This is a genomic window from Natrialba sp. PRR66, assembly GCF_034808065.1.
GTDB lineage: Archaea > Halobacteriota > Halobacteria > Halobacteriales > Natrialbaceae > Natrialba > Natrialba aegyptia.
In genome coordinates this window covers 171,796-394,023 of record NZ_JAXHGN010000001.1, presented here as the reverse complement: position 1 = coordinate 394,023, position 222,228 = coordinate 171,796, and the positions used below count along the sequence as shown (strand labels likewise).

The following is a 222,228-nucleotide window of genomic DNA, read 5'->3' as shown; positions in this document are numbered from 1 at the left end:
CGGATATGTCGGTGGGTATGGGAGTTGGTGGATATGGGAGTCGTATGGGGCGGCGCGGGAGCTGGGAGAGAGTGGGGTGCATGGCTGGGGAGAGCGCGAATATTGGGTGAAACGGCAGAGACAGCGCTGCAAGCGGGACAGCACCGACGGTGGTTCGAGCGTCGAACCGGAGTCCGGAACCGGGGCGGTTATATCGCGAGTCTCCCAAGCGTTCGGTATGAACCGGCGCGCCTATCTCGCCGCCGTCGGCACGTCCCTCTCGGCCAGCCTCGCCGGCTGTACGTCCACCCTCGGTGTGTTCGACGATTCGCCCTGCAGCGGCGATAACTGCACCATCGGGATGACTCGCAACGAGTTCCTCCCTCGGGAGTACGAGGCCACCGTCGGGGAGACGGTCGTCTGGAAGAATACGAGTGGGGCGATTCACACGATTACGGCGCTCGAATCGGGCATTCCGGACGACGCGGAGTACTTCGCGACCGGCGGCTTCGAGGACGACGCGACCGCACGCGAGCAGTGGCGCGAGAACCACAGCGGCGGGCTCGATACCCGCGAGACGTTCGAGCACACCTTCGAGGTCCCCGGCCGGTACGAGTACATCTGTATTCCGCACGTCAACGCGGACATGGTCGGGACGATCATCGTCAGCGAGTAAGCGAGAGTGTGAGGAGACGGGTTCCCGTTCGCGGCTCGTCCGAGGGGCAAGGATCGACGGTTGAGAGCAGAATCCATTTTCTTCGACGGTCCCGCCCGAGCAACGGCATCGAATCGTGATCACATCGAGAGACAGCGTTCCGTGCGGTCACTGTCGAGGGGTCGGCATCTGGGGAACGTGAGCTAGCGCGAGGAGAAACGTCGTGGTTGCGACCAAAAGCAGTGCCAGTCCTTCGATGGAAGACCCGATGGCCGGAATACGGGAGACGGCGATCGTGAGGATGAGTGCTATCAGAGCCACACCTGAACTCGCCATCGCTCCGGCCAGTTCTACGGAGCGGGTTTCAGCAGCGCCGCCGACCCGTTCGCCGAGCGTGACCGCTCGCTCGGCCGTGTCCCACGAGAGAAGCACCATCGTTACGGCGACCGTCGATCGCCACAGTGGCGCTCCGTCGATGAGAGCAGTTGCTGTCACGCCGGCGAATACGAGTGCGACACCGGCTGTCGTGAACGATCGGGCGAACCTACCATATACGGGAAATACGCCGAGGGTTACCAGTAGCGTTCCGGACCCCGACGCGAGCAGGATGAGTAACGGAGACAACGGAAGAGAAAGGGTGACAGAGGCACCAAGCGCCGCGGTGGCAACGATGAATCCGAATCCGGTGACCGCGCTTCCGACGAGTCGATACCCCCGGCGGCGGAGCAATACCCCGCCGATGAGGAGCGTCAGCCCGATCGCTTCCAAAAGGAGCGGGGCCGTCTGTCTCGGATCCGTTAACCCGGCGATGCACGCACCGAAAACCGCGACGAATGCAACGCCGGCGCTCGCACTCGCTGGAGTCGGATCGGTCGGCTTATCCGGAAGGCCGCTCATCGGTTCGCCCCCGCTCGTATTGCCGTCTCGAGGGCTGTCTCGGGATCCCAGTCGATAACCGTCACGTTCGATCGCCGAAGGGCCCCTAGACGGTTGTCCCGTCGGAGTCCTGCGACCGCAGTCCCGAGCGACCGCGTCGCCGTGACTGCCGGCGAGATAACCGTCACCGGCTGGCCGTCTGCGCGGAGGGTTCGAGCCGTTTCGAGCGGGGAGTCGTCGAGTAACGGAGATATCAGGAGGATGCTAGCCTCCCCGAACCGCGTTCGAAGCGGCCGAATCGGTAGTTCATCGGTGTCTCCAGGACGAGTTCTGTTCGGCGGTTCGAGCGGCAGCAGTTTCGGATCGTCGAGCGTTTGTCGTATTGTTTCGACGTGGTGCGCTCCGGTGTTCGGGGCAATGTACCGCTGTTCGGTGCCGAAGACCGCAAGCCCGACCGGTCCGTTCGCGGTCGCGATGGTATCGAGTAATTCGCGCGCGACGGTACACGCGTAGAAGACGGCGTGCGGTTCGTCGCTACTGTCTGAGCGGTAGCAGACTTCTCGCGCATCGAGACAGAGGAGAGTGGCTCGAGAGCGCTCGTCGCGAAAACTGATTGTGGTCAGCTCGCGATCGCGCGCGTAGCGGTTCCAGTCGATTGTTCGCTGTGGATCTCCCGGTTGGTAGGAACGGACGGTTGAGAATACGGTTCCGTGTCCGTTATCGACCGTGATAGTCGATCCTGCATACCGGTGTGCTACCTGTTCGAGCATCGCGGTTCGAACCGGCGACCGACAGGCAAGTTCGGTTTCCGTCTCGACGTTCGTCTCGACCGCGACGCTGCCGCTGATATCCTCGAGAACGACGGCGGCCGGCCTGAAACGATGGGTTCCGTGTTTCGCGGTAACCGTGTAGGAGAAGGTCGTCTCGTCGTCGGGGCCGAGCGCCGCCGCGTGTCGGGCCGAGCCGTCGGTAACCGAGAGCATCGGCGGGACTCCGTCGACGAGACACACGCTGGGGAGCACCCGGTCGCCCGCGTTTTTGAGCGTGACCGTCACTTCGACCGCCTGCCCGTGTGAGGGGGCAGGCTCGGTACACGACCGTTCGAGTTCGAGCGTCGCGGCGGGTGACGTGGGGACGTGCGAATAGACGGCGAAGACGACGGGCGGGATCGAGAGAAGCAATAGCGTCGGGTCCGCTACTAGCGCACCGATTCCGCTGGCGAGGAGGGCGGCGATCAGCGCGCTATTCCAGCGAGTCGTTCGCCGAGCTGTCATCGACGGGCGTCCTCCGCGGCGAGCGCCAGAACCGCCCGCGCCGTTCGCCGCGCCCTTCGCGTGAAGCACAACCGTTCCCGGAGCGATCGGAGAAGTGAGCCGTCCGATTCGGGTTCGGGACGAACGAACGCTGCCGCGACCGGATCGTCCGTCCACGTTCCGTCCGCGAGGTGGTCGCGGGCTGTTTCCGTGGCGCACCCTTCAGTTCGGACGATCGTTCGAATCGTCGTCCGTCTGAGCCCGTCTCGAATGCGGTGCCGTCGAGCCGGCGGGAGCGACAGGAGCCATCGTCGATCCAGAACATGTTCGAGCCCGCGCCCGGGTGGCGGCGTCGATGGAATCGGTTCCGGCGGTGTGCAATCCGCCCGGTCGGAATCGTCGAGCAGAACAAACGGAAGGAGAAGACTCGCGATCACGAACACGACGACGAAAAACGCGACCAGCAGTATTTCATCATCCCACGGCCAGTGAAGAGCGCCGCCGATCGGCGGGGCGACCAAGACGGCGAGCCCGGCACAGAGTGAGAGGATGCCGCCAGCGGCGGATATCCATCGAATAATCGATCCCGGGTTGCTCACTCGGAATCACCGTCGAGCCGTTCGAGTTCACGCCTCGCTTTCCGTCGGTACGCGGTTGTTTCGGCCGCCTCACCGTAGCGGGTCTCCCGAAACAGTTCCGTGACTGTGGTCACGGCGCTTTCGTCGAATCCGGCGTCGATAGCGGTCTCGGCCCACTCCGTCGGCGTACGACAGTGCGGCCGGTCCGGTTCGAGCGGTTCGGTCATCTCGACCCACGCCTTGGCCACGCCGGATTCCGGCTCGGCGGGCGGCCAGGATTCGCTCGTCTCGTCCGAACGCGCTGAGCGTGTCGCCGACCGCCGCCGGGTCGCCAGCGCGGAGAGACCGATGGCAGCGCTCGACTCGGGGACCCGACGACCGACGAGCAGGAGAACGGCGACGGCCGCGCCGATACCGACGAGGGGAAGCGCGGCCGAGCGCAGAAGCGCGAGGAGCAGACCGAACCCGCCAGCCCAAGAACCGGTGCCGGTCCCGAGGATGGCAGGATCGAACTCGATCCCGAACAGGTCGAAAAACGCAACGACGAGCAATAGCAGGACATCCAGGATGGACAGGCCTCCCGGAGCGGAACTCTCAGCGGAGACATCGTAGGAGGCGGTGATCGGCGTTGTCTCGAGGACGGAGGCGGTAACGCCGAGCGTCAGGATCGAAAGGAGCGCAGTTGCGATCAGGACGGACCTATTTTGACGCATTCACGTACGAACGTAATTCGTACTGAGCAAGATAAAACTACAGTCCTCTCAGCTGTTCGTTGTCCGTTCTATTGCATGGGCCGAAACGCGGTTTCACTCGGGAGCCTCGAACTACCCTCCGTGCGAGAAGAGCGGTCGGATGCTCGCCGAAACCGTCGCTGATTCCGTAGCGACGATATCGGGCCTCCCGCCGGATCTTCTGCTTGATCCGTTTTTCGCGTACCCTTGCGAATCATCGCGATAGACTTTTCACTACTGGATGATACCACCTAGTTGTATGAGCGAGTTTGATCAGTTCAGTCAGGTCGGCGAAGCCGACGTAACGCGCGCAATCGGGCAGGAATGGACCGAGGAGTTCATGGACTTCTCGGACTCGGACGTGATCATCATCGGTGGCGGGCCCTCCGGGCTCACGGCCGCGAAAGAACTCTCCGAACGCGGCATCAAGACGATGGTCGTCGAGAAGAACAACTACCTCGGCGGCGGGTTCTGGCTCGGCGGGTTCCTGATGAACAAGGTTACCGTCCGCGACCCCGCCCAGCAGGTCTTAGCGGATCTCGATGTCTCGTACAAACAGTCCCAGGATAGCGAGGGACTGTACATCGCGAACGGACCCGAAGCCTGTTCCGGACTCATCAAGGCCGCCTGTGACGCCGGCGCGAAGATGCAGAACATGACCGAGTTCACGGACATCGTGATCCGCGAAGATCACAAAGTCTCGGGCATCGTGATGAACTGGACGCCGGTCCACGCGCTGCCGCGCGAGATCACCTGCGTCGACCCGATCGCCGTCGAGGCCGACCTGGTCATCGACGCGACCGGTCACGACGCGATGGCGGTCAAGAAACTCGACGAGCGCGGCGTGCTCGACGCTCCGGGTATCGGCGACGCCGAGGCCAGCGCGACCGGCATGGACCAGACCGGCGACGACAGCTACGGCGCGCCCGGCCACGACTCGCCGGGTCACGACTCGATGTGGGTCGGCAAGTCCGAGGACGCCGTCGTCGAGCACACCGGCCTCGTCCACGACGGTCTGATCGCGACCGGAATGGCGACTGCGACGACCTACGGCCTGCCGCGGATGGGGCCCACCTTCGGTGCCATGCTTGTCTCCGGCAAGCGCGCCGCCCAGGTCGCGCTCGACGAACTCGAAGTCGACGCCGAGCCGGTCGAGTTGACTTCGCGGGCCGCACCGGCGGACGACTGAAAGACCGGTCGGTAGGTGGTTGTGGTGATAGTAGTAGCGCCAGAAGAAGATAGTGTCTGAATGCCCACTCGGCCAGCAATGCTCATCTCGAGGTAGCAGTCGTCGTCCCCACCGAAACCCACACCGTTTTCGCGGCCGTGATACAGCGTTCGGACATGAAACTCGTCGTTACCGGTGCGGCCGGCGGTGCGGGGAGCTGGGCGGTCGATCACCTCGCGACCGACGGCCACGAGGTCGTCGGCGTCGACCTCGAACGCCCCCCGAGAGAGCCGGCCACCGTCACCTTTCTCGCCGCCGATCTCCCCGAATAGGGGCCGGCGTGGGAGGCGAGCCTGGCACACGAACCCGATGCCGTCCTCCACTTCGCCGGCGTTCCCCGGATGGCCGAAACGCAATGCCGCGCTTGCGGCCGATATCGACGGCCGCGAAGCGTCCCACGCGATGGCCGCCGATAACTATCTCGGCCGACCCACCGCGAACGTGATCGAGACCGTCTTCGGAGCGCGGCCGGCAGAATGCGACCTCGCAGGCGAGGAATCCGCGTTCTCGACGGCCAAAGCGACAACCGAACTCGGCTGGGAATCCACCCACTTCTGGCGGGACGCCGAAACTGAACTCGTCGACGGACCGTCGTTTATCGACAGCTAAAATCCGTACTCGGTGTCCCGGTCGTGACCGCCATCTCGCTTCCCGTCTGTAGACGAGTCATCGGATCGGTCGTCGACTTCGGCCTCACCATCGTAGATATCGACGTGATGAACGGCACTCGGTGAGAGGAGCCGATCTCCCTCGAGTTCAAGCCAGCCGTTTCCGTGGACGACGAGCGGTCCCTCGTAGAGCACGTCGTCCGGCTCGGGTCCGTCGTAGACGACAACGTCCCGATATGCCTGTACGAACGGGCTTGCCTCGTCCGAGACCATCGAATTGCGAGAGACGAACGGCGGGAACATGTCGTATCGTAATGTTTGTTTGGTGATAAATGTGCAGGGTCCGCGTTCGACGCCGACCGTAACTGATTCACTCTGTGGTACAACTAGAGAATACATGGTCGAGCAGATCGTCATCTACCGAGCGCCGACGACGGTGGCCGACATTGAGGCCATCGCCGGCTGGCTCGAAGCGCACGTCGACGCATCCGTTTCCGTCCGCGACCGGTTCCTCGACGTACACCACACCGACGACCTCGCCGAACGGTTCGCCGAGGCGCGCGTGCAATCGCCCCACGAGTTCAGCACGGGAAACACCATGCTGGGGACGATCCGATACGAGGAGCGAGCGCTCGATGATCCCGAGCGCGAGGGAGGGGTACTCTACGATGGTATCGGAATCCAGCGCGCGCTGAACGAGGCGTTGCCGGCAGCCGATCGTGAACTCGATGCGGTACACGTTCCGGTGCTCGACAGAGCGATCGGGACCTGGGGCGAGCACGACGGCCGCTGGCACAAACGTGTGAACGTCCTCGGCCAGCCTGCGTTGATCTCGGTCCCCGGCCTCTACGAAGCGCCGGCCAAGCCCGAGGCGTACTACGAAGAGCAGCAGCGCCACGCCCTGTTGTCGGGCGATACGCCGCCGCGGGAAGTCCTCGAGAACCAGGTCGAAGGCGAGTTCCTGGTCGCGGACGATCCGCGGACGACCGACGCGCTGAAGGGGTACGTGCTGCAGGCAGTGCACTACCTGGAGACGGGCGAGCCGTTCTGCGAGCGGAACTCGTGTCGGCTCTTCAACGCGCACTATCACGAGGAACTGATCGAGGCGCAGTTGCGCGAGCCCGCGTTCTGCGCCGAACACGCCGCGATGTACGGCGAGTCGGCGTAGCCGCTGTCGTTCGACACGTCCGGATCCGCGTTTCGTCGCTCTCCCGGATTCGCGAAGCGGCAACTCGTCGAAACCGATGTGTACTTTTGTGCGACTCGCGTTCGAAACGCACAATGAGTGAGAAGTTTACCGTCGCGGTTCCCGTTCGGTACCGCGATCTCGACCCGATGGATCACGTCAACCACGCCGTCTACGCGAGTTACCTCGAAGCCGCCCGAACCGACTACATCGAAGCCGTTCTCGAGATTCCGCAGGAGGAACTGGCGTTCGTCATCGCGAATCTCGAAATTTCGTACGAACGTCCGATTACGATGGACGACGAGCCGACCGTTGCGCTCGAAGTAACCGACCTCGGCGACAGCAGTTGTACGATGGCCTACGAGATCCGCACCGGCGACGAAATCGCCGCGACCGCGGAAACGACGATCGTCCGCGTCGATCCCGACACGGGACACCCGACGCCGCTTTCGGACGCGGTCCGGAATCGAGTTCGCGAGTTCGAAGAACTCGAGGCACCGGCGTAGTCCTGAGCTTCGGTTCTGTTTTGCCGTCTCGTCGAGGGTTACTCGAGTTCACCGCCGGTGAGTCGAACGACGCCGAAGAGGTGCGTTTCGTCGGCGACGGCGCGTGAGTTCGCTCTGAGTCGGGCGTGTGCGGCGTCGATGCGCTCGTCCAGTCGCACGTGGGGCGGAGACTCGTATCGGAGTTGCGTCGTCGGCGGGGTCGAGAGAACGACGATGGCGCGGAAGACGGCGTTGACCGGCGGGGCGTACCACGCCTCGCTGCGGGCGGCGTTGGCGAGGACGACGTGGCCGCCGGGGCCGACGAGTTCGCACCAGTCGTCGACCGCGCCGGCGGGATCGTCGAGCATGCCGACGACGAAGGTAGCGAGGAGAGCATCGATTTCGGCGGGCAGGATCGGCGGCCGCGTCGCGTCTCCGCGGACGACGTGGACGTTATCGTATCGGTCGGCCGCCGTGGCGGTGGCGCGGTCGAGTACCGGCCGCGTCACGTCGATACCGATGACGGTACCCTCGGGGCCGACCTGCTCGCGGAGATAGGGGAGGTTCGCTCCGGTTCCACAGCCCATTTCGACGACGGTGTCGCCGGGTTCGAGTCGGCAGGCGGCGGCGACCCGCCGTCGCAGCTGCGGCACGCCCGGTGTCCGACGCGCGATCAGATCGTAGAGGCGCGCCCAGCGCCCGTAGAATTCCTGTGTGGTTTCGGTCGTCATTGGCTTGGCTTTCGGGGCCGTCCCCTCACTGCTCGCGTTCTCGTCCATCTCCTCTCTCACCTGGCGTTTCGGCTCTTGCGCTCGATTCCGCGCCGGCTGCCATCTTTTCCCTCGCGTTTTCAGTTTCGTCGTTTCACGATCGCCGCAATAAATAATAAATTGCGGTGGCTGCTATCGGCACCAGCGAACCGGTTCGAGACCAAGATGATGCGACAGCTGTGAGCGCCCTAGAGAAGCGAACGAACGTCGTCCGCGACGGCTTCCGCGTCCGGACCCAGGAGGTAGATCAACGGTTCGATGCCCGGCCCGCCGGTCTGGTACAGCACCGTCGCGTCGGGGTGGTCGTCGATCGCCGCACCGACGCTCGATCCGACGTCGTCGCTCTCGTCGAACTCGGCCGTCTCGTGGCCGTGCTCTTCGAGTTCGGCGAGCACGTCGGCGTCGTACCGGACGTTGATCGCCGCTTCGGCGGTCGCACCGTGGCGGCGCGCCGAGAGCAGGACCGTCGCGACGTGTTCGGAGACGCCGAACTCGGGATCGGCCGGCACCGTCGCCTTTCCCTTCACGTCGAAAATCCGTCCGGGAACGCCGGCGACATCGTCGATATTCGATGCATCGGGCGTGCAGGCGACCAGGTTCGAGCCGACCGCCGGGATCAAGCCGGCGAAGCCGCTCGCGTTCTCGAGAATCCGCAGGCCGCGTCGGAGCGACGAGAGGACGCGCTCGCTGGTCCGCCGGTCGTTTTCGGGATCGTGCACCCGGAAGCTCGATCCGTGATCGGCGAGTTCGGGAACGGCCTCCTCGTGGAGCTGGGCGAGCAGGTCGCCGCCGGTTTCGAGTTCGCGGATGAGAACTTCGATTTCGATGAGCGCCTGGACGGGCGTGATGTCCCCGGCCGCGAGTCCGGCACCGAGTTCGTCGACGAGGCTGTCGACGCGCTCGTCGGCGGCGATACGGTCGTTCGTGGCAACGTCGCCGTGAGCGTACTTCGAGACGGCGCTCTGGCTGATCCCGAGGACGGTCGCGACTTCGCTCTGGGTGAGCCCCCGGTCGCGCAGCTCCCCGGCCAGGAGCGAGCGGACCGTCGGCAGGAACTCGTCGACCACTAGTTCTTCGACGAATTGCATTCGGTAGGCTGGACTTGGACCGCAGCGGGGTTAACTTTCCGGGGATTCGGGCTGTCGTTTGTGGATCGCGGGTCGCGGATTGGGATCGCGGGTCGTGGCTCACGGGTGACGGATCGCGATTGACTAGCTGCAAGCCACAGGTCGTATCAGGTGTGCCGTTCGAGTGCAGAGACAGCCGGCCTGAATCGAACATACTTATCGCTGGGGTGTAAACAAACGGATCGATGAGCGTCAAGGCAGTCGTCGTCGCGATCGGTGCCGGCATCGCCGCATTTCTCGGAATTGGACTCGGGGTGACCGAGATCACGGGTCACTGGGTCGCGTATCCGCAGTTCCTCGGGCTGCCGGCCGGCTTCGTCACCGGTGCCGTTGCAACGATCGGCGTCGCCCTGAAACTCGCCGACGACACCTCCGACGGGAGGCCTGATCTTGCAGGTGCAATGGGCGGATTCGCGGTCGGTCTCGTCGGCGGAATCCTTATCGCGGCCGGCACGATATTCGGTGCCGTCAGTTCGCTCGGCGTCGGCGTCGTTCTCGGACTCGTCGTTGCGATCGCGATCGCCCGGTATCGGTGAGGATTCGAGTTCGCGGAACGGTCATCCGTTAGCGGTCCAGTTGCTCGCCGCCGAACTCGTGGTCGCTCTGGATGCGCGAGGCCTGTGGACCGTCCTGATCCTGATACTTCGAGCCGCGCTCGCTGCCGTAGGGCCGTTCCGCCTCCGTCTTGAGTTCCGTAAAGGTGAGCTGTGAGATACGCATGCCCGGCGTCAGCGCGACGGGTGCCGTGCCGAGATTCGAGAGTTCGAGCGTGATCTGCCCCCGGTAACCGGGGTCACAGAGGCCCGCAGTGGCGTGGACCACGACGGCGAGGCGGCCGAGCGAGGAGCGGCCCTCGACGTGGGCGATCAGGTCCGCCGGAATCTCGACGCGCTCGTAGGTCGTCCCGAGAACGAAATCGCCCGGGTGGAGAATAAAGTCGTCGCCGTCCTCGACGAGCGTCTCGGTGACGTATTCGTCGACCTCGCGCTCGGAGTCGGGGTGAATGCAGGGGATGTTCGTCCGCTGGAACTCGAGGAACTCTCGTCCCAGACGGAGGTCGATACTCGCGGGTTGGATCTGCAGTTCCGGATCGTCGAGCGGTTCGACGACGAGGTCGCCCGCGTCGAGTCGGCGGCTGATGTCCGCATCGGAGAGGATCATATCCGACGAGTCGAACGGTGGATGTGAAACTGTTCCGATTGCCGTCGTCGCGCCGGACCGAACGGCCCCTTCTCACTCCGTGCGCTACTCGAGTGCGTTTTCGATCGCCGTCGTCGTCTGCTCGAGTGCCATCATCACGAAGTCGTCGCTCTCGTAGAACTCGACCTGCTCGCCGCCGACGAAGACGGTCGGCGTCCCGGCGACATCGTTCGAGTCGCCGTGGGACTTGTTGTCTTCGATCACCGAGCGGTGTTGCTCGTTTTCGGCGGCCTCGCGGACGGCCCCGCCATCCGCTCCGGCGTCGTCAGCGACCTCCTCGATGACATCGTAGGTGTAGGACCCGAGGTGCTCGTAGATGTCGCTCGCGAAAGTCCAGAAGGCGTCGTTACCTTCGTTCTCGAAGACCTCGCGTGCCGCGCTGGCAACTTCCCACGACCACTTCTCGTTAACCGGAACCGGGAAATCGCGGAACTCGTACTGAATCTCCCCCGGTTCGATGTACTGACTTTCGAGTTCGGGATAGACCTGGAGTTTGAACGCCTGGCAGAAATGACAGGAGAAGTCTTCGTAGATAGTAACGGTCACGTCGGCGTCCGAGTCGCCGTTGACCGGTGCATCCGGCGGGCCCCCATTCCCGAGACAGCCAGCAACACCACCGATACCGACGGCCGCCGTCGTGGCGAGAATCGCTCGCCGCGTTTGCCTCATAGTGGCTGTTCGTCCTCTCGAACGAAATGCGTATCGATCGTCACAACTGCCACCTGCTGCTTGTAATCGCCGTTGCTTTACCCGTCGCTCTCGAGAACACCCGTATGAAACAGGCCATCGTCGCCCGAACGGATATCGGAATGGGACAGGGGAAACTCGCCGCACAGGTCGCACACGCGTCGTTGTCGGCCTACGAGAAGGCCGACAGTCAACTTCAAGACCAGTGGAAACGAGGCGGACAGAAGAAGGTCGTCCTCAAAGGAACGAGCGAGCGCCAACTCCACGAACTCGCGGAGATCGCGGATCGAGACGGCATTCCGAACGCGATCATCCGGGATGCCGGCCACACGCAACTCGAGCCGGGAACCGTCACTGCGCTTGCGGTCGGACCGGCCGGCGATGACCGGGTCGATAGCGTGACCGGTGAACTCTCGTTGTTCTAACGCCACCACAGTCTGTATCAGACGGTCTGCTGTACCGATTTCCCGGAGCAATCGCCGGACGGTTCGCGGTTGTTCTGGAACTGACTGACAACAGTTCGCATCACTCGACTGACTGTACCCCGCGTTCCGGGCGCGTTATGCGCTGTCACCGTCGATTTCGATATCGACATCGACGGTACTGTCGAGATCAACGGTAACCCCGGCAAGATCGAGATACGGCGACAGAACGCACCGGTCGACCGTCAACTCGACGAGTTCAGTCTCGTCGGTTGCGGTGAGGAGGCCGGCATCGGACAGGTGTGGCAGGTGGACGTGATAGAGGTCGGTCAGGACGCGCTCGTAGCGATCGGTGTAGCGGCTGTTGGTATGGGAAAGCCGCCGTTCGGCCATATCGTCAGTCGCGTCGAGCGAACCGTCGTCGGACTCGAGTTCAGACCGCGTGATAAAGGTAGCGAGGTCTGTGATCGAAACCGGCACTGGGTGTGACGCCAGATAGGCGAGCGTATACTGTCGCCGTTTGACGGCGAAGGCGGCAAACAGGTCGGTCGAAGTGATCAGTCGTGGTTCCGTCGCGTCATCGATGGAGTTGCGTGTATCGGACATCATACGCTCCGTACTTCACTTACACTTCTCTCGATCGCCGACGACTCTCGCGCCCCGACTCAGTAGAGTACACGTACAAATTGACGGGGGTACATATAACCTTTATTGTCGCTTCATGAAGAGGGAACAAAACGTCAGCAGTACTGATCGGTTCGGCTCATTTCTCCGGCGACGCATGCGAGTCAGACGACTGCGGATCCGAGTTCTCGCGTTCGACCGTGACGATCCAGTCGGGGGCATCAGCCAGTGGCGTCGTGATCACCCACGTCGCTTCGATGGCGGCACCGTGTGCGAACGCGGACGTGATCAGCGTTTTGAGGTCCGCTTCGAAGGTCTCCGTCGCTTCTGTGTGGTCCTCGGGGGAGTGATTCGTATTCATGGTCGGGCGGCAAAGACAGATCGATACTCGATTGCCTGTTGCCAGGAGGCAAGCAGCGGCAATAACCGTATCGGCCTGTCACGATCCGCTTACGATCCGTTCACGACACCGGATGGCCGCTCGCGGGAAGCGCCGAGACGGACACCAGCCGACACACCGCGTGGACTGCGAGAACAAACCGATTTAATCTCCGCACGCAAACCACCCATCAGCATGCGCCCGGCACACCCCACCGAACGCGCCGTCGGAATGACAGCCTACGTCAGCGACACCGACGGCACCGGCGGCCGCCTCCGTGCGGCCGACGACCACTTTCGCGTTCGTGAACTCGAACGCTTCTCGACCGAACCGATCGACGCGTCGACGGACGCCTATCCGCACCTCGTCTTCCGGGCGACGCTTCACGGGTGGGACACGAACGACTTCGCCGCGCGCATCTCGGACGCCCTCGGCGTCTCCCGCGAACGGATCAACTGGGCCGGCACCAAGGACAAATATGCCGTCACCACACAGCTCTTTTCGGTCTACAGCACGGACGCAGTGAACCTGCCAGACATCAACGACGCTGAACTCGAACCCCTCGGGCGCGCCGGCCGCTCGCTCGAGTTCGGCGACCTTGCGGGCAACGCCTTCGAGGTCGTCATCAGCGATCCCGCGGAGCCGGCGAACGCGACCGATATCGCCCGCGAACTGCGGGCGTTCGGCTCGTTCGACGGAAAATTCGGTCGCACCGACGGCGACAGCGACGGCGGACCGACGACCGACGGGTCGGGAGCAACCGAACCGAGCGATTCCGCCCCGATCGGTGTCCCCAACTACTTCGGCCAGCAGCGCTTTGGCAGCCGCCGGCCGGTCACGCACGAAGTCGGCCTCGAAATCGCCCGCGGTGACTGGGAAGGCGCGGTAATGGCCTACCTGGGCGCTCCGACCGAGGCCGAACCCGACGGGACACAGGCGGCCCGGTCGTTCATCGAGGAGACGAGAGACTGGCAACAGGCACTCGACCGGTTCCCGAATCGGCTGCGCTACGAACGCTCGATGCTCCACGAACTCGCCGCGTGCGACGGCGACCCCGGCCCCGACGACTTCCGTGCCGCACTCGAGTCCGTCCCCTCGAACCTCCAGCGCCTGTTCGTCCACGCCGCCCAATCCTACGCGTTCAACCTGCTCCTCGGCGAACGCCTCGAACGCGGCCTCCCCTTCGACCGTCCCGTCGCCGGCGACGTCGTCTGCTTTACCGACACCGGCGACGACGTCCCCGCCGAACTCACGCTCCCCGACACCGACCGCCTCCAGCGCGTCGACGAGCGCCGCATCCAATCAGTAACCCGCCACTGCGAGCGCAACCGCGCCTTCGTCACTGCCCCGCTCGTCGGCACCGACACTGAACTCGCCGACGGCGAACCGGGCGAAATCGAACGGGACGTACTGGACGACCTCGGACTCCGCCCCGGCGACTTCGACCTTCCCGGCGAGTTCCACTCGACCGGCACGCGACGGGCGATTCTCGTCCGCACTGCACTCGGTATCGAGCAAGCCGGGGAAGCCGAGCGAGACGACTCGGATGCACTCACCCTCTCGTTTTCGCTTCCCAAGGGGTCGTACGCAACGGTCGTCCTGCGAGAGTTCATGAAGGTCGATCCGATCCATCTCGGCTAACAACGAGCGATTGTCGCCTCGAGAGCGTAGACCGTGATCGTTCTTCCGGCGGCGCTGCTCGGACGCTGGCGGCGAAAAAACAAAACGGGCGTCTCAATCGAATCGGTTAGTCGCTCGTCGCGACGTCTTCGTCGTCGACGTCGACCGCAGTCGCCTCCTCTTCGGCGACTTCCTCGGGGTGGGCTTCGAGCGTTGCCTTCTGGATCTCGACCCGGCGAAGCGGGTAGATCGTCTTGGCTTCGCCGTAGATCGCCGACGAGAGTCGTCCCTCGACGACGCCGTCGATGAGTTCTTCGAAGGTGCGCTCCGCGGCCGCCTCCTCAACCATCTGGACCATCTGTTCGCGGATGGCCTTCTCCTGGCTCGCGTCCGCCTTCTTGGTCGTGAAAGCGACGGGCTGGACCTGCACACGGTAGTCGTCCGTCGTGAGGACGGTGACGTAGGCCTCGATCTTCGAGGCACCGCGGCGGACCAGCGAGCGCAGGTAGTCGCGGGTCAGCGAGTGCTTCTGGAACTCGGTGTAGGCGGTATCGCTACCGACGTCCGTGATCTTGAAGGTCAGCTTCGTGTTGTTCTCGCTGGCGTTGTTGTTGAGGTCGCCGAGCGTCGTTTCGATGGTTCGGTCGTAGACTTTTTCCGGTTCGTCTGCGGGGGTTTCGCCGAGTTCGGTCCGGTCGAACTGCTCCGGAGCGAGCACGGTGTACCACCGCTTTTCCTGTTTCGCACGTGAGACTGAGCGTTCACTCATTGTGTTCTTGTGTTGTGGTATCAGCGTCGGACACAGTACCCGTGTCCGCTGGGTCGTCGTACTGTTCAGTCGCGTCTGCGGGTGGGGCGTCCGGGGCGTCGGTGCCCGCGGAATTGCCGTCTCGCCCATCGGGAGCGTCTCGCACCGTGCGAGCAACATCGACTGCAACCTCGAGATTGACGACGTAGTCGTCGACCGTCGAGTGCAATCCGCCCGTCGTCTCGCGTTCGATCCGGGTGACGACGGTCGTCTCGTCCGCCACGACGGTCTCCATCTCGTCGGTGTTGTCCGGGCGAAGCGCCCGTGCGACGAGTTCGGGATCATCGTGGTGGGTGCGGATCGTGGCGCGTCCGTGAGATGCTGGTGCCATCTCCGTGTCTGTCTCCGATGGCATGATCAGTGGTGCTCCCTCACTGCCGCGATGATCGTCGAGTTGTCCACCCGTCTCTCGTCGCTGGCCGCGCTCTCGTCGCCGCCAACGCTATCGTCCGCAGCAGCGTCATCGACGGTAACGTCGTACTGCAGATAGCCGCGGCGATGCCCAACATCGTACTCGGCACGGATCCCGTCGGCGTCGAGTTCTCGCGTCACCGCTTCGACGGTCGCCGCAAGCGACTCGGACTCGCGAGTCGCGATCGCCGCTTCACCATCGCCGATGGCGAGCACCGTCGGCTCCGGCGAGCGGAACTCGACGGCCAGGCGAGCAACCGCTTCGACGGGACCGTCGTCGATACCGACGACGAACAACCCGTCGTAGCGGCCGGTCGAGGCCGTCTCGAGCGCGCCGTGTGCGCGTTTTCCGTGCGTTCGCCAGGCCGAAAGCGCCGGTCCGACGGCGTCGTGGCCCATCGCCAGCGCGGCTCCCGTACCGGGTTCCGTGCGAGCAGTCGCCTCGAGCACGTCGGCGTAGCCGCCGACGGTGGAAAAGGCGTACTCGTTCTCAGAATCGGATCCGGTCCCGATCCCAGTCCCGGTAATCGCGTACGGCTGCAACACGCGCTGGATCGACGTTGCGGCCGCATCGGTGGCCGCCTCGGCTCCCACGACATCGAGCGCGACGAGCGAACCGATCGTCCGATGTGCGTCCGCGCCGAACGAGGCCGGCTCAGCGAACTCGAGTTCAGTCCCGGCGAGCGCATCGCGAGTCGCCTCGGGATCGCCCGACCACGGCGCGCACACTCGCGTCGAGTGCGCCAGGCCGTCGACCGGGTCGACGGTCGGAATCGCGACACCGGGTCGCCGTTCGACGAGGCCGCGTTCGCGAGCGCTCTCGAGGAGCCACTCGCTCTCGCCAGCGCCGGGTTCGACGCCGGCCGCGACGAGGCCAGCAAGCGCGAGCACCGGATCAACCCCGGTGACTGCCGTCGAGCCGTCCGCGCTGAACTCGCGAACGAGGTCGGTCGCTGCGAGCGTTGCCGGACGGTCGTCCGAATCCAGTCGGACGACGGCCGTGGCATTACCCACGTCGACGGCACCGAAGACGACCGTCAGCTCGTCGCTATCGTCGTCTTGCTCATCTCGTCTCTGAACTCGGTCGGTCCGATCACCGACCGTTCGGGCGACCGTCACCTGAAACGGGATTCCAGATTCGGAGAGCGCCGCGGCGAGGATTCCACTCGCTGCGAGCGCATCGCCGTCCGCTCGCGTGACGATGCGAACGAAGCCGGCGCTCTCGATGTCGGGGGCGTGTGTCGCAACCGTGGAGCCGGCGTGGCCGTCGGTGGACATTGAACGTGGACGATCGTGTCGGTGGTCGTGCTCGACGAGTCGGACGCGTTAGTTCTCTTCGAGGAGATCGACGGCGATCTCGTAGGAGTACGCAAAGTCCGGCTCGAGTTCGTCGCCGCGGTAGTAGTCGGCGAGTCGGCGGACCTTCGACTCAGTGTTCTGCAGGGCGCGCTTGTTCTGGTAGTCTTGCGGATTCTCCTGGACGTGCTCGCGCAGGCGGATGGCGCGCTCCATCAGATTACGGAGATCCTCGGGGATGTCTGCCTTGGCATCGTTTTCGTCGAGGATCTGGGTGATCTTCTTGCCCGCCACTAGCTTCACGTCCGGAACAGGCGTTCCTGTGACACCCTCGTCGCGCAGTTTGATCCCGATCTGGCTGGGATCGTGGCCCTGTTCTGCCAGTTCGACGACCCGCTGTTCGACTTCGTCGGGGTCGACGTCGCTCCACTCCGGTGGTTCGTCTGCCGCGGGCTTGTCCGAACCGGACGAGCCACGACGGCGCGTATGCATTCGTGCCATTGGTGAGGATAGGAACCGCACTGACCGCTCGAAGACGCGACAGTCGATGCCATACAGTGACCCAACTGTCTGAACGTGCATGGTGCACTTCCGCAATCCCAAGCCACCCGAAAGAGTGAGCGGCGCAGTCAGATTTGCGGCCGTGCGCTTCCCACCGTCGCTTTCAGCGGCACGGACTAAAGGGTTTCTAGATCGAGAGCGACCGCCGTGACAGCCCCAATACGCGTTCGTTTCGCCGCGGCATTGCGGGACGATCTGCGCCAAACAGTGTTCCACGAGCGAGCGGGGGATCGAACGGAATCGGCGCGGCCGCTGAACTCGTCGAAGAAACGAAGGGAGTGGCGTGTGAGGCAACGACAGGGCCACCCCGACGATTTCGAGGGGTTTATCTATTCCCGTGGGAAAGCAAGTACTGCGAACGAGGGCTCGTAGATCAGGGGTAGATCACTCCCTTGGCATGGGAGAGGCCCCGGGTTCAAATCCCGGCGAGTCCATTCCTTCACGTCGTGTTACTCGTTCAGTCGTGAACTCGCCGACCATCGCAAACGCTTCGGATTGCTCAACCCTGAGTTCAGTTTCCGACGTCGCTTCTTCGTTTTCGAGAATGTGTCGAGTGCGACAAACGCGTCGGGTAACACTGTACTGACGAGTTCACTGCGGGGTTGCGTCGCCACGTACACTTTCGTCGGGGGTCGTCGTTGGAGGTGGTATGGAGGACCGGGACCGGGATTTGGACCGGAAACGGCGCACTGGGTCGTTCGAGAGCCAGTCAGGGACCGATCTCACGTACGAGACGGCTGCGGAGTCGCCGATCAAACGCTGGCTCTTGCTGGACGGGAATCGGCTGTTGATCGCCGGGATACTCGCGGGCGGACTGTACGGACTCGTCGTCGGCTGCCAACTCGCCGGCGTTATCGAGGTGACGGATGCCGAGGCGGTCGGCTCGCTGTACAGCGCGCTCGTTGGCGGAACGCTACCCTTTATTACGATCGTGCTGGCGATCAATCAGCTCGTGCTCTCGCAGGAACTCGGCTGGCCGAACGAACTGACCGAGCGCTTCGAACGAATGACCGAGTTCCAGCGCCGCGTCGAGGGAGTGACCGACGTGACGGTGAGTCCGGCCTCGCCGGCAGCGTTTCTCGAGGTTATCGTGCAAGCGACCGTCGATCGGGGGCGACAGCTTCCGACATCGATGACAGCCGACGCAACGGCGCACCAGCGCGAAGAGGTTGCACGCTTTGTCCGCGAACTCGAGGCTGACGGCGAAACAGTTGCGGGGACGCTCTCCGAGGCCGAATTCGGGACGTTCGAAGCGCTCTCGGCCGTGCTCGGACATCATCAGGGGAACTACTACCACGCTGCCCGCTTCTTTAAAGCGGAGTGGAGCGAGGGATTCGAAGAGACGCAGCCACTCGAGGACCTGATCGAACTGCTCGGGCTACTCGCGATCGCTCGGCAGACGTTCAAGACGTTATACGTCCAGCACGAACTCGCCGTGCTCTCTCGGCTGTTGTTGTACGTCGGGTTTCCGACGCTCGTCGGCGGCGGGCTGTTGGTGGTCTCGTATCCGACGCTCGTGACGACGGTGTCGAGTACGGCGGTCTTGCTCGCGATTGCCGCGGGCGGGGTCGCCCTCGTCTTTCTCCCGTTCGTCGTGCTGTTGAGCTACGCGCTTCGAATTGCGACGATCGCCGCTCGAACGGCCGATTTCGGCCCGTTCGTGCCGCGGCGGCCGTCGTGACGGTGTCGGTCGGCCGTTCGCTGCTGGTTCGTGTATCCGTTAGCTCCGCGAAGTCCCTTTTGATCGACAGCGACGAGAGACGGTCCACGGAACGAACATGATCCTCAACCTTTACGCCCCCGTGTGGCACATCCATCGGTATGCGAATCAGCGAGGCCGTCATCGAGCGGTTGGTGGCAAACGAGATCGACACGCTGTTCGGAATTCCCGGCAAGCAGACGCTCCCGTTGAACGAGGCGATCAGCGAGCGCACCGACATCGAGTTCATCATGGCGCGCCACGAGACGGCCGTTTCGCACCAGGCGTGGGGCTACGCCGAGAGCAGCGGCGGCCTCGCGGCGACCGTCGTTATTCCGGGACCGGGAGATATGAACGCGATGAACGGGCTGAAGAACGCGAAAAACGACTGCACGCCGCTGGTTCACATGGCCGTCGAGACGGATCCCGACATCCGGGGTGGCGACGGAATCCACGAAACGCCGCCGAACACGTACGATAACGTCGTCAAGGAAAACGTCACTGTCGAGACGCCACAGAGTACGATCGCGGAACTCCAGCGAGCGATCGATATCGCGCTGACGCCGCCGAAGGGGCCCGTTCGCGTCGGCATTCCGAAGAACTTCCTGCCGATGGACGCTTCCCTCGCCGACCCCGCCGAGACCGACCCGCACTCGCCCGCCACGCCAGCCGACGACTCGGTCGGCGACGCCGCGGCCCTCCTCGCAGTGGCGGAGCGGCCGATCATCGTCGCCGGCGGCGGCGTTCGCGCCGCGGACGCGAGTTCTGAACTCGTGGCCGTTGCGGAACGGCTCGGGGCACCGGTCTTTCCCACCTACAAGGGTAAGGCCGTCTTCCCCGACGATCACGACCTCTTCGGCGGCGTTCTCTGTGGCGGCACCGGGACCGCGGTCAAAGAGCACATCGCCACGGCCGATGCGGCGCTCGGCGTCGGGACCGACTTCGACGCCGTCTCGATGCACCACTGGGAGATCGACGTTCCCGACGACCTCGTTCACGTCACCCTCGACGCCGCCGATATCGGCACCGGCTACGATCCGGCGGTCGGCATCGTCGCCGACGCCGGGCGCACGCTCGCCGCCCTCGATACTGAACTCGCCGAGCGCTCGATCGCGGCGACCGGCGGTCGCGAGCGCGCCCGCGAAACGAGAGCCGCCGTCGACCGTCGGCTCGCCGACCTCCGCGCGGTCGATGAATCGCCGATCACGTCGGTCAGCGCGTTGGAAGCGGTTCGGGACGGCGTCCCTCGCGACGCCGTCGTCACCGCCGACGCCGGCGGCTCTCGGATCTGGGCACTCGTCGCGTTCGAAACGTACGCGCCGCGCGACTACGTCAACCCTGGCTCTTGGGCGACCATGGGGTCGAGCCTCCCCTCCGCTATCGGCGCAAAAGCCGCGAATCCGGACCAACCCGTCGTCGCCCTCGTCGGCGACGGTGGCCTGATGATGTGCGTCCACGAACTCCACACGCTCGCTGACGAAGCCCTCGATGTCACCGTCGTCGTCTTCACCAACAGCGACTACGCGATCATCAGCGAGGACGCCGAACGAAACTACCGCATGGACGAAGGCGAGTACGGCTGGCAGGATGTCCCGCTCGAGTTCGACGCGATCGCATCGGGCATGGGACTCGAGACGATGCGGGCCGCGACCCCGACGGAGATCACCGAAACTGTGGCTGCCGCGATCGACAGCGACGGTCCGACGCTGGTCGAGATCCCTACCGACCCGTACGAACCGCAAGCGAGCGTCTGGCTGAACGACTGACGAGTGCAGACGTTGTGTCAAGTGGGTGGCCACGGGTGCGTGTGCGTGTCCGGACAGTATCGCTGGCTTAGCAATCATTATGCCACGCGCAGTGCGTTTGAAACCTAGTATGAGTACTGTCCAATCGGGTCGGCTCACCGGGAACGACAGGTCGATCACCGGCTTCGTGATGATCGCCCACGCCGTCGTTCACACTTACGAGCTCTCGATCCCGATCCTGATGGTGATCTGGCAGACCGAGTTCAGCGTCAACACCGCCGTTCTCGGAGTCGCCGTCTCCGTCGGCTACGCGCTGTTCGGTCTCGGTGCCCTCCCGGCCGGCATTCTGGCGGACCGCTTCGGCTCACGCGAACTCGTGATGGTCTGTCTGGCGGGGATGGGTGGCTCGTTCTTGCTGTTGAGCGCCGCCCAGGGAGTCGCGATGATCACGGCCGCACTCTGTCTCTGGGGCGTCGCAGCGAGTATTTACCACCCGGCGGGGCTCTCGCTGATCTCGACCGGCGTCGAACAACGCGGCACCGGATTCGCTTACCATGGCATCGCCGGCAACTTCGGCATCGCGTTCGGGCCGCTGCTGACGGCGGTGTTGCTGTTGTTCTTCGACTGGGAACTCGTCACGGCCCTGCTCGTCGCGCCGGCCGCGCTCGGCGTGCTATACGCGCTGACCGCGAGTTTCGACGAGACGGCTGCGGTGCAGACGGAGCCGGACGGCGGCACCCGAGGGGACGACCGGCAGATGTCGCTCTCGCGGTTCGTCGGGGATAGCCGGGCGCTGTTTACGGTCGGCTTTACGGTCGCGATGATCGTCGTCATGATGAACGGGCTCTTCTATCGCGGCACGTTGACTTTCCTGCCCGACGTGTTGGGCGATTTCATGCCGAACATCGTCGAGCAACTCCAGTTGTTCGACCCCGACAGCCCGATGGCCGAAGAGTTCGATCCGGCCTCGTACCTCTACGCCGGGCTGTTGATGGTCGGTATGGCCGGCCAGTACGTCGGCGGGAAGCTCACCGATCGCATCCGAACTGAGATCGGGCTCACGGTCATCTTCGGCTCACTCGCCGTCGTCGCTGTGCTGTTCGTCCCGGTCGCGCGGACTGGGTTCGTCCCGCTACTGCTGATCGGCTCCCTGCTCGGCTTTCTGCTGTTCTCGCTGCAGCCGATGTACCAGGCGACGATCGCGGAGTACAGCCCGCCGGGGGATCGCGGCCTCTCGTACGGATACACCTACCTCTGCGTCTTCGGGGTCGGTGCCGCCGGCGCTGCGGTCGCGGGCTACCTCCTCTCGCTGGTCTCCGTCTGGCAGACATTCGCCATCCTCGCGGTGTTTCCCACTACCGGTGCCGTCCTCGCCGTCGTCCTCTCTCGGACGGGCGCCCGCCGAAACTGATCCGCCCCGAGGCGGCCGTCGCGGGCGGTCGCGATTCGAGTTGGCCGTGGTTCGAACGCTGGGAGATGATCTAACTCCAAGATCAACGCGAGTCGAATTGCGGGACAACAGTTAACTCGCACCGAGTGGATGTCACTGTCATGTTAGAAGGACCCACGGAGGAATCGACGGCGGTTCCGACGACGATACCCCACTGGTACGACCCCGACAGCGACGCGTTAGCGATTACGGACGGCGACGGCACGACGGTCGTCGACGAGACGGGCACGACGTACCTCGACTTCGTCTCGCAACTCTACTGCGTCAACGCCGGCCACGGCAACCGAACAATCATCGACGGCATGACCGAACAACTCGAGCAGATCCAGTACGTCTCCGCCGCGAAACGCTCGCCCGTCCGCGCCGCGCTCGGCGAGCGACTCGTCGATCTCGCGCCGGGCTCTCTTTCGCACGCGCTGTTCTCGGTCACCGGCAGCGAAGCCAACGAACTCGCCGTCCAACTCGCGCGCAACCATACCGGCGCATCGAAAATCCTGACCCGCTGGCGCTCCTATCACGGCTCGACCTACGGTGCAGGCAGCCTGACCGGCGACCCCGAAACCCGCAACCTCGTCGAAACCCACGCCGCCACGACCGGCGCGGCGAAGTTCCTCCCGCCGATGGCCCACCGGTCCCCGTTCGACGCCGAGACGCCGGCCGAACTCGCAGACGCGGCGGCCGACCACCTCGAGTTCGTCATCCGAAACGAGGGGCCCGACAGCATCGCGGCGATCATGATGGAACCCGTCGCGGGCTCGAGCGGGGCGTACACGGCACCGCCGGGCTACTTCGAGCGCGTGCGCGAACTCTGCGACGAGTACGACATCCTCCTGATCGCCGACGAGGTCATCACCGGCTTCGGCCGCTGCGGCGAGTGGTTCGGCGTCGAGACCGAAGGGATCGAACCCGACCTGCTCACCTTCGCCAAGGGCGTCACGAGTTCGTACGCGCCGCTGGCCGGCGTCCTGGCGCGACCCGAACTCGTCGCGGACATCGAGGAGGAGGGCTTCGACCTCGGCCAGACCTTCGGCGGCCACCCCGTCGGCTGCGCGGCGGGGCTCGCCGCCATCGAGGCCTACGACAACGGACTCATCGAGAACGCCCGAGAGAACGCTCCGGCCCTCGAGACCGGGCTGGCCGAACTCGCGTCCCGGACCGACGTCGTCGCCGACGTTCGAGGCCGCGGCTACCTCCGGGCGGTCGAGTTCGCCGATCCCGCGACCGGCGAGCCGTTTTACGATCCGCGCGTCGACGAGACGGGCGGTGACGAGCGCGAAGGTGAATCCGAGAATCCGGTGCCGGCCGTCGCCGCGGCGCTCGAGGACCGGGGCGTCATCGTCGGTACCGGTCGTCCGGCCACGCAGCTCCTGCTCGCGCCGCCGCTGTGTGCGACGGCGACGGAGATCGAGACGGCGCTCACCGAACTCGACGCGGCGATCGACGAGGTGTTCTGAGACGCGGCCGTTCGTTTCGCTTTCCCACCGCGTTCGCCGCTTGTGACGGCTTTTTCCTCGTCGAGCCGAAACGAGTATGCATGACGGACACGCTGTTTCTCACCAGCGAGGAGATCGACGACCTTGCATCGCCGGCGGACTACGTCGACGCCGTTCGGGACGGCTATCGGCAGGTCGGCAACGGCGCACCCGCGTTTCCGCGACAGAAGTTCTTCCGCGAGGACCCCGCGGGGATGTTCACCAGCTACGCGGCCCTCCTGCCCGACACCGGCGCGATGGGCGGCTACATGTACGGTGCCGGCTTCGGCTCCGGCGACGGCTGGTTCATGACGCCGCTTTTCGACGCCGAGAGCGGCGAGCCCCTCGCCCTCCTCGACGGCGCGAGCATGAACCCCTTCAAAACCGGGGCCGCCGGAGCCGTCGCCGTCGACGAACTCGCCCGCGACGATGCCTCGACGCTCGCCGTCATCGGCAGCGGCCCGCAGGCCCGCGGCCAGGTCCACGCCACCGCGACCGTCCGCGAGTTCAGCGACGTTCGCGTCTACTCGCCGACCCGGGAGAGCCGGGCGGCGTTCGCCGACGAGTTCGACGACGCGCTTGAGGCCAACGTCACGGCCGTCGACTCCAGTTCGGCGGCGATCGGCGGCGCTGACGTGGTTATCACGGCGACCAGCGCCAGCGACCCGGTCTTCGACGGCACCGAACTCGATCCCGGGACTCACGTCACGGCGATGGGTCAGTACCAGGAGGGCAAACGTGAACTCGATACGACGACGATCGAGCGGGCGACCTACGTGCCGGACCTCCGCGAGCGCGCCACCTACGACGCGGGCTCGTTCCTCGCCGCGCTCGAGGCGGGTGCCGTCACCGAGGACCACATCCACGCCGAACTCGGCGAAATCGTCGCCGGAGCCGAACCCGGGCGGACGGGAGACGACGAGATCACCCTTTTCGACAGCGGCGGGACGGGCATCGAAACCGTCGCCGCGGCGCACATGCTGTACGAACGCGCGACGGAGGCGGGCGCGGGCTCGCCGATCTCGTTCGCGCCGGCGAGCGAGGCGCTGACGGGGAAGCGGCCGTAGATCGGCAGTCGACCCCGATTCGCACCGCTCCCGGTTCGCCCGACTTTAGTTACGGGCCGGCGCACGAGTTCGTATGATCGAGGCGACGCTCTGTTTCGTGCTTCGCGATCGCGGCGATGGGCGGCCCGACGACGCGGCTGGTGCGCCGAATGCCACCGACGAGGTCCTCCTGATCGAAAAACGCCGTGGCCTCGGCGAGGGCTGGTACAACGGCCCCGGCGGGAAACTCGAAGGCGACGAAACGCCGCGCGAGTGCGCCGCCCGAGAGACACGGGAGGAAGTCGGCCTCGAACTCGATCCCGCGGCCCTCGAGAAGGCGGGCGAACTCACCTTCCTGCTCGACGGCACGGTCCACACGCGATGTCACGTCTACCGGACCGAGACGTTCGCCGGCGAGCCGCGCCCCTCCGACGAAGCGCGTCCCGAGTGGGTTCCGACCGACGAGGTACCCTACGACCAGATGTGGGAGGACGACCGGCTTTGGCTCCCGGGGGTACTCGAAGGGCGGACCGTCGCCGGCGAGTTCAGGTTTGAGGGCGGGCGGCCGCTAGACGAGGCCGAATTTGTCGATCACGAACTCGAGTGGGACGCGTCGTTTCGTGCGGCAGAGAGCGATTGAATAGCTTGAACGCGTTTTCGCCAACTAACTCCGTTGGAATCCGGTTTTTCAGCGGTGCCGTCGTGCGGAATGGACGCTTGCTACACGCGCTTACTGAACGTCGTCGATCCCTGATTGAGATTGTTTGTCGTCATCTGTGTCGTCAGAAAAGAACCGTCGATAGATCGTTTCTACAAGATCGAAAATTAACTCGATGGTTTTGATGAATACCAAGACGATTTCGTCCATATCTGTTACACTGTGTTCGTTGGAATAAGGGTTGCCCGTACGTATCGCTGAGAAGTCCACCGCATCGCGTCGACGAGAGTTCAATAGCGCCTCTCTCGCAGGCACCGAGACGACCACAAAGCACTTTATAAGCTCCGTTGTATCCGCAGAGCGTCGGTATCGCAGGGAATCTTCCGACGAACGGCCGATGATAGCTACCCGCGTCGTCCGTTGCTCCATAGGCTGTCTTTGACAGCAACACGACCGAAACGGGCGAGGAATCGCCGAACTCGAACTGGATGACGGTCGCCGCGACGGGGGGTCGGTTTTTGAGTATCTCTCACTCACTATTTCCGCCCTCTGGCCTCCCGCCCCCACCCTTCACTCTACAGTTCTAACCTCTCACCTTTCACTTCAGTGAGTTATCCGTTACCGCACGTCAGGGCTTCAGCACGACCTTTCCCGAACTCTTGCGGTCCTCAATGTACTGGTGGGCCTCGGCCGCGTCTTCGAGTGCGAAGTCCTCGCCGAGAATAACCTCGAGGTCGCCGCTCGTCAGGCCCTCCGTCAGATCGGGGACGGCCTTCATGATCCGCTCGGGGTCGTGGTAGGAGGCCTGCCCGAGGTGGAAGCCGGAGACGGTCTTGTTCTCGAAGAGGAGTCGGCGGTTCTCCGCGCTGGCGGGAACGCCGCTCGCGACGCCGTAGGTAACCATCCGTCCGAAGTGGGCCATCGCGTCGAGGCTGCGTTCGAAGACATCGTCGCCGACAGACTCGAGGACGAGGTCGACGCCTTCGCCGTCGGTCTCCTCGTCGACGACCTCGCGGAAGTCCGTCTCCGTGTAGTTGATCGGGTGATCGCAGCCGAGTTCAGCGGCGAGATCGAGTTTTTCCTGCGTGCTCGCGGTGCCGAAGACCTCCGCGCCCGCGTTCGAGGCGAGCTGGACGGCGGCGGTGCCGACGCCGCCCGCTGCGGCCTGGATCAGTACCGTCTCGCCGGCTTCGAGGCCGCCCCACTCGAACAGACAGCTGTGAGCGGTGAGAAACTGGACGGGGAAGCCGGCGGCTTCCTCGAAGCGCATGCCATCGGGAATCGGAAAGAGCATCTGCGCGTTGGCCGTGGCGTACTCGGCGTAGCCGCCGGTGTCGAGCATCCCGACGACGCGGTCACCCTCGTTCAGATCGACGCCCTCGCCGGTCGCGTCGACCGTCCCTGCGGCTTCCATGCCGGGAACGTAGGGGGTTTCCGGACCGCCGGGATACGCGCCGCGGCGCTGCATGATGTCCGCGAAGTTGATGCCCGCGGCCTCGATCTCGATCCGGACCTCCCCGGCGTCCGGTTCGGGTAGGTCGGCGTCGATTTGCTCGAGCTGATCGCTCTCGCCGTACGCTGTTACTTCAATCGCTCGCATACTCGTACATTTGTAACACGAGCGCATAAAGGGGCGAGAACCGGAAGGAACCAACCAACCGTTGTCAGCGGCAGTTCGTCCGTTGCCGGGCGGCAAGCGCTACTCGTCTTCCCAGCCCTGATGAGACGGGTGACGATCCGTCCGGTCGTGATTGGAGCCGCGCTCCCACACGTCGCCGGTGTCGCCGGACGGACCGCGGCGCGTCTTCCACTCGAACTCGCCGGGATCGTCGACGGTCACTTCCCAGATGTCGCCGTCCGTCCAGGTGCCTTCGATGCCACCGCCCCAGTCGGTGAGTTCGTCGGTGCTGCCGGTGAAGTAGACGGACTCGCCGTGATCGACGCCGACAGTCACCCGGAGCGTGAGTTCGCCCGACCCGCCGCCGCTCTCGGGTGCGTACATGACCCAGCCCTGCGAGGGAACGGTAATCTCGACCCGTCCCTCGTCGTCCGTCGTCACCTCGTCCTGCCCGCCGGCGTGGTCGACGAGCGTCTTGTTCGGCCAGGACGTCTCGACCCACTCGGTTCGGTCGTCCCACTCGTCGTTGTTGATGCCGGCCAGCAGATTGAACTCGCGCTCGAAGACGTAGAGAGCGTCACCGACGTACCGATCGATCAGCGCGCCGGTCGCCAGATTTCGTTTGACCCAGATCAAGTCTTCCAGGTACGGATCGTCGATTTCGGCGTCCCCCTCCGAAGAGAGAAAGAGCATCGGCAGTCCTGGAGCCGAGAGGAGATACGCGTGTGCGAGTTCAACGGCGATTCCCTCCGCTGTGTAGTCACCGGGGTCGTCGCCGTCGTCGATGCCGACATTCGGGCCGGTGGTATCGTGATTCTGGACGAACGTCACCGCGACGCTCGGATCCTCGTGAACGATACCGCGCGCGTTCTCCCGTGCGAGAGCGGTCATGTCGCCGCCCTCGAAGGCGTCCATGATGGCGTAGTAAAGCGGATAGTCGAAGACGCTCATTCCGGTGTCGGCAAACTCCATGACGGTGTTCGTGTCGCCGTCCCAGATTTCGCCGACGCGCCAGAGGCCGAGGTCGTCGGCCAGCGGGTTGATCTCGGAGGCGAAGTACCACGGCCAGATGTGGCCCGCTGCGTCGAGTCGGAGGCCGTCAGCGCCCAGGGCGGCCAGCCGTTCGAGGTGAGCGGCGTGCTCATCCTGAACGTGCCCGTGTTCGTGGTTGAACGACGGGAGCCCGAGCAGGTCACACTCGTACTGGGCGCGCTCTTCGTCGTTTCCTTCACCCTGCCAGTAACAGTCCTCACCGAGCGTGCCGTAGTCGTGAAAGTGCTCGTCGCGGTCGAACTGCGGGAGGTCGACGGGACCATCCGGCCCGTCTGCCGTCGCCATGTGGTTGAGGACGACGTCGAGAACGACCTCGATATCGTGGTCGTGGGCGGTGTCGATCAGCGACTCGAGTGCAGCCTCGGTGCCGTGGGGTGAGTCGAAGGTCTCGAGGTCCACCGGCTGGTATCCAAGCGGCGGATTCGGCTCGAGGTAGCCGTAATCCGGGTGTGGATCGCCGTAGTAGCCTTCCTGGTCCGCCGTCGTCTGGTCCTCCCAGTCGAGTTTGCTGACGGCCGGCTGGGGCAGCCAGACGACATCGATGCCCACATCGGCGAGTCGCGGGATGTCGGCCTCGATGGTGGCCCACTCGGTGTGAAAATACTGGTAGGCGACGCTGTTCTCGTCGAGGTCGATGGAGTCCGCGTCGGCGCTTGCAACGCTGGAGCCGCCCGCAAGCCCGGTGGCTGCGGCTGCGATGAGCGCTCCGTTCGTCTGCAGGAACCGCCGTCGTTTGATACTGCTCGATCGGCCTTCGTCATCGTGGTCATGGTGGCTGTTACCATCCATACACCAACCCCGTCCAACGAGGGTAGTAATAATACATCATGATTTTAACACACTTCTAGAACGCAGTCACTGTCAGTTCGGCGGATCGATACAGGCCATCCGATGTGCTCGCTGATCAAGTGCTGAGAGCGCTCTGACGATAGTCGACCGACGGCGCTCGCCAAACACTGCGGATTTATTTCCCCGGTCGCAAAGGAACTCGTATGAGCAACGAAAGTCAGGAACTCGGCATCACCGAGTCGAAATCGCACAAACCCGGTGACTGGTACGCCGAGGTCGTCCAGAAGGCGAACCTCGCGGACTACGCACCCATGGGCGGGTTCATCGTCACGAAACCCCGCGGCTACGCTCTCTGGGAAGCTATCCAGGACGCGCTTGACGGCTGGTTCAAAGAGACCGGCGTCGACAACGTCTACTTCCCGCTGTTCATCCCCGAGTCCTTCCTCGAGCGCGAGAAGGACATCGTCGAAGGCTTCGACCCCGAGGTCGCGTGGGTCACCCAGGGCGGCCACGAGGAGCTCGAGGAGCGTCTCGCCGTCCGGCCGACCAGCGAGTCGATCATCGCGCCGTTCATGGCCGACTGGGTCCGAAGTCACCGCGACCTCCCGCTACGGCTCAACCAGTGGTGCTCGGTCGTCCGGTGGGAGGCAACCGAGACGAAGCCGTTCTTCCGGACCAAGGAGTTCCTCTGGCAGGAGGGCCACACCGCCCACGCGACGAACGGAGAGGCCTGGGAGGAAGTCTGGACGCGCCTTTCCCAGTACGAGCGCGTGTTCGAGGAGGTGCTCGCGATCCCTGTCATGCGGGGCAAAAAGCCCGACCACGACAAGTTCCCCGGCGCGGACACGACGACCACCGTGGAGGCGCTGATGCCCGACGGGAAGTCCGTCCAGAGCGCGACGAGTCACCATCTCGGCCGGAGCTTCGCCGAGGCGTTCGACATCACCTTCGTCGACGAAGACGAGAACGAACAGACCGCCTACACGACCTCGTGGGGGCTCTCCTGGCGCGCACTCGGCGCGCTCATCATGACCCACTCCGACGATCAGGGGCTCGTGCTCCCGCCGACCATCGCACCCACGCAGGTCGCCATCGTCCCCATCTGGCAGGAAGAGACCAAAGACGACGTCCTCGAGTACTCCGAGAACATCGCCGACGAACTCGAGGACGCCGGGTTCCGCGTCGAACTCGACGACCGCGACGGGCGCAATCCCGGCTTCAAGTTCAACGAACACGAACTCAACGGCGTCCCCCTCCGGCTCGAGATCGGCCCCTACGAGGTCGAAGACGAGGAAGTCACGCTGGTTCATCGGCCGGACAACGAAGAAAGCGTCGCGGACCGCGACGGCATCGTCGAAACCGTCGACAAGCACCTCGACGAAATCTTCGACAAACTGTACGACACCGCCGAGGAGAACCTCGAAAACAACATCCGCGAAGCCCACAGCCCCGAAGACATCCTCGGCACGCTCGGCAAACACGGCGGCTACGTCAAGACGCCGTGGTGTGGCGACGAGGCCTGCGAGGAGGCCATCAAGGAGAAGATCGCCGCCGAAATCGTCATGCAACCGCTCGAAGACGAGGGCGGAACGACGGCCGGCGAGGTCCCCGAACCGGACCACAACGAGTGCGGCGTCTGTGGCGACCCCGCCGACGAAATCGCCTACTTCGCGAAGTCGTACTGACGGATTACTGACCGCAACCCGCTCGTAGTTCGCGCCGCTCTCGCTCGTCTCCGTCGCGATACGAGTTCAGAATCGCTCTCCGAAGCGCAGTTTGAGCCCTCGAACCCAGCGTTCCACCGAGCGTCGACGTGTCGAATTTCGGAACCTAATGGTTTAACCCAAGAGTGCTTACCGGTGGCGTGTGAACTCGTGAGTGTGGTGTTCACTCTGGTGGGTGAGCACTACGTGCCTCTGACACTTTTCCCAGGCTGAACGGTACAATCGCCTCTGTGACGCCCAGGTTTTGTCCCGAATTTCAGAACGCACGGCCGGACGCGTGGACGAGCAACATCACGATCCCGCGAACAATACACCTTATACCGCATTATATGTGTTTATAATACACTTAGTCATTATGGGTTACCCTCTTATAGGTCGTCTCGGTATGCAGTGGTATGCCACAGCCACACAGCGAAGCATCCGCCGAGCGGCCGACGGGGCTTTCTGACCCGTCGGACGCACGGTCGAACTGCGGCGTCGGCGTCGTCATGGACCTCGACGGGGGATCGAGCCACGATGTCGTCGCCGACGGACTCGACCTTCTCGTTAATCTCGAACACCGCGGGACGACCGGCGCGGAACCCAACACCGGCGACGGTGCGGGGATCATGCTCCAGACACCACACGCTTTCTTCGACGGTGAACTCGATATCGACCTCCCCGCCCCCGGTGACTACGCCGTCGGCTCGCTCTTCTTGCCGACCGACGACGACGCCCGCGCCGCACTCGTCTCTCTGCTCGAAGATACCTTCGGAACCTACGACCTCGACGTGCTCGCGTGGCGCGACGTGCCGACGAACAACGCCGACCTCGGCGCGACGGCGCTCGAATCTGAACCCGACGTCTGGCAGGTCGTCGTCGCTCCCACGGACGACGTGACGGGCGACGAGTTCAACCGACGGCTCTACGTGGCTCGTCGCGCGCTCGAAAACGCGGTCACCGAGGCGGATATCGACGGGAAAGAGCGGTTTTACGTCTGTTCGCTCGACTCGCAGACGCTCGTCTACAAGGGTCTGCTCAAGGGCGAGCAGGTCGCTTCCTACTACCCCGATCTCACCGACGAGCGCCTCGAATCGACGTTCGTGATGATTCACGAGCGGTTCTCGACGAACACGCTCGGGGCCTGGCACCTCGCACACCCCTACCGGAACGTCATCCACAACGGCGAGTTCAACACGATCAAGGGGAACATCAACTGGATGCGTGCGCGGGAGACGGACATCGAGAGCGACGTCCTCGACGATTTGGAGGCCGTCAAGCCGATCATCAACGATCCCGGCCAGTCCGACACGGCGAGCGTCGACAACGCGCTCGAACTCCTCCTACAGGACGGACGCGACCTGGCGCACGCCCTGCGGATGCTCGTCCCCGAGGCCTGGCGCGGGGACGACGCGATGGACGAGGACCGCAGGGACTGGTATGACTTCCACGCCTCGCTGGTCGAACCCTGGGACGGCCCCGCGCTCGTGGCCGCGACCGACGGCGACCGCGTCGGTGCGGTCCTCGACCGCAACGGCCTCCGTCCCTGCCGGTACGACGTGACGACGGACAACCGCCTCGTCATGGCGAGCGAGGCCGGTGCCCTCGACACCGATCCCGAGGAAATCGAAGAACGCGGCCGCCTCAAGCCGGGCCAACTCTTCCTCGCCGACCCGGACGAGGGACGGGTCATCCCCGACGAAGAGGTCTTCGACGACCTCACCGACGACCGCTACGGCGAGTGGGTCGATCGGGAGCAGGTTCACCTGCCCGAAATTCAGTCGACTGGCGACAACACGCCCCAACAGCCCGTCTCGAACCTGCGGGCCCAGCAGGCCGCCTTCGGCTACACTCACGACGAACTCGAGAACCTGCTCGAGCCGATGACCGCGAAAGGGAAAGACCCCGTCGGCTCGATGGGCGACGACACGCCGCTGTCCGTCCTCACCGAGTTCAACCGCCCGCTCTTTTCGTACTTCAAGCAGCTGTTCGCCCAGGTCACCAACCCGCCGCTCGATTACATCCGCGAGGAACTGGTGACGAGCCTCGAGAGCCGCCTGGGCTTCCAGCGCAACCTCCTCGACGAATCGCCCGCCCACGCCCGCCAACTCGTCCTCGACTCGCCCGTGCTGACCGACGCCGAACTCGGGGCGATTCGGGACTGCTCGACGAACGGCATTACGGCCGCGACGATCGACATCACCTACGAACCGACGAGCGACGAGTTCGGCTCGGACCTCGAAGCGGCGGTCGAACGCGTTCGCGAGGACGCCGTCGCGGCGATCGAGGCGGGCCACGACGTGCTCGTCCTCTCGGATCGTAACGTCGACGCCGAGCGCGTCGCGATTCCGAGCCTGCTCGCGACGGGCGGCGTCCACCACCACCTCGTTCGAAACGGGCTTCGCAACCACGTCGGCCTCGTCGTCGAATCCGGCGAACCCCGCACCGTTCACCAGCTCTCGACGCTCGTCGGCTACGGTGCCGGCGCGGTCAATCCGTACCTGGCCACCCAGACGATCGCCGATCTCACGGCCGGCCCGGACGGTGCAGACACCGAGGCTGCCATCGACGCCTACGTCGGCGCGCTCGAGAACGGCCTGCTGAAGGTCATGGCGAAGATGGGCATCTCGACCGTCGAGAGCTACCAGGGTGCCCAGATCTTCGAAGCCGTCGGCCTCGACTCCGACCTCGTCGACGAGTTCTTCGCGGGCACCGAGAACCGGACCGAGGGGATCGGCCTCGCGGAGATCGAAGCGGACCTCCGGGAGCGCCACGCGACCGCCTTCGGAGCGGACGACGAGACTGAACTCGACCGCCACGGCGAGTACGAACACCGCTCGGACGGCCTGACTCACCAGTGGAATCCGGAAACGGTCGGCACGCTCCAGCAGGCGGTTCGCTCGAACGACTACGAGCGGTATCAGGAGTTCGCCGAACTGATCAACGACCAGAATCAGAACCTCCAGACGCTTCGGGGCCTGCTCGAGTTCGATTCTGACCGCGAGCCGATTCCGATCGAGGAAGTCGAACCGGTGACGGACATCGTCGAGCGGTTCTCGACAGCCGCGATGAGCCTCGGCTCGCTCTCGCCGGAGGCCCACGAGAACAACTCGATCGCGATGAACCGGATCGGGGGCAAGAGCAACACGGGCGAGGGCGGCGAGCCGCCGGAGCGCTTCGACACCGAGCGCGAGTGCAACGTCAAGCAGGTCGCCTCGGGCCGATTCGGCGTCACCTCGACGTACCTCTCCTCGGCCGACGAACTCCAGATCAAGATGGCCCAGGGATCAAAGCCGGGCGAGGGCGGCCACCTCCCCGGCGAGAAGGTAAACGAGATGATCGCCCACGTCCGCAAGTCGACCCCGGGCGTCGGCCTCATCTCCCCACCGCCGCTGCACGACATCTACTCCATCGAGGACCTGAAACAGCTGATCTTCGACCTGAAGGCCGCAAACGAGGAGGCGGATATCAACGTCAAACTCGTCTCCGAAGCCGGCATCGGCACGGTCGCCGCCGGCGTCGCGAAGGCAAACGCCGACGTGGTCCACATCTCTGGCCACTCCGGCGGCACGGGTGCCTCGCCGCGCACGTCGATCAAGAGCGCCGGCCTCCCGTGGGAACTTGGCCTCGCAGAGGCGAACCAGATGCTTCGTGAAACCGGCCTGCGCGACCGTATCCGGGTCTCCGCCGACGGCGGGATGAAGACCGGCCGCGACGTGGCCGTCGCCGCCTTCCTCGGTGCCGAGGAGTACGTCTTCGGCACCGCCTCGCTCGTCACCTCGGGCTGTGTGATGGCCCGACAGTGTCACAAGAATACCTGCCCGGTCGGCGTCGCCACCCAGCGCGAGGACCTGCGCAAGCGATTCCCCGGCGAACCCGAACACGTCATCAACTACATGACGTTCATCGCCCAGGAGCTACGCGAGATCATGGCCGAACTCGGATTCGAGACCGTCGACGAGATGATCGGCCGGGCGGACGCGCTCGCCCAGCGCGACACCGTCGACCACCCGAAAGCCCGCTCGCTCGACCTCTCAGCAGTGCTGGCCGAACCCGCCGGCGACGTGCGCCGGAAGGTCCGCGAGCAGGATCACGAACTCGACGGCCAGATCGACTACGAGTTCATCGACGCCGCGGCGGACGCGCTCGATGGCGGTGAACCGGTCGCGCTCTCGGCGGACGTGACGAACGTTGACCGCGCGGTCGGGGCGATGCTCTCGAACCGGGTTACGAGCCGCTACGGCGAGGCCGGCCTGCCGGAGGATACGATCACGGTCGACCTCGAGGGGACCGCCGGCCAGAGCTTCGGTGCGTTCCTGGCGAGCGGAGTCTCGCTGCACCTGAGCGGCAGCGCGAACGACTACGTCGGCAAGGGCCTCTCCGGCGGCAAACTCACTGTTCGAACGCCCGACAGGGCGAGTTACGACCCGACCAAGAACATCGCGATCGGCAACGTCGCGCTCTACGGGGCGACCGATGGCCAGTGTTACATCAACGGCGTGGCGGGCGAGCGCTTCGCCGTCCGTAACTCCGGTGCCAAGGCCGTCGTCGAGGGCGTCGGCGATCACGGTTGCGAGTACATGACCGGTGGCGTCGTCGCCGTCCTCGGCGAAACCGGAACGAACTTCGCGGCCGGCATGTCAGGCGGCGTCGCCTACGTCTACGACCCTGACGGCAAGTTCGCCGAGAGGGCGAACACCGGGATGGCGACGCTCCACGAGGACCTAGAGGAAGAAGACGAGGAGATGCTGCGGCGACTCGTCGAGAACCACGTCGCCTACACGGGATCCGACCGCGGCGCGGACCTGCTCGACGACTGGGAACGCGCCCTCGATGCGTTCGTGAAGGTCATGCCCGAGGCCTACCGCGAGGCCATCACCGAGCAGGGCTCGGACGACGTCCGCGGCGAACTGCCGGGAATGGCCGAGACCGAACTCGAAGCCGAATCGACCGGATTTGCCGCGAGCGACGACTAGTAGATCCCGCGCCGCACGACGAGTCTGCCGCCAGTTTGCCGCTCGGACTAGTCGCGGCCGAGCGTGTGGAACTCGTCGTTCGGCCGCATCGCCGCGAACATCGCCATCCGATTGCTCAGGTTGTAGAACGCCGTTACGGCGGCGATATCCCATATCGCCTCCTCGCTAAAGCCGGCGTCCCGGAGCCGCTCGAGATCCTCCCTCTCGACTTCCGTCGGCCGCTCGGTGAGTTTGACGGCGACGTCGAGCATCGCCCGGTGGGTCTCGTTGATGTCCGCCGTGCGGTAGTTGGCGACCAACTGATCGGCGAGTTGCGGATCCTCGGCGTAGATGCGAACGAGCGCCCCGTGTGCGACGTTACAGTAATAGCAGTGGTTGACGCCGGAGACGGCGACGACGATCATTTCGATCTCCTCGCGCTCGAGCGCGGTGTCCTCGACGAGCGCGTCGTGGTACTGGAAGAACGCGCGGAAGTGCGAGGGTTTGTACGCGAACGCCGAGAAGACGTTCGGCGTGAACCCGGCCTCCTCGGTTTCGGCTTCGATTCGCTCTTGGAGGTCCTCCGGGAGATCCGCGAAGTCGGGAACGGGGAAGTTGGCCATCGCATCGTCCGCGAGCGTCGGTGTTGCGTTCGTCGCCGAATCGGCGTCGTCAGTGTCGTCGGTGTCGGTCATACCTGCCAATTCACACGTCGGGATAATAACTCACGGTCCCTGCTCGCTCGGCCGCACGCCGTCGTCGTTGGCTACTGTTACGGAGGATACCGCGACGGAAATCTGAACTCGCTCCTTGTGCGCTCGGTACGGCGTTCCGTGAAGAAAAACAGATTCGCTAGCAGCAGCGACCGACTCGGCTGTCCGGATCGTCACTCGTCGCGGTCTTCGTCCCGGTCGTCGACGGGGTCCCGTTCGTGGACGTGACGTCGGTTGCTCATATCGCTGGTTGCGTCCCGGTCACTGCTCGCGTTTCTTCCGCGCTCCTCGTCGTTCCCGCGCGATTCACGGTCCGACGTGTCGGTCCAGTGCCCTCGCTCCGATCGGCGTCCCGCCTGCCGGTACTGGAGCCCACCGCCGGATCGATTCTGCGGCGCAGTTCCCGTCTCCGATCCCGAGCGGTCGCCCTCGTCGAGTGAGCGCGCGTCTCGTCTCTTGCTTCGACGGTCCCGTTGGCTGCGCTGTGGGTGTGGCCGCCGCTGTGGATCGGACGTTGCCGCCGGCTCGCGCCGGGATCGCCGTTCTTCCGGCGGCTCCCGGGACTGGCGCTGCTCTCGGTGCTGTTCTTGTCCCTGTCCTTGTCTCCGTCCTCGGGTGCGTTCCTGACGTCCTTCCCGATCGCTCCCTCGCTCTGGCGCTCGACCCGATTCCTGCTCCGACTCTCGATTCGGCAGGCGACGAGTTCGGCCGGGCTCCTGACTGTGCCGTTCCGCTCCTCGGTGCTGGCGCTCGTCGCCACCGCCCCGCGGCTCCGGCTCGGACCGCTGGCGCTCGTCATCGCTGTGCCGCGGTTCCGGCTCGGGCTGCCGTCGCGATGTCGACTCCCGGAACCCCTGGCTACGCTGGTGCCGGCCCGCCGTCGCCTGTCCCTGCCGGGGTCCCTGTTCTCTCCGGCGAGTATTCTGCGTGCGATTTCCCTGCAGTCTGTCGTCGGGGGCACCCGGCTGCTCTCGCCGCGTCATCGATCGGTTTCGACCTCGGCGGTCCGGTTCCGAGTCCGGGGACCGCTGTCGGTGCTCCGGTGCCTGTTCCTGTGGCTGTGCACGATGCGATCGGCTCGACTCACCCGTACTGAACTCGGGTTGGGCTCGGTGGCTGCGACGCTGAGGGGGGTCATCGTGTCCGCCGCGTCGCTGTTGTGGCTCGGGTTGGGGGTGGTGACTCCGCTGGTGCTGTGATTCGGGTTGTCGGCGCTGATCGCGCCGTTGGGAATCCCACTGATCGGCCCCTCGCTCGCGGCGAACTCGTTCTCGACCGCCTTCGCGGGATCGGTCCGGCTGCCGGGCCTCACCGCCGTATTCGAGCGATCCTGCGTCTTGTACGTTCGTTTCGAACTGACTGTGCTGATCCGCCTGTCGAGATTGGCCGTGCTGGTCCGACCGGCCCGCCGGCTCCGGGTGACGACCCGGCCCGTTCTCGGGTATTCGACGCTGTCGCTGTTGTTGCGGTGGCTGTTGTGGCGGCTGGCGGTGCCCGCGTGAGGAATCTCGTTCCTTCGGTTCCGACTGCCGCAAGTGCTGTGACTGCTGGGGAGGCTGCCGGCGCGACTGCTGGGACCGCCGTTGCTGTGATTGCCGCCGAGGTTGTCGCTGCCGCGTGGTCTCTCGAGGGCGTTCCTGTCGTCGATCTTCTCGCCGGCCGCGGTCAGTCTCTCCCCGCCGGTCGTGGCGGGCTTCACCGCCGTACTCGAGCGTGTCTGCGTCCCGAACATCCGTTTCGAACCCTCGTCGATGGTCGCTCCGAGAGCGAGGGCGAGGGCGAGAGCGAGAGCGGTTGCGGTCCGAATCCGACGACCGCGTTCGCCCCCGTTCGTACTGCCGAATATCGCCGCGAGGGCGTCGTTCTCCGAACTGTCCTCGGTCCCGTCGGTCACGTCGGTTCGACGACTGATGTCGCTCGTCATCCTGGGGCCACTGGCTCCGTTCTCGCCGCGGTTGAAGGTCCCGTACCCGGCGTTGGTACTCCTCACGGGCTGGACGCTCGTCTCGGTCCGTGGTCGGTCGCTCCTGTTCGCGTTCGTCCGTCCATCGGTGTCGGCGTTCGTTGCGGTCGTTCATGGTCTTGATCGTGTGAAACGGGACTGAATTTCGGTCGTCCGTCACTGTGCGACGCATGTCCGCCGACTGCAGTCCGTCCGACGGCGGTGCTAGGCAGATCGTGCAGATAAATCCTGAGCGTGCGTAAGCGTGCATCTCACCTCTCGGCTCGATAACCCGCTAACGGCTCCCGCTTGAAGCCCAGACGGACCGTTCCGCTATCGTTTTCCGCCATCCTCGAGTGGATCACGTATGGACAGCGCACTCGTCATCGGTGGGACGCGCTTTATCGGCCGGCATCTGGTATCCGACCTGCTCGACCACGGATACGACGTAACGCTCCTCAATCGTGGTACGCACGAAAATCCCTTCGCCGACGAGGACCGCGTCGATCACATCGACGGCGACCGGACGAACGACTCCGCGCTCGAGGCCGCGGCCATGACCGCCGATCCGGACGCCGTCTTCGACTGCGTCGCCTACCAGCCAAGAGACGTCCAGGCGGCGACGCGAATTTTCGCGGACTGTGAGGCCTACGTCTACATCTCGAGCGGTGCGGCCTACGGCCGCGAGGACATTCCCAAGCGAGAAGGCGAGACGCCGCTCGAGCCCTGTACTCCCGAGGAGGCGACCGACGACACCATGGAAACCTACGGCAAGCGCAAAGCGGAGGGTGATCGTGCGATCGCAGCCGCTGCCGAGCGCGGCGTAAACGCCATGTCCGTTCGGCCCTGCGTCGTCTACGGCCCGCACGACTACACCGCACGCCTGGACTTCTGGATCGACCGCGTGAACCGCTTCGACCGCATTCTCATCCCGGGGGACGGCACCAACGTCTGGCACCGCGCCTACGTCGACGACGTTGCCAGCGCACTCCGACTCGTCGCCGAACGCGGCGCGGCCGGCGAGGCGTACAACGTCGGCGACCGTCGCCTCGTCACGATAGAAGAGATGATCGATCTCATCGCCGACGCATTGGACACATCCGTCGACGTCGTCCACGCCGGCCCGCGCGAACTCGCCGCCGCCGAGATCGAACTCGTCGACTATCCGCTCTATCGCGAGTACCCGCACGTCCTCTCGACGGCGAAGCTCGCCGAACTCGGCTGGGAGTCGACACCCCTCGAAACGGCGATGGACCAGTCCGTCGAGGACCACCTCGCAAGCGACCGGACGGGACGCGAAAACGGGCCGGACCGCGACGCCGAAGCGCGAGTTCTAGACATTCTCGACACGGTCTGACACTGCCGAGTGCAGTACGGACAGCGGGACGGATCGGCGAGCGGTCGTGTCGGCTCGCCATTGTCGCGGCTGTCGCGGATACCGAGGACGCCACGGATGTCACGGATGTCAAGGAAAAACACGTATATCCCGTGGGTGAATCAGGGCAACTATGTTCGAGAAGTCGACGTGGATTCGCCTGCCGCGAAACGTCGTCGTCGGGCACGGCGTCCGGTCGTCGGTCGTCGAGGTCGTCGACGAACTCCACCTGCAGGGCCGGCCGCTCCTCGTCACGAGTCCGACGCCGCGAGCGGTCGCGGCGGAACCGGTCGCCGCCGATTTCGAGGCCGCGGGGATCGATCCCGCGATCGTCACGATCGAGTCCGCGACGTTCGATTCCGTCGAAACCGTCATCGAGGCCGCCGAGGCCGAGGCCGCCTCCTATCTCATCGGCGTCGGCGGCGGCAAGGCGATCGATATCGCGAAGATGGCGAGCCACCACCTCGATATGGGATTTCTTTCGGTGCCGACGGCGGCGAGCCACGACGGGATCGTGAGCAATCGCGGCTCGGTCCCGGACGGCGATACGCGCCACAGCGTCGCCGCCGAGCCACCGCTAGCGGTCGTCGCCGACACCGAGGTCCTGGCCGAAGCCCCCTGGGAGCTGACGACCGCCGGCTGCGCCGACATCATCTCGAACTACACGGCGGTAATGGACTGGCGGCTCGCAAAGCGGCTCAAGAACGTCGAGTTCTCCGAGTACGGGGCCGCGCTCTCTGAGATGACCGCGGAAATCCTCGTGGACAACGCCGATCACGTCCGGCCCGGGCTCGAAGAATCCGCCTGGGTCGTAACGAAGGCGCTCATGTCCTCCGGTGTCGCGATGAGCATCGCCGGCTCCTCGCGGCCGGCGAGCGGGGCCGAACACCTCTTTTCGCACCAACTCGACCGACTGGCACCAGAGGCGGCGCTGCACGGCCACCAGGTCGGTGTCGGTTCGATCATGACCGCCTATCTGCACGGCGGCGAACGCGGCATCTGGCGGGACATCCGCGACGCCCTCGACAGCATCGACGCGCCGACGACCGCAGCCGAGCTCGGACTCGACGACGAAACCGTGCTCGAGGCGCTGACGACGTGCCACGAGATTCGCGACCGCTATACGATTCTCGGGAACGGGATGGACGAGCAGGCGGCTCGCGAGGTGGCGACGAAAACGGGCGTTATCGACTGAAAACGAAGCGGGCCGTCCTACCCGAGATCGGCGCGTCGGAACCGCCAGATCCCGAGCCCGAGCGGAACGACGACCCAGGCAACGAGGATCACGAGCATGAACCACTCCTGTAGGTAGAACACGTCGAACCCGGACCCAACCTGTCCGGGAAACTGTTCAGCCGGGAACGCAAGCTCCAATGCGTTGAGATAGGCACCCGTCGGGCTCAGACTGAAGATGAACTCGAGGTGAGAGGCGGCGTAGTTCAGCTCCAATTCCTCGAAGACGAACCGGGCCATGTACGCAGGTCCGATCGGCAGGAAATTCCAGATGATATTGAAGACGAAGAAGAAGCCGATCGCACCGCCCATCGCTCGCGAGCGGCTCGCGGTGGCCGCCGAAATCGCGACGGCGATAGAGACGTACGCGAGCGCATACAGGAGCGTAAGAGCGACGAAAACGGCGTAATCCCCGTACTCGACGCTCATCTCCGGAACGAGCGTCCATGCGGCGACGAGGCCGATTGCGAACGAGGCGAGCAACGCGCCGCTCACGACGCTGACCCGGGAGAGCAGTTTGCCGAGGACTACGTCCGTCCGCGAGACCGGTAAACTCAGCTGGTACCTGACACTCCCCGACTCCCGCTCGCCGGCGACCGAGAGGTACGCTGCGACGAGCGCGACGAGCGGGATGAGTAACACTCCGCCGATCGTCGCGAGACTGAGCATAATCCGGTAGAAACTCGGATTCATGCTGTTGCTCTGCCCCCAGTAAAACAGGAGCATAAACAGCACGTACAGCGCGACTGGAACCCAGATGAGTTTGGCGCGACGGACATCCAGGAGATCCCGTTTGGCGACCGAAATCGCGTTCATGCAGTCACCTCCTGCTTGTGCGTGTCGCCCTCGCTGGTCGAGTCAGTCGAGTCGCGTGATCCGGCGTGCGCGGTACCACCGGTATACTGGTTGAACAACTCCTCGAGAGAGGTGTCCGTCGAGTGGATATCCGTCACGGTCGTTCGCTGGTCGAGGGCGCGAGCCACGTCGATTTTCACGCTTGGGTCGGCGCAGACGGCCGTCACGACGCCATCTTCGACGGTCGTTTGTTGAACACCGTCGATGGCGTCGAGCGCGGGCATCTCTGGGTCCACCGAGGGTTCGGCTTCGAATTCGAGTTCGATTGTCGCTCCGCCGGTCGCCTCATCTCGCAGGCCGTCGATGCTGTCCAGGGCGACGAGTTCGCCCTCGTTCATGATTCCGACGCGATCGCAGACGGCTTCGACTTCCGAGAGGATGTGACTCGAGAAGAAGACGGCCGTCCCCGAGTCAGCCTCCGCGCGGAGCAGGTTTCGCATGTCCTGGATGCCAGTCGGATCGAGACCGGAGGACGGTTCGTCGAGGATCAGTAGCTCCGGATCGCCGACGAGCGCCATGCCGAGGCCGAGTCGCTGGCGCATCCCCTTCGAGAACCCGCCGGTCGGTCGGTCGGCGTCCTCGAGGATGCCAACGCGTTCGAGAATCGCATCAACGTCCGCATCCGCGCGTTTCGTTTCGGCGACCCACTCGACGTGTTCGCGGGCCGTGAGCCGCTCGTAGAGGGTTGCGCCCTCCGGAAGCACGCCGATGCGTTCGCGGATCGCTTCCGTCTCCGTCTGGGCGTCGTATCCGAGCACCGTCGCGGTTCCTGAGGAGGGGCGGACGAAGTCGAGGAGCATGTTGATCGTCGTCGACTTTCCGGCTCCGTTCGGACCGAGGAAGCCGAATATCTCCCCTTCGCCGACCGTTAGATCGAGGCCATCGACGGCGAGGACGGTTTCTCCGTATCGTTTCGTCAGGGCGGTCGTTTCGATAGCGGGCACAGTCGACCATTCAGCGAATATCTTGTAACTCTTTCTAAAAGATTTGCTATGTATCACGTTGTACTGCTGGCGACAGATTGGCGTCAGATGGCGGACGCGACGCTTGTAGTACTGTGGGCCGTGACGGTCCGAGAAGGACGAAGGCACGCCGACGACATCGGTCGTGAACACCAATCCGATGCGGGAGGGGGCCGCTGGGGCGTCTCCCATCCCCAACCGTCCGCCGTGGCTCTGCCACCGGTGTCTCGATCAGACGTGCTCGTCGAGGAAGTCGGCAATCGCCGAGTACGCCTCGATGCGGTTTTCGAGCTTCGAGAAGCCGTGTCCCTCGTCGTCGAAGACGAGTTTTCGAACCGGGACGCCCTGTTCGCCGGCCCGATCCGCGATCTGTTCGGCCTCCCCGACCGGCACGCGTGGATCGTTCTCGCCGTGGAGGACGAACAGCGGGGCCGCGATATCCTCGATGTTGTTCGTCGGGGAGATCTCCGCCAAGAACTCGCGATCCTCGGCCAGGCTCCCGTACTCGGCCTCGCGGAGTTCGCGCCGCCAGTCGCCGGTGTTCTCGAGGAACGTCACGAAGTTGGCGATGCCGACGATATCGATGCCGGCGGCCCAGAGTTCGGGATACGTGGTCAGTGAAGCGAGAACCATGAAGCCCCCGTAGGAGCCGCCTTTCGCGACGATGCGGTCGGGATCGACGGCGGGGTGGTCTTGCAGCCACTCGACGCAGGCCTTGATGTCGGCGACCGAGTCCATGCGGTTCTCGACGTCGTCGAGGGCCGCGTAGTCGGCCCCGTAGCCGGCCGAACCGCGGACGTTCGGCTCGAAGTAGGCGTAGCCCCGATCGAGGAAGTACTGCTTGACGCTCGAGAAGGAGGGGCGGCGCTGGCTCTCGGGGCCGCCGTGGATGTCGACGATAACGGGCGTTTCGCCGGCACCGTCGCTACTCTCTGCACTGGCGCTTCGATCGTCCGGAAGCGCGAAGAATCCCGGCACGTCGAGCCCGTCGAAACTCTCGACGTGAACCAGTTCGGACTCGTCGAACGTCTCGCGCGGGATGCCCGCCGTCGGTGCATCCGTCCAGCGCTCCGCGTTGCCGGACTCGATGTCGACGACGAAGACGTTCGTGTTGACCGTATCCCCGGTCGTCGACAGCGCGAACCGCTCCGCGTCCGGGCCGAAGCTTACGCCGCCCGACACGCCGCCCGGCAGGTCGGGCGCGGGAAACTCCTCGAACGCAGTCGGGTCGTCCGCACTGAACTCGCCAACGGTGAGTTCGGTGTACCCCTCGACGTTCTGGGAGTACACGAACCGGCCGGTTTCGTCGTCCAGCGCGATGCCGTCGACGTTCCACTCGTCCGCGACGACGGTCTCGAGTTCACCCGAGGCGATGTCGAGGTAGGCAAGCGAGAGGGTATCGGCGTCGCCGTGGTCGGTGACGAGGTAGATGCCGTCGCCGTCGGGTGCCCAACTCGCGCTCTGGTAGCGAACGTCGCCCTCGTGTGGCGTGAGGTGCTCGAGTTCGGTCGTCTCGAGGTCGAGAACGTACAGGTCCTGGTCGAAGTTCGAGTAGGCCTGGGAGACGAGCAGTCGCGAGTCGTCCGGGCTCCAGCCGGCGAGCGAGAGCCAGCCGTCGCCCTCGTGGAGACGGGTTGCATCGTTCCCATGTTCGTCTCGGTGCTGGACGTACACGTCGAAGACGGCCTCGTCGCGGCGATTCGACGTGAACGCGAACCGCTCGCCGTCGTGGCTCCAGCCGCCCCAGCGGTGCTTGGCGTCGGGCATCGCCGTCAGGTTCTCGATTGCACCTGTCTCGGCGTCGAGTCGGAAGAGTTGGGCGCGCTCGTTCCCGCCCTCGTCCATTCCGAAGATCAGTTCCGGGCGCTCCGGGGACCACGAGGCGAACGTGACGCGCTCGTCGGCGAACGTCCGCTGCTGGGGCCACTCGCGCGGGCCGTCGAGCGTCCAGACCTGCGGGGTACCGGTCGTGTCCATCAGAAACGAGAGTTCGTCGCCGTCGGGGCCAACGGAGACGCCGTACGCGCTGCGAATGTTGAGATAGCGATCGATGTCGTAGGCTGCCATAGCAGACGGTGCGTGTGGCGGGCCGGTAGTCGTTTGGGTTCCGGAGACGGGCCCCGACAGTAGCCGGTGACTACCGTCATTTCACAATTGAAACTGCCACGGCAGCTACCGTAACCACCGCATTTTCCGCCGAAGCGAGCGGCTACCTCTGTTTGCGTTCAGTTTCAGCTGTGCTCGAATCGAGCGCTTGGCAGGTGCCGATACTGTAGCCTTGGCATACGCAGTAACAGTCCCCCGGTTCGGTGCCCACCGAATTGCTGTGCTTAACAAAGGCCACACGGGGGAAGCAACGACCAATGACTGGCGCGGACGAAACCGGCGAACCAACTACCGAGGGGAACGGTTCAGTTGGGATGCTCATGGTCACAATTCTGGTCGTTCTCGTCGCGTTCGGAATGACTGTCGCTGTCGTCGGTCCGGAACTAGGCGGTGGCGGCGGTGAGCCCTCGACAGGAAGTGGATTCGGCGTCCTCGAGACGAACGGCGACGACAACGGGGCCAGCGATGCATCGACGAGCGATAGTGGATCGTCCACACCGAACTCGGGCGATCAGGAAGGAGGCGAAAACGGGTTCTCGATGGGGTCCGGTGAGGATGGAGATGACGAGGGTTCGGATGACGAAGATTCGGATGATGAAGACGCGGATGACGAGGATACAGAGGACGAGGCGGAAGGTGACGAAGATTCGGATAGCGAGGACAGGGATGAAAACGGAGAGAGCGACGACCAAGAGACCAGTGATGAAGACGATGAGACGGGAGAAGAGGGGGACGAGGATGAAAGCGAGGAAGGCGGTGATGGCGGTGATGATGAAGATGCGGATGACGACAGCGATGGCGAAGATGAAGATGGAGATGATGACGAGGAGGATGACGACAATGAGAATGACGAGGAGGATGACGGTGGCGAAAGTGGAGACGGCGGTGACGACGGTGAAAGTGACGCCGGATCGGACGAAACCGACGAGAGAAACCGTGACAGTGACGACGAACGTGAGGACGATGACGGCGAGAACGATGACGGTGACGACGGGGACACCGGCAACGAGGAGACCGACGACGAAACAGAAGGCGAGAGCGACAGCACCGACGCTGAAACGGACGGTGCAGACGAAACCGGCGAGACGGAGACACCCGGCAACTCACGATCTACTGAGGACAGTTTCACGGACCGACTTGACTCGGCTATCGAGGGCGCGATGAACGATCTTCGCAGAAACATCGCTGACGAGAACAGCGACGAATGAGACTGTTGAGCAACAGCCCGTGAATACCCGATTGTGGCTTTCGGGCCGTCGCCGCAGGGACAGCCATTCGCAGCCGATCAATTACTGAACCCGTTATTCGGTCCTTCCGCTATTCATCAGCGCTGGCGAAAGCGGGGGTGCTCGCTGGTGTCCGTCCCCCGACCCGTCGCGTATCCAACTCGAACTCGGGCGACTGCCAGGTTTCCCAGTGGTCCTCGTTTTCGGGCTCTCCGAGGGTGTGCAGGACTTCCACCTTGAGCGTGTACGTCCCCTTCGGAACTGGCCGCATATTATCGCTTTCTCCGGCCTGCGTCAGTCCCATCCACGGGAACTCGTAGTACGTGTCCGGACTCTCGCTTCGCGAGAGGTACCGATCTTCCATCACGAGATACTCGTGCCCGCGCTTCTGATCAACCGCGTATATCCGCATTTCACGCGGGAAGTGCCCGAAGAACGCCTCGACGATCGGATAGTCACCGTCCGCAACGGTGAACTCGTGGCCTTCCCCGACCGGTTCGGTGATCGGATTCCCGTCTTCGTCTTCACCGACGATCGCCGACACCCGCGGTTCTCGCTCGACGAACTCGTCGACACTCTGGTAGTATCCGAACAGCGGCAGGTCGTGATAGTCTCCATCGTAACCGGCGTATGGTACCCGAAGTGTCGCTGCGGTCTCGTCCATCGGGTCAAACTCAATGTAGCCCCCGTACTGGTGATTCGGGAGCCCGAGTTCGGGCGCAGTCAGGCGGACATCGACTTCCGCAGCGCCACCTGCAGGTACCGCGATAGTCTCCGGCGCTTCGAGCGTGCTTCCGGCTCCGTAAAACGACGGTGCGAACGTGTTGCCCGCAGTACCGATCGTGCCGACGTGACCGATCGAATAGACGAGTTCCTCGTCACCATCGTTTCGAATCGTTACTGTGGCGTCGGTTCCGGACCCGTCACCAACAGCGATCTGTCCCGGAGACACCCGTTGATTGGCTTCAATCGTCTCGTCGATCTGAATCATCCCAGCACCTTGCCGGAAGCTATGATCCAGACCGAGATCCGGCGCGAGCGACCACGGCGCGGGTTCGGCCGTATTCTGGAGCCGATCGCGTACCTCGACCGGATCGAGACCCGACTCAGATTCACACAACAGTGCGACTGCGCCAGCGACGTGTGGGGCACTCATCGATGTTCCCGATAACATCGCGTACCCGTCTAGCGCCAGTGGATACGTGGAGGTAATCAAGCCCCCCGGTGCTGTGACGCTCGGGCCGAACTCGAGTTCAACATCCTGTCCGTACGAACTGAAATCCGACAACAGGCCGCCGTTCGGATTCGGAACGGTCGCTGCGTCGCTTGTGAACTCGAGCGAGACGTCGGTCCCGTCTTCGAGGAGCGTCGCGAGCGATTGACCGTCGGTATCGCTGATCCCGGCACTCCAGACGCCGTCGACACCGGCGTCTTGGACCGTCCCCGAGAAGAGTCCCGAGACGTTATTGTAGATCACGACGCCTGTGGCACCGGCTTCGACGGCGTTCTGGTACTTCTGTGCGAACGAACAGTGGCCGCGCTCGATCAGAGCGACATGGCCCTCGGGGAACTCGTCGAAATCACTGCTATCGCAGCCGAAGTAACCGCTTTCACCCTCGAGTTCACTCGCATTGGGGAGTGCGAGTGGCGCAGATTCGCCCTCGGTTGGGGGCCGTTCTGCGCCGGTCATCTCGAGATACGGGACCGGCTCTGTACGGTGGTCGACGCCGAAAAGCTGCGCTTCGAGGTGCGTGTTCTCGGCACTAGCGACGCTAATGATATCGTGGCCGTTCGCCGGCGCGCTCATGCTCCAGGTGCCGAGTCCGCCATCGTTGCCGGCGGAGTTGACGACGACGACGCCCTGTGCGGCGAGTTCGTTACTCGCTGCTGTCGTCGGGTATTCCTGCCCCCACGCCAGCGTTGCCCCGAGTGACATGTTTATGATATCCATGCCGTCTTCGTAGGCATCCTCAAGAGCCGCGACGATAATGTCGGCTGAACTCGAGCCGACGTCGAATATCTTGTACGCACCGAGTGCCGTATCGGGGGCGACGCCGGAGACACCGTCTTCGGCTGCTGCATCTGCACCGACGATTCCGGCGACGTGGGTCCCGTGTCCCTGTCTGTCCATCGGGTCGGGGTTCGGGTTCGGCTCCGAGGTAGCAGGATCGCCAGTATCGAAGCCTTCGCCGACGTAGTCCCAGCCGTGGCTGATTCGGGGATGGTGTTCGCCGTCGGGGTCGGTGAGGGTCCGGTCGTGCTCGGCGACAGCAGTATACGTCTCGTTTTGGTTTCCACTGCCGCCGAGGTCCGGATGATTGTAATCGATGCCCGTGTCGACGACTGCAACGCGTTGACCGGCACCGGAGTATCCAAGTTCGGACTGGGCGGTCGCAGCACCGGTCATTTCGAGTGCGGTGTCGAGCGCTGGCGATGCGTCTTCGGGCTCGGGACGGTCGACGATCGCAACCGGATACACCGCGTTGACGCTCTCAAACGTGCTTACCGTGATGGCGGTCGCTAGATCGGCGTCGACTGATAAGCCGTTCCACAGCGTGGTGTAATCGAACTGCTCCGTAAACTGGGCCTCCTCCCGACGAGCCTGTGCGCGCAGATTCGCTCGTTCGGATGCGTGAGCGTGCACGTTGCCGCCGCGAGCAGTCGGCGGTGCGTCTAGCTCGACGAACCATCGATTTCGTGCCCATCGATCCGGGAGGTCATCGCGACTCTCCCACGGTGGGGAGCGTTCCGGATCGACCGACAGATCGTCTCTCGAGTTCGCGTCGGCGAGTGCCGTTCCCGAAAAAACCGCACCGAGGCCGACCACGCTGGCGAGTTTCAGCGTCGTTCGTCTGTCTATTCGATGCTCGTCCCCCACATGAGAGTTATCATCTACCATGGTTTTTCGAGCGGCGGTAACACGTCGAACGTGTGCTCTCAGACCACTGAGGCGGCCGACCGATTCTCGATCCGGTATCGGTCAGTCGATCACGTTTTCAGTCGATTTTTCCTGACAGTCGCCACTCAGTGAAATTATATGAAAGAATACACTCGTTACTCTAGTGGAATAGGAAATTAATTCCGGTAATCTCTATCACTGGCTGTGGGATGTCCAGTTGTGAAACCCGCCGATCCCGAGAGTACCGGCCCTACAACGGCTATGCGGTCGGGTGTGCAGTAACTTGCAGTGGCCACTATGGGAATCGTAATCGAATTGAAACCAGTCCGAGAAAGAACTCGTTCGAGATGCAAACCATCTCTCCGGAGAATTGATCCGTCTTCAAACACTTCAGCGGCATTCGGCCGGTGCTGCCCACGGAGTGGATTGGTCGAATACGAAAGAAGTGATTTTTTATCCTCTCGCTTCGTGGCCGTGGCATATGCGCGTCGCGTTCGTCTCCTCCGAAACGGTTTTCCACCACGACACTGAGACGAACCAGCGACTCCAGACCGTTCTCGAACTCCTTCGAGACGCCGGCCACGAGATCCACGTCTACTGTACCCAGTTTTGGGACGGCGAACACTCGACGTTCGAACGCGAGGACATCACCTATCACGGCGTCTCCGTCGGTCCCGACGCCCGAGCGTCGTTTCTCGTTCGACTACCGTTCGTCCTCGCCGCTTCAAACCCCGACATCGTCCACGCCAGTGCCGACCGACCAAAACAGGTTCTCTCCGCCAGTATGGGCGCAACGCTCGCTCGCTCCCCAGCTGTGGCCGACTGGTACGGCCACGGCGGTCTCCCGACGGACCGCTGGCGACAACTCGCCGCGCGTTCGGTCGACCGGAACTTCGTCCCGTCGGAACTGGTCGCAACCTGGGTCCGCGAACTCGGCGTCACCGAACGCGCCGTCGACACGTTTCCGAACCCGATCGATATTGACCGCATCCGCTCGGTCACGCCTGGCGAGCGCGCCGACGTCCTCTACGCCCGTCGCCTCGACGACGGTGCGAACCTCGAAAGCCTCCTCCTCGCACTCGCCGAACATCGGACTCGCGACTGGCGCGCCACCGTCATCGGCGACGGTCCCGAACGAGCGGCCTACGAACAGCTCGCGCGTGACCTCCGGATCGACGACCGCGTCACTTTCGCCGGTACCCTGTCGCTCGACGACCGGATCGCCGCCTACCGCGGCGCTCACGTCTTCGCCCAGACCGCAGAACGCTGCGTCTTCCCCACCGAAATGCTCCGGGCATTGGCCGCGGGCTGCGTCGGCGTCGTCGAATACCACGCCAACTCGAGCGCCCACGAACTCGTCGAAGGCTGGGACCGCGGCTTTCGAACTACCAGCGAAGACGAACTCGGCGACACGATTCTCGACGCCGGTGAACTCGAGTTCCGCGACATCGACGACCACTTCGCGACGTACGACCGAGACGACGTTCGCGACCGGTATCTAACGACCTACCGAGCGTTACGGGAGTCGGCGGGTATTTTCTGAGTAAGAAGACGGGCAGACGGGTATATAATCGTCTGCCGAGAGGGCATTCGTATGAGCGACGACGGGAGAATTGCAATCGACGGCATTGCGAAGCGAGAGTACGACGAGCAGCGAAGCGAACCCCCTTGCGAGTTCTGTCACATCGTCGCCGGAGACGAACCGGCTGCCCGCCTCTATGCCGACGAGCAAACGGTCGCGTTCCTCGATCAACAGCCGGCCGTCAGGGGCCACACCCTGATCGTGCCCCGCGCACACGAGGGGGAACTGTTCGACCTCGACGCGGCGGAAACGGCTGCGGTGTTCGAGACAGTACAGACGATGACCGACGCACTCGACGCCGCGCTCGAACCCGACGGATTCAGCGTCTTCTACACGAGCGGGCCGCTGGTCGGAACCGTCGAGCACGCCCACGTCCATCTGGTTCCGCGGTTCGAAGACGATTCCGTGTCTCTGGCACTGTCGCGCCGTCGCCTCGATGAGTCGGATGCGAGTGAACTCGTCTCGGCGATTCGAGAATACTGCTAGTCGTCAGAGTTCGAATTTTTCCGCGGCGGTCTCCATGTCCTTGTCGCCGCGACCCGAGAGATTGACCAGGATCGTCTCGTGGTCGCCGCGTTCGGCGAGTTCAATCGCGCGGGCGACGGCGTGACTGGACTCGAGCGCCGGGATGATCCCTTCCGTTTCGCTCAGTTCGCGAAACGCAGCAAGCGCCGCCTCGTCCGTAACGCCGGTGTACTCACAGCGGCCGACGGCGCGGAACATGGCGTGTTCGGGGCCGACGCCGGGATAATCCAGGCCGGCCGAGACCGAGTGTACCTCGACATCGTCGTCGAGGACGCGGGTCTTCATACCGTGGATAGTGTCGTCCGTCCCCTTCGCGAGCGGGGCCGCGTGCCGGCTCGAGTTCGTCCCCTCGCCGCCGCCTTCGGCACCGTAGAAGTCGACCGGATCGTCGCGGAAGGCGTGGAAGAGTCCGATGGCGTTCGAGCCGCCGCCGACGCAGGCGACCGCAGCGTCGGGGAGGCCGCCGGTCCGCTCCCGGAACTGCTCGCGGGCTTCCGTACCGATGACGCTCTGGAAGTCCCGGACCATCCGCGGGAACGGGTCCGGACCGACGACGCTGCCCACGAGGTAGTGGGTGGTGTCGACGTTTTCGGCGAAGTCCTCCAGCGCGGCGTCGACGGCGTCCGCGAGCCCCTGCCCGCCGCGGGTCACCTCGTTGACCTCGGCTCCCAGCAGCCGCATCCGGAAGACGTTCATCGTCTGGCGTTCGGCGTCCTTTTTCCCCATGTAGATTTCCGTCTCGAGGCCGAGCAACGCGCCGACCATCGCCGTCGCGGTGCCGTGCTGTCCGGCCCCGGTTTCGGCGATGAGTCGGTCCCGTCCGGCGCGCTTCGCGAGTAGTGCCTGCCCGAGACAGTTGTTGATCTTGTGTGCGCCGCCGTGGAGCAGATCCTCGCGCTTGAAGTAGAGTTCCGCGCCGTAGCGCTCGCTCAGGTTCTTCGCGTAGTAAAGCGGCGTCGGTCGCCCCGCGAACTCCTCGAGATAGTCGCGAAACGCCGTCTCGAACTCGTCGGTCACCGCCACCTCGTCGTAGGCGTTTGCAAGTTGCTCGAGCGGCTCCTGTAGCGGCTCCGGGACGTACCGCCCACCGTATCCCTCGAACTCGCCGCCGCTCTCGTCTCCGTCGAACTCTCGTTCAGGCATATATCCGGCCTGTCGGGCCTCACCGGCAAGTAAGTTCCGCGCTCGGAGCGCCGCTGCCGCGGAATCGGCGCGTCGCCTGCTAGCTGGGTAGTATCCGGTCAGCCGTGGTATTTCCCGCGCACCCTCGATGACGGAAGATACCGCCGCTCCGGTCCGGGAACCCGGGCGAATCGATTCCGTTCGACGCGATGTCCGACCCGAGGTGGCGATATGGACCGAAGGATTTCACGGCTACTCGCTGGCGAGCGGTCGACGCCGCCGGAACTGCCAAACTTCGACCCGACGACGGTGTTCATCCGGACGGTCGGGATCGATCGGCTCGGAAATCGAGAGCACTAGCGCCCGATCGTCGGACGGATCGCCCTTCCAGCGGTTCGCGAAAGAATAGGAAAATATTTCCTCCACCTTCGACAGACGTTCGATTTCGACGCGGCGGTACGGCGACTCGAAGGCTGCGGACCGCTCACGCCGACGAGAACGCCAGTAGAAGCACCGCGAGCGACAGCGTGCTGGCGACGAGCAGCGCCAGCAGCACGACGAACGCAGGCGTCACGCCGGTCTGTCGCAATTCGTCTAGCCGGATTTCGGTCCCGAGGCCGACGAACGCGACCAGGAACAGCCAGTTGTAGGCATTTTCGAGCGAGGCCCGCTGTGCCGCCGAAAACGCGCCGAGGCTCGAGAGCACGGCGAGCGCGAGGAAGCCGAGGACGAACTTCGGGAACTCGCTCCAGAGCGTTCGAACCGTCGAGTTCGCGACGCCGGCGGACGGAGCGCTACGACCGCCGTCCGTGCGATTCGCCTCTCGGGCGTAGTAACTGGCGTATGCGAGGACGACGACGCCGATCAGCGCGTTGCGCGCGAGCTTCGTTATCGTCGCCCACTGGCCGGCGACGTCCGAGTGGGCGAAGCCGACGGCGACGGCGGGCCCCGTCGAGAACATGCTGATTCCGGCCCAGATGCCGAACACTCGCCCCGACAGACCGAGCAGTTCGCCGATCACTGGGTAGATCGCGATCGTCACGGCGTCGAACAGGAGCACCGTCGCCGCGGCGTAGGCGACCTGTTCCTCCCGGGCGCGGATCGCACCGGCGACGGCGACGACGGCCGAGACGCCGCAGATGCTGCTTCCCGCCGCGAGCAGCGAGCCGAGCCGATCGGTCAACCCGAAGACGAACCGCGAGAGGAGTTCGACGACGAGCAGCGTGGTGCCGACCACGGTGAGGATCGCGAGGAGGACGAGCCAGCCGGCGTCACGGACCGCACCAAGGGAAACGGACGCGCCCATGAGGACGATACCGGCGCCGAGCCAGAGTTTGTGCGTCGCGATGCCCGGCTCGAGACGGGCCGGAACGCCGACCGCGTTGGTCAGGACGAATCCGAGTGCGATGGCGAGGAGCAGGTGGTTGAACCCGATAACTGGAGCGAGCGCTCGGACGAAAAACGCACCGATACCGAGGACGGCGAGCCCCGGAAAGAGCCGGTGAACCGCCATCCGTCACCAGGGGATCTGCACTTCGAGTAGGCCGGTCGTGACGATGATCGTCGCGGCGACGACGACGCTCTGCCAGTCGCGTTCGAGTCCCGTCCAGCGGGACCGAACGACTGTGACACCAGACTCCCATCGATCGAGCGACATTCGTTCGGTTGCACCGGACCCGCGAACTTAACGCTTGTCGATTCGTCAGGGATACAGGACTATATTGCATCTTTCTGTGACGCGTGAACGTGCCGACGAGACGGTTCTCCGATCGCTGGCACGTGCTCACTCGGTCTAGGTCCGGTTCCCGCTCGGACGACGAAGTCTTCCCGCCGAAGACGCCGAGAACAGTAAGGACGGCACGGACCTCCTCGATCGAGCCCGCGAGCTCCTGCGTCGAGCGAGCGACGCGGCCGACCGAACGGTTCAGAAATCGGGTCGACTCGCTCAACGAGGAGCCGTCCGCGGAACAGGACGGGCACAGGACGCAGACGGAACCAGGACCGAAACCCGCCCAGATCGCCGAGGTGGCGAAAAAACTCGACGGGCTCGAGTCGGAGGCGGCGGGGACGGCCAGCGAGCACATCGCAGCAGATCGGGACTGCTGTCTGGAGTACCTGGACGGGATCGAAGAGGAGGACGGAGATGAAGAGGAGGACGGAGATGAAAGCGGGAACGGGAACAGAGTCGAGACAGGTGAGCAGAGAGCGGAGATGTGGGTAAAGAACGGGACGGGGTGAGCGGAGGGCGGAACGAGGACAGGAACAGAAACGGAGAACGGGACGGGCGGCCGAATGCTGATCATCCATCACCCGACGCGTCAGACTGCTACCGATCGACGCTTCCGAGTACGATATCCAAACTGCCGAGCGAGGCGATCAGGTCCGGAACGTACTCCCCCTCGGCCATTTCGGGAAGCGCGGAGAGGTTGTGAAAGCACGGGCTCCGAATCTTGAACCGGGCCGGCTTGTTCGACCCGTCCGTTCGGAGGTAGATACCGAGTTCACCCTTCGCCGATTCGACCGCGCGGTACGTTTCGATGTCCGGGTCCGGTTTCAGCGTTCGCGGGACGTTGCTCTGGACGGTCCGCTCGTCTTTCGGCCAGTCCTCGATCAGGTCGAGACACTGCTCGATGATCTTCGCCGACTCCTCAACCTCGCGCATACGGACGAGCACCCGCGCGTGGTTGTCGCACCCGTCCGCCGTGACCACGTCCCAGTCCAGGCGTTCGTAGTAGCCGTACGGATCGTCCCGCCGCAAATCGTAGTCGATGCCGGACGCGCGGGCGACCGGCCCCGTACAGCCATAGGACTTCGCGACATCGGGCTCAAGAACTCCCGTGTTGACCGTCCGAATCTGGAAGATTTCGTTGCCGCTGATGAGCGCGTGATACTCGTCCATCTTCGCCGGCAACTCGTCGAGGAACGCTCGGCACTTGTCGATGAACTCGTCGCGAGGCTCCGGCAAGTCCCAGGCGACGCCACCCAATCGGAAAAAGTAGAACATCATCCGCTGGCCGGTCAGGTCCTCTAAGATATCCTGAACGACCTCGCGGTCGCGGAACGCGTACTGGAAGATCGCCGTGAACTCGCCGTACACGTCGAGTGCAAAGGTGCCGAGCGCGAGGAAGTGTCCGAGCATCCGGCCGAACTCGGTCGCCATCGTGCGAAGGAGCTGTGCGTACGTCGGGACCTCGATATCGGCCACGTCCTCGATAACGCGGGCGACCGCCCACTCGTTCGGCAGGTTCGCCGTGTAATCCCACCGGTTCGAGTAGGGGATAATCTGGTAACGATAGGTCCCCTGTTCGCACATCTGCTCCTCACAGCGGTGGAGGTAGCCGACGTCCGGATCGACATCGACGACCGTTTCGCCGTCGAGGGTCGCCTTGAGGTGCAACACGCCGTGGGTCGCCGGATGGTGCGGCCCGATGTTCAGGACCATCGTATCCGTCTCGGTTTTGCGGTCGGGCTGGAGCGGATTCGCGTGTTCGGCGTATTTGACGACTTGCGGTTTGGTCTGGTCGTACTCCCGCGACAGCGGGTGGCCCTGCCAGGAGTCGGGGAGGAGGATTCGTCGCGGGTCTGGATGGCCCTCGTACTCGATGCCGACGAGATCGAATATTTCCCGTTCGTGCCAGTCAGCGGTCCGAAAGACCGGCTCGGCTGTTTGAGAGACGGGCGCGTCCGTCGGGAGTTGCACGACGAGCGTCACCTCGTGGGTCCGCCGGTCGTACTTCGTCACGTGTAAGAGCGACTCGTAGCGATCCTCGTACTCCTGGCCCGTGATACACGAGAGGTGATCGAACCCCGCCTCGTCCCGAAGGAGGGTCAATACCGCTTGCACGTCGTCGGGTCGGATGACGAACGCGGGCGCATTCTCGTGGTCGTCCCGCCCGACGGTGTACCCAGCCAGCAGCGATTCGAGTTCGGACTCGTCGACGCCATCCTCGCGGCGGTGGTCGTACTCGGGATCGATCTCCGCGCGGGTGCGCTGTGATTGGTCGCTCATACTGGATCGGTCGCCGACGTGGCGACGGTTCCTCGGAGCTACAACTGACGGTGAAATGAGAATTTTCCCGCCTTTGGGTGACTGTCAGCGAGAGCGGACGGGAGAAATAGCGCCCGCCCTCAGGTATCGGCGTCGGCGTCGTCGGTGTCGGACTCCGCTTCGTCGTCGGTCACGTCGGATGAGCCCTCACCCTCGTCTTCGGCTGCCCCATCCTCGTCACCGGATTCCACCGCTGTATCCGACGCTTCTTCGTCGCCCGACCCCGAATCGCCGCCCGGCGTCCGCTCCGGTTCGGTGGCTTCGGTCTGGACGGGCTCGGCCTGTTCGGGATCGGGGCCAGTCGCCTCCGAGACCTCGTCTCTCGTCGCCGACTCGGAGACGTCGATCTCGAGGTGGTCGTCATCGTCGGTGTTCCGTCGCGGATCGTGCTCGTCGGAGTCGAGTTCAGGCTTCGAACCCGTCGGCGATGCCGCCTCCTCCTCGTCGTCGACGAACTCGATTCCGGACGACGCGTCCTCGTTCGCGGTCTCGTCACTGGGGGTCGACTCCTCGGTCGTCTCACCGAACGACGCGAGTGCAGTCTGAGCGCTTCCCTCTTCACGGCGCTTTCGTAGCCCGTAGCCCAGCAGGCCCAGGCCGGCAGCGCCGATCGGAAGCGAGCGGAGCTGCCCGCGAAGCAGCGATCGAAGCCCGGAGAGGGCCAGAATCGCACCGCCGACGACTGGCAGCGTTCCGGGGGCGGAAACGGAACTGGAAACGGAAACGGAAACCGAATCCGCGTTCGGCCCCGTCGGAAACACCGTACCGGAGCCGTACTCGTCGCGTTGCTCTTCACCGTCGCCGTGATCTGACGGATGCTCTCCTGTCATCGAAAGACACCGAGCACCGAGTGTAAGCGATCGGGCTCGTCGGTGCTATGCGCTCCTGACGGTTGAAAGTTAGACCGGCAACTGACTACCGAAACCGATCCGGTCCATCGAAATCCGATCCCGACCGGCGACTCACCACTCGAACCGCTCCGGATCGCGCGTCGCAAGCGCCGTCCGCACCGCGGCGACGTTCTCCGGCACGTCGTGGACCCGAACGAGATCCGCACCCCGATCCGCCGCCAGCGCACTCGCCGCGACCGTCGCCTCGCCCCGCTCGCCCGCATCCCGTCCGACGTGCGCAAACATCGACTTGTGAGAGTGACCGACCAACACCGGACACCCGAGCGCGCTGAACTCGTCGATCCGGTCTAGCAGCTCGAAACTCTCGGCCGCGGACTTGCCGAAGCCGATACCCGGGTCGACGACGATGCGGTCGCGGTCGACGCCCGCCTTCTCCGCGAGCAACACGCGCTCTGCGAGCTGGTCGATCACGTCTTCGACGACGTCGTCGTAGGTCACCTCGCGGCCCGGCACGACCGGTGCGTCGATGCTGTGCATCACGATCAGCCCCGCATCGTGGTCGGCCGCGACGAACCGCATCTCCGGATCTTCGAGCCCCGATACGTCGTTGATGATGTCCGCGCCGGCCTCGAGCGCGGCGTCCGCCACCGCGGCCTTTCTGGTGTCAACCGAGAGTTCGACGTCGAGTTCGGCGAGCCGTTCGACGACGGGCACTACCCGATCGATCTCCTCGTCGGCCGGGACGGGATCGGCACCGGGACGCGTCGACTCGCCGCCGATGTCGATCACGTCCACGTCGGCCTCGACCATCGCCTCTGCGCGCTCGACGGCATCAGCCAGCGCGTTGAACTCGCCACCGTCGTGGAAGCTGTCGGGCGTGACGTTCAGGATGCCCATGACTGCGGTGCGGTCGCCGGTCCAGGGCCGGGTCACGGGAGCTGACTTCGTCGCCGCGTTTGCGTCCGCGACCGCCTCCGTCTCTCCATCTACAGCGACATCTGCATCCGCGTCATCGCTGGGGACCGAGGCGAGTTCGAGTGTGTCTGCGAGTTCGCGAGCGACGGTGTCGAGTCCGTTTCCGTCCGTATCTGCCCCCGTCGACGCGAGCGTCTCGACGAGCCGTTCGAACTGCTCGAGCGTGCCCATCAGCACGGCATCGACGCGCTCGTCGTGCTGGCGATCGGTTCCCGACAGGACGCATTCGCCGTCGAGGCGCACCAACTCCTCCCGGAGACGATTCGCCTGTCGAGCCTGGAGATTCGTCCTGACGACGCGATGGACGGCCTGCTCGTCGAACCGGTCGACATCGCCCGGAGCGACCTGTGCCGATTCGAGCGCATCTCGGGCGTCCGCCCGGTCGCGGATACGCTTCGTCACGCCGGTCGTCGTCCAGCGCGAACGCGCCTCCGCGACCGCGAACAGCGACCCGGCGACGAGCACGCAGTCGTCCGCACCCGCCCGCTCGAGCGCCATCGAGAGGCCGTCCTGAACGCTCCGGGTCGTTTCGACGGCCGACGCCCCGGCGTCCTCGAACACCGTCGCGAGCACGTCGCGGTCCTCCGCCCGATCGAGACCCGGCTCCGTCGTGACCACCGACGCCGGCGTCGGCAACGCCGCGGCCATCTCGCGGTGATCCTTGTCGTGCATCGCCCCGAAAACGAGGTGCAACTCGCTGAACTCGTAGGTGTCGAGCGTCGCCGCGAGCTGCTCGCAGGCTCCGGGGTTGTGCGCGCCGTCGAGGACGACGAGCGGGTCGGTATCCATGACCTCGAACCGGCCCGGCCAGTGGGCGTTCCGAAGCCCGCGGGCGAGTTCAGCGTCGGAGATCTCGGTAACCTGCCGAGCGAGGGTTGCGGCGATACCGGCGTTTTCGGCCTGGTGGGGACCCAGAAGCGGAATTTGGGTTGAGACGCCCCAGTCGTCGGCGTCGATCGAGATGGCGGCTTCGGTGTGGTTCGCACGGCCGTCGTAGGAGACGCGGATATCGGGAGCCACCGAAGTGGAGTCAGCGTCTCCGTCCTCGGACGCTTTCGGTTCGGTCTCCGCTGGCGCGCCGTCGTCTGCGTCCTGCCCGTCGCTCTCGTTGTGTTCGTCTCTCTCATCGCTTTCGTCGCTCGCGTCGCTTTCGTCGCTCGAATCCTGATCGGCGCTAGTTCCCGTGGCCACACCCCTCGATCCGACTGTAACGACCTCGCCTGCAACGTCGCGAATCGCATCGAGCGTCGGTCCCGAAACGCCGGTGACCAGCGGCGTGTGCTCGTCCTCGGGGGCGACGTGGGCCTTGTCGCGCGCGATCTCGGCCTCGGTCTCGCCCAGGATACCGGTGTGTTCCAGCGTCACGCTCGTCACCGCGCTCGCGATAGGATCGACGACACTGGTGGCGTCGTAGCGCCCGCCGATACCGACTTCGAGCACGGCCACGTCGACGTCCTCGCGGCCGAACTGCCACAGCGCCATGGCCGTCATCGCCTCGAAGAACGTCGGCGATTCGCCGGCCGCAGCCCGCTCGGTTAGATAGTCGTGAATCGTCTCGACGTACGCACAAACCGCAGATCGGGGCATCTTCCGTCCGTCGACCTGCACGCGCTCGCGGAGGTCCTCGAGGTGTGGGGAGGTGTAGAGTCCGACCGAGAGCCCGGCCTCGCGGAGCGTCCGCTCGACCATTCGCGCCGTACTTCCCTTTCCGTTCGAGCCGGCGACCTGCACGAACGCGACCCCGTCGTGTGGGTCCTCGAGGTGGGCGAGCAGCTGTGCCGTCGACGCCGTCCCCGGCTTGGGTCGAAAGCGCCGCAAGCCAAAGAGAACGTCCGCCGCCTCGTGATACTCCATATCCGAACCACAGAGTCAGCCCGCTTTAGGGTGTCGGACTCGGGTTTCGGGTCGCCCCTTCGCCCCTCCTCACCCCCCTCACGCAGACTGATGATCGGCGAATCGGCCACCGTTCCAGCCGCGCAGCCGCGACCGGAGCCAGTTTTCGAACGCCGCACCGATGAGGAGACCAATTGCGTAGGGGCCGAACAACAGAATGTGAACGGGGCTGTCAGTCGCGGTGAACACCTCGATCGTCAGAAAGTACGGCACCAACAGCGCGAACAGGACGGTCGGCACTAACAGTCCCCGCGTCAACAACGCTGCGAGCGGAACGGCAGCGACGGCGGTTGCACCGACAAAGACGACCGCTGCTGCTACCCGCGGGTTGATCCCCGCTCGGAGCACGAGTCGCGTCGTCCCAACGCCAAGGAATCCGGCACCCACCGTGACCATCCCCAGTATTGCGGTGCGCGAGAGCGGCATCGACGGGAGATTTCGGAGCCGCCGGTCGCCGAGTCCGTAGCCGCGCCGAACGCCGAACTCGACCAGTCCGGCGATCAGTAGCAAGGAGAGCCAGATGTACCACGAGTTCGCGTAGCTCCAGACGTGAGTCGGTCCCTCGACGACGACGTAGCCGCCCAGTTCGCCCCACTCGGGCATCGGCGTGGTGAGTTCAGTGTAGACGGTGCCGAGGAGGACGGCGACGAAGCCGACCGCGGGCGTCAGCAGGCGGGTGTGTGCCGAGATGAAGAGCGAGACGAAGCCGAGCGCGAATCCGGTCGCCGCGAGGACGGCGAGTTCGGGCGGCGATTCGAGCGCCGGATAGTCCGCACGGGCGAACAGCGCGAGAACGGCAGCGACGTTGGCGGCCCCACCCAGCGCGGCGAGGGCGAGCGTAGACGGCGACGGACGGAGGGATGAACGCGTCATTGTACCGGTGAGTGGTGGCGTCGACTGTCGGCCGGCTTACTCGAACGACGGCTCGACGCTCGCACCAGCTTCGCGTCGTTCGTCTGACGATTCCTTCGTGACTTCGAGGAACGCATCCTCGAGACTGCGAGTCTCGCCTGTTTCGGCGCGGGATTTCAGCGTCTCGGGGTCGTCTTCGGCGACGAGTTCACCGCCGTGGAGGACGCCGACGCGGTCGGCGAGGTCGTCGACGACGGAGAGGATGTGCGTCGAGAGGAAGATGGTCATCTGCTGGTCAGCTAGTTCGGCGATCGTCTCGCGCATCGTCCGAGCGGCGCGGGGGTCGAGACCGCTGGTCGGTTCGTCGAGGAAGGCGACGGCGGGTTCGTGGAGGACGGCCTGGATGACGCCGACCTTCTGGCGCATCCCCTTCGAGTAGTCCGAGATCCGTTTGTCGGCGTCGGCTGTGAGATCGAAGCGAGCGAGCAGGGACTCGATACGCTCCGTCGATTCCGCTTCGGGGAGGTCGCGCAAGCCGGCGGCGTACTCGAGTTGCTCGCGACCGGTGAGTTCGTCGTAGATCGGCGGCTCTTCGGGAAGGTAGCCGATGTGGGGCGTGACGGCCTCGCGGTCGGTGATCGGGTGGCCGGCGACGCGTGCCGAGCCCGACGTCGGCTTCGTCAGCGTCGTCAGCATCCGCATCGTCGTCGTCTTGCCCGCGCCGTTCGGCCCGAGGAAGCCGTAGACCGTTCCGCGCGGGACCTCGAACGTCAGATCGGAGACGGCACTCGTCTCTCCGTAGTGTTTCGTAAGCCCGTCGGTGGCGATCGCGGGAGCCGTTTTCGGGGTCGGAGACGCTGTGTCGAACTCGGGGGCCATACGTCCCGTTTTCTCTCCAGAGAGTTAAATTCATGACATTCCGCGTTGACGGCCGGGAATGACAACGATTCAAATTGTTTATCACCGCCATCGTTGAAGTGACCGTATGGTCCGTGATCCGCCCGTTCTCTCGCCCTTCCACGTCCCGGTTCAGCTTCCAATAGGTGGTCCTCGATGAACTCGCGTGCGACTCTCGTCGCTCGAACGGAGGTCCGTCGAACCGTTCGAACTGTCGTCGGTAACCGGACGAAACTCCTCATGATGGCGATTGTCGCCCTCCTCGCGCTGGGGCCGATGACGGCACTCGGCGTGTTGTTCCTGCCGACGTTCGGCGAGGAAATCGCAACCGGAACCGTCGACAACGCGATGGCGACTACTATCGTGACGGGTGTCGTCGCGCTCGCGTGGATCTTTCTGATATTCATGGCGGCGATCAGGACGGTCACCGCCGCAGCCGATATCGATCAGCCGGCGGTGCTCCTGCTCTCGGCACCGCTCCGATCGACCGTCATCGGCATCGTCTGTGCGGAGATACTACTGTTTGCGATCTGGCTCGTTCCACCGGTTGTGGTCTTTTCAGCGGCGTTCGCGAGCGGTGCTGGAACGATCCTGCCGGCGCTTGCGATTCCGGCTGTCGCCCTTTTGTTGCTCGTCACCGCGGTCCCCGTCGGGTTCGTTATCGGAACCTGGGTTCGACACCTGCTGACCGTCTACGAACCGATCGCCCGGTATCGCACGCCGCTCATCATCGTTCTTGCAGTCGCGTACTTCGGCTCGATATCGCTCGGCTGGTTCGACATTCTCGCCGAAATGCTGTTTGACCTTCTCGGCGATGGCCCGCTCGGCTGGTTCGGACACCTGTTCCTCCTCGGCGTTCCGAACGTCGCCCCCTCGATGGGTGCGATCGTCGGCGCACTCGTCGGCTCGGCCGTCCTGATTCCGCTCGCAATCGGTGTCGGCGTCGTCTCCGCACGAGTTCACTGGTACGCCGATCCGGCGCGGGTTGAAGACGACATGGAGGCGACACCGGAGTCCGAGAGTCGCCTCGACGGAGTTTTAGAATACGGTCTCTCGAAACAGCTTCGAACGCTGACGCTGACGACGATCCGGCGGACGAAGCGCGCTCCGATTCGGCTCATGTACGCCGCCTATCCGCTGTTCGGGTCGCTCTTTTTCGCGCAGGAGATCATTCAGACGGGCACGGTGCCGTCGTACATCGCCGTCATGCTCTGTCTGTACGTCATCTGGGGAACCGGTGTGTTGTTCTCGCTGAACCCGCTCGGAGACCTCGGCCAGACGCTGCCGGCGGTGTTGTCCTCGCCGGTCAGTGGGACGACGATGATTCGCAGCCGGATGATCGCGAGTTCGCTCGTCGGCGTGCCACTCGGCGTGCTCGTGGCGCTGGCGGCGGGACTCGCGAGTCCGATCTCGCTCGAGTCGACCGCGGTTTTGCTCGCGGGGACGGTTCTCGGCGCGCTCGCCTCGCCGGCGCTGGCCGTCGGTGTCGGGTCGGCGTTCCCGCGCTTCGGAAGCGTTGCGATCACCGGCAACCGCGAGGCCGTCATGCCGAGCAAGATGTCGTTCGTCGTTTATACCGCCGGAATTATCTTCCCGATTGGGGCCGCCGTCGTGCTCTATACCGACGGCGCGACGCTGGTGGCTCAGATCGCAACGGCGATGGTTACACTGCTCCCGCAGGTCGAAGTCGGGCTGACGGCGAGTCAGGTCACGCTGATGGCGTGGATAGTGGTCGCGATCGGCGTCGTCGCACCGCCGGTCGCCTATCGGTACGCGGTCGAGCGGTTCGACTGGTACGTGCTCGAGTGAGCCGGACGAAAGGGTCCGCTACGCCGGCGTGATCCACTCCCCTTCGACGTAGCGCTCGACTGTCAGCGGTTCCGCGTCGGGCACGTCCAGTGCGAGGGCTGTAGTGTCGACCGCCGTCGAATTCGTTTCGTTCCTGTCGCTGTCGGAGTCGTCGGAGTCACCGGAGTCGACGGCCCGCTCGAGGATCGTCCCGCCGTCGCCGACCGCGACGTCGTACGACGATCCCGTCGCGACGCCCTCCAGTTTGGACTCGAGTTCGGTTTCGTACTGTCGCCACTGGCCGGCAGATTGTCGTTCGTACAGCGCGCCGCCGTCGCCGGCCGCGAGGCCGTCGGCTCCGTCGCGGTCGATCGCGCGGACGGCCCGTCGGGCGTCGTCGACGACGTGGGGCGTCCAGCGGAAACCATCGTAGCGGTAGACGATCCCGGAGCCGGCGGCGACGTTCACGTCTTGCTCGCCCTGGCTCGCGAGATCGAAGAACGCGCCGCCCGCGAAGTCGATACCGATCTGCTCCCACGTCTCCCCGCCGTCGACCGTCTCCGCGACGAACTGGCTCGTGCTGCAGACGTGCCCCGCGTCCCGGGAATGACAGTCGATAGCAGGGATCGTCGAGCCGCCGCCGGGTTTGCTCACCTCCGCATACTCGATCGCGCCGCTGTCTTGGCGGACGCCGACGAGCAACTCGCCGGATCCGTTGACGAAGTAGAGGCGCTCGTTCTCGCCGGCCGTTCCCCGTACGGTGCAGTCTTCCCACGTGCTCGTCTTCCCGTTCGGCGCGGAGTAATTCGTCAGGGTCTGCGTCTCGACGTCGTACTCGCCGATGACGCCGCTCCCGCCGACGAACCAGACCGCCCGCCCGTCGTCGGTGGCGTCGACGCCGGTCAGGCGACGACTCCGGGCCTGCGGGCCGTACGCGACGACCGTCTGCCAGCCGTCTTCCCGCCGGGCGAGGACGTTACCGTCGGCACCGACTGCGAACGGCCCCGCGGCGGTATCGACGGCGTCGTTGAGCGCCTTTCCGGTCGGCGACTCAGCCTGTTGCCACTCGGTTTCGGTCGTTTGGGCGGCCGCCGATCCGAGCGCGAGAACGCCGGTTGCTGCCGATGCGGTCGCGAACTGAAGGACGTCGCGTCTGGTCTGTTCGGACATGGGTCGCGACCCGGGGTAGCGGCTGAACGGGGAAAAGAATGTGAGATAGTATACATTTCCACACCGAACGCCGCGAGCAGCGCGCGGCGAGGAACACAATCAGTTCGCCACCGATCGCTCCGTCTCCGTCGGTGTCGACGACGCTGACGCCGTAATTGGATCCGATCTGACGGATCGGATCATCGCTGGCGATGGCGTCGCACGGACCGACGGTGCGACCACAACGAGGGGCGACGACTTACTCCGACACGCCCCACCGGGCCGTTTCCTTCGGACGGTCGGTCACGGACGCAACCTCGAGTTCACCCGCGAAGCTTTCGAGTCCTTCGACGTAGGCCTCGGCGCTCGCTTCCGTCGAGAGGTACGGCACTTCCTCCTCGACGGCCATCTCGAGGGTGTCGCGGTCGCGGCTGACGACGAAGTCGACCGCGCCCTCGCGGATCGCCTGTGTCACGTCGTCGAACTCGGCCACGTCGAAGTGGTTTTCGAAGCCCGCAACGTCGAGGTCGACGACGGCGGTACCCTCGTTGACATCGTTGTGGGCCGCCTGTTGGGCTTTCCAGTAGGCCGTGCCGAACTCGCTTGCGGTACCCATGACCTCGCCGGTCGATTTCATCTCCGGGCCGAGACGCGGGTCCGAGCCCGGCAGGCGGTCGAACGGCAGAACGACTTCCTTGATCGAGGTGTGTTCCGGCACCTGCTCCGTCGCGTCGAGGCTCGAGAGCGTCTCGCCGGCCATGACCTTCGCGGCGAGTTTGGCGATCGGGACGCCGGTCGCCTTGGAGACGAACGGGACGGTCCGCGAGGAGCGCGGGTTCGCTTCGAGCACGTACACCTCGCCGTCGCGGACGGCGAGCTGGACGTTCAACAGGCCGCGCGTCTGCAGCGCCTCGGCGATGTCTTCCGTGACCTCGCGGACGCGGGCGAGGGTGTCGTCGTCGAGCGAGCGCGGCGGGATCATACAGGCCGAGTCGCCGGAGTGGACGCCGGCGCTCTCGACGTGTTCCATGATGCCACCGATCAGCACCGAGCGGCCGTCCGAGACCGCGTCCACGTCGAGTTCGATCGCGTCTTCGAGGAAGTCGTCGATCAGGATCGGTTTCTCCGGGCTGACGCGGACGGCCTCCTCGATGTAGGTTTCGAGTTCGGCGTCGTCGTAGACGACGTCCATCGCGCGACCGCCGAGGACGTAGGACGGGCGCACGAGGACGGGGTAGCCGATGTCGTGGGCCAGATCGAGCGCTTCGTCCTTCGAGAAGGCGGTGCCGCCCTCGGGCTGGGCGATTTCGAGTTCGTCCATCAGGGCGTTAAAGCGGTCGCGGTCCTCCGCTAAGTCCATGGCCTCGACGGAGGTGCCCATGACCTCGCAGTCCAGTCCGCGGCGGGCGAGTTCGTCCTCGAGCGGTTCGCCGATGTTGACGGAGGTCTGGCCGCCGAACTGGACCATCACGCCGTCGGCACCGGTCGCCTCGGCGACGTCCGCGACCTCCTCGGCCGTGATCGGTTCGAAGAACAGCCCGTCGGAGGTGTCGTAGTCGGTCGAGACGGTTTCGGGGTTGTTGTTCACCACGTGCGCGTCGATCCCCAGCTCCCTGAGCGCGCGGACCGCGTGGACCGAGCAGTAGTCGAACTCGACGCCCTGCCCGATGCGGATCGGGCCGCCGCCGACGACGATCACGCTCTCGACGTCGGGGTCGACCTCGAGTTCACCCGCGGCGGCCATCCCTTCGTAGGGGCCGGTTTCGAACTCGTTCTTGCGCGCGGAGTAGTAGTAGGGGGTTTCGGCTTCGAACTCGCCGGCGCAGGTGTCGACCTGTTTGTACGTGCGGCCGGGGACTTCCTGCTCGACGGTTCCAACGTCCGAACCGGCGGTAGCGGCGATCGACGTGTTGGTGTGGCCGGCGATGGCGGCCTCGGTGAAGTCGCCCTCCTGTGCGGCGAGCGTCGAGTCGGCGATGTTCTTGTAGCGCTCGGTGTACCACTCGAAGATGCCGGTCAGGTCGACGACCTCCTCGAGGGTGTAGCCGCGTTCGAAGGCCTCGAACATGGCGTACGGACGGTCGGGGGACGGCCGTTCGAGGTAGTGCTCCTCGAGTTCGTCGTCGCTGACCTCGGCCCAGTCGACGTCGGGCTCGTATTCCGTGGAGCGAAGCGCCTTTAACAGGCTCTCCTCGAAGGAGCGGCCGATGGCCATCGCCTCGCCGGTCGATTTCATCGCCGTCGTCAGCTCGAAGTCGACGTCGTCGAACTTGTCCTTGGGCCACCTCGGAACTTTTGTAACCACGTAGTCGATCGCGGGCTCGAAGGCGGCGGTCGTCTCGCCCGTGATCTCGTTTTCGATCTCGTGGAGGCGCTTGCCGAGGGCGACTTTCGCGGTCACGCGGGCGATCGGGTACCCCGTCGCCTTCGAGGCCAGCGCGGAGGAGCGAGAGACGCGCGGGTTCACTTCGACGACGCGGTATTCGCCGCCGGGTGTGCCGTCGTCGTGCCAGGCGAACTGGATGTTACAGCCGCCCTGAATGCCGAGTTCGCGGATCACGTCGAGTGCCGCGGTGCGCATCTCCTGGTGGCCCTCGTCGGGGACAATCTGGGAGGGCGTGACGACCGTCGACTCCCCGGTGTGGATGCCCATCGGGTCGATGTTCTCCATGTTGCAGATGATGATACAGGAGTCGTCGGCGTCGCGCATGACTTCGTACTCGTACTCGACCCAGCCGGCGATGGACTCGGTGATCAGGACCTCGCTGTTCCGGGAGAGGCGCAGTCCCTTCCGGACGCGGCGGAGGAGTTCGTCCATCTCGTGGACGACACCCGATCCGGAGCCGCCCAGCGTGTAGGTCGTCCGGGCGATGACCGGGAGCCCGCCGACCTCGTCGACGGCGGCCTGCACGCGGTCTTTCAGGTCCTCCTCAGTCATCTCCGTGACCTCCTCGCCCTCGTCGAGCGAGATGGTCGTCGAGGCGGGGACCGGCTGGCCGATCTTCTCCATGCGCTGGCGGAAAAGGTCGCGGTCTTCCGTCGCGTAGATCGTCTCCAGGGGCGTGCCCATGATATCCACGTCGAACTCCTCGAGGACGCCCTCTTCGGCGAGTTCGGCGGTGACGTTCAGCCCAGTCTGGCCGCCGAGTCCGGCGATGACGCCGTCCGGATTCTCCTTCCGGATGATCTCGGCGATGGCGTCGGTCGTAATCGGCTCGATGTACACCTCGTCCGCCATCTCCGGGTCCGTCATGATCGTCGCCGGATTCGAGTTCACGAGGACGACGCGGGCACCTTCCTCCTGAAGCGCCCGGCAGGCCTGGGCTCCCGAATAGTCGAACTCGGCGGCCTGCCCGATCTGGATCGGGCCGCTCCCGATGAGGAGGATCGTGCGTCCGTCCCCTGCTGTATCATTGTCCGTGCTCATTGGTCTTGTCCGTTCGGAGTTCGCACATCGTAATAAGCCCCACGATACAGTACGATTCTCGAAATCAGTTTTCGAATTTCGTACCGGTGCGAACGCGAACGAATTCCCCACCGCTCGAGCCGTTTACCCGACCACCCGCTCGAATCGCGAGGTAACATGCCTGTTAGCCGGTGGTACTGATGTCCAAGAATCGATATATAGGTTCGAGTTCGTACCAGGTAACGCAATGCAATCAGCAATCGGTATCGACGCGACTCGTACGAATCCAATCAGAACCGACGAGTCCGAACGCGAGGTGCTCGCCTGATGTTCGACGCGACCGGAACCGATCTCCTCTTTCTGGTTTCGCGGCTGCTCTTCGGCGGCGTCCTCGCGTTTATGGGGCTAAACCACTTCCTGGACATCGAGGAGATGGCCGGCTACGCGGAGTTCAAGGGCATCCCGGCACCCACGGCCTCGGTGCTGCTCAGCGGCGGATTGCTCGTCCTTGGCGGGCTCTCGCTCATCGTGGGCGTCTTCCCGGCGCTCGGAGCTGCCGGACTCGCGCTCTTCTTGCTCGTCTCGGCCGCGACGATGCACGACTTCTGGAACGCCGACGGCGCGGACGCCCAGGACGAGTTCACGAGTTTCCTCAAGAACGTCTACGGCACGGGGGCCGCCCTGCTCTTTCTCGCCGTCAGCACCGTTCACTGGCCCTACGCGCTGAACGTCGGGCTCTAGCGCGAGTACCACCACCAGTTCACTATCGCAGGTTGTATTCTCCGTTCGAGCGGAGTCTCTGCCGTAAGAAACGGTCTCCATTGGATGGGGCTGCGAATCCCTATGCTGGCGTTCGTAGACACGACGGGTATGCCTGCTAAAATCGGAGGCGTCGAATCGGTAGCGATGGCCGTCGGCGGGATGGTCGGTGGCGGGATCTTCGCCGTGCTCGGCGTCGTCGCCGCCGAAGCCGGGCCGTCCGCGTGGATGGCGTTCGTCGTCTCGGGGCTGATCGCCGTGTGTGCTGGCTATTCATTCGTCACACTCAACGAACGGCTAGCAAACCCCGGCAGCCCGATTACGATCATCGAACGATTCACCGGCAGTACGAACCTCGCCGGAATGGCCGGCTGGACGTTCGTCATCGGATACATCGGAACGATGGGGCTGTACGCCTACGCGTTCGGGAGCTATTTCGCTGCTATTCTCGGCGTCAGTACCGCGGCTGGACTCCCACTGCAACCGGTGATTTCGGCGGCCGTCATCGTGATCTTCATCGGCATCAACGCGCTGGGATCGCACGCGTCCGGCCGAACCGAAGAATCGCTCGTTGGACTCAAGGTACTGATTTTACTCGCGTTCTGCGGCGGCGGCCTGTACTACGGGTTCACGCACGGTGAACTCGAATCCGGAATTTCGTCGCTCGGCACCGGGCCGATCGTCGCCGCCGCCATCTCGTTCGTCGCGTTCGAAGGCTGGGAACTGCTGTTATTCGATCAAAACAGCGTTCGAAACCCGCGCGAAACGGTCCCGAAAGCCATCTACACCTCAATCGCCGGTGTTACACTACTGTATGTCCTTGTCGCCCTCGTCACGACAAGCCTCCTCAGCCCGTCGACAATCCAGAAAAACCCGGAGACCGCGCTCGCGGTTGCTGCCAATCCGTTTTTCGGATCCGTCGGATTCGGACTTATCTCGATCGCCGCGCTGTTTTCGACGGCCAGCGCGCTCAACGCGACGTTGTTTAGCACGTCTCGACTCATGCGACAGTTAGCGACGGATTCGCTCCTCCCGACTCAACTCGAAAGCCGCGGGCGCGAACCGATTCGTGAACTTATCGTCCTCGGCGCGCTAACGGCCGTTCTAGCCTCGTTCGGAAGCCTCAACGCCATCAGTTCCTTCGCCTCGCTCACGTTTATCACGCTCTTCGGACTGGTGAGTTTCCTCGCCTACACCGAACGCTCGTCCGCCGTGCACTCGGCCCTCGTCCCCGCAATCGGCACCCTCGGTTCCGGTGGAGCCATCGTCGCACTCGGCTGGCACCTGGCAACGACCGAATTCGGAACGTTCGTCGTCGTCCTCCTGCTCACCGTCCTCGTGATCGTCATCGAACTGCAGTACTTCGAACGAACCCCTATCCGACGGGAACTCGAAACACTTGAAAAATGAATCGACGGAAGTGGCCACGGAACACCCGTCACCGGGGCTGTCCCCGTCAAACTGGCCGGTCGTGTTCACTCTCGAAGTCCCGCTGCTGGCGGTACTGCTCGACGAATTCCGAGACGTCGAACTCGAGCATCTGCGACTCGAACTCGCTCACCGCCGTATCGTCCTCCGCGTGACTGATCGCGTGCTCCATCAACTCCACGACGAGTTCAACGACGATCTCGTGCAGCCGTCGGGAATCGAAGTCGGTGACCCAGACCATCGAATAGCCGACCGCCCCGTCGTCGCTCGCGTCGTGCGTGACGACCCGTTCCGGAAACTCCTCCATCACGACGCCCATGAGGTGGGGCGTGCCGAAGTCGCCGAAGTCGTCCTCGGTATCGATCGTCTCCTGGAGAATCGTCACGAGCGATTCCGGGAAAAAGCGAGACGGCGGATGCACGTCGGTGACGACCGCGTGGGACTCCCCGCAGGACGGACAGGTGAACTCGCGCATCCCGAGATCGATATCGTGCGGATCGATCGTCGCACCGCAGGGTAACTCGAGTTGCCGTTCGTCCTCGGGACCCGGCACGCGGGGTGTTGCCATCAGCTATCGTTGGGCCGGGCCGGCCATAAGCGCGACGACTTCGCTGCTCGTGAACTCGGGACGGAACTCGGCGAAAATGAACGACGCGTTACGGCCAGTCGTCTCGCACCGGTTCCGAGTCGTCCATCTCCTCCTCGGCGCTCGTCGCCAGCACCCAGTCGGCCGCCTCCGCGGCATCGTCGACGGAGAGGTACTCCCACTCGACAGCCTCTGCGAGTTGTTCGTCCGCGTCGTCGACGCCGACGTAGACGTAGCGCTCGGTGTCGAACTGGTCTTTGACACCTGCGAGACTCTCCTCCTTGCCGCGCGGGCCCGAGAAGAAGTCCTGCCGAATGCGATTCTTTCGGGTGAAGTTCGTCACGACGTACGTCGGCTTCTCGGAGACGACGCCGATGTACTCGGTCCAGCCGCGGGCGTCCTCGAACACACTCTCCGGCGATGCGAACTCCTTCAACGCCTCGAGTTCGAACGCCAGGGTCATGTCGCTACCGCCGTTCATACTGTCTCAAAACGGTGCACCGGGGAAAACGGCTTCGATACGTCGGACGCCAGACGACGACCGCCGTGTCGCCTCGCCCCTGTCGTCGTGCTATTACCACCTTGACACGAGACGGCCAAGGCGTCAAGTTGATAGCGAGAGAGTCCTTCGGATTAGCCTGACTATGCCGCTCGCTTCAGCCGCGGCCGATGCAGTGCCGGCCGCCGGCCTCGAGTTCGCAGGCGACGCCGCCGCACGCTCACCCGCCTCCCTCTCGGCGATCCTGAACTCGCCGCTGACGGACGCGCTCGCGTGGATCGCGATCGGCGCGTTCATGTTTGCGGCCCTCCTGCAGTGGTTCGGGAACGTCGATTCGGCGCGCATTCTGGCCGGAGCCGCCTGGCTGGTATTCGGCGTCTTCTGGCTGACGATGGTGCCGTACTACTTCGCGGACGCCCAGAGTCCGATCAAGACGCTCCTCGCGCTCGCGGCGTTACCGCTGTCCGCGTACACCGCGTACCTCCTCTACGGCGGTCGCACGTCGTTGCTCTTGCTCTCGAAGGCGGTCGCCTTTATGGGCCTGATCTACCTGCCGGCCGAGACGATACCGGTCGTTCGGACATGGCTGATCGAGACGACGGCGGCCCAGACCCACTACGGGATGGAACTGCTCGGGCACAGTCCCGGACTCATTGAAGGGGCAAACGGCTACCAGAGCAAGTTCGCCTTCGATCCGTCCGAGACGGTGACCGGCCGGACGACCTACATCGTCCTCTCCTGTACCGGAATCGGGAGCATGGCAATCTTTGGCGGGCTGATCGCGTCGGTGACGGCACCGCTAAAGCGCAAGGTCTCGGCGTTCGCCGTGGCGATCGGCGTCATCTGGATCTTGAATCTCGGACGAAACATCTTCATCGGCCTGGCCTCGCCGTGGGGCTGGTTCCAGCAGGAGCCGCTGGTCTCGTTGCTGACGACCTACATGGGCGCCGAACCCGACCGCGTCTCGTTTCTCGTCTCCCACAATTACATCGCCCAGTCGCTGTCGATCGTCGCCCTCCTCGGGATCACCTACATCGTCGTCAAACTCGTTCCCGAGGTGCTCGCGCCCCTGGAAGATGTGCTCTACATCCTGACCGGCACCGAGTACGACCTCTTCGAAGCCCTCGACGTCGAGGATCGGCGGCCCGCGTACGCGCCGAGCGCCCTCGAACAGTAGCGAAACAGTGACTCCACGCCCACCCGACGTTCCGTTCGTTCTCCGCTCGCGCGCCGCCTTCGTTCCCGACTCGGCAACGCTCGTCGTCGCGGATCTCCACCTCGGCCGCGGCACCGCCTCCGCCGTCGACGCTCCGATCGCCGACAGCACGAACGCGAGTTCACGAGCGCGCCTTCGAACCCTGCTCGCGGAGCTGGGGCCGGCGACCGTCGTCGTCGCCGGCGACCTGCTGCACGCGTTCGATCGCGTTCCCCGCGGAGTCACGGACGCACTGGCTGCGCTCGAGTCGACGGTCGCCGATGCCGGCGCATCGCTTGTCGTGACACCCGGCAACCACGACGCGATGCTCTCGTCGGTGTTCGACGGGGAGACGAGGGCGGCGTGCCGACTCCCGCCCGCGAGTAAGAATGAGAATGAGAATGAGAATGAGAACGAGAGTGAGTGTAAGAGCGAAGCCCAAGAGAGCGTGGTCGTCTGTCACGGCCACGAACCGCCCACTCTCGACGCCTCCCTGTACGTCGTCGGGCACGACCACCCCGCCCTCTCGATCGAGGGCCGCAAACGCCCCTGTTTTCTCTTCGGTCCCGGGGCCTACGAGGGGGCGGACGTACTCGTGGTGCCGGCGTTTACTGAACTCGCCGCCGGAGCGACGGTAAACGGCATGTCCGCTCGGGACTTTCAGTCGCCGCTGGTCACCGACGCGGACGCGTTCCATCCGATCGTCTGGGACGCTGGGGCCGAAGAACCGCTGTGGTTCCCGCCGCTCGGCGAGTGCCGGCAACTGTTATAGCGTCCGAACTCGCGGTCACAAATCCGTCAGTATCCGAAGCACGATTCCCAGCACGAGCGCGATCGGGCCGAGAATCATTCCGACTGGCGGAATCGGTGCGATGATGAGGACGATCCCGAGAAGGATCAAGATCGTTGATGGTTTGACCATACGAACTCATTACCGCCCAAACGGGTAGCAGTACGGCCGGCATTCACAGCGACTCCAGAACCAGTACCGCACTCGTTGATCCTCACTCAGATAGACTGCTGGAAGTCAATTCCGGCACAACTGCGACCCGTTACCCGTCCTGCGGTTGTGCCGTGAACTCGGTGCAGCAGACCGCTCAGTCGTCGGCCGCGACGACGTGGTCGAGATCGAGTTCACCGGCGTCTTCGAGGAGGCGGTACTCCCCATCGTCGAACTCGACGATGCCCTCGTGGCGGAGGTGATCGAGGTGGGCGTAGGCTTCGCCGGGGCCGTGGACGATGTGGATCCCGTCGAGGTCGCCGAAGAGGTGCGCGCTGACGGTCCAGGGGTTCGCCGGACCGTGGTCCGCGAGCACGTCGAGGACGTTCTCCGTTCGCTCGCGGTGGTGGTCGACGATGGTCGTCGCGCGACCGCTCGGGTCCGTAATCGGGTCCCGGTGGCCGGGCCAGACACGGTCGTAGTCGCGATCCGCAATCGTTCGCAGCGTCGTGAGGTACTGTTCGAGCGGCCGCTCGACGCGGACGTCAGCCCCGCCGACGTTCGGCGTGTAGACCGGCAGGAGGGCGTCGCCGACGAACGCTGTGTCGTCGTCCGCCGTTTCTGGCCCGTCCACGAGTTCGAAGCAACAGAGACCCGCCGCGTGGCCGGGTGCGTGTACCGCTTCCAGCGTGCGACCGCCGACCGCTATCGCGTCGCCGTCCTCGATCGGCGTCGCGTCGACCGGTTCGCCCTCGAGCCGCGAGGAGGCGTCGACGAACGCGAGCAGTTCCGATTTCGGGCCCTCGGGAACGCCCCACTCGTCGAGGAACGCCCGTCTGCGCTCGTGGAGCGCAGCGGTCGCTTCGGCGTCCTGTTCGACCAGCGGCGCGTCGGCCTCGTGGACGTAGACCGTCGCCCCGCTCGCGTCCTGAATCTCGCCGGCGAGGCCGGCGTGGTCGACGTGAAAGTGCGTCAGGACGATGGCGTCGACGTCGGCGAACTCGTAGCCGCGGTCTGCCAGCCCCTCCCGAAGGTCGTCGCGAACGTCGGGGGTTGCAACGCCCGTATCGACGAGTGCGAGTTCGTCGCCGTCCGGATCCTCGAGCACGTAGGAATTGTTGTGTCCCTCGAACTCGTCGTTACCCAGCGAAATACGATCCATACCGGGATGCATCCGTCGAGTAATAATAACTCACTGGGTACCGGAACGACGCGCGGGGATCGACGGTGGTGAGAGAGTGAGCGGCTGCGGAAGGGTGAATGCGGGTGAACGCGAGCGTGAGTCTGAATGTAAGTGATCGGCTGAGTGAACGCGAGCGTGGACGCGAGTGCGTCTGTGTGAAACTGAGCGAACGAGCGAGGAAAACCCGTTAGCTCTCGAGTTCAGTCCGGAGCAACTGATTCACGTCGCCGGGATCGGCGCTGCCGCCGGTCTTTTGCATGACCTGGCCGACGAGGAAGTTGATCGCGCCGTCGTCGCCGGATTCGTAATCCTCGACCGCGCCGGGGTTCTCGTCGATGGCTTCGACTACGGCCTGCTGTACTTCGTCCTCGCCGGTCTTGCCGAGTCCCTCCTCGGCGACGACCTCGTCCGGCGTGCGGCCGTCGTCGAGCATCGACCGGAGGACGGTCTCGCGGGCGTTCTTCGCCGTGATCTCGTCCGTCGCGACGAGTTCGACGAGGCGGGTGACCTCGTCGAATCGACCTTCGAGGTCGGTGATTTCCATGTCGCGGTAGTTGAGTTCGCCGAGCAGATTGTCCGCGACCCAGGTCGCCGCGAGGTCGGGATCGAACTCGCTGGCCACGTCCTCGTAGAAGTCGGCGACCTGCTTCGTCGAGGTCAGTTTCGAGGCGGCCTCCTCGCTCAGACTGAACTCGTCCTGGAAGCGTTCGCGGCGGGCCGAGGGGAGCTCCGGAATCGAGAGTTCGTCCTTCCAGTGGGAGACGCGAAGTGGCGGCAGGTCGGCTTCCTCGAAGTACCGGTAATCTTTCTCTTCTTCCTTCGAGCGCATCGAGACCGTGATGCCGCGGGATTCGTCCCAGTGGCGGGTTTCCTGTTCGACGGCGCGGCCGCGCTGGATGGCGTTTTTCTGGCGGGTCTCCTCGTACGCGAGCGCTTTCTCCGCGCCCTTGTGACTCGAGATGTTCTTGACCTCTGTCCGGTTCGCGGCCTCGAGCGCGTCCGCACCGATCTCGTCGATGCCGTCGCCAGCGATTTCGTCCGCGGGGATGATCGAGAGGTTCGCGTCGATGCGCAGGCTGCCGTCGCGCTCGGCGTCGAAGACGCCCAGGTACTCGAGCACTTCCTCGAGTTCGGCGAGGAAGGCGCGGACTTCGCTCGGACTGCGGAAGTCGGGGGCCGTGACGACCTCCATGAGCGGCGTGCCGGCGCGGTTGTAGTCGACCAGCGTGTAGTCGGCGGTGTCGATGCCGCCGCCGACGTGCTGGAGGCTGCCGGGGTCTTCCTCCAGGTGGGCGCGCTCGATGGCGATCGTGCGGCGGTCGCCCTCGACGGCGACTTCGAGTTCGCCGTCGGCGCAGATTGGTTCGTCGTACTGCGTGATCTGGAAGTTTTTGGGCAGGTCGGGGTAGTAGTAGTTCTTGCGGTGAAAGCGGGTTTCCTCGGGGATGTCGGCGTCGATGGCCTTCCCGACCTTGACGGCGGCTTCGACGGCTCCTTCGTTCAACACCGGCAGCGCGCCCGGGAGGCCGAGACAGACGGGGCAGACGTTCTCGTTCGGCTCGTCGGTCTGGTCCGTCGAGCAGCCACAGAAGATCTTCGTGTCGGTCTCCAGCTGGACGTGGACCTCGAGCCCGATGACGGTCACGAGGTCGCCCTGCTGGACGGTTTGGGCAGTCATTGAGCCACGATTCGGCCCGGTGGGGGTAAAGCGTAACGGGATCGTATCCTCGCGGGAGTCGTTTGCGATCGCAGTTGCGACCCGGGCCACGGGTGCGAGTGCCGGTCGGCCGGCGGTTATACTGTCGGACAGAAGTCAATACGAAGTCAGTCGCGAATTCGCGGCCGTCCCCACTGGCGACGGCCGCAGCGGAGCGACCGATCTTCACGTAGTTCTGTCCGACAGTATTAGTACTGCCGTTCGATCACCATCCCCGACTCGCCGACGACGAGTTCGGGTGCGCGGGACGTGCCGAGCGCGATCGCGAGCGGATCGTTTTGGGCGGGAAGCGTCGTTTGCGTCGTCCAGCCGTCGAAATCGCGCTCGAAGAGGTCGCCGGAGGAGGCGATCGCCAGCGCGTCGTAGCGGTTCCGGACCAGGGCCGTAATCGCCGTTTCGGCGAGCGACGCGCGCGACCAGCCGACGCCGTTGTAGTTCCAGACGGTGCCGTCGCCGCCGGCGACGGAGACCGCCCCGGAATCGACCGCGGCGACGGCGTCGAAATCGACGGCCGCCGCATCGATGCCGATACGCGTCCAGGTATCGCCGCCATCTCGCGATTCGAACGCCCCGCCGTCCGTGTCGACGGTGTAGACGTACGACAGCGGCGTGATATCGACGTCGGTGACGCTCGAGCCGGTGCCGGGTTCGATCACCTCGGCCCACTCGACCGACGCGCCGTCGCGTTGCCCGTGGAGGAGTTCGCCCGAGCCGTTGAGCGCCGTAATTCGCTCTTCGCCGGCGAGACCGGCGACGGCGACCGCCGTCCAGGAGGACGTCATCTCCTTCGGTGCCGAGAAGTCCACGGCCTGGTCGGCGACAACATCGTAGAGGCCGAGTGCACCGCTATCGCCGGCGGCCCAGACCGCCCGGCCGTTGTTCGTCACCGCGAGCGAACGAAGCGTATCGGCTGTCTCGCCGGGGCCGTTCGGAAGTGCGACGCTCCACGACTCGTCGTCTCGAGTCAAGACGATCCCGTCCTCGCCGACGGCGACAGCGCCGGTCGCCGTCGTTCCGACATCGTACAGCGTCGCGTCGGTCGGAACGGCGGCCGGCGTCCACTCGGCGATCGTCTCGCCGCAGCCGGCCAGCGATGCCGAGACTGAAACCGCGGCCCCGCCGATCGCGGCGAGGACGGTCCGCCGACGGATTCGATCACGCCCCGTCGCCATCGGTCTCGACCTCCAGTTCCTGATCGTGAACTCGGGTGCTCGACGGGCCGTTGTTCAGCCGCTGGTCCGGGGCGGTCGCCGCCGGTTCGCCGTCGGCGGTTTCGATTCCGGCTTCGGATGGACGGCTCGGCGGGGACGACGGCGTGAACGCGCCGGGGGCGGACGTCCGTTTGAGGACCGCGGAGATGCGAACGACGTACGCGAAGAGGACGCCGAGCGGGCTGAACGCGACCGCGAGCGCGAGGCTCACGAGGACGAGTAGCGGGCCCTCGTGGGCGACCGGCGGATAGCCGCTCGCGTAGATCATAATGACCAGGGTCGAGAGCAACAGCGCCGCGGTACCGCTGTAGGTGATCCACCGCGACAGCCGCGCGAGGTCGCGCTGGAGGTAGATCGTCGTGAAGTACTGTCGCGTGGCGTCCGCAGCGACGAACAGTTCTCGGAGTTCGGAGAGCAGTTCCGACGCCCGGTCGGACAGTTCGTCGTCGAACCGTCGCCGAAACCGCCGCGCCTCGGTGGCGGCACCCGCGTAGTCGTGATCGATCGTCGGCAAGACGACATCGAAGACGGAGTCCGTCCCGCCGGTAAGCGTCGACGAGAGGTCGCGCGTGTGGTCGCGGGTTTGCGATGCGAAGCGTCGAATGGACTCGAATGCGTCCATCGAACAGCCCGAAGTTTGGTCGTCGGTCGGTGACTCGGACGCGGCTTCCCCGTCGCGTTCGCACTCCGAGACGAGCGCGTCGGCGCGGCTGCCGAGCGTTCCGGCCAGGCGGGCGAGAAACGGTGCGGGGTTGGTCGGGCTCACGCCGTCCCCTTCCGTCTGTTGCTCGATACGCGCGCGAAACTCCTGGACGCCGTCGATGCGATCGGTCAGTCGGTCCGGCGTGCCGAACAGCCGCGAGATGATCAACTGGTTGACCGCGACGACGATCGGGATGAACGAGAACAGGCCCGCGATCATCGTGCTGAACATCGTCGTCACGAAGCGACTCTCGCGGACGCCGATGACGTCGCTCACCCCGAGCAGGAGTGCGATGACGAAGATACCGGCGACGAAGCCGCCGACGATCACGCGACGGTCGCCCTCGAGTAAGAGCCAGCGGTGGCTGTCGCGGCGGGATTTCGTTTCGGTGAGCAGCCGGATGCCGATTCGAGCGCCGACCCAGAGCAAACGTCCACCGACGAGGAGTCCGGCGACGGTCAGCCGAACGATGTAGACCGCGAGGGAGAGACCGAGCGATGACTCCTCGTCGCTGGAGCGATCGGACTCGGAGTGCGACCGCTCGGAGGGTGGCGTCGAGTCGTCAGCGGGAGCGTCGGCGGTTGTGTCGACAGTTGTGTCGGCGTCATCGCGGACGGTTCCGCCGGCCATCTCGGAATCGCCGTGGTCGGGCGCACCGAGTGCAGTCGAGTTCTGTGCCGTGTCGGGGGGCGTTTGCGAGGTCGCAGTGTCTGGGTCTGGGTCGGTCGATGTGGGGTCGGGCGATGAGGAATCGTCAGTCATGGGGTGGGGAGTGGGCTCGTGTGGTGCTGGGATCGTCCAGCGGCTGGGCGCAGCCGGCGGATCAGAGGATGGCCGAGACGAGTTCGAGCAGGCGGAGTGCGAGGACGAGCAGGATGATCAGTACGACGACGCGTCGCAGGATGGCGCTTCGCGTCGTTCTGATGCGGGCGCGGTCCGACGGGTGAAAGCCGACGGTCCAGAGCGTTGCGATCGACCCGACGTTGATCGCGATGAGGTTGACGGCGACGACGACGAACGACCCGAGCGTCGCTTCGGGTGCGCCCCAGGCGACGCCGACGCCGATGACGCCGATCGGCGGCATGAGTGCGGCGGCGATCATCACCCCGATCAGGTCCGTAATGCCCGTGGTTGCCATGCCGAGTCCGCCGGCGACGCCGGAGCAGATGGCGACGGTGACGAGCAGGGATGGCGGTAAGCCGTGGCTGCCGAGTCCGAGGCTCGCCTCGAGATCGACGACGGAGGAGATGATCGTCGACGTGCGTGCGAACGCCGCAAAGGCGAGTGCGCTGATGAGGGCGACGACGATGCCGAGCAGTTGGAGTTTGACGCCGCGGGCGAACAGCGGTCGGTCGTCGAGGACCGTCGCAACGCTTGCGGCCATCGCCGGGCCGAGCAGCGGGGCGATGACCATCGAACCGACGAGGACGGGCAGCGAGTTCAGGAGGACGCCGGTGGTTGCGACCACGCTGCTGATCGCCGTCATCGTGGCGAAGATGATGAACGAGGGGAGCTGCGAGCGGGCTTTCGACCGCAATTCGCTTCTGGAGACCCGCTCGAACGAGAGCCATTCGGGCCGTCGGTTGGACCGATTGTGCGAGGAGTCGCTGCCGGTTTCGAGGATCGCCATCGGCGCTTCGACGATGACGGTCACGTTTCCGGTGATTGCCTCCAGATCGTCCTCGACCGGTTCGACCGCGTGTGCGGGGACGGGAACGGTAAGCGTCCAGTGCTCGCCGTCGGTGTGATCGGTGAGGCTGTACGTGAGATCGTGGGACTCGAGGACGGTCATCACCTCGTCGATACTCGGCTGCGTGTCTGCGAGTACCGTCAGGAGTCGCATATTCGACCGCCACGTTCGTCTCGGCGATGATCGTCGAACGCCGTCGCGATCGATCACAGTAGCGTGAGTGCATCGGCCTCGGACAGTGAATAGGTGGGAAACGTTCGATTGAGAAGCGAACGGACGAGGTGGCGGATCACCGCGAGTTGATCCCTTCCAGTGTCCGTGCACACGGTTCCACAGCGGCCGATCAATCCGTCCGCTCCGTCGAGGTACGTCAGGCGGCCACCGCAGTTCTGACACCGCGGCTCGACGTGGCTGGTCATCCACTCGACGGCGAACTCGTCACGAGCGAGTCGCTCGCCGAGTGCGTACCAGACGATGACGTCGCGCTCACCTCGGCCCGACGCCGTCCGCTTCAATCGTGTGAGCGTGACCGCGGCGCGGGCGTACAGTTCGTCGTCCGGGACGGCGTGACGTTGGTGACAACGCCGGAAGTACGTCAGCAGTGCTCGCTTCGACGACCGTCGCTTTCCCGTCGTCAGTGGCGTCTCGAGAGCGACGCTCTGCGAACAGCCGTCGGCCTCCGGCGCGCGTTCCGGACGGCCGCGTTCGTCGTAATGGCGCTCTCGCGAGAGAGACGCACCGCTGGTCGGACAGAATGCGTGTTCACCGATCATTTGTTAGTTGTTGGGACGGCCGAACCGGGCACCGGTCCGACCGGCTACCTCAGCGTAGCGGTGCCAGCGGGATAAACTGACATAGTAGTGAGAGTATCTAAAATAAATAGAGCGACCCATATCTTACTCTAGAAACGTGTTACAGGTGTTTCCCATACATTTCTAATGTTTGTTGACACCTTATCCGTGCCCGGCTACTACGACGATTGCACCATGTCACGTGGTGATCTTCCAGCCATTGATTCGACCGATTTAGCACCGTGGTACTGGTACATACTGATCGGCTATCCCGTATTGAGTCTGCTCGGGATCATCTCGCTCGCCCGCCTCACCGGCGGCGGCTCGGTACTGGCCTCGAGTGTCGGCAGTATCGCACTCCTGATCGTCATCGTCGCCGCAAGTGCCATCACGCTGCCGGCGATCTGGCGGGACGCCGAGTTCGTTGCGACCGAAACCGATGCGTGGGACCCCGATCGGCAAATCTACGTCGGTGCAGCCGTCGCCGTTCCGCTGCTCCTCGGCGTTCTCTCCGGACTGGCGGCCGGGTTCGGAATCGCGATTGCGATCACCGTCCTCGGCTTCCTGCTGTCGACGGTCACTGTCTGTTCGGCGTACCTGTACAACCGCCACCGTAGCGTCGGATTACTCGCTCGCTGATACCGCCGGGCACGCTCCCGTCGCCGCTGCGAGTCGATACACGCCCGATCGCACGACGGCTCTGCGATCGGTGGGTGACTCGTTGCAGGTGATACTCTCGTTGCAGCGCGGGCGCAGCGGCCCCCACTCGACGCCGACAGCGAGTTCGGATCGCGGTCTCACCGACGTCTGGCCGACAGGATACCTGCCCGACACCTACCACCGACCGCCGCGGCAGTCCGGTTTCGATCCGCTCACGCCGCGTTGGTCTATATTCTCTAGGTTTTGCCCATATTTATGTGGTCACAACTTCTGGCTATAACTGTTAGTAGCCCGGACGACACGCCACCGTCGCCGGCGTGGATGACCTCCTGGCCACCCGACACAGCCGCCACTATCCTCACTTCCCCGTCGCGGTATCCGGTTTCGACCTTCGCGCGTCGCTCCCTGCTCGACCGGTACCGATTCCCCGTCACCGCTCACCCCACGCCGACAAGCCACCGCCTCGACACCGAGTTCACCCACCCATGCTCTCAGAGATACACCTGCTCACCGACCAGGCCAGTCTCTGGCCCGTGTCCGGCCACCAGTTCGTCTCGCTGCTCCGATTACTGCTCGTCCAGAGCCACCTCGAATCCGGGACGGCCACCATTGGTAGCAACACCCCCATCACCACGGCCACCACCACCACCATCGCTATCGCCATCTCGGCTGAACTCGGCTTCGTTTTCGGACCGGTCACCGGCGGCGGACTCGACCTCGCGGCCAGGCTCGCCGGGCTGCTCGGTGCCCTCCTGATCCAGCTCGTGACGGCCCTGGTCATCGCACTCGAGATGGCCTGGGATACCTGGTGGGCGCTCGTCCTCGGCTTTACGATCACCGGTGCCATCCAGGAGTTCGTCGACGAGGATCAACTCACCGACTACCTCGGCGACGACGGCTGGCGGGAGATCGGCTACGGGACCGTCTTCGGCACGGCCTCCTCGAGTTGCTCGTTCTCCGCGGTCGCGATGACCCGGTCGCTGTTCACCAAGGGTGCCTCGGCCGCGTCCACCCTCGGAGCGTTCCAGTTCGCGAGTACGGATCTCGTCCTCGAACTCGCACTCGTCGTCCTGACGCTGCTCGGCTGGCAGTTTGCCGCCGCAGAGATCACCGGCGGGCTAATCGCCGTCGTCGTCCTCGGCATCGTCTACCGGCGGTTCGTCCCGCCATCGTGGATCGAACGGGCACGCGCCCACGCTCGCGCGCTCGACGAAACCGAATGCGCGACCTGCGGCATGGCCGCCCCGCCAACCGACGAGGAGACGATCACGCGAACGTTCGCCGGCGAGCGCCGCTACTTCTGCTGTGGCGGCTGTCTCAACGCGTACGACCCGGCCGACGACCGCGAGGCCGTTACCGCCGGCCCCGAACTCCTCTCGGGCGACCGCTGGCAAAGCGCGATCGCGAACACGATTCGCGAATGGGACATGCTCTGGCGAGACATCCTCTTCGGATTCCTCCTCGCCGGACTCCTCGCCGCATTCGTCCCCGACACCTGGTGGACCGCCCTCTTCGGCGTCGGTCCCGAGGGAAGCCTCACGCGCCTCCTCTCCAACGTCGTGCTCGGAGCCATCGTCGGCGTGCTGACGTTTCTCTGCTCCGTCGGCAACATTCCCTTCGCCGTCGTCCTCTGGCAAAACGGCGTCTCGTTCGGCGGCGTCCTCGCGTTCATCTTCGCCGACCTGCTGATCCTCCCGCTGGTCCGAACGTACCACCGCTACTACGGCCTCCGCATGGCCGGCGTCATGTTCGCCGCGTTCTTCGCCGCCGCCGTTATCGCCGGCTTCCTCGTCGAACTCGTCTTTTCCGGGCTCGGTCTCGTTCCGTCGCCCGGCACGTCCGGCGGGACGGTCCCCGGAGCGTACACGTCCCTGTTCAACGTCGTTACGCTCCCCCTCTTCGCCGTGCAGGTGTACGTCGCTCTCGAGCCGGACCAACGCGTCCGCCTCGGCAACCGAATCGCACCGTACGTCGCGGGCGTTCTCTATCATGCCTACGACCTCGTGAGACGAGTCGCGTACGCGCTCGAATCGCGCGGCCTGAAGTAAGTCGCTTCCACCCATGACGACATCCCACCCACAGTCCCAATCCCAGGGCCAGTCCCAGTCTCGGCCCCAGCCACGGCCACGACCACCCGGCGGACGGTTCGATCCCGTCCGGATCGTCCTGCTCGTCACCCTCGTCACGAGCCACGGATTGATCCGCGTCGCCGAACGCTACTTTCCCGAGTTCCTGTCGGCACTCGGCTACGGGCCGATCGTCGCCGGACTGCTCGTCAGCACCGGCCTCGGTGTGGCCGTCGTCGTGACGGCATCCGCGACCGCCGGGCTGAACTCGGGTGACGAGGCAGAAACTGGTGATAGAAACGCCGAAACCCGAAGCCACCCGGTGCGGGTGATCGCAGTCGTTTCGGTGCTGTTGGCGACCCTCGGACTGTTCGTCTGGACGGGCGCACCGACGCTCGATACGCTCCTCGGCACGCCGCTTTCGGCGCTCGGCTGGCTCGCAGTCGGGGTCGTGCTCCTCCAGGCCTGGCACAGTTTCGGCCCGGTGCGGACCCTCTGGCCGACCGATACCAGAATCGTCGGTCGAAAAACGCGATCGGCCCGAACCGAAGCCGACGAGTTCACTCCGTCGGGAGCCGGTCGAGCCCACGACGCCCGTGCGGACGCCGTCGTCGGAGCGCTGGGAATCGGTGCCGGCGCACTGGTCGTGACCGCAGCGATCGCGATCGTCGGCGGCGTCAAAACCGGGTTTTCGATCGTCGCAGCGACGGGTGCGGCGGTCACGCTCGTCGCGGCGATTACGCGGGGGGTCGTCGGCGAGACCGACCGGCTTCCGCTCGTCGGTCGCACCGAAGCGCCGAGTGCGGCGAGGAGCCGGGTTCCCGATTCGGTCGCGTCGGTTCGCCGGGCGATCGCCGCCCTCCCCGACCGGCGGCGGTGGACGATCACTGGCGACGCGCTCGTCAGGCTGGCGCTCGTGGGGAGCACGCCGTACCTGGTGTTGCTGTTCGTTGAGGAACAGCCGCTTTCGCTCTCGGTCGGCGGGCGGTCACTGATGCCGGCCGCGCTGTTCGGCGCGTTCGTCCTCGCGGAGGCGGGCGGGGCGCTTCTCGGCGCGATAGCCGCTCCGCGGCTCGTCTCGGCGGTCGATCGGCGGTGGCTCCTGACCCTCGGTCTCGCGGGCGTCTCGCTGGTTCCGATGGCCCTCGTCGCGACGTCGTCCGTCGCCATCGTCGCGCTGCTGTTCGCCGTGCTCGGCTGTCGGACCGCGATCGAACCGCTCAGACCGACCGTCGGACCGACCACCCGGCCGAGCCACGACGTGAGCCCCGACGCGGACGCAACGGCGCTCGGTCTCCCGCCACCCGAGCCCCTCCAGACGGCGGTTCGGGTCGCACTCGTCCCGGCCCCGTTCGTCGGCGGCCTTCTGTACGCGATCCACCCCGTTGCGGCGTTTACCGTCGCGACGACCGTCTCGCTGCTCGGGGTTCGCGAACTGCTCAGATCGTTCAGCTTCGAGCGAGCGGGCGACTGATCGCACGAGAACCGATTCGAACTGAGACGAGCGCTTGCACTGACTTTACGCGGTGACCAGCATGCCCCTACCCTACTCATCCGACGACAGTGACGATGACGCTGGCGACGCTGAACTCGACGCGGCGAGCGAGCCCGTCGAAACGGGCCGGCGATTGATCGCCGTCGACCACGTCCGACTCGGACGGTGGTTCCTCGTCTTCGCGCTGGTGATGGGGCTCTGGGGCGGCCTCGATGCCGTGCTCCTTCGGACGACGCTCGTCACGCCGACGCTGGATCACTGGTCGGCCGACGTCTACAGTTCGCTCTTCACGACTCACGGGCTGACGATGTTGTTCCTGTTCGCGGTCCCGGCGATATGGGGCTTTGCGTACGCGACGATTCCGTCGCTGATCCGGGCCGAGCGAACCGCGTTCCCCGCCGTCGCTGTGGCGGCGTTCTGGCTGCAGATCCCGGCTGCGATACTGGTTCGGGCCGGAACGATCGGCAGTGCACTCGACGTGGCGGGACTCGACCCCGTCGCGATCGGCTGGACACTGTATCCCCCGATGAGCGTCGCATCGTCGAATCCCGCCGTCGACGCGCTGGTCGCCGGCCTCCTGCTCGTTGCGATCAGCACGTCGCTGACCGCGGCGAACCTCGTCGTCACGGTCTGTCGCCGGCGGACGATTCCGTGGAGCGACGTCGACACGTTCACCTGGACGGTGGTGACGAGCGCAGCGATGGCGGTCGTCGCCTTCCCGGTTCTGGCCGGTTCGCTCGCGCTCTTGCTCCTCGAACGGGCGGCTGGGGTCGGGCTCCTCGTCGGTCGGAGCGGCCCGATGGTCTGGTTGAACCTGTTCTGGTTCTTCGCCCATCCGCTGGTGTACATCCTGGTATTGCCGCCGATGGGTATCGCCAGTCACGTGCTGCCGCGGTTTGCCGGGCGGCGACTGTTCGGCCGCCGGTCAGTCGTCTACTCGACGTTTGCGATCGGCATCCTCTCGTTTACCGTCTGGGGACACCACCTGTTCATGGCCGGGATGGGCGTCGGCGTCCGCGCCGTGTTCATGTTCGTGACGCTGGCGGTCGCCGTCCCGAGTTCAGCGAAGCTCTGTACGTGGCTCGGCACGCTGTGGGGTGGCGCGATCCAGCACACAGCGCCGATGGTCGCGACCATCGCGGCGATCGCCTTCTTCATCGTCGGCGGCGTGACCGGCGTCTTCCTCGCGGTGGCTCCGATCAACGTCCTCTACAACGGGACGTACTACGTCGTCGCCCACTTCCACATGATGCTCGTCGGATTCGTCGCGTTCACGCTCGTCGCCGGAGCGTACTACTGGTTTCCGCTGCTTACCGGCCGGTGGTACGATCCGACGCTCGCTCACCTGCACGTCTGGCTCACCATCGTCGGAATCATCGTGACCTTCGGCGCGCTCTTCGTCGTCGGCTTCGCGGAGTTGCCGCGACGAATCGCGACCTACCCGCCCGCGTTCGCGCCGATTCACCAACTCGCCACCGTGGGCGCCTACGTCATTGCCGTGGGCCAGCTCGTCTTCCTGCTCAACCTCGGTCGGTCGCTCTGGGTCGGCGAGCGCGCTGGCGACGATCCATGGGGCCTCGCCGACGAGCCGTCACACGCACGAGAATGGTGAGCTGTCGGCCGAGTAACGTTAATATCGTATTACGACGGCGATCAGTCCCAACGCCGATATCGAGGCTTCCCGTAGCTAGCGCTGCCTCAGACACGATCCTGACCCGATTCCGAGTCGCGAGCGACGGGCCTGGCACTGACCCAGATCCAGCCCAGACCCAGCCCGACCGGACTCCGACGGGAGACATCCCCCGACCTACCCGCCGATCGGCCCTACCGCTGACCACGACAGTAGCTCCCTCGGTCGTGACCGTAGCGACTCACCCCGTCCTCCTCACCCCTCGCACAGACATCTCACCACTCACCGAGACAGCACACCCGCTGCGCATCGGTATCCCGACTTCTGACCCACAACCTATGGCATCCACCACAAGCACCGACGTTGCACTGATGCTCCTGCAGTTGATCGCACTAACGATTCCACCGGCCGTCGTCCTGATCGACCAGCTCCGCCGAACGCAGAACCTCGAATGGACCGTGCGAAAACTGAGCTTCGGTCTCGTGTTCTCGAGTGTCACCCTCCTGCTCGGCGGCGCAGTCGCCGTCCTGCTGTACTTCCTGACCGTATCGCTACCCATCACTCTCATCGCAGGGCTGCTCCTCGTTTTGCTCGGCCTCCTCCCGCTCGGGGCGTTCGTCCTCGTCCTGTACCGAGAACACCGGAAAGAACACGGCCCCTAATCCGGCCCTTGCTACGTCCGGACTCGGCCGGGAGTGGGTTCGACCCCCACACGTAGCTTCGGCGGTCTTCCCGCCGATGATGCACCGATGTGTAGGAACATCCCTACCAACCACGACGACAACGACGAGCACGAATCGAGTATCGACGGGTCGACACCCCCTCGCCCACTGACGAACCTGACCGGGTTCAAACGCGACCAGCTATTCGTCATCCGACTGCTGGCCGAACGCAACCCCCACGGGCTCGTGATCAAAGACAAACTCGACTGCTACTACGACGAGGACATCAACCAGGGCCGACTCTACCAGAACCTCAGTGAACTCGTCGACGAGGGGTACGTCGAAAAGCACCCACTCGACGGACGAACCAACGCCTACCGGCCGAGCACGCACGCCAACAGGCGTCTCGAAGAGCACCACGAGTGGGAACGACACTGTCTCTTCTGTGACCCCTGACGCGGAGACGGAACTGCCACACCTGAGACACTGAGAGACACTAAGCGACACTGAGACACGGCTGCATTCAGACCGGTAACCGGTATTCAGCCACACGCGATCGAAACAGCCGGTGCTGTGCAGACTGGCTGTGTCGACGCGGTCGAACCAAGCGCACCACCAACGCACGCACAAAACTGCTCGAAACAACCGATGACTACTCCGCACGATGCTTCAACCGACACGACCAGCCGAACCGCTCCCGCACTCGATGCTCCGTGGAGCCACCTCCGAACCGCCGCCCACCGTCTCTCGGTCCCAGATGACATCGAACAGCGGCTCCTGTACGCGCGCCAGCGCCAGCAAATCGCCATTCCGTTCGAACGCGACGATGGGACGATCGACGTTCGAGCAGGGTACCGCGTTCGCCACGACGACGTTCGCGGCCCCTACATCGGCCCGCACCGCTACGTCCCCGGGCTGACAATCGGCGACTGTGCCGGACTCGGAGTTGCAACTGCCGTAACCGCCGCACTCGCCGATGTTCCGTTCGGCGGCGCAGCGGGCGGCATCGACTGCGATCCGGAAACACTCTCGTGGGACGAACGCGCCAGACTCACGCGCTCCTACGCGCGACGAATCACCGATCTCGGCCCGAACAGCGACGTTCTCGTTCCCGATCTGGGAACCGACGAACGCACCATGGCTCGCGCCGCCGATGCCGTTGCCGAACGCGTCGACGGCCCCCACACCGCGACGGCCGCCGGAAAACCGGCCGTTCTCGGCGGCTCACGAGAGTTCACCTGTGCCGGCGGCCACAGCGTCGCCCACGTCGTCCGAGATGTACTCGAGACGGATCTCGGCCGCTCGCTGTCGGACGGAACTGTCGCCGTGTACGGCACCAGCACCGTCGGTGCGACGACGGCGCGCTTGCTCGACCGTTGGGGCAGCACGATCGTCGCGCTGTGTAGCGATCACGTCGGGCTTGCTGCCGACGCCGAGGGTAATGGCGACGGCGATAGTGATAGTGACGGGGAGAGCGAGACGCTCGAACAGGGGACTGGCGATGAGGACGGTGACGACGACGCTACCGACGACGGCATCGATACGACCGTCGCACCCAGCTACCTCGACGGACCGGGTGCGATCGACGAGTTCAGCGGCGGCACGATGACCGGCACCGAGAACGTCCTCGAAGCGGATGTCGATGCGCTGGTTCTCGCCGGATCGGGGACGGCGGTGACGGCCAGAAACGCGGAGACGATCCGGGCGGATCTCGTCGTCGAAGGCGCGTACGGCGCGGTGACCGCCGGCGGGCAACGCGTTCTCGAGGAGCGGGATGTCGCCGTCGTGCCGGCCGTGCTGTCGCTCGCCGGCAAACTATCGGCCGCGAGCCTCGAATGGCGTCGTCACGTCGGCCGCAGCGAGATGAGCGACACGCGCATGGCGAACGAACTCTCGTATGCGGTTATCGATGCCGTTTCCGACGTTCGGGCACATCGTGTGCGCCGCGACGTGGGCTGGCGCGACGGCGCGTACGAACTCGGACTCTCGCGGCTCGTCTCGGCTCACGAGGTGGTTCGATGATCGATCGTCTCGACGACTCGCTCAGCGACGCGATCGAGTGGCTGACCGAGATCGGTCCCGAGATCGAACCGTCCGCTGACCCAGACTCCGACTCCGATTCTGACTCAGACTCCGACTCCGATTCTGACTCCGACTCCGACTCCGAACCCGAGTCGGAAGCCGCCGATTCCGCATCCCGGGACGGGGCTGTACCGCGGTCGGACGGCGGTCGCGAGACCGATCCGTCGAGCGCCGAAGCGGCCGCCGACTGGGAAGAAGCCGACTCGCCGACCTCGAGAACGCTGCACGGCGTCGTCCACGGCGCGGACGGTGCCTACGCCTGTGGAGAGGGCGGTATCCTGTTGCACCGGCGCGACGACGAGTGGCAGACACTGATCGAGCGCGGTCCGGGCGTCGCGGACAACACGTTGCGGACGATCGACGCAACAGCCGACGGCTGTCGACTCTGGTTCGCCGGTGACAGCGGTGCACTCGGGTACTACGACGTCGCCGACGGCTACTTGAGTGACTACTCGGCACCGGGGGAAAAGACGAGTACCTGGGAGGGAATCGCCGTGTCCGGGCCAACTGGCGAGGAGCGCATCCGCATCGCGAACGGCTCCGGCGAAGTTCTCGACTGTACCGTCGAGGACGGCTGTCCGGTCTGGGGCGATGTCGTCGAACCCGGCGGCGGGTCGACGATACCCGGCCTGACCGCCGGCCCGGACGGATTCTACGCCATCGACACCAGCGGCGGCGCGTACTACGCGGACGCGAACGGCGAGTGGGAACGAATCGGCGTTCGCAACGCCGAAGTCGACTTCTACGACATCTGGGCCGGCGATGAAACCGTCTTCGTCGCCGGTGCCGACGGCGTCGCGTATCGGTACGACCCGCACTGCGAGAACTGGACCCCGATCAACGTCGGACAGGGTGCGCTCCAGTCCATCCAGGTGGACGAAGGCAGCAACACTGCCGTCGCCGTCGCAACCGGCGGACGCGTCTACGAACGCATCGAAAGCATCCGCTGGGAGGAACGGGACACGCCGACGGAACAATCCCTTCTCGATCTCGCTCTCGCCCGCCAGCGGTCGGACGACGAGGGACTGGCGACCGTTCCCGTCGACATCGCCGTCGGTGCTGGCGGCACCGTTCTCGAGCGCCACCGAGACCGTTCGGACACCACGGACTAACGCGCCGCCCGCCGGCCCGCACCACCGCTCACAACCCCTTCCACCCCACCCCACCTCCACCTCCACCCCCACCCTCACCCCCACTCGCGCAACTGATCGACCCGCATGACAGCCCCACCGTTTCCGTCCCTTCCGCCACCGTTCGGTACCGTCGTCACGAACCGTTTTATCGTCGAAATCCGCCCCTGAAACCACCGATTATCCGGCTACTCACTCGATGCTCCCAGACGATCCACTCTCGTTCATCACTCGTATCGACTCCGACTCGCTCCCCATCGCCGAACTCACCACCCTCTCGCTCTCGGCACTCCTTTGGCTCGTCCTTTTCGAAGGCTGGCTTCCCGACCTCGGCCCCGCTCCCGCTGAACTCGAGGCACCGATGGCCGCCCCCGGTGTCCCCGAAGCGATGGCGACGGCAAACGGACTCTCGGGTACCGTCGCGTACTTGCTCATGTGGGGCACGATGATGCTCGCGATGATGCTTCCGTCGCTGATTCCGGTCGTTCGGCAGCACCTCGATGACGTGTGCCAGAATCCGTCCGTCGCCGTTCCGTCGATCGCCGGATTTCTCGGCGGCTACGGTCTCGTCTGGACGGCGATCGGCGCAGTGCCGCTCGCGGTCGAACTGCTCGTCTCGATTCACGAGTTCTCGACCGCGTCCGCGTTCGGTCTCGGTGCGGGGACGGTCCCCGTCGCCGGACTGCTCGCGTTCGCCGGCGGCTACCAGCTAACGCCGTTCAAACGCCGGGTGCTCTCCCAGTGTGCGTCCTGCCAGTCGATTCCGCATTGTCCCAACGTGAACCGGATGGTTCGCAGGGGGATCTCCTACGCGACGAACTGCGTCGCGTGCACCTGGCCGCTGTTCGCGCTGATGGTTGCGCTCGGGTCGATGAATTTCCTCGTGATGGTTGGCCTGACGCTCGTGGTTTCGATCGAGCGCCTGACGCCGGACGGCGAACGCGTCGCGTTCGCTATGGGCGTCCTGTTGATCGGTGCCGCCGTGTTCTCGCTGCTGTTCGGCGTTCCGGCGGTCTGATCGGCGCGTAACGCCGACGACGTAGTAGTCGGTCGCCGCGATAGAACCGGCCACATCGTCACGCATTCCCCTGATTTCCCTCGGGCCATCGTGCCTAGCTATACCGGTACCGACGCCGTCGACGGCGGTTTGCATCCGTAAAAATAGACGGTGCACCTGCGTATCGCAGGCTGTGCGTTCTCGGGACCGGCTAGTCGGTTCGCTTTTGACGATCCTCGACCGGTGCCGATCCGAGCGTTACCTCCGCAGTGCCGAACGGCTGCAAAACGTCGTCGAACGTCGCGGTCAGTTCGGTACCCGGGAAGAATCCGATAATCGACGTTGTCTCGTCGCCGTCGTTGTGAAGTTCGTGCGGTTCCATTTCGGGGACGACCGCACACTGTCCGGCGTGCAGCCCGATCGTCTCGTCGCCGATCGTCGCCGATCGTCGCCGTAACCCGACCCCCGGTCACCACGAGAAGTTCCTCGTTACTATCCCGGTGGGACGGAAGGTAGTTCCCCGGCTCGATCTCGATAGAGACGATCATCAACACCTCGGCACCGACGTCGATCGCGTTCGGCGTTCCGGACGTTAGCGGGAAGTAACCGCGTATTCGGCCCGTTTGTCACGTTCCTGATAGACGTCCGCGCCCTCGAACTCGTCGAGGTCGACGGCTCGGATCGCCTCGGGTTCCGTCTCCGCTGTCGTGGCCATACTGTCTCTCACCTCGATGATTGCAGGCTATCGTGTGAACGGTGGTCTCCAATTCGATACGGACGGCCTGAATCACGTATTCAAAGGCTCGTCAGGACGATAACGGTTTTTTCAGAATCCTGGGAAACACCGTCCCACCGACAGAGATCCGCTCAGTCGAGACGTAACGTTTCGACAGCGTGCGTTATCGGGCGGCCTCGAGTTCATCGAGCGCCGCCGGATTTTCGATACTGCTCATATCGCCGAGGTCCTCGCCCGTGTAGGTCGCTTCGATCGCGCGGCGGATGATCTTGCCCGACTGCGTCTTGGGGAACTCGTCGACGAACAGGACCTCGCGGGGGCGGAAGGGCTTGCCCAGTTCTTCGCCGACCTGCGCGCGCAGTTCCTCGCGGAGGCGGTCGGTTTCGTCGACGCCGTCTGCTAAAATCGCGTAGGCGACGACTGCGGTGCCGGTGGTGTCGTCCGGCGCGCCGATGGCGGCGGCCTGGTTGACCGCCGCGTGGTCGATGAGCGCGCCCTCCACTTCGGCGGGGCCGACCTTGCGACCGGCGACGTTCAGCGCGTCGTCGGCGCGGCCGTGGAGGAACCAGAAGCCGTCCACGTCTTTTTGGGCCCAGTCGCCGTGGTCCCACATCGCCGGGTCCTCGAAGGTCGACCAGTACTCGTTGAGGTAGCGCTCGTCGCCGGACCAGAGGGACTTGGTCATGGAGGGACAGGAGTCGCGGGCGACGAGGAAGCCGCGCTCGTGGTCATCCGCGACCGATTCGCCCGCGGAGTCGACGATGTCGATGTCCATGCCGATCCCCGGCCCGCCGAGCGTGCAGGGTTTGAGCGGCTCGGTCGGCATCGGCATGAGGAAACAGCCGCAGATTTCGGTGCCGCCGGAGATGTTGATGATCGGGCACTCGCCGCCGCCGACGTTTTCGTAGAACCAGCGCCAGGACTCGGGGTCCCAGGGTTCGCCGGTCGAGCCGAGCAGGCGCAGCGAGGAGAGGTCGTGGCCGGAGAGCCAATCGTCCCCGTGTTTACGAAGTGCTCGGATGGCGGTCGGTGAGATGCCAAACTGGGTGAGTTTGTGGCGGTCGATCATCTCCCAGAAGCGATCCGGCTCGGGGTAGTCGGGCGCACCCTCGTACATGAAGACGGTGCCGCCGAAGGTGTGCGTCCCGATGAGCGTCCAGGGGCCCATCATCCAGCCGATGTCCGAAACCCAGAAGAACCGGTCCGCGGGTTTGAGGTCCATCCCGAAGGAGACCTCCTTCGCGCACTGGACCTGCACGCCGGCGTGGGTGTGGACGATCCCCTTCGGCTTCCCGGTGGTGCCCGAGGAGTAGAGAAGCATGGACTCCTGATCCGAGGGTAGCGACTTCGTTTCGAACTCGTCGTCCGCGGTTTCGACGGCCTCGGCCCACCACTCGTCGCGGTCATCGTTCCAGGGAATCTCGCGCTCCGCCTCGTCCCCGCCGGAACCGAGCCTGTCGAAGACGATCGTGTCCTCTACGTAACCCGCCTCTTCGATCGCCTCGTCGGCCCCGGACTTGAGGTAGACCGGGTCGCCCCGGCGGTAGAAGCCGTCGCCGGTGAAGAGAACCGAACACTCCGAATCGGCGATCCGAGTCGCCGCCGCGTCGACGCCGAAGCCCGAGAAAATGGGCACCGCGATCGCACCCGCCTTGAAACAGCCGTAGAGGATCGAGACGACCTCCGGTACCATCGGCATGTAGAGCCCGACCGTATCACCCGTCTCGATACCCCGCGCTTCGAGCGCGTTCGCCACCTGGTTCGACTGCCGGTGGAGTTCGTGGTACGTGATTTCGCGAACCTCCCCGTCCTCCCCCTCCCAGATAGTCGCAACCTTATTGCGGCGCTCCTCGTCGACGGTGGCGTGGCGGTCGACGACGTTGTGCGCGACGTTCAGTTCGCCGCCGGGGTACCAGTCGGTGAACTGCGGCCCCTCGCTGTCATCTCGGACCGTCTCGTACTCCTCGTAGAACTCGATGTCGAGATAGTCGACGATCTCGTCCCAGAACCAGTCGACGCCCGACGCCTCGACGCCCTCGAGTTCAGTTGTCGTCCGTTCGATCAACGCCTCGTAGTCCTCGATCCCGTGGGTTCGCATGAACTCGGCGACGTTCGTCGACTCGGCGAACGCCTGGCTGGGTTCGTGAACGATCTCGTCAACGTCGTCGAGGCTGGTGTTCGCGGTCATGGTGATGATGACACACACAGGTTGGCGTCAGCCCCCTATCAAACAACAGGTCCTAGCGCGCCGGCTCACGGACAGTGGTGGCGTCTCCTGGCATCCAAGCTGCATCTGCCGACAGGTCTGTGCGAAAGCGAGTGCGGGGCCGCTAGTAGCCACTGCGTGTCAGTGCACACCCGGTCGCACGACGGCGGTACGATCAGCGTGGAAACAGTTTCATACGGACTGCTGTAAGTCATTTCCGGCGCAACCGCAGGACGGGTGCGGTCGCGCCGGTAAATCGTTACAGCAGACCGTATCAGTCGTCACGATAGCCGGCAGCGGTATGTACCAAAACGGGTAGGTGTGTCTGACGTACGTTTATGTGGCAGGCAACAGCCCTAGAACGTATGTCGAACAACCGCGTCGAGCAGCTCGAATCAACGGTCGCAGAACTCGAATCGACCGTCGAGGGCCTGACCGACGAACTCATCGAAGCCAAAGAACGCATCCGCGTTCTCGAAGCCGAACTCGATACGGAGACGCCGACTCGCGTTCCCGAGCGCCGCCAGAACGAAACCGGAACCGGTGCCGATGCCGCCGACCGCGATTCGGAGACCCCGGAAGCCGCTCCGGAGGAAGTCGAAGAGGCGACGGCCGATGCCGATACGGAAACCGAGTCCCAATCCGGCGACGAAGCGGAAGACTCAGGTAGCGACGACATTATTGTCGCATAACTGCACGGCGGTTCGCATTCGGGGAGACCGGACTGGCTCGTCGCAGGCCGGTGTCCGCCACGATGCCCCGAGTGCGATCCCCCACGGCACGGAGGGCTCGAGAAGAGAATGTACATCAAGGCAGTCGTTCTGGACAAGTTCAAGAGCTTCGGTCGAAAGACGAAAATTCCGTTCTACGAGGATTTCACCGTTGTCACGGGTCCGAACGGTTCTGGAAAGTCGAATATCATCGACGCCGTTCTCTTCGCCCTCGGACTGGCGCGGACTCACGGTATCCGCGCGGAGAAACTCACCGATCTCATCTACAACCCCGGCCACGAGGACGGGTCGAACTCCGACGGGCCGCGCGAAGCCATCGTCGAGGTCATCCTCGACAACACCGACGGCACCCTCGACCGGTCGCAGGTCGTCAACGCCGCGGGGAGCGAGGACGTCGGCGATGTCGACGAAATCCGCATCCGTCGCCGCGTCAAGGAAACCGAGGACAACTACTACTCCTACTACTACGTAAACGACCGCTCGGTCAACCTCTCGGACATCCAGGACCTGCTCGCCCAGGCCGGCGTCACGCCGGAGGGGTACAACGTCGTCATGCAGGGCGACGTGACCGAGATCATCAACATGACCCCCCACGCCCGCCGGGAAATCATCGACGAAATCGCCGGCGTCGCCGAGTTCGACGCGAAGAAGGAAGACGCCTTCGAGGAACTCGACATCGTCGAAGAACGTATCGACGAGGCCGAACTCCGCATCGAGGAGAAACGCGACCGCCTCGACCAGCTCGCCGACGAGCGCCGGCAAGCCATGCGCTACCGACGGCTCCGCCGCGAGAAAGGGGAGTACGAGGGCTACAAGAAGGCCAGCGAACTCGAAGAAAAGCGCGCCGAACTCGAGACGGCCGCAGCGGCCGTCGACGACCTCGAATCCGATCTCGAGGACCTCCAGCGTGAACTCGACGAACGCCAGGGGAAAGTCGTTCGCCTCCAGGAAGACCTCGAGGACTTAAACGCCGAAATCGAGCGCAAGGGCGAGGACGAACAGCTCCAGATTAAAAGCGAAATCGAGGAGATCAAAGGCGACATCTCGCGGCTCGAGGACAAAATCGAAGCCAGCGAGGAGCAAATCGAGGCGGCCGAATCGAAGCGGCGCGAAGCCTTCGTCCAGATCGATCGCAAGCAGGAGACGATCGAGGAACTCGACGATGAGATGCGCGAGCACAAACTCGAAAAGGCCTCGCTCAAGACCGAAATCCAGGAACGCGAGGCCGAGCGCGACGAACTCGAAGCCGAAATCGACGCCGTCGACACCGAGTTCGACGAACTCAAAGCCGATCTCGCAGCGCGAAAGGACGACCTCGAAGACGCAAAGACCGAGCGCAACGACCTCCAGCGCGAGCAGGACCGACTCCTCGACGAAGCGCGACGACGGTCGAACACGATCAGCGAGACGGAGACGACGATCGAGGAGCGCCGCGAGGAACTCCCCGAACTCGAAAACCGACGCAGCGACCTCCAGCGCGAACTCGAGAAGGCGAAGAAAAATCGCGCGAATATCGCCGAGGTCGTCGACGATCTCAAAGACGAAAAGCGCCGTATTCAGGCCGACATCGACGAGGCTGACGACAAACTCCAGGCGAAACAACAGGAGTACGCCGAACTCGAAGCCAACGCCGGCGAGAGCGGCGACTCCTCGTTCGGCCGCGCGGTGACCACGATCCTGAACTCGGGGATCAATGGCGTCCACGGCGCGGTGGCCCAGTTAGGAAACGTCTCCGGCGAGTTCGCCGTGGCCTGCGAGACGGCGGCGGGCGGTCGACTCGCAAACGTGGTCGTCAACGACGACGTGGTCGGCCAGCAGTGTATCGAACACCTCAAGTCGCGCAACGCCGGGCGGGCGACCTTCCTCCCGCTGACCGACATGAGCCAGCGCCGGCTTCCGAACGCCCCGAGCGATCCCGGCGTCGTCGACTTCGCGTACAACCTCGTTGACTTCGACGACCAGTTCGCCGGCGTCTTCTCGTACGTGCTGGGCGACACCCTCGTCGTCGAGGACATCGAGACCGCCCGTTCGTACATGGGGGATTACCGGATGGTCACCCTCGACGGCGACTTGGTCGAGAAAAGCGGCGCGATGACCGGCGGCTCCCGGAAGGGCTCGCGCTACTCCTTTACCGGCGGCGGCGAAGGCCAACTCGAGCGCGTCGCCAAACAGATCACGGACCTGCAAGAGGAACGCGAGTCCCTCCGAGAGGACCTCCGGGGCGTCGAGGACCGCCTCGACGACGCCCGCGACCGCAAGACCGACGCCGCAGACGAGGTCCGCTCGATCGAAGGCGAACTCGACTCCCTCGATTCCACCCGCGAGTCCATCGAGAACGAAATCGAAACGCTCGAGGCCGAACTCGACGACCTCCGCGAAGAGCGCGAATCCGTCGACGAGCGGATGAACGAGATCGCCGGCGAAATCGACGAGCAGACGGCCGACATCGAGGCCATCGAGGCCGACATCGACGACCTCGAAGCCGAACTCGCAGACTCGAAGATCCCGGAACTCACCGCCCAGATCGAAGCCCTCGAGAGCGAAATCGACGACCGCGAAGACCGGATCGACGACCTCGACGGCACGCTCAACGAACTCGAACTCGAGAAAGAGTACGCCGAAGACGCCATCGAAGATCTCCACGACGACATCGAGACCGCCCAGAACCGCACGGCCGAACACGAAGAGCGCATCGCAGACTGCGAGGAAACCATCGCCGAGAAACGCGAGACTCTGGAGGCGAAACACGAGGCCGTCGAAGAACTCGAGGCTGAACTCGCCGAGCTGAAAGACGACCGTAGCGACCTCAAAGAGGACCTTTCGGAGGCCCGGACGAAGCGCGACCAGCAACAGGACCGCGTCAACGCCGTCGAGAGCAAACTCGAAGACAAGCGCGAGCGCGTCGGCGACCTCGAATGGGAGATCGAGAGTCTCGAAGCCGAGGTCGGCGACTACGACCCCGAAGACGTCCCCGACCACGAGACCGTCCTCGAGATGATCGACCTCCTCCAAGCCGACATGGAGGCGATGGAACCCGTTAACATGCTCGCGATCGACGAATACGACGAGGTCCGCACCGATCTCGACGAACTCGAAGACGGGAAAGCGACGCTCGTCGAGGAGGCAGAGGGGATTCGAGACCGAATCGAACAGTACGAAACGCAGAAAAAACAGACGTTTATGGACGCCTACGACGCGATCTCCGCCCAGTTTACGGAGATTTTCGAACAGCTCTCGGAAGGGACTGGCACGTTACACCTCGAGAACGAGGACGATCCGTTCGACGGCGGCCTGACGATGAAGGCCCAGCCCGGCGACAAGCCGATCCAGCGCCTGGACGCGATGTCCGGCGGAGAAAAATCTCTGACCGCGCTGGCCTTTATCTTCGCGATTCAGCGGCACAACCCGGCCCCGTTCTACGCGCTCGACGAGGTCGACGCCTTCCTCGACGCCGTCAACGCCGAGCGGATCGGCGAGATGGTCGAAGAACTCGCCGAAAAGGCCCAGTTCGTCGTCGTCTCCCACCGCTCGGCGATGCTCGATCGCTCCCAGCGGGCGATCGGCGTGACGATGCAAGACGACAACGTCAGCGCGGTGACGGGGATCGACTTGAGCGAGGGCGAAGGCGAGGGCGAGGGGGTACCGGCTGATGACTAAGGAGGGCCCGAGGAACCGAAGATGACGCAGGATCCCTCGACAGATGCGAACGACGAAGCCGCAAGCGGGGAGCGAGGAGACCCGCGAGATAGCGACGGGACCGAAGAGCCGTCGCCAGCGAGGGACTCGTCGACGGACGAAACAGCCACCGAGAGAGACGACGGACCGGAGAACGAGAACGAGGGCGAGGATGAGCATGTGGATGAGGGCGAGGACGACATCCCCCTCCAGATCGTCGGCCACGACGACCGAGAACGACCCGGAGCAGCCACCGATACGCAAGGCGAGGAGGGCACACTACTCGAGTTCAGCGAATCCGACGACGCTGGTTCGCGGGCGGCTGTCGGAGACGAGAGTGATATCGGTGCCGGTACCGGCACCGGTGACGAAGACATCGAAGGCGGCGAAGGTGACGAAGACATCGAAGGCGGCGAAGACGACGAAGTCGAACCCGTCGAACTCCTCGTCCAACTCGCCGAAAACGGCGACATCGACCCCTGGGATATCGACGTGGTCCAGGTCACGGACAAGTTTCTCGAGGCGCTCGACGACGCCGACCTGCGGACCTCGGGGCGGGCGCTGTTCTACGCGAGCGTGCTGCTCCGGATGAAAAGCGATGAACTCTTCGCGACGGACGAGCCCGAGGAGGACGAACTCCCGCCGTGGGAGGCACCATTCGCCGACGAGGGGATGGACGGCGGTGCACCCGACCCTGCCGGCGACGCCCCCGGGGCCGGGTTCGATCCCGTCGAAAGTCTCGAAGCCGAGATGGACCGCCGACTCGAACGCAAGCACGTCCGCGGGAAGCCCGAGACGCTAGACGAGTTGGTCCGCGAACTCCGCAGTGCAGAACGGGGGACCTGGTGGAAGGAATCCCGCAGCTACGACACGAGCGACTCGCCGCACGGCTACGACCGCGGCGTCCAGGAACTGAGCTACCACTCGGGCGATGACTTCCGGGTGGACGACGAGCCGACCAGCGACGACGTGACCCACACCACCCACGAGGAGGACATCGAAACCGTCATCGACGACGTCGAGGCCGAACTCGCCGAGCGCTACGAGCGCGGGCGCGACGAAGTGCTGTACGCGGAAATCGCAGAAACGGGCGGTTCGCGCGTGATGACGTACCTCGCACTGCTCTTTCTCGCCCACCGCGGTCGTTTGACCCTCGATCAGGACGAACTCTTCGGTGATCTCTGGATCCAGGATGCGACGACGGTTCCAGCGAACGATGCAGTCGCCGAGTGATGAGTGCTCGAGAGATTACGGGATTGCGGGATTAGGGATCACGGAACTCTTCGGTTCGAGCGGCCGTCTGATGCCACAGATAACGAGATCGCGTCCCGAAAAGCCCGTCGTGACCACTCGAGGCAGCGAAAAACGAGTGCAAGCACGACATCGTATGAACGGAAGGAATGCCAGTGCCGACTCCAGTCTCGGACGCAGTTCAAGCGAGTTGACTCACGACAGCCAGTGCCAGCGCAACTGTCGCAATGACGGTGCTGCTGGCCGTAAGAGCGGGCGACGCGAACACTCCCAGCGATGCGATTCCGAACAGGCTCACGGCTCTCTCGGCAATGAGATTCGACGACTCGTCGCCTTCGTTCACCGCCGGTTTCTCGGTCGTGGTCGCAGTCCCCGTCTGCTCGTCCGTCCCCGCGCTCGTTGGCTCGGGCTCGGGCTCGCTCTCCGTGAACTTGAGGGTGGACTCGACAGCCGTGCGATCGGCCGTCAAGCGAACGGTTCCGCGAGCTTTGTCGTACTCGATGATGTCTTTGTCGTCGAGTTCAGGGAGCAGCGACCGGTAGAGGGCGACGTAGACCGGTTGCCGCTGGTCGGCTGAGAGGGACGTTGCAGTGGTCCCGTGTTCCGTGGCTGCCACGTGGTCCGTTACGGCACGGATCGTGACGGGGCCGTCAGTATCGAGGAGGAATTGTAACGTGTCGCGCTTTCGAGGGGTGAGCGGGGTCTCAAGCGGCAGCGAGTGGTCTGGGGCGGACGGAGTGGCTGTCATACTGGCATGCGCTTGACCGTCCGACCCATCTGTCGGGCGAGAGCGGCACTCGGAATCGGGGCTCATATCTCATGCTATGTTCTCAATGGTGATAGTCAGTGTGCCAATTATATTTGGTTCGAGTGATAGTCACCCACACATATTTATCGCGTGAGTGATGTATTAGTCGAGGTACTCACCGGCCAGCAGATCCACGCGTTCGCGCGTCTCGGCGGGAATCGCCTCCGTCGGCGTGTTGATCGTCCCCTCGAGTGCACTCCAGGCGTCGCTTTCGAAGTCCTCGGGCATCGTTCGAATCGCGCGTTCGATCACGGCATTGATCGAGTCTTGATTTGCCGCGGCGTTCTCGAGGACCTCCTCGAGCGTCACCTCGTTGTCCTGCTTCCAGACGTCGTAGTCGGTTATCCCCGCGACCGTCGCGTAGCTCAGTTCGGCCTCGCGGGCGAGTTTGGCCTCCGGAATCGTCGTCATGCCGACGACGTCCCACCCCTGCGAGCGATAGAACTCGCTCTCCGCTCGCGTGGAGTACTGTGGACCCTCGATGCAGACGTAGGTGCCACCCCGCTCCGTCTTCGTCTCCGCATCGGTCACCGCTGCGGCCGCATCGGCGAGGTGCTCGACCATCTCGGGACAGTACGGTTCGGCAAAGCCCATGTGGACGACGATGCCGTCGCCGAAGAACGTCGGCGAGCGGTGTTTCGTCCGATCGTAGATCTGATCCGGAATGACGAGCGTCTGAGGCGGCAAATCCTCGCGGAGGCTGCCGACAGCGTTCGTCGAAATGACGCGGTCGACGCCGACCGATTTGAGCGCGTAAATGTTCGCCCGGTACTGCGCGTCGGTCGGCGTGTGCTGGTGGTCCTCGCCGTGGCGCGGCAGGAACGCTACCTCCTTGCCGGCGAGTTCACCCAGCGTCACGTCGTCGCTGGGGTCGCCGTAAGGCGTGGTGACGGTCTCCGTATGTGTATTTTCGAGCGGAAGCGCCTCGTAGATGCCGCTGCCGCCGATAACTCCGATCGTCATGGGCGAGCATCGTCGGAGGAGCACCGTAAACGGTCCGGATTCTCGGGTGCACACACGCCCGGCGCTCTCGCCGTCGAGTGCAATACGGTACCACATCTCCCGAGTGGTCAAGTACGCCGCCCGACACTGTGCGGATATGTCTGCTGGCGCGACGGCGGACGAGAACTCCCTTACTGAAGGTGAACTCGTCCGACCGATGTTTCGGTTGGCCTGGCCGCTCGTCGTTATTCAACTGTTGCAGGTCGCCTACAACGTCGGCGACACGCTGTGGCTCGGGACGCTCTCGCCCGCCGCCGTCGGTGCGGTGAGCCTCGCGTTTCCGTTGCTCTTCTTGCTGATTGCGGTCGGAAGCGGGTTTACGACCGCCGGAGCGATCCTGATCGCCCAGCACACGGGGGCCGACAGCGATGAGGACGGGATCATCGCCGGGCAAACGCTGTCATTTATTTCGCTCGTCGCGGTCGGACTCGGTATTCTCGGATATCTACTGAGCGATCCGATGCTCGCCGCGTTACCGTCCGATCCCGACACCGAGGCGGCGATCATCCCGCTCGCCGCGGAGTACCTGGAGGTGTTCTTCCTCGGGTTGCCGTCCGTATTCGGCTTCTTCGTCTTCGTCGCGCTCATGCGCGGCTACGGGAACACGCGCGCGCCGATGCGAGTGATGTTCATCAGCGTCGTCATCAACGTCGCGATCGACCCGCTGCTGATCTTCGGGGTCGGCCCGCTCCCGCGACTCGAGGTTCAGGGAGCGGCCGTCGCGACGGTCATCTCGCGCGCTATTGCGACGGCGATTGGATTTTACCTGTTGTACTATACGGACACCGGACCGGCGATCAAGGCGTCACATATTCGGCCGCGCCTCGAGTACGTTCGCGAGATTACGCGACTGGGTGTTCCGACGGCGTTCGAGCAGTCGATGACGGCGCTTGCACTGGTTGCGATGATGGCGATCGTCGTCACGTTTCCGTCCGAAGTCGTCACCGCTTACGGGCTCGGGAACCGGCTGGTATCGCTCGCGTTCCTGCCGGCGCTCGGCATGGGACAGGCGACGGACTCGATCGTCGGCCAGAACCTGGGTGCAGGAATGGCGGATCGCGCAAAGCGGGCCGTCTGGATCGCTGCGGGGGTGATCGGGTCGATCATGTTCGTCGCGGGCGTGCTCGCGTTCTTGCTGCCGGAACCGTTCGTCTCGGTGTTCCTGATAGCGGAGGCGGAAGGACGGGCGGCGACGATCGACTACGGTGTGACCTACCTGCGGTTCTCCGCGGTCGCGTTCGTCTTCATGGGCGTCATGCAGGTGGTTCAGGGCGCGTTCCGCGGCGCAGGGAACACGAAGACCGCACTCGCGTTCGCCGTCCTCGGCCTGTGGGTCGTCCGCGTCCCCGTCACCTACGTTCTTGCCTTCGTCCTCGATTGGGGCCCGACGGGCATCTGGGCCGGCGTCGTCATCGGCGATATCGTCGGCGCTATCGCGGCGACTGCGTGGTTTACCCGCGGAACCTGGACGGAGTCGATCGTCGACGAAACGAGCGAAACCGACTCCACGGACGTCGCGTCAGCGACTGCAGGCGAGGCGGGGACGGTCGGCCCGGACCGCGAAGCGGAAACGGGGACGGAATCGGAAACGGGAACAGGAACGAGAACGGACGCAGAACCCGACCCCACGCCGGATTCCGAATCGTTCGCGGAATAGTCGCGGGTGCCGACCACCGCTGGCACTGGTTCCCATCGCTGGCGAACCGGGTTGTCTCCGGCGGTCGAAATCGTCGCACTGCGTGGCGTTCACAAACTCAAAGGGATCTTTGAGTTTCACGTGCGAATATATTACCCCGGTGAAAACGGGACTGTAGGTACGATGAGCTCTCTCTTTCCGCTGAAACCATCGTCGGCATTGGACGACCGCGAAACCGAGCCGAAACTCGTCGAGTTCACCGAGACAGAAGCCGAACACATACTGTCATCCGTCTCGTCGACGACGGCGCGGACGATTCTCGCGATGCTCTACGAGGAGCCGCGGACGGCATCGGATATCGCCGATCGGATGGACGCCTCGGTGCAGAACGTCAGCTATCATCTCGAGCGCCTCGTCGAAGCGGATCTGATCGTCGTTGCCGGGACGTGGTACTCGAGCCAGGGACGGGAGATGGACGTCTACGCGCCGGCGAACGGTCCGTTGGTGCTGTATACTGGGGCCGAGCAGACGACGCCGTCGCTTTCGGGTGCACTGCAGCGAGTGCTCGGTGCGAGCGTGTTCGTGGGTCTCGTGAGTGCGCTCGTTCATACGCGGTGGAACGCACCGCAACCGGCACAGCCGAGACTGCTCAGTACCGCACAGCCACCCGAGCCGACGCTTCGCGAGTCGCTTCTCGAGTTCGCAACCGGGCCCGGCGGGTTCGTGCTCGGGGCCGGACTGCTCGCGATCGGGTGTTGGGTGGGCTACTGGTACTGGATGCGGTATCGACCGGCGACGCGGCGACGAGCCGCCGGCGGCGAGTGACCGGTGGAATTCGGGCGACGAACGGGACTCAAAGACGGCTTTGAGTTTGGGATAGTGGGAAGGACCTCCCACCGAACGGGACTGTATGGAACGACGAACCGTTCTGGCATCGATCGGAATCGGACTGACGACCGCGGCAGCCGGCTGTCTCTCTGAAACGGACGCGACGGCCGATCCGGGATCCGAGTCGGAATCGAACCCGGAATCGGAATCAACACCCGAAAACGACGACCGATCGCTGGCGACGCAGGCGGAGTCCGCACCCACCACCGTCGAGAGCGGGGCGACCGTGGATCGGCGCATCGGTGACGAGACGCTCGCGGACAGCGGCCTTCGGAAGCCGGTGCAGGTTGCCCTCACGAACCGAGCGAGCGAGACGCACACGCCCGCTCTCGTCATCGAGCGAGACGAAACGACCGTTCTCGAGGAATCGTTCGAACTCGGCGCGGACGCGGCGGTTCACGTCTCGCTCTCCGATCTCGACGAGTTCACCGTTCGCGCGACCCTCCCGGACGCCGAGCAGGCGGAAACGGTCACCGTCGGTCGCGATCAGTTCGACTGCAACGCGACGACGGCGACCATCGCCGTGCAGGACGACGGCACGCTCGAGTCGTCCGTCATCTCCACGCTCATGGCCTGCCGGGGAGTCGTAACGGCGACCGTCGAACGCGACGAGACGAACTCGACGACCGTCGGTGCCATGCCGGGTGCTTCCGAACAGGACGCAGCCGACGCCAAACACGGAGTCGTCGTTCACAATCCGACAGCACAGACCTGGACGACGCGTATCCTGCTCGAAGAATCGTCCGATCCGACCTTCGACGGCGTGTACACGCTCGAACCGGGTGCGACCGCCGAGATCGAACTCGCGGAGAGCGGCGAGTACGATCTCGACGTGACCGTCCTCGAAACGGACGCGACCGAACACGAACAGATCGGCGCGACGTCCTTCGATTGTAACACCTCGACGACGCAGGCTGAACTCGACGCGGCGGGAACGGTGGATCTAACGACGATATCGACGCGAATGGCGTGCCCCGATGACGAGTTCAGCGAGTAGCGTGATTCCGGATCGGTGGTAATCGATGTCGACTTCCGTCGAATCAACGGACCGTTCCGTCGGGAAGCGACTGCAGGAAACTGCCGTCGCCGGTGTGCGTGCGATCGCGTTCTGGATCGCGGTCGTGCTGCCAGTTGCGTACCTGCCGGTGCTGTCTACGCTGCTGTTGCCGAGATCTCTGACGGTTGTACCGCTCGATCCGTTCCTCGCGCTGGTCGCGTTGCTCGGAATACACGGGAGCTGCGTGCTTCTCGGACACGAGCACGCGCCCGGGTACGAGCGACGCGTCTCGTCCGTCCGTTGACTCGAGTTCGTGTCCGTCAGTCGACCGTCGTACGGATAGCGAGAGCGTGGTTCACCGGGCTGGTGACTGCAATCAGAGATGTCGAGGCGGTCGGCGAATCCCTACGAATCGCTACAAAGCGCCCACTGCCCGTGGTCGCGCATTTCGAGCAGTTCGCGACGTTCCATCTCCGAGAGAACCTCCGCGAGGCGGTTCGGCTGGGCGATTTCCATCTCGATCCGTTCGATCCCGTGGAACTCGGTGAGATAGTGGCGCAGCTCCTCCTGCGAGAACGTCTCCTGGTCGGCCTGCTCCATCGCGCTCGAGAGCAGGTCGATCATATCTTCGATGAAGTTCCAGGGGTAGACGACCCAGGTCCAGGTCTCGAGTTGTTCGCCGACGTAGTCCGGATCGAACTCGCTCGTCCCGAGCAGTTGCAAGGTCGCGGTGCGGACCTCGCCGGCATTGCGGTCCTCGACGTACTCGTACGCGCGTTTGATCGAGCCGCCGGTGTCGGCGATGTCGTCGATGATCAACACGTCTTTGCCTTCGACGCTTCCTTCCGGCATCGGATACCGAACGGTCGGCTCGCCCGACTTCTCCGCCGTCCCGACGTAGTGTTCCATCTTCAGGCTCGTCAGGTCGTTCAGGCCGAGGAAGTCACACAGACACCGTCCCGCGAACCAGCCACCGCGTGCGAGGGCGACGATGACGTCCGGTTCGAACTCGTCGCGGCGAACGTCGTCGCTGACATCGCGACAGAGGCTGTAAATGTACTCCCAGTTCGTAATCGTACAGTCGAAATCGTCCGGTAGATCGGACATCTGGTGGCCACCTACTCGGGACAGAATGGGGCGACCATTATAAGTGGGCTGAAAGACGCCTCGTTTATCCGCCTCAGATAACCGTGTAATAATATCCAGCTATATCTAACGGTATCACGAACGGTTACATGACTGATGCCCTCGACACCAGACTACGAGTTCTTACTCGAGTGCGAGAACGTGATCGGCGTCGACTACGACGAGGACGCAGAGCAACTCACGGTGTTCGTCTCGCAGAAGCGGCCGAAGTCGGCGCTCGACGCCGCGGACGACGTGGAAACCCGCCTGGCCGATGCCGGGGACGACGTGGACGTGACGGTCGTCGACGCGGGCTACGACGAGACGCGCGAAGGGTTCGACGCAATGGACGCGAACACCGAGACGGAGACGGGACCGATCGAAGCAGTCCCCGAGGCCGCGCCCGGTCGGCAGGACCGCCACCGGCCCGTCCCCGGTGGCGTCAGCGAAATCAACGCCAATTCGACGGCCGCCACCGCTGGGCCGTATCCGGCCCGCGTCGACGACCCGGAGGCGTCGGCCGCGCGCTGGCGCGAAGACGTGGCTGCAGGCGACCTCGTCCGGCTGGCGAACAACCACACCTACGCCCGCTCGAACGCGGCCGAATTCGGCGAGCTAATCCTCCAACCCTCGCCGCAGGACGGCGGCACCGCCGACGCCGACGTGGTCGGCGAACTCGTCGGCTACGTCCCGATCGCGGACGACGGGCGCGTCGATGTCGCCGCCCGCTCGGTCGATCCCGAACAGGAGACGGCGACGTACTACGAACTCGACGAGTCGTGGCCGACCGGCGTCTACCGGGACGACTACGCCGATCTCCGGGGCGAAACGGTAACGAAAACGGGCCGCACGTCGGGCGTCACGAGCGCCGAACTCGAGGCCACGAGCGCGAGCGTTCGCGTGGACATCGGCGATCAGGAGCCCGTGTTATTCCGCGAGCAACTCGTCGCCGGCCCCCTGTCGGAACCCGGCGACAGCGGCTCGCCGGTCTTTCTCGAGGATGGGTCTCTCGTCGGCCTGCTCTTTGCCGGCTCGAGCCAACAGACGATCTGCAACCGAATCGCGGCCGTCGAAACCGAACTCGGCGTCGAGGTGCTGACCGCCGAACCGGACGAGGAATCCGAGGGCGGTGCTGCACCGGAGCCGACGGCGTCCGTGCCGGTCTACACGACGACGATGGACCACACCATCGACGTGGATCTGGCGGTCGAGACGCCGTCGCCGACGCTCGACTCCCTCTCGTTCGGCGGCAAAATCCGGTCGGGCGACTCCGTCGACGTGACTGCCACGATCACCGCCGCGCCGGGGACCTACTGGCTCGCGATCGATGGGGAACGAACGACAGTGACGGTTCCAGAAACGGAGCGCGAGGCGGAAAACGAAACGAGGACAGCAGCGGCGACGGTCACGGTTTCGATACCCGACGAGCCCGACGACTCGCTGTCACTTCGTGTTCAGGGAGGGCCGGTCGGCTCGCTCGACCAGTAGCCAGCGCCGTTCGAGTTTTTGTCCAGTATTCCCCGTATTTCTACCATAGAGTGGGTTCTATCGGCGTATTAGCCTAGAAGGACAGTTATTTATAACTCGATAGTACAACCTAGTTATCGATGCCATCCACCCAGCTAGCAGCCGCCCGCGAGGGAACGGTTACCGACGAGATGGAACGCGTCGCCGACCGCGAGAACCGCGACCCCGAGTTCGTCCGCCAGCAGGTCGCCGAGGGACAGGCCGTGATCCCGGCCAACCGACACCACGACGCGCTCGATCCGATGACGATCGGCCGCGAGTTCGCCACGAAGGTCAACGCCAACATCGGCAACAGCGAGACGACGAGCGACCGCGACACCGAACTCGAGAAGCTTCACACGGCGGTTCACTACGGTGCGGATACCGTGATGGACCTCAGCACGGGCACCGATCTGGACGAGATTCGGGAGATGCAGATCGAGCACTCGCCGGTCCCGATCGGGACGGTGCCGCTGTATGAGGCCGTCAAGCGGGCCGGAAGCCCCGAAGACATCACGACGGAGTTGCTGCTCGACGTCATCGAAAAGCAGGCGAAACAGGGCGTCGACTACATGACGATCCACGCCGGGATCCTGGCGGAACACCTGCCGCTGACGGACGGCCGCACGACCGGGATCGTCTCCCGCGGCGGGTCGATCATGGCGAAGTGGATGGAAGAACGCGGCGAGCAAAACCCGCTCTTTCAGGTCTACGACGACATCTGCGAGATTTTCGCCGACCACGACGTGACGTTCAGCCTCGGGGACAGCCTCCGCCCCGGCAGTATCGCCGACGCCTGCGACGAGGCCCAGTACGCTGAACTCGACACGCTCGGCGACCTGACCCGGCGCGCCTGGGAATACGACGTGCAGGTGATGGTCGAAGGACCGGGCCACATCCCGATGCACAAGGTCGCCGAGAACGTCGAGCGCCAGCAGGAGGTCTGCGACGGCGCGCCCTTCTACGTCCTCGGACCGCTGGTGACCGACATCGCCCCCGGCTACGACCACATCACGAGTTCGATCGGCGCGGCGATGGCAGCCCAGGCCGGGGCGGCGATGCTCTGTTACGTGACGCCGAAAGAGCACCTCGGGCTGCCCGAGGAAGAGGACGTTCGCGAGGGACTGGCGGCGTACCGGATCGCCGCCCACGCGGGCGATATCGGCACCGGTCGGGAGGGCGCTCGCGACTGGGACGATGCGCTCTCGACGGCCCGGTACGAGTTCGACTGGCGCGAGCAGTTCCGCCTCGCGCTGGATCCCGATCGCGCGCGCGACTACCACGATCAGACGCTTCCGGGGGACAACTACAAGGAGGCGCGCTTTTGCTCGATGTGCGGCGTCGAGTTCTGTTCGATGCGCATCGATCAGGATGCGCGCGAAGCCGGCGAAATGAGCGACCTCGAGACCGAGACGGATCTCGACGCATCCCCGGCGGCCGAGGTCAATCTGCCGCCGGTCGGGACCCACGCCGGCAGCGGAGCGTCGGCGACTGAACTCGATTCGGTAGCACCGCAGCCGGAGACCGAGCCCTCGGAGAGCGACTGACGGGTAACGGGCCGCATCGACGCGACGAGTCAAAAGGCCGAAGACTCTGCGAGCGTATCTCCGAATATGCCCACCGATTCTGCCGCCGGGAGCGCGCGGACGACCCGCGTCCTGCAGGTCGACGCCTTCACCGACGAACCGCTGGCCGGCAACCCCGCCGGCGTCGTGCCGGCTGCCGACGACCTCTCGACGGCCCAGATGCAGGCTATCGCCGACGAGATGGCCCTCAGCGAAACGGCCTTCCTCCAAGAAAGCGACGAGGCCGACTACCGCGTGCAGTACTTCACGCCAACCCAGGAAGTCGACCTCTGCGGGCACGCCACGATCGGCAGTTTCGCTCACCTCCACGACGAGGGCCTCGAGTCCGGCACGACGACGCTCGAGACAAACGTCGGCGTGCTCGACATCGACATCGACGCCGACGGAACGGTCTGGATGACCCAGGATGCGCCCCAGATCCGCGAGGTCGACGCCGGATACGACCGCGTCGCCGACGCCCTCGGCGTCGAACAGGCCGCGCTCGAAGGGGCGCGCGACGACATCCCGCTCGCCGTCTCTTCGACCGGCCTCCCCTTCCTGATCGTCCCGATCACGTACCTCTCTGACCTCGGCAACGCGACGCCCGATATGGGCGCGATCGAAGACCTCGCCGACGAGTTCAGCGCGGCCGGCGTCTATCTCTTCACCTTCGACGCGCTCGACGCCGACTCGACGCTGCACGGCCGAATGTTCGCACCCGGGGCCGGCGTCCCCGAAGACCCGGTTACCGGCACGGCCAGCGGCGCTGTCACTGCCTACCTCGATCGCTTCGGCGCGTTCGACGACGACCTGCCCGCGGAACTCCGCCTCGAGCAAGGCCACTACGTCGACCGCCCCGGATACGTCCGCGCTGAACTCGACGGACCGACGGTCCGGGTCGGCGGTCGTGGTGTAACGGTACTCGATGGTTCGATTGCCGTTCCCGAGGACGACGAGGACGAGATTCTCGAGGCCTGAACCGTCCGCTTCCCTGGCGGAAACTACGGCGAAATTCGCCGCTCTGCGGAAGTGTTCATTCGGTTCTGAGTAGCGAATCGTGCGGATCGTTCGCAACCTTCTTTATCGGGTCCCCTGTCCACACAACTACAGATGGCTGTACTCTGGCTGGACGAAATCAACGCCGGCGATCTCGAGAAGGTCGGCGGCAAAGGCGCCTCTCTGGGCGAGCTTACCGGAGCCGGGCTCCCCGTACCGCCGGGCTTCGTCGTCACCGCCGGGACCTACCGGTCGTTCATCGAAGCGGCCGGCATCGACGAGGAACTGTTCGCGGCGGTCGATGTCGACGTCGAGGATTCGGCCGCGCTCGCGGACGCCGCCGACCGCGCGCAGGAACTCATCCTCGAGACGCCGTTCCCCGAGGACCTGCGCGAGGAGATCCTCGAGTCCTATTCCGAGGTCGGCGACGGGGACGCCTTCGTCGCCGTTCGCTCCTCCGCGACGGCGGAAGATCTGCCCGACGCCTCCTTTGCGGGCCAGCAGGAGACGTTCCTCAACGTCACCGAGGAAAACCTGCTCGAACGAGTTCGTGAGTGTTGGGCCTCCCTCTTTACGCAACGGGCGATCTACTACCGCCAGGAGCAGGGCTTTGATCACTCCGCGGTCAACATCGCGGTCGTCGTCCAGCAGATGGTCGACGCCGAGAAGTCCGGCGTGATGTTCACCAGCCACCCCTCGACCGGCGATCCGACGATGATCATCGAGGCCGCCTGGGGCCTGGGCGAGGCGGTCGTCTCCGGGGCCGTCTCTCCGGACAACTACGTCGTCAGCCGCGACGACCGCTCGGTCGAATACACCGTCGCCGAGAAGAAGGTGATGCACGAAAAAGACGAGGAAACCGGCGAAACCGTCGAAAACGAGGTCCCACAGGACAAACGGAACGCCCGCGTCATCGACGATGCGGAGATCGATACCCTCGTCGACCTCGGCGAACGCGTCGAGGATCACTACGACGATCCGCAGGACGTCGAGTGGGCGATTGCCGACGGTGAGGTCTTCATGCTCCAGTCGCGCCCGATCACGACGATCGACGACGAGAGCGCAGCCGACGCCGCCACGGGATCGGGTGCCGGCGGCGCGGACGCGGCACAGGGCCTCACCGACGGCAGCGGCGGCGTGCAGGCGGCCGGCGGCAGCGACGCCGAGGACTCGACCGCGGACGCTGGCACCGGCGACGTCATCGTCGACGGGCTCGGATCGAGCCCCGGCACGGTCAGCGGAGCCGCTCGCATCGTCACGAAACTCGACGACCTGGACAAGGTCAGCGACGGCGACATCATCGTCACCGAGATGACCATGCCCGACATGGTCCCCGCGATGAAACGCGCCGCAGGAATCGTCACCGACGAGGGCGGCATGACCAGCCACGCCGCCATCGTCTCGCGCGAACTCGGCGTCCCCGCCGTCGTCGGCACGACCAACGCCACGACCGTTCTCGAGGACGGCCGCGTTATCACCTTAGACGGCGACAAGGGCGCGATTCTCGAAGGCCAGAAAGTCGAGCCCGAAGAGGAGACCGAACCCGTCGAGGAGGTCCGCCCACAATCACCGGTCAAGCCGATGACCGCAACCGAGGTAAAGGTCAACGTCTCCATCCCCGAGGCCGCCGAACGCGCCGCCGCGACCGGCGCCGACGGCGTCGGCCTCCTGCGCATGGAACACATGATCCTCTCGCTGAACCAGACGCCCGCGAAGTTCATCGAGGAACACGGCGAGGACGACTACATTACTGAACTCGTCGAGGGCATCCGCGGCGTCGCCGACGAGTTCTATCCGCGTCCGGTCCGCGTGCGAACCCTCGACGCGCCAACCGACGAGTTCCGCCAACTCGAGGGCGGCGCGGACGAACCCGACGAACACAATCCGATGCTCGGCTACCGGGGCATCCGTCGCTCGCTCGATCGCCCCGACGTGTTCGCTCACGAACTCGAGGCGTTCCGGCGGCTCTACGAGATGGGCTACGACAACGTCGAGATCATGTTCCCGCTGGTCAACGACGCCGAGGACGTCTATCGGGCTAAGAAGCTCATGACCGAAGCTGGCATCGACCCCGAGAAGCGCAAGTGGGGCGTGATGATCGAGACGCCGGCCTCCGCGCTGGCGGTCGAAGAGATGGCCGACGCGGGGATCGATTTCGCCTCCTTCGGCACCAACGACCTCACCCAGTACACGCTCGCGGTCGACCGCAACAACGAACACGTCGCCGACCGGTTCGACGAACTCCACCCCTCGGTCCTGCGCCTGATCGGCGACGTGATCGAGACGTGTCGCGAACGCGATGTCGATACGAGCATCTGCGGGCAGGCCGGCTCCAAGCCCGAGATGGTCCAGTTCCTCGTCAACGAAGGCATCAACTCGGTCTCGGCGAACATCGACGCCGTCCGCGACGTCCAACACGAGGTCAAACGCGTCGAGCAGAAGTTGCTGCTGGATTCGGTTCGATAACCGTCCGAGCCCGGAACGGGTTCGAAATCCGACAACGCAACTACTAAACCGCCGACAGCCGACGTACGTGATATGCAAATCGAGCCCCAAGCGTTCGACCGGGTGCTCTCGTCGATGTGTACGGAGCCCCACCCGGTCGCACGCGAGGCGGCCGAACGATTTCTCGCGACGAACCCCGGCGACCCCGGGACGTATCCCGCGATTTCGTCACTCGAAGACGACGCAATCGAGCAGTTAGGCGAGATCGCCGGTCTCGCGGATCCAGCCGGATACGTCACGAGCGGCGGGACCGAAGCGAACATCCAGGCCGTCCGAATCGCCCGCGAACGCGCCGAGACGGCGACACCCACCGTCGTCATGCCAGAATCGGGTCACTTTAGCTTTCAGAAGGCGGCCACCCTGCTCGAAGTCGACCTCCAACTCGTCCCCACCGACGACGACCACCGGGCCGACCTCGAGGCCGTCCGCGCCTGCGTCGACGACGACACCGCCTTGATCGTCGGCGTCGCCGGTACCACCGAGTACGGCCGCGTCGATCCGATTCCCGAACTCGGCGACATAGCGCAGTCCGTCGACGCCATGCTCCACGTCGACGCCGCCTGGGGCGGGTTCGTCCTGCCGTTTACCGACCACGATTGGAACTTCGAGCACGCCCCCGTCGACACGATGGCGATCGACCCCCACAAGATGGGCCAGGCCGCGGTTCCCGCCGGCGGCCTGCTCGTCCGAGCGGAGTCCCTGCTCGACGAACTCGCCGTCGACACGCCCTACCTCGAATCGACCTCGCAGGCGACGCTCACCGGAACACGGTCCGGAGCCGGCGTCGCGAGCGCCGTCGCCGCGATGGACGAACTCTGGCCCGCCGGCTATCGCGAGCAGTATACCCGCTCGCAGGCCAACGCCGAGTGGCTCGCCGACGCGTTGACGGCGCGGGGCTACGACGTCGTCGCCCCCGAACTCCCGCTCGTCGCGGCCGACGTTCCCGCCGCGACCTTCGAGGCGCTTCGCGACGCGGGCTGGCGCATCTCCCGAACCGGCACCGACGACCTCCGCATCGTCTGCATGCCACACGTGACCCGCGAGATGCTCGAGGCGTTCGTCGCCGACCTCGACGACCTCGGCGGCCAACCGGGGACAGCCGGAACCGAAACCAGCCCCCGCCCGGCGGAGACCGGACCGGCAGGAGCGAACCTGAACTCGGCGAGTCCCAGCGGCGGCTCCGAGACGGACCAGTCACGGACGTGCCGGAACGGACCGACACCGGGCAGTCCCGGCGACTCGAGTAGCGACTGACCGGCGTGACGAAAGACGGCGGGAGACGGCTGAATACTGAATCGAATCGGTCCAACACACGTCACCGTTATAGAGCTCGACTACGTACGTGTGCCTACCATGACGACGCGTGCTGTCGACGCGGACTGTTCTCGTCTCATGCGGATGTAGTGACAGCGCCGTCTCCGGGTGGAGTGCCGCGAACGCGACCGGTCATACGGAATACAGGCTGCTCGCGGCGTCGAAACCCGGGTACTCGAGTTCAGCTGTTCGCCGGCTGTGTTCGCGGTTTATGAGTGACAAGAAGCGCACACCGGCGAGAAATCGAAACCGGCGGGTTTTACGCCCGCGACCGACTGATCACGCATATGAATACTACCAACGACGACTTTCCGACGGACCGCCCCGCGGTCGTGACCTGCGGGTTGCCCTACGCGAACGGCGACTTGCACATCGGTCACCTGCGGGGATACATCGGCGCTGACGCGTTCAGCCGTGCGCTCGAAACGCTCGGCCAGGAAACGGCCTATGTCTCTGGGTCGGACATGCACGGCACCCCAATCGCCGTCAACGCCGAGCAGGAGGGGGTCGATCCGGAGGAGTTCGCCCTGGAGTGGCACGAACAGTACGCCGAGACGTTCCCGAAGTTCAACGTCGAGTTCGATAACTACGGCCACACCCACGACGAGACGAACACGGAACTGACCCGGGAGATCGTCCGCACGCTGGACGAGGAGGGGTACATCTACGAGAAGGAGATCCAGGTCGCGTACGACCCCAACGCGGACCAGTACCTGCCCGACCGCTACGTCGAGGGAACCTGTCCCTACTGCGGCGCGAAGGCCCGCGGCGACGAGTGCGACGAGGGCTGTCAGCGCCACCTCGAACCGGGCGAAGTCGAGGATCCGAAGAGTACGGTCACCGGGAACCCGGCGGAGTACCGCGGGCGCACGCACAAGTTCTTCGAGGTTTCCGAATTCGCGGACTTCCTGACCGAGTTCCTCGACGGGCTCGAAGGGACGTCGAACGCGCGCAACCAGCCCCGCCAGTGGATCGAAGAGGGGCTGCAAGACTGGTGTCTTACCCGCGACATGGAGTGGGGGATCGACTATCCCAACGGCGACAATGAGACGACCGAGGACATCGTCCTCTACGTCTGGGTCGACGCACCGGTCGAGTACATCTCCTCGACGAAGCAGTACGCAGAGCGCGTCGGGACCGACGAGTACGACTGGCGGCGCGTCTGGGAGGACGACGGCGAGATCGTTCACGTCATCGGTCGCGACATCATCCAACACCACACCATCTTCTGGCCCGCGATGCTCGAGGGTGCCGACTACAACACGCCCCGCGCCGTCGCCGCGACCGGCTTCATCACGATCAACGGCAAGGGCCTCTCGACGAGTCGCAATCGTGCAATCTGGGCGAACGAATATCTTGAGGAGGACCTTCACCCCGATCTGCTGCGGTACTACCTGACGACCACCGGCGGCCTCCAGCAGGACGTGGACTTCTCCTGGGACGCCTTCCAGGAGAAGGTCAACGGCGAGTTAGTGGGCACCGTCGGCAACTTCTGGTACCGCTCGCTGCTCTTTGCCTACCGCAACTACGAGGGCACCCCCGAGGCGGACGTCTCCGAAGAGGTGTCAGAGCGCATCGAAGGGGCGATCGGCGACACCCGCGAGGCCGTCAACGACTACTCACTCCGGGACATCGGGCAGGCCGCGACCCAGCTCGCCCAGTTCGGCAACGAGTACATCCAGCGCAACGAACCCTGGAAGCTCACCGACGACGACCCCGAACGGGCCGCACAGGTCATTCGCGACTGCGTCCAGATCGCCAAGGCCGTCGGCGTCCTCCTCGAACCTATCGCACCAGAAAAGGCCCAGCGCCTCTGGGAACAACTGGGCGAAGACGGCGACATTGCGGACGCCCACCTCGAAGACGCGCTCGAGGCACCGCCCCGAACCTTCGACGAACCCGGTGAACTCTTCGCGAAAATCGAAGACGACCGCGTCGACGAACTCAACGAGAAACTCGCAGAACGCGTCGCGGCGGCGGGCGGCGACGAAGACGAAGACGAAGACGAGGACGAGGACGAGGACGAAGCCGAAGGCGAAGAGACGGAAACCGAAACCGACGACACCGCCTCGGACGAATCGGCTGCCATGGCAGACACAACCGCAGACACCGACGCCCTCGAGCCGCTCATCGAGGACCGCATCGGTTTCGAAGACTTCCAAGAACTCGACATTCGCGTCGGCCGTATCGAGTCAGCCGAAGGAATCGACGGCGCGGACGACCTCGCGAAACTCGAGGTCGACATCGGCTTCGAAACCCGCCAGATCGTCGCCGGGATCAAGCAACTCCACGACCTCGACGAACTCCCGGGCGAAAAGTGCATCCTGCTTGCGAACATGGAACCCGCCGAGCTATTCGGCGTCGAATCCAACGGCATGATACTCGCTGCAGGTGACGAGGCGGACCTGCTGACGACCCACGACGACGCCGTCGTCGGCGAAAAGGTGCAGTAGACGGCCGTTCGAGTTCACGTTCTCGATTTCGCTTCTGTGATCGCAATTGCTCACGCTCGCTTTCGAGACGACCTAGCGGCGATAACGGAAGCGACGCCAGCAGTACCGATCCTTGGTTACCGGACCCAGCATGAATATAAGAGTGACATGGGGACTAATATAGGAAAATTTTGGTCAAGGAGAACAGTAGCGCGTATATTGGGATTCGCTATTGGAATGAGTGTATCTAACATAATACACTCGCTAATGAATGTAACAAACACCATAGCAGAAATAACAATGTCAATTGTCTGTATATATGTGTTAGTCACTCTTCTAGAACGGACGATACCAATGGAAGAGACTACAGAAGATGGGGAAATAATGCGATTCAACCGCTGAACGTGGCTTCAATATCTTTGATAGCAGTTTTGAGGCCGATGCCGAGATCGTCGTCGACACCGGTTAGAAAATAGAGTCGATTGAGATTTTCGCCTGTTTTGCCTCGGTAATCGCCACCACCGTGCTAGGTGAGCAGCGGGAGATTCTGCTTTTCGATCCCTCAATCCCCACTCTGATCCCCGATCACACCTCGTCCACTAACTGCGAGAACTGCGACGTATCGATGAGCGCCATCGTCTGCGCGTTCAATCAGTGGCAACGAAGCGTCAGTGCCGATTTGAACGCGGCCCTCTGTCTCCGGTCTCGAAAATCGCCAGAAAATCGTGCTCGCCCAGGACCGTGTACGCATCGCGTAACGCAGCGCCGTGCTGGTCGAACTCGGCTCTCACCTCGCCCCAAATCGTTGCGAGATCCTGCGCGTGTTGTCCGTCCCGGTTCTCGAGTTCGATGAGCGAGGCATACGTTGGCAGATCACGTCACTACGCGTGAATACTGAAAACGGTTGCCATGGCACATGACGGGAAAGGATACACTCGGCCCCGAGTAAGTCACCTATCTTTTTGCCCGTGCTCGCGATAGCACAAGGCATGAGAAACGCAAAGATCGTCTGTACGCTCGGGCCTGCCTCGAGCGATCGCCGGACGATCCGGGACCTCGCGGACGCCGGCATGTCGGTTGCTCGGCTGAACGCGAGTCACGGAACTCGAGAGGATCGTGCCGCACTCATCGACCGCGTTCGCTCGGTCGACGAGGAACGAGAGAAACCCGTCTCCGTCATGTTGGACATGCAGGGGCCGGAAATCCGGACTGCGCCGCTCCCCGAGGGAGAGACGGTCACGCTCGAAACCGACTCGGAGATCAGGTTCGTCGAAGGGGACGATGCCACGCCCGAAACCGTCGGCCTCTCGCTGCCGGTTGGTGCCGTCGAACCGGGTGATCGAATTTTGCTCGACGACGGACTGATCGAGACGACCGTTCGCGAACGCGACGGCGACGCCGTGGTGGCACACGTCGATACGGGCGGCGAACTGGGCGGCCGAAAGGGCGTCAACGTCCCCGGCGTCGACCTGGATCTCGACGTCGTCACCGAGTCCGACCGCAAGGATCTCGAACTCGCCGCCGAGAAGGAAGTCGACTTCGTGGCGGCGAGTTTCGTCCGGGACACAGCGGACGTCTACGAGGTCAACGAGGTCATCGAGGACGCCGGCGCGGAGATTCCGATCATCTCGAAGATAGAACGCGCCGGTGCCGTCGACAACCTAGACGACATTATCGACGCCTCGGACGGGATCATGGTCGCTCGCGGCGACCTGGGCGTCGAATGTCCGATGGAGGACGTACCGATGATCCAGAAACGCATCATCCGCCGGTGTCGCGAGGCCGGTCTCCCGGTTATCACGGCGACGGAGATGCTCGATTCGATGGTCCACGCCCGCCGACCGACCCGAGCGGAGGCCTCGGACGTGGCAAACGCCGTCCTCGACGGCACCGACGGCGTCATGCTCTCCGCGGAGACCGCGATCGGCGACCACCCCGTCGCGGTCGTCGACGCGATGGACAGCATCGTCCGCGAGGTCGAACACTCCGAGGAGTACGCCGAACTCCTCGAACAGCGCGTTCCCGCCGCCGGCGAGGCTCGAACGGACGCCCTGGCACGCTCGGCGCGCTTTCTCGCCCGCGACATCGGTGCCGATGCCATCGTCGCGGCGACCGAATCCGGCTACACGGCGCTGAAAACCGCAAAGTACCGTCCCGGCGTCCCGGTCGTCGCCTCGACGCCGAGCCACCGCGTCCGCCGCCGGCTCGCCCTCTCGTGGGGCGTCACACCGCTGTACGCCGAAGTCTCCGATCAGGGAGCCGACGCCGTCGTCGAGAAGGCCGTCCAGGCCGCTCTGGAAGCCGGCGTCGCCGAAAGCGGTGATACCGTCGTCGTCCTCTGTGGCATGATGACCGAACTCGAGGGCGCGAATACGACGAACATGTTGAAGGTCCACGTCGCGGCGGAGGCGCTGACGACGGGCCGCGTCGTCGTCGAGGGCCGTGCGACCGGGCCGCTGGCCCGAGTTCAGGATGGCGATCTCACCGACGTACCGGAGGGGGCGATCCTCGCGCTGCCGACGGAGTTCGACGCGGAGTTTACGGGCGATGTCTCGAAGATCGGCGGCATCGTCAACGCTCGGCGAGGAATGACGGGGTATCCGGCGCTGGTAGCACGAGAGATGGACGTGCCGATGGTAAGCGGGGCGACAATTTCGGAGATGGAGGCGGGAACGGTCGTCACCATCGATGCGGAACGAGGAGTCGTCTACGAGGGCGACATTCGGGATCGAACGGATCGGTAGGAAGCACGGGGAAGCCGCTCGGGCGGTCGATCCTGGCCGCTGACCCTACCCGCGGGCCGACGAACGCGAGACGGGGCATACCGCGATCGCCTGTGTTCGGGACGGCGGATTTTTGACGCCGCGGCAAGTACGACACTGTATGGCAGATGAAACGTCCGGACCCGACAGCCGCGAAGACGACTGGAGCACGACGGAGACGGGTGTAACTGGGTCGGACGGATCGAAGGGAGCGGCCGACGAGCCGACCGATGGCGAGCATGGGGAGGCGGACGAGTGGGGGACAACCGCCGGGGCTGACCGGGCCCGTGACAGGGAACGGAGTGGTACCGAAACGGGATCAGCCACCGAACGGATTCCGATCGACCTCTCCGCAAGTGGGACCGACGCGGAGAACCGAGATGGCGAGCGCCACACCGGTGACGATGCGGACGACCCGTACGCACCCGAACCGAGTTCAGCGCCGGTCGAATCCGGCGATCCGTCCCTCGAACACATCATCTTCGTCGCGCTCGGTGCGGTGGCGACGATTCTCGTTCTCGCTCGCGTCGTGTTGGTTACGTTCTAGTGCCCGCCGTCCGGACTCTGGGCTCCCTATACTTCCGTGCGTTCCTGCGCTCGTTCGAGACCCGTCGCCGCCTCCGCTTTCGTCGTTTCGAGCGGCTCAACGACCTCGTCCGGCAGATTCATTCGATCCGCGAGTGCGAGCAGCGTCTCTAGCTTCGTGATCTCGAGTCGCTCGATCGACCGCCCGAGTTCAGCGTCGACGAGGTCGCCGAGGACCGGGTCCTGAATGTCTCCGACCAGATCGTCGCGCTCGCTCCGGAGCGCATCAAGCATCTCGCTCTCGATGACGCCCGGATCGGCCTCGATCGCGTCGAAGATCGGCTCGATGCGTCCGAGTTGCTCCGTTGTCGTCTCGCTGTGGGCCATGTAGAACTCCTCGAGTTCTTCGTCGGTGGCGGCGTCGGCCAGTTCCGACTGGAGGTCCTCGAGTTCGCGTTCGATGTGATAGAACTCGCGCAGCGTCCGGATGAACAGATCGTGTTCGTTCTCGATCATACCAAAGACGGCAGTGCCGACTCGCAAAGAGATTGGGCCGTCGTGTGAAACCCGGCGCTTGCGGTCACGCCGTGACGCCGGTCATCTCAGTTAGTCTACCGAACGCCTATGTGATCGCAGCGTGACCGTCGAGGTGACGACACCAATGCGTCGCCTCGCCACCGCCCTCCTCGTCGCGCTGCTCGTGACGGCTGCGGGCTGTAGCGCGTTCGAATCGTCGCCGGACACCGAGGAACGGGAGCCACTCACCGTCGACGATGAACTCGCTCCCGGCCTTCGCGAGAGCGGGATCACCGACACCGTTGCGCTTTCGACCGCTCACCGCAGTGAACTCGAGAACGCCACCTTCGAACGGACACAGACGACGTATCGGTACGACGAACACGAAACCCTCAGCAACGTCGCGAACACGACACAGACCGTCACCGACGACGCAGCGTACTCCGTCCGAGAGAACGATCCCGAGTATATCGAAGCGAACGAAACACAGCACCCCATCCGCCGCCAAGAGTGGCGCTCAGTCGACGACGACCTCGGTCGCGTCACCGACGCGACTGGGGAGACGCACGTACTCTCTCAGACGGCCGGACCCGACTCGCCGAGTCTTCCAGTATCGATCCACAGATTCGACGAAGTCGAGCACTCGGTTGCCGTCGAACAGACCGCCAGAGGGGCCGAGCGCTACCGACTCACAGGAGCCGGAAATCTATCCGATGGGACGTTCATGGCGTTTAATACAACCATTACACCATTCGGAGTTATTGAAACCTACGAGATCAGCCTCCGATGGACGGTCGACGGCAACCAGCAGACACGAACAACCGTCGGCGAGTTCACCCGCGGCGACGACATCGAACTCGAAAAACCGGCGTGGGTCGACGACGCGCGGGCCGCACTCGAAGCCGAAACACAGTCGTTCGAGAGCGAAAGAGAGGGCGAGAGAGACAGCGAAATGACCGACAGCGACCCATGACCTACTACGACCTTAGCCACTCGATTCGGTCCGATATGCCCGTCTTCCCCGGCGATCCGCCGGTCGACATCACGCCGACGGCAACGGTTGCCGACGACGGCTATCACGTTGCCGCACTTCACTGTGGCAGCCACACCGGGACGCACATCGACGCGCCGAGTCACGTCTTCCGCGACGGATCTGCACTCGACTCGATCGCCGTCGACGAGTTCGTCTTCGACGCCCGACTCGTCGACTGTACCGGGAAATCGCCACGGGAATCGATTGAGGCGGCCGACTTACCCGCCCCGGACGGCACCGCGGATTTCCTGCTCTGTCACACCGGCTGGGACGAGTACTGGGGCACGGATCGGTACTTCGATCACCCGTACCTGACGCCGGGGGCCGCCGAACACTGTCGTGAGGCAGGCTGGAGCGTCGGTCTGGACACGCTTAATCCGGACCCGACGCCGACCGAGAACGCAACGGGTTCGGAACCAACGGGGTTTCAAGCCCATCACACGCTGCTCGGGGACGGATCGTTCGTCATCGAGAACCTGACCGGCCTCGAATCGCTGCCAGCGGGCGATTCGATTTTCACGCTCGTCGCCTTTCCCCTCCCAATTGCGGAGGCCGATGGGGCACCGATTCGAGCCGTCGCGATCGACTCTGACGACCAATTGGACGACGGTTCGTTCTGACGACGGCTCGGTGCAGATTACGCGAGTTCGGCGTTCAGAATCCGTATCGTTCCACGCGTCCCGTCCCAGTCGGTCTCGTACTCGAGGTCGATCCGTCGATCCATATGCGGCCCGTCGACGACGAGCGTCTCGAACTCGCCGCCCTCGCCGAGAACGTGGACGCCGTACTCCTCGTTGAGCGTCTCGAGTTCGGCGATGGCTTCGCGGTCGAGCGTACGCCCGAGCCAAGACTCGTCGAGTCCGTAGGCCGCGGTTTGAATGATCTTGATCTCGAAGCCGGCGTCGAGCATCGCCTCGGCGAGCGCTCGCGGGTCTTCCTGCCACAGCGGTGCGAACAGCTCACAGTCGAGGCGGTCGCACATCGCTTCGATGCGGGTCGTCTGGAACTCGCTCTCGACCGCACCAGCTGTGACGCCTGCGATGCCCCCATCGAGATCCGCGTTCAGTTCCTCGAGGGCCACTTCGAGGGGTTCGAGTTCGGCGTCGCCCTGGGCGCTCGAGTCGCGGGCGGTGTCAGCCTGGAGGTCTGCAGGGTCGACATCGACGAGGTCGATGCCGATGCTCTCGGCCGCCAGCGCGGTGAGATCGGTCGCGGGGACGTGGTACATGTAGGAGTCCTCGGAGGGATGGACCGTGACGAGTCGGTCCACGTCGAGGCCGGTTTCGAGGGCTCGATACAGCGCCCACGACGAGTCCTTGCCGCCGGAAAAGAGGCTCACCCACGCGCCGTCTGCGTCGCTGTCGCTCATAGCAGAGGGTGGGAGCGGGGGAGTAAATGCGTGACGAGTCGCGGGCGATTAGCGGTCTTCGGCATCGGGTTCTGACGCGTCCGTCTGGGTGTGCTCGCGGCCGTCGTCGGACTCGCCCCCACCTCCGGACTCGAGTTCCGGGTCGGCGTTCGAACCAGTGCGGGTATCTGCACTGCCAGCCCTAGCGTGCTGTCCAGTTTCAGTTTCAGTTTCACCGTCGCTGAACTCGGTGCTATCGGCGTCGGTTACAACCTTGACGTCGGCTGACGGCGGTGTCGTCGACGCGGGTTGGTTTGACCCCGGTCCGCCGTCCGTGAGTTCTGATTGAGGACGGGTTCTCGGGTTCCCGTCACCGGTTCCTGGACCTGGTCCTGATCCTGATCCTGATCCCGGGGTCGAGTCGTCGTCCGAACTGCTCACTGCGGTTGCGATCCAGGCACCGATCAGGCTCACCAGAATCGCGCTGATGACGAAGACGGCGAGCCGTTCGCCCGGCGCAAGCGAGAATCCCTCGACGGTCAGCGGCCCGAGTTCGGTCTCCACGATCGTAATCGAGGAGAGTAACTGCTGTTGTTCGAGGAAGTACGCGGAGAAGCCGCGGATGACGAGACCGACGGCGACGGCGATAAACGGCAGGTTGAGGTAGGATCGCCGAACCGGGTCTTCGCCGATGATCTCGTCTAACAGTCGCCCGGCGCTTGCGGTAAGGCCGGCCATCGTCAACCAGGGAACGCTATCGAACGCGAACTGTACCGCAGGAATGCCGATTCCAGTGGGACCGTCGAGATTCGAAACGCCGAGTGCGCCGACGAAAAAGCCAACGAGTGTGAGCCCCGCCGCAACGACGTAGGTGACGACCGAGACCTGTCCGGAGTAAAGCGACTCGCGCACCTGGTGTGCGAACCCGGTTATGATTTCGTCGATGCTGAACCCCTTGTAGAGCAAGAACAGGCCGATAACGGTCGTAATCGCGGCGGCCCCCTCGGCCGGAGCGACGACCATCGCAAGAATCGGGAAGACAAGCAACGTGAGTCCAAGCGGAACCAGAATCGTCTGTCGGAGTTCTTCGTCGGCGAGAAATTGCTTGAGCAGGTAGTACGTCGACTCGATATCCCGGGCCTGCCGGACGACAACCCGATCGACCGAGTCGACCTGAACGCGACTTTCGACGATCGGAACCAGCCGTTCGTCCTCGCCGCTGTCGATGACGACGACCGCCGAATCGGGGTCGTGCTGTGCAATGAGGTCGTCGAGCTGGCGGGCGACCGCCCTGTCCGCCGAGACCATCGACTCTCGGTCACCGGAGACGACCGCGACGATCGCCTCCTCGTTCTCGTCGCGGAGGTTCTGGCCGACCCGCAGCGTCTCGAGAAGCGTATTGACTCCCGAGTCCTCCGGGTCAGCAAGTCCGATATCGGTAACGAGAGCCCGAACAGCCTCCCAGCCGACGATCGGCGACTGAAGTCCAGTCTTCCGACCGACATCGTCGGTCCGGTCGAGACAGACGACCAGCGTTGTCACGGTTATCCGTGCATTCCGTACGACGATAAAACCATTTATCGCAACGTGCCTGCGGGCTGCTCGCGGGCATACCCCCGTCCGCCGCAGTACTATGCATCACGCAAGTACCACGCGGTGGGCACCACTCCGAGTGGCGAGCAGCAAGCACCGACTCAGTTTCGCAACCGAAGCCGGAACTCGTGGTCGTCTGCAATCCCGGCAACTCCAGCCCCAAACGCGTACGCAATTTGCTGTGCTCCCGTTCCGAGCCGCGCCATCAACGGCCGTTCCGGCTCGAACTCTTCGACCGTCACCTCGTCCGTCCGAAGTCGCTCCGCCAACTCGTCTTCGAGTTCGCGTCGCGTCCCGAGCGTATCGACGAGCCCCAGTTCGTGGGCCTGCTCGCCGAGGTAGATCCGGGCTTCGGTCTCGCGGACGAACTCGGGTTCCAGATCGCGGCCGTCGCTGACCCGGTCGACGAACGTCTCGTAGTAGTCGTCGATCAGTCCCTGGAGATAGGCGCGTTCGTCCTCGTCGAGTTCTTTCAGCGGCGTGCCAGCGTCCTTGAACTCGCCGGCGGCAAAGCGCTCGTAGGAGAGCCCGACTTTTTCGGCGAACTCGCTGGCGTTGACCCGCGAGCCGATGACGCCGATCGAGCCGACGATCGAGCCGTCGCGCGCCCAGAGTTCGTCACAGCCACTTGCGATCCAGTAGCCGCCGCTTGCACAGACGTCAGTCGTGTAGGCGATGGTCGGGCCGTCGAAGCGCTCGGCTGCGAGGCGAATGTCCTCGCTCGGAACGACCTCGCCGCCGGGCGTGTTCAGCTTCAGGAGGAGCGCGTCGACGTGGTCGTCCTCGTCGGCCCGGTCGATCTGATCGACGATGTCGTCGGCCGGCGTCGACTGCGGGCGTGACGGGAGCGGTCCGCCACCGCCGTCGCGGGTGATCGGGCCGTCGATCGCAACTTCGGCAACGTCGTAGTCGGGAAACAGCGATGCTGCGATCGACCCCGCAAACCGGATCCCGACGAGGATCACGCCGAGCGCGATCACGACGCCGAAGAGTTCGGCGAGCGTGGCGGGATAGACGAGGAACAGCCATAGACTGGCGATTGCAATGACGACGGTCCCCGCGACGATGACGGCGAGTCGATTAGCTCGTTGCGCCTCGACCAACGGCTCCACCTCGGTTCATACTGCTCTGTCTGTGTGCTGTCCTGTTAATCGTTGCCGTCCACAGGCGACGCTCGCAGCTGAAACAGGGTCGAACGTGATGTGGAACGCGAAACGTGAAACGTAGGCGTGGGACGTGAAACGCGAACTACGAAACGCAAAACATGCCATACTCGACCGTGAGACGAATCGAGCGAGCGCAGACGACCTTAGAGCAGCCCCGTCTTCTGGAGCTTCATCAGGTCCTCGGTATCGAGGGTTTCGCCTTCCTTGAACTTCTGATAGATCTCCTCGGCCTCTTCTTTGGCTTCCTCTTTCTTCTTGTCACGTTCGGACTTGCGCTCTTCTTCTTCCTGCTTGTCGAGTTCGCGCAGGCGCTTCTGGACGCGAACGAAGTCCTCGTGGTGCTGGTCGGCCGCTTCCTGGGCCTCGACGAACTTCTCGTGCATCTCGTCGGCTTCGTCACGGATGTCGTCGGCCTCGCGGTAGGCCTCGATCATCTGGTTGTGATGTTCCTGGGCCTTGTCCGCAAGCTCCGTGACCTTCTGGTGGTGCTGGGAGGCCTCAGAGCGAACTTCCTCGGCTTCCTCGACGAGTTCTTCGAGGTCCTCGTTCTGCTCGAGTTTTCCCTTGCGCTCTTCGTACTCCTCGCGCTTGTTCTCGATCTTCTCGATGAGTTCCTGCTCTTCCTCGCTCGAGAGGACTTCGGTCTGCTGTTTGAACTCGAGTTGCTCGATTTCTTCTTCGAGTTCTTCGAGGTCCTTGCCCTCGTCGAGTTCCATGTCCGACTTGAGCTTCTCGACCTTGTCGAAGAGTTCGTTGGCCTCGGCGTTGAGTTCGTTGCGGCTCTCCTTGTGTTCCTGGACCTTCTCGTTCAGTTCGTCGCGTTTTTCGCGGTGTTCTTGGGCTTCGTCGACCTTTTCGCGTGTCTTGGCGTTTAAGTCGTCGCGGCTGGAAGCCCGTTCGGAGGCCATCTGGTTCAGATCGTTTCGCCGGTCTCGAAGCTGGCCGGCCATCTTGATGAGCTGTCCTTTGGAGTTGTTTTCGAGGTCGTCGTCTGTCAGTTCGATGTTTTTCGATTCGTCTACCATGTGTTAGTCAAACCTCTGTGCCATACCCGCACCGGAGTAGCGACGGTCGGAGCGAGGTGACAGTGTGTCGCCACGGCTCCGATCGTAGTCCTGTATACAGCAATCGCTCACAATCTGCGAAATCCCGGTGAATAAGATTTCCTGTCATCGATCGTCGAGCGATACGCGCCCCGGTGGCGTTCTGGTAACGGTGTCTACTGGTGCTTGCAATTTAAATGTACCGGTCGTAGACCCCGTGAAAACCGTTATCAGGGGTCGTGTTCCGGCTGCGCTCGTTCGTGCGTCGCGATCAGCGCGGCGTATAAATGGACGCCGAGTCCGCAGGGTGGCGGCGGAGTTAAAAGAGATTCTCGAGCCGATCGTCGGTGAACTGCTCGACGTGATCGGTTTCCTCGCGTTCCTGTTCGCGCTTTGCCTCGCGTGCGCGCTCCATGAACTCCTGGATACGAGCGGAGCGTTCGGCCCCGCCGAGGAGGACGAGCGCGCCGAGGCGGTCACTTTCGAGCGGGAAGTCCCCGCCTCGAACCTGCATACTGCCGGTTTCGTCCTCGAGCCAGCGCCGTGACTTCTCGACGCCTTTCCGCGGGATCTTCTCGGGATCGCCGGCGATGACGAGCAGCGCAGAGTCTGCCGTCGTCGCGTCCGGGAGGCTTGTCCCAGTCAACAGCGCCTGGCGCGAGACCGTCATCGCCGTTCTGATGTTCTCGGCACTATCGTCGCTCGCGATTTCGCTCGCGTAGCCGAGCGTTGCGATGCCGCCGCTGCGGAGCGTGTTGATGACTTCGCTCGAGTCGACGACGCTTTCGCCGACGCCCTCGACGGCCTCACCGGAGGCGAACAGCAGTCCGACGCGTCGAGCAATCTTCTCGTTGATCGTCTCGAAGGCACCCTCGACGCTTTCGCCCTGTTCGTGCCAGGCGTCGTTGTCGATCAGGAGCGTCGCGTCGGCTTCGCGCACGATGGTCTTCAGTGAGCGGCCGGCGTTAGCCTGGTAGAGCGCGCCTTCGTTGCGCCCCGGCAGGACGCCGAGGGCGTACACCGGGACGTCGTAGACTTGCTGGAGGTGATGGACCAGGACGGGCGCTCCGCCGCTACCGGTTCCGCCACCGAGCCCGGCGACGACGAAGATACCCTCGGCGCTCGAGGTCACGCGGCCGTCCAAGGACCCGAGTACCTGCTGGATGTCCGACTGCATGATCTCGGTTCCAAGTTCGTTATCGCCGCCGACGCCGTGGCCGTTGACGCGGTCTGCACCGATCAGTTGCGTGTCGACGACCTGGAGGGACTGGAGGTCGGGTTTCGCGGAGTTGACTGCCAGTGCACCACGGACGGCACCAAAGCCCATGTCCGCATCGAATCGAGCGAGCCGTTCCGTGACCTTCCCACCGGCCTGACCGACTCCGATCAGGGCAACTTTCATACAGATATCGTATAAGTGCACCGTGTTGAACGTTCCGGTGTCCGTACCTGTTTACGGGCCCAGTGCCGTTCAGCACCGCCGCTCACGTCGGTCGCCGCAGAACGCCCGAATGGCAATCCACTTGTGCCAGCCCGCAGTCACACCCGGTATGTTCCACGAACAGCGGATGACGGTCCCCGACACGCCCGCCGATCTGCGCGCCGAGTACGCCGCCGATCTCGCCTCGATCGTCGACCGACACGGCGCGGACGAACTCGCCGACGGGACGGCTCTCGACCGCGAGACGATCGCGAACCTCGATCGCGAGACGGTCGGTACCCTCTCACTCGAAGACGCCGCCGAGATCCAGGCCCACGCCGAATCGGCCCCCGATGCCGACACCGTCGTCACGATGGCCTGCGAACACCTGCTGCTCGGCATGTCCACCGCCGTCCTCGACGTGGACGCCGTCGAGAGCGAACTCGAACTCGAGTTAGATGCAAAGGAGATCCAACAGAAAATCGAACGTCGCGCACCGATGTCGTTCGAGGAGTACGTTCACCTGCAGTTCGTGATCGTGGACGCTGCCCCCTGATACGAACTTCTAACAGCCAGTGCCGGCACAGCCGTGACGCCGCAGAACGGTCGCAGCTGTGCCGGAAACTCGGGATAGCAGACCGGCTGAGTCCCGCTCCCGCGGTGACTCGTATCGAGTGCAGTCACAGTCGCAATTACGATCGCGATCACAGATACACCCCCAGTCACAGTCGCAATTACGATCGCGATCACAGATACACCCTCAGTCACAGTCCCAATCACGATCACAAACACAGCCCCAGTCACAGTCATTATATCTCCGCACCCGCGAGTTCATCGCATGACCGCAATGCGCGTTGGGCTGCTTGGCTGTGGCTACGTCGGGCTCGAACTCGGCCGACAACTCGCGGCCGGCGGCCACGACGTAATCGGCGTGCGACGCTCCGACGCGGGACTCGACGCCATCGAGGCCGCCGGCTTCGAGGCCGTCCAGGCGGACGTGACCGACCGCGCTGAACTCGAGACGGTCCCGGACGTTGATGCGATCGTCTTCGCGGCGAGCAGCGGCGGCAGGGGGGCTGACGCGGCGCGCGAAATCTACGTCGACGGGCTTCGGACGGCGATCGAAGCCTTCGGGGAGCGCGAGACGCCGCCGGACCGGCTCGTCTACACCTCCTCGACGGGCGTTCACGGCGATCACGACGGGGACTGGGTCGGCTCGGACACGCCGATCGAGCCGACGACGCCGAAAACCGAAGTGCTCGCCGAGGCAGAGCAGATTGCACTCGAGTATCCCGCCGAGTTCGGTATCGACGGGACGGTCGTTCGCTATGCGGGGCTGTACGGGCCCGACCGGTACCGCCTCGAGCGATATCTCGAAGGGCCGGTTACGGCGGGGTACCTGAACATGGTTCATCGGGACGATGCCGCTGGTGCGGTTCGCGTTCTCCTCGATGCGGATCTCGCTCGCGGCGAGGTCGTCCAAGTCGTCGACGACGAGCCCGTCGACAAGTGGACGTTCGCCGACTGGCTGGCCGATGCGTGCGATCGGGAGCACCCGCCGAAGCGGACGAAAGCGGAGCGCCTCGAGGCGGGCGACCTCTCGGAACCGGCGCGTCGTCGGATTCTGACGAGCAAGCGCTGCGGAAACGACCGGCTCCGAGAGTTGGGGTACGAGTTCAGCTATCCGACGTTCCGGGAGGGGTATCGGGAGGCGGTCGAGGCGATTCGGTAGGCAACGTGCTGGCAAGGGCGATCAACCGGCAGCGGGTTCGAGTAGTGGAGCTGTTGACCGGTCGATAGCGATCCGAGCGGCGATACCCGGATCAAAAACCGTCACGAATGGGGGAAATTTCTTGGTTGTTGAATTTGAGTGTCCGGTATGGACTTCCAGGACGCCTCGGCGGACGTGGCGTTCGTCGAGGCGGAGCCGCTGGTCGCGGCCGTCGAGCGCGCCATCGACTCGGCACAGGCGCTCGACCCCCTCGTTCTCTCGCTCGTCGTCCTCGTAGCCGTCGGACTCGTCCTCGGTGGCTGGTGGTTCGTCCGCTGGGTTCGCCGTCCACCGGGCGTTCGATTCCAGTCCGTTCTTGCGGAGTACGACGACGTAACCGTCCTGATGCATCCGAACCCCGATCCGGACGCGATGGCGTGTGCGATGGCCGTCGATGCCATCGCCGACGCGGTCGACACGGACACGACGTTGCAGTTCCCCGGGGAGATCCGCCATCAGGAAAACCGCGCGTTCCGAACCGTTCTCGGCCTCGATCTCGATCAGATCGCCTCGAGTTCAGCGCTCGCGAGCGAGGCGGTCGTCCTCGTCGATCACAACACGGCGCGTGGCTTTACGGGTGCACAAACGGTCGAACCGGTCGCCGTTGTCGATCACCACCCCGGCAACGGGACCGGGACGAATTTTACCGACGTTCGAACGGACTACGGTGCCGCTGCGACCCTGCTAGTCGAGTACCTCGACGATCTCGGCGCTGGCACGGACGACGACACTGATCCCGACTTCTCGGCCGAACTCGCGACCGGACTCCTCTACGGCATCCAGTCCGATACGAACCACCTGACAAACGGCTGCTCGCGCGCCGAGTTCGAGGCCTGTGGAACCTTGTTCGGCGAACTCGACGAGGATCTGCTCGAACGGATCGCAAACCCGCAGGTGAGCGACGACGTGTTACAGATCAAGGCGACGGCAATCACCGAAAAGCGCGTCGAGGGTTCGTTTGCGGTCTGCGATGTCGGAGCGGTCTCGAACACCGACGCGATCCCGCAGGCGGCGGACGAACTCATGCAACTCGAGGGGGTTACTGCCGTCGTCGTCTACGGCGAGAACGACGGGACGATCCATCTCTCCGGGCGCTCGCGGGACGACCGCGTGCACATGGGTGAGACGTTGCGCTACGCGGTCAGCGACATTCCGATGGCCAACGCGGGCGGCCACGCGCGGATGGGCGGCGGCCAGCTCTCGGTCGAGCACATGCGCGGGCTTGGCCCCGCTGACGGCATCGACAAAACCGAATTCGAGGAGGAACTCTTTTCGGCACTGTCCGGCGAGCGGTAGCTCGTCCTTGCGGACGCAGCCGCGGTCAGTCACTGTCTCTCGCGATCCGCGAGAAACTCACGGAGCGCACCCGGCGTCGCCGTTTCTGCAGTCGCCACGAAGTGTGCAGCGCAGGCGTTGGCGAGTGCAAGCGCGAGTTCAGTCGACCAGCCCCGCGCCAGCGCACAGGCCAGTGCGCCGGAGAAGCGGTCACCTGCACCGGTCGTCCGTTTCGTCGTCGCCGTCTCGAGCATGTCGACGGAGACGACGCCGTCCGGCGTCGTCGCACGAGCTGCCTCGGGACCGTGGACGACGATGGTGTGAACGCCGAGTGCAGTTCGCGCCGCGGCGAGTCGATCGAGGTGTGACCGGTCGTCGTCGATATCGAGAACCGCAGCGACGCAGTCGAACTCCGTCGGATTGACGCTGCAAACGATATCGAGCGGGTCGACCGCGTCCGTCTCCGAGAGCGTTCGAAAGAACGCTGCAACGGCCGCCTCGTCGTGGACGCCGATCTCGCCGGGATCGACGACGATCGGGAAGGAGTCGGTCGAGGGCGGGTTCGACGCGAGTCGGTCGAAGACGTCGGTGAGGCCGCGGACTGAGACCCAGTTGACACAACAGAACGCGTCTGCGCGAATCAGGTCGGGCCAGTCGACGACAGCGTCGAGAGCGGCTATCGTCCAGTCGTCTGCCGGACCCGGCTCCGGAAGCAACACGTCGCCATCGCTGAACTCGAGAACGTTGATCGTCGCCGGCGTTCCCATCGAGTACGTTTCGAATCCGAGGTCGTCGAAGACGGGATGATCGAGGTGGCCGACGAGCGTCGCCCGCTCGCCGAGTTCGTGGATTTGCATCGCTGCGTTGGTCGCCTGGCCGCCGGGTCGGGTATCGGTCGGTGTGAGCGGGAACGTCGTCTCGCCGTCGGTGAGTCGTCGACCGAACGCGGCGGTCGTGTCGAGTAGTTTTCCCTGCGGATCCTCGAGGCTGTAGAAGTAGTCGACGCTGCCATCGGGAAGCGAAACGACGTGGATGCCGCTTTCGTCGCTCCCTCCACCATCGTCCTCGCTGTCGAAGGCGACCGAGAGTCGCTCGGAGAGTGCATCGTAGCTCACGCTACACCGTACCCCCGTTGACGACGAACGGCCCTAAAAGCAGTTTCCCGGCAGTCGCTCGCGCGCGATCACCGCTAGCCTAGCGACGGCGAACGGAACCCGCCGGAAGTCGAGAGAGTCGTGGTCGAAATCGGACTCCACAGCGACACCGAACTTGATCCGGGACCGGAAACGGGACTGGGACCGGAACCGAAACCAACTCCAATGAGACTGCACCGAACATCCCGAACTGCGATAGAACCGACCCAGTAGCTACCGGATCTCTTTCCACTCCGTATCACAATCTGGACAGATTCGAACCGTCTTGATCTGATCCGGATCGTTTTCGGTCTTCAACGGTTTCTCGCAATCGGCACAGACGAGCCGATCGTACGTGTCTTTGTCGAGTTTACCCTCGCGCAGCGCCTTCCGGACAGATTTCATGTTCACTACGTAGGAAGGTCTAGAAGAAAAAGACCAGGGCTTTGCGGGACCGTATCGAACGCCGTGAGTGGGGTAGTGGCCAGAGTTTCTGTAAAATAGAAAACATGATTGCTGAGAGCAGGTCTCAGCGAGAGTCGTGGACGTTTTATCGATTCGGCCGAACACCCTACCGATGGAGTACGTCCAGGAGCGGATCGCGACGCTCCACGATTTCCGCACCCAACCCACCCAACGGCCCCAGCGCACCCGTCGGGGACAGCGTGCGGAGACAGCGCGCGAGTCTGGGGAGACCGCTCCCGCTGGTGAGCGCGAGTACGAGCGCGAACACGACCGGCAACCCGAGTTCCCCACGGACGACCACCTGCGCGAGACCGCCATCGTCGTCCCCATGGCCGGGCGCGAACACGACAGCCCCGCCGCCGCCCGCGTCCTGGCCGAACTCGAGCGTCTCGACCCCGCGCCCGCCGCCGTCTTCGTGCCCGTCCGTGCGGACCCCGATCGGATCGAGCCGTTTCGCGAGTGGCTCGCCTCGTTTTCGCTGCCGATTCGGGTTCTCTGGTGTAACGCCCCCGCCGTCGAAGCCGTGCTCGCCGACGCCGGCCTTCCGAACGGCGAGGGAACGGGCAAGGGCCGCGACGTGTGGCTCGCGCTCGGACCCGCAGCCGAAGCCGCGGAGTTCATCGTGGTCCACGACGCCGACGCCCGGAGCTACGAGGCGACCCACGTCCGCCGGCTGATCGCGCCGCTGGCAATGAACCAGGAGTTCGAGTTCACCAAGGGCTACTACGCGCGCATCGAGCAGAACCGCCTCTACGGGCGGCTGTTTCGACTGTTTTATCGCCCGTTGCTTCGCGCAGTGGGCGACGAACACGACGCGGATGTGCTCTCATACCTCGACTCGTTCCGGTACGCGCTGGCCGGCGAGTTCGCGATGACTGCCGACCTTGCGCGTCGTCTCCGCGCGCCGCAGGCCTGGGGACTCGAAGTCGGTATTCTCGGTGACGCGTTCGAACACGCCGGCTTCGAGGGGAGCGCACAGGTCGACCTCGGGCGCCACGTCCACGATCACCGCGCAGTCGCGGGCGATACCGGACTCGAGGGGATGAGCCGTGAGGTCGCGGCGACGCTCTGTCGCGTCCTCGAGGAGGGTGGCGTCGAACTGAACTACGAGACGCTTCCCGAGCGCTACCTGGCCGCCGGCCGGCGACTGATCGACCAGTACCGCGCCGACGCCGCGTTCAATGAACTCGCGTACGATCCGGCGGCCGAACGAGACCAACTCGAGCGCTACGCCGACTCGATCGGGCCGCCCGGTCTCGACCGACGACTGCCGGAGTGGACGAACGCACCGGTCGAACCGGCGTCCGTTCTCGCCGCGTCTCAGCCGTGGCTCGACGACGCGACGCGACTCGAGACGAGCGCGGACGATTAGGGCGATCAACCACAATCGATCACTATCGACTCAGACGCCGCGCTGTGGCCGACTGACGGCTATCAATCTTTATCAGCGAACCACCCGTTACACCGCGTATGGATGCGACCGCCGACGAACTGGCCGGCGTCGTCGACCTCTTCGGCGGGTTGACGAGGACAGAACTCGACCGCGCCCTCTCGGAGGCCGCCTTCCGTGCGGACGGCCAGTCCGTCAACGAGACGGCACTCGAGGAGACGATCGACGGTGCACTCGCGTCGTTCGCACTCGTTCGCTCCCCGCCGACCGCCGTCACCGCTCCCTCGGAACCGACGGCACCCCTCCTGGTTGCCGGCCCGACGGCGTTTCCAACCGTTCCGGACCACGCCGAGGACGTTCCCCACATCCTCGACGTCGAGCGACGAGAACTCGACCGAACTGCACTCGGCGAGAGCGCCCGCGAACGGTTCGACGATGCAGTCGCGGAAGCCACCGAATCGGCCGACGAGGAGCGACTGTCACACCTGCTCGACGTGAGCTACGATCTCGAAGCCTGGGCACCGCTCGATTTAGCGCCCGCGCGCCGGACCATTTCGGAGGCGCTCGAGTGAGATGAGCCGGCGGCTCACCCTCGAACCGGTCGCCGCTCACGAACCCGTCGGGATCGACGACCAGCAGTTCAACGCCGCAGTACTCGCGCCGATTATCGACCGCAACGACGAGGACCACCTCCTGTTTACCCGCCGCGCCGACCACCTCGGCGACCACCCCGGGCAGATGAGCTTTCCCGGCGGCGGAGCCGAGTCGATCGACGACTCCATTCTCGATACCGCACTCCGCGAAGCCAACGAAGAGATCGGCCTCGACCCCACCGAAGCCGAACTCGTCGGCCAACTCGACGACATCCGCACGGTCAGCGAGTACGCGGTCACGCCGTTCGTCGCCCGCGTTCCGGACAGAGAGTACGAACGCGACGACAACGAAGTCGCCGAAATCGTGCTTCTGTCGCTGTCCGACCTGCTCGATCCGGATAACTACGAGTTCGAGCGACGCGATCACCCCTACTACGGCGATATCGTGGTCCACTACTTCCGCGTCGACGGCTACACCGTCTGGGGGGCCACGGGTCGGATTCTCGTCCAGTTACTCGAGTTGGCGACGCCGTTCGACGGGGCGTCGGACACCTGAGCGGCCCGCCGGTTCTCGAAAGATCCGCATCGAGCGTCAGGTTTTTGCACGCGCCGGACCCAGCACTCCTATGGTCGCACAGACGATGGGTCGAGTTCCGCACGGGCGATAACGACACCGTTTCCACAGACAGTTGTCGCCGCCGTCACCTGACCCGATTTCGATCCGATCGCGTTCAGTTGTACTGTTCTTGCCGTTTTCGAGACGAAGTACCCACTCCCAGCTCCATGCGAGGTGTCCATCGATGCTAACAACGAGTTCAGTTGCCCGCGCCGGCCTGGATGCGATCGCGCTCAAACCGGCCGAGTGTGCCGTCGAACGAGCGGCGTCGCTGCCGGTCGAGACGATCGCGATCGATTACGAGGGGCACGATCACGTCCCGGATCGGCGGACGCTCGAGGCGCTTTCGGCCGACGCGACGGTACGGCTGACGACGCCCGTTCGCGCCGATGGGTTCGACCCCCTGGGGGACGATTCGCTCGCCGCCGAACTCCCGGCGGGCGTCGAGCGCATCCTCGTCGCCGGCCACCCCGCCTACCTCACCGACGACGAGCGGAACCGCGCCGTCGCGCCCCGACTCGGCGCGGCGCTCGAAACGAACCCCGACTCCTGGGTCGGCACCGAGAGCGTCGAACGAATCGCAATGGCGACGGGCGCAACTCAGTACGATCTGCTCTCGCGAACGACGATGCGCGAGTTGCGGGCGCTTCGAGCTGCGACCTTCGACGGCGACATCGCAGTCTACGCGCCGACGGTGCTCGCGGACGAGGACGACGCAATCCTCGACGCCGTCGGGGACTACGTCGCTCGCCGGCGACCGGTCGCCGCGGCGCTCCCGGACGACGGGGACGAAGACATCACTGATTCGCGCGCGACGGGCCGAACTCGCGAGGTCCTGCTCGCCGCCGCCGAGGACTACGCGCTCGTCGGCACCGAAGCCGCGGTCCGCGAACAGACCGACGCGCTCCGCGAGGCCGGCGCGACGACTGTCGTCGGCTACCCCGCTCGCGAACTCGAGGCGTTCCTCGAGTAGGACCGCTATTTCTTCGAAACGAACGGCAGACGATATAAGTCACTCCGGCAACCAGAGGACGGCATGACACTGCTCGCCGAACGCACGACGACCAACGCTGCCGACGAACTCGGGTCAGCCGAGGTCGCCGTGCTACCGACTGGGAGCACCGAACAGCACGGGCCGGCGTTACCGCTCGGGATGGACTTCATGGCCGCCGAGGCGTTCGCCCGTTCCGCAACCGATCGCGAGGATACCGTAGTCCTCCCGACGATTCCGGTCGGCGTCAGCGGCCACCACCGACAGTTCGACGGCACGCTGTACGTCTCCGCACCGACGTTCGAACGCTACATCGAGGAAACGGTCGCGAGCCTCGCCGAGCACGGCGTTCGCAAGACCGTCGTGGTCAATGGCCACGGTGGCAACACGGACGCGCTCCGACGGGTCGCACGGACCCTGCGAAACGAGGAAACGGCGTTCGCACCCCCCTGGAACTGGTGGGACAGCGTCGACGACCTCGCGGCCGACCTGTTCGACGAGGACGGCGGTCACGCCGACGCGATGGAGTCGAGCCTGCTCTGGCACCTCCGCGAGGACCTCGTTCGGCCGGACGAGTTCGCGGCCGCGGAAGCGGGGGCGAGCGACTCCTGGGGCGAGTTCAGCCACGGTGCGCCGGTCGGCTTCGATACGATCGACTTCTCGGAGAGCGGGGCGGTCGGCCGGCCGACCCAGGCCGACCCCGAGAAGGGTGCGGCGTTGTTCGAGGCCGGGCGCGATCACCTTGACGCGCTGCTCGACTGGCTCGTGGCGCGACCGCTCGCGGACTGCTGGCCGCGTGATCACAAATGAGCGACGAAACCGAACTCGCCGTCGGTGCCGATGCCTTCACCGACCAGGGTGCGGGGCTTTCGGTCGCTGTCGTCGGTGCGGGAGCCGTCGGTGCGACCGCAGCCTACGATCTGGCGCGCGAGGGCGCGGACGTAACGCTGTACGACCGCGGCGGCGTCGCACACGGCTCGAGCGGCCGCGCGGCCGGCATCTGTTATGACGCCTTCGCGGACTCGCTCGACGCCGAAATCGCAAGCGATGCGATCGAACGCTTCCGGGCGCTCTCGGGCAACGACACGTTCCCCTTCGTCGAGTGTCCCTACGTCTGGCTCGCCTGCGAAGGGGACGACCGGCGTGCCGACGCCATCCGCGACCAGGTCGAACGGATGCAAGCGCAAGGCGTCGTCGCCGTCACGATGGACAGCGCTGAACTCGCAGACCGGTTCCCGACCGTGCGGGCCGACGACGTGGCCGTCGCGGGCGTCGCCGGCGGCGCGGGGTACACGGATCCCGGCCAATACACCGCCTGTCTCGCCGCCGCAGCAACTGGGGCGGGCGCGACGCTCGAGACCGACACGCCCGTCAGCATCCGAACTGACCCATCCCAAATCGTCCGCGAAGACGGGACCGTCGACGAGTTCGACGCGGTCCTCGTGACCGCCGGCGCGCACACGAAGCGACTCCTCGCGGATGCCGGCATCTCGATCGCCATGAAACCCTACCGCGTCCAGGCGCTCGTCGCGAGCTGCGACCACCCGGAGCCGACGTGTTACGACGCTAGCGACGGGTTCTACCTCCGCCCGCACCCGGAGGGGCTGCTCGCCGGCGACGGCACCGAGGAGTGGGAGGCCGACCCGGACGACTACGACCGGGACGCAAATCCCGAGTTCGCGTCGGACCTGCTCGATCGCGTACGCCATCGATTGCCCAATGCCGACGTTGAACTCGAGCGGGCCTGGGCCGGACTCTGTACGGCGACGCCGGACCGCGATCCGCTGGTCGGGCAACTAACGGACGGACTGTACGTCGCAACCGGCTTCCAGGGTCACGGCTTTATGCGCGCGCCGGCGATCGGTCAGCGGCTCGCCCGACAGGTGCTCGGCGACGACGGTGGCGACGGCATCGACGCCTTCGATCCGACTCGATTCGACGGCGACGAAGCGTTCGACGTGGTCGAGGGGATGACCGTCCCGGACGAGTTCGACTGACGCCCGTGCCGTCCGGTGAGGCAAAGGCTTTAGTCGTGCGGGAGTGTACCACACCGGCGAACGATGGTCCACGCGTTTATCATGGTCAAGACGGCGGCCGGCAAGTCGGAGGGGCTGCTCTCACAGGTGACCGCGCTCGAGTCGGTCGCGAACGCCCACATCGTCGCGGGCAACTACGACATTATCGTCGAGATCGATGCCCCGGAAGTCTACGACGTTCTCAAGGCCGTCTCCTCGGATATTCAGGGTCTCGAGGGCGTGACCGACACGAAGACCTACATCGCGATGGACCGGAACGACGGGTAACGCTGCCCTGGTACTGCTCTGATACTACCCTGACCCTGCACTCGGCTACCGATCGGCGCGCTTCTGTTTCCGAACTCGACGCCGGCTGTCCGAGCGGTTGTGAATCGGCCGGGTGTACTGTGAGTTCAGCGTTCAGTACTCAGTGTTCGCGTTCAGCACTCAGCGTTCAGCGGTCAACGGTGGCCGCGAGTACGTCACGCACGTCCTCGAGAACCGCGGCTGGTGATTGGGCGGCGTCGATACGGACGAACCGGTCGTCGTATCGTTCGCACAGCCGTTCGTAGTTCTCCCGGACCGCGGTGAGGTAGTCGACGCGTTCGAACTTGTTCGTCGAGCCGGCGCGTCGGGCGGCCGTCTCGGGATCGAGGTCGAGATAGAGTGTCAGGTCGGGTTCGACCGAGAACGCGTCGTGGATGTCGATAACGTACTCGAGGGGGTTCTCGACGCGCTCGGTCTCCGCGAGCGTCGCCCCCTGGTAGGCGAATCGGGAGTCGGCGTAGCGATCGGAGACGACGAGTTCGCCGCGCTCGAGGGCTGGTTCGATCTTTCGGGAGAGGTGGTCGGCGTGATCGGCAGTGTAGAGGAAGAGTTCGGCGAGCGAGTCGGCGTCGTCGTCTTCGATCGATCGGTAGACGGCGTCGCCGTACCAGGAGTCGTTGGTGGGTTCGCGGGTGAAGACGGCGTCGGGGTGGGATTTCTGCAGGGCCTCCCAGACCGTCGTTTTGCCGCTCCCGTCGAGTCCCTCGAGCGTGACGAGCATGCTCGCACGTCGTCGGGTGAGGTATTACAATCTGTCGAGTGGCCGTTGTCGACTGCGCGAGCGGTGACGACGTTCGTGTTTGTTGTCACGGTTGAATGGGGCCCGTACCTGCTGTCACGAGTAAATAGCTTTCTCGTACCGACGGCCACGGTGACTCTCCGCGGCAACTACTTATTTGGGGAATCGAGTGCATGTCTCACCTATGCAGGTCCTCGTCGCCGGCGGCACCGGCTTCATCGGCACGCACCTCTGTACCGAACTCGCCGAACGCGGCCACGAGGTCACGGCGTTGTCCCGAAACCCGACGGCCGAAGACGCCGACGAACTCCCCGACGAGGTCGACCTGTCGACGGGCGACGTGAGCGCCTACGATTCGATCGTCGACGCCGTCGCGGGCCACGACGCCATCGCCAACCTCGTCGCCCTCTCCCCGCTCTACCAGCCCCCCGGCGGGACCGACCACGAGACGGTCCATCTCGGCGGCACGGAAAACCTGGTTCGAGCGGCCGAGGAACACGGCGTCGATCGATTCCTCCAGCTCAGCGCCCTCGGTGCCGATCCCGACGGGCCGACGGCGTATATTCGCACCAAGGGCCGCGCCGAGTCGATCGTCCGCGAAGCGGCACTGAGTTGGACGATCGTCCGTCCCGCAGTCGTCTTCGGCGACGGCGGCGAGTTCCTTTCCTTCGCAAAACAACTCACGACACCGTACCTGACCGGGCTTCCCGGCGGCGGGAAGACGCGCTTTCAGCCGATCTGGGTCGGCGACTTCGCACCGCTTCTCGCCGATGCGCTCGTAGACGACACCCACGTCGGACGCACGTACGAGCTCGGCGGTCCGCAAGTCGTCACCCTGGCCGACGCGACCGAACTCGTCTACGAGGCGGACGGTCGACCGGTGACGATCCTCCCGATACCGATGGCGCTCACGAAGCTCGGACTCACCGCCGCCGACCCGCTGCCGTTCGTTCCGTTCGGAGCAGACCAGGCGCGCTCGCTCGAGTTCGATAACACCGTCGCGGAGAACGACGTGCAGGCGTTCGGCGTCGAACCAGCCGATCTGTTGACGCTCGGTGCGTATCTTGGCGTGCGAGATGGGACGCCGCGCGAGAGGAGTCGACCGCTCGCCTAATCGGCCGCTGTCTATGTCTCAAGTTACCGACTTATATCTATTGGCTGTTGAGTAGATGTTTCTTCAAACCCGCCTCAGTCTATCGATTTATGGCGATATAGAATTATGCAAGAAATTCACTTCATAGAAAGACTTATAGTCCTAATCGCTCTGGTCCAAATCAACGGAGCCCCCTGACAAAGTATGAAGCTGGCGATGATCGGATTTGGACAGGCCGGTGGCAAAATCGTCGATCGATTCCTCGATTACGACGATCGGACTAACAGCGGTATCGTCCGTGCGGCGATCGCTGTAAACTCCGCGAAGGCGGATCTGATGGGTCTCGAACGGATTCCACAGGACAATCGCGTTCTCATCGGTCAGGCCCGTGTCAAGGGCCACGGCGTTGGAGCGGACAACGAACTCGGCGCGGAAATCGCCGAAGAAGACATCGACGAAGTGCAAAACGCGATCGACTCGATTCCGACCCACGAGGTCGACGCGTTCCTGATCGTCTCCGGCATGGGTGGTGGGACCGGCTCTGGCGGTGCGCCAGTTCTTGCGAAGCATCTCCAGCGGATCTATACGATTCCCGTCTACGGTCTCGGCGTTCTCCCCGGCACGGACGAGGGCGGCATCTACACGCTTAACGCGGCGCGCTCGTTCCAGACCTTCGTTCGCGAGGTCGACAACCTGCTCGTCTTCGACAACGACTCCTGGCGACAGACCGGCGAGTCCGTCGAAGGCGGCTACGAACAGATCAACGAGGAGATCGTCCGCCGGTTCGGGCTCCTGTTCGGTGCCGGCGAAGTCGCCGGCGATCAGGAAGTCGCAGAGAGCGTCGTCGACTCCTCCGAGATCATCAACACGCTCTCGGGCGGGGGCGTCTCGACCGTCGGCTTCGCGAGCGAGGAGGTCGAACTCAACACCAGCGGCGGACTGCTCTCCCGGTTCACCGGCGACGGAGCCAGCGACGAGGGACTCGACGCCGCAAACACGACCAACCGGATCACCAGTCTCGTTCGCAAGGCCGCCCTCGGTCGACTCACGCTCCCCTGTGAGATAGAGGGCACCGAACGCGCGCTACTCGTCCTCGGCGGCCCCTCGGAGTACTTAAACCGAAAAGGCATCGAGCGCGGGCGCAAGTGGCTCGAAGAGGAAACCGGCAGCATGGAAGTCCGCGGTGGCGACTACCCGCGCGAAAAACCGGAAGTCGCCGCAGCGATCCTGCTCTCGGGCGTCACGAACGTCCCCCGGATCAAACGTCTCCAGCAGGTCGCCATCGAGGCCCAGGACAACATGGACGACATCCAGGCCGAAAGCGAAGAGAACCTCGAAGAACTCGTCGAGGACGACGAGGACGAACTCGAGCCGTTGTTCTGACGGATCAAGTTCACCGACCGCTACCGAACTGAACTCGCGAGGACCGGTTCGGAACCGCAGCTGGTTCGACTACTCGCAACGAATGCACGTGCTGTAGCGCCTCTCTCGTGTCGTTTCCGGGTGTTCGTGACGGGGGCCACGAACGAAACGGACGAACGAGTCCCTGAGTGACATGGGGTATGATCCCAACCCGGGAGTTCGACGTGTTTTTGGATGCCTGTTTCTAACCACTGATAAATGCAGGTCGTCGTCCCGTTCGCTGCCGAGACGCCGAAGACGCGTCTCAGCACGATACTCGCTCCCGGCGAGCGACGCAGTGTGGCCAGAGCCATGCTCGCGGACGTTCTCGGTGCAATCGTCGAGGCCGACGCAGAACTCGAGCCGCTGATCCTGTCGACGGCACCGATCGAACTCGACGAGTATGACGAGTTCACCGACCGTGCACCACGCCCGGCCGTCGCGGTCGACGACCGGCCGTTAACCGAGGCAGTGAACGCCCATCTCGCGGCGACGGCGGAGCCCGTCGCGATCGTTATGGCGGATCTGGCGCTTGCAACCCCCGAAGCGATTACGGACGTCGTCGAGACGCCGGGAGATGTCGTCATCGCGCCCGGACGCGGCGGCGGAACGAACGCGCTCGTGGTTCGCCACCCGGAGTTCAGAGTGGACTATCACGGAGCCTCGTATCGCGACCACCGAGCGCGCGCCCGGGAAGTCGGCGCGACGATCGAGACGGTCGACTCGTTTCGGCTGGGAACGGATATCGACGAACCGGCGGATCTGGCCGAGGTATTGCTCCACGGTCGCGGACGGACAGCGACGACGCTCCGGGAGTGGGGATTCGAACTCGAGACGAGCGACGGGCGGGTCGGCGTCGACCGCTCGGCTGCCGATTCGGCGTCCGATTCCTGCGAAAACTGACCGCGGATCGACCGCAACCGACTGCGGATTGCCCGAGGCGGATCGACGAGGATACCGCTCGAAGTGAAACGCTTTAGGGCGGCGCAACGACACACCGAGGTAATGATTCCCGGGGCGGCGGAGTACGATGTCGAACTCACGATCGACGAGGCGGCGATCACCGACCTGCTGGCTGTCGAACCCGATCACGTCGGACCGCCGTCGGAGCTGAGTTTCTCGCGGAACGTCTTCGTCCCGCTGACGACGGCGTGTCGGTACACCTGCACCTACTGTACGTACTTCGATCCGCCGGGACAGGCCTCCCTGCTCTCGCTCGAGGAGGTTCGGGACATCTGCAAACGGGGAGCCGACGCCGGCTGTACCGAGGCGCTGTTCACCTTCGGCGACGATCCCGACGACCGCTACACCGAGATCCACGACCAGCTCGATGCATGGGGCTACGACTCGATTCACACCTACCTGCGAGCGGCCTGCGAGGTCGCCCTGGAGGAGGGGCTGCTCCCGCACGCGAATCCCGGCGACCAGACCCGCGAGCAGCTGGCGACGGTCGCCGACGTCAACGCCAGCATGGGCGTGATGCTCGAAACGACCGCCGACGTCGATGCCCACGGCGGCCCCCGACAGAAGGAACCGGGTCAACGCCTGCGGACGATCGCGAACGCAGGCGAGCTCGACGTGGCGTTTACAACCGGCATCCTCGTCGGCATCGGCGAGGACTGGCACGACCGCGCCGAGAGCCTGCTCGCCATCCGCGAGCTGCACGAGCGGTACGATCACATTCAAGAGGTTATCATCCAACCCGTCGTGAGCAACGAGCGCTGGCGCGACGGCTCCCCCGACCTCGAAACGATGCGCCGCGTCACGGCGATGGCGCGGGTCGCCCTCCCCAAGGAGATCTCCGTGCAGGTCCCGCCGAACCTCACGGCCGCCCGCGAACTCGTCGACTGCGGCGTCGACGACCTCGGCGGCGTCTCTCCCGTCACCGATGACCACATCAACCCCGACTACACCTGGCCGGCGCTCCGAGAACTCGAGGATATCGCCGCCGACGCCGGCCTTCCACTTTGCGAACGGCTCCCGGTATACGAGCGATTCCTGCCGGCCGACCTGCGCACCGACGAGTTCAGCGGCGTGCCAGCGGCGGGAACCGGTGGGAATGGAGCCGGCGCTGAACCGGAGACACGCGAGTGGCTCTCACCGCGGATTCGGGCGGCGCTGACGGCGGACGATGCCGGCGGACGGCGGTATCGATCGGTGCTTCGGGGTGAGGCGACGATTTCGACGACAACGGACGACTGATTCTACCGGACGAATCCGTTACACACAGATCGCACTCGGACGGCCGTCGTCACGAGCGATGAGCTGTGAGACGCGACCGAGAAGTCAGTGACTGCTGTCCGGCAAGATGAGTGTCTGTGACTAAAAACGCGAAGGGGAGTGACGTATTCAGGGCGTGATCATCGTGCCGTCAGTCTGTCCCGTTCCGGTCTGCCCACCGGCCGCTCCCTGTCCGCCGGTTGCGCCGTCGGGGACACTCGGCTCGCCCGGCGTCTTCTCGCCGCCGACGAGGAATTCCAGAAGGTTTCCGATGAAGACTTCGTTATCCGCGATGGTGGCAGTCTCCGAGGACATAAAGCCCGTGTCACCGACCGCGACCGCGTTATCGCTTCGGACGGCGACGCCGAACTCGCCCGAGTGGCGGCTCTCCTCGTGTTCGGCCGTTTCGCTCGTTGTCAAGAGCGTCTCTCCATCGGAGACGACCGCCGTTGGGCTATCGAGAACGACCCGGTCGACGCCGTCCGTCAGGGCCGTCTCCGACGCCGACGTCACATCGATCGTCCGATAGTTCGAGCCGACGGAGTTCATGTCGTAGAGGGAGCCGGTATCGTAGGCGATCCCGAGCGGCGACGTGACCGCGGCGAACTCGCCCTGGCCGGGTTCGGCACCACTGGCATCGCCGAGCAGGTCGCCGACGGCAGTGCTCACGTCACCGCCGCTCGGTCCGGCAGCGAACATGACGCGGCCGCCGGCGTCGGCGAACTCCGTGACGGCGTCGGCCTCGCCTGCCGTGTACCGCTGGGTCGGCTCCGCGACGATGAACGCGTCCGCATCCTGCAAGTCACTCCTGAGCGCAGCGTCCGGGCTGTCGGCGAACTGACCGGCACCTTCGTGGTAGGTGACGGTGTGTCCGGCCGCGGTCAGCGCCGAGACGACCGGCTGTAAATCCGCCTCCGAGACACCGTTTCCGTGAGCTACGTCGATCAGCACCGTCTTCGACCCGGTCGAACTGAACTCGATCTCGCCGCTCTGGTCGAGTTCATCGACGGCGGTCGCGTTCGGCTGGAAATGGGGCTGGTCGACGGTCGGTTTCGCCGTCTGTCCCTGGTCGGTCACGACGCCGGCGGCGGTGACGGCGGCGACGGTGAGGAGGACGACGGTGACGAACAGCGCGAGTCGCGAGCGGAGCGGGCCTGCACTCATGGCGAGGCACCTCCCTGTGGGGCCTCCAGTGATGGTGTCGGTCCTGCCGCATCGGATGCGGTGCGTTCGCCACCGGTCTCGGCGATGACGGTCTCGCCGTCGACGCTCCCCCAGAGCGCGAGGAACGCGGGTGTGGACACGTCACCGTACTGGCCGAACGTCTGCGGGTGGTGGTGCGGCCCGGTTGCAGCGGTTTCGCCGCCGCTGTCGTCGCCCTCGAGGAGGATCCCGGTGCCGAGAGACGAACTCCGTTCCATCGTGACGGTTTCGTAGTCGCCGAGTCCGGCGCGATCCGCGGCCTCGCCCACCGCGACTTCGGTATCGCCGATTTCGTCTGCGAGCCCGTTGTCGACGGCCTCGGTACCGGTGTAGACCTTCGCGTAGGAGAGTTCGGTTTCGGAAAGCGAGAGGTCGTCGCCGCGGTGTTCGAGGACCGAGCCGAGGAACGTCTGTTTCATCAGCTCGGTCTGTTCTTTGACCTGCGTCTCGCTCATTGTACCCTTGTCGGGACCGGTCCTGATCTCGTTCGTGGCTGAGCTATCGGTGTAGGTTGCGCGGACGCCGATGCTGCCGACGGTCGAACTCGGGGAGACGTAGATGTCGTCCGTCGGGGCGCTCATGTAGTACGCACCGGAGGCACCCATCGATTGGATGCTGGCGATGACGGGCATTTCTTCGGCGGTGCGCTCGACGGCGAGATAGAGGCGTTCGCTCGCGGTAACGCCGCCACCGGGGCTATCGATCTCGAGAACGACCGCGTCGATCGACCCGTTCTCGCGGGCCGTCTCGAGATCGGCTGCGATTTCGTCGGCGGATGCCTCGGTAATCGACTGGTCGACTTCGATGACCGCAACGGAGCCATCCGGGCCGCTCGTGGCCCCCCAGGCGATCGGCGCGACCGCAGCGCCGACGAGGAGGGCAGCGACGACGACGGTCACGTACGACCGTGCGATCGTCCCGAGTAGCTCTCGGACGGCAGTGAGTATTCCTGTCATTTCAGTGTGGATGACTCTCGTTACTGAATATATAAAAATTCCTTGTTTTTATATGTAGTAATTTATAGATAGAAGCGCTGCTATCGGGGAGAGTGACCGTCCGACGGCCACCCACCGGTTCGTCACGACTGCCGATCCGACTCCCCCAGTCGTCGCTGGCAGCTAGTCCGTCGAACGCTGGTATAAAAGACCCCGCCGAGCGTTTTCCACTCCTGAAACTTCACCGTTCGACCGTCCACCAGAAATCTACCACTCAATCGGCTGCCAGAAACCCACCGCTCAATCGTCCGCGAGAAACCCGCCGCTCAGTCGTCCGCTAGAAATCCGCCGCTCAGTCGTCCGCTAGAAATCCGCCGCTCAGTCGTCCGCTAGAAATCCGCCGCTCAGTCGTCCGCCGAAACCGGTCGCTCTCCGCCGGCAAGCAACGGCGTTCCGTCGGCCTTCGGCCCGAGTTCAGGACCGAACGACGAGGCGGCCGGATCGACCACCCGCCGCGTCTCGTAGTCCGTCGACCGCTCGACCGGCACCCGTCCGATCGAAGAGATCAACTCGACGTAGTCGGCGACCGATCTGAACTCGCCGAACTCGCCGCCGGCCCGCTTCGTGATCTCCTCGGAGAGGATCGTCCCCATGAAGTCGTCTGCGCCGCAGTGAAGCATCTTGAGTCCGGCCTCGTCGCCGTACTTGACCCACGAGGACTGGATGTGGTCGATGTTATCGAGGAAGAGCCGCGAGACGGCGATCATGAGTTCGTCTTCGGCCTGGGAGGCACCACTGTCGACCACGTCGTGTTCGAACAGCGGCGTGTTCTGGTGGATAAACGAGAGCGGGACGAACTCCGTGATCGCGCCGTCGACGCGCTCCTGGAGTTCGCGAACTCGCTTGAGGTGCATCGCACGGTGGGCCTCGTTCTCGACGTGACCGTACATGATCGTCGCCGTGAGGCCGAGGCCGACGTTCGCCGCGGCCTCCATCGCTTCGAGCCAGCCGTCGGTGGTGATCTTTCCCGGGCAGATCACGTCTCGCACTTCATCGACGAGGATTTCGGCGGCGGTCCCGGGAACAGTGTCGAGGCCGGCCTCGGCGAGTCGGCCGTACACGTCCTCGTAGGACCAGTCCGTTCCGCGCTTGGCGTGGTATCCCTCTTCCGGCGTCATCGAGTGGACGTGGACGCCGTCGACGCTCATCGCCTCGAGTTGCGCCGCGTAGGTTCCGGGGTCGGTGTCGTAGCGCTCGGGCGGCTTGTAGTTGATTTCCTTGGGATTCGGATGGGCGTCGAGGATTTCGCGGTGTTCCTCGTCGAGCGCGAACGCCGGGTGAAGCCCGGAGACGGACGTGACCTCGTAGATCCCGCGCGAAACGGCGTCTGCGACGATCTCTCGTGATTCTTCGGGCGTCTTCGTAAAGCCCGCCGTCTGGACCGCCGTCTCGCGTTCGAACGTGTGTGCGGCGTCCTTGAAGTTACAGAACAGACAGCCCACGTTACAGGCCGTCGTGACGTTGTTGTTCAGATTCGCGACGAAGGTTACTTCCTCGCCGACGACGTCCGCTCGACGGTGATCCGCCGCCTCGAGCACCCGTTCCTTGCGCGCGTCGTCGATACCGTCGGTATCCGTCCCTGTCGTGAGCAACTCGATCGCGTCGTCGACCGTCAGTCGCTCACCTGTCCGTGCCTTCTCGAGTGCGTTCTCGAACGCCTGGTCGGTCTCGGGAACGTGCTCGAACGTGAGATCAGCCTCGGTCACCGGGCGCTCCATCGAGGTAACGATACGCACACAGCGAGAAAAACGTGATGGAACCGGTCAACCCGCCGGCGAACTGACCCCCTTCTTCCGTCACTCGACGCCTCTCGCCGCTTTTCGCCTCGGACGGCTGGCAAGCGATATTGAAACCTTCTTGACCCACCGTCCCGGCAACTGAGGTATGGACGACGGTGACCGGCTCCATGCCCGTACGAGGTGGCGAGCGTGACGAGCGTTAAAGAGTTCCAGATCGACGACGCGGCAACCGATACCGAACTCGGCCGCGGGTCGTTCGTCTTCACCGACGACTACTCCGTCTTCGACTGGGGGAAGATGCCCGATCAAATCCCCGAAAAGGGCGCGAGTCTCTGTACGATGGGCGCGTTTAACTTCGAGCTGCTCGAATCCGAGGGCGTCCCGACACACTACCGCGGTGTTGTCGAGAACGGCGAGGTCGTCTCGCTCGAGGACGCCTCTCGCCCGCCCTGGCAGATGGCCATCGATCTCACCCAGGTTCCCGACCTCCCGAACGACGGTCGCGAATACGACTACGACCACTACCACGACGCCGCCGGCACGAACTACCTCATCCCGCTCGAAATCGTCTTCCGCAACGAGGTCCCGGTCGGCTCCAGCCTTCGCAGCCGTACCGAGCCGTCCGATCACGGCCTCGCGTTCGACACCTGGCCCGACGACCCCGTCGACCTCGACGACCCGATCGTCGAGTTCTCCACGAAGTACGAGGAAAGTGACCGCTACCTCGACCGCGCGGAAGCCGACGCCATCGCCGGCCGCGCCGACATCGACGCGCTCGCTGAACTCGCACGCGAGGCCAACCGGATCATCACCGACCAGGCTGACTCGGCCGGACTCGACCACCAGGACGGCAAAATCGAGTGTCTCTACTACGACGGAGAGATTCGCGTTGCAGACGTCGTCGGCACGTTCGACGAGAACCGGTTTAGCTACGAGGGCACGCAACTTTCGAAGGAAGTGCTCCGCCAGTACCACAAGCGCACCCAGCCGGAGTGGGTGCAGGCCGTCGAGACTGCAAAGGCCGAGGCAAAACGGGACGGCGTCGCCGACTGGAAGGCACTGTGCACTCGTGAGCCGGAATCGCTCGACGACGGTGTCCTCGAAACTGCCCGAGATATGTACTGTGCAGGTGCAAACACCTACACTGGACAGGAACTCTTCGATGCCCCGCCGCTCTCGTCGGCAATCGGTGCCGTCCGCCGGCTGTAACTCGCCGCGGTCGGCATCTCGGTACAGAAAGTAACGCTCATATTCGACGGGTCCCGAGTGCAGCACGACCTCACATGACGGTTCCCACGAGTATCGTTTCGAGTATCGTCCCGTTTGACCCTGTTATCGGGTTCACTATCGTCGCTGGCGTTATGCTGACTGTCTTCGTCGCGACCATGGTCGTCCTCGCGTTGGCTCCGGTCGTCTCCAATACGTGGACGGATCGAGTTGTCTCGTCCGCACAGGGCGGGCCCTCCATCGAGCCGACGGACGCGGATTGAGTGTCTCGGAGTCCGATCGTATCGGTAGTTGTTTTTCGTTAGCGGTGTCGAAGTCGCAGTCGCAGTCGCTGTCGTCGATAGCACGTAGTTATAAGTAAAATCGTTTTTCACAGCCGCTGTCTGTGATCTCGAGTTCAGTCAGCAAACACCGGACCCGGCAGCGTCAGAGCGAGTGTCGGTCGTCGTTCAAATGACCCTATCGCCACGCCTCGAGCGGTTCGGCGTCGGGTTCAGCGATCGAGAGCCAGGCTTCATCCCGCGAAATATCGGCGATGATATAGTGTGGCTCGCCGTCGAACTCGTCGATTGCGGCGACGACATCGCAATCGAGAGCCCGTTGCCGGCCGACCGGCTCCGTTCCGGGAGACATAGTATCAAATCTGTCCGTCGAGTAGATGAACGTTTCGGAAAGTAGGTGGGCGGACTCGAATTCGGAAACTAGAATTCAAAATTCCCGAACGATCCGCTACTGCGTGTCGGTCAGGATTCGTGGGTGCCAGAGTGGTCGTCTGCGACTGCGCTGCCGATGCCGTCGACGGGGCGGTCAGGGGTGACATCGTCGATTTTCGATGGCAGGCCAAGCTGGTACCCGGTTCCGTTCTCGCGGACCGTCGTTCGGCCGCGGTGGACGGAGACATCGCCGTTGAGGTGGAGTTTGACCGCTTCGAGGAGGGCGTCGGCTTCGAGCGGCTGGCCGCGTCGTTTCATCTCCTCGATGTCGGCGTCGTCGGGCACGTCGAAGGCGCGCTGGGTGATGATCGGTCCCTGATCGAGGTCCGTCGTGACGTAGTGGGCGGTCACACCGGCGACGCGGACGCCCTCTTCGACAGCCTGACGGTAGGCCTCTGCACCGGGGAACGCGGGCAGCAACGAGGGGTGGACGTTGATAATCCGGTCCTCGTAGCGGAAGACGACGTTCGGACTCAGGATGCGCATGTAGCGCGCCAGAACGATGAGGTCGGCGTCGTACTCCGCGAGGAGGTCGATGAGTTGCTCCTCGTTTTGCTGGCCTTTCTCGTCGCCGATGTCGTGGAACGGGACCCCGTAGTGCTCGGCGAGCGGCTGGAGATCGTCGTGATTGCCGATGACGACCCCGATGTCGGCACCGAGTTCGTCGTTGGCCCAGGCTTCGAACAGGGCCTCGAGACAGTGGCTCTCCTTCGTCCCGAGGACGGCGATCTCCTGGGTCTCGCGGTCTGCGGGGAAGCGTACCTGCACGTCGAGGCCGAGGTCGTCGCCGAGGTCGTGAAGATCCTCCCGAAGCGTCGCCTCCGTACAGACCATCTCGCTCGTATCGACGGCGAGGGACATCCGGAAGACGCCGTCTCGAACCGCCTGATCGAGGTCCTCGATGTTGATCCCGCGCTCGAACAGAAGGCTCGTCACCCGGGCGACGAGCCCGGTGTCGTCGTCTCCGATCACCGTAATTTCGGTCACGTCGGTCGTCATCGTGGCCACCTCCGCTCGAGCGTACGTCGGGACATCAGTATCAGTACGCATCTCAGTCCACGGGCGGCTAAAAGTCCTGCTTTCCACGTCTGCCTCTGTGAGAGATTCGATACCACCATTGCGGTCTCACGAGGGAGGGACCGCTATCGGCGTCACTCGATCGACCGCTCGGGGTCGGGACTGAGATTGGGGTCACGGTCGCGAGTAGCGTCGATCCCGTCCTCCCGGGCAGTGCCACCATCGCGTTCGGCCGCAGAATCGAACGGAGGGCGGCCGCGATCGCCTTGCCGGGACTGATCAGCGAGGTACCGAGCGGCATCGGTCTCGGTCTCCGTCTCGACGAGAGTCTCGAGTTTCCGCTCGAACTCGGCGTCCGAGAGGTCGCCGCTTGCGTACCGCGCTCGCAGCGTTTCGAGGGAATCGGCAGACGTGTCGTTCGGTTTCGACTTGTCGACTGAACTCGTCACTTCGTCGGCCAATGCCGTCGTGATCTGTCCGAGCAGGTTGCCGCCGAAAATGAACGCAAAGATAATGACGACGATCGCGAGGCCGACATCGATCACGGCCAGTGTAAGCAGGCCCAGGGAAAGCACCAGTGAGGCGAGGGTGCACGCAAGCGTGGAAACGTGGATCACCGGCCGACCCGAGGTCATACGTTTGTCTTCCCCTTCCAAACAAAAAAGATAGGCGTTTCAACACGATAGCGATTTCTCGTTCCTCTCCCAGAAGCCAGACTCGCTGTGACTGCTCGGCACCCTCGCTACAATACCTATCCACAAACGTGGATTACGTAGCGAAGCCGAAAGCGTTTTTGAGCACGGTTACGGGGTTTCAGGTGATGACCGCCTACACCGCCACGGTGACGGTTCGACTCAAACACGGCGTCCTCGATCCCGAGGCCGAAACCACCAAACAGGCCCTCGAACGGCTCGGTTTCGAACTCGAAGCGCTGCGCTCGGCCGATCGCTTCGAAGTCGACCTCGAAGCCGACTCGATCGCGGCAGCCCGCGAACGCGCGGAGGACATGGCGGAACGACTGCTCGCGAACCCGACCATCCACGATTACGACGTGGAGGTCGACGAACGGTAGATGTCCGTCCCAATCACGCTGCTCGAACCCGTGGGTCGCGCCACGTCGAGGTGGCGACTGTGACGGTCTCGATCATCCGCTTTGGCGGTTCGAACTGCGACCGCGACGCCGAACGCGCGCTCACGCACCTCGGTATCGACGCCGAAATCGTCTGGCACGAGGACGGTCTCCCCGAAGACACGACCGGTATCGTCCTCCCCGGCGGCTTCTCCTACGGCGACTACCTCCGCGCCGGCGCGATGGCCGCCCGCTCCCCGATCGTGTCCGCGGTCCGCGAGGCCGCCGCCGACGGCACGCCCGTCCTCGGCGTCTGCAACGGCGCACAGATCGGCTGCGAGACCGGCCTCACCGACGGCGCGTTCACGACCAACGAGAGCGCCCGCTTCCAGTGTGAACACGTCCACCTCCGCGTCGAACGCGACGACACCCCCTGGACCGCCGCCTACGACGAGGGCGACGTCATCGAGATCCCCATCGCCCACGGTGAAGGCCGCTACGAGATCAGCGAGCAGCGACTGACTGAACTCGAGGACGACGACCGCGTGCTCTTTCGGTACTGCGACGCAAACGGTGAACCGAGCGTCGACGCGAATCCGAACGGATCGAAGCACAACATCGCGGGCATCCTCGGAGAGCGCGAGACGGTCGCCGTCTTGATGCCACATCCGGAGCGCGCGACGTTGCCCGATGTCGGCCCGACGGACGGACAGGGTGTGCTGCGCGGCTTCGAGACTGCATAGAAAGGGAACGATCAGACGTAATTTCAGTACGTAGCACTTAGCGCGTCAGCGGCTGGTTGAAACTCCGCTCGCGCTCCATCACGACTTCCCAGGTCCGCTCACACTCACAGGAGACCTGCTCGAAGACGCTGGGGTCCTGTCGGAGGTCGAAGTCCTTGATCGCCTTCTGTACGAGGTCATCACACTCCTGGCAGTTGTGTGGCCCGCGGTCGGAGCCGTGACCGACCGGGTCCGAGACGACGATTGCGTCTACGTCGGCGGTTTTCTCGAGCACGTGTGCGACCGACCAGAGCCACGGCGGCCGGTAGCCGTCGTCGAAGTAGAGTTCGTCGACCATCGTGTAGCGCTGGACGTTACAGGGATTCATCGAAACGGTGTGACAGCCCTCGACGGCGGCGCAGCGTTCGATGGACGAAATCATATCAGCGGCGGCTTCGGATTCGGTGAGAAACGGCGGCTTCATCAGGAGATAGGCTTTGATGCCGGCGTCTGCCTCGCCGTCTGCGTCCTCGTCGGCGAGGGCGGCTTCCGCGCAGGCGTCCTCGAAGTCCGCGAAGTCGAAGTACTTGTTCACGCAGTCATGGCGCACGCGATCGGTCGCCGTCTCGAGTCCGATCGCAACGTCGGTGTCGATGCCGTGCTGGGTGAACTCGCCGATCTTCTCGCGGTCGACGAAGTCCGGGAGCGATTCGACGACGATCCGTTCACGGTCGGCGAAGGTGTCGGCGATGGCGCGGCGCGTCTTTGCACCGACTTCGCGTTCATCGAGGAAGGATCCGGAGGTGTAGATCTTGATGAGCTGGGCCGGCTCGTCCCCGTTTTCTTGCTCGTGCTCGAGACAGACGTCGATCTGGTTCATCAGGGCCTCGTGGCTGACGCTACCGCCGTCGACGCTCTCGGCGACGTAGCCGCACATGGTACAGCCGCCGGCGCGCGCCCAGCGACAGCCGCCGGTGTTGAGAATGATGGTCAGGCTCTGTTTGACGCCGTCGGGCGTGTTGTCCTCGTCGAGCCAGACGCGGGTCGGTTCGTGGGGGTCGTAGCTCGCCTCCTTGCGCGAGCGGATCTCCCGCATTACCTGGTTGTGGGCGTCCATGCCCTTGCCCTGCTCGTAGACCTCGGGCGTGGGTTGACTCATTGGGCGGACAAAGCGGGCCAGCGCCTAAAGCGCCTTCGTCTGTGCCGTCCAGTCTTCTCGTCCCTCCCTCGCACCCCGCTATAAACGGACCCCCATTCTCCCTATCTAAGCCGCATTTCCCGCGTTTCAACGGCGTCACAGGACGGACAGACGAACTGATACTGCACGCGATCACCAGATGAACTGACCCGCCACCCACCACTCTCGTCGTGGTACCCACAGTGGCGACACGTGAGTTCGGTTTCGTCGAACTTCGCCCGCAGCCGGTCGAACGGGGAACGGTGGGTAGACATGTGTTATCATATAGCTTGGATGCTCTTAACCGTTTGGGAAGAGACACCAAGGGACAACCTATCGGACGAGTTCACCGAAATCCTGGATCAGTCGCCGTGACCGGCTAGCGAACGGGCATCCGTGCGATAGCGCGCGATGATCGATAGCGGCGTAGGGTGTGACCACGAAACGGGAAAGAGACCTTACTGGGTTGTAGCCTGTCGTTAGGCAGGTGAACAGTGAAAGACGGTCGACGGCGTTTATGTGAGTCGCTGTGCTGGGCCAGACTATGCTCGAGTTCACACCGCCGCTCCAGCTCGCCGGTGACGGCTTTCTGTACTGGGCGATCGTCTTTTTCGTCCTCGCGATCGTCGCGGCTGCAGTCGGTGCTCGGGGTGTCGCCGGCATCTCGATGGAGATCGCACGGATTTTCGTGCTGGTCTTCATCGTGCTGGCGATCATTGCACTCCTGTTGTGACTAGATGCGACTCTCGAAGACCCATTGAATCGCTCTCACCTGAACTCGATTGTACAGGCGGGCAGTTCGAGACACTGGTAACACTGGCTGTAACCGAAACCCGTTACCCGAGGGTGTGAACAACTAACACTCTGGCGGCCTTAATAAACGATGAGGGATTACCATGACTGAACTCGGTGGTTTCCAGGACCGGCTCGCTCGTATCGATCTGTCGGAGGGAACGATCGACTACGAGTCGATCGACGAGGAGGATGCGCAGAAGTATATCGGTGCACGCGGGCTCGGAGTAAAGCACGTCTTCGACCAGGGGCCGGACGTTGATCCGCTCGGACCGGACAACCTGCTCGCGTTCATGAACGGGCCGCTGTCGGGCACGCAGGTGACGATGAGCGGGCGGATCGCCGTCTGTACGAAATCGCCGCTGACCGGCACGGTCACCGACAGCCACCACGGCGGCTGGTCCGGCGCTCGCCTGAAGTGGGCCGGCTTCGACGGCCTGCTCGTTGAAGGACAAGCGGATGACCCCGTCTACGCCTACGTCGAGGACGGCGAGGTCGAACTCCGCGACGCCTCCCACCTCTGGGGGGACGGCGTCCACGAAACCCGCGACCGGCTCGAAGAGGAAGTCGACGGCTCCTACGGGAAGAACCTCTCGTTGATGGCGATCGGCCCCGGCGGCGAAAACGAGGTCAAGTACGCCTGCATCGTGAACGAGGACGACCGGGCCTCGGGCCGCGGCGGAACCGGCTGTGTGATGGGGTCGAAAAACCTCAAAGCGATCGTCATCAAATCGAGCACGAAGATGCCCCAGCCGGCGGACCAGGAGACGTTCCGCGAGGGTCACCAGCAGGCCATGCAGGCGATCACGGAATCCGAGGTTACCGCGCCGAACGAGGGCGGTCTCTCGCAGTACGGGACGAACGTCCTGATGAACATCGGCGAGGAGATGGACGGCCTCCCCACCAAGAACGGGCGCTACACCTCGACCGAGAGCATGCGCGAGTCCGAGGGCGTCGATATCGACGCCGAGCGCGTCTCCGGCGAGAACGTCCGCGAGAACATCCTCGTCGACGAACCGACCTGCCACTCCTGTCCGGTCGCCTGCAAGAAGGAAGTCGAAGTGCAAGCGATGCACAAGGGCGAGGAGATGAACGTCCGAATGGAGTCCTACGAGTACGAATCCGCCTACTCGCTCGGACCGAACTCGGGACACACCGACCGCGACGCCATCGCGCTCATGATCGACCGCTGTAACGACATGGGCGTCGACACCATCGACACGGGGAACATGATGGCGATGGCCATGGAGATGACCGAAGAAGGCAAACTCGAGGACGAGGGCGGACTCGACTGGGGCGACCACGAGACCATGGTCGACATGATCGAGCGCATCGCCCGCCGCGAGGACGACCTCGCGGACCTGCTGGCCGAGGGCCCGCGCCGCGTCGCGGACCGCAAGGAGGCCCACGACAACTCGCTTGCGGTGAAGGGCCAGACGATTGCCGCCTACGACCCGCGCTGCCTGAAAGGCATGGGGATCGGCTACGCCACCTCGAACCGCGGGGCGTGCCACCTGCGCGGCTACACGCCGGCCGCCGAAATCCTGGGCATCCCAGAGAAGGTCGACCCCTACGAATACGAAGGCAAAGGCGAACTCACCGCCCAGTTCCAGGATCTCCACGCCATCAGCGACTCCTTCGACATCTGCAAGTTCAACGCCTTCGCGGAAGGCATCGAGGAGTACGTCCTCCAGTACAACGGCATGACCGGCCGCGACGTCACCGAAGACGAACTACTGCAAGCCGGCGAACGCGTCTACAACCTGGAGCGCTACTACAACAACCTCCTCGGCTTCGACGGCGACGACGACTCGCTCCCCGAGCGCTTCCTCGAAGACGGCATCCGCGGTCAGGGCGCAAGCGAAGGCGAGTTCTGTGAACTCGACGAAATGAAAGAGGAGTACTACGACTACCGCGGCTGGGTCGACGGCGTCGTCCCCGATGAGAAACTCGACGAACTCGAAATCGATGTCGGGCCTGGAACGGGCGTCTCGGCCGACGATTCGGCGGCTCCGGCCGACGACTGAACCGCGGTCCCAACCCTCGCTGTCCGCTTCCGATCCGATCCGTTTTGCCTCGTCTTCAGTAGTTCCCGGCTAGAAACCCTTCGTGACCGCCGCTGCATCCCGGGAGAACGGGCCAAAATCCACCCTCATCCCACTCACGCTGGATCTGACTCGCACTCGGATTCCACTCCGATACACACCGCCTCCCGAATCTCGAACGCCGTCTCGAACTCATCCTCACGATCCATCCGTCGGCCAGCACGTCGTACCTGCTCTTCGTGCGCCCGGCGAACCGCTGCGGTCTCTCGCTCGCTCATCCCGAGTTCAGCGCCGAGATCCTCCCAGTGACCCCACTCGACGAGAAACGCCTCGGTGAACTCGTCGGCGTAGAGGCGTTCGAACTCGTGTCGGTAGTGCGCAAGGCGTTGGGAAAGGAGTGCCTGTGCGTCGTCGACGAGTTCAGGGAGGCGCGACGGTGGCACGCTCGCTTTGGCTGCGGTGAGCAGGAGGACCTGCCCGTCGATGGGGTCGGTGCTCACGCTCGTTCAGCCTCCGGCACGCATGGCCTTTTGAGCGAAGGTGTCGACGAGTTCGTCGAGCGGTGTGCTCCCGTCGGCGTCGTCGCTCGCATCACGTTCGAAAACTATCGTCAACTCGGTAAGTGTCAGCGTCGGTCCGACGTCGACCGATTCCGAGGTGATCGTCGCCGTCCAGTCGTCGGCTTCGACCGTCGTTTTGTCGCCGTCCTCGACTCGTTCGCCGCCGAGATTTGAGAGGTACCGAACCGCGAGCCGCTCGGAAATTCCGCGAAAGGACCGCTCGATACGCCGTTCCATGACGAGTGTTCGTCGTCCGAACGGATAAATTCGCGTGCCTGTCCTTGCGCTTCGAGTCTCAGAGAACCATCCGAAACGCGACGACGGCGATGACGCCGGTACACAGCGCGAGCAGGATACTCTCGGTCCGCCACATGACGAGCAGGACGGCACCTCCAGCGGCCCACTCCGCTGGGCCGCCCGCCGCGAGTTCAGGTCCGATCACGGCGACGACGATCGCGCCGGGGAGTACGGTGAGGCCCGCTTCGAGACGGTCGCTCAGTTCGAATCGGCGGACGAGCCAGATACCGCCGACCTTCGTGAGGAACGTGATGAGTGCCATCGCGAGGACGACGGCGACGACGAGCGGGTCGAGGGAGAGGGTGAGAGCGTCACTCGCCACGGCGGATCACCTCGACGGTGGCGGCGGCGAGGCCGCCAAGGAGGATGTACCAGCGGCCGGGAACGAGTTCAGCGGTGACGAGTGCGGTGGCGAGCGAGACGGTCCAGGGGAGAAGCGAGGACCGGCCCTCCCAGAGTTCGGCGGCGAGAGAGAGGAAGACGGCGACGAGGATGAAGTCGAATCCGTACGCGGTCGGGTCGCCAACGACGCCGCCGGCGACGGTGCCGACGATCGTCGCGCCGACCCAGGCGAGCCAGATGGCGATGCCGCTACCGAGGAGGAATGCGCCGTGACCGGTGCCGGATTTCAGCGAGCGCATGGTCAGCGCCCAGTTCTCGTCGGCCATGACGAAGAGGCTGCCGTAGACCTTGGTGGCGGAGAGGCGCTTGAACCACGGTTGGAGGGCGGCACCCATCAGGGAGTACCGAAGGTTAATCGCGAACGTGGTGACGAGCACGGCGGCGATCGGGAGCGGGTTGGCCCAGAGTTCGACGGCGACGATCTGCGATGCGCCAGCGACGACGGTTGCGCTCATGAGCGCGGCCTCGGCGACGCTCAGACCGGCCTGGTCGGCCAGGACGCCGAACGCGATGCCGTAGCCGCCAACACCGAGGGCGACCGGGATCGTTTTGAGAAAGCCGGCTCGAATACCGGTTCGGTCGAACGTAACGGTGGCATCCGGTTCGGTTGTGCTGGCTGCGGTTTCAGTGGCGGTTGCCTCGTTCTCGGCAGTGGGTGTGGCTGTCGTCGGTGACGAGTTCGGCCCCGCTGTAGCCGGCGTCACGTCGGCCGCCGCATCTTCGTGCTCGCGACCGTCTGTCCGCTTACTCGCGCGTTCGGACCGTCGTGTATCGGCCTCGTTGTCGGCGTACTCGTCAGTTTCCGGGTCGAGTTCCATTCGATCACTCCTCGGCGTAATTCGGTGCGTCGACGCGTAAAGCGTTCTCGAAACGCACGGCCAAAGAGAACTCGGTTTCCGAGCGGCGTCCGCCACCGGGAGCCGGTTCCGCGGTTCGGTTCATCGACAGTGGTCAAGGCAGCCGCCGGCGACCGGCGGAAAGATCGAGAGGACATCGCTGTCTTCGAGTTCAGTATCCGGGCCGGCCATGTGGGTGATATCACGGCCGTTCTTGAGGACGCTCAGTTGCTGGCGAACGGCGGTGCCGTCCTCGGAGAGGAGGTGGCCATCGAGGCCGTCGTAGGTCGTTTCGAGATCGGCGAGGACGTCGCCCACGGTGGCGTCGGCATCGACAGTGTGTGTTCGTTCCTTCTCGCCGACGGCGTCCCGGAACGTGGCGAAGAAGCGCAGCGTGAGTTCCATACGGGCTAGTTGACCGGCGATGGTATAAATGTCGACGCCGAGTGCGTGACGATCCACGCAGATGTCGGCTCAGCGTTTATTCGTTTCACTGACAGAGAGTCGGTATGACTCGTTCGACTGGTCCATCTCGGCGGCGATTGCTCGGGCTGACAGGAACGGCGGTTGCAACGGTACTCGTTGCGGGCTGTGGCGGTCCTGGGGAAGACGACGACGGGACACCTGAGTCTGAAGAAGAGACCGGCAACGGGCAGGATATCGAAGAAGAAGAAGGTGATGAAGAAGCCGGTACTGACGTGACTAACGACTCCGAGACTGAGAGCGGGAACGAGAGTGACGACGGAAACGGAAACGGAAACGAGAACGACACTGGCACCGACAACGAGAGCGGAACCGAAACCGGTTCCGACACTGAAACGGAATCTACCGCCGAGACTGGCTAACAGTTCAACTGCACCGATCCAGGCGGGGTCCGTTCGAGACAGTGGGTGGTTTGGATGGGATGACGGTTCAGATAGGACGGTTCTGATGGAGGATAGTTCGGATAGAAGAGGGCGGTTCAGATTGCGGTGACAGTGGAGAAACGGATCAAATTGCGGTAGCAGTGGAGAAAAACACCTGAGACGGTTCGAGCAGTCGCTCGCCAGCAGTGATCAGACGTCGACGTACTGATTAACCCACTCCTGACGACGCTGTAACACTCGTCGTCCCTTCGGTGTCAGTGCGTAGTAGTTCGTCCGGCGGTCGAGTTGGCCTTTCTCGATGAGTTCTTTCTCGACGAGGGTGTCGAGATTCGGATACAGCCGTCCGTGGGTGACCGGCTGGTCGATGTAGTGGTTGATATCATCGAGAATCGTCTGGCCGGATGGTCGATCCTTGCCTGCGATCACGTACAGCAAATCACGCTGGAATCCTGTTAGCTGATCCATGGATCATCCTCTGAATCCCAACCTTCATCGATTCGTGGTTTTGTTATAGAGCGAGTACACGCCTTCCACCGCGGAGAACGGACTCCATAGCGTCGATACAGGCCGCCACTGACCACGGCGATTCACCGCTCCGATTACCGGCCCGGATGACGTGGCGCTTTTGAGACACAGCGTCGTATCGAGCGATATGACAGCAGATCCCCTCGCCTGGGAGACCGTCGACCGGCAGGTAGCCTACACCTGTCCCGGCTTCGATATCGTTAACGAGTCCGTTCGCCTCCCCGACGGCACCGACACCGAGTTCGACTACCTCTCCGAACCCGCAAGCGTCTGTCTCCTCCCGTTCACGCCGGACGGCGACGTCGTCTGCATCGCCGAGTGGCGACAGGCCGTCTCCCGCGTCAACTACGGCCTCCCCGTCGGCGGCACCGAACCCGAAGACGACGACCTCGAAACCGCCGCCCGCCGCGAACTCGCCGAAGAAACCGGCTACGAAGCCGACCGTCTCGAATCACTCGTCACCGTCGAACCGGCAAACGGCATCGCCGACTCCGTCATGCACTTCTTCGTCGCCCACGACTGCCGTCCGACCGCCGAACAAGAACTCGACTACAACGAGAACATCCGCGTCGACCCGACGCCGCTCGACGAACTCGTAGACGCGATCGCTGCGGGTGAGGTCCGCGATGGACGAGCGGTTCTGGCCGTATCGTACTACGAGTTGTTCGGGGCGGGCGAGTCGGCGTAATTGGGCTGTGGCCGTCTCAGCCGAGGGACGACCACTGGCCGAGTCGAAAACGAAGACCGGTGTGTCTGCACCGCCGGTTAGCGAAGGGCACCCATCGGAACGCCGCGGAACGGAACGTTTACCGGTCCCCTCGCCAACACACGGTCGATGCGCGAGTGCTTCGAAATTCGAGCGACCGACGCCGGCGGCCGCCTCGGCGAACTGACCGTTCCACGGGCCGACGCCACCGTCGAAACGCCCGCCCTCCTGCCCGTAATCAACCCGAACCTGGACACGATCAGCCCCCGCCGGCTCGCCGACGAGTTCGGTGCTGAGATCCTCATCACGAACTCCTACATCATCCACGGCACCGAGGACGTTCGCGAGGAGGCCCTCGAATACGGCCTTCACGAAGTGCTCGATTTCCCCGGCGCGATCATGACCGACTCCGGCTCGTTCCAGCTCGCCGAGTACGGCGAGATAGACGTGACAACCGAGGAAATCCTCGAGTTCCAGCACGCGATCGGCTCCGACATCGGCACGCCCGTCGACATTCCGACCCCGCCGGACGTGTCCCGTGAGCGCGCCGAAGCCGAACTCGAAACGACCCAGGAGCGACTCGAAGCCGCCGAGGCCGTCGACACGGGCGAGATGCTCGTCAGCGCGCCGGTCCAGGGCTCGACCTACCCCGACCTGCGCGAGCGGGCCGGCCGCCACGCCGACGCGACCGACCTCGACGTCTTTCCCGTCGGCGCGGTCGTCCCGCTGATGAACGACTACCGCTACGACGACGTGGTCGACGCCGTCGCCGCCGCGAAACGCGGGCTGGGAGCCGACGCACCGGTCCACCTCTTCGGTGCCGGCCACCCCATGATGTTCGCCCTCGCCGCCGCGATGGGCTGTGACCTCTTCGACTCCGCCGCCTACGCCCTCTACGCCCGCGACGACCGCTACCTCACCGTTCGCGGCACTCGCAACCTGGACGATCTCGCGTACTTCCCCTGTTCGTGTCCCGTCTGTGCCGCCCACTCGCCCGCCGAGATCCGCGACCTGCCGGACCGAAAGCGAGAGGAAGCACTCGCCGCCCACAACCTCCACGTCACCTTCGCCGAAATCCGCCGGATCAAACAGGCCATCCGCGCCGGCACCCTGCTCGAACTCGTCGAACAGCGCGCTCGCTCCCACCCCACGATGCTCGACGGCTACCGGACGCTGCTCGATCACGCCGCCGAACTCGAGCGGACGGACCCCGTCTCGAAAGGCGCGTTCTTCTATACCTCCCACGAGAGCGCGCGCCGACCCGAAGTGCGCCGCCACCACCGGCGACTCGACCGGCTCTCGGTCCCCGATTCGCTGCTCCTGACGGAGGGCGACGCCCCTCGCAGCGACGAGTTCGACGCCTCCTGGCGCGTCGAGCCGCCGTTCGGCCCCTTCCCGCGGGCGCTCTCGAAGAGCTACCCGCTCACAGCCGAGGTACCGGACCGAACCGACCGCGCGGCCATCGCGGCCGCCGCGGACGGCGTAACCCGACTCGTCGAGTCGAATCCAGACACCGAGTTCACCCTGGCACACCGGGGCTGGCCCGCGCCGATTCGAGACCGGCTGCCGGCCCGCGTTGAACTCGTGGATCTGACCGGCGAGTGAAAAGTCGAATCAGAACAGCAAAGGTGCGAGCACGATCCAGTATCCGATATGCTCGGTGTAGCGTCGCTGGTGCTCGGTCTGCTCGTAATCGTCCTGTTCGCGTCGTGGGTCGTGCGGCGGGTTCGTGGCCCGGGCGGCTCGGCCGCTCAACGGAACTCGTGGGAAAGCCACAGGGAAGCCCAACAGCGCGAGCCGCCGGTCGAGATCGGCGACGAACGCGAGGTCGCGATTCAGGAGTTCTCCGAACACCACACGGGCGAGCGCCAGGCGGTCTGCAAGATCGAGGGCTTCGTCGTCTTCGTCGAGGACGTGCCCGCCCGCTGCGAGCCGACGGACGTGATCCGGATTTCGATCCTCTCGTTCAACCGGGGACACACGTCGGCGACGGCGAGGTACGTCGGTGGCGCATAGCACGACACACAGCCGGCGACCGACACCGACAGCCTCTTTCGCGCTCCCCCGCCCAGTTCTGGTATGACCGAGTACTTCGAAGTCCACGAGCGCGACGGGGCCGCGCGCGTGGGTGAACTCCGCCTCGATTTCGAGGCCGCGGCTGCCGAGTCGGACCCCGACCGCAAACTACCCCGAACGACCCCCGCGCTCGTCGACGACGTACTCGAGGACGCGGGGTCGCTCTGGTCAGCCGACCGCGAACTTCCCGCCGGCGACGACTCGCAACTCACCGTCCTCCCCCACCGGGCGTTTCCCGGCGGCACCGCCGAGGAGGTTCAGGAATCGTTCGCCGTCGAGTATCCGGATGTCGACTACCCGAGCGTCGCAGTGGTCTCGAGCGAGAGTTCCGCGGACCACGGCACCGACGCCTACGCGGTTTCGGACGTACAATCGTTCACCGGCCACGGTGCCGGACTCGTCGAGGCCGTCGTCGACGTTCGAAGCGAGATTCCGACCGACACCGCGCTGTTCTTCTCCGGCGTGGCCACGCCGCGAAACGTCGCCCTGCTCGCCTACGCCGGCGTCGACCTCTTCGACCGCACCGCCGCCGTCGTGAAGGGCACCGAAGGCCGGTACCTGACGACCGACGACGCCTACTTCCTCGAAGACCTCGAAGAACTGCCCTGTTCCTGTCCCGCCTGCCGGCAGCCCTGCGACGAGTTCACTCGCGAGGACTGCGTCGAGCACAACGTCAACGCGCTCGAGGCGGAATTGGGAATCGTCCGCCGGCGGATTCGCGACGGCCGCCTGCGCGACTACGTCGAGGGGCAGGCCCGCCAGGACCAGTGGCTCACCGCCGCGATGCGCGAACTCGATTCGCAGTGGGGCTACCTGGAGGAGCGGACGCCGATCCTCCGAGACGCGCAAATCGATGCGGCGACCGAGGACACCCTCCGTCGGGTCGAGATCCAGCGCTACGCCGACCGCGTCACGACGCGGTACCGCAACCGCTTCGACAACCCGCTCGTGTTGGTGCCCTGTTCCGCGGCGAAACCCTACAGCGAGTCCCAGAGCCACCGCCAGTTCCACGACGCCATCCAGTGGCGCGCCCACCTCGTCTCGATGACCAGCCCCATCGGCGTCGTGCCGCAAGAACTCGAGACGACCTATCCGGCCCAGCACTACGACACCGTCGTCACCGGGCGCTGGTCCGAGGACGAAAAGCAGTTCGTCAGCGCGGTGCTCCGGCGCTATCTCGAGCGCAACGACTACCCGCGGATCATCGCTCACGTTCCCGACGAAGGGTATCGGGACATCGTCGGCCGCGTCGAGGACGAACTCGACCTCGACGTGACCTACACCGTCGCGGAACACCCCACGGACGACGAGTCACTCGCGAACCTCAGCGAGGCACTCGCGGGCGAACTCAAGTACTCGAAGCGCGAGCGCGAGCACAACACCGTCCGCGCCATCGCCGACTACCTGCTCGGCGACGGAGCCGGCGACGAACTCTTCGACGACATTCAGACCACCAGCCGGTACCCGAAGATCCAGGTCCGCGACCGCGAAGATACCCAGTTGGCGACAATGGTGCCCCAGTACGGGACCCTCTCCTTTACCCTCGCGGGTGCCCGCCGGTGGGTCGACAGCGACGCGCCGGTCAAGCGCGTCGAAATCGACGGCTTCGTTCCTCACGGCAGCGTGCTCGCGCCGGGTATCGTCGACGCCGACGAAGAGATTCGCGTCGGCGACGAGGTTGTCGTCGAGGGACCGAAGGCGTTCGGCGTCGGCCGCGCCGAGATGTTCGGCCGCGAGATGGCCGAGAGTTCACGCGGCGTCGCCTGCGAGATTCGCCACGTCGAAGAGACGTGAGTAGGGTCCTTCATCTGTTGGCCTTTGAGGGCTCAGCCACGAAGTCCGCTCGGAAGAAATTAGAGAGCAGTTCGGAGTTCCTTCACAGTTTGACTGAGCAGGGGATTCGCGGCTCAGTAGCGAAAGGGACGAACGGGCTGTCGCGCTGCGTCTACACGTGACCGAGATGGGAGAAATAGCAGATCGGAAGTGGTCGGTTCATCCGAGAGACCGCCTGATGGCTGTCACAATTGGGCGCTGGTCACCCGCTTCTCCGTGGCGTTATCCGCCGACCGAGGCGGATCACTCGCGTAAGGCGACGATGTGATTGTCGGCCGTCGACGCGTACAGCGTCGAGTCCGCAGCGGCGAATCGGGCGGTTCCGATCGTGTCTCGCTCCCAGAGACGTTCGCCGGATTCGGCGTCCATCGCGGTCAGCGGATACCCGGCGTACACCGTTCCGTCGGCGACGATCGCGCCGGCAGCCCCACTCACGCCGGCGGTCCATCGTCGACTCCCGTCGGGCCGCATCGCGAGGAGTTCCCTGTTACTCGTCGCGATCGGCGCGACGATCGGTCCGTTCTCGGCAACGGTGATCGCGAACGACCCGTAATCGAGTTCAACTCTGTGTTGTGTCTCTCCGTCGGCGTCGTAGACAACCACGTCTCCGCCGTCGGCGGGAGGCTGGTACTGTGAAACGTAGATCAGTTCCTCTGCGATCGTTGGATGACGCGATTCGGTGGGGTCCTGACTCTGGACGCGCCAGCGTTCCGCGAGCGTTCGGCCTTCTCCCTCGTAGCTGGCGAGAATCCCGGAAAAGGCTGCGTACAGCATGCCGTTGGCAGCCGCCATGTTTCGGACCCACGTCTCGCGCTCGCGGACGATCTGACCAGTGTCTGCGTGGAGCGTCCAGTACCGATCCCGACCCGCGACGAACACGTAGCCGTTCTGCTCGTGAATACCCGTGATTTGGCTCGGTACGGTGGCTCGCCACTGCTCGTCTCCTGTGGGTGAACGCGCGACGAGCTTCGATTCTTGGAGCCCCCAGTGTAGGTGGTACAGGCGTCCATCGACGTACTTCAGCCCGGAAGCGCCGTCGGTATCGTGCTCCCACTGGTGCGTTCCGTCGGCGGCGTCGAGCGCCACCAGACGGTACCGTGTCGAGACGTACACTGTCCCGTTGGCGACGACGAGCGACCCGTCACCGAGCCGGTTGTCGAGGTCGTACCGCCAGTCGATCTCGGGTTCGGTTCGTGGTGGTGTTGCGTGCGGATTGTACCGGCGCTTCGCAGGGCCGTAGTCGTCTTCGGCCCACGTTCCCGGCCCGGGACGCCAGTCGGGGTCAACGCGGCGCTCCGGGGTACTGCGGCGCACATCTCCGAGGCGTTCCCGAGCCGTAGTACAGCCAGCGAGACCGACGGTCGCGGAGGATGCGGCCACGAGGACCTGGCGACGACGCATGGAAGGCACGGTAGATGCTCACTCCGCCACACTAAATATTTGGTGACTGTGTTGCTAATCGTACCCACCACCCCCATCCCATTCCTCCTTTGTGTCCGCGACTGACCGCGACGACTGACGAACCGCCCCCGTCTCCGCACGATAACGAGGGCACCCATCCGCCCACTTTCTTCACAGAAATTCCAGTAGTTATATTACTCTCCTTGCGAAACTGTCAGAATGGAAGTCACCTCCAAACGAATACGCGGGGGCATGCGTACGAAATGCCCCGGGTGCTACAACACCCGAGACGTGGCTTCCACTGCGGCTTGCAATGGTTGCCATGTTTCCATTACTGCTACCGAGACAAAAAGCTCTCGCACGACGGACAGGGATAGCTATCGCTCACGACCAGCGCACAGAGCCGTCTGGCTCCACGTACGGACCTGCACCGAATTGTATCCTCGCTCCCCAGCGGAGGCGGCGTCGATGACCGCGGAGTTCGACGACCCGGCCGGCGGGTCGATATCCTGCGATTCGCACACCCAGGATCCGACCGACCTCGACGCACACAACGAGACGGTCTGCTACCGCTGTGACCGGCCCATCGAAACCGACCGCTGGATTCGCCTCACCGCACGTCCGGGACCCGGTGTGACAGGAATCTACGAAGCCACCAGCCGGCCCTGCTGTCCCGACTGCGCGGCGGCCCTCGGACTGCTCGAGTTCACCGTCGATCCACGATCGGCGAACTCGAACTGACCGGTTCGACGGGTTCCGATGCCGTCGGCCGGACCGAACGGCTCGACCACAAGCGGACCGCGAACCGGTCGCGAGTTCATCGCGCCGGCTCACTCCACCGCGTCGACGGCAGTACAGTCACCGGCGACCGCAAGCGGTCAGCGACCGGGGCATTCTTTGAGCAGATGCTCGCGATAGATCGCGACCTGAACTCGGTCCCCACAGAGGTCACAGTGACAGGAAGAATCGCGTTCGTCCGTGTCCGCATCCTGTTCGACCATTACGAGTTGGTTTGCGGGCCACGGATGTAATCGACCGGGCTCTCGACAAGTTCTGAAACCGACACGACGTGTCGATACCCGCGACCCGACCAGTGGTCTCTCGGTCCCGGTCTGCCGGTGTCTCCAGTTTTCGGACCGGTCCATTCTCGGGAATTACTGTCAAAATATAAAAGCGTTTTATCTCCCTACACGCCCTACTCCCTATCGGAGACAGCAATGTCCTCGAACACAGTAACTACAGACGACGAACCGCACAGCTACTCTCTCAAGCGCGGCTGGCGAACGCTCGCCATCGCCGGGGCCGTCGTCGGCCTCCTCGGTCTCTTCGCGATCGCGTTCCCGCTCGTCACGGGGATCTCGGCGACGATCGCACTGGGCGCGCTGCTCGTGCTTAGCGGCATCGTCCACGGCGCACACGCCGTTACCGCACGCGGGTGGAGCGGCTCGCTCTGGCAACTCGCACTCGGAATCGTCGCCGTCGTCGCCGGCGTCCTGCTGCTCGCAAACCCCGTTATCGGCCTCCTGACGCTCACGATCCTGGCTATCGCGTACCTGCTGGCCGACGGCATCGCCGAACTCTGGATGTCGATGCGGATGGCGGACCAGCCCGGACGCATGTCCGTCGCCGCAAGCGGCGTGCTCTCGCTCGCCCTGGCGGTCCTGCTCTGGGCCGGCTTCCCGGCGGATGCGACCTGGGCGATCGGCCTGCTCGTCGGCGTGAGCCTCTTCATGACCGGCCTCTCGATGGGTATCGTCGCCATCGGCGGCCGGAACATGGACGAGACGAGTGCCGCCGCGAGCGAACCACGGAGTGCATGAGACGCCGGCCGACCGATCGAACCGGTCCCGGAACATTTTGACCTGCTTTTGCTGCTCGCTACGTCGCTTACCAGTGTCACGCTCTGTGTCACCTCCTCACAGTCGTATAGAAGCGAGCAGTTATTCGGCCTTCACCCCGAATCATCGGTGTGAACCTCTCGATTGTCGATCTTGCACCTGTCCCTGATGGAGCGAGTGCAACCGAGGCCTACGAGAACACCGTCGAACTCGCACAACTGGCCGAGGAACTGGGGTACTCGCGATTCTGGGTCGCCGAACACCACAGCATGGCCGACTCGATTGCGAGCACGACGCCCGAAGTCCTGATCGCCCATCTCGCGGCCAAAACCGACGCGATCCGCGTCGGCTCCGGAACGGTGTTACTCAACCACTACAGCCCGTTCAAGGTCGCCGAAACGTTCAGTTCGCTCGACGCGCTCGCACCCGGCCGCATCGATCTCGGACTCGGACGCGCCACCGGCAAACCCGCCGCCGACCGCGCGCTTCGGACCGAGCGACGCAAGCGAAACCCCGACGAGGACCACGCCGAGAAGATCGAAGAAACCGCCAACCACCTCTACGACGAGTTCAGTGCGGACCATCCGTACGCCGACCTCCAACTGGCTCGCTCGGCCGAGGATGTCCCGGAAATCTGGGTGCTCGGCTCCAGTCCCTCGAGCGCGAAAATCGCGGGTGAACTCGGGCTCCGCTACTGCTTTGCAGCGTTTATAAGGCCGACCCTCGCCGTGCGCGCCTTCGAGACCTACTGGGAGCACTTCGATCCCGCCGCGTCGGACGCCGGGGTCGACGAACCGACGGGAATGCTCGCGGTGAACGTCGCCTGTGCCGACACGGACGAGGAGGCCGCACGGCTTCGGGCGAGCGCCGAGGCGTCCTACAAGCGCATGCAACGCGGTGTTACCGGATCGACGCCGACGGTCGACGAAGCGATCGACGAACTCGGTGGCGTCCCCGACCCGACACCGCAGTCGCTGCCGCCCGGCGAGTGGCCCCGCGCGATGTCCGGCAGTCCGGAGACGGTGGGAACGCTGCTCGACGAACTGACCGACCAGGTCGGCGTCGACGACGTGATCGTCCAGAATCTCATCGCGGATCACGACGACGTGCTCCGCTCGCACGAACTGCTCGCCGAGGCTGTCGGATTGGACGCTCAGTAGGCGATCGCGCCGCGCCTCACCCACTCACAACAGCAAGCCGGGGCTACTCCCCGAGAGCCGAATCAAAAAACTTCCGCTCTGCGGTTCGGAGATGCTGATTGAACGTCGCCGGCGCGATGCCGAGGCGGTCCGCGATCTCCTCGCCCGTACTCTCGCGCGGCCAGTCGAAGTACCCCGCAAAGTACGCCGTCTCGAGGGCCGCTCGCTGTTTCTCCGTGAGATCGTCCTCGAGCACACCCATCATTCTCCGCCCGGCTCCCGATCCACCCGACCCCGAATCGTCCCGCTCGCTCCGCTCCGTCGTTCGCTGTGCGAGATAGGTCGCATCGTCCCGGTGGTCTTTGATCAGTTCGATCATCTGGCGCGTATCCCGGCCGCGCGGGAGTTCGACGACGAATCTGAACTCGGAATCTGCGATCGTCGCCGACTCGACCCGGCCACCGTGGGTCGCAATCGCCTCGAACAGCGAGGCCGCAGCCGGTATCACGAGTTCGAACTCGAACTCATCGCGCTTTACGGAAAGGAATCTGACAGTGGTGACGCCCTCGCTTCGCTCGATGGCCTCTTCGAAGGCTTCCTGTGAGATGTCCCGGGCCGTCCCGTATGCAAGCAGCGCCTCGTCACCCCGGACCAATTGCTTGATCGAAATCGTCCGCGACTCGGTATCAGTCAGCGCGACCAGTTCCGGAACCATCTCTTCGAGTCTGAACTCGAGTTCGATGACGGCGTCGCTGACCAGCGCGTCGCGGCGTTCGATCGCGGTGATCGCGTGGGCGATCGTATCGCCGATGCGGGCGAGAATCTGCGTCTCCGGAGCGGTAAACGCGCGTGGAGACGAGGCATACACGTTGAGAACACCGTAGATGAGGTCCTCGTGGATAATCGGGATCGATGCCGATGACTGGTAGCCGCGAGATTCCGCTTCCTCGCGCCAGGGCTCGAACTCGGGGTCGCTGTCGACGTTGTTTGCGACCTGCACAGTCCCAGTTCGAACTGCAGTTCCCGCCGGTCCCTGGCCGGTCGGCTTGTTCTCGTCAGTACTGATCTCGACTGCCTCGAGATAGCCGTCCTTGACGCCGGCCGTTGCCTTCGGGACGACGTCGTCGCTTCCCGGGTTGATCTCGCCGATCCAGGCGAAGCGGTAGCCGTCCGACGCTGTCAGGCGGTCACAGACCTGTTGCTCGAGTTCAGCGCGCGTCTCGGTAGTGATCACTGCGTGGATAATGTCGTGACCGATATCGTTGAGGCGGTTGATCGCCTCGAGTTGTTCGCGCTGGCGGCGGCGTTCGTGCTCCTGGCGGGCGCGTTCGATCGCGTGGTGAATCGTTCGAACCAGCAACTCGCTCGTCACTTCGTCTTTGACGAGGAAGTCCTGTGCTCCCTGCTGGATCGCCTGAATACCGACTTGCTGGTCCCGCAGACCAGTCAACACGACGATCGGCGTCGTATCGCTCGCTTCGGAGACGGTTTCGAGCGTCTCGAGTCCCTGGCTGTCCGGCAAATTCAGATCGAGCAGGACGACATCGACGGCACCGTGCTCGAACGTCTCGAGGCCGTCTGCCAGCCGACTTTCGCGGGTTATCTCCGGTGTCTGCTCGGCAGACTCGGTCGAACTGACCCGCTGTGCGAGTTCTTCCGTATCCCGGAGCATTTCCTCGATCAACCGCGCATCGCCGGGATTGTCCTCGATGAGTAACGCTCGAAGCGTCTCGGATTGCTCCGGTATCGCGGTCGTGGTATCGAGTTTGTCGTGTCCGTCCGATTCGGTCGTCGTTTCGCTCTCGGACTGATTCCGGCCCTCGTTCTCACGGTCACTCTCTGTCATTACTGATCACGCTCCGATGGCAATCGAACCACCGAAAACCAGAACTTCTCAAAGGTCCGTACCGTCTCGATGAACTCGTCAGGATCGACCGGCTTCGTCAGATACGCGTTTGCATGCAACTCGTAGGACGTTGCAATATCCTCCTCCGCTCGTGAACTCGTCAGAACGATTACCGGAATCGAATGGAGTTCAGCGTCGTTCTTGAGTTCTTCGAGCACTTCCGTCCCGTCCGTCCGCGGTAGATTGAGATCGAGCAGGATCAGATCCGGACGCGGTGCGTCCGCATACTCACTGCGCTGATAGAGGTACTCGAGCGCTTCGGCCCCGTCGGAAACGACGTGCAGTTCGTTCTCGATTCGTCCCTGCTTGAACGCTTCCTCGGTGAGCCGAACGTCCCCCGGGTTATCCTCTACTAACAGGATCTGTACCGGCATCGATTTGGCCGCTCGACCGTCAGTCATCGGCCCATCCGTGTCGCCGTCGCTTCTGAACTCGCAGCGAACGAGTCACGTGCGGGCTGGTTGTTCCTGTCGCCCCCGTCGCGGCGTTTGCTGCCTCGATACCCAGTCTGGCACCTAACTCAGATTTCCGGTGTCCACCCATGTAAACCACCCTGAACGCGTTTCTTGGCCCGTTTGTACTGCAGCTTCTAGTATGGCAAAATCGACTGGCAGGGATAAATGTAGTGTTCACTCTCCACAGGATGGGACAGTCCGTCTACGCAGACAGTTAGAGTGGGACGAAATAGTGGCAAGTGATAGTACAGCCTTCGATCACGGCCTACGCTGTTACCACTTCGCTCCACTCTCTCGCTTTCGTCGGCTCACTCCTCGGTCGGGAGATCCGATTCCTCGCTCTTGCCCTCGACCTTGTCCCCATCTGCGACGGGCCGATACCGCCTCCCGCGGTGCTCGCCAACCGACTCGATCAGGTCGTAGTGCACCATCTTCGTCAGGTAATTTCGTAGCGTCCGCGCCGTCTTTGGCTCTGCGACCCGTCGTTCGTACGCCTCGTAGAGCTCACCCGGCTCGATCTCGCCCGCATCGGTGATGATTTCATAGAGCACGCGCTGATGGTCTGGAAGCCCCTCGACGGTCTTGCGCCGAATTGCCGTTCGAGCGTCGGGGATCGCCGCCTCGATCGTAGTCTCGGTAACGTACTCGTCGCCGTTTCGTTCCGCTCGGCGTGCTGCTGACCGGAGGATTCCGATCCCGACGCGCGCATCGCCGGAGGCCGCATCGGCGATCGTCTGTAACTGGTCGGTCGTCACTGCGTCCGGTTCGAGTCCCTGCGTCGCTCGCTCACGGAGAATTGAGCAGAGTTCAGCCGTTCCGTACCGGTCGAACTGCACTCGAGTCCCGGCGTGCAGCCGCGACCGGACGCGGTCGTCGAAACTGGCGAAGAGTTCTTCCTCGCGGTTGGCGATCAGCACCAGCGAGACGTGGGGTAACCGGTGTAGGTCGTAGAGTGCGGCGGTTTCCTCGAGCTGGTCGACTTCGTCGAGAATGGCGACGATCGGTCGGGTATCTCCCTCGGCGAGTCGGTCGAAGAGTTCGTCTTTCGCCGTCGATCGGTGGATATCCGTCGTTCGGCCGGTTGCTTCAAGAAGGCTGTACAGTACGCGAAATCGCGTGTATTCCTGCCAGCAGTTGACGTAGGCGACCCGGACATCCGGGTCCTGCTCGTGCAACTGGGCGAGCGTGTAGCGGGCGATACAGGTTTTGCCAACGCCCGTCGGGCCGAACAGGAACACGGGATCGGGCCGGCGGTCGGAGAGCAGCGGCTCCAGGGCCTCCGAAAGGAGATTTACCTCGTCGTGGCGATGGACGACCTCGCTCGGAACGAAGTCCTCGCGGAGCACTCGACCGTCGACGATCACACTGTCACTGTTGCTGACCGATCACAATAAGTGATGGCCCCCACAGATCCAGAGGCAGAGACGGAGACGGAGACCGACGGTGTCGGTGCCGGAGAGCACGGTGAACTCGGAGCGTCCACCGGAACGACGAGAGTCGTGCCCCCCCTCGGCGGGTTCCACGTTCGTTTTGGCTCCGCTGGAGCCCGCTACCGACGTCAGCGTCAGTTGCGCGTGCGAGTGGTGTAGCCCCACGCTGCGATACTGAACAGCACGCCGCCCCCGATCCACCAGGGGTCCCAGAACAGGAGATGCCACCAGACTGCTGTCGTCGAACCGATTGCGTCGGGGACGCTATACATTCCGACCGCCATAAGCGCGTGCTGTAGTAGATTCCCGCTGCCGTACAAAACCAACCCGATACCGCCGGCCCAGGCACAACCGAGTAAGAGCGGACGCGGAACGCGGTGACCCCAGGGCCGAACGAGCGCAAGTGCAACGAGTCCGCCGCCGATCTTCATGGCCCCGGTCACCCACAGCAGTGCGACGAACGTCGCATCCCGTGACTGCGCAAACGTACCGATCGTCCTCAGTCCGAGAGTTCCCCCGAGCGCCCAGTAGAAACTCATCGCGGCGAACACCGCTGCCCACAGACAGGCCGCGTAGCCGGCCCAGATCGGCACCCGCGTCCGACCGACTGGTTGCGCCCGCCGAGATCCGCCCATACTCTCCGCTCGCGTTCCGTGACGAAAGAGATGGTGCTCCGTTTCCGATACTGGTACCTAAACGGACCTGCTGTTCTCGGGGACAGACGTAACTTGTGTCCCGTGGTAGTCCGACCGATGCAACACATCGTCATCGACGCTGTCGACGTTCCGCCGACGAACAGCCCTGCAGACGTCGTCCGACCGATCTCGGAGGCACTCGGGACAAGCGGAGTTGCGATAAACTATTTCGAACTCGCGCCGGGTGAGAGCTTCGGCTTCGCCTATCATCGCCACCACGATCAGGAAGAAGTGTTCTTCGTTCTGACGGGAACGGCAACGTTCCGGACGGAAATGGGCGAGAGACAGGTTGATGCTGGTGAGGTCATCAGATTCGAGCCGGGAGAGTTCCAACGTGGAACGAATCACTCGTCGGACCGGGTCACAGCGCTCGCACTCGGTGCACCCCGCGATTCCGAAGACATCGAGTACTTGCTGGACTGTACGGAGTGCAGTGAGGAAACCATCCACACGTCCGAAGTAGCCGACGATCGGGCGGCGGTCATCATCCGTTGTACGGCCTGTGAAACCGAAACTCGGCAACCGATCACCGAGTAGTGAGCACGCACCTGACCGGGTTCTTCACTCCGGCGTTTCGCTAACGCAGTGTGACTGAAACCGTTCGTCAATTCAGCAAAACGGCTCCGAGATGAGGTGGGTGTGCGAATTCGAACTTCCAGCACAGTCTCTCGAAAAGTGGATACCGCGACTGTCTGCAGCGCAACGGCAAGCAGCAGTCCACTCGCGTTGAGAGTTTAACGATCTAAACGCCCACTCTGGAGACCGATCCACCCCGTTCTATATCGTGTAATAGAGTTTATCGAGAATAGCAACGACTGCTGGCTAACTCATCGCTGTGGGGCAGAATCGCCTCTCTGCGCACCTGATCGGTGTTAAGTGTAGTGTCTCCGTTCAGTTCGTGATGGGCGAACAAACGACCACAAGTCACTGACTGGAACCGTTCACTGATGGGTACTCTCTCGGCAGTCAAAACGAAACTCGACAGTCGAACGCGACTGGGCATCGGCGAGCGAACTCGTGAGACGAACACCGACTACGAGGTGACGGTCCACGAGACGATCGACAGTATCGATCGTTCACGGTGGAATCACGTCGTTTCCCACGCGAAACAGGCAAGCGTCTTCCATCGCTACGAGTGGCTCGAGGCGATCGAAACCGGGCTCGGCTACACGCCGAACCACGTCGTCGTGACCAAAGACGGCAATCCGATCGGACTCCTCCCGAATTTTACCGTCGACCTCCCGAAAGTCCCGTTTCAACGGCTCTGGTCGACGTACCCTGGGTTTGGTGGCCCTGCAATTACGACTGACACTGCCGAGACACTTGACGCGATCCTGGAGACGATTCCAACGCTCTGTACCGGTCGGACCATCGTTCACGAAATCCGGGCCCACGATACGGAGTATCTCCAGTACAGCGACGTGCTCCGCTCGCACGGGTATCGACCAGCACGGTCGAAGGGGCGATTCGTCCTCTCCCTTACGGACGGGTACGACCAGGTCCGATCGGGAATGAGCGACTCGAGACGCAAGGGAATCGAGCAGGGCAAAGCCCAGCCCTACGAAATCGTCGAGGAAGAACTCACGCGGCCGACGATCGAACGATTTCACCGCGCGTACGAACGACACATGGAACAGATCGGCGGCGACGCCTACCCCCTCTCGTTCTTCGAGGACCTCTTGGCGATGGACTCGCGGTTGCTCCTCCTGACCCTCCGACTCGACGGCGAGTACGCGGGCGGCTTCCTCGAATTGCTCGACGACGAACGGTCCGCCGTGCACGGCTTCTTCGCCGCCGTCCCGGAGGAATACTACGACGACCACGCCTCGGAACTGCTCTACGACGCCGTGATCCGGTGGGCGATCGACAACGGGTACGATACCTACGATTTCGGCGGGGCGACCGGCGACTTCCGAAGCGGCCTATTCCGGTTCAAAGCGGGGTTCGGCGGCGAACTCGTCCCGAATCTCTACTGGGAACGCGGCGACGGACTCCGCTGGAAATTCGTGACCGCCGGCCGTGAACTCTACCTTCGGATGCGACGGTGATTGCGTCACCGAACCACCACGAGTTCAGGCCAGATTGCGGACTGGTACTGTGAGAGAGATTATCTCAAATGGTGCGAACGTCGTTTCAGCTGATGCAAACGAGAGATGGGCTGAAGTGGGTAGCACGTGTGTGATATACTGTCGGAAGCGTGTCCGAGGTGGTCTAACGGTAAGATTCGCTCCGTGTGAGCGAGATACGCGGTTCGAGTCCCGTCCTCGGACTTCCGGTCGGGTGTGCTGTTCCTGGCGGCGATTGCTACCTGGTGTTGGTCTCGGTGGGTGGTCATCGAGAGCAGTGACGTCACTAGTAGAGACAGCCCACCCGCTGGCGGGTATCGATATAAGTGACAAATCATATGCAGCGATATAGAAATAGATCGAGTTCAGTCACGGGCTGGTCGGGTGGTCACAGGTGGGACGTCTTTCGACGTGGCGAGACGCCGCGTCGGGACACAACAGGTTTCGTCTGCAACCCGCACACTCATACCCTTCCCCGATGGCGCACCCACTATGGCCATGCACACCGATGACGACCCGACGAGTTCGTTCGACGACGTTCAGCGAGCGGTCTACGAGTTCGTCGACCGGCACGGAACGGCAACGCGGGCGGAGTTGCTCCGGTCGGTGCGGGTCGATGCAGGGCCGGCGCACTCGAAGCCGGCTCGATCGGGCAACTATACGCAGCAGACGGCCCTCGAACCGTCGACACTGGAGTCGTGTCTCGAGACGCTGCTCGCCGAGGGGTACCTGACCGAAACCGAGGGGGCGCTCCGAGTTTCGGTTCCCGGATCGCCAACTGAACTCGAGACCGAGTCGGGGGCGGTGACGATTCGGACCGCCCGAGAGCCGGACCGGGAGGGGATTCTCGAGGCGATGCGGACGGTGGCACAGGATGGGAGTTACGTCGTCGCGGCCGATCTCGCGACGCGGCTCGAACGAGCACCGGCGTTGGTTCGGGTTAACGGGACCGAGGACGGCTCACAATCGCGGATGTGCTTTGCTGCGGTGCTCGATCCTCGCACCGACTCTGCAACGGCGGCTGATGCCGGGTCCGGTGCTGACTCCGATTCTGACTCTGACACTGACTCTACCCCGAAGACCGACCCCACTTCAACCTCCGCCGACGAACCCGACGACACTCGGATCGTCGGCTGGCTCCACCTCGACGTTCCGGCGCTCGACTCGCGGTCGCATACGGCCGAGTTGACGGTCGGTGTCGTTCCGTCACACCGTCGTGCAGGAATCGGACGGACGCTCCTCGAGCACGGCCTCGAGTGGGCTCGGGAGGCCGGCTACCGGAAGGTCGTCCAGGGCGTCCCGAGTTCGAGCGAGACGGCGATTTCCTTCCTGGAGGCCAACGGATGGGAGCGCGAGGGCGTCCGAGCGGATCACTATCGTCTCGACGACGAGTTCGTCGACGAGGTGCTGTTTGCGACCTGGCCTACAGATTCTTGAGGGTCGCCGATGGACACCATCATATGGACTCGATTTCACTCGGCGTTCCGGAACCGTTGCTCGAGCGATTGCCGGCGGACGACGAGGTCGCCGAGGCCGACATGAAAGAAGCCGTGGCCGGTTGGGAACAGCGACTCAATCAGGCGCTCGAGGCCGCTGATGACGACCGCGAGGCAGCGGGTCAGGTCCTCGACGCGCTCGACCGGTTCGAGCAGCGATACGAAACCTACGACGACCTTGTGCCGGAGCTACGGGCGTGGGGGCAGTCGCCGATTTACGCGATCGCCTGGCGGACGCTCTACGCGGACGTAATTGCTCAGATCCACGACCACGATGAACTCGCCGAGTATATCGACCGCGAGCGAAACGCTCGGCTGGTCGAAGACGGGATTCGACTTCGGGACCTGTAGCCTCGCGTCGCTCTGTCAGTGACTGAACTCGTTTTTCGTGGCGGTAGCCGTGGCTACCGACGGGGCATCTCACGAACGTCCTGTCGGGTGTCAGCACGCTATTCGATAGCGACTCAGTGACATCCCGCGAGATACCGGAGAGTGGTCACTGTCCTGGAATATGGCCAGAACGTTGAAAGTCTCAACAGCAGACGGATAACTATGCGCCGTGACATGAGGCAGAGCGACTGCAATCAGGGGGAAGTAACGAACGGGTGTGAGAAACCGTGAGGCGACGGGAGTCTCTCGGGGTTATCGCCGGCGGTGCGGTTACAGCGACCGCTGGCTGTCTGGGCGACGGATTTCTCGGCGGGAACGCCGACGACGACCAACTGGCACTGGCCGACCGGACGCTTCAGTACGGCGGTGTGCTTCCGCTTTCGGGTGGGCTCGAAGCGTTCGGTGACCCGCTCCGAAACGGGGCGATGCTGCCGATCGTCGAACTCGAGGGATCCGACCTGGACGTCTCGGTCGATTTCGAAGTCGTCGATTCGGAGACGGCACCGACGGCTGCGGTCAACAACGTGGCGGAACTGATCGATGCGGGATACCCGGCGATCGTCGGGGCAGCGGCGTCGGACGTGACGCTACAGATGACCCAACAGGCGACGATTCCGGCCGAAGTAGTCACCTGTTCACCGGCAAGCACGTCGCCGACGATGGGCATCCTCAACGATCGCGGATTCTCGTTTCGGACGGCACCCGACGACTCGATGCAGGCGGTCATCGCCGCACAGATCGCGGTCTCCGAGTACGATGCCGAGACGGCGGCGACGCTGTATACGGCCGGCGACTACGGCCGGCAGCTCTCCGGCGCGTTCTCGGCGTCGTTCGACGGAACGATTCAACACCAGGTCTCGTTCACGGAGGGGAGTAATTCCTATACCGAGCCGCTTCGCGAGGCACTGTCCGACGAGCCGGACATCCTCTTTCTCGTCAGTTACGCCGAGAGCGGCGTCGACCTGCTGACCGAGTACTACGAGAACCACCAGGGAACGGAAACTGTCCTCGTCAGCGACGGGCTCCAGGACGAGGCGATTCCACGGGGCGTCGACGCACCGCTCTCGAACGTCTACGGAACCGCACCGGTGTCGTCCGGGCCCGGTCGAGACGGGTTCACCTCGCTGTACCAAGACGAACACGGCGGCGAACCGGCGCTGTTCACGGCAAACGCCTACGATGCGGCGGCGACGATTTTGCTCTCGAACGCCGCCGCGGGCGCGAACGACGGGACGGCCATCCGATCGAAGATGATCGACGTAACGACCAGCGGGGGAACGGAAATCCTGCCGGGTGAACTCGCCACTGGACTCGAACTCGCCGCGGACGGCGAGCCGGTTCAGTACCGCGGCGCTTCCGGTGAAGTTGCGTTCGACGAGAACGGTGATGGCGGATCGGTTACGTACGAGTACTTCACCTTCGAGGGCGAGGAGATCGTCTCGATCGAGGAGCGAACGCCCGAGGGGGTAGCACAATGACGGCGAACGAGCCGGAGCAGCCGGAAGAGACGACTGTGGGCGAGGGTTCTGAGACGGGAGAGACAGCCGGAAACGAGGGCCCCGACGACGATGGACACGCGGGCGCGGCGGAGACAATCGAAGACGAGTCGGGACTCGGATCCACGATGCGGTCACTGGTCCCGTCAGTGATTCGTGGGAGCTATCGGTGGAAGTTCGTGATTTCGGTGCTGGCGATCCTCGTCGTACTCTCTGCTGTCGGGGCGATCGGGTACGTCAACGCCCAGAACACCGTCGAAACCGACGCCGAACAGCAACTGACGGCGACGGTGGACATGCACGCGGACTCCATCAACGAGTGGACGATCTCGATGGAATCACACACCCGGTCGCTCTCGTCCGCTCCCGCACTGTCGGAAACCGATGCGGAAACGGCCGAATCACACATCATCGAGGAACAGGCGAAGTTACCGGTCGACGTTCGGGCGATCCACATCGTCGACACGAACTACGATCGAGTGCTGACGAGTACGAACGGAGAAGTCAGCGGCCGGTCGCTGTCCAGTATCGACGAACCCTGGACGGGAATCGAACCCGGCGTCGACCTGACGGCGGCGAACGACGTCTGGTACTCGCCGGCGGCATACCAGTCCGGTACCCTCGACGACCAGGTGATCGCGTTCGCGAGCCCCGTCGAGGGTGACGAGGCCCGAATCGCCGTCGTCGTCGGAACGATCGACTACCGCGTCGACGGACTGCGACAACTCCACGAGGACCAGGAGACGATGATCCTCAACACGGAGGGCGACACCGTCCTCGCGAGCAACGAACTCGGCGGCGACCCCGACGAGGAAATCGTCGAATCGCTCGGTACCGTCCGCGAAGGAACGGCGTTCGAACGCGACGGCAACCTCGTCATCGGCTACAGCGCGATGGCAGACAACGACTGGGTTGCGATCACGACCGTCCCGACGGACCAGGCGTTCGCCGCGAGTTCAGCCGTCGGGCACAGCCTGCTCTCGGTCATCGGAGCCGGGCTGTTCACGCTGGTGGTCGGCGGGGTCTTCCTCGCTCGCCAGACCGTGACGCCGCTTGAAACGCTCCGGGACCGGGCCAAGCGGATGGAACAAGGAGACCTCGATATCGACCTCTCGACGAACCGGATCGACGAGGTCGGCCGGCTCTACGAGTCCTTCGACGAGATGAGCACGGCGCTCGAGACGCGGATCACCGAAGCGAAGGAGGCCCAAGCCGAGGCCGAGGCGGCCCAAGCCGAGGCGGAGGAAGCCAAAACGGAAGCCGAGACTGCACAGGCCGAAGCCGAGGCCGAACGCGAACGCATGGCCGAGGTGACCGCGGAACTGCAACGCGGCGCAGACCAGTACAGTCAGACGATGCGCGAGGCTGCAGACGGTGACCTCACCGTCCGCGCCGATGTCGACACCGACAACGAGCAGATGCAGGAGATCGGCACCGAGTTCAACGCGATGCTCGACGAACTCGAGTCGACGGTCGACGAGGTCAAACAGTTCGCGACCGACGTGGCGGCCGCGAGCCAGCAGGTCAGCGCCTCGAGCAAGGAGGTCCAGAGCGCGAGCGAACAGGTCGCCGAATCGGTGCAGGAGATTTCGGACGCCTCCGAGCGCCAGAGCGAACAGCTTCAGACCGTCGACGCAGAGCTGTCGGACCTCTCGGCGTCGACCGAGGAGATCGCGTCGACGGCGAGCGAGGTCGAGACGGTCGCCGAACGGACCGTCGACTCCAGCCGCGAGGGCCGCGAGGCCGCGACCGTCGCGATCGAGGAGATGACCGAAGTCGAAACCGAGGCCGAACGCGCTGTCGAGACCATCCAGTCACTCGAAACCGAGGTCGAACAGATCACCGAACTCGTCGACGCCATCTCCGACGTGGCGGACCAGACCAACCTGCTCGCGCTGAATGCGAGCATCGAAGCGACGCGCGCCGGCGAGGGCGGCGAGGCCGGCGGGTTCGACATGGTCGCCCAGGAGATCAAAGAACTCTCCGCGGACGCGAAAGACGCCGCCGCGGAGATCGAAGATCGGATCGACGACATCCGGGAAAAGACGGACGAGTCCGTCGACGTCGTCGAGCACACGAGCGAGAAGGTCGAGCAGGGCACCGAAGCCGTCCAGCCGGCCGTCGACGCACTTGCGGAGATCGCCGAACTCGCCGAGGACACGAACAACGGCGTCACAGAAATCTCCGCCGCGACCGACGCACAGGCGTCCTCGACCGAGGAAGTCGTCACCGCCGTCGACGAGGTCGCAAGCAGCAGCGAGGAATCCGCCGCCGAGGCCGGCAACGTCTCCGCCGCTGCCGAGGAACAGACGGCCTCGCTCTCGGAAGTCACCCGCAGCGTCGACAGCCTCGCGGACCAGGCGGCCGAACTCTCACAGACGCTCGACCGGTTCGAGACCGCCGTCTCGCAGGAGGGCGCTGACGGGCCAACCGAGGCCGATCAGTCGACCGTCCCGCCCATGTAGCGTTCAGGGATCCAGCACTGAACTCGTCCGATTCGCGTTTCGACACGCCTCCGTTATACTCGTCGCCGTCGTAAACTATCTATGAGTCGCGAGAACGATTCACTTGATCCAGAACACGAGGAGGTCGCAGCGGCGGCGGCGACCGATTCAGATGATTTCCTCTCGCTCGTCCCGCACTACTATCGGGGCGAGGTTGCCCAGGCGACGAACGCGCAGGATCGGCTCGATCGGACGACCGACTGGGCGATCACGCTGATCGCGGCGTTACTCTCGATCGTCTTCTCCAGCGAGGATATACCGGCGTATCTCCTGCTCGTCGGCCTGTTGCTCCTGGCGATGTTCCTCTTCTTCGAGGTGCGTCGCTATCGTTTCTACGACGTCTGGCGCGCCCGCGTTCGACTGCTGCAGGAGAACGTCTTCGCCAACGCGTTCGACCCGGCCGGCGCTGAACACCCCCGCTGGCGAGAGGAAGTCGGGGAAGACCTCAGACAGCCGACGTTCAAAGTGTCGTTCTTCGAGGCACTTTCTCGACGGGTGAGACGGGTTTACGCGCTCCTCTTCGCCGTCGTCGGCGTCGCCTGGGTGAGCAAAGTCACGCTCTTTACCCCCGAAGCGCAGTGGACCGAAGCCGCTGAACTTCCGGGCATCCCGGGGATCGCCGTGGCGGCAGGACTGGCCGTCTTCTACGCCGCCGTTATCGCGGTTGCAGCCTGGCCCTCCAGACGCCGTGCGAAGGGGGAAATCCACGGCGTCGAAAGCGGCGACTGGAAAGACACTGACGGCGGTCACGAGGACTGAAACGGTCTACTGGCCGATTCCTCCGCGTACCCGAACAGTCGTGGGTGTGCCGGAACGGACTGCTAGCAGCCCGTACCCACCGCCGCGATGGATTCTCACTGCACCCCCTTCTGGAACCGCGCTAACAGTTTCGCAAATAGAAACGCTAATTCAGTCAATATCGTCATTATACTGTCGGGGAATGGCAAACAGAGATGACGTTTCGAGAGAACTCGCCAAATGCACCGAGTGCGATTCCGTTTACGCGGCCCGACAGTGGCCGAATGGAGACATACAGCTGATCGGGAACGACGGCTGTCCCTGCGGTTCGACCGAGTTCGTTCTCGTCGATGGCGACGCCGAACCGACATCGGATGGAACGACTGCGGAGTAATAATTCCGCTTCGTATCGACGACGCGTTCACTCGATTTTCTGCTCATCGGCATTGATCCACGCGCTGCTGATCGGTTTTGGAACGCCACCGCAATGTTGTGCGACGGTCTTTCAGGCAGCACCCGAGACCGACAACTCGTCCTCCAACGCCCCGTCACGACGCCGTCGACGCGTTCGACCTGTAACCGATTCGAAGCGGAAGCCGTCGACGAACGGTGTCCGAGTTCAGATTACAGGACCCGGACGAGGCGGTCAGGAACACACCTGCATCGACGACATCGGACAAGACGAGAGTAGCCGCTGAAAGTCAGTGCACACCTGGTCGCAGGACGGCTGTGCGATCAGCGTGGAAACCGTTTCAGTTGGTACTATAGAGGGAACCGGCCGTACAGTACAGCTCGCATCGCGCTCTGAAAGCGGGCGAAGACGGCATCCAGAAGCCACTGCGCTCGTCTCGCTTCGCTCACGAGAACGCGGGTACGGCCACTTGAAGACTGAAGACGCCGCTCAAGGAACGAAAGTGGGGAAAAGTGGGCCGGCGCGAATTCGAATCGCGGTTACGGCCACCCGAAGGCCGAAGGATACCAAGCTACCCCACCGGCCCGCAGATTAGATGTGGATGCCCGTTCGTTTAACGCTTCCGAAACCCCGCAAGCGGGACTGTGTCTTCCGTTCACATCTCCGTTGTACTGCAAGCACCCTCAGAATCGGTCGTACCCCGCCGTGTCCAGATAGTGATGCGCAACGGTGATCGCCTGATCCGTATGCAAGCGTTCCGGACCGAGTCGAAGCCGCTGCTCAACGTGCGCGTCGAGCAGCTCCGCCTCTGCCTCGGTGAAATCCCGGTGGTCCGAGAGGACGAACACCCCCGACTCGAGTTCGGCTGCATCGATGTCGACGACCGGCGCGCCGTCCTCGTGGAGTTGCACGACCGGCCCGTCATCGGCGAGTTCAGCGAGCGTGTCCGCGAGGCCGCGGCGGTAGAGTTCGATGCCGGGGCTGGGCTCGGCCGGCAAGGCACCGATGGCTTCCTCCCGGTGCTCCAGCGCGTTGCGGACGAGGGCGGCGGTGCTTCGCTCGTCCGGATTGAGTCGCCGGAGATCGCTCCCGGCGAAGGTGATCGTGAACTCGTCCTGGACGACGAGGTGGGTGCGGACGTTCTCGCGGATGCCGTGGGAGGTGACGAACGAGGCGGTGATCGATCGACAGAGCGCGTCGAGTCGGCCGGCACCGCCGGCGAGATCGTCGAGCGAAAAGTCGGGTTCGAGCGGCGCGTCGTGAGCGATGAGAACGAACTGGCGCATACGCGATGAACGGCGGGTGGCGGGATAGCCGCCACGGTTTCGAACGGGTGATGCGGGGAGTGGGCAGCACGAGGAGTGTGGAGTGAGGAGAAGAACGGAGGTGGAGCGGAGAAAAAAGACGGGGAGGTGGGCGGACAAGATGGGTGCTCAGTCAGGATCGAGTCGGCAGATACCGGCGAACCGACGCCCGAACGGTCGCCAACCCCGGCGCGCCGTCACGATACCAGACGAGAACCGCACCGACGAACAGGCTGAGCTGGAGCCACTCGTAGGGCCCCATCGTGTAGTAGTTGAGGAACGCATCCAAAATCCCGCCGATCGGGTCCTCGGGCGGCTGCTCGACCACCGGCCAGAGCAAGTACGCGGCACCCGTCGGCTCGCCGGTGAGCACCGACGGCGGAATATCCGCGAGCAGGTGCGAGAGGTAACCGATCGAAAAGGCGACACTCGCCGACCTGAACTCGAGTCGATCCGCAGCCACGTATATCGCCGGGAGGAACAGCGCGACGAACAGCAGCGAGTGGCTGAGCGTCCGCCCGCCGGGGAGGACGCCGAACGTCCAGGCGAACGGCTTATCGATCAGATCGGGAAACTGCGAGCCGATCGCGAGTGCGACCAGTGGTACGAACCGCGGCGAGTGGTCGAATCGACGCGCAGTGTAGCCGGTATAGAGCAGGTACGCGACGGCGAGGTGTCCCCAGGGCCACATCCCGTGGCTCTTCTCGGGATCGACGAATAGATGCTTCGACTCGTCCCGCGCGGTGAGACATGGCGGCCGAACATTGCATAGACAGGGCCAATCGTTTCCAGTATCTCGGGCTGAGGTGTCTATATGGCGAAATCACAATCGTCACAGCAGAACGCGGCGCACGGACAGTTGCTGTCGCTCCTCGAGGGACGGCCCTGTCCGGCCTGCACTGACGGCGAACTCGAACGTGACCGCTACAAGGGAAACCGGGCCGTCGTCTGTGACAGTTGTGGAACGCCGCAGGCGCAGGTCTGGTCCTCGTGACTCCTCCAGCACCGACTGAAACTGGTTACAACTGGTTACGCACTGATCGCACGACGGCTGTCCGATCGGTGTCCACTGACTTGCAGCGACGACGAGAGTGGGCAAGTTGCGGCTCTCCGATCGAACTGCGTCGCTATCGTGAGCGGGACCCGTCAAGTTGGTGCTCGTCGTACGACCGAGAGCCAGGATAGTCGTGGCCGATAACGAGGGCGACGATGTTGATCACGAGCACGCAGAGAAAGATCGAAAATCTGGTTGCCGACCCGATGCCCGCCACGAACAGCGGGAGATAGACGACAGGGAGCAGCGTCCCGACCCAGAACCCGATCGTCGTAACTGTACTCCCGAGGTGCATTGGACTAGCGTATCGATTCCAGATCGACGAACGATCCCTGGGTCGCCGCGATCCAGTTCGACATGAGTTCTTCTTCGGGAGCGTCCGCCGGGAAGATCGCACACTCATCGGGCGAGTCCCCGTTGTCGATTCTGACGTGATCGAGTTCAGGTCCGGTGTCGTGCGTCTGTCGCCGCGCGTCCGGATCTACGGGTGCGTTCGCGTCGTCCACCGTGCTCGACGTCGACTGTTCGTCACCGACCGTGGTATCCGACGACCAGCTGTCAGCATCGTGAGTCATTGAATGGCAGGCGTCGAGTGTTCGCGCCAACTCCGGGTTCAGCGGTTGAACCTATTGTTATCGGGAGGCTAAACGCCGCAAACGAGACCCTGATCCCCATTTTGAGCCGGTTCGAACCGTTCATTTCGCCGAAAAAGAACTCGACAGCGGCTGACCTGTACGAGACTGTTATCGGGATCAAAACGGCTGTATCGGTAGCGTAACGACGGAAACGAACCGGTCAATCAGTGATTTGCCACCCGTATTGCGGCGGATGACTATCGCTCACCGAGGACCATTTCCGCGGTCGTCTCTCGACCGTCTCGCCAGAGCGTGAGCGAGAGCGTGTCGCCGGGACTGGTTTCGAGGGCGAGATACGTCGAGAACGCGTGTCGATCCGGAACCGGTTCGCCGTTCAGTTCGAGAATAACGTCTCCGCCAACGGGTATCGGTGCGCCGCCGCGCGTGGTCGTCCGTGGCGATTCGTGGAGCGTCCCCGCTGCTGGCTGGCCCGACCGAACGCTATCGACGATAACGCCGGTGGCTTCGGGAAGATCGTTCGCTTCGGCGACGAGGCGGTCGACGGTCATGAACGTAATTCCCATAAACGAGTGGTTGTACTCACCGTCCGCGATCAGCGACGGGACGACACGCTGCATCAGCGCTGCAGAGATCGCAAAGCCGATATTCTCGCCGCCGGCAGCGTTGACGATGCCGACAACGTTTCCGTTGAGGTCGACCAGCGGTCCGCCGCTGTTGCCGGGATTGACGCCGGCATCGGTCTGGACGACGTTCGGGAACGAGAACTCGCGTTCCGGTGCGTCGAGCGTTCGATCGACGCCGCTGACGATCCCTTCGGACATCGAGCCTTCGAGTCCGTAGGGATTGCCGATCGCGAGGACCTGCTGGCCGACAACCGGTCGCTGGTCGGCGAGCGTCAGCGGCGTTGCGCTAGCGGGGACGTGATCCGTCTCGAGCACCGCCAGATCGCTGTGCGTATCCGTTCCGACGAGTTCAGTCGTCGTCCAGTCGCCGTTGATGTACTGGAGATCGGTTTCTTCGCCGCCGGCGACGACGTGTGCGTTCGTGACGACGTGGTTTTCGTCGACGAGAAACCCGGATCCCTGGCCGCGGCCAACGGAGTCGCTGTTCGGGTCCGAAACGCCGAAGACGCGAACTTGCGTGACTGAATCGATAACCGCCTCGTAGATATCGGTAAACGTCGAGCCATCTGCGAGGTTTCCGCGGTCGATCTCGTGCGAGGAACTACCTTCAATCGGCCCCGATGTCGAAGGTTCCGAACAGCCGGCGACGACGCCGGCGAGTCCGGCGCTGGCCGCCGCCAGAAACCGTCGTCGACCCGGTCGAAAATCGTCCATAGTCGATGGATGAAAGTCCACCTATTTTGCAGTACCGAGGACGCGGCCGAGAGGAAGTCACGAGCGAAACCGAGTGCGAGCGATGACGCCGACGGTCTGTCGACGAGGCGAGCGCAGCGGAGAGACCGAAGAGAGCGTGGGAAAGCCACGCAAGAGCGAGTCGGGAAGGGAAAACGTGTTACCCACGGCCGCCCGACCCATGGGATATGACGACGCTCGAGGACGACGCCCGCGCGCTGCTCGCGACGGGGCCGCTCTGTGATTCCTGTCTCGGTCGCCCCTTTGCCGACCGGAGTTTCGGCCTGACGAACGCCGAGCGCGGCCGGGCACTTCGGACGACCATCGCACTGGCCGACGACGCGGACTACGATCCCGACGACCCCGACGCGTGCTGGGTCTGTGAAGGCTACTGCGGCACCTTCGATGCCATCGCCGACACCATCGTCGCTGAACTCGATGGCGTCGGCTTCGAGACCTACCAGGTCGGGACGAAGGTCCCGCCGCTGGTCGAAGAGAACGAGCGCCTCCTCCGGGAGGACGCGGCTCTCGAACCCGACAGCGGCGAATCGCTCAAACGCGAGATGAACCGCGAGGTGGGCCGCCGCGTCGGCGCGAAGACGGGTACCGAGGTCGACTTCGACCGACCGGACGTACTGGCGGTCATCGATCTCGAGGGATTCGATCCCCTCGACGTGCTCGAATCGGGCGCGGCAGCCGAAGTCACGAGCCACGCGGTCGACGTACAGATCAATCCGGCCTTCGTCTACGGGCGCTACCGCAAACTCGAGCGCGACATTCCCCAGACGGAGTGGCCCTGCCGGGAGTGTGGCGGCAGCGGCATCCAACTCGGCGACGACGGCGAGGAACCCTGTGACTACTGCGGTGGCTCGGGATACATGTACGAGACGAGCGTCGAGCAGACGGTTCGACCCCACGTCGTCGACGCGATGGACGGCGACGAGGGAACCTTCCACGGCGCGGGCCGCGAGGACGTCGACGCCCGCATGCTCGAGGCGGGCCGCCCGTTCGTCCTCGAAGTGAAACGACCCCGGAACCGCGACCCCGATCCAGCGGCGCTCGAACGCGAGATCAACGAGGCCGCCGCGGGCTCCGTCGAAGTCGCGGGACTCCGGCTGGCGACCTACGAGATGGTCGAACGCGTCAAGGAACACGACGCGAGCAAACACTACCGCGCGGACGTCGAGTTCAGCGAGCCGATCGACGAGACGGCGTTCGAGGATGCGCTCGCCGAACTCCGGGGCACGACGGTCGAACAGGACACGCCCCAGCGCGTCGACCACCGACGGGCGGCGCTGACCCGCGATCGGACGGTCTACGACATCTACGGCGACCTGTCCGAACCGACCCGGGCCGAGGTTCGAATCCACGGTGAGGGTGGCCTCTACGTGAAAGAACTCGTCAGCAGCGACGACGGGCGAACGGAGCCGAGTCTGGCCGGCCTGCTCGGTACCGACGCCGAGGTGACGGCGCTCGACGTGACCGGCGTCGAGGGAGAGACCGAGCCGTTCGAACTCGAGGAGTACTTTCGGGACGAGCCGCGAGCCGACGAGGAGTAGCGCTTCCGTTCCTGCAAGGCAGCAGAGTTACGAATCGCCACGCTCGGTTTCATCGGCGAGTGCTTCGAGCCGACCGAGTTCGCCTTCTGCGTCCGATGATCGTCGATGCTGCGGGGACATGATCGGCTCTCCGGAGCCCTCGATGCGTTCGTCGGCATCCTCGACGGCGATCCGTTCGCGCAGCCACGCGAGAGCACCTCGAATCATGTTTGTTCTAGTACCATTCACGGCGACGACCAAAAGTGTACGCCACGTCTCGGGTTCGGTCCCCATCGATTCGCTCGTCGTTCTCGACGCGACCCGGCCGCTGCCACCCGTCGGTCACTCGGTGAAACGGACCGGAAGAACGCAACGGTTTACCGATCCGCGACCGACCCCCTGCGTATGCCATTCGGCGTCGACGAAGCCGGCAAGGGTCCGGCCCTGGGGTCGATGTTCGCCGCCGCCGTCCACGTCGAGACGGACGCGGCGCTCCCCGACGGCATCGCGGACTCGAAACGACTCGCACCCGCCCGCCGCGACGAACTCGCGGACACGCTGCGAGCCGACGACCGGATCGGTATCGGTCTCGCCGAAATAACGCCCGCGCAGATCGACGACCCCGAGACGGACATGAACTCGCTCACCGTGCGAGCGCACGCGCAGGCGATCGAATCCCTTTCGACGGCGAACGAAACCAAGGACGAGAACAAGAACAAAAACGAAAATGAAAACGAAAACGGAAACGGAAACGGAAACGGAAACGAGTTCGCCGCCGATCCGCTAGCGGGACTCTGCGACGCCTGCGACACCGACGCCGAACGCTTCGCGCGGCGAGTAACAGACGCCTGCGCGCTCGAACTCGAACTCGACGCACGCCACGGCGCGGACGAGGACTCGCCGATCGTCGGGGCGGCGAGTATCGTCGCCAAGGTCGCACGCGATGCGCACGTCGAGACGATCGCCGACGAGTTCGGCTCGGTCGGTAGCGGGTATCCGAGCGATCCGACGACCCGGGAGTTCCTCGAACGCTACGTCGACGAGCACGGCGAGTTACCGCCGGTGGCGCGAACGTCGTGGGCGACGTGCGAAGACGTGCTTGCGGCGGCCGAACAGACGGGGCTCGGTCAGTTCTGAGACGGCTCGTTGCGAGCGGTCGATGACAGTCGTGTTGTTTTATGTGAGTTCTCTTCCCGAGTACACGTAACACGTGCTCGATATTCTGCTCCTGCTCGCGCTCGCGACGGTTGCCACCGGCGTCGTCTGGAAGGGCAGTTCCTGGCTGGAATCCGCTTCGAACAGCCTCGCGGCCGGCTACGGCGTGCCGCCGGTCGTCCAGGGCGCGCTCATCGCCGCTGCCGGTTCGAGTATGCCCGAACTGATGAGCGTGCTCCTCGCGACGCTCGTACACGGGGAGTCCGGACTCGGCGTCGGCGCGATCGTCGGCTCAGCCGTCTTTAACCTGCTCGTTATTCCCGGCCTCGCCGCGCTCGCCGGCCCCGGAGAGATGCAGACGAACCGCAAACTCGTCTACAAGGAGTCGCTCTTTTACATGCTCTCGGTCGCCGTGTTGCTGCTGACGTTCTCGCTCGCGGTGATCTACTATCCGATCGGCGAGAACGGCGTCCGGGGCACCGTCACGGGCCCGCTCGCGCTGTTCCCGCTCGCGCTGTACGGGCTGTACGTCTTCACGCAGTACCTCGACACCGCCGAGGACGAACTCGAGGTCGATACGAGCATCAATCTCGCCAGGAACTGGCTCTGGTTCGGGCTGGGGCTGGTCGTCATCATCGTCGGCGTCGAAGGGCTCGTCCGTGCGGCGGTCGGGCTCGGCGACGCCTTCGGAACGCCGTCGTTTTTGTGGGGGATGACCGTGGTCGCGGCGGGGTCGAGCGTTCCGGACGCGTTCGTCAGCGTCGTCGCGGCGCGGTCCGGCCGCTCGTCGGTCAGTCTCGGTAACGTGCTTGGAAGCAACATTTTCGACCTGCTCGTCGCGGTGCCGATCGGCGTTCTCGCCGCGAGAGGAATGGATATCCAGTTCGCCCACGTCGTTCCGATGATGGCCTTTCTCGTCCTCGCGACGGCGATCTTTTTCACGATCGCGCGGACCGATATGCTCCTCTCCGAACGGGAGGCCTGGTTCCTGCTCGGCGTGTACGGCCTGTTCGTGCTCTGGCTCCTCCTCGAGAGCATTGGGCTGCTCTCTATCATACAGACATCATAGGAGCGTTGCAACGGCAGGCGCGCGATTCTTCTCTCTCGCAGCGATCACTCGACGTGGCGATCGAGCGAAACCGGAGATAACGGAGGTCATAACTGATGCCGATCTGTACACAGTGTGAAACCCACGTCTCAATCGACTTCGTCCGTGCACACGGTGACGAAAAGGCAGGTACCGTCGACTGGTGTCCGCGTTGCCGTGAGAACTGATCGGGCGACCCCAGTCGCCGTATTCTGTAGTGAACGGCTCGTAGCGGCCGCGATAGCGTGCTTGTGGTCGGAACGGTCGCGGAAATCAGGATTCGGATTGTGGTTGGAACCAGAATCAGAGCCAAAACCAAACCGGCGCAGCGCAAAAGACGAGTTCGGCTGAACGGTCTCGCTCGTTACTTATCCGTGAGCAGCCGCTCGAGGATCCCCCCGTAGGCGGGCCGCGTGATGAGGACCCCGATCAGCACGCCGAGGATCGTGATGATGGCGAACCCGCGGAGGTCGCCGAGGCTCAACACCGCGAGCGGCGACAGCGCGATAACCGTCGTTGCCGCGGCGGCTCCGATGACCCAGAAGGCCTTGCTAAAGCGAGACTCGAAGACCCGCTGTGAACTCACGTCGCCGTCGCTCATCACCTCGTCGGCGATGATGATGAGGTCGTCCACCCCCGTCCCGACGACGGCGATGAATCCGGCCACGTGCGAGAGGTCGATCGGCATTCGTATCAGCGCGGCGAAGCCGAGCAGGATGACGACTTCCGAAAGCGCCGTCACGATCATCGGTGCCGCGACGCGCGGGTCGCGATACCGGAGGAAGACGACCCCGCTGACGGTGATCACCGAGAGGACCCCGATCAGGAGCGAGAACGTCTTGAACTGATCGGCCAGCGCCGGTTCGGTGGAGTAGGTCTGTTCCTGGCTGAAATCGAGCGGCGCGGTCAGCGCTCCCGACTGCAGGTTCACGGAGAGGTACTGAGCGTCCTGCTGGGTCGGGACGATCATTCGGAACCCGGGATCGTTCGCCCAGGTGCCGGATTCCATATCACCGCCGAGTCCGCTCCCCATACTGTGGGCGTCGATTATCTCGTCGTCGACGACCGTGAGCATACACCACTGTTGCTGGTCCTGATCGAAGTTGAACTCGCCGGCGTCACGGTCGTGGACCGAACACTGGCCGATCCCCTCCGAGGTAAAGCCGTACTCGTTCATCGCGCTTTGGAACTCGGAGGCCGCGCTGTTACCGTCGGAGCCTTCCGTATTATCGACCGTCACCGGCACGTAGTGCGTGCCCTCTTGCTCGTCGAATGCAGGTGGGCTGATATCACTGAAGTCGTCGTCGTTGAGAACAGTGTCGTTGGTCTGATTCCCGTTCCCGTCGGGATGGTACGCGACGATCTGGACGTCGCCGCGGTCGCTGAGCAGGCCCCGAAGTTCCTCCGGACTCATCCCGGGAACCTCGGTGACGATGTAGTAGCCGCCGTCGACGGTCGCCTCCTGGTAGACGTTTCCGCCGGAGAGGCCCGCTTCGTTAACCCGCAACTCGATCGTATTGATCATCTCGTCGCGCGTCTCCTGCGTGACGCCGTTTTCGACGTCGTCTTCGGTCACGTCGAGGCCGGCGCTCTGGAGTGCGCTTGCGAACTCCGCCGCGGTGACGTTCTCGGTGAAGACCTCGGCGGTGTATCGGTCGTCGTTCTCGTGGTAGCGCACGGTCGCATCCGAACGCTCGATGTCGAGTTCAGTGTAGAGCGTCGACTCGATATCGCGTTGCTCGTTGTCGTCGATGTCGAGTTCGTCGACCGTCATCCCGGTTGCGGGTGCGCTCACTCGCGTCCCGCCGTCAAGACCGATCCCGTACTCGAGGTTCGTAAAGCCCTCGTCGCCGGACTGGTTGGCAGCGGTTTCGTTGTCGCCGAGATTGTCGGCGAGGGAGTCGTCCGCCATGATGCCGCCCGGGATGAACAGGGCGACCAGGGCGAACGCGAGGAAGGCGACGAGCAGGATAACCCGCCAGTATTCCTTGACGAAGGCGATCGGATTCGTGCTCATGATCGCACCCCCTCGAACTTGTACCAGCGAAGCAGACTCAGGTTCAACAGGTAGGTGTTCATCAGGTCAGCGGCGAGGCCGACGAAGAGGATGGTCCCGATCGACGCCAGGAGTTCGATGCCGAAGAGCGAGGCGACGATTCCCATGACGAGCATCGCGGCCATGGAGGTGACGGTCATCGTCACGCCGGTCGTCATGGCTCGCGAGGTGCTCTCGTAGAAGTCGCCGCTTCGGCGGAGTACGTGGTTGTTCAGCAGGATGTCCGAGTCCACCGAGTACCCGATCAACATCAGGAGTGCGGCGACGGTCCCGAGCGAGAGCGAGATGCCCGCGATCGACATGAACGCGAGCGGGATCACGAGGTCCGAAAACGCCGAGAGGACGATCGCGATGGAGGGGACGAACGTCCGAAAGAGCAAGAACGTGAGCGCGCTCATGCCGACGAACGCGACGGCGATCCCGAGCAGCGCGGTCTGTTGGGTCTGGGCCGCGAAACTCGCTGACGCCGTCGATTCCTGCTGAACGATTTCGGCGTTTCCATCTTGCTCGAGTTCAGCAGCGGCTTGCTCACTTAACGTTTGAATCGCCTCGTCGTCTTCGATGCCAGCGAACTGGACGGTATACTGATTGTCGACGCCGGGAGCCTGGATGCGTTGGATGGAATCCGGTTCGACGCTGAACGCCGTCTGGATCTGGGCTTCCGAGGACGTCGTCTGGATCGTCAGCTCTGCACCGCCCGTAAAGTCCATGCCGAGTGGCACTGGTGCGCCGGTGAGCAGAAACGAGCCGCTCAACACGAGCAGTGCAACGGCGAGGAGTCCGAGCGGTACCGCCGCGAGCTGGCGGTTAGTGTACCGGGGATACTGTATGTCCGGTACGTCGAAATACCCCATATATCGGACCACTGGGTGTCACCCGAGGTAAGCCTTCTCAATTTTAGTCGTCTGTTCCAGAACGAATTGGCGTGAAACGACTCCCGATCAAGCCTCACGCTCAAGCCGTCCGAGCCCCTATCAGTGACTATGACAGCTGACTCACGCGCCCAGTCCGACCGGCAGCATCGAACTGACTCGCGAGGCGAGACAGCGGCCCGAGTCGTCGTTTCGTACCCCGCCGACCTCTCGGAATGGGGTCGGTTCCAGATCGAAAAGCCGTCGTTCCGCGCCTTCCTTCGCAAGACACGCGACCACGCACGCGAAGGTGATCGGTGGGAGGAGTTCGTCGGCGTCGGGTGCTGCGGGAACTCGCTCGACGTCCCGCTTCGCGTCGAGGCGGTTGAAGGCGGCGCACTGATCGACGCGGACACGGAGATCAGCTACGAAATCCGCGAGGCCTGCGGTATCGAGGGCAGTTGGCGCGTGCAGAGCGAGGACGGGCCGAGTCGAGCCTAACGGGACGGGTTCTCGTTTTGTGGTGGTGGCGTACTGTCGGGTAGCGTACTGCCGCAATGGGACGAGTGACTCAGTCGGGCAGGTAGCGAACGCTCAGCACGCCGGTATCGTCCTGGGACTCGGACGACGCCTCGGTTGCGGCCCGACGAACCTCCACCCGAACCGCACCGAGGCGAGCCGCCCGCGCGATCGTCTCCTCGTCCTCGAGCACGTCCCGGGCTGCCGCTTCGAGTTCATCGCTCGGCACGCAGAAGACGTGAATCTCGCCGGTGCCGGCGCGTTCCTCCTGGATGAACTCGCCGGGGTCGGCGTCGGCGGCGAGTTCGGTGGCGTGCTGGGTGGGGTCGAGGTCGCTGTCGACGAGGTCGACGGAGCGTCGCTCGGTCACGTCGATCACTTGCCAGGTGACCTCGAGCGGGGGGTCGGGGGCGACGGTGGCTTCGAGCACGTCGTTCGGTTCGAGGCCGGGATTCGACGCGAGCGTGTGGACCTGCGTCGTCTCGACGTCGCGGACGACGGCGGAGTCGTCCTCGGCGTGGGTGACGACGAAGGTGCCGGTTTTCTCGGTCATGTGCCGGCGTAGGCATCCGTGCGGTTTCGGGGTTTCGGGTCGCTCCGACGGATCGGCCGCCGGATGACGGAACGTCTTTACCGCAGGCGGTTGCCCTCTCGCACATGAACGTTGACATCGGAAACGCGCTTTCGGCGGTTGCCGCTCCAGGGATCTCGCGGGCGGCGCTCGAGCGCCTTGACGAGCAGGTCGCGACTGCACACGAGCGCATCGAAGCCGGAATGGAGGCCGGCGAGCACGGTTACGCCGCGTTGAACCTGCCGAACCGGACGGACACCGACGAGATACGGGTTGCCGTCGACCGGGTAACCGGCCCCGACACGAGCGCCATCCTCACCGTCGGGATCGGCGGCAGCGCACTCGGTGCGGCGACGATCACCGACGCGCTGAACGACGCGGACGATCCCGAGGCGATCTACCTCGACAACGTCGACCCCGACTGGCTCTCGGCAACGCTCGATCGGCTCGACCTCGAGACCACCGTGCTCAACGTCGTCTCGCGCTCGGGCACGACCGCCGAAACGCTCGCGAACTTCCTCGTCGTCCGCGAGGCCTTCGAAGAAGCCGGCGTCGACTGGACCGAACGAACCATCGTCACGACCGGCGACGGCGGGCCGCTCCGTGAACTCGCGGAGCGCCACAATCTGCCCTCGCTCGCCGTTCCCGACGGCGTTCCGGGTCGCTTCTCCGCGCTCTCCGCGGTCGGGCTGGTCGCCGCCGCCGTCTGCGGCCACGATCTCGATGCCCTGCTCCGCGGGGCGGCCGCCGAAGCCGAGACGCTCACCGGCTCGTTGTTCGAGTGTCCCGCCTACGCCTACGGCGCGACCACCTACGCGCTCGACGCACGCGGGGCGCGCACGAACGCGATGATGGCCTACGCGGAGTCGCTGGAAACCTACGCCGAATGGTTCGCCCAGCTCTGGGCCGAAAGCCTCGGCAAGGACGACCTCGGCCAGACGCCGGTCCGCGCGCTCGGCGTGACCGACCAACACTCTCAGTTACAGCTCTATCGGGCCGGCCCGCGGGATAAACTCGTCACCTTCGTCACGGTGCAAGAGACCGCGACCCGGCCGATCCCCGACACCGACGTCGACGCCCTCGCCTACCTCGGTGACGCCTCGCTCGGCGACCTGCTCGACGCCGAGTTCGAAGCGACCGAAGCGAGCCTCGCCGCCGCCGGCCGCCCCAACGTCCGCATCGAGATCGACCGCGTCGACGAGTTCGAACTCGGCGGATTGCTCTACGGCATGGAGGCCGCCTGCGTGCTCGCGGGTGAACTCTACGGGGTGAATACGTTCGAGCAGCCGGCCGTGGAGTGGGCGAAGAAGGCGACTCGCGGTCTGTTGGGCGGTGGCGAGTTCGCGGAGGCCGAGGCGGTCGCCGAGAAGACGGAGTTGCGGGTCGAGCGGTAACGGGACGGCTCGCGCCGAGAGTCGAGCGGATCGGCTTGCGGGGGTGTCGTTTCCGGAGGAGTATCCGGAGTGTGGAGCCGGTTGCGGAGCCCATATGTGGACGCGTACGAAACGTGACGTATGAACCAAGCCACAGGGGCCGATGAGGCTGCTGCTGTGACGTCTGCAGCCGTTCCCGGTCTCGGAGCGGTCTTTGCTGCCGTGATGCTCGTGGCGACGTTGCTTCCCGTTACGCGCGGGATCGAGAGTCCCGCAATCTGGGTGGCGGCCGCGTTCGCAGTCGTGACCGCTGTCGCCTTTCTCGCCAGTCGTCGCGGGAGCCTCGACCGGCAACTGGCTGCGGTCGTCGCGGGCGCGTCGAGTATTGCCGTTGTCTTGCTCTCGGGATACGCGCTGAATCAGGGGATACCCGTCTCGATCGAGGTTCCCGGCGTCCGCTCGTCGTTTTCGCTGGTCTTTGCGGCCTTCGTAACGGGCGGGCTTGCCGTGAGTATGGCCGTTGCGGATTACTTCGGGATCGGGCTGGCCGGACTCAAGGAGCGAACGCAACGGACGACGATACTGTCTGCGCTCGGTTTTGGCGGATTGCTCGCCCCGCAGGTGGGTGCGCTCGTGATTGCACTGCCCGTGATGGCGGCGGTCGGCGAACTATCGCGGATCCAGTCAGTCGTCGTGAGCCAACTTGGGATGGCGCTTGGAACGGGGGTCCTGGTCTGGTGGTACCTCTCGGTGACCGGACGAGACCTGTCGTATATCGATCTGCGACGGCCGACGGGACGAGACCTCCTGTTGATCGTCGGCGGTGTGCTCACCATCTTCGGCGCACTTGGGGCGATCACGCTGCTCTTTCAGGCGACCGGCGTCGAGAGTTCGGATCACGGGACGACCCAGCAGGCGGCGGAGAACCCCGAAATACTGCTGGTTCTGGTACCGGCCTCGATCCTCGTCATCGGTCCCTTCGAAGAGTTGCTTTATCGAAATATCGTCCAGAAATCGCTGTACGAGTCGTTCTCCCGAGTCGGTGCCATCCTGATCGGCGGCGTCATCTTCGCGATTATTCACACCCAGGCCTACTGGACCGCCGGCCCGGGGCAGGTCGTCGCGAGCCTCGCTGTTATCTTCGGTCTGGCACTCGTGCTGGGGACGCTGTACGAACGGACGGAGAATCTACTCGTGCCGGCGCTCGTTCACGGCGTCTACAACGCCGTCCTCTTTGCAAACCTCTATTTCTCATATAGCGTGTAACCCGGCACGCGCCGTCGAGAGCCTGCTGACGTTATGACGGGTTCTTCCGCGCGAGTTCGGAGCCGCAGATCGGACACCGTTCTTTTTCCTCGTCGAACTCGCGGCCACAGCCCTGACACTGGTAGTGCCAGTGGCGCTGTTCCTCGATGCCGTCGCGGGCGATCACGTCGACGGCGACGTTTAATTTCTCGGAGACGTTTTGCATCGCGTAGTCGTCGGTCACGAGCGTGGCGTCGAGTTCGAAACTCGCGGCGACGAGGCGGATGTCGGTATCGGAGAGGACGCTCAGGTCGCCGGACTCTTTGGCGGCGCGGCGGACCTTCTCGGTGGTGTCCTCGTTCGGGATATGGATGTGCATGCCCGAGCCCTCCATCGCGTCGAAGCGATAGGCGCTCTCGTCTTCGAGTTCCTCGCGGACGAGGGGGATGGTTGCAGTCTGTTCTGTTGTGTGAAAGTCGTGGATAAAAGCCGAGGAGTCGAGAACGTACATACCCTTAGCGCTGGACGACGATGTAGTCTTTGACCGCCTGGACGCGGCTAACGGAGACGAGGAATCGACCGGCGTCGTCGACGCTGAAGTCGACGGCCCGCTCCGGAAGTTCCTCGTCCGGCTCGATAACGAGGTTGTGTAGTTGACCCGATTTCAGGTCCATGGTGATGTTGTACAGCAGCCCCAGTTCGGTGCCGTCCGACCCCATGACGGACTTGCCCGAGAGGTTTTCAGCGAGTATCTCACTCATGCATACTCGTATTTACTAATCGGTATTAAAAACCTCGGGCTCAACACTGTTTGCGACGGCCGGTGAAGTCGCCGCGTCGCGCCAGGTGGGAACTCCGCTCCCGCGTGCGGGTTCCCGACAAGAGCGTTCGGAAACCCTGCTGGCCGTCGTGAGCACCCACACGTCTGCACTCGGCTGCGGGGCGTGACGATGGGTTTAACTACCGCCCTCCGGATTCTCTAGTCAAGAGCTTCTCTGGTGGTTCATCATGTCGGATACCGATACGGACACGGACACAGACGCGGGCGCACGCAACTCCACATCTCTCAGAACGCCGATCGTCGCCGTCCTCGGACACGTCGATCACGGGAAGACGAGTCTCCTCGATAAGATCCGCGGCTCGGCGGTCATCGAGGGTGAAGCAGGGGCAATCACCCAGCACATCGGCGCGACGGCCGTTCCGCTCGACGTGATCTCTTCGATTGCGGGCGACCTCGTCGACCCCGATGACTTCGATCTCCCCGGCCTTCTGTTCATCGACACGCCGGGACACCACTCCTTTACGACGCTCCGTTCTCGCGGCGGCGCGCTGGCTGACATCGCCATCCTCGTCGTCGACGTCAACGACGGCTTCCAGCCCCAGACGCTCGAGGCGCTCGACATCCTCAAGCGCTCGGAGACGCCGTTTATCGTCGCGGCGAACAAGATTGACACCGTTCCCGGCTGGAACGCAACCGAGGACTCGCCGATCAACGCGACCTACGAGGCCCAGACCGACCGCGTCAGTTCGCGCCTCGACGAAAGCCTCTACGAGATTATCGGCAACCTCTCGGACGAGGGCTTCTCCGCGGACCTCTACTGGCGGGTGCAGAACTTCCAGCGCAACGTCGGCGTCGTCCCCGTCTCGGCGATGACCGGCGAGGGCGTTCCCGACCTGCTCACCGTCATGATGGGACTCTCCCAGCGCTATATGAAAGAAGAGATGGAGATCGATGTCACCGGCCCCGGCGTCGGCACCGTTCTCGAAGTCAAAGAGGAGAAAGGCTTCGGGACGACCATCGACACCGTCCTCTACGACGGCACGATCAGGGCCGACGATCAACTCGTCGTCGGCGGCATGAACGAACCCATCGTCACCGACGTGCGCGCGCTGCTCCAACCGCGCCCGCTCGCCGAAATCCGCACCGAGAGCCGGTTCGAAAAAGTCGACGAAATCTCGGCCGCCTCCGGTATCAAAATCGCCGCCCCCGAACTCGAAGACGCGATGGCCGGCGCACCCGTCCGCGTCGTCCGCAACCGCGACCTCGACGAGGTTATTCAAGAGGTCGAGGCCGAACTCGCAGATATCGCCGTCGACACCGCCGAAGAGGGCGTCGTCGTCAAAGCCGACACCCTCGGCAGTCTCGAGGCGATGGCCGACGCACTGGACGAGGCCGAAGTACCGATCGTTCGCGCCGAAGTCGGCGACGTTGCCCCCCGAGACGTGTCGGTCGCTTCGACCGCCGACGACCCGAAACAGCAGGCCATCCTCGGATTCAACGTCGAGACGCTCTCCGACGCCGACCAGCGCGCCGAAACCGAAGACGTGACGATCTTTACGGACGAGGTCATCTATCAACTCATTGATGAGTACGAGGAGCACGTCGACGAACTCGAACGCGCCCAGCAGGACACCATCCTCGACAACATCGTCCGCCCCGCCCGCTTTCGCATCCTTCCCGACCACACCTTCCGCCAGAACGACCCCGCCGTCGTCGGCGTCGAGGTGAACTCCGGAACCGTCCAAAACAACACCAACATCGTGAAATTCGACGGCTCCGAACCCGAGCGCGTCGGGCAAGTCAAAGGAATTCAAGAGCAAGGCGAAGACGTCGACGAAGCCCGCGCCGGCAACCGCGTCTCCGTCGCCATCGACGGCCCCACCGTCGGCCGCCAGATCGAGGAAGACGACGAACTCTGGGCAGAAATCCCCGAGAAACACGCCAAGATCTTAGAACAGGAACTCGCGAGCGAAATCCCCGGCGACGAACTCGAGGCGCTGAACATGTACCTCGACAAACAGCGCAGCCGAGATCCGTTCTGGGGCAAGTAACGACGGATAGCGCCGATATTTTCCGGACTGATATCGTCGTCGACAGTGCTAACGGCGATCAAACCGCGTCAGAACGGTGCGTCAGAACGGTGCGTCGGAACGGCGCTTCAGCAGCGGTCACTCGGTCGTCTCGAGTTCAGCTGCCCCGTCGGTATCTGCCGTCGTCTCGGTCGCAGCCGAACGGTCGGGAACCGACGCGCTGCTTTCGTCGCCTCGCCCGTCATGCAACTGGTTCGTTTCGGGCTGTCGAACGCGATCGAGTGCATCCCGAAGCGACTCGGCATCGGACTCGATCGCCTCCCGGTCGCAGCGAACGTCGAGCCAGCGGGAGGAAAACCGGCCGAACCACTGCCGTTCGAGGACGAGTTCGTCGTCGGTCAGCCGAACGTCGGTGATGGCGTCCCAGGGGATGAGCTTCCGCGCGAACGGGCGTTTGTGGATGAGCCCTGCCTCGTGGGCCCGGAGTTCGGGCGGGTTCCACCGGTCGCCGGGATCGAGTTCGTTCCAGCTTCCCGGGCCGCGGTGGGATGTGAGAAAGATCAGGACGCCGTAGAGCGCCCAGATCAGCCCCTCTCCGTTGCCCGCCGCCGCGGTGACCAGTCCGAAAACGACCACCAGACCCATGATTCCGGCGAAGATGAACTCGCTGGGGCTGATGCCGGCCGGATGGTACTCCCAGTTCGCGGCCGGCTCCTCGGGCGTGAGCGCCGCGACGTAGCGATTGCGGCTCATTCGATCGAGGCCGTACGCCGAGATGGTGGTCAACAGCGCGAAAACGCCCACGACGAGCTGGAATCGAGCGGTGAGGTCGACTGCGATGACGGCCGGAACGGCGACGAGCACTGCGAGCACGACTGCCGGAAGATAGCAGGCAAGTCGTCGCCACCGACTGCGACCGATCCGCTCGGGAAGGCCGTAGGCTCGTTTTGCGAGGATGTGCCCGAGAATCGCCACGCAGGTGACCAGACTGGGCAGGATACCGAGCAGCGTCGCCGTCGCTGCCCCGGCCGCGGTTCCCACGGCCGCCGCGATTCCCGTGACGACGACCCCGAGATAGAACCCGAAACCGGCCTGAAAGCTGATATCGGGGTCGCTAATCTCGAGGGTCGCCTGCTGTTCGTGAGCTGTCACTGATAGGTACCTCACTCATCCCTATCGTCAAATACGCTTTGGATACTCTCTTGCTCCGATGTCTCTCTGATCCCACCGATCCCAACGGGATCCGTCTCGGTTCGCGACGACCGTGTCTCCAGCGCGTGAACTCGATCCCGAAGCGAGGTGCTCGGTCGGGTTGCGAGTTCCACTAGAATCATTATATGGCCACTGTGAATAGTGTTATCTATGCTCGTCCACTGTCGCCAGTACAAACACGAGGAGGTTCAGTTCGATGATAATCGGACGACAGGCGAGTCTCAGACAGAGGATACGGTCAATCCGGATTCGGAGGACTATTTCGGGGCGGATATCGATGATTTTGATGTTGAAACCTGGGACACTGTCGAGTTCAGGGGCGATCCGATCCAGCGCCGCTCCGTCACGATAGACGGCGTCACCGCTGTCTCCGTACCGGACGATCCGACCGAGAAGGATGATGGCGACCTTCCCGGGGGAACGGTCCAACTCCGCCTGGATAGCGGCATCGAAACCCTCGAACGGGCCGCGATCGTCGAAGTGCAAGACGAAAACCCCTAGTCGGGACGAAAGCAGACGGGCGTGCAGGCAGTCGATCAATCACGGGGAAGGTGAGCGGGCGATCATCGTCGAATCCGACCGGGAACTGTGTGCTCTCGGCGTATGGTAGCTACTGTCGTTTCCGATCCCCTCCGAAATCGTTTTCAACCGCTCACGCGGACACTCGGTATGCCGACGGAACCGGACACTCATTATGACCCCTCCCTGGGGAACAAGTTCATCTTCGTCACCGGCGGTGTGATGTCGGGACTCGGTAAGGGAATTACGGCCGCGAGCACCGGCCGGCTTCTCAAAAACGCCGGGTTCGACGTTACCGCCGTCAAGATCGATCCGTACCTGAACGTCGATGCGGGGACGATGAACCCCTACCAGCACGGAGAGGTGTACGTCCTGGAGGATGGCGGCGAGGTCGACCTCGACCTGGGGAATTACGAACGATTCCTCGACGTCGATATGACCTCGGACCACAACATCACCACCGGGAAAACCTACAAACACGTCATCGAGAAGGAACGCGCCGGCGACTACCTCGGGAAGACGGTCCAGATCATCCCGCACATCACCGACGACATCAAACGCCGCATTCGCGAGGCTGCCGAGGGATACGACGTCTGTATCGTCGAAGTCGGCGGGACGGTCGGAGACATCGAAGGGATGCCCTATCTCGAGGCCCTGCGCCAGTTCGCCCACGAGGAAGACGAGGAGGACATCCTCTTTACGCACGTCACCCTCGTCCCCTACTCGAAAAACGGCGAACAGAAGACCAAGCCGACCCAGCACTCGGTCAAAGAGGTCCGCTCGATCGGCCTCCAGCCCGACGTGATCGTCGGCCGCTGCGAGGACAAACTCGACCCCGAGACCAAAGAGAAGATCGCGCTGTTCTGCGATATTCCGACCGACGCCGTGTTCTCGAATCCCGACGTCGAGGACGTCTACCACGTCCCGCTGATGGTCGAAGACGAGGGACTCGACCAGTACGTCCTCGAGCGATTCGGCCTTGCCGACGAGGCGCTGCCGGAGGGCGAACGAGCTAACGAGTGGCGCGACATCGTCACGACGGAGAAATCGGGAACCGTCGACATCGCACTGGTCGGCAAGTACGACCTCGAAGACGCCTACATGTCGATCCACGAATCGCTGAAACACGCCGGCTTCGAACTCGGCGTTGACGTGAACGTCCACTGGGTCCACGCCGACGGAATGGCCGACGGCTACGACGACCAACTCGAGGACGTCGACGGCGTCATCGTCCCCGGCGGCTTCGGGATGCGCGGGACGGAAGGCAAGATCGAGGCGGTTCGATACGCCCGCGAGAACGACGTCCCCTTCCTCGGACTCTGTCTCGGCTTCCAGATGGCCGTCGTCGAGTACGCCCGCAACGTCTTGGGACTCGAGGACGCCCACTCCGCCGAGATGGCCGAGGACACGCCCAACCCCGTCATCGACATCCTCCCCGAACAGTACGAAGTCGAGGACATGGGCGGGACGATGCGGCTGGGCGAGCACACGACCGTCATCGAACCTGAAACGCTCGCCTACGACCTCTACGGTGACACCTCCTGTTCCGAGCGCCACCGCCACCGCTACGAGGTCAACCCCGAATACTTCGAGCAGTTCGCCGACGAACCGCTGACCTTCTCCGGGACCGCGGGCAACCGGATGGAGATCCTCGAACTCGAGGACCATCCGTACTTCCTCGGAACGCAGTTCCACCCCGAGTACACGTCACGTCCGGGCCAGCCGAGTCCACCGTTCCTCGGATTGGTCGAGGCGGTCATCGACGGCAGTACGACCAGCGCCGCGGACACCGCCACCGAAACGGACGGCGAAACCGACACCGAAACAGAGGTAACCCACTGATGGTAGACACTGAAACGTTCGTTCCAGACGCGATCGACGAAATCCGGGCCGAAATCGGCGACGCAAACGCCGTCATCGCACTTTCCGGCGGCGTCGACTCCTCCGTCGCTGCGGCCCTGGCTTACGAGGCTATCGGCGACCAACTCACACCCGTCTACGTCGACACGGGCCTGATGCGCAAGGGCGAAACCGCCGGCATCCGCGACACGTTCGATTACATGGACTCCCTGCGGATCGTCGACGCGAAAGACCGCTTCCTCGACGCACTCGCCGGCGTGACGGACCCCGAAGCAAAGCGCGAAATCATCGGCGAGCAGTTCATCCGCGAGTTCGAACGCGAGGCGACGGAAGCCGACGCCGACTACCTCGTCCAGGGGACGATCTACCCCGACCGCATCGAAAGCGAGGGCGGCATCAAATCCCACCACAACGTCGGCGGGCTCCCCGACGTCGTCGACTTCGACGGCATCGTCGAACCCGTTCGCGACCTCTACAAAGACGAGGTCCGCGACGTTGCCCGTCACCTCGACTTAGAGGAGGTCGTCGCCGAACGGATGCCGTTCCCCGGCCCCGGCCTCGCAGTGCGGGTCATCGGCGAAGTCACCGACGAAAAACTCGAGGTCGCACGCCACGCCTGCCACGTCGTCGAAGACGAACTCGAGGAGTACGACCCGTGGCAAGCGCTGGCCGCCGTGATCGGCAAAGCCACGGGCGTCAAGGGCGACAACCGCGTTCACGGCTGGGTCGTCTCCGTCCGGTCGGTCGAATCCCGCGACGGAATGACCGCCCGCGCACAGGAAATCGACTGGGAGACACTCCAGCGCATCCAGTCCCGGATCACCGGCCAGAACGACAACGTGGCGCGCGTCGTCTACGACGTGACCCACAAGCCACCGGCAACGATCGAGTACGAATGAGTGACACAGACGCTGAGACAGATCCAGACAAAGGCCCGCACGCAATCGTCGCCGGCCCCGACGAGGACGGTCTCGCCGACGCGCTCGAAGCCGAAGGCGTCACCGTCACCAGACTCGGCGGCGTCATCTCGCGCCCGCAATTAGAGGAGGCCGGTATCGTCGAAGCCGACCTCTACGTCCTGACCGACATTGACCAGGCGACGACGATTCCGATCGTCTGCGATCTCACCGACGACCTGCGGACCGTTACCTACGCCCGCCGGACCGTCCCCGAGTTCGTCAAGGGCCAACTCGACCTGGCGATCGATCCCCGCCTCATGTCGCCCGACATCGTCGCGGATGAACTCGCCGAATAGGCGGGAGCATCCCGCGACCCTTCGACGGTTATTCCGGCAATTTCTGCCACCCACGAGCCTGCTACCGCCAAATTGACCAGCAAGACCGGATTCACACCTTTAAACGGTTCTAATGCTCATATTGAGCGATTAAATCCGGGTTAAACTCGGGAAAATCCGGCACAAGAGCAGTGGACCATCACCCCGGTTCAAGTAGGTCCCGCCAATAGAGACAGGTGGAGGTCGACGGGTACACCTCACCCGAGGCACCCACGACTCCCGTGACTTCCAGCAATCCCACCACAGCACCCTTCCCCCCACCATTGCCACACCGCAATCGCTGTCCCGTGGGAACTGCACCAGCCCGCGGGCAACTGCGGCTCTGGCACCTGTACTCGGGGCGTCTTTCGTCCCGAGTCCTTCAGGATTCATTCTCGGCTAGACTATCGACCAGTCCTTAGTAGGCCACGAGTGAATTTCGGTTTAGCTTCCCTTAGCGCTGTTCTGCCAACCGATCAAGGACCGGCATCGCTTCGCGTCGCTCGGCAGAGAGCAGGCTCCAATCGATACCGTCCGGCCGTTCAGCACGAGTTCCGTTTTCAGACTCGTTCTCGCCTTCCTGCCCCGCTGGCCGTCGCACTCGCTCCGGCGTGACGATCAGATCCATCGGCACGTCGTGCTCGTCGAAGCTGATCGCTGCAGCGTCGTCACCGGCGAGGAGTTGGCGCTCGTGAACCGTCGTCGCAACGGGCGTCTCCTCGTCGACGAGTTCGAGTTCGGTGAGGATTGCGAACTCGAGATCGCTGTAGCCCTCGCCCTTGCCGATCCGGCCGCCGTCTACGCTGCCGGAATCGTCGTCGGTGGAGACGGGCGTGGGGTCGACGCAAACGGCGACGCTTCCGGAGACGATCAGGTCGATTTCGTCGACGGCCGCCGGACCGACCTGCTCGCCGTGGTCGGCCGAGCCGGAGACGGTGGTGGCCGCGTCGTAGTCTTCCAGTTCGTCGGGGTCGAGCTTCAGGAAGCACTTTTCGTCGCGGAGCCGAGGGACGGCCATGTAGACCGTTTTGCCGTCCCGGAGGGCTCGGCGGCGGACCGGCAACTGCGGCGCGTCGGGGTTGGCCTTGATCGTCGTCGCCGCCCGCCACTCGGGTTGGTCGGCCAGGCGCGCGGCGGCCGCCGCCGCGTTTTCGAAGTTGGGAATGCGACCGTGTGGCGGAAACGGGAATCGGGCGACGCCGCTGTCTTCTAAGTCGTCCCAGACGCGCTCGCGGACGGCTTCTTTCGAGAGTGACCCTTGCTCCCGGTCCGTCATTGAACGTCACCATCGATTTCTTGGATGCTCTCGTCCGTTCCCGGGTGCTCTCCGTTTGCCGTCCTCTCGTCTTCGCCCTCTCTTGTGTCCTCGCCTTCATTGTCACTCCTGTTCGCGCCCTCGGCGGCGGTCGAATCATCCGCCGGCTCCGCCGGCCGAGCGAGTTCAGCGAGATGGCGGCACTCGGGAACGATGAGTTCCGTGGCTGCAAGCCGCACCGCATCAGCGTTTCCGGGCAGACAAAAAATCGAGCGGCCGTCGGTTACGCCGGCGGTCGTTCGGGCTGCGAGCGCGCGAGTTCCGTTTGCCTCGTAGAGGATCGTCGTCAGCAGTTCGGAAAACGTCTCCAGGCGCTTCTCGAGAAGCGGCGTCACTGCCTCGATCGTCTGGTCACTGGGTTCGACACTCGTTCCGCCGGCGGTCACCACGACATCGACGTCGTCGCGGTCGATCACCCGCGAGACGATCGATTGGACCTTGTCGTGATCCGGACTTACGTGCTCTCGCATCGCAACCTCGTGCCCCGCCTGGGTGAACTCGTCGTTGAGAACCTCACCGGCGGGATCGGATTCGAGCGTTCGATCGTCGGCAATCGTGACGATCCCCACGCTGAGTGGGTTGGTGTGCTCTCGAGAACTCGATTCAGTGGCTGTTTCTGTGCTGCCGGCTGCTGTGTCCGGGTCCGACTCGGTCGACTCGTTCATACGTCGACTTGACCGGCGGCGGGTAAAACGCTAGTTGCTCGTACTATCGGGGCCATCCACAGTTATCGGTAGTGGGAAATGCTGTCGTCACTGACTGGCTCGACAGCCTGCCGGCAGAACTCGAAGCAGTCGACGAGTCATGTCACTGTGTCCTCGCCGTGATAACGGTCCTACTGAACGTAGTCACAACTGTTATGCCGGTGTTTGGGTCAACCTGTGTGTATGCAGGCAGTCAAAATCACGGCACACGGCGGGACGGATGTCATCGAGTACGGCGAGTATCCCGACCCCGAAATCGGCCGCGACGAGGTGCTCGTCGACGTGAAAGCCGGCGCGCTCAACCACCTCGACGTGTGGGTTCGCCGCGGGCTGCCGACGCTCGACCTCGAACTACCCCACGTCCCCGGCAGTGACGCCGCAGGTGTCGTCGAAGCCACCGGGGAAGACGTTACGCGATTCGAACCGGGCGACCGCGTCGCGGTCACGGCGGGCGTCAGCTGCGGCGACTGCGAGTTCTGTCGCAGCGGCGACCCGACGCTGTGTGTCAACTTCCACCTGCTGGGCGAGCACGTCACCGGCGTTCACTCGGAGTACGCCGCGGTTCCCGCGGACAACCTGATCCCGGTCCCGGAACACGTCGACTGGATCACCGCCGGCGCGTCGTCGCTCGTCTTCCAGACCGCTTGGCGGCTACTGATCGACCGCGCAGACATCGAAGCCGGCGAGAAAGTGCTCGTCCTCGGAGCCAGCGGCGGCGTCGGTCACGCCGCCCTCCAAATCGCAGACTACGCGGGCGCGGAGGTGTACGCCACCGGCAGCACCGAAGACAAACTCGACTACGCCCGCGAACACGGCGCCGATCACGTGGTCAACTACGAGAAACAGAACTTCGCGGAGTGGGTCCGCAGCGAGACCGGCAACCGCGGGGTCGACGTCGTCGTCGACTACATCGGGGCCGGCACCTGGCGCGATTCGATCAAGAGCCTCGCGAAGAACGGCCGCCTCGTCACCTGCGGGGGCACTGCCGGCGGCAACCCCGAAACCGACATTCCGCGCATCTTCTGGAACCAACTCCAGATCATCGGCTCGACGATGGGCACTCCCGGCCAGGTCGACGACGTGATGGAACTCGTCTGGGACGGCACCTTCACCCCTGCAGTTCGAGAAGTGCTGCCGATGAGCGAAACCGCCCGCGCACACGAGATTATCGAAGGCCGCGAAGGGTTCGGCAAGGTCGTCGTCCGACCGGATAGCGAACTCTGAGACGGTCTGCTGTACCGATTTCCAGGCGCAACCCCAGGACGGTTCGCGGTTGCGCCGGAACTGACCGACAGCAGTCCGTGTGAGCCGGTACCCGATACGGCGACGCGAACAGCACCGAGCAAACGATTCAGTGTGAACTCGAGACCGCAAAATCACGAACCGTGAGTGCTTTCATCACGGAGTCGAAACCGATACGTGTGACCTCGAGCGACGACGGCGGCTACGTTCACGACCCTGCGGCGTTCGACGGGCCGGACGGCCGTGGGGCAGAGACCGAAACTGCCGAGGGCGACTCCGACGGGGACTGGACCGACGCGCCCCGCCATCCGGCGACGGCCGAGCGCGAGTTCGACTGGCGCGGGTGGGTTCTCGTGGGGGCAATCGTGCTCGCGTTCGTCGTGGCGCCGCTGTCAATTTTGCTGTGGCCGCCGCATCTAAACTACTTCGTGGCGCTGTTGATCTTGCCGCTGCTGCCGGCGGCGTTGCTCGCGTTGACGGCGGTGTGGGCGACGACGCGTCCCTGACGTGCGTCTGCCTGAACTGCGTTTTATGTAGTATCGATGAAAAACGGCGATCAGCAAGCAGCGACCGGCGTTATTCCTGTGTCTCGAGTACCCCGTCGAGTTCATCGATCGCCGAGCGGCCGAACTCGATATCCCGGGACGGCGTTTCCTCGCGGTCGAGATAGTCGGTTAGGAGTGTGCTGAGTCGTTGGAGCTGTGACTGGGTGAATCGACCGGTGTTGTCGCTCGATTCGACCAGTTCGACCAGTGTGAGGAGCTGCGATGGTGGTGACGTGTCCTCATCGAGGGCCTCGTCGACGCGTGCCACCAGTGAATGGTGGACGACCCATTCTTCCTCTCTGGAGAGCGTGACCTCGTGGCGTTCGGTTTCCGATGGTGGGGTACTCATTGCGATACTGGATCGATTTCGTCGATCCTTACCCGACACTACGATGGATGCGCTCATAAAGTTTGTCACGTGGTATCATATATCAGCTACGGTCGACTGCCGATCACGATAGCACGGGGAAAGCTGAGCGACGAAATCGCCCTCGTGAACCGGCCCGGGCGACCGTCTCAAGCGCAGCGTGCGGGCAGAACGACCGATCCAGTGAGACTTCTTGAAGGTTAGTGGATCCTGACACCGGAGTCCGGATCGAACAACTGCGTCGCCGATTCGTCGAGAACTAGCCCATAGTCGGTATCGCCGTCACCGTCGAAATCCGCGTGCGTGACGACGGTCACGTCGCCGAATTCGGTCTCGAAGATGCTGTGCGTTTCGTCGCCCAGGGGCTCATCGAGAACGTGCTCGGCTTCGATTCCCGCGGCTGGATCACCGATACCGATCTGCTGGGGCCGAACGCCGACGCGAACCGGACTGTCGACGTACCCCTCGAGTTCGGCGGCGGTCGCGGGGAGCGAGACGGTGTGGTCGCCCATGGAGACGGCTGCAGTGCCGTTTGCCGATTCGACGCGGCCGTCGAAGAACTCCATCGCCGGCTGGCCGATGAACTCGCCGACGAAGTCGTTGGTGGGTTCGGAGTAGACTTCCTTGGGCGAGCCGGCTTGCTGGAGTTCGCCGTCGTCCATGATGGCGATTCGGTCGGACATCGTCATCGCTTCCTCCTGATCGTGGGTGACGTAGAGGACGGGACAGCCGATTTCGTCGGTGATCCGCTGGACGACCGGTCGGAGTTCGCGTTTGAGTTTGGCGTCCAGATCGCTCATGGGCTCGTCGAAGAGGAACACTGAGGGATCTCGAACGAGTGACCGGCCGAGTGCGACCCGCTGTTGCTGGCCGCCAGAGAGCGAGGCGGGCATCTTGTCGAGTTGGTCGCCGATCTGGAGGAGGGCCGCGGCCTCCGCGACGTGTTCGCGGCGTTCGTCTTCGGGAACGCCGGCGATTTTGAGGCCGTATTCCATGTTCTCGCGGACGCTCATGTGCGGGTAGAGCGCGATGTCCTGAAAGAGCAGGGCGACATCGCGTTGCTGTGGTGGGAGTTCGGTTACGTCGCGGTCGCCAACGCGGATGGTACCGGCGGTCGGCGTGTCGAGGCCGGCGACACAGCGAAGCGTCGTGGTCTTGCCACAGCCCGACGGGCCGACGAGCGTGAGGAACTCGCCGTCCTCGATGGTCAGCGAGAGTTCGTCGACGGCGACGATGCGATCGGCGTTCGGGGAGTCGAACACCCGGGTCATGTTGTCGATGTGGACGGTCATTGTCTGGGTAGTGGATGGTATGGTTGTGTGTATGGTGCGCGTGTGTGAGTTGTGAGTCGTGTATCGTGAGTTTGTGTCGCTGTCGTGTGAATTCGGTGCTCGAACGGGCTACGGTCGCTATCGCGTGCGAACTTCGAACCCCTTCAGCAGGTACTCCTGCAGGAAGTACGCGAACAGCAGCGGCGGGACGGTCATCAGGAGTGACACGGCCATGATGTCGCCCCAGGAGGTGTACCCGCCCTGATCGATGAGTCGCATGATGCCCGGCGCGAACGTGGTCGACTCCTGGCTCGGCAGCAGGATCTGGGCGAACGTGAAGTCGTTCCACGCGATCGCGAACGCGAACAGCGCGCAGGCGACGATCGCGGGTTTCGTCTGCGGGACGACCACGTCCCAGAACGTTCGCCAGCGCGAGGCCCCGGCGATCCAGGCGCTCTCCTCCATCGACTCCGGGATGGTCTGGATGTACTTCCACATGAGCCAGACCGCAAAGGGCATCGAGATGGACGAGAGCGCGATAACGAGGCCGATCTGGGCGTTCAACAGCCCGATTTCGGACCAGATGAGGTACAGCGGCAGGCCGAGCACGATCGGACTGAACATGTAGCCGAGCAACAGGAACTGGGCGAAGGACTGCTTGTACCGGAATCGGAACCGCGCCATGCCGTAGCCGGCGACGAGCGAAACGGCGACGACCACGACGATCGTTCCCGCGGTGACGACGATCGTATTGATGACGTACCTCGGCACCGCACCGGCGGCTAGTACGCTAAAGTTATCGAGCGTCACCGTCTCGGGCGAGGGCAGCCAGCTGAACTCGGTGATGACGGTCTGACTGTCGGTGAAGGCGTTCTGGATCATCCAGTAGATCGGAAACAGGATGACGGCCGAGAACAACGCGGCGCTGCCGTACAGCGCGAGGTGATAGAGGCGATCGCGCGTCTCGTAGGACAGTCGCGTCCTGCCTTCTGTCTCTGTTTCTGACGGTGTCTCCGTCTCCGTCGGGGTGCTCATGTGTCCACCTCCGCAGTCGGGTCGAACGCCCGGAAGTAGCAGTAGGCCCCGATCGCGAGGAAGACGAACATGACCACCGCCATGGCGTTCGCGACGCCGTAGTCGTTGTGCAGGAAGGCGGTTCGGTAGGCGAGAATCGGCAGCGTCGTCGTCGCGCCGGCCGGGCCGCCCTCCGTCAGCATCCAGATGATGTCGAACTTGTTGAACATGAAGACCGCGCGCAAGAGCACGGCGATCAGGAGGACGCCGGTGATCCGCGGAAGCGTGATGTCGCGGAACATCTCCCAGCGGGACGCGCCACAGATCTTGGCGGCCTCGTAGAATCGATCGGGAATCGCGCGCAACTGCGCGAGCGTGAAGATCGTGACGAAGATCGAAAACTTCCACGAACCGATGAGGACGACTAGCGGCATCGCCCACGTCTGGTCACCGAGCGCGAAGGTGCGTTCGCCCCACAGCCCGAGGGTCGAGCCGGCGATGTGGAGCACGCCGACCTCGACGTCGAACATGAACAGCGCGACAAGGACGACGATCACGGTTGGGACGAGATACGCGGTGAACGCGACGGCGGTCAGAAACCGCTGGCCGCGATCGAGCTGGTTCAGGACGAGCGCGATCCAGAGTCCGACGAGCAACTGGACGACGGTACTGCCGACCATAAACAGCGCGCCGAGCCACAGTGACGACCAGAACGAGTTCATCGTCAGCACCTCGACGTAGTTCGAGAGCCCCGTGAACGTCCAGTTGGGGTTCAAGAGCGGGACCTCGAACAGCGACGCGTAGATCGCGAACGCGATCGGCGTGACGGCCACGAACAGGTACAACAGAATCACCGGGGCAACCGTCGCCCAGCCCCGGAGTGCTTCCCCATCGAGGCCAAGCCGCCCCCGCACGGATCGGCGGTCGGCGGTGGCTGTCGATTCGACCGATTCACTTGCCATGTGTTACCACCCATCTCCCCATCTGCTATTAAACGCTTCGACCGGTTGCTCACGGTTTTCCAATTATTGCCAATATATGGTAGCGAATATATGTAAGAAAGGAACCGCTGGTAACAATTTTATAGACGGGAAAAATACTGGTAAAGGACGATCCGCACATCAATTCCTGTGATACTGCCTGTCAGTTCCACTGTGAACTCTACCACCGGTTCCTAGAAACACATTCATTCTAACCGTCGTTCTAGTAATCTCCTATAAATAACTAGATCGTTAGTAGTATGTCCCGTTAGTCATTACTCTGCTAACCCAAAGAGTAATATATTGAAACTTGGTATCATACCACGTGAGCAGAGAACACCGACACTCGCGACGACGGATACTGGGTGCGACAGGAGCGAGCGCCGCAGCAGCACTCGCTGGGTGTCTCGGGGGGAGCGGCAATGACGACGGGATTCACTTCTACACCGACTACAGCACGGAATCCTGGCAGGATCGGTGGGAGGACGATCTCATTCCGGCGTTCGAGGACGAAACGGATCACACCGTCAACCCGGAGTACGCGGGATTTCAGGGCGACAGCGAAGAGCGCCTGATGAACCTGATCCAGGCCAACGACCCGCCCGACATCCACGTCGAAACGTTCTACACCGCCGCCGACATCTGGGCCCAGGGAATGCTCCAGCCCATGACTGACACCCTCGAAGCCGTCGAGGACGTAAACGGCGACATCAACGTCGAGACCTTCGAGGACGAGGAAGGCGTCGTCAGCCAGGGCGACACCTTCCACGTCTCCCACGGCGGCTACACCAACGTCCTCGTCTACCGGGAGGACATCTACGACGCCCTCGGGCTCGAGGTCCCCGAAACCTGGGACGAACTCGTCGACAACGCCGAAGCCATCGACGACTCCGACGAGTTCGATACCGCCCGCGGTTTCGCGACGCAAGCGGGGGTCGTCGGCCAGAGTCGCGAACTGTTCTGGATGTTTCTCTACCAGAACGGCGTCGACACCCACCGAATGGCAGACGGCGACGTCGAGGTCTGGGTCCCTGAAGACGAAGCCATCGAAGCGCTCGAATACCTCACTGAACTCGCGCAGTACTCGCCGGACCCATCGGGCCTGAACTGGGGGACATCCCTCGAACAGTGGGTGCAGGGCCGGGTCGGACAGATGTACCACGTCAACGGCTGGGCGGCGGGCGTCGCCGCGGCCGAGGGCGTCGATCACATCGCGGAGAATACGGCGGTTGCACCGCTGCCGCGAAACGACATTCCACTGGAGGAGTCGTACATGACGTTGCCGACGGGGAACGGCTACATGGTGTTCGAGGGCGGCACCAATCCTGCTGGCGCGAACGAGTTCATCGAGTGGCTGTACGCGGACTCGATCGAGCGGACGGCGTCGCTGTTCGAGCAGGAGCCGATGCGGCTGTTGCCGGCCTACGACGACGTGGTCACGTCGGACGCCTACGCGAACCTCGAGTACTTTCAGGCGTGGCCGGAGCATCTCGAACTCAACCGGCAGATCCAGGAGGAGATCGTCCCGATGTACGGCCAGAACACGGAAGAGAGCCCGACGACGGGGGCGGAGCAGTACGGCCTCAGCGGCTACCACTACGCGGACATGATGAACCAGATTATCGTCGGGGATGCGGCCATCGAGGACGCGCTCGCGGAAGCGAAAGGGCAGGCCGAGGAGCGGCTCGCGGAGGGCAAGGAACTGACCGGCGGCTGGTGATTCCCGTGATCGGCGAGTGTCACTCTCGAGTTCGGTGATCAAATGCGGGTACCGGAAATCTGGCCGAGTTCACGGCCGCCGCGGGCGAACCCGGAAACTGCGGGGCGACAGCTTCTGGCGGATCGAGCGCTGGCGGCGGGCATCGATCTCGGGCTCTGTTACGTATTGCTCGTCGCGCCGATCAGCTACGTCGTCCTCTCGGGGGTACCCGTGCTGGATCCGCACGGACCGATCGCGGTCGCACTTTCGCTCGGGGTGCTCGTCCCGGTCAACCTCACCTATACGTTCGTCTTCGAGTGGCGGTACAGTCGCACGCCCGGGAAGGTCGCCCGCTCGCTGATGGTCACCACGGCCGAGGGGGAGCCGTGTACGCTCAGGGCCAGTGCGGTGCGGAACCTCCTGCGGTACGTCGACGGTCTCGGGGTTCCGCCCCTGCTGTACGCCGTTGGCGTCCTTGCAGCAGCCGTCTCGCCGTCCGGCCAGCGCGTCGGGGATCGGGTGGCCGACACCGTCGTCGTCCGTTCGGGTCGGCTCGACCGGCCGGTAGCGGCTGATACCGGTGGGACGGCTCGCGACGAAGCCGATCCTGTTGGTGAAAACGACAGCGGCGCAGAAAGGCGGGAACGACACAGTGGTGGCTAGTGAACTCGGGTGTCTCAGCGCACGTCCCGACGCATCGCGATTTCGAACCACGGACAGAGCCGGAGCTGGCGGTACCACTCGGGATTCGAGTGTAGCCGCTCGTAGGGGACCCACAGCAGGCCGGCGACCTCGTCCTCGTTCGGCTCGAGTTCGTGATTGGACAGGGTGAGTTTGAGGACGGCACAGACTTCGTGCTCGACGCCGGCGGTTTCGAAGTAGCGTTTGTACTCGAAGCGGTCGGTCAGGCGCAGGTCGTCGTACTGGTCGGGGGTGATGCCGAGTTCTTCTTCGAGTCGCTGGCGAGTGGCCTCGACCTGGCTCTGGCCGTCAACGGGGTGGGAGGCGACGGTGCCGTCCCAGTAGGTGCCCCAGAGGCGTTTGTCGGGGGCGCGCTGGGCCAGCAGGACGTTGCCTTCGTCGTCGAAGACGAGGGCGGTAAACGCCCGGTGGCGAATGCCGTCGCCGGTGTGGGCCTCGAGTCGGTTGACGAGTTCGAGTTCGGTGTCGTCGGCGTCGACGGCGATGACGTCCTGGCCGGCGTTTTCGTGCTGCAAGTCGTCGTCCCGCGGCGTAGTCATGTCTGCATCATTGCAGAGGGTCGTGAAACCAGTATCGGCTTTTGGTCGTCCGGTAGCGGCATCGCTGAACTCGGAGAACGAGTTACACTGCGGAAGAGGACAGTAGATCAGACACATGTATCGTTAGTTCTGGTATTGAGAATCAATTCGGTGTCAGTGGACGATGAGCACGCCGGGTGCTGATCTACCGATCCGACGTATAGAATCGCATGCTGGGTGCAGGGATAGGCCGGTTTAGACACTGGAGAACAGGTCGTTCCGGCAGACTACCCGTTAGAATCGCTCGGAACGGTGTGCGTGTGACTATCGAGGACGTACTGGGTCCGGAAGCGGACGGAGTTCCGGCGTCGATCCTGACCGCTCAATCGTTTGGATTTCATCGTTGTTCACTGCGACGGTGAGCGATTCCCAGTCGTTCGGAACATTTGCACCACCGACAAGGTGAGTCACGGAACTGCACTCCGAATCACCGGTCGGTTCATTGGACGACGTGCCGCTACTGAATTTACCACTCACAGTAAATCTCAAGACGTAGTCATTCGAAATAGCATTGGTCAGCTCCGGTTCAACGTCTCCTAATTCGCTACATAGCCGGACATCAAACGTCAAATCTGCTGATTCACCGTGACTGACGATGTGAACCCATCCGCTGTGAGTCTCCTCCTCGCTTGGGAACGATGGACGGCTTTCTGAGTAGGCGAGTCCGAGTGATTCGCCGCCCCCGTTAGCCTCGCTTTCATCCGGTGTACGCTGGGTCAACGGGCTCACTACCCCTTGGCAGCCAGCGAGAGTACTGAGACCAGCAATAGAACCACCGGCGAGTAGCTTCCGACGAGATAGTGGCGGACACATACACTCTAGAATGATCCTCACCTAACAAGTACTTTATCCTACAAAATAGTGTTCGTGGAAAATAATACGTCTTTCTCGTGTTCTGCTAACAGATACGCGATTTACCGGACTCTAACCGCGGCCCAGAGTATGTAACCGGTAAAGAGCAGCGACTGTTCCGCACGAGAGACAGCGATTCACTCGACGAGTTCAGCCAGGTTCCGTACGGATGATCGGTTCCCGGCTTCGTTGTCTTCGAGGCGAATACCTTGCGGGATGTTCTCACAGCGGTACGTGACTGCAGTTCCCTCGTCGGTCTCCTCTAGAGACACGGTGACTCTCATCTCGCCTGCAAATCGCTGGTCCGTCGTTTCGAACTCGATGGTCTCCACGATTTTCTCGTGGGGCACCAGCGCGACGAACCGTCCGCGGTGCGTATCCGTATCGTCGGCGGTCTTCCCACCCCCACCCCCAGGCGAATCGTTCCGGGGATCCCGGTACGTGAGCGAGATTCTGAACTCGCCGCCCTCCCGCGGATCGAAGTAGTGGACGTGGCCGTCCATACCGTCCGGTGGCAGCCACGTCGCCACCGCGTCGGGATCGAGGAACGCTCGGTAAACCTCCTCTCGCGGGGCGTCGATAACCATGGTGACCTGCGTACTTGCGCCCGCATCAACGGGGTCCGTCACGGTTGTCGGCCTCGTCCAGACAACGGCGAAATTGTGGCAGCGCTGTCGACGAGAGGAACAGCAGTTCGTTCGGGGTCCCCGGAAGGGTCTGCTTGCGTTTCTGTCCCCACTGGGTGGCCGAAGTGACGGCCAATAACTCTGTACTGCTGGGTATCGGGAGGCATGGGCTTGTTCGTTACCCGTACTACGAGAGCCAACCGCATAGAGATAGCCTGTGAGAATCGGTACGGTCCGAGAATCTGTCCAGTCTGCTCAGGCGTGCGACGAGTTCACCGTTGGAGTCGGTGTCGCGGGTACGGCCCGAGTTGGGCGGTGGTGGTGTGGTTTCGATGGTGGTGGTGATGGTGGTGGTAGTGGCGGACGGACCGCGGTGATCCGCTCGCACACCTCCGCCAACTCGGCTGGCCGCCGCGACCCAAGTGCAGGTGAACTGAACTCGGCGTGCGGTGGCTCAGTCGTCGGAGTCCGATTGTGAGCGCGTGCCGACGCGGGGGGCGACGCGACAGCCGCAGGGACCGGCGATGGCTTCGCCTGGCCCGATCATGGTCCGCTGGACGATGGGCGTGTTACAGCGGGGACAGCGCGGAAACGGGGATTCTGAACCGTCCGTCGTGTCGCCGGGGTCCGCATTGTCGGGGTCCGTATTGTCGGGGTCCGTCATGGACACCTCCGGCCCGAGGGATTCCGCGTCGTCCGTCTCGCCGGTATCGGTGCCGGCGGTGTCCATCCCGCCCGTTTCGCCGGTGCCGTCGCTAGTCGCGTTGCGTGCGGCGTCACCGTCGTCGGTCACGCAGTCGAACACCTCGGCGCGTTCCCGAGACCGCCTGTAAGAGCCGCTGCTCGCTTGGGATACCGATCCGTCAGTCGTGCGGGATGTTTATATCCCGTGAGAATGTACGCAATCATGGCTTTGACCCTTGCGGGGTGGAAGCCACGTCTCGGATGCTCCAACATCCGGGACACTTTCATGTCCGATGTGGCTTCCGTCCTAATTGTTGATTGGTAGTGACTTATATCTACCGCTGAACGACGGGAAGGAGCGCCTGCTACTGGCCCCGTGGGACCTGGACCACAGAACTCGACCGTCTGAACTGAACTCGGTGCTCGCCTAGTGCGTCGGTTCGAGCGGCCACCCTTCGTCCGCGTCGGGATTCTCTTGATAACTCTCTCCGACGGCGACTTCGAGCGGCTGCGAGTTCACTTTGAGCCGTAGCGTCTCCGTTTCGAGCATTTCGCCGTCGAGACTGTATTCGATGGAGTCTTCGAGGCTTTCGACGGTGAGCGACGGCGTTCGTCGGCGGATGATGTGTGCGCTCTCGCGGTCGAACAGTCCTTCGAGGGCGGCGTCGCCGACCAATCGACCCGGCGAGGCGTCTTCGACGATCGTGACCTCGAAGAGTTCGTCTTCGACGTGTGCTTGCGCGGTGCGCGTGCCGGTGAATCGACGGCAGTTGCCGATGAGGACGAACATCGCGTCGCCGGTCCAGGACTGGGCAGCCTCGCCGTTCGGTCCCTCGGCCGTCTCGACCCGCAGCGAGAGCGAGTCGAAGTCCGCGACCGTCGCGACGGTGTTTTTGACGTATGCGAGGACGCCGAGCGCCCGTTTGCCGTCCGGCGTCGTCTCGCTGCTGGCTTCGGCGGTCACACCGCCGACGCAGGAGTTGACGAACGCGCGGTCGTTCGCGACGCCGAGGTCGATCCGTCGTCGTCGGCCGGTTTCGAGCACCTCGAAACTGTGTTCGAGGCCGGTGATGCCGATGTTCGTCGCGAAGTTGTTGCCGGTGCCGGCGGGAACGACGGCGAGCGTCGTCGTCTCGAGTTCGTCCGCGGCCGCGATCCCGTTGACGACTTCGTTGACGGTTCCGTCGCCGCCGGCGGCGGCGATCAGGTTCGCCTCGGGTGCGGCGTCGCGGGCGAACCGCATCGCATCCCCGGCTTCCTCGGTCTGTCGGACCGTCAGCCCGTAGTTGGCCGCCAGTTCGACGATATCGTCGACGTGATCCTGGCTGCCGCTGACGGGATTGAGAACGAGGACGCGGCGGGGATCGCTGTCGCTGTCTCGGCCCTCCGAGTGCATACCCCACCGTATGCCGGCCGAGCGCAAAAGAGTCTGGCCGGCGTTTGCCTTCGTGTGTATCTCGTCGATCTCCACGCGCACACGCGATTCTTTCACGGTCACCGGTCTCTCGGTGATCGATTCGACCCGCTTGGTGCACGAGTGCTCACCGAGATAGCCGCGAGACGCGGGCTCGACGGCGTCGCGACGACGAATCACGACTACTACACCGACCTAAATCCCGCCGTGGACGCGATCACCCTGCCCGGAATCGAGATCACGACCGATCGCGGTCACGTCCTCGTCGTCGGCCCCGATCCGCCGGCGGAGACGAAACCGGGGGCGCTGTCCCCGGCGGAGACGGTCGCGCTGGCCCACGATCACGACTGTGCCGCGATCGTCGCACACCCGTTTCGAAACAGCACCGTCCGCGAACTCACGGACGTTCCCTTCGACGCCATCGAGGTCAACGGCAAACACCCGCGGTCGCGTCCGCTGGTCGAGAAGTTGGCGTCGGAACGCAACCTGCCACTCGTCGGCGGTAGCGACGCCCACTATCCGTTCGAGGTCGGACGAGCGTACACGACCATCGAGAGTGAGCGGCTCACGCCCGAGGCGGTCGTCGAGGCGATTCGAGACGGCCGCGTCGAGGCCCAGGTCTCCCGGTCGACGCTGGATGAAGTGGTGCGACGCGGGTACCGGGCCATCCACCGCCGCAAGCGCGTCATCGACGCGATCGAGCGGCCGACGCCGGGGGTCGGAACGCCACCGGGTGAGGAGTCGACGGAGTAAGCTGCCTTCTCGCTCCGCTCGAACGCTGCTCGAATTCCGCTCAGACGGTGAGCGGACGCCGATTGAACGCCGATCAAACCCCGATCAGCCGGGCTGTTCGTCGAGGATCAGCCGCGTCTTCGTGTTGACGACCTCCTCCTGATCGCGCGCTTTCGTAATGAGATCGTTCACGCCGCGCGTGTCCGCGGCGTCGACGACGAGGACGACGTCCTGCTCGCCCGAAACCATCCAGACGAAGTCAACCTCCTCCCACTCCGCCATGCGCTCTGAGACGCCTTTCGTATCCACGTCGACCGCGACGCTGATTTCGATCATCGCCTTGACGTTGCCCGTCCGGGTCGAGATCGTAAACCGTTCGATCACCTCGTCGTCCATCATCCGTTCGACGCGATTGCGAACCGTCCCCTCGCTCGTCCCGACCTCGTCCGCAATTTCCGTGTAGGGAGTTCGGGAGTCCCGTCGCAGCACGTCGAGGATCGCTCGATCGAGTTCGTCCATGGAGATCCGTGACTACGGACGAGTGGCACTTACCGATTACGAAATTCGTAACTGAGTTTCGAAGACAACACTTATGCCGGTGTATCCAATACGTAGTTCGTAATGACAGCAGCCTACGTTGCACTGGAGGGCGGACACGTACTCGAGGGACGTGGTCGCGCTTCGGGAACGGCTCGCGGCGAGCTGGTTTTCACAACGGCTTACACCGGCTACGAAGAGAGCCTGACCGATCCGTCCTACGAGGAACAGATTCTCACCTTCTCCTACCCGCTGATCGGCAACTACGGTGTCCGAACGGAACGGTTCGAGGACGATCGCGTCCACCCCCGCGCCGTGCTCGCAAAGGAACTCACTGACGACGTCGCCGACTGGCTCGCAGACGAAGGCGTTCCCGCGGTCGACCACCTCGACACGCGAGACGTCGTCACCGACATCCGCGACGGCGGCGCGATGAAATGCGGCATCGCCGTCGGCGAGAACGTCACCGAGGAAGACGCCCTGGCCGAACTCGAGGCCTGCAAGGCCATGAGCGACCACACCGACATCGGCGCGCAGGTCAGCGTCGACGACCACACCGTCTACGGCGCGGACAACGACGGCGAAACCGTCGCCCTCGTCGACTGCGGCGCGAAGGGCTCGATCGTCGACTCGCTGCTCGACCGCAACGCGACGGTTCATGTCCTCCCCTACGATGTAAGTACAGCCGATGTCGAGGCCCTCGACCCCGATATCCTGTTCATCTCGAACGGCCCCGGCGACCCCGCCAACTACGAGCAGGCAATTGAACTCGTCGAGGCGTTCGTCGAGGACACGCCCGTTGCGGGTATCTGCCTCGGCCAGCAGATCGTCGCCGAGGCACTCGGCGGCACGACGGCGAAGATGAACTTCGGTCACCGCGGCGTCAACCAGCCCGTCCTCGACCTCGAGTCGGGACAGGTCGTCATGACGACCCAGAACCACGGCTACACCGTCGACGAACCCGGGGACTACCTCGAAGTCACGCAGATCAACGTCAACGACGACACTCCGGAGGGACTCGACGGCGTCGAACACGACATCATCACCCGTCAGTATCACCCCGAGGCCAATCCCGGGCCGGAAGACACCCTCGAGTTCTTCGACAGCGTCCTCGGCATGGCCGAGAAAACGGATCAGCGAGCGGTTCCGGCGGACGACTGAGTCGAATTCGTTTTGCGTGGTCTCCGGAAGCGATCGTGACTCCAACGGGAACGGACAACCGACGCCGACCGAGGGCCGTTCACTCCGTCGTCTCCTCGTAGGTGCCCTCGTACGCGGTGAGCAGATTCTCGGTGCGGAGGGTGACCGTGAACCACTCCGTATCGATGGGATCGCCCGCATCGGGGTCCGCGTCGACACCTGCCCGTAGTCGGCCGTCCCGGACGGAGAGGGACAGCGTCTCCCCGGGTTCGAACGCCTCGTCCAGGCTCGCCCCGCGATAGTTCTCGCCGATCGCAGACAGCGAGACCGTCGACCCTTCGGGTATCGGATCGCCGGCTTCCATCGCGAGTTCGATGA

General features: G+C 64.1%; 214 protein-coding genes, 2 tRNA genes and 1 pseudogene (1 of these 217 only partly in view). 111 read left to right on the top strand and 106 right to left on the bottom strand.

Features of this window, described 5'->3' with window-relative positions:
- Positions 1–217: 217 nt before the first annotated feature.
- Positions 218–655, top strand: coding sequence for a plastocyanin/azurin family copper-binding protein (locus SM755_RS01855; RefSeq protein ID WP_323171205.1), 438 nt, complete (start codon positions 218–220; stop codon positions 653–655).
- Positions 656–802: 147 nt separating this feature from the next.
- On the opposite strand, the gene SM755_RS01850 is transcribed toward SM755_RS01855, so the two are convergent.
- Genes SM755_RS01850 through SM755_RS01835 form a run of 4 tightly spaced genes read right to left on the bottom strand, consistent with a single transcriptional unit; the run spans position 803 to position 4,054 of the window.
- Positions 803–1,531 (bottom strand): hypothetical protein, encoded by a 729-nt coding sequence (locus SM755_RS01850; protein ID WP_323171204.1) that lies wholly within the window; start codon positions 1,529–1,531, stop codon positions 803–805.
- The gene (locus SM755_RS01845) at positions 1,528–2,784 is read right to left on the bottom strand and encodes a DUF58 domain-containing protein (RefSeq protein ID WP_323171203.1); all 1,257 of its coding nucleotides are present in this window, start codon (positions 2,782–2,784) and stop codon (positions 1,528–1,530) included. The genes SM755_RS01850 and SM755_RS01845 overlap by 4 nt, the downstream gene beginning before the upstream one ends.
- The gene (locus SM755_RS01840; protein WP_323171202.1) at positions 2,781–3,362 is read right to left on the bottom strand and encodes a hypothetical protein; all 582 of its coding nucleotides are present in this window, start codon (positions 3,360–3,362) and stop codon (positions 2,781–2,783) included. The genes SM755_RS01845 and SM755_RS01840 overlap by 4 nt, the downstream gene beginning before the upstream one ends.
- The gene (locus SM755_RS01835) at positions 3,359–4,054 is read right to left on the bottom strand and encodes a DUF4129 domain-containing protein (protein ID WP_323171201.1); all 696 of its coding nucleotides are present in this window, start codon (positions 4,052–4,054) and stop codon (positions 3,359–3,361) included. Before SM755_RS01835 ends, SM755_RS01840 begins: the two co-directional genes overlap by 4 nt.
- Before the next feature lie 277 nt (positions 4,055–4,331).
- On the opposite strand from SM755_RS01835, the gene SM755_RS01830 reads away from it, so the two are divergent.
- From SM755_RS01830 to SM755_RS01820, 3 genes are all read left to right on the top strand, one after another.
- The gene (locus tag SM755_RS01830) at positions 4,332–5,261 is read left to right on the top strand and encodes a sulfide-dependent adenosine diphosphate thiazole synthase (protein WP_323171200.1); all 930 of its coding nucleotides are present in this window, start codon (positions 4,332–4,334) and stop codon (positions 5,259–5,261) included.
- A 155-nt stretch (positions 5,262–5,416) separates the two neighbouring features.
- Entirely contained in the window at positions 5,417–5,572 is a 156-nt protein-coding gene (locus SM755_RS01825; protein ID WP_323171199.1) for an NAD-dependent epimerase/dehydratase family protein, read from the top strand.
- Positions 5,573–5,609: 37 nt separating this feature from the next.
- Complete coding sequence (locus SM755_RS01820) at positions 5,610–5,909, top strand: hypothetical protein (protein WP_323171198.1); 300 nt, start codon at positions 5,610–5,612, stop codon at positions 5,907–5,909.
- Here SM755_RS01820 and SM755_RS01815 read toward each other — a convergent pair.
- On the bottom strand, positions 5,906–6,211 hold the full coding sequence (locus SM755_RS01815) for a hypothetical protein (RefSeq protein ID WP_323171197.1): 306 nt from the start codon (positions 6,209–6,211) through the stop codon (positions 5,906–5,908). The genes SM755_RS01820 and SM755_RS01815 overlap by 4 nt on opposite strands.
- A 94-nt stretch (positions 6,212–6,305) precedes the next feature.
- Between SM755_RS01815 and SM755_RS01810 the strand changes: the two genes are divergently transcribed.
- Positions 6,306–7,076, top strand: a complete 771-nt coding sequence (locus SM755_RS01810; protein WP_323171196.1) for a DUF6775 family putative metallopeptidase — start codon at positions 6,306–6,308, stop codon at positions 7,074–7,076.
- 113 nt (positions 7,077–7,189) lie between these two features.
- Positions 7,190–7,600, top strand: a complete 411-nt coding sequence (locus SM755_RS01805; RefSeq protein ID WP_323171195.1) for a thioesterase family protein — start codon at positions 7,190–7,192, stop codon at positions 7,598–7,600.
- 38 nt (positions 7,601–7,638) lie between these two features.
- On the opposite strand, the gene SM755_RS01800 is transcribed toward SM755_RS01805, so the two are convergent.
- Together SM755_RS01800 and SM755_RS01795 are read right to left on the bottom strand one after the other, a co-directional pair.
- A complete protein-coding gene (locus SM755_RS01800; protein WP_323171867.1) occupies positions 7,639–8,310 on the bottom strand; it encodes a methyltransferase domain-containing protein in 672 nt (223 codons plus the stop codon).
- Between the two features lie 227 nt (positions 8,311–8,537).
- Positions 8,538–9,437, bottom strand: a complete 900-nt coding sequence (locus tag SM755_RS01795; protein ID WP_323171194.1) for a thiamine-phosphate synthase family protein — start codon at positions 9,435–9,437, stop codon at positions 8,538–8,540.
- A gap of 224 nt (positions 9,438–9,661) precedes the next feature.
- On the opposite strand from SM755_RS01795, the gene SM755_RS01790 reads away from it, so the two are divergent.
- The gene (locus SM755_RS01790) at positions 9,662–10,012 is read left to right on the top strand and encodes a hypothetical protein (RefSeq protein ID WP_323171193.1); all 351 of its coding nucleotides are present in this window, start codon (positions 9,662–9,664) and stop codon (positions 10,010–10,012) included.
- A gap of 28 nt (positions 10,013–10,040) precedes the next feature.
- Here SM755_RS01790 and dcd read toward each other — a convergent pair whose 3' ends face one another.
- Together dcd and SM755_RS01780 are read right to left on the bottom strand one after the other, a co-directional pair.
- Positions 10,041–10,637 (bottom strand): dCTP deaminase, encoded by a 597-nt coding sequence (gene dcd / locus SM755_RS01785; RefSeq protein WP_006664444.1) that lies wholly within the window; start codon positions 10,635–10,637, stop codon positions 10,041–10,043.
- 84 nt (positions 10,638–10,721) lie between these two features.
- A complete protein-coding gene (locus SM755_RS01780; protein WP_323171192.1) occupies positions 10,722–11,345 on the bottom strand; it encodes a thioredoxin domain-containing protein in 624 nt (207 codons plus the stop codon).
- A 104-nt stretch (positions 11,346–11,449) separates the two neighbouring features.
- Between SM755_RS01780 and pth2 the strand changes: the two genes are divergently transcribed.
- Positions 11,450–11,788 (top strand): peptidyl-tRNA hydrolase Pth2, encoded by a 339-nt coding sequence (gene pth2, locus SM755_RS01775; RefSeq protein WP_006664446.1) that lies wholly within the window; start codon positions 11,450–11,452, stop codon positions 11,786–11,788.
- A 135-nt stretch (positions 11,789–11,923) separates the two neighbouring features.
- Here pth2 and SM755_RS01770 read toward each other — a convergent pair whose 3' ends face one another.
- Together SM755_RS01770 and SM755_RS01765 are read right to left on the bottom strand one after the other, a co-directional pair.
- Complete coding sequence (locus tag SM755_RS01770; protein ID WP_323171191.1) at positions 11,924–12,394, bottom strand: hypothetical protein; 471 nt, start codon at positions 12,392–12,394, stop codon at positions 11,924–11,926.
- Between the two features lie 154 nt (positions 12,395–12,548).
- Positions 12,549–12,770 (bottom strand): hypothetical protein, encoded by a 222-nt coding sequence (locus SM755_RS01765; protein ID WP_006825475.1) that lies wholly within the window; start codon positions 12,768–12,770, stop codon positions 12,549–12,551.
- Between the two features lie 213 nt (positions 12,771–12,983).
- Here SM755_RS01765 and truD point away from each other — a divergent pair, with 213 nt between their 5' ends.
- Positions 12,984–14,429, top strand: a complete 1,446-nt coding sequence (truD, locus tag SM755_RS01760) for a tRNA pseudouridine(13) synthase TruD (RefSeq protein ID WP_323171190.1) — start codon at positions 12,984–12,986, stop codon at positions 14,427–14,429.
- A gap of 106 nt (positions 14,430–14,535) precedes the next feature.
- Here the strand turns inward: truD and SM755_RS01755 are convergent, their stop codons facing one another.
- Genes SM755_RS01755 through SM755_RS01740 form a run of 4 tightly spaced genes read right to left on the bottom strand, consistent with a single transcriptional unit; the run spans position 14,536 to position 17,424 of the window.
- Complete coding sequence (locus SM755_RS01755; RefSeq protein ID WP_006664450.1) at positions 14,536–15,177, bottom strand: 30S ribosomal protein S3ae; 642 nt, start codon at positions 15,175–15,177, stop codon at positions 14,536–14,538.
- The gene (locus SM755_RS01750) at positions 15,170–15,571 is read right to left on the bottom strand and encodes a KEOPS complex subunit Pcc1 (RefSeq protein WP_323171189.1); all 402 of its coding nucleotides are present in this window, start codon (positions 15,569–15,571) and stop codon (positions 15,170–15,172) included. Before SM755_RS01750 ends, SM755_RS01755 begins: the two co-directional genes overlap by 8 nt.
- 2 nt (positions 15,572–15,573) lie before the next feature.
- A complete protein-coding gene (locus SM755_RS01745; protein ID WP_323171188.1) occupies positions 15,574–16,905 on the bottom strand; it encodes an exonuclease in 1,332 nt (443 codons plus the stop codon).
- 48 nt (positions 16,906–16,953) lie between these two features.
- A complete protein-coding gene (locus SM755_RS01740; RefSeq protein ID WP_323171187.1) occupies positions 16,954–17,424 on the bottom strand; it encodes a 30S ribosomal protein S15 in 471 nt (156 codons plus the stop codon).
- A gap of 422 nt (positions 17,425–17,846) precedes the next feature.
- On the opposite strand from SM755_RS01740, the gene SM755_RS01735 reads away from it, so the two are divergent.
- From SM755_RS01735 to SM755_RS01705, 7 genes are all read left to right on the top strand, one after another.
- Positions 17,847–17,918: transfer RNA gene (locus SM755_RS01735), tRNA-Ala, on the top strand.
- Between the two features lie 215 nt (positions 17,919–18,133).
- Positions 18,134–19,165: a hypothetical protein gene (locus SM755_RS01730; RefSeq protein WP_006664480.1), complete on the top strand. Its 1,032-nt coding sequence runs from the start codon at positions 18,134–18,136 to the stop codon at positions 19,163–19,165.
- Between the two features lie 140 nt (positions 19,166–19,305).
- Positions 19,306–20,949 (top strand): thiamine pyrophosphate-binding protein, encoded by a 1,644-nt coding sequence (locus SM755_RS01725; protein ID WP_323171186.1) that lies wholly within the window; start codon positions 19,306–19,308, stop codon positions 20,947–20,949.
- Positions 20,950–21,058: 109 nt separating this feature from the next.
- On the top strand, positions 21,059–22,339 hold the full coding sequence (locus SM755_RS01720; RefSeq protein ID WP_323171185.1) for an MFS transporter: 1,281 nt from the start codon (positions 21,059–21,061) through the stop codon (positions 22,337–22,339).
- Between the two features lie 140 nt (positions 22,340–22,479).
- Positions 22,480–23,832 (top strand): aminotransferase class III-fold pyridoxal phosphate-dependent enzyme, encoded by a 1,353-nt coding sequence (locus SM755_RS01715; RefSeq protein WP_323171184.1) that lies wholly within the window; start codon positions 22,480–22,482, stop codon positions 23,830–23,832.
- Between the two features lie 80 nt (positions 23,833–23,912).
- Positions 23,913–24,917, top strand: a complete 1,005-nt coding sequence (locus tag SM755_RS01710; RefSeq protein WP_323171183.1) for an ornithine cyclodeaminase family protein — start codon at positions 23,913–23,915, stop codon at positions 24,915–24,917.
- A 73-nt stretch (positions 24,918–24,990) separates the two neighbouring features.
- Positions 24,991–25,536: an 8-oxo-dGTP diphosphatase gene (locus tag SM755_RS01705; RefSeq protein ID WP_323171182.1), complete on the top strand. Its 546-nt coding sequence runs from the start codon at positions 24,991–24,993 to the stop codon at positions 25,534–25,536.
- Between the two features lie 90 nt (positions 25,537–25,626).
- On the opposite strand, the gene SM755_RS01700 is transcribed toward SM755_RS01705, so the two are convergent.
- From SM755_RS01700 to SM755_RS01690, 3 genes are all read right to left on the bottom strand, one after another.
- Entirely contained in the window at positions 25,627–25,983 is a 357-nt protein-coding gene (locus SM755_RS01700) for a hypothetical protein (RefSeq protein ID WP_323171181.1), read from the bottom strand.
- A 199-nt stretch (positions 25,984–26,182) separates the two neighbouring features.
- Positions 26,183–27,154: an NADPH:quinone oxidoreductase family protein gene (locus SM755_RS01695; protein WP_323171180.1), complete on the bottom strand. Its 972-nt coding sequence runs from the start codon at positions 27,152–27,154 to the stop codon at positions 26,183–26,185.
- 99 nt (positions 27,155–27,253) lie between these two features.
- Positions 27,254–29,014 (bottom strand): alpha-amylase domain-containing protein, encoded by a 1,761-nt coding sequence (locus SM755_RS01690; RefSeq protein ID WP_323171179.1) that lies wholly within the window; start codon positions 29,012–29,014, stop codon positions 27,254–27,256.
- A gap of 203 nt (positions 29,015–29,217) precedes the next feature.
- Between SM755_RS01690 and proS the strand changes: the two genes are divergently transcribed.
- Together proS and gltB are read left to right on the top strand one after the other, a co-directional pair.
- Positions 29,218–30,699 (top strand): proline--tRNA ligase, encoded by a 1,482-nt coding sequence (gene proS / locus SM755_RS01685; RefSeq protein ID WP_323171178.1) that lies wholly within the window; start codon positions 29,218–29,220, stop codon positions 30,697–30,699.
- Positions 30,700–31,133: 434 nt separating this feature from the next.
- On the top strand, positions 31,134–35,693 hold the full coding sequence (gltB, locus tag SM755_RS01680) for a glutamate synthase large subunit (RefSeq protein ID WP_323171177.1): 4,560 nt from the start codon (positions 31,134–31,136) through the stop codon (positions 35,691–35,693).
- Between the two features lie 47 nt (positions 35,694–35,740).
- Here the strand turns inward: gltB and SM755_RS01675 are convergent, their stop codons facing one another.
- From SM755_RS01675 to SM755_RS01665, 3 genes are all read right to left on the bottom strand, one after another.
- Positions 35,741–36,367 carry a peroxidase-related enzyme gene (locus SM755_RS01675; RefSeq protein WP_323171176.1) on the bottom strand — a complete coding sequence of 209 codons (627 nt, stop codon included), beginning with the start codon at positions 36,365–36,367 and terminating at the stop codon, positions 35,741–35,743.
- A gap of 191 nt (positions 36,368–36,558) precedes the next feature.
- Complete coding sequence (locus tag SM755_RS01670; protein ID WP_323171175.1) at positions 36,559–37,368, bottom strand: hypothetical protein; 810 nt, start codon at positions 37,366–37,368, stop codon at positions 36,559–36,561.
- Positions 37,365–38,309 carry a hypothetical protein gene (locus tag SM755_RS01665; protein ID WP_323171174.1) on the bottom strand — a complete coding sequence of 315 codons (945 nt, stop codon included), beginning with the start codon at positions 38,307–38,309 and terminating at the stop codon, positions 37,365–37,367. Before SM755_RS01665 ends, SM755_RS01670 begins: the two co-directional genes overlap by 4 nt.
- Here SM755_RS01665 and SM755_RS01660 point away from each other — a divergent pair.
- The 3 genes from SM755_RS01660 to SM755_RS01650 all read left to right on the top strand — a co-directional run bounded on the left by SM755_RS01660 (position 38,296) and on the right by SM755_RS01650 (position 40,897).
- Complete coding sequence (locus SM755_RS01660) at positions 38,296–38,490, top strand: hypothetical protein (RefSeq protein WP_323171173.1); 195 nt, start codon at positions 38,296–38,298, stop codon at positions 38,488–38,490. The two genes, SM755_RS01665 and SM755_RS01660, sit on opposite strands and share 14 nt — an antisense overlap.
- Positions 38,491–38,694: 204 nt before the next feature.
- Positions 38,695–39,684 carry an NAD-dependent epimerase/dehydratase family protein gene (locus SM755_RS01655; protein WP_323171172.1) on the top strand — a complete coding sequence of 330 codons (990 nt, stop codon included), beginning with the start codon at positions 38,695–38,697 and terminating at the stop codon, positions 39,682–39,684.
- Positions 39,685–39,835: 151 nt separating this feature from the next.
- On the top strand, positions 39,836–40,897 hold the full coding sequence (locus SM755_RS01650) for an NAD(P)-dependent glycerol-1-phosphate dehydrogenase (protein WP_323171171.1): 1,062 nt from the start codon (positions 39,836–39,838) through the stop codon (positions 40,895–40,897).
- A 17-nt stretch (positions 40,898–40,914) separates the two neighbouring features.
- On the opposite strand, the gene SM755_RS01645 is transcribed toward SM755_RS01650, so the two are convergent.
- The 3 genes from SM755_RS01645 to SM755_RS01635 form a co-directional block, all read right to left on the bottom strand.
- Entirely contained in the window at positions 40,915–41,751 is an 837-nt protein-coding gene (locus SM755_RS01645) for an ABC transporter permease subunit (RefSeq protein WP_323171170.1), read from the bottom strand.
- Positions 41,748–42,734: an ABC transporter ATP-binding protein gene (locus tag SM755_RS01640; protein ID WP_323171169.1), complete on the bottom strand. Its 987-nt coding sequence runs from the start codon at positions 42,732–42,734 to the stop codon at positions 41,748–41,750. Before SM755_RS01640 ends, SM755_RS01645 begins: the two co-directional genes overlap by 4 nt.
- Positions 42,735–42,983: 249 nt before the next feature.
- A complete protein-coding gene (locus SM755_RS01635) occupies positions 42,984–44,819 on the bottom strand; it encodes a S9 family peptidase (protein ID WP_323171168.1) in 1,836 nt (611 codons plus the stop codon).
- Between the two features lie 296 nt (positions 44,820–45,115).
- Here SM755_RS01635 and SM755_RS01630 point away from each other — a divergent pair, with 296 nt between their 5' ends.
- Positions 45,116–46,066, top strand: coding sequence for a hypothetical protein (locus tag SM755_RS01630; protein WP_323171167.1), 951 nt, complete (start codon positions 45,116–45,118; stop codon positions 46,064–46,066).
- Between the two features lie 109 nt (positions 46,067–46,175).
- Here the strand turns inward: SM755_RS01630 and SM755_RS01625 are convergent, their stop codons facing one another.
- On the bottom strand, positions 46,176–48,983 hold the full coding sequence (locus tag SM755_RS01625; RefSeq protein WP_323171166.1) for a S8 family serine peptidase: 2,808 nt from the start codon (positions 48,981–48,983) through the stop codon (positions 46,176–46,178).
- A 481-nt stretch (positions 48,984–49,464) separates the two neighbouring features.
- Between SM755_RS01625 and SM755_RS01620 the strand changes: the two genes are divergently transcribed.
- Positions 49,465–50,526 (top strand): glycosyltransferase family 4 protein, encoded by a 1,062-nt coding sequence (locus SM755_RS01620; protein ID WP_323171165.1) that lies wholly within the window; start codon positions 49,465–49,467, stop codon positions 50,524–50,526.
- A 51-nt stretch (positions 50,527–50,577) separates the two neighbouring features.
- The gene (locus SM755_RS01615; protein WP_323171164.1) at positions 50,578–51,051 is read left to right on the top strand and encodes an HIT family protein; all 474 of its coding nucleotides are present in this window, start codon (positions 50,578–50,580) and stop codon (positions 51,049–51,051) included.
- A gap of 3 nt (positions 51,052–51,054) precedes the next feature.
- Here the strand turns inward: SM755_RS01615 and trpB are convergent, their stop codons facing one another.
- Positions 51,055–52,233: a tryptophan synthase subunit beta gene (gene trpB / locus SM755_RS01610; protein ID WP_323171163.1), complete on the bottom strand. Its 1,179-nt coding sequence runs from the start codon at positions 52,231–52,233 to the stop codon at positions 51,055–51,057.
- Between the two features lie 210 nt (positions 52,234–52,443).
- On the opposite strand from trpB, the gene SM755_RS01605 reads away from it, so the two are divergent.
- Positions 52,444–52,572 carry a hypothetical protein gene (locus SM755_RS01605; RefSeq protein WP_323171162.1) on the top strand — a complete coding sequence of 43 codons (129 nt, stop codon included), beginning with the start codon at positions 52,444–52,446 and terminating at the stop codon, positions 52,570–52,572.
- Positions 52,573–52,696: 124 nt separating this feature from the next.
- Here the strand turns inward: SM755_RS01605 and SM755_RS01600 are convergent, their stop codons facing one another.
- Together SM755_RS01600 and SM755_RS01595 are read right to left on the bottom strand one after the other, a co-directional pair.
- Positions 52,697–53,725, bottom strand: coding sequence for a putative sulfate exporter family transporter (locus SM755_RS01600; protein ID WP_323171161.1), 1,029 nt, complete (start codon positions 53,723–53,725; stop codon positions 52,697–52,699).
- Between the two features lie 3 nt (positions 53,726–53,728).
- Positions 53,729–53,869: a hypothetical protein gene (locus SM755_RS01595; protein ID WP_006664505.1), complete on the bottom strand. Its 141-nt coding sequence runs from the start codon at positions 53,867–53,869 to the stop codon at positions 53,729–53,731.
- 89 nt (positions 53,870–53,958) lie between these two features.
- Here SM755_RS01595 and SM755_RS01590 point away from each other — a divergent pair, with 89 nt between their 5' ends.
- Positions 53,959–54,450 carry a hypothetical protein gene (locus SM755_RS01590; RefSeq protein WP_323171160.1) on the top strand — a complete coding sequence of 164 codons (492 nt, stop codon included), beginning with the start codon at positions 53,959–53,961 and terminating at the stop codon, positions 54,448–54,450.
- A gap of 88 nt (positions 54,451–54,538) precedes the next feature.
- Here SM755_RS01590 and SM755_RS01585 read toward each other — a convergent pair whose 3' ends face one another.
- The 5 genes from SM755_RS01585 to SM755_RS01565 all read right to left on the bottom strand — a co-directional run bounded on the left by SM755_RS01585 (position 54,539) and on the right by SM755_RS01565 (position 61,710).
- Positions 54,539–56,221 (bottom strand): NADH-quinone oxidoreductase subunit D, encoded by a 1,683-nt coding sequence (locus SM755_RS01585; protein WP_323171159.1) that lies wholly within the window; start codon positions 56,219–56,221, stop codon positions 54,539–54,541.
- Positions 56,222–56,340: 119 nt separating this feature from the next.
- Positions 56,341–57,090: a hypothetical protein gene (locus tag SM755_RS01580; protein ID WP_323171158.1), complete on the bottom strand. Its 750-nt coding sequence runs from the start codon at positions 57,088–57,090 to the stop codon at positions 56,341–56,343.
- Between the two features lie 132 nt (positions 57,091–57,222).
- A complete protein-coding gene (gene folP / locus SM755_RS01575) occupies positions 57,223–59,940 on the bottom strand; it encodes a dihydropteroate synthase (RefSeq protein ID WP_323171157.1) in 2,718 nt (905 codons plus the stop codon).
- Positions 59,941–60,018: 78 nt separating this feature from the next.
- Entirely contained in the window at positions 60,019–60,852 is an 834-nt protein-coding gene (locus SM755_RS01570) for a hypothetical protein (RefSeq protein WP_323171156.1), read from the bottom strand.
- A 36-nt stretch (positions 60,853–60,888) separates the two neighbouring features.
- Positions 60,889–61,710 (bottom strand): ABC transporter ATP-binding protein, encoded by an 822-nt coding sequence (locus SM755_RS01565; RefSeq protein ID WP_006664511.1) that lies wholly within the window; start codon positions 61,708–61,710, stop codon positions 60,889–60,891.
- Between the two features lie 174 nt (positions 61,711–61,884).
- On the opposite strand from SM755_RS01565, the gene SM755_RS01560 reads away from it, so the two are divergent.
- Positions 61,885–63,537, top strand: coding sequence for a hypothetical protein (locus SM755_RS01560; RefSeq protein ID WP_323171155.1), 1,653 nt, complete (start codon positions 61,885–61,887; stop codon positions 63,535–63,537).
- A gap of 18 nt (positions 63,538–63,555) precedes the next feature.
- Here the strand turns inward: SM755_RS01560 and SM755_RS01555 are convergent, their stop codons facing one another.
- Positions 63,556–64,686 (bottom strand): hypothetical protein, encoded by a 1,131-nt coding sequence (locus SM755_RS01555; RefSeq protein WP_323171154.1) that lies wholly within the window; start codon positions 64,684–64,686, stop codon positions 63,556–63,558.
- 238 nt (positions 64,687–64,924) lie between these two features.
- Positions 64,925–68,092, bottom strand: coding sequence for a carbamoyl-phosphate synthase large subunit (gene carB / locus SM755_RS01550; protein WP_323171153.1), 3,168 nt, complete (start codon positions 68,090–68,092; stop codon positions 64,925–64,927).
- 306 nt (positions 68,093–68,398) lie between these two features.
- Here carB and SM755_RS01545 point away from each other — a divergent pair, with 306 nt between their 5' ends.
- Positions 68,399–68,812 (top strand): DoxX family protein, encoded by a 414-nt coding sequence (locus tag SM755_RS01545; protein WP_006664515.1) that lies wholly within the window; start codon positions 68,399–68,401, stop codon positions 68,810–68,812.
- 129 nt (positions 68,813–68,941) lie between these two features.
- Entirely contained in the window at positions 68,942–70,240 is a 1,299-nt protein-coding gene (locus SM755_RS01540) for an APC family permease (protein WP_323171152.1), read from the top strand.
- A gap of 46 nt (positions 70,241–70,286) precedes the next feature.
- On the opposite strand, the gene SM755_RS01535 is transcribed toward SM755_RS01540, so the two are convergent.
- Both SM755_RS01535 and SM755_RS01530 read right to left on the bottom strand, forming a co-directional pair.
- Positions 70,287–70,826, bottom strand: coding sequence for a DUF5815 family protein (locus SM755_RS01535; protein ID WP_323171151.1), 540 nt, complete (start codon positions 70,824–70,826; stop codon positions 70,287–70,289).
- Between the two features lie 88 nt (positions 70,827–70,914).
- Positions 70,915–71,325 (bottom strand): hypothetical protein, encoded by a 411-nt coding sequence (locus SM755_RS01530; protein ID WP_323171150.1) that lies wholly within the window; start codon positions 71,323–71,325, stop codon positions 70,915–70,917.
- Positions 71,326–71,488: 163 nt separating this feature from the next.
- On the opposite strand from SM755_RS01530, the gene artA reads away from it, so the two are divergent.
- Both artA and SM755_RS01520 read left to right on the top strand, forming a co-directional pair.
- Positions 71,489–72,520, top strand: a complete 1,032-nt coding sequence (artA, locus tag SM755_RS01525) for an archaeosortase A (protein WP_323171149.1) — start codon at positions 71,489–71,491, stop codon at positions 72,518–72,520.
- Between the two features lie 7 nt (positions 72,521–72,527).
- Positions 72,528–73,310, top strand: coding sequence for a metallophosphoesterase (locus SM755_RS01520; RefSeq protein ID WP_323171148.1), 783 nt, complete (start codon positions 72,528–72,530; stop codon positions 73,308–73,310).
- Positions 73,311–73,325: 15 nt separating this feature from the next.
- Here the strand turns inward: SM755_RS01520 and SM755_RS01515 are convergent, their stop codons facing one another.
- The 7 genes from SM755_RS01515 to SM755_RS01485 form a co-directional block, all read right to left on the bottom strand.
- Complete coding sequence (locus SM755_RS01515; protein ID WP_049903238.1) at positions 73,326–73,460, bottom strand: hypothetical protein; 135 nt, start codon at positions 73,458–73,460, stop codon at positions 73,326–73,328.
- A 175-nt stretch (positions 73,461–73,635) separates the two neighbouring features.
- Positions 73,636–74,640 carry an MBL fold metallo-hydrolase gene (locus SM755_RS01510; protein WP_323171147.1) on the bottom strand — a complete coding sequence of 335 codons (1,005 nt, stop codon included), beginning with the start codon at positions 74,638–74,640 and terminating at the stop codon, positions 73,636–73,638.
- Between the two features lie 208 nt (positions 74,641–74,848).
- Positions 74,849–76,339 carry an Asp-tRNA(Asn)/Glu-tRNA(Gln) amidotransferase subunit GatB gene (gatB, locus tag SM755_RS01505; protein ID WP_323171146.1) on the bottom strand — a complete coding sequence of 497 codons (1,491 nt, stop codon included), beginning with the start codon at positions 76,337–76,339 and terminating at the stop codon, positions 74,849–74,851.
- A 227-nt stretch (positions 76,340–76,566) separates the two neighbouring features.
- Complete coding sequence (locus tag SM755_RS01500) at positions 76,567–77,550, bottom strand: hypothetical protein (RefSeq protein ID WP_323171145.1); 984 nt, start codon at positions 77,548–77,550, stop codon at positions 76,567–76,569.
- Positions 77,534–79,054, bottom strand: coding sequence for a hypothetical protein (locus tag SM755_RS01495; protein WP_323171144.1), 1,521 nt, complete (start codon positions 79,052–79,054; stop codon positions 77,534–77,536). Before SM755_RS01495 ends, SM755_RS01500 begins: the two co-directional genes overlap by 17 nt.
- 61 nt (positions 79,055–79,115) lie before the next feature.
- On the bottom strand, positions 79,116–80,135 hold the full coding sequence (locus SM755_RS01490; protein ID WP_323171143.1) for a TIGR00341 family protein: 1,020 nt from the start codon (positions 80,133–80,135) through the stop codon (positions 79,116–79,118).
- A gap of 53 nt (positions 80,136–80,188) precedes the next feature.
- Positions 80,189–80,755: a hypothetical protein gene (locus SM755_RS01485; protein ID WP_323171142.1), complete on the bottom strand. Its 567-nt coding sequence runs from the start codon at positions 80,753–80,755 to the stop codon at positions 80,189–80,191.
- A gap of 213 nt (positions 80,756–80,968) precedes the next feature.
- Between SM755_RS01485 and SM755_RS01480 the strand changes: the two genes are divergently transcribed.
- Positions 80,969–81,412, top strand: a complete 444-nt coding sequence (locus SM755_RS01480; RefSeq protein WP_006110044.1) for a hypothetical protein — start codon at positions 80,969–80,971, stop codon at positions 81,410–81,412.
- Between the two features lie 496 nt (positions 81,413–81,908).
- Here the strand turns inward: SM755_RS01480 and SM755_RS24365 are convergent, their stop codons facing one another.
- Complete coding sequence (locus tag SM755_RS24365) at positions 81,909–82,043, bottom strand: hypothetical protein (RefSeq protein ID WP_369335234.1); 135 nt, start codon at positions 82,041–82,043, stop codon at positions 81,909–81,911.
- Between SM755_RS24365 and SM755_RS01475 the strand changes: the two genes are divergently transcribed.
- The 8 genes from SM755_RS01475 to SM755_RS01440 all read left to right on the top strand — a co-directional run bounded on the left by SM755_RS01475 (position 81,991) and on the right by SM755_RS01440 (position 91,516).
- Positions 81,991–83,481: a permease gene (locus tag SM755_RS01475; RefSeq protein WP_369335237.1), complete on the top strand. Its 1,491-nt coding sequence runs from the start codon at positions 81,991–81,993 to the stop codon at positions 83,479–83,481. The genes SM755_RS24365 and SM755_RS01475 overlap by 53 nt on opposite strands.
- Before the next feature lie 13 nt (positions 83,482–83,494).
- Positions 83,495–84,973, top strand: a complete 1,479-nt coding sequence (locus SM755_RS01470; RefSeq protein ID WP_323171140.1) for a transporter — start codon at positions 83,495–83,497, stop codon at positions 84,971–84,973.
- Between the two features lie 61 nt (positions 84,974–85,034).
- Positions 85,035–86,606 (top strand): cbb3-type cytochrome c oxidase subunit I, encoded by a 1,572-nt coding sequence (locus SM755_RS01465; protein WP_323171139.1) that lies wholly within the window; start codon positions 85,035–85,037, stop codon positions 86,604–86,606.
- Between the two features lie 356 nt (positions 86,607–86,962).
- Complete coding sequence (locus SM755_RS01460; RefSeq protein WP_006664530.1) at positions 86,963–87,286, top strand: hypothetical protein; 324 nt, start codon at positions 86,963–86,965, stop codon at positions 87,284–87,286.
- Positions 87,287–87,373: 87 nt separating this feature from the next.
- Positions 87,374–87,742, top strand: coding sequence for a helix-turn-helix transcriptional regulator (locus SM755_RS01455; protein WP_006664531.1), 369 nt, complete (start codon positions 87,374–87,376; stop codon positions 87,740–87,742).
- 192 nt (positions 87,743–87,934) lie between these two features.
- Entirely contained in the window at positions 87,935–89,308 is a 1,374-nt protein-coding gene (locus SM755_RS01450; RefSeq protein ID WP_323171138.1) for a Glu/Leu/Phe/Val dehydrogenase dimerization domain-containing protein, read from the top strand.
- Positions 89,305–90,480: a hypothetical protein gene (locus SM755_RS01445; RefSeq protein ID WP_323171137.1), complete on the top strand. Its 1,176-nt coding sequence runs from the start codon at positions 89,305–89,307 to the stop codon at positions 90,478–90,480. The genes SM755_RS01450 and SM755_RS01445 overlap by 4 nt, the downstream gene beginning before the upstream one ends.
- Positions 90,481–90,697: 217 nt before the next feature.
- Positions 90,698–91,516, top strand: coding sequence for a DUF2182 domain-containing protein (locus tag SM755_RS01440; RefSeq protein ID WP_323171136.1), 819 nt, complete (start codon positions 90,698–90,700; stop codon positions 91,514–91,516).
- A gap of 190 nt (positions 91,517–91,706) precedes the next feature.
- On the opposite strand, the gene SM755_RS01435 is transcribed toward SM755_RS01440, so the two are convergent.
- The 3 genes from SM755_RS01435 to SM755_RS01425 form a co-directional block, all read right to left on the bottom strand.
- Positions 91,707–91,877, bottom strand: coding sequence for a hypothetical protein (locus SM755_RS01435; RefSeq protein ID WP_241433784.1), 171 nt, complete (start codon positions 91,875–91,877; stop codon positions 91,707–91,709).
- 210 nt (positions 91,878–92,087) lie between these two features.
- A complete protein-coding gene (locus SM755_RS01430; RefSeq protein ID WP_323171135.1) occupies positions 92,088–92,210 on the bottom strand; it encodes a hypothetical protein in 123 nt (40 codons plus the stop codon).
- A 184-nt stretch (positions 92,211–92,394) separates the two neighbouring features.
- Positions 92,395–94,419: an AMP-binding protein gene (locus tag SM755_RS01425; protein ID WP_323171134.1), complete on the bottom strand. Its 2,025-nt coding sequence runs from the start codon at positions 94,417–94,419 to the stop codon at positions 92,395–92,397.
- Between the two features lie 383 nt (positions 94,420–94,802).
- Between SM755_RS01425 and SM755_RS01420 the strand changes: the two genes are divergently transcribed.
- From SM755_RS01420 to SM755_RS01410, 3 genes are all read left to right on the top strand, one after another.
- Positions 94,803–95,129: a hypothetical protein gene (locus SM755_RS01420; RefSeq protein WP_323171133.1), complete on the top strand. Its 327-nt coding sequence runs from the start codon at positions 94,803–94,805 to the stop codon at positions 95,127–95,129.
- A 108-nt stretch (positions 95,130–95,237) separates the two neighbouring features.
- A complete protein-coding gene (gene smc, locus SM755_RS01415) occupies positions 95,238–98,825 on the top strand; it encodes a chromosome segregation protein SMC (RefSeq protein ID WP_323171132.1) in 3,588 nt (1,195 codons plus the stop codon).
- 21 nt (positions 98,826–98,846) lie between these two features.
- The gene (locus SM755_RS01410; protein WP_323171131.1) at positions 98,847–100,076 is read left to right on the top strand and encodes a segregation/condensation protein A; all 1,230 of its coding nucleotides are present in this window, start codon (positions 98,847–98,849) and stop codon (positions 100,074–100,076) included.
- A 199-nt stretch (positions 100,077–100,275) separates the two neighbouring features.
- On the opposite strand, the gene SM755_RS01405 is transcribed toward SM755_RS01410, so the two are convergent.
- Both SM755_RS01405 and mtnP read right to left on the bottom strand, forming a co-directional pair.
- On the bottom strand, positions 100,276–100,842 hold the full coding sequence (locus tag SM755_RS01405; RefSeq protein ID WP_323171130.1) for a hypothetical protein: 567 nt from the start codon (positions 100,840–100,842) through the stop codon (positions 100,276–100,278).
- A gap of 162 nt (positions 100,843–101,004) precedes the next feature.
- Positions 101,005–101,865 (bottom strand): S-methyl-5'-thioadenosine phosphorylase, encoded by an 861-nt coding sequence (gene mtnP / locus SM755_RS01400; RefSeq protein WP_323171129.1) that lies wholly within the window; start codon positions 101,863–101,865, stop codon positions 101,005–101,007.
- Between the two features lie 136 nt (positions 101,866–102,001).
- Here mtnP and SM755_RS01395 point away from each other — a divergent pair, with 136 nt between their 5' ends.
- From SM755_RS01395 to SM755_RS01380, 4 genes are all read left to right on the top strand, one after another.
- Positions 102,002–103,561 carry an MATE family efflux transporter gene (locus tag SM755_RS01395; RefSeq protein ID WP_323171128.1) on the top strand — a complete coding sequence of 520 codons (1,560 nt, stop codon included), beginning with the start codon at positions 102,002–102,004 and terminating at the stop codon, positions 103,559–103,561.
- A 162-nt stretch (positions 103,562–103,723) separates the two neighbouring features.
- A complete protein-coding gene (locus SM755_RS01390; RefSeq protein ID WP_323171127.1) occupies positions 103,724–104,365 on the top strand; it encodes a helix-turn-helix domain-containing protein in 642 nt (213 codons plus the stop codon).
- 85 nt (positions 104,366–104,450) lie between these two features.
- Entirely contained in the window at positions 104,451–105,425 is a 975-nt protein-coding gene (locus SM755_RS01385) for a hypothetical protein (RefSeq protein ID WP_323171126.1), read from the top strand.
- Positions 105,426–105,450: 25 nt separating this feature from the next.
- Positions 105,451–105,729 (top strand): hypothetical protein, encoded by a 279-nt coding sequence (locus SM755_RS01380; RefSeq protein ID WP_323171125.1) that lies wholly within the window; start codon positions 105,451–105,453, stop codon positions 105,727–105,729.
- A 101-nt stretch (positions 105,730–105,830) separates the two neighbouring features.
- Here the strand turns inward: SM755_RS01380 and SM755_RS01375 are convergent, their stop codons facing one another.
- The gene (locus tag SM755_RS01375) at positions 105,831–106,532 is read right to left on the bottom strand and encodes a phosphoribosyltransferase (protein ID WP_323171124.1); all 702 of its coding nucleotides are present in this window, start codon (positions 106,530–106,532) and stop codon (positions 105,831–105,833) included.
- A gap of 135 nt (positions 106,533–106,667) precedes the next feature.
- Here SM755_RS01375 and SM755_RS01370 point away from each other — a divergent pair, with 135 nt between their 5' ends.
- The 6 genes from SM755_RS01370 (at position 106,668) to metG (ending at position 116,889) form a co-directional block, all read left to right on the top strand.
- Positions 106,668–108,038 (top strand): hypothetical protein, encoded by a 1,371-nt coding sequence (locus SM755_RS01370; RefSeq protein WP_323171123.1) that lies wholly within the window; start codon positions 106,668–106,670, stop codon positions 108,036–108,038.
- A gap of 119 nt (positions 108,039–108,157) precedes the next feature.
- Positions 108,158–109,603, top strand: coding sequence for a phosphomethylpyrimidine synthase ThiC (gene thiC / locus SM755_RS01365; protein ID WP_323171122.1), 1,446 nt, complete (start codon positions 108,158–108,160; stop codon positions 109,601–109,603).
- Between the two features lie 66 nt (positions 109,604–109,669).
- A complete protein-coding gene (locus SM755_RS01360; protein WP_323171121.1) occupies positions 109,670–110,599 on the top strand; it encodes a PhzF family phenazine biosynthesis protein in 930 nt (309 codons plus the stop codon).
- Positions 110,600–110,731: 132 nt separating this feature from the next.
- Complete coding sequence (gene ppsA / locus SM755_RS01355; RefSeq protein WP_323171120.1) at positions 110,732–113,083, top strand: phosphoenolpyruvate synthase; 2,352 nt, start codon at positions 110,732–110,734, stop codon at positions 113,081–113,083.
- A 72-nt stretch (positions 113,084–113,155) separates the two neighbouring features.
- The gene (gene mfnA / locus SM755_RS01350; RefSeq protein WP_323171119.1) at positions 113,156–114,376 is read left to right on the top strand and encodes a tyrosine decarboxylase MfnA; all 1,221 of its coding nucleotides are present in this window, start codon (positions 113,156–113,158) and stop codon (positions 114,374–114,376) included.
- Positions 114,377–114,723: 347 nt separating this feature from the next.
- Positions 114,724–116,889 (top strand): methionine--tRNA ligase, encoded by a 2,166-nt coding sequence (gene metG / locus SM755_RS01345; RefSeq protein WP_323171118.1) that lies wholly within the window; start codon positions 114,724–114,726, stop codon positions 116,887–116,889.
- Positions 116,890–117,453: 564 nt separating this feature from the next.
- Here the strand turns inward: metG and SM755_RS01340 are convergent.
- A pseudogene (locus tag SM755_RS01340) lies at positions 117,454–117,740 on the bottom strand (GYD domain-containing protein).
- A 117-nt stretch (positions 117,741–117,857) separates the two neighbouring features.
- Here SM755_RS01340 and pyk point away from each other — a divergent pair.
- Positions 117,858–119,612 (top strand): pyruvate kinase, encoded by a 1,755-nt coding sequence (gene pyk / locus SM755_RS01335; RefSeq protein ID WP_323171117.1) that lies wholly within the window; start codon positions 117,858–117,860, stop codon positions 119,610–119,612.
- Between the two features lie 139 nt (positions 119,613–119,751).
- A complete protein-coding gene (locus tag SM755_RS01330; protein WP_323171116.1) occupies positions 119,752–120,177 on the top strand; it encodes an adhesin in 426 nt (141 codons plus the stop codon).
- 26 nt (positions 120,178–120,203) lie between these two features.
- On the opposite strand, the gene SM755_RS01325 is transcribed toward SM755_RS01330, so the two are convergent.
- Complete coding sequence (locus SM755_RS01325; RefSeq protein WP_323171115.1) at positions 120,204–120,671, bottom strand: DUF892 family protein; 468 nt, start codon at positions 120,669–120,671, stop codon at positions 120,204–120,206.
- A gap of 145 nt (positions 120,672–120,816) precedes the next feature.
- Here SM755_RS01325 and SM755_RS01320 point away from each other — a divergent pair, with 145 nt between their 5' ends.
- Positions 120,817–121,644 (top strand): hypothetical protein, encoded by an 828-nt coding sequence (locus tag SM755_RS01320; protein WP_323171114.1) that lies wholly within the window; start codon positions 120,817–120,819, stop codon positions 121,642–121,644.
- Positions 121,641–122,324: a cyclase family protein gene (locus tag SM755_RS01315; RefSeq protein WP_323171113.1), complete on the top strand. Its 684-nt coding sequence runs from the start codon at positions 121,641–121,643 to the stop codon at positions 122,322–122,324. Before SM755_RS01320 ends, SM755_RS01315 begins: the two co-directional genes overlap by 4 nt.
- Positions 122,325–122,341: 17 nt before the next feature.
- On the opposite strand, the gene SM755_RS01310 is transcribed toward SM755_RS01315, so the two are convergent.
- The 5 genes from SM755_RS01310 to SM755_RS01290 all read right to left on the bottom strand — a co-directional run bounded on the left by SM755_RS01310 (position 122,342) and on the right by SM755_RS01290 (position 128,256).
- Complete coding sequence (locus SM755_RS01310) at positions 122,342–123,073, bottom strand: diphthine--ammonia ligase (RefSeq protein WP_323171112.1); 732 nt, start codon at positions 123,071–123,073, stop codon at positions 122,342–122,344.
- Between the two features lie 48 nt (positions 123,074–123,121).
- Positions 123,122–124,594: a DUF373 family protein gene (locus SM755_RS01305; protein ID WP_323171111.1), complete on the bottom strand. Its 1,473-nt coding sequence runs from the start codon at positions 124,592–124,594 to the stop codon at positions 123,122–123,124.
- 152 nt (positions 124,595–124,746) lie between these two features.
- Positions 124,747–125,748: a signal peptide peptidase SppA gene (gene sppA / locus SM755_RS01300; RefSeq protein WP_323171110.1), complete on the bottom strand. Its 1,002-nt coding sequence runs from the start codon at positions 125,746–125,748 to the stop codon at positions 124,747–124,749.
- 206 nt (positions 125,749–125,954) lie between these two features.
- The gene (locus tag SM755_RS01295; protein WP_006110091.1) at positions 125,955–126,836 is read right to left on the bottom strand and encodes a coiled-coil protein; all 882 of its coding nucleotides are present in this window, start codon (positions 126,834–126,836) and stop codon (positions 125,955–125,957) included.
- 337 nt (positions 126,837–127,173) lie between these two features.
- Positions 127,174–128,256 (bottom strand): tubulin/FtsZ family protein, encoded by a 1,083-nt coding sequence (locus SM755_RS01290; protein ID WP_323171109.1) that lies wholly within the window; start codon positions 128,254–128,256, stop codon positions 127,174–127,176.
- A gap of 148 nt (positions 128,257–128,404) precedes the next feature.
- On the opposite strand from SM755_RS01290, the gene SM755_RS01285 reads away from it, so the two are divergent.
- From SM755_RS01285 to SM755_RS01275, 3 genes are all read left to right on the top strand, one after another.
- Complete coding sequence (locus tag SM755_RS01285) at positions 128,405–128,830, top strand: DUF5791 family protein (RefSeq protein ID WP_323171108.1); 426 nt, start codon at positions 128,405–128,407, stop codon at positions 128,828–128,830.
- Positions 128,831–129,121: 291 nt separating this feature from the next.
- Positions 129,122–130,006, top strand: coding sequence for an SDR family oxidoreductase (locus tag SM755_RS01280; protein ID WP_323171866.1), 885 nt, complete (start codon positions 129,122–129,124; stop codon positions 130,004–130,006).
- A 147-nt stretch (positions 130,007–130,153) separates the two neighbouring features.
- On the top strand, positions 130,154–131,341 hold the full coding sequence (locus tag SM755_RS01275; RefSeq protein ID WP_323171107.1) for a DHHA1 domain-containing protein: 1,188 nt from the start codon (positions 130,154–130,156) through the stop codon (positions 131,339–131,341).
- A gap of 29 nt (positions 131,342–131,370) precedes the next feature.
- On the opposite strand, the gene SM755_RS01270 is transcribed toward SM755_RS01275, so the two are convergent.
- Positions 131,371–132,435 (bottom strand): PfkB family carbohydrate kinase, encoded by a 1,065-nt coding sequence (locus tag SM755_RS01270; protein ID WP_323171106.1) that lies wholly within the window; start codon positions 132,433–132,435, stop codon positions 131,371–131,373.
- A 252-nt stretch (positions 132,436–132,687) separates the two neighbouring features.
- Positions 132,688–132,858 (bottom strand): HVO_0758 family zinc finger protein, encoded by a 171-nt coding sequence (locus tag SM755_RS01265; RefSeq protein ID WP_006664567.1) that lies wholly within the window; start codon positions 132,856–132,858, stop codon positions 132,688–132,690.
- A gap of 172 nt (positions 132,859–133,030) precedes the next feature.
- Between SM755_RS01265 and SM755_RS01260 the strand changes: the two genes are divergently transcribed.
- From SM755_RS01260 to SM755_RS01230, 7 genes are all read left to right on the top strand, one after another.
- On the top strand, positions 133,031–134,290 hold the full coding sequence (locus tag SM755_RS01260; protein ID WP_323171105.1) for a glycosyl transferase family 2: 1,260 nt from the start codon (positions 133,031–133,033) through the stop codon (positions 134,288–134,290).
- A gap of 98 nt (positions 134,291–134,388) precedes the next feature.
- Positions 134,389–134,880, top strand: coding sequence for a hypothetical protein (locus tag SM755_RS01255; RefSeq protein ID WP_006664569.1), 492 nt, complete (start codon positions 134,389–134,391; stop codon positions 134,878–134,880).
- A 1-nt stretch (position 134,881) separates the two neighbouring features.
- Positions 134,882–135,457, top strand: coding sequence for a CoA pyrophosphatase (locus tag SM755_RS01250; protein WP_323171104.1), 576 nt, complete (start codon positions 134,882–134,884; stop codon positions 135,455–135,457).
- A gap of 244 nt (positions 135,458–135,701) precedes the next feature.
- Entirely contained in the window at positions 135,702–136,490 is a 789-nt protein-coding gene (locus SM755_RS01245) for a luciferase (RefSeq protein ID WP_323171103.1), read from the top strand.
- Positions 136,491–136,553: 63 nt separating this feature from the next.
- Positions 136,554–137,318, top strand: a complete 765-nt coding sequence (locus SM755_RS01240) for a creatininase family protein (protein ID WP_323171102.1) — start codon at positions 136,554–136,556, stop codon at positions 137,316–137,318.
- Positions 137,315–138,505 (top strand): FAD-binding oxidoreductase, encoded by a 1,191-nt coding sequence (locus tag SM755_RS01235; RefSeq protein ID WP_323171101.1) that lies wholly within the window; start codon positions 137,315–137,317, stop codon positions 138,503–138,505. Before SM755_RS01240 ends, SM755_RS01235 begins: the two co-directional genes overlap by 4 nt.
- Before the next feature lie 63 nt (positions 138,506–138,568).
- Positions 138,569–138,811 (top strand): Lrp/AsnC family transcriptional regulator, encoded by a 243-nt coding sequence (locus SM755_RS01230; protein ID WP_006664574.1) that lies wholly within the window; start codon positions 138,569–138,571, stop codon positions 138,809–138,811.
- Between the two features lie 166 nt (positions 138,812–138,977).
- Here SM755_RS01230 and tmk read toward each other — a convergent pair whose 3' ends face one another.
- Entirely contained in the window at positions 138,978–139,571 is a 594-nt protein-coding gene (gene tmk / locus SM755_RS01225; protein ID WP_323171100.1) for a dTMP kinase, read from the bottom strand.
- A 202-nt stretch (positions 139,572–139,773) separates the two neighbouring features.
- Here tmk and SM755_RS01220 point away from each other — a divergent pair, with 202 nt between their 5' ends.
- The 4 genes from SM755_RS01220 to cofG all read left to right on the top strand — a co-directional run bounded on the left by SM755_RS01220 (position 139,774) and on the right by cofG (position 144,285).
- Positions 139,774–140,703: a complex I NDUFA9 subunit family protein gene (locus SM755_RS01220; RefSeq protein ID WP_323171099.1), complete on the top strand. Its 930-nt coding sequence runs from the start codon at positions 139,774–139,776 to the stop codon at positions 140,701–140,703.
- Between the two features lie 183 nt (positions 140,704–140,886).
- Complete coding sequence (locus tag SM755_RS01215) at positions 140,887–142,065, top strand: tubulin/FtsZ family protein (protein ID WP_006664577.1); 1,179 nt, start codon at positions 140,887–140,889, stop codon at positions 142,063–142,065.
- A 237-nt stretch (positions 142,066–142,302) separates the two neighbouring features.
- Positions 142,303–142,986, top strand: a complete 684-nt coding sequence (gene cofC / locus SM755_RS01210) for a 2-phospho-L-lactate guanylyltransferase (protein ID WP_323171098.1) — start codon at positions 142,303–142,305, stop codon at positions 142,984–142,986.
- Between the two features lie 102 nt (positions 142,987–143,088).
- The gene (gene cofG, locus SM755_RS01205; protein ID WP_323171097.1) at positions 143,089–144,285 is read left to right on the top strand and encodes a 7,8-didemethyl-8-hydroxy-5-deazariboflavin synthase subunit CofG; all 1,197 of its coding nucleotides are present in this window, start codon (positions 143,089–143,091) and stop codon (positions 144,283–144,285) included.
- A 147-nt stretch (positions 144,286–144,432) separates the two neighbouring features.
- On the opposite strand, the gene SM755_RS01200 is transcribed toward cofG, so the two are convergent.
- From SM755_RS01200 to cofH, 3 genes are all read right to left on the bottom strand, one after another.
- The gene (locus tag SM755_RS01200; protein ID WP_323171096.1) at positions 144,433–145,467 is read right to left on the bottom strand and encodes a hypothetical protein; all 1,035 of its coding nucleotides are present in this window, start codon (positions 145,465–145,467) and stop codon (positions 144,433–144,435) included.
- Complete coding sequence (locus SM755_RS01195; RefSeq protein WP_323171095.1) at positions 145,464–146,462, bottom strand: S49 family peptidase; 999 nt, start codon at positions 146,460–146,462, stop codon at positions 145,464–145,466. Before SM755_RS01195 ends, SM755_RS01200 begins: the two co-directional genes overlap by 4 nt.
- A 383-nt stretch (positions 146,463–146,845) precedes the next feature.
- On the bottom strand, positions 146,846–148,219 hold the full coding sequence (gene cofH, locus SM755_RS01190; RefSeq protein ID WP_006664582.1) for a 7,8-didemethyl-8-hydroxy-5-deazariboflavin synthase subunit CofH: 1,374 nt from the start codon (positions 148,217–148,219) through the stop codon (positions 146,846–146,848).
- A gap of 210 nt (positions 148,220–148,429) precedes the next feature.
- On the opposite strand from cofH, the gene SM755_RS01185 reads away from it, so the two are divergent.
- A complete protein-coding gene (locus tag SM755_RS01185) occupies positions 148,430–149,449 on the top strand; it encodes a phosphoribosylaminoimidazolesuccinocarboxamide synthase (protein ID WP_323171094.1) in 1,020 nt (339 codons plus the stop codon).
- Between the two features lie 74 nt (positions 149,450–149,523).
- Entirely contained in the window at positions 149,524–149,730 is a 207-nt protein-coding gene (locus SM755_RS01180) for a hypothetical protein (protein ID WP_323171093.1), read from the top strand.
- Positions 149,731–149,926: 196 nt separating this feature from the next.
- Here SM755_RS01180 and SM755_RS01175 read toward each other — a convergent pair whose 3' ends face one another.
- From SM755_RS01175 to SM755_RS01165, 3 genes are all read right to left on the bottom strand, one after another.
- Positions 149,927–150,100: a hypothetical protein gene (locus SM755_RS01175; protein ID WP_006664586.1), complete on the bottom strand. Its 174-nt coding sequence runs from the start codon at positions 150,098–150,100 to the stop codon at positions 149,927–149,929.
- A 110-nt stretch (positions 150,101–150,210) separates the two neighbouring features.
- Positions 150,211–151,179, bottom strand: coding sequence for a formyltetrahydrofolate deformylase (locus tag SM755_RS01170; protein WP_323171865.1), 969 nt, complete (start codon positions 151,177–151,179; stop codon positions 150,211–150,213).
- Between the two features lie 152 nt (positions 151,180–151,331).
- Positions 151,332–151,832, bottom strand: a complete 501-nt coding sequence (locus SM755_RS01165; RefSeq protein WP_323171092.1) for an SHOCT domain-containing protein — start codon at positions 151,830–151,832, stop codon at positions 151,332–151,334.
- 185 nt (positions 151,833–152,017) lie between these two features.
- On the opposite strand from SM755_RS01165, the gene purS reads away from it, so the two are divergent.
- Both purS and purQ read left to right on the top strand, forming a co-directional pair.
- Entirely contained in the window at positions 152,018–152,269 is a 252-nt protein-coding gene (gene purS, locus SM755_RS01160) for a phosphoribosylformylglycinamidine synthase subunit PurS (protein WP_323171091.1), read from the top strand.
- Positions 152,270–152,328: 59 nt separating this feature from the next.
- Entirely contained in the window at positions 152,329–153,009 is a 681-nt protein-coding gene (purQ, locus tag SM755_RS01155) for a phosphoribosylformylglycinamidine synthase I (RefSeq protein WP_323171090.1), read from the top strand.
- A 37-nt stretch (positions 153,010–153,046) separates the two neighbouring features.
- Here the strand turns inward: purQ and SM755_RS01150 are convergent, their stop codons facing one another.
- Positions 153,047–154,147 carry an archaeosine biosynthesis radical SAM protein RaSEA gene (locus tag SM755_RS01150; RefSeq protein ID WP_323171089.1) on the bottom strand — a complete coding sequence of 367 codons (1,101 nt, stop codon included), beginning with the start codon at positions 154,145–154,147 and terminating at the stop codon, positions 153,047–153,049.
- A 101-nt stretch (positions 154,148–154,248) separates the two neighbouring features.
- Positions 154,249–154,440 (bottom strand): HVO_0649 family zinc finger protein, encoded by a 192-nt coding sequence (locus SM755_RS01145; RefSeq protein WP_323171088.1) that lies wholly within the window; start codon positions 154,438–154,440, stop codon positions 154,249–154,251.
- A gap of 269 nt (positions 154,441–154,709) precedes the next feature.
- Between SM755_RS01145 and SM755_RS01140 the strand changes: the two genes are divergently transcribed.
- The gene (locus SM755_RS01140; RefSeq protein ID WP_323171087.1) at positions 154,710–154,898 is read left to right on the top strand and encodes a DUF1328 family protein; all 189 of its coding nucleotides are present in this window, start codon (positions 154,710–154,712) and stop codon (positions 154,896–154,898) included.
- Between the two features lie 163 nt (positions 154,899–155,061).
- Positions 155,062–156,984, top strand: coding sequence for an aldehyde ferredoxin oxidoreductase family protein (locus tag SM755_RS01135; RefSeq protein WP_323171086.1), 1,923 nt, complete (start codon positions 155,062–155,064; stop codon positions 156,982–156,984).
- Positions 156,985–157,118: 134 nt separating this feature from the next.
- Here the strand turns inward: SM755_RS01135 and SM755_RS01130 are convergent, their stop codons facing one another.
- The 5 genes from SM755_RS01130 to SM755_RS01110 all read right to left on the bottom strand — a co-directional run bounded on the left by SM755_RS01130 (position 157,119) and on the right by SM755_RS01110 (position 159,502).
- The gene (locus SM755_RS01130; protein ID WP_323171085.1) at positions 157,119–157,502 is read right to left on the bottom strand and encodes a hypothetical protein; all 384 of its coding nucleotides are present in this window, start codon (positions 157,500–157,502) and stop codon (positions 157,119–157,121) included.
- A gap of 6 nt (positions 157,503–157,508) precedes the next feature.
- Positions 157,509–157,799 (bottom strand): hypothetical protein, encoded by a 291-nt coding sequence (locus tag SM755_RS01125; protein ID WP_323171084.1) that lies wholly within the window; start codon positions 157,797–157,799, stop codon positions 157,509–157,511.
- A 58-nt stretch (positions 157,800–157,857) separates the two neighbouring features.
- Positions 157,858–158,181, bottom strand: a complete 324-nt coding sequence (locus tag SM755_RS01120; protein ID WP_323171083.1) for an AzlD domain-containing protein — start codon at positions 158,179–158,181, stop codon at positions 157,858–157,860.
- Entirely contained in the window at positions 158,171–159,079 is a 909-nt protein-coding gene (locus SM755_RS01115; RefSeq protein ID WP_323171082.1) for an AzlC family ABC transporter permease, read from the bottom strand. Before SM755_RS01115 ends, SM755_RS01120 begins: the two co-directional genes overlap by 11 nt.
- Before the next feature lie 120 nt (positions 159,080–159,199).
- Positions 159,200–159,502, bottom strand: coding sequence for a ubiquitin-like small modifier protein 1 (locus SM755_RS01110; RefSeq protein ID WP_323171081.1), 303 nt, complete (start codon positions 159,500–159,502; stop codon positions 159,200–159,202).
- A 104-nt stretch (positions 159,503–159,606) separates the two neighbouring features.
- Here SM755_RS01110 and SM755_RS01105 point away from each other — a divergent pair, with 104 nt between their 5' ends.
- On the top strand, positions 159,607–159,942 hold the full coding sequence (locus tag SM755_RS01105; RefSeq protein WP_323171080.1) for a hypothetical protein: 336 nt from the start codon (positions 159,607–159,609) through the stop codon (positions 159,940–159,942).
- A 210-nt stretch (positions 159,943–160,152) separates the two neighbouring features.
- Here SM755_RS01105 and SM755_RS01100 read toward each other — a convergent pair whose 3' ends face one another.
- A complete protein-coding gene (locus tag SM755_RS01100) occupies positions 160,153–160,428 on the bottom strand; it encodes a PadR family transcriptional regulator (protein ID WP_006110138.1) in 276 nt (91 codons plus the stop codon).
- Positions 160,429–160,615: 187 nt separating this feature from the next.
- Between SM755_RS01100 and SM755_RS01095 the strand changes: the two genes are divergently transcribed.
- The 4 genes from SM755_RS01095 to arcS all read left to right on the top strand — a co-directional run bounded on the left by SM755_RS01095 (position 160,616) and on the right by arcS (position 165,064).
- Positions 160,616–161,176 (top strand): NUDIX hydrolase, encoded by a 561-nt coding sequence (locus SM755_RS01095; RefSeq protein WP_323171079.1) that lies wholly within the window; start codon positions 160,616–160,618, stop codon positions 161,174–161,176.
- A 147-nt stretch (positions 161,177–161,323) separates the two neighbouring features.
- Positions 161,324–162,799 (top strand): tRNA guanosine(15) transglycosylase TgtA, encoded by a 1,476-nt coding sequence (tgtA, locus tag SM755_RS01090; RefSeq protein WP_323171078.1) that lies wholly within the window; start codon positions 161,324–161,326, stop codon positions 162,797–162,799.
- Between the two features lie 48 nt (positions 162,800–162,847).
- Complete coding sequence (locus SM755_RS01085) at positions 162,848–163,210, top strand: RNA-binding protein (protein ID WP_323171077.1); 363 nt, start codon at positions 162,848–162,850, stop codon at positions 163,208–163,210.
- 63 nt (positions 163,211–163,273) lie between these two features.
- Entirely contained in the window at positions 163,274–165,064 is a 1,791-nt protein-coding gene (gene arcS, locus SM755_RS01080; protein WP_323171076.1) for an archaeosine synthase subunit alpha, read from the top strand.
- Positions 165,065–165,346: 282 nt separating this feature from the next.
- Here arcS and SM755_RS01075 read toward each other — a convergent pair whose 3' ends face one another.
- A complete protein-coding gene (locus SM755_RS01075) occupies positions 165,347–166,417 on the bottom strand; it encodes a PQQ-binding-like beta-propeller repeat protein (protein ID WP_323171075.1) in 1,071 nt (356 codons plus the stop codon).
- 555 nt (positions 166,418–166,972) lie between these two features.
- Here SM755_RS01075 and SM755_RS01070 point away from each other — a divergent pair.
- Positions 166,973–167,245, top strand: a complete 273-nt coding sequence (locus SM755_RS01070) for a hypothetical protein (protein ID WP_323171074.1) — start codon at positions 166,973–166,975, stop codon at positions 167,243–167,245.
- A 137-nt stretch (positions 167,246–167,382) separates the two neighbouring features.
- Here the strand turns inward: SM755_RS01070 and SM755_RS01065 are convergent, their stop codons facing one another.
- On the bottom strand, positions 167,383–167,505 hold the full coding sequence (locus tag SM755_RS01065) for a hypothetical protein (RefSeq protein WP_323171073.1): 123 nt from the start codon (positions 167,503–167,505) through the stop codon (positions 167,383–167,385).
- 216 nt (positions 167,506–167,721) lie between these two features.
- On the opposite strand from SM755_RS01065, the gene SM755_RS01060 reads away from it, so the two are divergent.
- Together SM755_RS01060 and SM755_RS01055 are read left to right on the top strand one after the other, a co-directional pair.
- Positions 167,722–168,324, top strand: coding sequence for an HdeD family acid-resistance protein (locus tag SM755_RS01060; protein ID WP_006664607.1), 603 nt, complete (start codon positions 167,722–167,724; stop codon positions 168,322–168,324).
- Positions 168,325–168,473: 149 nt separating this feature from the next.
- A complete protein-coding gene (locus SM755_RS01055; RefSeq protein ID WP_323171072.1) occupies positions 168,474–169,502 on the top strand; it encodes an LLM class flavin-dependent oxidoreductase in 1,029 nt (342 codons plus the stop codon).
- Between the two features lie 43 nt (positions 169,503–169,545).
- Here SM755_RS01055 and SM755_RS01050 read toward each other — a convergent pair whose 3' ends face one another.
- The 4 genes from SM755_RS01050 to SM755_RS01035 form a co-directional block, all read right to left on the bottom strand.
- The gene (locus SM755_RS01050) at positions 169,546–171,327 is read right to left on the bottom strand and encodes a bacterio-opsin activator domain-containing protein (RefSeq protein ID WP_323171071.1); all 1,782 of its coding nucleotides are present in this window, start codon (positions 171,325–171,327) and stop codon (positions 169,546–169,548) included.
- Positions 171,327–171,788 carry a response regulator gene (locus SM755_RS01045; protein ID WP_006664610.1) on the bottom strand — a complete coding sequence of 154 codons (462 nt, stop codon included), beginning with the start codon at positions 171,786–171,788 and terminating at the stop codon, positions 171,327–171,329. Before SM755_RS01045 ends, SM755_RS01050 begins: the two co-directional genes overlap by 1 nt.
- Positions 171,789–172,150: 362 nt before the next feature.
- Positions 172,151–173,206: a Cdc6/Cdc18 family protein gene (locus SM755_RS01040; protein ID WP_323171070.1), complete on the bottom strand. Its 1,056-nt coding sequence runs from the start codon at positions 173,204–173,206 to the stop codon at positions 172,151–172,153.
- Between the two features lie 200 nt (positions 173,207–173,406).
- Positions 173,407–173,907 (bottom strand): DUF3995 domain-containing protein, encoded by a 501-nt coding sequence (locus tag SM755_RS01035; RefSeq protein WP_323171069.1) that lies wholly within the window; start codon positions 173,905–173,907, stop codon positions 173,407–173,409.
- Positions 173,908–174,024: 117 nt separating this feature from the next.
- On the opposite strand from SM755_RS01035, the gene SM755_RS01030 reads away from it, so the two are divergent.
- The 8 genes from SM755_RS01030 to SM755_RS00995 all read left to right on the top strand — a co-directional run bounded on the left by SM755_RS01030 (position 174,025) and on the right by SM755_RS00995 (position 183,051).
- The gene (locus SM755_RS01030) at positions 174,025–174,504 is read left to right on the top strand and encodes a cupin domain-containing protein (protein WP_323171068.1); all 480 of its coding nucleotides are present in this window, start codon (positions 174,025–174,027) and stop codon (positions 174,502–174,504) included.
- Positions 174,505–174,914: 410 nt separating this feature from the next.
- Positions 174,915–176,015, top strand: coding sequence for a GNAT family N-acetyltransferase (locus SM755_RS01025; protein ID WP_323171067.1), 1,101 nt, complete (start codon positions 174,915–174,917; stop codon positions 176,013–176,015).
- A 510-nt stretch (positions 176,016–176,525) separates the two neighbouring features.
- Positions 176,526–177,470 carry a GNAT family N-acetyltransferase gene (locus SM755_RS01020; protein WP_049903253.1) on the top strand — a complete coding sequence of 315 codons (945 nt, stop codon included), beginning with the start codon at positions 176,526–176,528 and terminating at the stop codon, positions 177,468–177,470.
- A 23-nt stretch (positions 177,471–177,493) separates the two neighbouring features.
- On the top strand, positions 177,494–177,880 hold the full coding sequence (locus tag SM755_RS01015) for a hypothetical protein (protein ID WP_323171066.1): 387 nt from the start codon (positions 177,494–177,496) through the stop codon (positions 177,878–177,880).
- A 266-nt stretch (positions 177,881–178,146) separates the two neighbouring features.
- Positions 178,147–179,397, top strand: coding sequence for an ABC transporter substrate-binding protein (locus SM755_RS01010; RefSeq protein ID WP_323171065.1), 1,251 nt, complete (start codon positions 178,147–178,149; stop codon positions 179,395–179,397).
- Positions 179,394–181,880, top strand: a complete 2,487-nt coding sequence (locus SM755_RS01005) for a methyl-accepting chemotaxis protein (RefSeq protein WP_323171064.1) — start codon at positions 179,394–179,396, stop codon at positions 181,878–181,880. Before SM755_RS01010 ends, SM755_RS01005 begins: the two co-directional genes overlap by 4 nt.
- Before the next feature lie 81 nt (positions 181,881–181,961).
- Positions 181,962–182,678 (top strand): DUF2270 domain-containing protein, encoded by a 717-nt coding sequence (locus SM755_RS01000; protein ID WP_323171063.1) that lies wholly within the window; start codon positions 181,962–181,964, stop codon positions 182,676–182,678.
- Between the two features lie 181 nt (positions 182,679–182,859).
- Positions 182,860–183,051 carry a hypothetical protein gene (locus tag SM755_RS00995; protein ID WP_006664622.1) on the top strand — a complete coding sequence of 64 codons (192 nt, stop codon included), beginning with the start codon at positions 182,860–182,862 and terminating at the stop codon, positions 183,049–183,051.
- A 531-nt stretch (positions 183,052–183,582) separates the two neighbouring features.
- On the opposite strand, the gene SM755_RS00990 is transcribed toward SM755_RS00995, so the two are convergent.
- The 3 genes from SM755_RS00990 to SM755_RS00980 all read right to left on the bottom strand — a co-directional run bounded on the left by SM755_RS00990 (position 183,583) and on the right by SM755_RS00980 (position 185,064).
- Positions 183,583–183,655, bottom strand: a tRNA-Pro gene (locus tag SM755_RS00990).
- 97 nt (positions 183,656–183,752) lie between these two features.
- Positions 183,753–184,355 carry a tRNA (pseudouridine(54)-N(1))-methyltransferase TrmY gene (trmY, locus tag SM755_RS00985; RefSeq protein ID WP_323171062.1) on the bottom strand — a complete coding sequence of 201 codons (603 nt, stop codon included), beginning with the start codon at positions 184,353–184,355 and terminating at the stop codon, positions 183,753–183,755.
- 151 nt (positions 184,356–184,506) lie between these two features.
- Positions 184,507–185,064: a metal-dependent hydrolase gene (locus SM755_RS00980; protein ID WP_323171061.1), complete on the bottom strand. Its 558-nt coding sequence runs from the start codon at positions 185,062–185,064 to the stop codon at positions 184,507–184,509.
- Between the two features lie 123 nt (positions 185,065–185,187).
- On the opposite strand from SM755_RS00980, the gene SM755_RS00975 reads away from it, so the two are divergent.
- Positions 185,188–185,367, top strand: coding sequence for an HVO_A0556 family zinc finger protein (locus SM755_RS00975; protein WP_323171060.1), 180 nt, complete (start codon positions 185,188–185,190; stop codon positions 185,365–185,367).
- Between the two features lie 133 nt (positions 185,368–185,500).
- On the opposite strand, the gene SM755_RS00970 is transcribed toward SM755_RS00975, so the two are convergent.
- The 3 genes from SM755_RS00970 to SM755_RS00960 all read right to left on the bottom strand — a co-directional run bounded on the left by SM755_RS00970 (position 185,501) and on the right by SM755_RS00960 (position 187,360).
- Positions 185,501–185,722, bottom strand: a complete 222-nt coding sequence (locus SM755_RS00970; RefSeq protein ID WP_006664626.1) for a hypothetical protein — start codon at positions 185,720–185,722, stop codon at positions 185,501–185,503.
- A gap of 4 nt (positions 185,723–185,726) precedes the next feature.
- A complete protein-coding gene (locus tag SM755_RS00965) occupies positions 185,727–186,002 on the bottom strand; it encodes a hypothetical protein (protein ID WP_006664627.1) in 276 nt (91 codons plus the stop codon).
- A 257-nt stretch (positions 186,003–186,259) separates the two neighbouring features.
- Positions 186,260–187,360: a trypsin-like peptidase domain-containing protein gene (locus SM755_RS00960; RefSeq protein ID WP_323171059.1), complete on the bottom strand. Its 1,101-nt coding sequence runs from the start codon at positions 187,358–187,360 to the stop codon at positions 186,260–186,262.
- Positions 187,361–187,566: 206 nt separating this feature from the next.
- On the opposite strand from SM755_RS00960, the gene SM755_RS00955 reads away from it, so the two are divergent.
- The gene (locus SM755_RS00955; RefSeq protein ID WP_323171058.1) at positions 187,567–188,937 is read left to right on the top strand and encodes a tRNA pseudouridine(54/55) synthase Pus10; all 1,371 of its coding nucleotides are present in this window, start codon (positions 187,567–187,569) and stop codon (positions 188,935–188,937) included.
- Positions 188,938–188,964: 27 nt separating this feature from the next.
- Here the strand turns inward: SM755_RS00955 and SM755_RS00950 are convergent, their stop codons facing one another.
- Positions 188,965–189,144, bottom strand: a complete 180-nt coding sequence (locus tag SM755_RS00950) for a hypothetical protein (RefSeq protein WP_323171057.1) — start codon at positions 189,142–189,144, stop codon at positions 188,965–188,967.
- Positions 189,145–189,321: 177 nt separating this feature from the next.
- On the opposite strand from SM755_RS00950, the gene rnhB reads away from it, so the two are divergent.
- Entirely contained in the window at positions 189,322–190,053 is a 732-nt protein-coding gene (rnhB, locus tag SM755_RS00945) for a ribonuclease HII (protein ID WP_323171056.1), read from the top strand.
- A 73-nt stretch (positions 190,054–190,126) separates the two neighbouring features.
- Entirely contained in the window at positions 190,127–191,140 is a 1,014-nt protein-coding gene (locus SM755_RS00940; RefSeq protein ID WP_323171055.1) for a sodium:calcium antiporter, read from the top strand.
- Positions 191,141–191,522: 382 nt separating this feature from the next.
- Here SM755_RS00940 and SM755_RS00935 read toward each other — a convergent pair whose 3' ends face one another.
- Positions 191,523–193,175 carry a preprotein translocase subunit SecD gene (locus tag SM755_RS00935; protein ID WP_323171054.1) on the bottom strand — a complete coding sequence of 551 codons (1,653 nt, stop codon included), beginning with the start codon at positions 193,173–193,175 and terminating at the stop codon, positions 191,523–191,525.
- Positions 193,172–194,068 (bottom strand): protein translocase subunit SecF, encoded by an 897-nt coding sequence (gene secF, locus SM755_RS00930; protein ID WP_006664634.1) that lies wholly within the window; start codon positions 194,066–194,068, stop codon positions 193,172–193,174. The genes SM755_RS00935 and secF overlap by 4 nt, the downstream gene beginning before the upstream one ends.
- 129 nt (positions 194,069–194,197) lie before the next feature.
- Here secF and SM755_RS00925 point away from each other — a divergent pair, with 129 nt between their 5' ends.
- Positions 194,198–194,566 (top strand): hypothetical protein, encoded by a 369-nt coding sequence (locus tag SM755_RS00925; protein WP_323171053.1) that lies wholly within the window; start codon positions 194,198–194,200, stop codon positions 194,564–194,566.
- Between the two features lie 70 nt (positions 194,567–194,636).
- Here the strand turns inward: SM755_RS00925 and SM755_RS00920 are convergent, their stop codons facing one another.
- Positions 194,637–195,137, bottom strand: coding sequence for a DUF5812 family protein (locus SM755_RS00920; protein ID WP_006664636.1), 501 nt, complete (start codon positions 195,135–195,137; stop codon positions 194,637–194,639).
- Between the two features lie 104 nt (positions 195,138–195,241).
- On the opposite strand from SM755_RS00920, the gene SM755_RS00915 reads away from it, so the two are divergent.
- Positions 195,242–196,549, top strand: a complete 1,308-nt coding sequence (locus tag SM755_RS00915) for a glucose-6-phosphate isomerase (RefSeq protein WP_323171052.1) — start codon at positions 195,242–195,244, stop codon at positions 196,547–196,549.
- A gap of 120 nt (positions 196,550–196,669) precedes the next feature.
- Positions 196,670–197,794, top strand: coding sequence for a type II CAAX endopeptidase family protein (locus SM755_RS00910; RefSeq protein ID WP_323171051.1), 1,125 nt, complete (start codon positions 196,670–196,672; stop codon positions 197,792–197,794).
- A 31-nt stretch (positions 197,795–197,825) separates the two neighbouring features.
- Here SM755_RS00910 and SM755_RS00905 read toward each other — a convergent pair whose 3' ends face one another.
- Together SM755_RS00905 and SM755_RS00900 are read right to left on the bottom strand one after the other, a co-directional pair.
- Positions 197,826–198,284: an NOB1 family endonuclease gene (locus tag SM755_RS00905; protein WP_006110183.1), complete on the bottom strand. Its 459-nt coding sequence runs from the start codon at positions 198,282–198,284 to the stop codon at positions 197,826–197,828.
- Positions 198,285–198,288: 4 nt separating this feature from the next.
- The gene (locus SM755_RS00900) at positions 198,289–198,534 is read right to left on the bottom strand and encodes a PRC-barrel domain-containing protein (protein ID WP_006110184.1); all 246 of its coding nucleotides are present in this window, start codon (positions 198,532–198,534) and stop codon (positions 198,289–198,291) included.
- Between the two features lie 247 nt (positions 198,535–198,781).
- Here SM755_RS00900 and infB point away from each other — a divergent pair, with 247 nt between their 5' ends.
- A complete protein-coding gene (gene infB, locus SM755_RS00895; protein WP_006664639.1) occupies positions 198,782–200,605 on the top strand; it encodes a translation initiation factor IF-2 in 1,824 nt (607 codons plus the stop codon).
- Positions 200,606–200,722: 117 nt separating this feature from the next.
- Here the strand turns inward: infB and SM755_RS00890 are convergent, their stop codons facing one another.
- A complete protein-coding gene (locus SM755_RS00890) occupies positions 200,723–201,736 on the bottom strand; it encodes a PH domain-containing protein (RefSeq protein WP_323171050.1) in 1,014 nt (337 codons plus the stop codon).
- A gap of 210 nt (positions 201,737–201,946) precedes the next feature.
- Between SM755_RS00890 and SM755_RS00885 the strand changes: the two genes are divergently transcribed.
- The 4 genes from SM755_RS00885 (at position 201,947) to SM755_RS00870 (ending at position 205,430) form a co-directional block, all read left to right on the top strand.
- Positions 201,947–202,297, top strand: a complete 351-nt coding sequence (locus SM755_RS00885) for a hypothetical protein (protein WP_323171049.1) — start codon at positions 201,947–201,949, stop codon at positions 202,295–202,297.
- Positions 202,298–202,465: 168 nt separating this feature from the next.
- Positions 202,466–204,157 (top strand): glutamine hydrolyzing CTP synthase, encoded by a 1,692-nt coding sequence (gene pyrG / locus SM755_RS00880; protein ID WP_323171048.1) that lies wholly within the window; start codon positions 202,466–202,468, stop codon positions 204,155–204,157.
- Positions 204,157–205,074 (top strand): glutamine-hydrolyzing GMP synthase, encoded by a 918-nt coding sequence (gene guaA, locus SM755_RS00875; protein WP_006664643.1) that lies wholly within the window; start codon positions 204,157–204,159, stop codon positions 205,072–205,074. The genes pyrG and guaA overlap by 1 nt, the downstream gene beginning before the upstream one ends.
- Positions 205,071–205,430 (top strand): CTP synthetase, encoded by a 360-nt coding sequence (locus SM755_RS00870; RefSeq protein ID WP_323171047.1) that lies wholly within the window; start codon positions 205,071–205,073, stop codon positions 205,428–205,430. Before guaA ends, SM755_RS00870 begins: the two co-directional genes overlap by 4 nt.
- Positions 205,431–205,902: 472 nt before the next feature.
- On the opposite strand, the gene SM755_RS00865 is transcribed toward SM755_RS00870, so the two are convergent.
- Positions 205,903–206,724, bottom strand: a complete 822-nt coding sequence (locus SM755_RS00865) for a 5-formyltetrahydrofolate cyclo-ligase (protein ID WP_323171046.1) — start codon at positions 206,722–206,724, stop codon at positions 205,903–205,905.
- Complete coding sequence (locus SM755_RS00860) at positions 206,721–207,428, bottom strand: molybdopterin-binding protein (protein WP_323171045.1); 708 nt, start codon at positions 207,426–207,428, stop codon at positions 206,721–206,723. The genes SM755_RS00865 and SM755_RS00860 overlap by 4 nt, the downstream gene beginning before the upstream one ends.
- Positions 207,429–207,650: 222 nt before the next feature.
- Between SM755_RS00860 and SM755_RS00855 the strand changes: the two genes are divergently transcribed.
- Positions 207,651–208,691 (top strand): zinc-binding dehydrogenase, encoded by a 1,041-nt coding sequence (locus SM755_RS00855; protein ID WP_323171044.1) that lies wholly within the window; start codon positions 207,651–207,653, stop codon positions 208,689–208,691.
- A 197-nt stretch (positions 208,692–208,888) separates the two neighbouring features.
- On the top strand, positions 208,889–209,215 hold the full coding sequence (locus tag SM755_RS00850) for a hypothetical protein (RefSeq protein ID WP_006664648.1): 327 nt from the start codon (positions 208,889–208,891) through the stop codon (positions 209,213–209,215).
- A 70-nt stretch (positions 209,216–209,285) separates the two neighbouring features.
- Here SM755_RS00850 and SM755_RS00845 read toward each other — a convergent pair whose 3' ends face one another.
- The 4 genes from SM755_RS00845 to SM755_RS00830 all read right to left on the bottom strand — a co-directional run bounded on the left by SM755_RS00845 (position 209,286) and on the right by SM755_RS00830 (position 212,868).
- Positions 209,286–209,603, bottom strand: a complete 318-nt coding sequence (locus SM755_RS00845; RefSeq protein WP_323171043.1) for a hypothetical protein — start codon at positions 209,601–209,603, stop codon at positions 209,286–209,288.
- A 218-nt stretch (positions 209,604–209,821) separates the two neighbouring features.
- Positions 209,822–210,913: an ABC transporter ATP-binding protein gene (locus tag SM755_RS00840; protein WP_323171042.1), complete on the bottom strand. Its 1,092-nt coding sequence runs from the start codon at positions 210,911–210,913 to the stop codon at positions 209,822–209,824.
- A 117-nt stretch (positions 210,914–211,030) separates the two neighbouring features.
- Positions 211,031–211,927, bottom strand: a complete 897-nt coding sequence (locus SM755_RS00835) for a carbohydrate ABC transporter permease (RefSeq protein ID WP_323171041.1) — start codon at positions 211,925–211,927, stop codon at positions 211,031–211,033.
- Positions 211,924–212,868, bottom strand: a complete 945-nt coding sequence (locus tag SM755_RS00830) for a sugar ABC transporter permease (protein WP_323171040.1) — start codon at positions 212,866–212,868, stop codon at positions 211,924–211,926. Before SM755_RS00830 ends, SM755_RS00835 begins: the two co-directional genes overlap by 4 nt.
- Before the next feature lie 343 nt (positions 212,869–213,211).
- On the opposite strand from SM755_RS00830, the gene SM755_RS00825 reads away from it, so the two are divergent.
- Together SM755_RS00825 and SM755_RS00820 are read left to right on the top strand one after the other, a co-directional pair.
- Complete coding sequence (locus SM755_RS00825) at positions 213,212–214,606, top strand: extracellular solute-binding protein (RefSeq protein WP_323171039.1); 1,395 nt, start codon at positions 213,212–213,214, stop codon at positions 214,604–214,606.
- 42 nt (positions 214,607–214,648) lie between these two features.
- Positions 214,649–215,248 (top strand): RDD family protein, encoded by a 600-nt coding sequence (locus SM755_RS00820; protein ID WP_323171038.1) that lies wholly within the window; start codon positions 214,649–214,651, stop codon positions 215,246–215,248.
- Between the two features lie 14 nt (positions 215,249–215,262).
- On the opposite strand, the gene SM755_RS00815 is transcribed toward SM755_RS00820, so the two are convergent.
- The 4 genes from SM755_RS00815 to SM755_RS00800 form a co-directional block, all read right to left on the bottom strand.
- Positions 215,263–215,826 (bottom strand): NUDIX domain-containing protein, encoded by a 564-nt coding sequence (locus tag SM755_RS00815; RefSeq protein WP_323171037.1) that lies wholly within the window; start codon positions 215,824–215,826, stop codon positions 215,263–215,265.
- 1,028 nt (positions 215,827–216,854) lie between these two features.
- Positions 216,855–217,346, bottom strand: coding sequence for an SRPBCC domain-containing protein (locus tag SM755_RS00810; protein WP_323171036.1), 492 nt, complete (start codon positions 217,344–217,346; stop codon positions 216,855–216,857).
- 451 nt (positions 217,347–217,797) lie between these two features.
- Positions 217,798–218,007 (bottom strand): hypothetical protein, encoded by a 210-nt coding sequence (locus SM755_RS00805; RefSeq protein ID WP_323171864.1) that lies wholly within the window; start codon positions 218,005–218,007, stop codon positions 217,798–217,800.
- Positions 218,008–218,454: 447 nt separating this feature from the next.
- Positions 218,455–219,423, bottom strand: coding sequence for a diacylglycerol kinase family protein (locus SM755_RS00800; RefSeq protein WP_323171035.1), 969 nt, complete (start codon positions 219,421–219,423; stop codon positions 218,455–218,457).
- Between the two features lie 54 nt (positions 219,424–219,477).
- Between SM755_RS00800 and SM755_RS00795 the strand changes: the two genes are divergently transcribed.
- Entirely contained in the window at positions 219,478–220,194 is a 717-nt protein-coding gene (locus SM755_RS00795) for a PHP-associated domain-containing protein (protein ID WP_323171034.1), read from the top strand.
- Between the two features lie 84 nt (positions 220,195–220,278).
- Here SM755_RS00795 and SM755_RS00790 read toward each other — a convergent pair whose 3' ends face one another.
- Positions 220,279–220,692, bottom strand: coding sequence for an Lrp/AsnC family transcriptional regulator (locus SM755_RS00790; RefSeq protein WP_006664660.1), 414 nt, complete (start codon positions 220,690–220,692; stop codon positions 220,279–220,281).
- Between the two features lie 102 nt (positions 220,693–220,794).
- Between SM755_RS00790 and carA the strand changes: the two genes are divergently transcribed.
- The gene (gene carA, locus SM755_RS00785; RefSeq protein ID WP_323171033.1) at positions 220,795–221,871 is read left to right on the top strand and encodes a glutamine-hydrolyzing carbamoyl-phosphate synthase small subunit; all 1,077 of its coding nucleotides are present in this window, start codon (positions 220,795–220,797) and stop codon (positions 221,869–221,871) included.
- Between the two features lie 79 nt (positions 221,872–221,950).
- On the opposite strand, the gene SM755_RS00780 is transcribed toward carA, so the two are convergent.
- Positions 221,951–222,228, bottom strand: the 3' portion of a protein-coding gene (locus tag SM755_RS00780) for a hypothetical protein (RefSeq protein ID WP_323171032.1). 841 nt of this gene lie beyond the right edge of the window; only the last 278 of its 1,119 coding nucleotides appear in the window; its start codon lies beyond the right edge, outside the window — the gene reads right to left on this strand; its stop codon occupies positions 221,951–221,953.

Bases quoted from the DNA above. Each gene is read 5' to 3' on its own strand.
- truD (WP_323171190.1), top strand. From the start codon at position 12,984: ATGCGCCCGGCACACCCCACCGAACGCGCCGTCGGAATGACAGCCTAC.
- SM755_RS01660 (WP_323171173.1), top strand. From the start codon at position 38,296: ATGTCGCTCGTCATCCTGGGGCCACTGGCTCCGTTCTCGCCGCGGTTG.
- SM755_RS00960 (WP_323171059.1), bottom strand. From the start codon at position 187,360: ATGGACGATTTTCGACCGGGTCGACGACGGTTTCTGGCGGCGGCCAGC.
- SM755_RS00870 (WP_323171047.1), top strand. From the start codon at position 205,071: ATGAGTGACACAGACGCTGAGACAGATCCAGACAAAGGCCCGCACGCA.
- SM755_RS01325 (WP_323171115.1), bottom strand. From the start codon at position 120,671: ATGATCGAGAACGAACACGATCTGTTCATCCGGACGCTGCGCGAGTTC.
- SM755_RS01755 (WP_006664450.1), bottom strand. From the start codon at position 15,177: ATGAGTGAACGCTCAGTCTCACGTGCGAAACAGGAAAAGCGGTGGTAC.
- SM755_RS01310 (WP_323171112.1), bottom strand. From the start codon at position 123,073: ATGAGCGACAGCGACGCAGACGGCGCGTGGGTGAGCCTCTTTTCCGGC.
- SM755_RS00840 (WP_323171042.1), bottom strand. From the start codon at position 210,913: ATGACCGTCCACATCGACAACATGACCCGGGTGTTCGACTCCCCGAAC.
- SM755_RS01500 (WP_323171145.1), bottom strand. From the start codon at position 77,550: ATGGCGACGGGGCGTGATCGAATCCGTCGGCGGACCGTCCTCGCCGCG.
- SM755_RS01285 (WP_323171108.1), top strand. From the start codon at position 128,405: ATGTTCCACGAACAGCGGATGACGGTCCCCGACACGCCCGCCGATCTG.
- SM755_RS00970 (WP_006664626.1), bottom strand. From the start codon at position 185,722: ATGCACCTCGGGAGTACAGTTACGACGATCGGGTTCTGGGTCGGGACG.
- pyk (WP_323171117.1), top strand. From the start codon at position 117,858: ATGAGAAACGCAAAGATCGTCTGTACGCTCGGGCCTGCCTCGAGCGAT.
- SM755_RS01465 (WP_323171139.1), top strand. From the start codon at position 85,035: ATGCCCCTACCCTACTCATCCGACGACAGTGACGATGACGCTGGCGAC.
- tmk (WP_323171100.1), bottom strand. From the start codon at position 139,571: ATGCTCGTCACGCTCGAGGGACTCGACGGGAGCGGCAAAACGACGGTC.
- SM755_RS01425 (WP_323171134.1), bottom strand. From the start codon at position 94,419: ATGACCGCGAACACCAGCCTCGACGACGTTGACGAGATCGTTCACGAA.
- SM755_RS01555 (WP_323171154.1), bottom strand. From the start codon at position 64,686: ATGTCCGAACAGACCAGACGCGACGTCCTTCAGTTCGCGACCGCATCG.
- SM755_RS01140 (WP_323171087.1), top strand. From the start codon at position 154,710: ATGCTCGAGTTCACACCGCCGCTCCAGCTCGCCGGTGACGGCTTTCTG.
- SM755_RS01800 (WP_323171867.1), bottom strand. From the start codon at position 8,310: ATGACGACCGAAACCACACAGGAATTCTACGGGCGCTGGGCGCGCCTC.
- SM755_RS01855 (WP_323171205.1), top strand. From the start codon at position 218: ATGAACCGGCGCGCCTATCTCGCCGCCGTCGGCACGTCCCTCTCGGCC.
- SM755_RS01070 (WP_323171074.1), top strand. From the start codon at position 166,973: ATGACCGCGGAGTTCGACGACCCGGCCGGCGGGTCGATATCCTGCGAT.
- SM755_RS01720 (WP_323171185.1), top strand. From the start codon at position 21,059: ATGAGTACTGTCCAATCGGGTCGGCTCACCGGGAACGACAGGTCGATC.
- SM755_RS01170 (WP_323171865.1), bottom strand. From the start codon at position 151,179: ATGACGACCGACGTGACCGAAATTACGGTGATCGGAGACGACGACACC.
- SM755_RS00920 (WP_006664636.1), bottom strand. From the start codon at position 195,137: ATGACCGAGAAAACCGGCACCTTCGTCGTCACCCACGCCGAGGACGAC.
- SM755_RS01125 (WP_323171084.1), bottom strand. From the start codon at position 157,799: ATGGAACGGCGTATCGAGCGGTCCTTTCGCGGAATTTCCGAGCGGCTC.
- SM755_RS01470 (WP_323171140.1), top strand. From the start codon at position 83,495: ATGACGACATCCCACCCACAGTCCCAATCCCAGGGCCAGTCCCAGTCT.
- SM755_RS01540 (WP_323171152.1), top strand. From the start codon at position 68,942: ATGCCTGCTAAAATCGGAGGCGTCGAATCGGTAGCGATGGCCGTCGGC.
- SM755_RS01110 (WP_323171081.1), bottom strand. From the start codon at position 159,502: ATGGAACTCACGCTGCGCTTCTTCGCCACGTTCCGGGACGCCGTCGGC.
- SM755_RS01705 (WP_323171182.1), top strand. From the start codon at position 24,991: ATGATCGAGGCGACGCTCTGTTTCGTGCTTCGCGATCGCGGCGATGGG.
- SM755_RS01330 (WP_323171116.1), top strand. From the start codon at position 119,752: ATGGCAGATGAAACGTCCGGACCCGACAGCCGCGAAGACGACTGGAGC.
- SM755_RS01565 (WP_006664511.1), bottom strand. From the start codon at position 61,710: ATGGCCCCCGAGTTCGACACAGCGTCTCCGACCCCGAAAACGGCTCCC.
- SM755_RS00950 (WP_323171057.1), bottom strand. From the start codon at position 189,144: ATGATTCGAGGTGCTCTCGCGTGGCTGCGCGAACGGATCGCCGTCGAG.
- SM755_RS01295 (WP_006110091.1), bottom strand. From the start codon at position 126,836: ATGGTAGACGAATCGAAAAACATCGAACTGACAGACGACGACCTCGAA.
- SM755_RS01535 (WP_323171151.1), bottom strand. From the start codon at position 70,826: ATGGCAACACCCCGCGTGCCGGGTCCCGAGGACGAACGGCAACTCGAG.
- SM755_RS00830 (WP_323171040.1), bottom strand. From the start codon at position 212,868: ATGGCAAGTGAATCGGTCGAATCGACAGCCACCGCCGACCGCCGATCC.
- SM755_RS01690 (WP_323171179.1), bottom strand. From the start codon at position 29,014: ATGGATGGTAACAGCCACCATGACCACGATGACGAAGGCCGATCGAGC.
- metG (WP_323171118.1), top strand. From the start codon at position 114,724: ATGAATACTACCAACGACGACTTTCCGACGGACCGCCCCGCGGTCGTG.
- SM755_RS01450 (WP_323171138.1), top strand. From the start codon at position 87,935: ATGACTACTCCGCACGATGCTTCAACCGACACGACCAGCCGAACCGCT.
- SM755_RS01605 (WP_323171162.1), top strand. From the start codon at position 52,444: ATGGACCGAAGGATTTCACGGCTACTCGCTGGCGAGCGGTCGACGCCG.
- SM755_RS01625 (WP_323171166.1), bottom strand. From the start codon at position 48,983: ATGGTAGATGATAACTCTCATGTGGGGGACGAGCATCGAATAGACAGA.
- SM755_RS01805 (WP_323171195.1), top strand. From the start codon at position 7,190: ATGAGTGAGAAGTTTACCGTCGCGGTTCCCGTTCGGTACCGCGATCTC.
- SM755_RS01375 (WP_323171124.1), bottom strand. From the start codon at position 106,532: ATGTCCGATCTACCGGACGATTTCGACTGTACGATTACGAACTGGGAG.
- SM755_RS01825 (WP_323171199.1), top strand. From the start codon at position 5,417: ATGAAACTCGTCGTTACCGGTGCGGCCGGCGGTGCGGGGAGCTGGGCG.
- SM755_RS01510 (WP_323171147.1), bottom strand. From the start codon at position 74,640: ATGGATCGTATTTCGCTGGGTAACGACGAGTTCGAGGGACACAACAAT.
- SM755_RS01580 (WP_323171158.1), bottom strand. From the start codon at position 57,090: ATGACAGGAGAGCATCCGTCAGATCACGGCGACGGTGAAGAGCAACGC.
- SM755_RS01850 (WP_323171204.1), bottom strand. From the start codon at position 1,531: ATGAGCGGCCTTCCGGATAAGCCGACCGATCCGACTCCAGCGAGTGCG.
- folP (WP_323171157.1), bottom strand. From the start codon at position 59,940: ATGGAGTATCACGAGGCGGCGGACGTTCTCTTTGGCTTGCGGCGCTTT.
- SM755_RS01360 (WP_323171121.1), top strand. From the start codon at position 109,670: ATGCCCACCGATTCTGCCGCCGGGAGCGCGCGGACGACCCGCGTCCTG.
- SM755_RS01820 (WP_323171198.1), top strand. From the start codon at position 5,610: ATGCCGTCCTCCACTTCGCCGGCGTTCCCCGGATGGCCGAAACGCAAT.
- SM755_RS01290 (WP_323171109.1), bottom strand. From the start codon at position 128,256: ATGAAAGTTGCCCTGATCGGAGTCGGTCAGGCCGGTGGGAAGGTCACG.
- SM755_RS01025 (WP_323171067.1), top strand. From the start codon at position 174,915: ATGGGTACTCTCTCGGCAGTCAAAACGAAACTCGACAGTCGAACGCGA.
- SM755_RS01260 (WP_323171105.1), top strand. From the start codon at position 133,031: ATGGAGTACGTCCAGGAGCGGATCGCGACGCTCCACGATTTCCGCACC.
- SM755_RS01615 (WP_323171164.1), top strand. From the start codon at position 50,578: ATGAGCGACGACGGGAGAATTGCAATCGACGGCATTGCGAAGCGAGAG.
- SM755_RS01445 (WP_323171137.1), top strand. From the start codon at position 89,305: ATGATCGATCGTCTCGACGACTCGCTCAGCGACGCGATCGAGTGGCTG.
- SM755_RS01460 (WP_006664530.1), top strand. From the start codon at position 86,963: ATGGCATCCACCACAAGCACCGACGTTGCACTGATGCTCCTGCAGTTG.
- SM755_RS01245 (WP_323171103.1), top strand. From the start codon at position 135,702: ATGCTAACAACGAGTTCAGTTGCCCGCGCCGGCCTGGATGCGATCGCG.
- SM755_RS00910 (WP_323171051.1), top strand. From the start codon at position 196,670: ATGAACCAAGCCACAGGGGCCGATGAGGCTGCTGCTGTGACGTCTGCA.
- SM755_RS01085 (WP_323171077.1), top strand. From the start codon at position 162,848: ATGCTCGGTGTAGCGTCGCTGGTGCTCGGTCTGCTCGTAATCGTCCTG.
- SM755_RS01830 (WP_323171200.1), top strand. From the start codon at position 4,332: ATGAGCGAGTTTGATCAGTTCAGTCAGGTCGGCGAAGCCGACGTAACG.
- SM755_RS01200 (WP_323171096.1), bottom strand. From the start codon at position 145,467: ATGAGTGCAGGCCCGCTCCGCTCGCGACTCGCGCTGTTCGTCACCGTC.
- SM755_RS01630 (WP_323171167.1), top strand. From the start codon at position 45,116: ATGACTGGCGCGGACGAAACCGGCGAACCAACTACCGAGGGGAACGGT.
- SM755_RS01095 (WP_323171079.1), top strand. From the start codon at position 160,616: ATGACAGCAGATCCCCTCGCCTGGGAGACCGTCGACCGGCAGGTAGCC.
- SM755_RS00975 (WP_323171060.1), top strand. From the start codon at position 185,188: ATGGCGAAATCACAATCGTCACAGCAGAACGCGGCGCACGGACAGTTG.
- SM755_RS01585 (WP_323171159.1), bottom strand. From the start codon at position 56,221: ATGAGCGACCAATCACAGCGCACCCGCGCGGAGATCGATCCCGAGTAC.
- SM755_RS01235 (WP_323171101.1), top strand. From the start codon at position 137,315: ATGAGCGACGAAACCGAACTCGCCGTCGGTGCCGATGCCTTCACCGAC.
- SM755_RS00835 (WP_323171041.1), bottom strand. From the start codon at position 211,927: ATGAGCACCCCGACGGAGACGGAGACACCGTCAGAAACAGAGACAGAA.
- SM755_RS01725 (WP_323171186.1), top strand. From the start codon at position 19,306: ATGCGAATCAGCGAGGCCGTCATCGAGCGGTTGGTGGCAAACGAGATC.
- dcd (WP_006664444.1), bottom strand. From the start codon at position 10,637: ATGATCCTCTCCGATGCGGACATCAGCCGCCGACTCGACGCGGGCGAC.
- SM755_RS01050 (WP_323171071.1), bottom strand. From the start codon at position 171,327: ATGACAGAGAGTGACCGTGAGAACGAGGGCCGGAATCAGTCCGAGAGC.
- SM755_RS01320 (WP_323171114.1), top strand. From the start codon at position 120,817: ATGCGTCGCCTCGCCACCGCCCTCCTCGTCGCGCTGCTCGTGACGGCT.
- SM755_RS01595 (WP_006664505.1), bottom strand. From the start codon at position 53,869: ATGTCGCTCGATCGATGGGAGTCTGGTGTCACAGTCGTTCGGTCCCGC.
- SM755_RS01620 (WP_323171165.1), top strand. From the start codon at position 49,465: ATGCGCGTCGCGTTCGTCTCCTCCGAAACGGTTTTCCACCACGACACT.
- SM755_RS01420 (WP_323171133.1), top strand. From the start codon at position 94,803: ATGTCGAACAACCGCGTCGAGCAGCTCGAATCAACGGTCGCAGAACTC.
- SM755_RS01655 (WP_323171172.1), top strand. From the start codon at position 38,695: ATGGACAGCGCACTCGTCATCGGTGGGACGCGCTTTATCGGCCGGCAT.
- tgtA (WP_323171078.1), top strand. From the start codon at position 161,324: ATGCGCGAGTGCTTCGAAATTCGAGCGACCGACGCCGGCGGCCGCCTC.
- SM755_RS01560 (WP_323171155.1), top strand. From the start codon at position 61,885: ATGAACTCGCGTGCGACTCTCGTCGCTCGAACGGAGGTCCGTCGAACC.
- SM755_RS01665 (WP_323171174.1), bottom strand. From the start codon at position 38,309: ATGACGAGCGACATCAGTCGTCGAACCGACGTGACCGACGGGACCGAG.
- SM755_RS01395 (WP_323171128.1), top strand. From the start codon at position 102,002: ATGTCTGCTGGCGCGACGGCGGACGAGAACTCCCTTACTGAAGGTGAA.
- SM755_RS01710 (WP_323171183.1), top strand. From the start codon at position 23,913: ATGACGGACACGCTGTTTCTCACCAGCGAGGAGATCGACGACCTTGCA.
- SM755_RS01370 (WP_323171123.1), top strand. From the start codon at position 106,668: ATGCCCTCGACACCAGACTACGAGTTCTTACTCGAGTGCGAGAACGTG.
- SM755_RS01745 (WP_323171188.1), bottom strand. From the start codon at position 16,905: ATGTCCACCGACGGCCACGCCGGCTCCACGGTTGCGACACACGCCCCC.
- ppsA (WP_323171120.1), top strand. From the start codon at position 110,732: ATGGCTGTACTCTGGCTGGACGAAATCAACGCCGGCGATCTCGAGAAG.
- SM755_RS01795 (WP_323171194.1), bottom strand. From the start codon at position 9,437: ATGCAATTCGTCGAAGAACTAGTGGTCGACGAGTTCCTGCCGACGGTC.
- SM755_RS00915 (WP_323171052.1), top strand. From the start codon at position 195,242: ATGAACGTTGACATCGGAAACGCGCTTTCGGCGGTTGCCGCTCCAGGG.
- SM755_RS01015 (WP_323171066.1), top strand. From the start codon at position 177,494: ATGGACTCGATTTCACTCGGCGTTCCGGAACCGTTGCTCGAGCGATTG.
- SM755_RS01255 (WP_006664569.1), top strand. From the start codon at position 134,389: ATGGATGCGACCGCCGACGAACTGGCCGGCGTCGTCGACCTCTTCGGC.
- SM755_RS01230 (WP_006664574.1), top strand. From the start codon at position 138,569: ATGGTCCACGCGTTTATCATGGTCAAGACGGCGGCCGGCAAGTCGGAG.
- arcS (WP_323171076.1), top strand. From the start codon at position 163,274: ATGACCGAGTACTTCGAAGTCCACGAGCGCGACGGGGCCGCGCGCGTG.
- SM755_RS01020 (WP_049903253.1), top strand. From the start codon at position 176,526: ATGGCCATGCACACCGATGACGACCCGACGAGTTCGTTCGACGACGTT.
- SM755_RS01315 (WP_323171113.1), top strand. From the start codon at position 121,641: ATGACCTACTACGACCTTAGCCACTCGATTCGGTCCGATATGCCCGTC.
- gltB (WP_323171177.1), top strand. From the start codon at position 31,134: ATGCCACAGCCACACAGCGAAGCATCCGCCGAGCGGCCGACGGGGCTT.
- SM755_RS01195 (WP_323171095.1), bottom strand. From the start codon at position 146,462: ATGACAGGAATACTCACTGCCGTCCGAGAGCTACTCGGGACGATCGCA.
- SM755_RS01515 (WP_049903238.1), bottom strand. From the start codon at position 73,460: ATGGTCAAACCATCAACGATCTTGATCCTTCTCGGGATCGTCCTCATC.
- SM755_RS01490 (WP_323171143.1), bottom strand. From the start codon at position 80,135: ATGCGACTCCTGACGGTACTCGCAGACACGCAGCCGAGTATCGACGAG.
- SM755_RS00800 (WP_323171035.1), bottom strand. From the start codon at position 219,423: ATGCACTCGGAGGGCCGAGACAGCGACAGCGATCCCCGCCGCGTCCTC.
- SM755_RS00815 (WP_323171037.1), bottom strand. From the start codon at position 215,826: ATGACTACGCCGCGGGACGACGACTTGCAGCACGAAAACGCCGGCCAG.
- SM755_RS01145 (WP_323171088.1), bottom strand. From the start codon at position 154,440: ATGTCTACCCACCGTTCCCCGTTCGACCGGCTGCGGGCGAAGTTCGAC.
- SM755_RS01150 (WP_323171089.1), bottom strand. From the start codon at position 154,147: ATGAGTCAACCCACGCCCGAGGTCTACGAGCAGGGCAAGGGCATGGAC.
- gatB (WP_323171146.1), bottom strand. From the start codon at position 76,339: ATGACTGCCCAAACCGTCCAGCAGGGCGACCTCGTGACCGTCATCGGG.
- SM755_RS01530 (WP_323171150.1), bottom strand. From the start codon at position 71,325: ATGAACGGCGGTAGCGACATGACCCTGGCGTTCGAACTCGAGGCGTTG.
- SM755_RS01495 (WP_323171144.1), bottom strand. From the start codon at position 79,054: ATGACTGACGATTCCTCATCGCCCGACCCCACATCGACCGACCCAGAC.
- SM755_RS01645 (WP_323171170.1), bottom strand. From the start codon at position 41,751: ATGAACGCGATTTCGGTCGCCAAACGGGATCTCCTGGATGTCCGTCGC.
- SM755_RS01410 (WP_323171131.1), top strand. From the start codon at position 98,847: ATGACGCAGGATCCCTCGACAGATGCGAACGACGAAGCCGCAAGCGGG.
- SM755_RS01180 (WP_323171093.1), top strand. From the start codon at position 149,524: ATGACGGTTCCCACGAGTATCGTTTCGAGTATCGTCCCGTTTGACCCT.
- cofG (WP_323171097.1), top strand. From the start codon at position 143,089: ATGATTCCCGGGGCGGCGGAGTACGATGTCGAACTCACGATCGACGAG.
- SM755_RS01435 (WP_241433784.1), bottom strand. From the start codon at position 91,877: ATGGAACCGCACGAACTTCACAACGACGGCGACGAGACAACGTCGATT.
- SM755_RS01835 (WP_323171201.1), bottom strand. From the start codon at position 4,054: ATGCGTCAAAATAGGTCCGTCCTGATCGCAACTGCGCTCCTTTCGATC.
- guaA (WP_006664643.1), top strand. From the start codon at position 204,157: ATGGTAGACACTGAAACGTTCGTTCCAGACGCGATCGACGAAATCCGG.
- SM755_RS01115 (WP_323171082.1), bottom strand. From the start codon at position 159,079: ATGGAACTCGACCCGGAAACTGACGAGTACGCCGACAACGAGGCCGAT.
- SM755_RS01765 (WP_006825475.1), bottom strand. From the start codon at position 12,770: ATGAATACGAATCACTCCCCCGAGGACCACACAGAAGCGACGGAGACC.
- SM755_RS00805 (WP_323171864.1), bottom strand. From the start codon at position 218,007: ATGACGGACCCCGACAATACGGACCCCGACAATGCGGACCCCGGCGAC.
- purS (WP_323171091.1), top strand. From the start codon at position 152,018: ATGACCGCCTACACCGCCACGGTGACGGTTCGACTCAAACACGGCGTC.
- SM755_RS00900 (WP_006110184.1), bottom strand. From the start codon at position 198,534: ATGAGTGAGATACTCGCTGAAAACCTCTCGGGCAAGTCCGTCATGGGG.
- SM755_RS00790 (WP_006664660.1), bottom strand. From the start codon at position 220,692: ATGGACGAACTCGATCGAGCGATCCTCGACGTGCTGCGACGGGACTCC.
- carB (WP_323171153.1), bottom strand. From the start codon at position 68,092: ATGAGCACGGACAATGATACAGCAGGGGACGGACGCACGATCCTCCTC.
- cofH (WP_006664582.1), bottom strand. From the start codon at position 148,219: ATGGAGCGCCCGGTGACCGAGGCTGATCTCACGTTCGAGCACGTTCCC.
- SM755_RS01670 (WP_323171175.1), bottom strand. From the start codon at position 37,368: ATGACGCGGCGAGAGCAGCCGGGTGCCCCCGACGACAGACTGCAGGGA.
- SM755_RS01105 (WP_323171080.1), top strand. From the start codon at position 159,607: ATGACTCGTTCGACTGGTCCATCTCGGCGGCGATTGCTCGGGCTGACA.
- SM755_RS01810 (WP_323171196.1), top strand. From the start codon at position 6,306: ATGGTCGAGCAGATCGTCATCTACCGAGCGCCGACGACGGTGGCCGAC.
- SM755_RS01675 (WP_323171176.1), bottom strand. From the start codon at position 36,367: ATGACCGACACCGACGACACTGACGACGCCGATTCGGCGACGAACGCA.
- SM755_RS01220 (WP_323171099.1), top strand. From the start codon at position 139,774: ATGCAGGTCCTCGTCGCCGGCGGCACCGGCTTCATCGGCACGCACCTC.
- SM755_RS00865 (WP_323171046.1), bottom strand. From the start codon at position 206,724: ATGACGGACCGGGAGCAAGGGTCACTCTCGAAAGAAGCCGTCCGCGAG.
- SM755_RS01000 (WP_323171063.1), top strand. From the start codon at position 181,962: ATGAGTCGCGAGAACGATTCACTTGATCCAGAACACGAGGAGGTCGCA.
- SM755_RS00925 (WP_323171053.1), top strand. From the start codon at position 194,198: ATGACAGCTGACTCACGCGCCCAGTCCGACCGGCAGCATCGAACTGAC.
- SM755_RS00885 (WP_323171049.1), top strand. From the start codon at position 201,947: ATGCTCGTCCACTGTCGCCAGTACAAACACGAGGAGGTTCAGTTCGAT.
- SM755_RS00935 (WP_323171054.1), bottom strand. From the start codon at position 193,175: ATGAGCACGAATCCGATCGCCTTCGTCAAGGAATACTGGCGGGTTATC.
- SM755_RS01135 (WP_323171086.1), top strand. From the start codon at position 155,062: ATGACTGAACTCGGTGGTTTCCAGGACCGGCTCGCTCGTATCGATCTG.
- secF (WP_006664634.1), bottom strand. From the start codon at position 194,068: ATGGGGTATTTCGACGTACCGGACATACAGTATCCCCGGTACACTAAC.
- SM755_RS01380 (WP_323171125.1), top strand. From the start codon at position 105,451: ATGTCGACTTCCGTCGAATCAACGGACCGTTCCGTCGGGAAGCGACTG.
- SM755_RS01215 (WP_006664577.1), top strand. From the start codon at position 140,887: ATGAAGCTGGCGATGATCGGATTTGGACAGGCCGGTGGCAAAATCGTC.
- trpB (WP_323171163.1), bottom strand. From the start codon at position 52,233: ATGCCTGAACGAGAGTTCGACGGAGACGAGAGCGGCGGCGAGTTCGAG.
- SM755_RS01485 (WP_323171142.1), bottom strand. From the start codon at position 80,755: ATGATCGGTGAACACGCATTCTGTCCGACCAGCGGTGCGTCTCTCTCG.
- SM755_RS01280 (WP_323171866.1), top strand. From the start codon at position 129,122: ATGCGCGTTGGGCTGCTTGGCTGTGGCTACGTCGGGCTCGAACTCGGC.
- SM755_RS00855 (WP_323171044.1), top strand. From the start codon at position 207,651: ATGCAGGCAGTCAAAATCACGGCACACGGCGGGACGGATGTCATCGAG.
- SM755_RS01770 (WP_323171191.1), bottom strand. From the start codon at position 12,394: ATGATGTCCGATACACGCAACTCCATCGATGACGCGACGGAACCACGA.
- pyrG (WP_323171048.1), top strand. From the start codon at position 202,466: ATGCCGACGGAACCGGACACTCATTATGACCCCTCCCTGGGGAACAAG.
- carA (WP_323171033.1), top strand. From the start codon at position 220,795: ATGACAGCAGCCTACGTTGCACTGGAGGGCGGACACGTACTCGAGGGA.
- SM755_RS01390 (WP_323171127.1), top strand. From the start codon at position 103,724: ATGAGCTCTCTCTTTCCGCTGAAACCATCGTCGGCATTGGACGACCGC.
- artA (WP_323171149.1), top strand. From the start codon at position 71,489: ATGCCGCTCGCTTCAGCCGCGGCCGATGCAGTGCCGGCCGCCGGCCTC.
- SM755_RS01275 (WP_323171107.1), top strand. From the start codon at position 130,154: ATGGACTTCCAGGACGCCTCGGCGGACGTGGCGTTCGTCGAGGCGGAG.
- SM755_RS01570 (WP_323171156.1), bottom strand. From the start codon at position 60,852: ATGACGCGTTCATCCCTCCGTCCGTCGCCGTCTACGCTCGCCCTCGCC.
- SM755_RS00995 (WP_006664622.1), top strand. From the start codon at position 182,860: ATGGCAAACAGAGATGACGTTTCGAGAGAACTCGCCAAATGCACCGAG.
- SM755_RS01430 (WP_323171135.1), bottom strand. From the start codon at position 92,210: ATGGCCACGACAGCGGAGACGGAACCCGAGGCGATCCGAGCCGTCGAC.
- SM755_RS01455 (WP_006664531.1), top strand. From the start codon at position 87,374: ATGTGTAGGAACATCCCTACCAACCACGACGACAACGACGAGCACGAA.
- SM755_RS00980 (WP_323171061.1), bottom strand. From the start codon at position 185,064: ATGTGGCCCTGGGGACACCTCGCCGTCGCGTACCTGCTCTATACCGGC.
- proS (WP_323171178.1), top strand. From the start codon at position 29,218: ATGAGCAACGAAAGTCAGGAACTCGGCATCACCGAGTCGAAATCGCAC.
- SM755_RS01405 (WP_323171130.1), bottom strand. From the start codon at position 100,842: ATGACAGCCACTCCGTCCGCCCCAGACCACTCGCTGCCGCTTGAGACC.
- SM755_RS01250 (WP_323171104.1), top strand. From the start codon at position 134,882: ATGAGCCGGCGGCTCACCCTCGAACCGGTCGCCGCTCACGAACCCGTC.
- SM755_RS01480 (WP_006110044.1), top strand. From the start codon at position 80,969: ATGTCACGTGGTGATCTTCCAGCCATTGATTCGACCGATTTAGCACCG.
- SM755_RS01600 (WP_323171161.1), bottom strand. From the start codon at position 53,725: ATGGCGGTTCACCGGCTCTTTCCGGGGCTCGCCGTCCTCGGTATCGGT.
- mfnA (WP_323171119.1), top strand. From the start codon at position 113,156: ATGCAAATCGAGCCCCAAGCGTTCGACCGGGTGCTCTCGTCGATGTGT.
- SM755_RS01385 (WP_323171126.1), top strand. From the start codon at position 104,451: ATGGAACGACGAACCGTTCTGGCATCGATCGGAATCGGACTGACGACC.
- SM755_RS01045 (WP_006664610.1), bottom strand. From the start codon at position 171,788: ATGACTGACGGTCGAGCGGCCAAATCGATGCCGGTACAGATCCTGTTA.
- SM755_RS00955 (WP_323171058.1), top strand. From the start codon at position 187,567: ATGACGACGCTCGAGGACGACGCCCGCGCGCTGCTCGCGACGGGGCCG.
- SM755_RS01700 (WP_323171181.1), bottom strand. From the start codon at position 25,983: ATGGAGCAACGGACGACGCGGGTAGCTATCATCGGCCGTTCGTCGGAA.
- SM755_RS24365 (WP_369335234.1), bottom strand. From the start codon at position 82,043: ATGGTGGCCGTCCCGGATTCGAGGTGGCTCTGGACGAGCAGTAATCGG.
- SM755_RS01240 (WP_323171102.1), top strand. From the start codon at position 136,554: ATGACACTGCTCGCCGAACGCACGACGACCAACGCTGCCGACGAACTC.
- cofC (WP_323171098.1), top strand. From the start codon at position 142,303: ATGCAGGTCGTCGTCCCGTTCGCTGCCGAGACGCCGAAGACGCGTCTC.
- SM755_RS01165 (WP_323171092.1), bottom strand. From the start codon at position 151,832: ATGACCTCGGGTCGGCCGGTGATCCACGTTTCCACGCTTGCGTGCACC.
- SM755_RS01780 (WP_323171192.1), bottom strand. From the start codon at position 11,345: ATGAGGCAAACGCGGCGAGCGATTCTCGCCACGACGGCGGCCGTCGGT.
- SM755_RS01060 (WP_006664607.1), top strand. From the start codon at position 167,722: ATGTCCTCGAACACAGTAACTACAGACGACGAACCGCACAGCTACTCT.
- smc (WP_323171132.1), top strand. From the start codon at position 95,238: ATGTACATCAAGGCAGTCGTTCTGGACAAGTTCAAGAGCTTCGGTCGA.
- SM755_RS01730 (WP_006664480.1), top strand. From the start codon at position 18,134: ATGGAGGACCGGGACCGGGATTTGGACCGGAAACGGCGCACTGGGTCG.
- SM755_RS01790 (WP_323171193.1), top strand. From the start codon at position 9,662: ATGAGCGTCAAGGCAGTCGTCGTCGCGATCGGTGCCGGCATCGCCGCA.
- SM755_RS01750 (WP_323171189.1), bottom strand. From the start codon at position 15,571: ATGCCATCGGAGACAGACACGGAGATGGCACCAGCATCTCACGGACGC.
- SM755_RS01065 (WP_323171073.1), bottom strand. From the start codon at position 167,505: ATGGTCGAACAGGATGCGGACACGGACGAACGCGATTCTTCCTGTCAC.
- SM755_RS01440 (WP_323171136.1), top strand. From the start codon at position 90,698: ATGCTCCCAGACGATCCACTCTCGTTCATCACTCGTATCGACTCCGAC.
- SM755_RS00820 (WP_323171038.1), top strand. From the start codon at position 214,649: ATGCGGGTACCGGAAATCTGGCCGAGTTCACGGCCGCCGCGGGCGAAC.
- SM755_RS01005 (WP_323171064.1), top strand. From the start codon at position 179,394: ATGACGGCGAACGAGCCGGAGCAGCCGGAAGAGACGACTGTGGGCGAG.
- trmY (WP_323171062.1), bottom strand. From the start codon at position 184,355: ATGCGCCAGTTCGTTCTCATCGCTCACGACGCGCCGCTCGAACCCGAC.
- rnhB (WP_323171056.1), top strand. From the start codon at position 189,322: ATGCCATTCGGCGTCGACGAAGCCGGCAAGGGTCCGGCCCTGGGGTCG.
- infB (WP_006664639.1), top strand. From the start codon at position 198,782: ATGTCGGATACCGATACGGACACGGACACAGACGCGGGCGCACGCAAC.
- SM755_RS01635 (WP_323171168.1), bottom strand. From the start codon at position 44,819: ATGGCAGCCTACGACATCGATCGCTATCTCAACATTCGCAGCGCGTAC.
- SM755_RS01545 (WP_006664515.1), top strand. From the start codon at position 68,399: ATGTTCGACGCGACCGGAACCGATCTCCTCTTTCTGGTTTCGCGGCTG.
- pth2 (WP_006664446.1), top strand. From the start codon at position 11,450: ATGAAACAGGCCATCGTCGCCCGAACGGATATCGGAATGGGACAGGGG.
- SM755_RS01740 (WP_323171187.1), bottom strand. From the start codon at position 17,424: ATGGCACGAATGCATACGCGCCGTCGTGGCTCGTCCGGTTCGGACAAG.
- SM755_RS01715 (WP_323171184.1), top strand. From the start codon at position 22,480: ATGTTAGAAGGACCCACGGAGGAATCGACGGCGGTTCCGACGACGATA.
- SM755_RS00860 (WP_323171045.1), bottom strand. From the start codon at position 207,428: ATGAACGAGTCGACCGAGTCGGACCCGGACACAGCAGCCGGCAGCACA.
- SM755_RS01695 (WP_323171180.1), bottom strand. From the start codon at position 27,154: ATGCGAGCGATTGAAGTAACAGCGTACGGCGAGAGCGATCAGCTCGAG.
- SM755_RS00905 (WP_006110183.1), bottom strand. From the start codon at position 198,284: ATGTACGTTCTCGACTCCTCGGCTTTTATCCACGACTTTCACACAACA.
- SM755_RS01815 (WP_323171197.1), bottom strand. From the start codon at position 6,211: ATGTTCCCGCCGTTCGTCTCTCGCAATTCGATGGTCTCGGACGAGGCA.
- SM755_RS01650 (WP_323171171.1), top strand. From the start codon at position 39,836: ATGTTCGAGAAGTCGACGTGGATTCGCCTGCCGCGAAACGTCGTCGTC.
- SM755_RS01265 (WP_006664567.1), bottom strand. From the start codon at position 132,858: ATGAAATCTGTCCGGAAGGCGCTGCGCGAGGGTAAACTCGACAAAGAC.
- mtnP (WP_323171129.1), bottom strand. From the start codon at position 101,865: ATGACGATCGGAGTTATCGGCGGCAGCGGCATCTACGAGGCGCTTCCG.
- SM755_RS00845 (WP_323171043.1), bottom strand. From the start codon at position 209,603: ATGAGTACCCCACCATCGGAAACCGAACGCCACGAGGTCACGCTCTCC.
- SM755_RS01175 (WP_006664586.1), bottom strand. From the start codon at position 150,100: ATGTCTCCCGGAACGGAGCCGGTCGGCCGGCAACGGGCTCTCGATTGC.
- SM755_RS00965 (WP_006664627.1), bottom strand. From the start codon at position 186,002: ATGACTCACGATGCTGACAGCTGGTCGTCGGATACCACGGTCGGTGAC.
- SM755_RS01100 (WP_006110138.1), bottom strand. From the start codon at position 160,428: ATGGATCAGCTAACAGGATTCCAGCGTGATTTGCTGTACGTGATCGCA.
- SM755_RS01845 (WP_323171203.1), bottom strand. From the start codon at position 2,784: ATGACAGCTCGGCGAACGACTCGCTGGAATAGCGCGCTGATCGCCGCC.
- SM755_RS01030 (WP_323171068.1), top strand. From the start codon at position 174,025: ATGCAACACATCGTCATCGACGCTGTCGACGTTCCGCCGACGAACAGC.
- thiC (WP_323171122.1), top strand. From the start codon at position 108,158: ATGCCATCCACCCAGCTAGCAGCCGCCCGCGAGGGAACGGTTACCGAC.
- SM755_RS01035 (WP_323171069.1), bottom strand. From the start codon at position 173,907: ATGGGCGGATCTCGGCGGGCGCAACCAGTCGGTCGGACGCGGGTGCCG.